Annotated in this window: 210 protein-coding genes, 4 tRNA genes, 13 pseudogenes and 2 riboswitches (2 of these 229 cut by a window edge); of the genes and pseudogenes, 123 read left to right on the top strand and 104 right to left on the bottom strand. The window is 56.0% G+C overall.

Going from position 1 to position 230,686, the window contains the following annotated elements; genetic code table 11:
- A protein-coding gene (locus tag N6V40_RS02550; RefSeq protein WP_131089678.1) for a uridine-preferring nucleoside hydrolase UriH crosses the window boundary here: on the bottom strand, positions 1-132 show its start. Its footprint begins 840 nt before the window's first position; only the first 132 of its 972 coding nucleotides appear in the window; it begins with the start codon at positions 130-132; its stop codon lies beyond the left edge, outside the window.
- Between the two features lie 177 nt (positions 133-309).
- Between N6V40_RS02550 and N6V40_RS02555 the strand changes: the two genes are divergently transcribed.
- The gene (locus N6V40_RS02555) at positions 310-1,359 is read left to right on the top strand and encodes a LacI family DNA-binding transcriptional regulator (protein WP_131089677.1); all 1,050 of its coding nucleotides are present in this window, start codon (positions 310-312) and stop codon (positions 1,357-1,359) included.
- Between the two features lie 11 nt (positions 1,360-1,370).
- Here the strand turns inward: N6V40_RS02555 and N6V40_RS02560 are convergent, their stop codons facing one another.
- Together N6V40_RS02560 and N6V40_RS02565 are read right to left on the bottom strand one after the other, a co-directional pair.
- Positions 1,371-1,907, bottom strand: coding sequence for a YdeI/OmpD-associated family protein (locus tag N6V40_RS02560; RefSeq protein WP_131089676.1), 537 nt, complete (start codon positions 1,905-1,907; stop codon positions 1,371-1,373).
- A 344-nt stretch (positions 1,908-2,251) separates the two neighbouring features.
- A tRNA-Leu gene (locus N6V40_RS02565) sits at positions 2,252-2,336 on the bottom strand.
- 280 nt (positions 2,337-2,616) lie between these two features.
- On the opposite strand from N6V40_RS02565, the gene N6V40_RS02570 reads away from it, so the two are divergent.
- The 8 genes and pseudogenes from N6V40_RS02570 to N6V40_RS02605 all read left to right on the top strand — a co-directional run bounded on the left by N6V40_RS02570 (position 2,617) and on the right by N6V40_RS02605 (position 11,980).
- On the top strand, positions 2,617-3,429 hold the full coding sequence (locus tag N6V40_RS02570) for an FHA domain-containing protein (RefSeq protein WP_131089675.1): 813 nt from the start codon (positions 2,617-2,619) through the stop codon (positions 3,427-3,429).
- Positions 3,426-3,905: an FHA domain-containing protein FhaB/FipA gene (locus N6V40_RS02575; RefSeq protein WP_131089674.1), complete on the top strand. Its 480-nt coding sequence runs from the start codon at positions 3,426-3,428 to the stop codon at positions 3,903-3,905. Before N6V40_RS02570 ends, N6V40_RS02575 begins: the two co-directional genes overlap by 4 nt.
- 3 nt (positions 3,906-3,908) lie before the next feature.
- Complete coding sequence (locus N6V40_RS02580) at positions 3,909-5,345, top strand: PP2C family protein-serine/threonine phosphatase (RefSeq protein WP_262198847.1); 1,437 nt, start codon at positions 3,909-3,911, stop codon at positions 5,343-5,345.
- Positions 5,302-6,699 carry an FtsW/RodA/SpoVE family cell cycle protein gene (locus tag N6V40_RS02585; RefSeq protein WP_131089672.1) on the top strand — a complete coding sequence of 466 codons (1,398 nt, stop codon included), beginning with the start codon at positions 5,302-5,304 and terminating at the stop codon, positions 6,697-6,699. The genes N6V40_RS02580 and N6V40_RS02585 overlap by 44 nt, the downstream gene beginning before the upstream one ends.
- Entirely contained in the window at positions 6,696-8,156 is a 1,461-nt protein-coding gene (locus tag N6V40_RS02590; protein ID WP_131089671.1) for a peptidoglycan D,D-transpeptidase FtsI family protein, read from the top strand. Before N6V40_RS02585 ends, N6V40_RS02590 begins: the two co-directional genes overlap by 4 nt.
- Positions 8,153-10,014, top strand: a pseudogene (pknB, locus tag N6V40_RS17570) (Stk1 family PASTA domain-containing Ser/Thr kinase). Before N6V40_RS02590 ends, pknB begins: the two are co-directional and overlap by 4 nt.
- Complete coding sequence (locus tag N6V40_RS02600) at positions 10,011-10,616, top strand: protein kinase domain-containing protein (protein WP_262198850.1); 606 nt, start codon at positions 10,011-10,013, stop codon at positions 10,614-10,616. Before pknB ends, N6V40_RS02600 begins: the two are co-directional and overlap by 4 nt.
- Before the next feature lie 47 nt (positions 10,617-10,663).
- The gene (locus tag N6V40_RS02605) at positions 10,664-11,980 is read left to right on the top strand and encodes a PASTA domain-containing protein (RefSeq protein WP_262198852.1); all 1,317 of its coding nucleotides are present in this window, start codon (positions 10,664-10,666) and stop codon (positions 11,978-11,980) included.
- Between the two features lie 3 nt (positions 11,981-11,983).
- On the opposite strand, the gene N6V40_RS02610 is transcribed toward N6V40_RS02605, so the two are convergent.
- The 4 genes and pseudogenes from N6V40_RS02610 to N6V40_RS02625 form a co-directional block, all read right to left on the bottom strand.
- Positions 11,984-12,628 (bottom strand): anthranilate synthase component II, encoded by a 645-nt coding sequence (locus N6V40_RS02610; RefSeq protein WP_262198854.1) that lies wholly within the window; start codon positions 12,626-12,628, stop codon positions 11,984-11,986.
- Positions 12,625-12,795: a hypothetical protein gene (locus tag N6V40_RS02615; protein WP_262198856.1), complete on the bottom strand. Its 171-nt coding sequence runs from the start codon at positions 12,793-12,795 to the stop codon at positions 12,625-12,627. Before N6V40_RS02615 ends, N6V40_RS02610 begins: the two co-directional genes overlap by 4 nt.
- Before the next feature lie 9 nt (positions 12,796-12,804).
- Positions 12,805-13,110: pseudogene (locus N6V40_RS02620) on the bottom strand (sortase domain-bontaining protein); the annotation flags it as partial.
- A complete protein-coding gene (locus N6V40_RS02625; RefSeq protein ID WP_262198858.1) occupies positions 13,095-13,619 on the bottom strand; it encodes a class E sortase in 525 nt (174 codons plus the stop codon). The gene N6V40_RS02625 and the pseudogene N6V40_RS02620, both read right to left, overlap by 16 nt.
- A gap of 220 nt (positions 13,620-13,839) precedes the next feature.
- Between N6V40_RS02625 and N6V40_RS02630 the strand changes: the two genes are divergently transcribed.
- Positions 13,840-14,097, top strand: coding sequence for a cell division protein CrgA (locus N6V40_RS02630; protein ID WP_131089666.1), 258 nt, complete (start codon positions 13,840-13,842; stop codon positions 14,095-14,097).
- Positions 14,098-14,151: 54 nt separating this feature from the next.
- Here N6V40_RS02630 and N6V40_RS02635 read toward each other — a convergent pair whose 3' ends face one another.
- Together N6V40_RS02635 and N6V40_RS02640 are read right to left on the bottom strand one after the other, a co-directional pair.
- Entirely contained in the window at positions 14,152-14,469 is a 318-nt protein-coding gene (locus tag N6V40_RS02635) for a DMT family transporter (RefSeq protein WP_262198860.1), read from the bottom strand.
- Between the two features lie 13 nt (positions 14,470-14,482).
- A riboswitch (guanidine-III (ykkC-III) riboswitch) is annotated at positions 14,483-14,549 on the bottom strand.
- A gap of 4 nt (positions 14,550-14,553) precedes the next feature.
- Positions 14,554-15,438: an ArgP/LysG family DNA-binding transcriptional regulator gene (locus N6V40_RS02640; RefSeq protein ID WP_262198861.1), complete on the bottom strand. Its 885-nt coding sequence runs from the start codon at positions 15,436-15,438 to the stop codon at positions 14,554-14,556.
- A 70-nt stretch (positions 15,439-15,508) separates the two neighbouring features.
- Between N6V40_RS02640 and N6V40_RS02645 the strand changes: the two genes are divergently transcribed.
- Positions 15,509-16,126, top strand: a complete 618-nt coding sequence (locus N6V40_RS02645; RefSeq protein WP_262198863.1) for a LysE/ArgO family amino acid transporter — start codon at positions 15,509-15,511, stop codon at positions 16,124-16,126.
- A gap of 492 nt (positions 16,127-16,618) precedes the next feature.
- Here the strand turns inward: N6V40_RS02645 and N6V40_RS02650 are convergent, their stop codons facing one another.
- Positions 16,619-17,317: a rhomboid family intramembrane serine protease gene (locus tag N6V40_RS02650; RefSeq protein ID WP_262198865.1), complete on the bottom strand. Its 699-nt coding sequence runs from the start codon at positions 17,315-17,317 to the stop codon at positions 16,619-16,621.
- Between the two features lie 242 nt (positions 17,318-17,559).
- Complete coding sequence (locus tag N6V40_RS02655; protein WP_131089661.1) at positions 17,560-18,105, bottom strand: peptidylprolyl isomerase; 546 nt, start codon at positions 18,103-18,105, stop codon at positions 17,560-17,562.
- A gap of 171 nt (positions 18,106-18,276) precedes the next feature.
- On the opposite strand from N6V40_RS02655, the gene N6V40_RS02660 reads away from it, so the two are divergent.
- On the top strand, positions 18,277-18,483 hold the full coding sequence (locus tag N6V40_RS02660) for a hypothetical protein (RefSeq protein WP_131089660.1): 207 nt from the start codon (positions 18,277-18,279) through the stop codon (positions 18,481-18,483).
- A gap of 3 nt (positions 18,484-18,486) precedes the next feature.
- Here the strand turns inward: N6V40_RS02660 and N6V40_RS02665 are convergent, their stop codons facing one another.
- Positions 18,487-19,359: a DMT family transporter gene (locus N6V40_RS02665; RefSeq protein ID WP_262198869.1), complete on the bottom strand. Its 873-nt coding sequence runs from the start codon at positions 19,357-19,359 to the stop codon at positions 18,487-18,489.
- A 107-nt stretch (positions 19,360-19,466) separates the two neighbouring features.
- Positions 19,467-20,462, bottom strand: coding sequence for a bile acid:sodium symporter family protein (locus N6V40_RS02670; protein WP_262198871.1), 996 nt, complete (start codon positions 20,460-20,462; stop codon positions 19,467-19,469).
- Positions 20,463-20,515: 53 nt separating this feature from the next.
- On the opposite strand from N6V40_RS02670, the gene N6V40_RS02675 reads away from it, so the two are divergent.
- Positions 20,516-21,715 (top strand): glycosyltransferase family 4 protein, encoded by a 1,200-nt coding sequence (locus N6V40_RS02675; protein ID WP_262198873.1) that lies wholly within the window; start codon positions 20,516-20,518, stop codon positions 21,713-21,715.
- 70 nt (positions 21,716-21,785) lie between these two features.
- On the opposite strand, the gene N6V40_RS02680 is transcribed toward N6V40_RS02675, so the two are convergent.
- The 11 genes from N6V40_RS02680 to dnaA form a co-directional block, all read right to left on the bottom strand.
- Positions 21,786-21,858, bottom strand: a tRNA-Ala gene (locus N6V40_RS02680).
- 92 nt (positions 21,859-21,950) lie between these two features.
- A tRNA-Ala gene (locus N6V40_RS02685) sits at positions 21,951-22,023 on the bottom strand.
- Between the two features lie 7 nt (positions 22,024-22,030).
- Positions 22,031-22,150, bottom strand: a complete 120-nt coding sequence (locus N6V40_RS17575) for a DLW-39 family protein (protein WP_396268250.1) — start codon at positions 22,148-22,150, stop codon at positions 22,031-22,033.
- A 31-nt stretch (positions 22,151-22,181) separates the two neighbouring features.
- Positions 22,182-22,255: transfer RNA gene (locus N6V40_RS02690), tRNA-Ile, on the bottom strand.
- Between the two features lie 119 nt (positions 22,256-22,374).
- Positions 22,375-22,962, bottom strand: a complete 588-nt coding sequence (locus tag N6V40_RS02695; RefSeq protein WP_131089656.1) for a DUF3566 domain-containing protein — start codon at positions 22,960-22,962, stop codon at positions 22,375-22,377.
- Complete coding sequence (gene gyrA / locus N6V40_RS02700; RefSeq protein WP_131089655.1) at positions 22,959-25,586, bottom strand: DNA gyrase subunit A; 2,628 nt, start codon at positions 25,584-25,586, stop codon at positions 22,959-22,961. Before gyrA ends, N6V40_RS02695 begins: the two co-directional genes overlap by 4 nt.
- A gap of 56 nt (positions 25,587-25,642) precedes the next feature.
- Positions 25,643-27,646 (bottom strand): DNA topoisomerase (ATP-hydrolyzing) subunit B, encoded by a 2,004-nt coding sequence (gene gyrB, locus N6V40_RS02705; RefSeq protein ID WP_207306515.1) that lies wholly within the window; start codon positions 27,644-27,646, stop codon positions 25,643-25,645.
- A 341-nt stretch (positions 27,647-27,987) separates the two neighbouring features.
- Positions 27,988-28,545 (bottom strand): DciA family protein, encoded by a 558-nt coding sequence (locus tag N6V40_RS02710; RefSeq protein WP_131089653.1) that lies wholly within the window; start codon positions 28,543-28,545, stop codon positions 27,988-27,990.
- Entirely contained in the window at positions 28,538-29,701 is a 1,164-nt protein-coding gene (gene recF / locus N6V40_RS02715) for a DNA replication/repair protein RecF (RefSeq protein ID WP_262198876.1), read from the bottom strand. Before recF ends, N6V40_RS02710 begins: the two co-directional genes overlap by 8 nt.
- Positions 29,702-29,758: 57 nt before the next feature.
- Entirely contained in the window at positions 29,759-30,886 is a 1,128-nt protein-coding gene (dnaN, locus tag N6V40_RS02720) for a DNA polymerase III subunit beta (protein WP_131089652.1), read from the bottom strand.
- A gap of 467 nt (positions 30,887-31,353) precedes the next feature.
- Positions 31,354-32,790 carry a chromosomal replication initiator protein DnaA gene (dnaA, locus tag N6V40_RS02725; RefSeq protein ID WP_131089651.1) on the bottom strand — a complete coding sequence of 479 codons (1,437 nt, stop codon included), beginning with the start codon at positions 32,788-32,790 and terminating at the stop codon, positions 31,354-31,356.
- Positions 32,791-33,306: 516 nt separating this feature from the next.
- Between dnaA and rpmH the strand changes: the two genes are divergently transcribed.
- The 8 genes from rpmH to N6V40_RS02765 all read left to right on the top strand — a co-directional run bounded on the left by rpmH (position 33,307) and on the right by N6V40_RS02765 (position 38,924).
- Positions 33,307-33,444: a 50S ribosomal protein L34 gene (gene rpmH / locus N6V40_RS02730; RefSeq protein ID WP_075972541.1), complete on the top strand. Its 138-nt coding sequence runs from the start codon at positions 33,307-33,309 to the stop codon at positions 33,442-33,444.
- 65 nt (positions 33,445-33,509) lie between these two features.
- Positions 33,510-33,863, top strand: a complete 354-nt coding sequence (rnpA, locus tag N6V40_RS02735; RefSeq protein ID WP_131089650.1) for a ribonuclease P protein component — start codon at positions 33,510-33,512, stop codon at positions 33,861-33,863.
- 73 nt (positions 33,864-33,936) lie between these two features.
- Entirely contained in the window at positions 33,937-34,239 is a 303-nt protein-coding gene (gene yidD / locus N6V40_RS02740) for a membrane protein insertion efficiency factor YidD (protein ID WP_396268610.1), read from the top strand.
- Entirely contained in the window at positions 34,239-35,213 is a 975-nt protein-coding gene (gene yidC / locus N6V40_RS02745) for a membrane protein insertase YidC (protein ID WP_131089648.1), read from the top strand. Before yidD ends, yidC begins: the two co-directional genes overlap by 1 nt.
- Before the next feature lie 2 nt (positions 35,214-35,215).
- Entirely contained in the window at positions 35,216-35,743 is a 528-nt protein-coding gene (locus N6V40_RS02750; protein ID WP_131089647.1) for a Jag family protein, read from the top strand.
- A 46-nt stretch (positions 35,744-35,789) separates the two neighbouring features.
- Entirely contained in the window at positions 35,790-36,431 is a 642-nt protein-coding gene (rsmG, locus tag N6V40_RS02755) for a 16S rRNA (guanine(527)-N(7))-methyltransferase RsmG (protein WP_131089646.1), read from the top strand.
- Positions 36,432-36,606: 175 nt separating this feature from the next.
- Positions 36,607-37,530: a ParA family protein gene (locus tag N6V40_RS02760; RefSeq protein ID WP_278184788.1), complete on the top strand. Its 924-nt coding sequence runs from the start codon at positions 36,607-36,609 to the stop codon at positions 37,528-37,530.
- A gap of 194 nt (positions 37,531-37,724) precedes the next feature.
- On the top strand, positions 37,725-38,924 hold the full coding sequence (locus tag N6V40_RS02765) for a ParB/RepB/Spo0J family partition protein (RefSeq protein WP_262198883.1): 1,200 nt from the start codon (positions 37,725-37,727) through the stop codon (positions 38,922-38,924).
- Positions 38,925-42,416: 3,492 nt separating this feature from the next.
- Here the strand turns inward: N6V40_RS02765 and trxA are convergent.
- The 5 genes from trxA to N6V40_RS02790 form a co-directional block, all read right to left on the bottom strand.
- Positions 42,417-42,740, bottom strand: a complete 324-nt coding sequence (gene trxA, locus N6V40_RS02770; protein ID WP_131089644.1) for a thioredoxin — start codon at positions 42,738-42,740, stop codon at positions 42,417-42,419.
- Between the two features lie 29 nt (positions 42,741-42,769).
- Positions 42,770-43,738 (bottom strand): thioredoxin-disulfide reductase, encoded by a 969-nt coding sequence (gene trxB / locus N6V40_RS02775; protein WP_262198885.1) that lies wholly within the window; start codon positions 43,736-43,738, stop codon positions 42,770-42,772.
- A 100-nt stretch (positions 43,739-43,838) separates the two neighbouring features.
- Entirely contained in the window at positions 43,839-45,581 is a 1,743-nt protein-coding gene (locus N6V40_RS02780) for a hypothetical protein (RefSeq protein ID WP_165477327.1), read from the bottom strand.
- 126 nt (positions 45,582-45,707) lie between these two features.
- On the bottom strand, positions 45,708-47,468 hold the full coding sequence (gene murJ, locus N6V40_RS02785; RefSeq protein ID WP_262198887.1) for a murein biosynthesis integral membrane protein MurJ: 1,761 nt from the start codon (positions 47,466-47,468) through the stop codon (positions 45,708-45,710).
- On the bottom strand, positions 47,452-47,991 hold the full coding sequence (locus N6V40_RS02790) for an NUDIX domain-containing protein (protein ID WP_131089642.1): 540 nt from the start codon (positions 47,989-47,991) through the stop codon (positions 47,452-47,454). The genes murJ and N6V40_RS02790 overlap by 17 nt, the downstream gene beginning before the upstream one ends.
- Positions 47,992-48,115: 124 nt before the next feature.
- Here N6V40_RS02790 and N6V40_RS02795 point away from each other — a divergent pair, with 124 nt between their 5' ends.
- Together N6V40_RS02795 and N6V40_RS02800 are read left to right on the top strand one after the other, a co-directional pair.
- The gene (locus N6V40_RS02795) at positions 48,116-49,567 is read left to right on the top strand and encodes a CCA tRNA nucleotidyltransferase (RefSeq protein WP_131089641.1); all 1,452 of its coding nucleotides are present in this window, start codon (positions 48,116-48,118) and stop codon (positions 49,565-49,567) included.
- Between the two features lie 582 nt (positions 49,568-50,149).
- A complete protein-coding gene (locus N6V40_RS02800) occupies positions 50,150-50,272 on the top strand; it encodes a hypothetical protein (protein ID WP_262198890.1) in 123 nt (40 codons plus the stop codon).
- A 139-nt stretch (positions 50,273-50,411) separates the two neighbouring features.
- Here the strand turns inward: N6V40_RS02800 and N6V40_RS02805 are convergent, their stop codons facing one another.
- The 7 genes from N6V40_RS02805 to N6V40_RS02835 form a co-directional block, all read right to left on the bottom strand.
- The gene (locus N6V40_RS02805; protein ID WP_131089640.1) at positions 50,412-51,497 is read right to left on the bottom strand and encodes an inositol-3-phosphate synthase; all 1,086 of its coding nucleotides are present in this window, start codon (positions 51,495-51,497) and stop codon (positions 50,412-50,414) included.
- A gap of 295 nt (positions 51,498-51,792) precedes the next feature.
- On the bottom strand, positions 51,793-52,923 hold the full coding sequence (locus N6V40_RS02810) for a DUF6716 putative glycosyltransferase (RefSeq protein WP_262198893.1): 1,131 nt from the start codon (positions 52,921-52,923) through the stop codon (positions 51,793-51,795).
- 109 nt (positions 52,924-53,032) lie between these two features.
- Positions 53,033-53,887, bottom strand: coding sequence for a hypothetical protein (locus N6V40_RS02815; RefSeq protein ID WP_262198895.1), 855 nt, complete (start codon positions 53,885-53,887; stop codon positions 53,033-53,035).
- A gap of 166 nt (positions 53,888-54,053) precedes the next feature.
- A complete protein-coding gene (locus N6V40_RS02820) occupies positions 54,054-55,400 on the bottom strand; it encodes a polysialyltransferase family glycosyltransferase (protein ID WP_262198897.1) in 1,347 nt (448 codons plus the stop codon).
- Entirely contained in the window at positions 55,397-56,269 is an 873-nt protein-coding gene (locus N6V40_RS02825) for a glycosyltransferase family 2 protein (RefSeq protein WP_262198899.1), read from the bottom strand. Before N6V40_RS02825 ends, N6V40_RS02820 begins: the two co-directional genes overlap by 4 nt.
- Before the next feature lie 236 nt (positions 56,270-56,505).
- Positions 56,506-57,399: an N-acetylneuraminate synthase family protein gene (locus N6V40_RS02830; protein ID WP_131089635.1), complete on the bottom strand. Its 894-nt coding sequence runs from the start codon at positions 57,397-57,399 to the stop codon at positions 56,506-56,508.
- 11 nt (positions 57,400-57,410) lie between these two features.
- Complete coding sequence (locus N6V40_RS02835) at positions 57,411-58,592, bottom strand: acylneuraminate cytidylyltransferase (protein WP_262198901.1); 1,182 nt, start codon at positions 58,590-58,592, stop codon at positions 57,411-57,413.
- A gap of 229 nt (positions 58,593-58,821) precedes the next feature.
- Here N6V40_RS02835 and N6V40_RS02840 point away from each other — a divergent pair, with 229 nt between their 5' ends.
- From N6V40_RS02840 to N6V40_RS02875, 8 genes and pseudogenes are all read left to right on the top strand, one after another.
- Positions 58,822-60,288, top strand: a complete 1,467-nt coding sequence (locus N6V40_RS02840; protein ID WP_262198903.1) for a glycosyltransferase family 87 protein — start codon at positions 58,822-58,824, stop codon at positions 60,286-60,288.
- A complete protein-coding gene (locus tag N6V40_RS02845) occupies positions 60,281-61,495 on the top strand; it encodes a phytoene desaturase family protein (RefSeq protein WP_262198905.1) in 1,215 nt (404 codons plus the stop codon). The genes N6V40_RS02840 and N6V40_RS02845 overlap by 8 nt, the downstream gene beginning before the upstream one ends.
- On the top strand, positions 61,453-61,713 hold the full coding sequence (locus N6V40_RS02850) for a hypothetical protein (protein WP_262198907.1): 261 nt from the start codon (positions 61,453-61,455) through the stop codon (positions 61,711-61,713). Before N6V40_RS02845 ends, N6V40_RS02850 begins: the two co-directional genes overlap by 43 nt.
- A gap of 133 nt (positions 61,714-61,846) precedes the next feature.
- Positions 61,847-62,772 (top strand): annotated as a pseudogene (locus N6V40_RS02855) (ABC transporter ATP-binding protein).
- A 5-nt stretch (positions 62,773-62,777) separates the two neighbouring features.
- Complete coding sequence (locus N6V40_RS02860) at positions 62,778-63,620, top strand: hypothetical protein (RefSeq protein WP_131089630.1); 843 nt, start codon at positions 62,778-62,780, stop codon at positions 63,618-63,620.
- 34 nt (positions 63,621-63,654) lie between these two features.
- Complete coding sequence (locus N6V40_RS02865; protein WP_262198909.1) at positions 63,655-64,653, top strand: sensor histidine kinase; 999 nt, start codon at positions 63,655-63,657, stop codon at positions 64,651-64,653.
- Positions 64,650-64,949 (top strand): ATP-binding protein, encoded by a 300-nt coding sequence (locus tag N6V40_RS02870; protein ID WP_262198911.1) that lies wholly within the window; start codon positions 64,650-64,652, stop codon positions 64,947-64,949. The genes N6V40_RS02865 and N6V40_RS02870 overlap by 4 nt, the downstream gene beginning before the upstream one ends.
- A complete protein-coding gene (locus N6V40_RS02875) occupies positions 64,946-65,650 on the top strand; it encodes a response regulator (protein ID WP_131089628.1) in 705 nt (234 codons plus the stop codon). Before N6V40_RS02870 ends, N6V40_RS02875 begins: the two co-directional genes overlap by 4 nt.
- 60 nt (positions 65,651-65,710) lie before the next feature.
- Here the strand turns inward: N6V40_RS02875 and N6V40_RS02880 are convergent, their stop codons facing one another.
- Positions 65,711-66,088 carry a LapA family protein gene (locus tag N6V40_RS02880; RefSeq protein WP_131089627.1) on the bottom strand — a complete coding sequence of 126 codons (378 nt, stop codon included), beginning with the start codon at positions 66,086-66,088 and terminating at the stop codon, positions 65,711-65,713.
- A 230-nt stretch (positions 66,089-66,318) separates the two neighbouring features.
- Between N6V40_RS02880 and N6V40_RS02885 the strand changes: the two genes are divergently transcribed.
- From N6V40_RS02885 to rplI, 14 genes and pseudogenes are all read left to right on the top strand, one after another.
- A complete protein-coding gene (locus N6V40_RS02885) occupies positions 66,319-67,599 on the top strand; it encodes a M18 family aminopeptidase (protein WP_131089626.1) in 1,281 nt (426 codons plus the stop codon).
- A gap of 91 nt (positions 67,600-67,690) precedes the next feature.
- Entirely contained in the window at positions 67,691-68,239 is a 549-nt protein-coding gene (locus tag N6V40_RS02890) for an LURP-one-related/scramblase family protein (RefSeq protein ID WP_262198913.1), read from the top strand.
- A 192-nt stretch (positions 68,240-68,431) separates the two neighbouring features.
- Entirely contained in the window at positions 68,432-68,923 is a 492-nt protein-coding gene (locus tag N6V40_RS02895; protein WP_262198914.1) for a type II toxin-antitoxin system RelB family anti-toxin, read from the top strand.
- Positions 68,924-69,000: 77 nt separating this feature from the next.
- Positions 69,001-71,091, top strand: a complete 2,091-nt coding sequence (locus tag N6V40_RS02900) for an acyltransferase family protein (RefSeq protein ID WP_262198916.1) — start codon at positions 69,001-69,003, stop codon at positions 71,089-71,091.
- A 348-nt stretch (positions 71,092-71,439) separates the two neighbouring features.
- Positions 71,440-72,855, top strand: a complete 1,416-nt coding sequence (locus N6V40_RS02905; protein ID WP_262198918.1) for an FAD-binding oxidoreductase — start codon at positions 71,440-71,442, stop codon at positions 72,853-72,855.
- 40 nt (positions 72,856-72,895) lie between these two features.
- A pseudogene (locus tag N6V40_RS02910) lies at positions 72,896-74,538 on the top strand (ABC transporter substrate-binding protein).
- On the top strand, positions 74,535-75,506 hold the full coding sequence (locus tag N6V40_RS02915) for an ABC transporter permease (protein WP_242632522.1): 972 nt from the start codon (positions 74,535-74,537) through the stop codon (positions 75,504-75,506). The pseudogene N6V40_RS02910 and the gene N6V40_RS02915 overlap by 4 nt, the downstream one beginning before the upstream one ends.
- The gene (locus tag N6V40_RS02920; RefSeq protein ID WP_262198921.1) at positions 75,503-76,354 is read left to right on the top strand and encodes an ABC transporter permease; all 852 of its coding nucleotides are present in this window, start codon (positions 75,503-75,505) and stop codon (positions 76,352-76,354) included. Before N6V40_RS02915 ends, N6V40_RS02920 begins: the two co-directional genes overlap by 4 nt.
- Before the next feature lie 4 nt (positions 76,355-76,358).
- Positions 76,359-78,041, top strand: a complete 1,683-nt coding sequence (locus tag N6V40_RS02925) for a dipeptide ABC transporter ATP-binding protein (protein WP_262198923.1) — start codon at positions 76,359-76,361, stop codon at positions 78,039-78,041.
- Positions 78,038-79,231 carry an aminotransferase-like domain-containing protein gene (locus N6V40_RS02930; protein ID WP_131089617.1) on the top strand — a complete coding sequence of 398 codons (1,194 nt, stop codon included), beginning with the start codon at positions 78,038-78,040 and terminating at the stop codon, positions 79,229-79,231. The genes N6V40_RS02925 and N6V40_RS02930 overlap by 4 nt, the downstream gene beginning before the upstream one ends.
- Before the next feature lie 187 nt (positions 79,232-79,418).
- Positions 79,419-79,715, top strand: coding sequence for a 30S ribosomal protein S6 (gene rpsF / locus N6V40_RS02935; RefSeq protein WP_060703203.1), 297 nt, complete (start codon positions 79,419-79,421; stop codon positions 79,713-79,715).
- A gap of 54 nt (positions 79,716-79,769) precedes the next feature.
- Positions 79,770-80,348 (top strand): single-stranded DNA-binding protein, encoded by a 579-nt coding sequence (locus N6V40_RS02940; protein WP_131089616.1) that lies wholly within the window; start codon positions 79,770-79,772, stop codon positions 80,346-80,348.
- Positions 80,349-80,409: 61 nt separating this feature from the next.
- On the top strand, positions 80,410-80,649 hold the full coding sequence (gene rpsR / locus N6V40_RS02945; RefSeq protein ID WP_013350683.1) for a 30S ribosomal protein S18: 240 nt from the start codon (positions 80,410-80,412) through the stop codon (positions 80,647-80,649).
- Positions 80,650-80,669: 20 nt separating this feature from the next.
- The gene (gene rplI, locus N6V40_RS02950; protein WP_131089615.1) at positions 80,670-81,128 is read left to right on the top strand and encodes a 50S ribosomal protein L9; all 459 of its coding nucleotides are present in this window, start codon (positions 80,670-80,672) and stop codon (positions 81,126-81,128) included.
- A gap of 169 nt (positions 81,129-81,297) precedes the next feature.
- Here rplI and N6V40_RS02955 read toward each other — a convergent pair whose 3' ends face one another.
- Complete coding sequence (locus tag N6V40_RS02955) at positions 81,298-81,684, bottom strand: hypothetical protein (protein WP_131089614.1); 387 nt, start codon at positions 81,682-81,684, stop codon at positions 81,298-81,300.
- A 9-nt stretch (positions 81,685-81,693) separates the two neighbouring features.
- Entirely contained in the window at positions 81,694-81,996 is a 303-nt protein-coding gene (locus N6V40_RS02960) for a PadR family transcriptional regulator (RefSeq protein ID WP_131089613.1), read from the bottom strand.
- Positions 81,997-82,323: 327 nt separating this feature from the next.
- On the opposite strand from N6V40_RS02960, the gene N6V40_RS02965 reads away from it, so the two are divergent.
- Positions 82,324-83,841, top strand: a complete 1,518-nt coding sequence (locus N6V40_RS02965) for a succinyl-CoA:acetate CoA-transferase ScpC (protein WP_207306490.1) — start codon at positions 82,324-82,326, stop codon at positions 83,839-83,841.
- A gap of 3 nt (positions 83,842-83,844) precedes the next feature.
- Here the strand turns inward: N6V40_RS02965 and N6V40_RS02970 are convergent, their stop codons facing one another.
- Positions 83,845-84,606, bottom strand: coding sequence for a hypothetical protein (locus N6V40_RS02970; protein ID WP_262198940.1), 762 nt, complete (start codon positions 84,604-84,606; stop codon positions 83,845-83,847).
- A 43-nt stretch (positions 84,607-84,649) separates the two neighbouring features.
- Here N6V40_RS02970 and N6V40_RS02975 point away from each other — a divergent pair, with 43 nt between their 5' ends.
- The gene (locus N6V40_RS02975; protein WP_165477326.1) at positions 84,650-84,814 is read left to right on the top strand and encodes a hypothetical protein; all 165 of its coding nucleotides are present in this window, start codon (positions 84,650-84,652) and stop codon (positions 84,812-84,814) included.
- Between the two features lie 78 nt (positions 84,815-84,892).
- On the opposite strand, the gene N6V40_RS02980 is transcribed toward N6V40_RS02975, so the two are convergent.
- Genes N6V40_RS02980 through N6V40_RS02990 form a run of 3 tightly spaced genes read right to left on the bottom strand, consistent with a single transcriptional unit; the run spans position 84,893 to position 87,564 of the window.
- Positions 84,893-85,477, bottom strand: a complete 585-nt coding sequence (locus N6V40_RS02980) for a dihydrofolate reductase family protein (protein WP_131089611.1) — start codon at positions 85,475-85,477, stop codon at positions 84,893-84,895.
- 45 nt (positions 85,478-85,522) lie between these two features.
- Complete coding sequence (locus N6V40_RS02985; protein ID WP_262198942.1) at positions 85,523-85,939, bottom strand: PaaI family thioesterase; 417 nt, start codon at positions 85,937-85,939, stop codon at positions 85,523-85,525.
- Positions 85,940-85,956: 17 nt separating this feature from the next.
- The gene (locus tag N6V40_RS02990) at positions 85,957-87,564 is read right to left on the bottom strand and encodes a long-chain-fatty-acid--CoA ligase (protein WP_262198944.1); all 1,608 of its coding nucleotides are present in this window, start codon (positions 87,562-87,564) and stop codon (positions 85,957-85,959) included.
- Between the two features lie 342 nt (positions 87,565-87,906).
- A riboswitch (SAM riboswitch) is annotated at positions 87,907-88,024 on the top strand.
- Between the two features lie 96 nt (positions 88,025-88,120).
- Between N6V40_RS02990 and N6V40_RS02995 the strand changes: the two genes are divergently transcribed.
- From N6V40_RS02995 to N6V40_RS03010, 4 genes are all read left to right on the top strand, one after another.
- Positions 88,121-88,621 (top strand): flavin reductase family protein, encoded by a 501-nt coding sequence (locus N6V40_RS02995; RefSeq protein ID WP_262198946.1) that lies wholly within the window; start codon positions 88,121-88,123, stop codon positions 88,619-88,621.
- Positions 88,622-89,271: 650 nt separating this feature from the next.
- Positions 89,272-90,627 carry a replicative DNA helicase gene (dnaB, locus tag N6V40_RS03000; protein WP_131089607.1) on the top strand — a complete coding sequence of 452 codons (1,356 nt, stop codon included), beginning with the start codon at positions 89,272-89,274 and terminating at the stop codon, positions 90,625-90,627.
- A gap of 38 nt (positions 90,628-90,665) precedes the next feature.
- The gene (locus N6V40_RS03005) at positions 90,666-91,409 is read left to right on the top strand and encodes a ZIP family metal transporter (RefSeq protein WP_131089606.1); all 744 of its coding nucleotides are present in this window, start codon (positions 90,666-90,668) and stop codon (positions 91,407-91,409) included.
- A gap of 23 nt (positions 91,410-91,432) precedes the next feature.
- Positions 91,433-92,818, top strand: coding sequence for an MFS transporter (locus N6V40_RS03010; protein WP_131089605.1), 1,386 nt, complete (start codon positions 91,433-91,435; stop codon positions 92,816-92,818).
- On the opposite strand, the gene N6V40_RS03015 is transcribed toward N6V40_RS03010, so the two are convergent.
- Together N6V40_RS03015 and N6V40_RS03020 are read right to left on the bottom strand one after the other, a co-directional pair.
- Positions 92,815-93,147: a GNAT family N-acetyltransferase gene (locus tag N6V40_RS03015; RefSeq protein ID WP_131089604.1), complete on the bottom strand. Its 333-nt coding sequence runs from the start codon at positions 93,145-93,147 to the stop codon at positions 92,815-92,817. The two genes, N6V40_RS03010 and N6V40_RS03015, sit on opposite strands and share 4 nt — an antisense overlap.
- Before the next feature lie 17 nt (positions 93,148-93,164).
- Positions 93,165-94,166: a pirin family protein gene (locus tag N6V40_RS03020; RefSeq protein WP_262198950.1), complete on the bottom strand. Its 1,002-nt coding sequence runs from the start codon at positions 94,164-94,166 to the stop codon at positions 93,165-93,167.
- A 106-nt stretch (positions 94,167-94,272) separates the two neighbouring features.
- Between N6V40_RS03020 and N6V40_RS03025 the strand changes: the two genes are divergently transcribed.
- From N6V40_RS03025 to N6V40_RS03045, 5 genes are all read left to right on the top strand, one after another.
- Positions 94,273-94,734, top strand: coding sequence for a MarR family winged helix-turn-helix transcriptional regulator (locus N6V40_RS03025; RefSeq protein WP_262198952.1), 462 nt, complete (start codon positions 94,273-94,275; stop codon positions 94,732-94,734).
- 86 nt (positions 94,735-94,820) lie between these two features.
- Positions 94,821-95,078 (top strand): hypothetical protein, encoded by a 258-nt coding sequence (locus N6V40_RS03030; RefSeq protein WP_131089601.1) that lies wholly within the window; start codon positions 94,821-94,823, stop codon positions 95,076-95,078.
- 105 nt (positions 95,079-95,183) lie between these two features.
- Complete coding sequence (locus N6V40_RS03035; protein WP_262198953.1) at positions 95,184-95,903, top strand: histidine kinase; 720 nt, start codon at positions 95,184-95,186, stop codon at positions 95,901-95,903.
- Positions 95,904-96,013: 110 nt separating this feature from the next.
- Complete coding sequence (locus N6V40_RS03040; RefSeq protein ID WP_262198954.1) at positions 96,014-96,409, top strand: sensor histidine kinase; 396 nt, start codon at positions 96,014-96,016, stop codon at positions 96,407-96,409.
- A 46-nt stretch (positions 96,410-96,455) separates the two neighbouring features.
- Positions 96,456-97,127: a response regulator gene (locus N6V40_RS03045; RefSeq protein WP_131089599.1), complete on the top strand. Its 672-nt coding sequence runs from the start codon at positions 96,456-96,458 to the stop codon at positions 97,125-97,127.
- A 22-nt stretch (positions 97,128-97,149) separates the two neighbouring features.
- On the opposite strand, the gene N6V40_RS03050 is transcribed toward N6V40_RS03045, so the two are convergent.
- The 12 genes from N6V40_RS03050 to N6V40_RS03105 all read right to left on the bottom strand — a co-directional run bounded on the left by N6V40_RS03050 (position 97,150) and on the right by N6V40_RS03105 (position 105,731).
- Positions 97,150-98,067, bottom strand: coding sequence for a hypothetical protein (locus N6V40_RS03050; RefSeq protein ID WP_131089598.1), 918 nt, complete (start codon positions 98,065-98,067; stop codon positions 97,150-97,152).
- Positions 98,064-99,317, bottom strand: a complete 1,254-nt coding sequence (locus N6V40_RS03055) for a M16 family metallopeptidase (protein ID WP_131089597.1) — start codon at positions 99,315-99,317, stop codon at positions 98,064-98,066. Before N6V40_RS03055 ends, N6V40_RS03050 begins: the two co-directional genes overlap by 4 nt.
- A complete protein-coding gene (locus tag N6V40_RS03060) occupies positions 99,314-100,189 on the bottom strand; it encodes a phosphotransferase family protein (protein ID WP_131089596.1) in 876 nt (291 codons plus the stop codon). Before N6V40_RS03060 ends, N6V40_RS03055 begins: the two co-directional genes overlap by 4 nt.
- Entirely contained in the window at positions 100,189-100,821 is a 633-nt protein-coding gene (locus tag N6V40_RS03065; protein WP_262198955.1) for a flavoprotein, read from the bottom strand. Before N6V40_RS03065 ends, N6V40_RS03060 begins: the two co-directional genes overlap by 1 nt.
- A 93-nt stretch (positions 100,822-100,914) precedes the next feature.
- The gene (locus tag N6V40_RS03070) at positions 100,915-101,088 is read right to left on the bottom strand and encodes a hypothetical protein (protein WP_165477324.1); all 174 of its coding nucleotides are present in this window, start codon (positions 101,086-101,088) and stop codon (positions 100,915-100,917) included.
- Between the two features lie 65 nt (positions 101,089-101,153).
- Positions 101,154-101,327, bottom strand: coding sequence for a hypothetical protein (locus tag N6V40_RS03075; protein ID WP_262198956.1), 174 nt, complete (start codon positions 101,325-101,327; stop codon positions 101,154-101,156).
- Positions 101,328-101,392: 65 nt separating this feature from the next.
- The gene (locus N6V40_RS03080; RefSeq protein ID WP_262198957.1) at positions 101,393-101,548 is read right to left on the bottom strand and encodes a hypothetical protein; all 156 of its coding nucleotides are present in this window, start codon (positions 101,546-101,548) and stop codon (positions 101,393-101,395) included.
- A 70-nt stretch (positions 101,549-101,618) separates the two neighbouring features.
- A complete protein-coding gene (locus N6V40_RS03085; protein ID WP_262198959.1) occupies positions 101,619-102,236 on the bottom strand; it encodes a T3SS effector HopA1 family protein in 618 nt (205 codons plus the stop codon).
- A gap of 334 nt (positions 102,237-102,570) precedes the next feature.
- A complete protein-coding gene (gene lxmK, locus N6V40_RS03090; RefSeq protein ID WP_131089593.1) occupies positions 102,571-103,668 on the bottom strand; it encodes a class V lanthionine synthetase subunit LxmK in 1,098 nt (365 codons plus the stop codon).
- 37 nt (positions 103,669-103,705) lie between these two features.
- Positions 103,706-103,834: a hypothetical protein gene (locus N6V40_RS03095; protein WP_262198962.1), complete on the bottom strand. Its 129-nt coding sequence runs from the start codon at positions 103,832-103,834 to the stop codon at positions 103,706-103,708.
- Between the two features lie 47 nt (positions 103,835-103,881).
- Positions 103,882-104,760 (bottom strand): ABC transporter permease, encoded by an 879-nt coding sequence (locus N6V40_RS03100; RefSeq protein WP_131089592.1) that lies wholly within the window; start codon positions 104,758-104,760, stop codon positions 103,882-103,884.
- The gene (locus tag N6V40_RS03105; RefSeq protein ID WP_131089591.1) at positions 104,757-105,731 is read right to left on the bottom strand and encodes an ABC transporter ATP-binding protein; all 975 of its coding nucleotides are present in this window, start codon (positions 105,729-105,731) and stop codon (positions 104,757-104,759) included. The genes N6V40_RS03100 and N6V40_RS03105 overlap by 4 nt, the downstream gene beginning before the upstream one ends.
- A 529-nt stretch (positions 105,732-106,260) precedes the next feature.
- Between N6V40_RS03105 and N6V40_RS03110 the strand changes: the two genes are divergently transcribed.
- On the top strand, positions 106,261-106,710 hold the full coding sequence (locus tag N6V40_RS03110; protein ID WP_131089590.1) for an SRPBCC family protein: 450 nt from the start codon (positions 106,261-106,263) through the stop codon (positions 106,708-106,710).
- Here N6V40_RS03110 and N6V40_RS03115 read toward each other — a convergent pair.
- From N6V40_RS03115 to N6V40_RS03125, 3 genes are all read right to left on the bottom strand, one after another.
- On the bottom strand, positions 106,707-106,961 hold the full coding sequence (locus N6V40_RS03115; protein ID WP_262198965.1) for a hypothetical protein: 255 nt from the start codon (positions 106,959-106,961) through the stop codon (positions 106,707-106,709). The genes N6V40_RS03110 and N6V40_RS03115 overlap by 4 nt on opposite strands.
- A gap of 41 nt (positions 106,962-107,002) precedes the next feature.
- A complete protein-coding gene (locus N6V40_RS03120; RefSeq protein ID WP_396268612.1) occupies positions 107,003-107,767 on the bottom strand; it encodes an SDR family oxidoreductase in 765 nt (254 codons plus the stop codon).
- A gap of 237 nt (positions 107,768-108,004) precedes the next feature.
- Entirely contained in the window at positions 108,005-110,245 is a 2,241-nt protein-coding gene (locus N6V40_RS03125; protein ID WP_262198967.1) for an ABC transporter permease, read from the bottom strand.
- Positions 110,246-110,413: 168 nt separating this feature from the next.
- Here N6V40_RS03125 and N6V40_RS03130 point away from each other — a divergent pair, with 168 nt between their 5' ends.
- Positions 110,414-111,067, top strand: coding sequence for a TetR/AcrR family transcriptional regulator (locus N6V40_RS03130; protein ID WP_165477322.1), 654 nt, complete (start codon positions 110,414-110,416; stop codon positions 111,065-111,067).
- A gap of 65 nt (positions 111,068-111,132) precedes the next feature.
- Here the strand turns inward: N6V40_RS03130 and N6V40_RS03135 are convergent, their stop codons facing one another.
- Positions 111,133-111,327 (bottom strand): hypothetical protein, encoded by a 195-nt coding sequence (locus N6V40_RS03135; RefSeq protein ID WP_131089585.1) that lies wholly within the window; start codon positions 111,325-111,327, stop codon positions 111,133-111,135.
- Positions 111,328-111,646: 319 nt separating this feature from the next.
- Here N6V40_RS03135 and uraD point away from each other — a divergent pair, with 319 nt between their 5' ends.
- From uraD to N6V40_RS03155, 4 genes are all read left to right on the top strand, one after another.
- On the top strand, positions 111,647-112,141 hold the full coding sequence (gene uraD / locus N6V40_RS03140; RefSeq protein WP_131089584.1) for a 2-oxo-4-hydroxy-4-carboxy-5-ureidoimidazoline decarboxylase: 495 nt from the start codon (positions 111,647-111,649) through the stop codon (positions 112,139-112,141).
- Positions 112,142-112,167: 26 nt separating this feature from the next.
- Positions 112,168-112,524, top strand: coding sequence for a hydroxyisourate hydrolase (uraH, locus tag N6V40_RS03145; protein ID WP_262198970.1), 357 nt, complete (start codon positions 112,168-112,170; stop codon positions 112,522-112,524).
- A 4-nt stretch (positions 112,525-112,528) separates the two neighbouring features.
- Positions 112,529-113,452 carry a factor-independent urate hydroxylase gene (pucL, locus tag N6V40_RS03150; RefSeq protein WP_262198972.1) on the top strand — a complete coding sequence of 308 codons (924 nt, stop codon included), beginning with the start codon at positions 112,529-112,531 and terminating at the stop codon, positions 113,450-113,452.
- 75 nt (positions 113,453-113,527) lie between these two features.
- Positions 113,528-115,066 carry a nucleobase:cation symporter-2 family protein gene (locus N6V40_RS03155; RefSeq protein ID WP_262198974.1) on the top strand — a complete coding sequence of 513 codons (1,539 nt, stop codon included), beginning with the start codon at positions 113,528-113,530 and terminating at the stop codon, positions 115,064-115,066.
- A gap of 85 nt (positions 115,067-115,151) precedes the next feature.
- Here N6V40_RS03155 and N6V40_RS03160 read toward each other — a convergent pair whose 3' ends face one another.
- The 4 genes from N6V40_RS03160 to N6V40_RS03175 are packed head-to-tail and all read right to left on the bottom strand — an operon-like array spanning position 115,152 to position 120,664.
- Positions 115,152-116,519, bottom strand: a complete 1,368-nt coding sequence (locus tag N6V40_RS03160; RefSeq protein ID WP_131089580.1) for an ABC transporter substrate-binding protein — start codon at positions 116,517-116,519, stop codon at positions 115,152-115,154.
- Positions 116,520-116,528: 9 nt separating this feature from the next.
- Positions 116,529-117,467: a carbohydrate ABC transporter permease gene (locus tag N6V40_RS03165; RefSeq protein ID WP_262198976.1), complete on the bottom strand. Its 939-nt coding sequence runs from the start codon at positions 117,465-117,467 to the stop codon at positions 116,529-116,531.
- A gap of 12 nt (positions 117,468-117,479) precedes the next feature.
- A complete protein-coding gene (locus tag N6V40_RS03170) occupies positions 117,480-118,400 on the bottom strand; it encodes a carbohydrate ABC transporter permease (protein WP_131089578.1) in 921 nt (306 codons plus the stop codon).
- Entirely contained in the window at positions 118,397-120,664 is a 2,268-nt protein-coding gene (locus N6V40_RS03175) for an alpha-galactosidase (RefSeq protein WP_262198978.1), read from the bottom strand. Before N6V40_RS03175 ends, N6V40_RS03170 begins: the two co-directional genes overlap by 4 nt.
- 171 nt (positions 120,665-120,835) lie before the next feature.
- Here N6V40_RS03175 and N6V40_RS03180 point away from each other — a divergent pair, with 171 nt between their 5' ends.
- From N6V40_RS03180 to galE, 4 genes and pseudogenes are all read left to right on the top strand, one after another.
- Entirely contained in the window at positions 120,836-121,618 is a 783-nt protein-coding gene (locus N6V40_RS03180) for a DeoR/GlpR family DNA-binding transcription regulator (protein WP_262198980.1), read from the top strand.
- Positions 121,618-122,747: pseudogene (gene galT / locus N6V40_RS03185) on the top strand (galactose-1-phosphate uridylyltransferase). Before N6V40_RS03180 ends, galT (N6V40_RS03185) begins: the two are co-directional and overlap by 1 nt.
- Positions 122,744-123,940, top strand: coding sequence for a galactokinase (galK, locus tag N6V40_RS03190; RefSeq protein WP_262198982.1), 1,197 nt, complete (start codon positions 122,744-122,746; stop codon positions 123,938-123,940). Before galT (N6V40_RS03185) ends, galK (N6V40_RS03190) begins: the two are co-directional and overlap by 4 nt.
- Positions 123,937-124,899, top strand: a complete 963-nt coding sequence (gene galE / locus N6V40_RS03195; RefSeq protein ID WP_262198983.1) for a UDP-glucose 4-epimerase GalE — start codon at positions 123,937-123,939, stop codon at positions 124,897-124,899. The genes galK (N6V40_RS03190) and galE overlap by 4 nt, the downstream gene beginning before the upstream one ends.
- An 82-nt stretch (positions 124,900-124,981) precedes the next feature.
- Here the strand turns inward: galE and N6V40_RS03200 are convergent, their stop codons facing one another.
- From N6V40_RS03200 to N6V40_RS03215, 4 genes and pseudogenes are all read right to left on the bottom strand, one after another.
- Positions 124,982-127,024, bottom strand: coding sequence for a beta-galactosidase (locus N6V40_RS03200; RefSeq protein WP_262198985.1), 2,043 nt, complete (start codon positions 127,022-127,024; stop codon positions 124,982-124,984).
- 97 nt (positions 127,025-127,121) lie between these two features.
- Positions 127,122-128,426 (bottom strand): ABC transporter substrate-binding protein, encoded by a 1,305-nt coding sequence (locus tag N6V40_RS03205; RefSeq protein WP_262198987.1) that lies wholly within the window; start codon positions 128,424-128,426, stop codon positions 127,122-127,124.
- 49 nt (positions 128,427-128,475) lie between these two features.
- Positions 128,476-129,381, bottom strand: a complete 906-nt coding sequence (locus tag N6V40_RS03210) for a carbohydrate ABC transporter permease (RefSeq protein ID WP_262198988.1) — start codon at positions 129,379-129,381, stop codon at positions 128,476-128,478.
- A 2-nt stretch (positions 129,382-129,383) separates the two neighbouring features.
- Positions 129,384-130,342 (bottom strand): annotated as a pseudogene (locus N6V40_RS03215) (carbohydrate ABC transporter permease).
- 168 nt (positions 130,343-130,510) lie between these two features.
- Here N6V40_RS03215 and N6V40_RS03220 point away from each other — a divergent pair.
- The 4 genes and pseudogenes from N6V40_RS03220 to N6V40_RS03235 all read left to right on the top strand — a co-directional run bounded on the left by N6V40_RS03220 (position 130,511) and on the right by N6V40_RS03235 (position 134,550).
- Entirely contained in the window at positions 130,511-131,503 is a 993-nt protein-coding gene (locus N6V40_RS03220) for a LacI family DNA-binding transcriptional regulator (protein ID WP_262198989.1), read from the top strand.
- A gap of 115 nt (positions 131,504-131,618) precedes the next feature.
- Positions 131,619-132,517, top strand: a pseudogene (locus N6V40_RS03225) (ROK family protein).
- 75 nt (positions 132,518-132,592) lie between these two features.
- A complete protein-coding gene (locus tag N6V40_RS03230) occupies positions 132,593-133,795 on the top strand; it encodes an MFS transporter (protein WP_242632560.1) in 1,203 nt (400 codons plus the stop codon).
- Positions 133,796-133,944: 149 nt separating this feature from the next.
- Positions 133,945-134,550, top strand: coding sequence for a malonic semialdehyde reductase (locus N6V40_RS03235; RefSeq protein ID WP_131089567.1), 606 nt, complete (start codon positions 133,945-133,947; stop codon positions 134,548-134,550).
- Between the two features lie 68 nt (positions 134,551-134,618).
- Here N6V40_RS03235 and N6V40_RS03240 read toward each other — a convergent pair whose 3' ends face one another.
- From N6V40_RS03240 to N6V40_RS03250, 3 genes are all read right to left on the bottom strand, one after another.
- Entirely contained in the window at positions 134,619-135,635 is a 1,017-nt protein-coding gene (locus tag N6V40_RS03240; RefSeq protein ID WP_131089566.1) for a sugar phosphate isomerase/epimerase family protein, read from the bottom strand.
- The gene (locus tag N6V40_RS03245; protein WP_262198990.1) at positions 135,632-136,804 is read right to left on the bottom strand and encodes a Gfo/Idh/MocA family protein; all 1,173 of its coding nucleotides are present in this window, start codon (positions 136,802-136,804) and stop codon (positions 135,632-135,634) included. Before N6V40_RS03245 ends, N6V40_RS03240 begins: the two co-directional genes overlap by 4 nt.
- A 104-nt stretch (positions 136,805-136,908) precedes the next feature.
- Positions 136,909-137,916, bottom strand: coding sequence for a LacI family DNA-binding transcriptional regulator (locus N6V40_RS03250; protein WP_131089564.1), 1,008 nt, complete (start codon positions 137,914-137,916; stop codon positions 136,909-136,911).
- A 435-nt stretch (positions 137,917-138,351) separates the two neighbouring features.
- Here N6V40_RS03250 and iolC point away from each other — a divergent pair, with 435 nt between their 5' ends.
- From iolC to N6V40_RS03290, 8 genes and pseudogenes are all read left to right on the top strand, one after another.
- On the top strand, positions 138,352-139,344 hold the full coding sequence (iolC, locus tag N6V40_RS03255; protein ID WP_262198991.1) for a 5-dehydro-2-deoxygluconokinase: 993 nt from the start codon (positions 138,352-138,354) through the stop codon (positions 139,342-139,344).
- Positions 139,345-139,346: 2 nt separating this feature from the next.
- On the top strand, positions 139,347-140,291 hold the full coding sequence (locus tag N6V40_RS03260) for a Cgl0159 family (beta/alpha)8-fold protein (protein ID WP_262198992.1): 945 nt from the start codon (positions 139,347-139,349) through the stop codon (positions 140,289-140,291).
- A 14-nt stretch (positions 140,292-140,305) separates the two neighbouring features.
- Positions 140,306-142,236 (top strand): annotated as a pseudogene (iolD, locus tag N6V40_RS03265) (3D-(3,5/4)-trihydroxycyclohexane-1,2-dione acylhydrolase (decyclizing)).
- A 41-nt stretch (positions 142,237-142,277) separates the two neighbouring features.
- Positions 142,278-143,792, top strand: coding sequence for a CoA-acylating methylmalonate-semialdehyde dehydrogenase (locus tag N6V40_RS03270; RefSeq protein ID WP_262198993.1), 1,515 nt, complete (start codon positions 142,278-142,280; stop codon positions 143,790-143,792).
- Between the two features lie 94 nt (positions 143,793-143,886).
- Positions 143,887-144,807, top strand: a complete 921-nt coding sequence (locus N6V40_RS03275) for a sugar phosphate isomerase/epimerase family protein (protein WP_131089561.1) — start codon at positions 143,887-143,889, stop codon at positions 144,805-144,807.
- A 39-nt stretch (positions 144,808-144,846) separates the two neighbouring features.
- Positions 144,847-145,860 (top strand): Gfo/Idh/MocA family protein, encoded by a 1,014-nt coding sequence (locus N6V40_RS03280; protein WP_262198994.1) that lies wholly within the window; start codon positions 144,847-144,849, stop codon positions 145,858-145,860.
- A 7-nt stretch (positions 145,861-145,867) separates the two neighbouring features.
- Complete coding sequence (locus N6V40_RS03285; protein ID WP_262198995.1) at positions 145,868-146,752, top strand: sugar phosphate isomerase/epimerase family protein; 885 nt, start codon at positions 145,868-145,870, stop codon at positions 146,750-146,752.
- Positions 146,753-147,122: 370 nt separating this feature from the next.
- The gene (locus N6V40_RS03290) at positions 147,123-148,655 is read left to right on the top strand and encodes a sugar porter family MFS transporter (RefSeq protein WP_396268614.1); all 1,533 of its coding nucleotides are present in this window, start codon (positions 147,123-147,125) and stop codon (positions 148,653-148,655) included.
- 68 nt (positions 148,656-148,723) lie between these two features.
- Here N6V40_RS03290 and N6V40_RS03295 read toward each other — a convergent pair whose 3' ends face one another.
- The gene (locus N6V40_RS03295; RefSeq protein WP_262198997.1) at positions 148,724-149,002 is read right to left on the bottom strand and encodes a substrate-binding domain-containing protein; all 279 of its coding nucleotides are present in this window, start codon (positions 149,000-149,002) and stop codon (positions 148,724-148,726) included.
- Entirely contained in the window at positions 148,960-149,724 is a 765-nt protein-coding gene (locus N6V40_RS03300; protein WP_262198998.1) for a LacI family DNA-binding transcriptional regulator, read from the bottom strand. The genes N6V40_RS03295 and N6V40_RS03300 overlap by 43 nt, the downstream gene beginning before the upstream one ends.
- Positions 149,725-149,820: 96 nt before the next feature.
- Between N6V40_RS03300 and N6V40_RS03305 the strand changes: the two genes are divergently transcribed.
- Together N6V40_RS03305 and N6V40_RS03310 are read left to right on the top strand one after the other, a co-directional pair.
- The gene (locus tag N6V40_RS03305; protein ID WP_131089556.1) at positions 149,821-150,912 is read left to right on the top strand and encodes a Gfo/Idh/MocA family oxidoreductase; all 1,092 of its coding nucleotides are present in this window, start codon (positions 149,821-149,823) and stop codon (positions 150,910-150,912) included.
- Entirely contained in the window at positions 150,909-151,700 is a 792-nt protein-coding gene (locus N6V40_RS03310) for a TIM barrel protein (protein ID WP_262199000.1), read from the top strand. The genes N6V40_RS03305 and N6V40_RS03310 overlap by 4 nt, the downstream gene beginning before the upstream one ends.
- Positions 151,701-151,767: 67 nt before the next feature.
- Here N6V40_RS03310 and iolB read toward each other — a convergent pair whose 3' ends face one another.
- Both iolB and N6V40_RS03320 read right to left on the bottom strand, forming a co-directional pair.
- Complete coding sequence (gene iolB, locus N6V40_RS03315; RefSeq protein WP_131089554.1) at positions 151,768-152,670, bottom strand: 5-deoxy-glucuronate isomerase; 903 nt, start codon at positions 152,668-152,670, stop codon at positions 151,768-151,770.
- Positions 152,671-152,701: 31 nt separating this feature from the next.
- Positions 152,702-153,441 (bottom strand): annotated as a pseudogene (locus N6V40_RS03320) (GntR family transcriptional regulator).
- 360 nt (positions 153,442-153,801) lie between these two features.
- On the opposite strand from N6V40_RS03320, the gene N6V40_RS03325 reads away from it, so the two are divergent.
- The 6 genes from N6V40_RS03325 to N6V40_RS03350 all read left to right on the top strand — a co-directional run bounded on the left by N6V40_RS03325 (position 153,802) and on the right by N6V40_RS03350 (position 159,286).
- Positions 153,802-154,911 (top strand): Gfo/Idh/MocA family protein, encoded by a 1,110-nt coding sequence (locus N6V40_RS03325; RefSeq protein WP_315973761.1) that lies wholly within the window; start codon positions 153,802-153,804, stop codon positions 154,909-154,911.
- A gap of 103 nt (positions 154,912-155,014) precedes the next feature.
- Positions 155,015-155,383, top strand: a complete 369-nt coding sequence (locus tag N6V40_RS03330) for a LacI family DNA-binding transcriptional regulator (RefSeq protein ID WP_262199002.1) — start codon at positions 155,015-155,017, stop codon at positions 155,381-155,383.
- A gap of 20 nt (positions 155,384-155,403) precedes the next feature.
- Entirely contained in the window at positions 155,404-156,018 is a 615-nt protein-coding gene (locus N6V40_RS03335; protein WP_262199003.1) for a LacI family DNA-binding transcriptional regulator, read from the top strand.
- A gap of 220 nt (positions 156,019-156,238) precedes the next feature.
- On the top strand, positions 156,239-157,234 hold the full coding sequence (locus N6V40_RS03340; protein WP_262199005.1) for a sugar ABC transporter substrate-binding protein: 996 nt from the start codon (positions 156,239-156,241) through the stop codon (positions 157,232-157,234).
- A gap of 75 nt (positions 157,235-157,309) precedes the next feature.
- A complete protein-coding gene (locus N6V40_RS03345; RefSeq protein WP_131089549.1) occupies positions 157,310-158,374 on the top strand; it encodes an ABC transporter permease in 1,065 nt (354 codons plus the stop codon).
- 15 nt (positions 158,375-158,389) lie between these two features.
- Positions 158,390-159,286 (top strand): ATP-binding cassette domain-containing protein, encoded by an 897-nt coding sequence (locus N6V40_RS03350; protein ID WP_396268290.1) that lies wholly within the window; start codon positions 158,390-158,392, stop codon positions 159,284-159,286.
- A 64-nt stretch (positions 159,287-159,350) separates the two neighbouring features.
- Here the strand turns inward: N6V40_RS03350 and N6V40_RS03355 are convergent, their stop codons facing one another.
- The gene (locus N6V40_RS03355) at positions 159,351-160,352 is read right to left on the bottom strand and encodes a Gfo/Idh/MocA family protein (RefSeq protein ID WP_131089547.1); all 1,002 of its coding nucleotides are present in this window, start codon (positions 160,350-160,352) and stop codon (positions 159,351-159,353) included.
- Positions 160,353-160,380: 28 nt separating this feature from the next.
- Positions 160,381-161,265 carry a sugar phosphate isomerase/epimerase family protein gene (locus N6V40_RS03360; RefSeq protein ID WP_262199008.1) on the bottom strand — a complete coding sequence of 295 codons (885 nt, stop codon included), beginning with the start codon at positions 161,263-161,265 and terminating at the stop codon, positions 160,381-160,383.
- 514 nt (positions 161,266-161,779) lie between these two features.
- Between N6V40_RS03360 and N6V40_RS03365 the strand changes: the two genes are divergently transcribed.
- From N6V40_RS03365 to galK (N6V40_RS03425), 13 genes and pseudogenes are all read left to right on the top strand, one after another.
- Positions 161,780-163,255: a sugar porter family MFS transporter gene (locus tag N6V40_RS03365; protein WP_262199009.1), complete on the top strand. Its 1,476-nt coding sequence runs from the start codon at positions 161,780-161,782 to the stop codon at positions 163,253-163,255.
- Positions 163,256-163,540: 285 nt separating this feature from the next.
- Positions 163,541-164,257, top strand: coding sequence for a LacI family DNA-binding transcriptional regulator (locus N6V40_RS03370; RefSeq protein ID WP_262199010.1), 717 nt, complete (start codon positions 163,541-163,543; stop codon positions 164,255-164,257).
- Positions 164,239-164,541 carry a substrate-binding domain-containing protein gene (locus N6V40_RS03375; RefSeq protein WP_262199011.1) on the top strand — a complete coding sequence of 101 codons (303 nt, stop codon included), beginning with the start codon at positions 164,239-164,241 and terminating at the stop codon, positions 164,539-164,541. The genes N6V40_RS03370 and N6V40_RS03375 overlap by 19 nt, the downstream gene beginning before the upstream one ends.
- A gap of 164 nt (positions 164,542-164,705) precedes the next feature.
- Positions 164,706-166,318: pseudogene (locus N6V40_RS03380) on the top strand (xylulokinase).
- A gap of 74 nt (positions 166,319-166,392) precedes the next feature.
- Positions 166,393-167,070 carry an L-ribulose-5-phosphate 4-epimerase gene (locus tag N6V40_RS03385; protein ID WP_396268616.1) on the top strand — a complete coding sequence of 226 codons (678 nt, stop codon included), beginning with the start codon at positions 166,393-166,395 and terminating at the stop codon, positions 167,068-167,070.
- Positions 167,071-167,077: 7 nt separating this feature from the next.
- Complete coding sequence (gene araA, locus N6V40_RS03390) at positions 167,078-168,589, top strand: L-arabinose isomerase (protein WP_262199013.1); 1,512 nt, start codon at positions 167,078-167,080, stop codon at positions 168,587-168,589.
- 184 nt (positions 168,590-168,773) lie between these two features.
- A complete protein-coding gene (gene chvE / locus N6V40_RS03395) occupies positions 168,774-169,946 on the top strand; it encodes a multiple monosaccharide ABC transporter substrate-binding protein (RefSeq protein ID WP_131089541.1) in 1,173 nt (390 codons plus the stop codon).
- 91 nt (positions 169,947-170,037) lie between these two features.
- Positions 170,038-171,576, top strand: a complete 1,539-nt coding sequence (gene mmsA / locus N6V40_RS03400) for a multiple monosaccharide ABC transporter ATP-binding protein (protein ID WP_262199014.1) — start codon at positions 170,038-170,040, stop codon at positions 171,574-171,576.
- A complete protein-coding gene (mmsB, locus tag N6V40_RS03405; protein WP_131089539.1) occupies positions 171,573-172,754 on the top strand; it encodes a multiple monosaccharide ABC transporter permease in 1,182 nt (393 codons plus the stop codon). The genes mmsA and mmsB overlap by 4 nt, the downstream gene beginning before the upstream one ends.
- Positions 172,755-172,874: 120 nt before the next feature.
- A complete protein-coding gene (locus N6V40_RS03410) occupies positions 172,875-173,396 on the top strand; it encodes an aldose epimerase family protein (RefSeq protein ID WP_262199015.1) in 522 nt (173 codons plus the stop codon).
- The gene (locus N6V40_RS03415) at positions 173,375-173,818 is read left to right on the top strand and encodes an aldose epimerase family protein (RefSeq protein ID WP_396268295.1); all 444 of its coding nucleotides are present in this window, start codon (positions 173,375-173,377) and stop codon (positions 173,816-173,818) included. Before N6V40_RS03410 ends, N6V40_RS03415 begins: the two co-directional genes overlap by 22 nt.
- Positions 173,819-173,872: 54 nt before the next feature.
- A pseudogene (galT, locus tag N6V40_RS03420) lies at positions 173,873-174,981 on the top strand (galactose-1-phosphate uridylyltransferase).
- Positions 174,978-176,174 (top strand): galactokinase, encoded by a 1,197-nt coding sequence (galK, locus tag N6V40_RS03425; protein ID WP_262199017.1) that lies wholly within the window; start codon positions 174,978-174,980, stop codon positions 176,172-176,174. The pseudogene galT (N6V40_RS03420) and the gene galK (N6V40_RS03425) overlap by 4 nt, the downstream one beginning before the upstream one ends.
- Positions 176,175-176,198: 24 nt before the next feature.
- Here galK (N6V40_RS03425) and N6V40_RS03430 read toward each other — a convergent pair whose 3' ends face one another.
- Positions 176,199-177,965 (bottom strand): GNAT family N-acetyltransferase, encoded by a 1,767-nt coding sequence (locus N6V40_RS03430; RefSeq protein WP_262199018.1) that lies wholly within the window; start codon positions 177,963-177,965, stop codon positions 176,199-176,201.
- Between the two features lie 50 nt (positions 177,966-178,015).
- Between N6V40_RS03430 and N6V40_RS03435 the strand changes: the two genes are divergently transcribed.
- Entirely contained in the window at positions 178,016-178,822 is an 807-nt protein-coding gene (locus N6V40_RS03435; protein ID WP_262199019.1) for an alpha/beta fold hydrolase, read from the top strand.
- Here the strand turns inward: N6V40_RS03435 and N6V40_RS03440 are convergent.
- The 3 genes from N6V40_RS03440 to N6V40_RS03450 form a co-directional block, all read right to left on the bottom strand.
- Positions 178,819-179,166 carry a hypothetical protein gene (locus tag N6V40_RS03440; protein ID WP_262199020.1) on the bottom strand — a complete coding sequence of 116 codons (348 nt, stop codon included), beginning with the start codon at positions 179,164-179,166 and terminating at the stop codon, positions 178,819-178,821. The two genes, N6V40_RS03435 and N6V40_RS03440, sit on opposite strands and share 4 nt — an antisense overlap.
- A 124-nt stretch (positions 179,167-179,290) precedes the next feature.
- The gene (locus N6V40_RS03445) at positions 179,291-180,322 is read right to left on the bottom strand and encodes a Gfo/Idh/MocA family protein (RefSeq protein WP_262199021.1); all 1,032 of its coding nucleotides are present in this window, start codon (positions 180,320-180,322) and stop codon (positions 179,291-179,293) included.
- 100 nt (positions 180,323-180,422) lie between these two features.
- The gene (locus tag N6V40_RS03450) at positions 180,423-180,941 is read right to left on the bottom strand and encodes a type II toxin-antitoxin system RelB family anti-toxin (RefSeq protein ID WP_262199022.1); all 519 of its coding nucleotides are present in this window, start codon (positions 180,939-180,941) and stop codon (positions 180,423-180,425) included.
- 122 nt (positions 180,942-181,063) lie between these two features.
- Here N6V40_RS03450 and N6V40_RS03455 point away from each other — a divergent pair, with 122 nt between their 5' ends.
- Entirely contained in the window at positions 181,064-181,921 is an 858-nt protein-coding gene (locus tag N6V40_RS03455) for a DMT family transporter (RefSeq protein ID WP_262199023.1), read from the top strand.
- A 34-nt stretch (positions 181,922-181,955) separates the two neighbouring features.
- On the opposite strand, the gene N6V40_RS03460 is transcribed toward N6V40_RS03455, so the two are convergent.
- Positions 181,956-182,750, bottom strand: coding sequence for a carbon-nitrogen hydrolase family protein (locus tag N6V40_RS03460; protein WP_131089529.1), 795 nt, complete (start codon positions 182,748-182,750; stop codon positions 181,956-181,958).
- A complete protein-coding gene (locus N6V40_RS03465; protein WP_262199024.1) occupies positions 182,750-183,790 on the bottom strand; it encodes an aldo/keto reductase in 1,041 nt (346 codons plus the stop codon). The genes N6V40_RS03460 and N6V40_RS03465 overlap by 1 nt, the downstream gene beginning before the upstream one ends.
- Positions 183,791-183,983: 193 nt before the next feature.
- Between N6V40_RS03465 and N6V40_RS03470 the strand changes: the two genes are divergently transcribed.
- On the top strand, positions 183,984-184,592 hold the full coding sequence (locus N6V40_RS03470) for a TetR family transcriptional regulator (RefSeq protein ID WP_131089527.1): 609 nt from the start codon (positions 183,984-183,986) through the stop codon (positions 184,590-184,592).
- Positions 184,593-184,702: 110 nt separating this feature from the next.
- On the opposite strand, the pseudogene N6V40_RS03475 reads toward N6V40_RS03470, so the two are convergent.
- Positions 184,703-186,141, bottom strand: a pseudogene (locus tag N6V40_RS03475) (cation:dicarboxylate symporter family transporter).
- Between the two features lie 493 nt (positions 186,142-186,634).
- Here N6V40_RS03475 and N6V40_RS03480 point away from each other — a divergent pair.
- Positions 186,635-188,491, top strand: coding sequence for an ABC transporter ATP-binding protein (locus N6V40_RS03480; RefSeq protein ID WP_262199025.1), 1,857 nt, complete (start codon positions 186,635-186,637; stop codon positions 188,489-188,491).
- 22 nt (positions 188,492-188,513) lie between these two features.
- Complete coding sequence (locus tag N6V40_RS03485; protein ID WP_262199026.1) at positions 188,514-189,764, top strand: MFS transporter; 1,251 nt, start codon at positions 188,514-188,516, stop codon at positions 189,762-189,764.
- Here the strand turns inward: N6V40_RS03485 and N6V40_RS03490 are convergent.
- Positions 189,761-190,534, bottom strand: a complete 774-nt coding sequence (locus tag N6V40_RS03490; RefSeq protein WP_131089524.1) for an IclR family transcriptional regulator — start codon at positions 190,532-190,534, stop codon at positions 189,761-189,763. The genes N6V40_RS03485 and N6V40_RS03490 overlap by 4 nt on opposite strands.
- A 343-nt stretch (positions 190,535-190,877) precedes the next feature.
- On the opposite strand from N6V40_RS03490, the gene aceB reads away from it, so the two are divergent.
- From aceB to N6V40_RS03505, 3 genes are read left to right on the top strand one after another with little or no spacing between them, the layout of a single operon-like run.
- Positions 190,878-192,509 (top strand): malate synthase A, encoded by a 1,632-nt coding sequence (gene aceB, locus N6V40_RS03495; RefSeq protein WP_262199027.1) that lies wholly within the window; start codon positions 190,878-190,880, stop codon positions 192,507-192,509.
- The gene (locus N6V40_RS03500; protein WP_262199028.1) at positions 192,506-193,759 is read left to right on the top strand and encodes a DUF6986 family protein; all 1,254 of its coding nucleotides are present in this window, start codon (positions 192,506-192,508) and stop codon (positions 193,757-193,759) included. Before aceB ends, N6V40_RS03500 begins: the two co-directional genes overlap by 4 nt.
- A 10-nt stretch (positions 193,760-193,769) precedes the next feature.
- Entirely contained in the window at positions 193,770-194,606 is an 837-nt protein-coding gene (locus tag N6V40_RS03505) for a bifunctional allantoicase/(S)-ureidoglycine aminohydrolase (RefSeq protein WP_131089521.1), read from the top strand.
- A gap of 67 nt (positions 194,607-194,673) precedes the next feature.
- On the opposite strand, the gene N6V40_RS03510 is transcribed toward N6V40_RS03505, so the two are convergent.
- The 3 genes from N6V40_RS03510 to N6V40_RS03520 form a co-directional block, all read right to left on the bottom strand.
- Complete coding sequence (locus N6V40_RS03510) at positions 194,674-195,615, bottom strand: Abi family protein (protein ID WP_262199029.1); 942 nt, start codon at positions 195,613-195,615, stop codon at positions 194,674-194,676.
- A 271-nt stretch (positions 195,616-195,886) separates the two neighbouring features.
- Positions 195,887-196,924, bottom strand: a complete 1,038-nt coding sequence (locus tag N6V40_RS03515; RefSeq protein WP_262199031.1) for a CobW family GTP-binding protein — start codon at positions 196,922-196,924, stop codon at positions 195,887-195,889.
- A 36-nt stretch (positions 196,925-196,960) separates the two neighbouring features.
- Positions 196,961-197,659 (bottom strand): maleylpyruvate isomerase family mycothiol-dependent enzyme, encoded by a 699-nt coding sequence (locus tag N6V40_RS03520; RefSeq protein ID WP_262199033.1) that lies wholly within the window; start codon positions 197,657-197,659, stop codon positions 196,961-196,963.
- A gap of 129 nt (positions 197,660-197,788) precedes the next feature.
- Here N6V40_RS03520 and N6V40_RS03525 point away from each other — a divergent pair, with 129 nt between their 5' ends.
- Entirely contained in the window at positions 197,789-199,552 is a 1,764-nt protein-coding gene (locus tag N6V40_RS03525) for a plasmid pRiA4b ORF-3 family protein (RefSeq protein ID WP_262199035.1), read from the top strand.
- Between the two features lie 10 nt (positions 199,553-199,562).
- Here the strand turns inward: N6V40_RS03525 and N6V40_RS03530 are convergent, their stop codons facing one another.
- The 4 genes from N6V40_RS03530 to N6V40_RS03545 all read right to left on the bottom strand — a co-directional run bounded on the left by N6V40_RS03530 (position 199,563) and on the right by N6V40_RS03545 (position 203,334).
- The gene (locus N6V40_RS03530; protein ID WP_262199036.1) at positions 199,563-200,888 is read right to left on the bottom strand and encodes an LCP family protein; all 1,326 of its coding nucleotides are present in this window, start codon (positions 200,886-200,888) and stop codon (positions 199,563-199,565) included.
- Positions 200,889-201,049: 161 nt separating this feature from the next.
- The gene (locus tag N6V40_RS03535; RefSeq protein ID WP_131089517.1) at positions 201,050-201,937 is read right to left on the bottom strand and encodes a LysR family transcriptional regulator; all 888 of its coding nucleotides are present in this window, start codon (positions 201,935-201,937) and stop codon (positions 201,050-201,052) included.
- A 116-nt stretch (positions 201,938-202,053) separates the two neighbouring features.
- On the bottom strand, positions 202,054-202,212 hold the full coding sequence (locus N6V40_RS03540; RefSeq protein ID WP_165477320.1) for a hypothetical protein: 159 nt from the start codon (positions 202,210-202,212) through the stop codon (positions 202,054-202,056).
- 99 nt (positions 202,213-202,311) lie between these two features.
- Positions 202,312-203,334 (bottom strand): LacI family DNA-binding transcriptional regulator, encoded by a 1,023-nt coding sequence (locus tag N6V40_RS03545; RefSeq protein WP_131089516.1) that lies wholly within the window; start codon positions 203,332-203,334, stop codon positions 202,312-202,314.
- 248 nt (positions 203,335-203,582) lie between these two features.
- Between N6V40_RS03545 and N6V40_RS03550 the strand changes: the two genes are divergently transcribed.
- Genes N6V40_RS03550 through N6V40_RS03570 form a run of 5 tightly spaced genes read left to right on the top strand, consistent with a single transcriptional unit; the run spans position 203,583 to position 210,035 of the window.
- Entirely contained in the window at positions 203,583-203,930 is a 348-nt protein-coding gene (locus N6V40_RS03550) for an L-rhamnose mutarotase (protein ID WP_131089515.1), read from the top strand.
- Between the two features lie 27 nt (positions 203,931-203,957).
- Positions 203,958-205,130, top strand: coding sequence for an L-rhamnose isomerase (gene rhaI, locus N6V40_RS03555; RefSeq protein WP_131089514.1), 1,173 nt, complete (start codon positions 203,958-203,960; stop codon positions 205,128-205,130).
- Positions 205,131-206,438, top strand: coding sequence for an MFS transporter (locus tag N6V40_RS03560; RefSeq protein WP_262199038.1), 1,308 nt, complete (start codon positions 205,131-205,133; stop codon positions 206,436-206,438).
- Positions 206,439-206,496: 58 nt separating this feature from the next.
- Positions 206,497-208,554, top strand: a complete 2,058-nt coding sequence (locus tag N6V40_RS03565; RefSeq protein WP_262199039.1) for a bifunctional aldolase/short-chain dehydrogenase — start codon at positions 206,497-206,499, stop codon at positions 208,552-208,554.
- The gene (locus tag N6V40_RS03570) at positions 208,551-210,035 is read left to right on the top strand and encodes a rhamnulokinase (protein WP_262199040.1); all 1,485 of its coding nucleotides are present in this window, start codon (positions 208,551-208,553) and stop codon (positions 210,033-210,035) included. The genes N6V40_RS03565 and N6V40_RS03570 overlap by 4 nt, the downstream gene beginning before the upstream one ends.
- A gap of 65 nt (positions 210,036-210,100) precedes the next feature.
- Here N6V40_RS03570 and N6V40_RS03575 read toward each other — a convergent pair whose 3' ends face one another.
- The 4 genes from N6V40_RS03575 to N6V40_RS03590 all read right to left on the bottom strand — a co-directional run bounded on the left by N6V40_RS03575 (position 210,101) and on the right by N6V40_RS03590 (position 214,358).
- Positions 210,101-210,751 carry a class I SAM-dependent methyltransferase gene (locus N6V40_RS03575; protein WP_262199041.1) on the bottom strand — a complete coding sequence of 217 codons (651 nt, stop codon included), beginning with the start codon at positions 210,749-210,751 and terminating at the stop codon, positions 210,101-210,103.
- Between the two features lie 103 nt (positions 210,752-210,854).
- The gene (locus N6V40_RS03580) at positions 210,855-212,582 is read right to left on the bottom strand and encodes a cytochrome b/b6 domain-containing protein (RefSeq protein WP_262199042.1); all 1,728 of its coding nucleotides are present in this window, start codon (positions 212,580-212,582) and stop codon (positions 210,855-210,857) included.
- Between the two features lie 2 nt (positions 212,583-212,584).
- The gene (locus N6V40_RS03585; RefSeq protein ID WP_262199044.1) at positions 212,585-213,568 is read right to left on the bottom strand and encodes an electron transfer flavoprotein subunit alpha/FixB family protein; all 984 of its coding nucleotides are present in this window, start codon (positions 213,566-213,568) and stop codon (positions 212,585-212,587) included.
- Between the two features lie 13 nt (positions 213,569-213,581).
- Positions 213,582-214,358 (bottom strand): electron transfer flavoprotein subunit beta/FixA family protein, encoded by a 777-nt coding sequence (locus tag N6V40_RS03590; protein WP_262199045.1) that lies wholly within the window; start codon positions 214,356-214,358, stop codon positions 213,582-213,584.
- Positions 214,359-214,524: 166 nt separating this feature from the next.
- On the opposite strand from N6V40_RS03590, the gene N6V40_RS03595 reads away from it, so the two are divergent.
- On the top strand, positions 214,525-215,634 hold the full coding sequence (locus N6V40_RS03595; protein ID WP_131089507.1) for a hypothetical protein: 1,110 nt from the start codon (positions 214,525-214,527) through the stop codon (positions 215,632-215,634).
- A 61-nt stretch (positions 215,635-215,695) separates the two neighbouring features.
- Here the strand turns inward: N6V40_RS03595 and N6V40_RS03600 are convergent, their stop codons facing one another.
- The 3 genes from N6V40_RS03600 to N6V40_RS03610 all read right to left on the bottom strand — a co-directional run bounded on the left by N6V40_RS03600 (position 215,696) and on the right by N6V40_RS03610 (position 219,427).
- On the bottom strand, positions 215,696-216,079 hold the full coding sequence (locus N6V40_RS03600) for a DUF1801 domain-containing protein (protein ID WP_262199046.1): 384 nt from the start codon (positions 216,077-216,079) through the stop codon (positions 215,696-215,698).
- The gene (locus N6V40_RS03605; RefSeq protein WP_131089505.1) at positions 216,042-217,466 is read right to left on the bottom strand and encodes an MFS transporter; all 1,425 of its coding nucleotides are present in this window, start codon (positions 217,464-217,466) and stop codon (positions 216,042-216,044) included. The genes N6V40_RS03600 and N6V40_RS03605 overlap by 38 nt, the downstream gene beginning before the upstream one ends.
- Before the next feature lie 374 nt (positions 217,467-217,840).
- Positions 217,841-219,427 carry an HNH endonuclease gene (locus N6V40_RS03610; RefSeq protein WP_131089504.1) on the bottom strand — a complete coding sequence of 529 codons (1,587 nt, stop codon included), beginning with the start codon at positions 219,425-219,427 and terminating at the stop codon, positions 217,841-217,843.
- Positions 219,428-219,599: 172 nt separating this feature from the next.
- On the opposite strand from N6V40_RS03610, the gene N6V40_RS03615 reads away from it, so the two are divergent.
- The 4 genes from N6V40_RS03615 (at position 219,600) to N6V40_RS03630 (ending at position 223,492) form a co-directional block, all read left to right on the top strand.
- On the top strand, positions 219,600-219,941 hold the full coding sequence (locus N6V40_RS03615) for a DUF1801 domain-containing protein (RefSeq protein WP_242632513.1): 342 nt from the start codon (positions 219,600-219,602) through the stop codon (positions 219,939-219,941).
- Between the two features lie 81 nt (positions 219,942-220,022).
- Positions 220,023-221,636 (top strand): AMP-binding protein, encoded by a 1,614-nt coding sequence (locus N6V40_RS03620; protein ID WP_131089503.1) that lies wholly within the window; start codon positions 220,023-220,025, stop codon positions 221,634-221,636.
- Positions 221,637-221,856: 220 nt separating this feature from the next.
- Entirely contained in the window at positions 221,857-223,227 is a 1,371-nt protein-coding gene (locus N6V40_RS03625) for a glycosyltransferase family 2 protein (protein ID WP_262199049.1), read from the top strand.
- A 43-nt stretch (positions 223,228-223,270) separates the two neighbouring features.
- Positions 223,271-223,492: a hypothetical protein gene (locus N6V40_RS03630; protein ID WP_242632511.1), complete on the top strand. Its 222-nt coding sequence runs from the start codon at positions 223,271-223,273 to the stop codon at positions 223,490-223,492.
- Here N6V40_RS03630 and N6V40_RS03635 read toward each other — a convergent pair.
- Positions 223,454-224,152 carry an EAL domain-containing protein gene (locus N6V40_RS03635; protein WP_262199050.1) on the bottom strand — a complete coding sequence of 233 codons (699 nt, stop codon included), beginning with the start codon at positions 224,150-224,152 and terminating at the stop codon, positions 223,454-223,456. The genes N6V40_RS03630 and N6V40_RS03635 overlap by 39 nt on opposite strands.
- Positions 224,153-224,345: 193 nt before the next feature.
- Here N6V40_RS03635 and N6V40_RS03640 point away from each other — a divergent pair, with 193 nt between their 5' ends.
- The 3 genes from N6V40_RS03640 to N6V40_RS03650 are packed head-to-tail and all read left to right on the top strand — an operon-like array spanning position 224,346 to position 225,740.
- Positions 224,346-225,296 (top strand): GGDEF domain-containing protein, encoded by a 951-nt coding sequence (locus N6V40_RS03640; RefSeq protein ID WP_262199051.1) that lies wholly within the window; start codon positions 224,346-224,348, stop codon positions 225,294-225,296.
- Between the two features lie 20 nt (positions 225,297-225,316).
- Positions 225,317-225,565: a hypothetical protein gene (locus N6V40_RS03645; protein WP_262199052.1), complete on the top strand. Its 249-nt coding sequence runs from the start codon at positions 225,317-225,319 to the stop codon at positions 225,563-225,565.
- A complete protein-coding gene (locus tag N6V40_RS03650; RefSeq protein ID WP_262199053.1) occupies positions 225,549-225,740 on the top strand; it encodes a GNAT family N-acetyltransferase in 192 nt (63 codons plus the stop codon). Before N6V40_RS03645 ends, N6V40_RS03650 begins: the two co-directional genes overlap by 17 nt.
- A 33-nt stretch (positions 225,741-225,773) precedes the next feature.
- Here N6V40_RS03650 and N6V40_RS03655 read toward each other — a convergent pair.
- Positions 225,774-227,263 (bottom strand): annotated as a pseudogene (locus N6V40_RS03655) (SulP family inorganic anion transporter).
- A gap of 630 nt (positions 227,264-227,893) precedes the next feature.
- On the opposite strand from N6V40_RS03655, the gene N6V40_RS03660 reads away from it, so the two are divergent.
- A complete protein-coding gene (locus N6V40_RS03660) occupies positions 227,894-229,075 on the top strand; it encodes a glycerate kinase (protein WP_262199054.1) in 1,182 nt (393 codons plus the stop codon).
- On the opposite strand, the gene N6V40_RS03665 is transcribed toward N6V40_RS03660, so the two are convergent.
- Together N6V40_RS03665 and N6V40_RS03670 are read right to left on the bottom strand one after the other, a co-directional pair.
- Positions 229,060-229,902 carry an SDR family oxidoreductase gene (locus N6V40_RS03665; protein ID WP_262199055.1) on the bottom strand — a complete coding sequence of 281 codons (843 nt, stop codon included), beginning with the start codon at positions 229,900-229,902 and terminating at the stop codon, positions 229,060-229,062. The genes N6V40_RS03660 and N6V40_RS03665 overlap by 16 nt on opposite strands.
- Positions 229,903-229,919: 17 nt before the next feature.
- Positions 229,920-230,066, bottom strand: a complete 147-nt coding sequence (locus N6V40_RS03670; RefSeq protein WP_262199056.1) for a hypothetical protein — start codon at positions 230,064-230,066, stop codon at positions 229,920-229,922.
- 195 nt (positions 230,067-230,261) lie between these two features.
- On the opposite strand from N6V40_RS03670, the gene N6V40_RS03675 reads away from it, so the two are divergent.
- Positions 230,262-230,686 carry the 5' portion of a sugar diacid recognition domain-containing protein gene (locus N6V40_RS03675; protein ID WP_131089494.1) on the top strand. 634 nt of this gene lie beyond the right edge of the window, so 425 of the gene's 1,059 nt are visible here — the first part of the coding sequence; it begins with the start codon at positions 230,262-230,264; its stop codon lies beyond the right edge, outside the window.

Here is a 230,686-nt window from a genome sequence, read left to right on the forward strand (position 1 = left end):
TCCAGCCACGGTGGTTACTGCCAATAGGTCAATGGCTGGGCTGCCGTGGGCAAGGATCATGGCTACCGCGTCATCATGGCCTGGATCGCAATCCAGAATGATCTTTCGGGGCGTAATGCTGTCCTGAGCCATGGTGCCATCCTCATATCTACCAGCAGGGGGCCGGTTACAGTGTGCGGTGCGGAGATGATTGTGAACGGAGACTTGTTGCAGACAAGTTCGCTCGAGCTAATTCTTTCCTGTTAGCTCGTTTACGTCAAGCGCTTAACTATGGGAGTGCTCGGGGAACTAAGCGACTACGATGGTGCCATGACCTATGGCGAAAAGACCGGCAATTCCCGCGAACCGCGACGCGTCACCGCGGCTATGGTTGCATCGCATGCCGGCGTTTCTACTGCAACGGTCTCGCTGGTTGCCAATGGAAAGTCTGCCGGGCGGGTCTCGGCTGTTAATGAACAGCGTGTGCGCGAAGCCATCCGCGAGTTGGGCTACTTTGTTGATAGCATCGGCAGCTCACTAGCCAAGGGTGTCAGTTCTCTGGTCATCATGGTGGCCCCAGATATTTCCAACCCCTTTTTCGCCAAGGTGATTGCCGGCGTTCGCTCGGTACTGGCCAACGACTACCAACTCATGCTCTCGGTCACCGATGCCGGCGTCTCCCCCAGCGCCAGTGAAACCCGAAAGATCATGGGCCTGCGCCCTGCCGGTTTGCTCGTTCACGCGCCTAGCCAAGAATTTCTTGATGAGATCTCCGGCAATCTACCTATGGTGGCCCTCGACGCCCCGGGCATTAGCGAGCAATTCCCCGCGGTGAACATGGACGTGGCCCAAGGCGCCCGCGATGTTGTTGCTCATTTTGCCGCGCTGGGACATCGCAAGGCCGCCTATTTGGACGCAAGCACCGGAACCGAAACCCTCTCCGTACGTCGCGAAGCATTTTTGGCAGCCGCAGCTGAATACGGCATTGAAGTCTTACCCGGCTCGGTAGCCAGCTCGAAGATCGATGTCACCGCAGCCTCCCAGGTCTTCAGTGAGAACTGGGAAGCATGGGAAAAAGCTGGTGTCACCGCACTGGGCTGCGCCACCGATAATCACGCCTTTGGCGTGCTTCATGCAACCCGTGCGTTAGACATCCGTATTCCTCAGCAGCTCGCGGTGGCAGGTTTTGATGACCTTCCGTATTCCGCAACATCTAATCCGGCCATTACCTCGGTGCAGCTCAACGCGCAGGAGGGTGGGCGACAAGCCGCGCTCAAATTGCTGGGTTTGATCAACGGCCAGAGCCCCGAGCCATTGCAAAGCATGCTCCCCAGTTCCCTGATTGTCCGCGGATCAACCCAACCTGAAGAGCAAAGCTAGCTCAAGGCTCACTATTCGATGAGCTTGCCGCTCTTTGCCAGTTCCGGATTGGTGCACGAGGACAGGTCAAAGCAGCAAGGCCGACGCTTTCCATCGCGCAGCTTGGAAATGCTCACTTCTACCCGGCGTTGACGAGTTGTTGGAGCCTTGGTGGATCCAACCCATCGGACCCACTCCCAGCGGGCCATCGGAGTCAAACTAGTCCAGGTCGATTCCAGATCGGTAGCCTCATCCAAGGCCTGCGCCAAGTCATCAGGAATTGCGGTCTCAGGCCATACCGAACTTGGCTGCATCTCCAGGTGAACGCGCTCCCCTAGCGCAGCATCAATGTCCGGCGCGTGTTCGTTCGCGAGATCAATCCAATGGCCACGTCGCCCATCGGGGTCGATAACGATCGTGCGGCCCGCAAACTCTCCGAGCAGATCAACCGCCACCTGGCCGCGGCTTGAGAGCAGGTCGCTCGATTCTTGGTCCAAGCGCAGGATCCGATGTTCATTAATGGAGTCAATCGTTCCGTGCACTTCAAATGGTTCTTTAGACGCCGCCATAATGTTCTGCCTTTCGAATTCTCAAAGGAAGTCTAATGCAGTAATGGATCCACGCTGCCGAACGAGGTGCGAATTCAACACGCGGTAACTAGGTATAGTCACGGCATTCTCGTGAATGCGCAGTGTGATTTAGGACAGCACGCAGACCGGACGCGTAGTAAAGGGCAAAGACGTTGCTGCCGATTTGTTCAACGCTGCCAGCGTTTAGTCACGAGTTACGGCTTCATCATCTGGTGTTGCACCGAGACCGTGTGCAGGCGCGGGCTGCCCGATGGCGGCCGCCGTAGAAAACAAAATAACCCCTGACATGAACTTTAATTCATTGTCAGAGGTTATTTTCATATGTGCGCGAGGGGGACTTGAACCCCCACGACCTTGCGATCACTGGCACCTGAAGCCAGCGCGTCTACCAATTCCGCCACTCGCGCATATGTAATTTTTGTTGCCACGTGCTTTTGCAACAAGAAATAGCTTACACACAGATTTTGTGTTCGCCTAATCGAAACCTTTGGCTGTGGTCAGAGACACACGGTCTAGCCTCTGACTACTACGTCATTAAGCGGTCCATACTTCTATCACTCACGTATTTTTCGGCATTTCCACAGCTGAAAACAGTAAGATCAATAATGAAGTTCTGTGTTCACTGCTTTTGAGCTTGAATGCGAGACACTTAGATAAGCAATGGACCATCAAGGAAGGGGCACGAATAATGGGCTTTCTCGACAATGTCGAACGCGGCTTAGAGAAGGTCGTCACAAGCTTCTTTCGTGGAACCAGCACCGCAGACCTGAAGCCAGTTGAACTGACCAGCGCCCTGCGTAACGAAATGGACCGCGGAATCCTTCCAATCAGTGAAGGACGCAGCCTTGCTCCGAACGACTTTGTCATTTCGTTGAGCAGCAAAGACTTCTCGACCGCAAAAACCTGGGGACGTGCCGTAGTCAACGAGATGGCTAAGGTCACCGCGGAACACGCAACCGTCCAGGACTACACCGTTCACGGTGACATCATGATCCACTTTGTCTCCAAAGATGATTTTAAGCCTGGTGAGATGGAAATCAGCGGATCCGTCAAGGAATCCAGCTCCAATGTAGCGGCTTCCGCTCCGGTAAAGATGCCAATTGGCAAGCCGTCTTCCTCAGCTTCTTCAAGCGCCAATGGGCAGTCGCGTCCAACCGTGCGCCCGATTGAAGAGATCCCCAAAGTTCCAACGCAGAAGCAGGCAATCCTCGAGGTTGCCGGCCAGCGTTATGCACTACACCATCACTCCATCGTGCTGGGACGTTCGGCTAGCACCGACATCCCAGTTGATGACACCGGAGTTTCACGCCAGCACATCCGCGTGGAAACCCGGGGCAAGACTAGCTTTGTCGTCACTGATTTGGGTTCCACCAACGGAACCTACGTCGACGGCAAGAAGATTTCAGCCGAAACTCGTATTTTTGATGGCTCGATCATTACTATCGGTCAGACAAAAATCGTCTTCCGACTAATTACCTCGAATAATGGAGGTCGCGCGTGAACGATCTGGTTCTAAGCCTGTTCCGACTAGGCTTTCTGGTACTCATCTGGCTGCTCGTTTTGAGCGTTGTCGGATCGATGCGCCGTGATTTGGCCGTCGGAAAACGAGATCGCACCGGCAAGCCAAGCGCCCGTCAGCTCAAGAAGCACCCCGAGCTGGCTGAACCGGAAGCTCCAGCACGTAAGCCGGCTACCACCTTGGCCATCGTTGAAGGTCCGCTGGCTGGCAACAGCATCCCACTAAACGGTCAGCCGATCATGTTCGGCCGTGCTCAGGATGCCACCGTTGTCTTGGATGACGATTACGCTTCTGGTCGCCACGCACGCCTTTTCCCCCAGGGATCTCGTTGGTTCATTGAAGACCTGGGCTCCACCAACGGAACTTTTGTCGGTGAAACCCAGCTTTCACGCGCCCAAGCAGTAGAACTAGGACAGCGGATCCGCATTGGAAAGACTGTCTTGGAATTGAAGGCCTAGCCTATGGCCCTCAAACTCAAATTTGCCGCAAAGTCTGATGTTGGGCGGATTCGTAAGAAAAACGATGACTCCGCCTATGTCGGTGAATACCTTGCGGTACTCGCCGATGGCATGGGCGGCCATGTCGGTGGCGACGTCGCCTCGGCATCTACCGTCCTAGATTTAGTGCACCTAGATCATTCAGACATTGCAGATCCCCAAAACGCGTTGCCTGATGAAATTCAGGCCGCCAATCTGGTCTTGAACGAACTTGTTGGTTCCAATCCGAAGCTTTCGGGCATGGGAACCACGGTCACTTCATTGCTGCTTTCTGGCACCACTTTGCAGATGGCCCACATTGGTGACTCGCGAGCCTACCGGCTGAAGCACGGCACTTTTGAGCAGATCAGTCGCGACCACACTTTTGTGCAGCGACTTGTTGACGAAGGTCGGATCAAGCCGGCCGAGGCTGAGGTCCACCCCCATAAGAACGTTCTTTTGCGCGTTCTTGGTGACTCGGATGCCTCACCAGAACTTGATGTTCAGCAAATCGAAGCTGAGCCCGGCGAACGCTGGATGCTCTGCTCCGACGGTCTGACCGACGCGGTGTCACTGCCGGTGATTGAACAGATCATTCGCAATACCGCAAATATGGATGAAGCCGTCAACGATCTGGTGGCCATCACCCTGAAAAACGGTGCCCCGGATAACGTCACCGTCGTAATGTTTGAGGTCATTGAAGACACCGCCACTGACCACAGCGAACCAGCTGTCTTTGAGCCTGCGCCAGACACCGCCCAGCTAGCTATTGCTGCTGAGGGCGATGTTGAGGCTAGCGCTTCACTGCTTCGCCACGAGATTTCCCAGCGCCCACACTTGCTTGTGGGAGCGGCTCAGTTGGCCACGCAGACCGGGCAGATTCCGGTGGTCACCCAGTACACCGGTGAACGTCGTGCCGCGGCACTGCTTACTCACCGTTCACCAGCCGCAGGCCAGGTGCTCGATCCACTGGAGAGCCCAACTGCTCACCGTCGTTGGATGATGCCGATCCTGCTGACACTGGCTGCTTGCCTCGCGGTGGCCCTGGTCGTCTGGGGTTACATGTGGACGCAGACCCAATACTTTGTTGGCACCGTGGATAACAAGGTCGCCATTTACAAGGGTGTTCCGCAAGAGCTCGGACCGATTTCACTTTCGGAAGTCGACACCGTCTCCCAGGTTCCTGTTGAATCTCTGCCTGAGTATTCGCGCCAGCGAGTTGAAGCCAATATTTCGGCCGATAACCGTGAGCACGCGCAGATGATCATTCAAGAACTGTTGGTCACTGCCAAACAAAACTGTCCGGTGCAAGCCCCGGAAGTTCCGAATCATCAAGCAACCAAGCCAAGTTGCCCGCCTACTGTCTGGAGATCATGCAGTGAACGAAGTGCAGACCGCCCCGGTACCACGGCGCAATCTTGAGCTAGTCCTGCTCATCCTGGCTCTCGGCGTCGGTGCCGCGGCCTTCTACTTGGTCGGTAGTACCACCGAAGGTGTCGACAACTCCGACTTCTACGTACAGATGAGCATCATGGCCGCACTAGCTCTGGTTGTTCACGTATTGCTACGCATCTTTGCTAAATATGCCGATCCGGTAATACTTCCAATTACCATTGCTTTGAATTCTCTTGGCCTAGCCATGATTCACCGTATTGACTTGGCTAAAGGCACTTCTCAGTCGGCCCGACAGCTGCTCTGGACCGCTATTGCAATCGTCATTGCGGCCGCCGTTCTGTGGGCCGTAAAGGACCACCGCCTCCTGCGCCGCTTTACCTATATTGCATTGCTGGTATCCATCCTGTTGCTCTTGTTGCCTTTGATCCCTGGATTGGGCGTCACCATCAACGGTGCGCGAATCTGGATCCGCATGGGCAGCTTCTCGCTGCAGCCTGGCGAATTGGCAAAAATCACCCTGTCGATCTTCTTCGCAGGATATTTGTCCTCAAACCGCGACTTGATTCTGATGGCCGGCCACAAATTTGGCCCACTGCAGCTTCCCCGTTTGCGCGATATGGCGCCAATGTTGATCGCTTGGTTGCTGTCCATCGGCGTGCTGGTGGTCCAGCGTGACCTAGGTTCGGCCATCTTGTTCTTCGGCCTGTTTATCGTCATGGTCTACGTTGCTACCGCACGTATTTCTTGGGTACTGATTGGCCTGCTGATGGTCGCTGTTGGCGGTATAGTCGCCGGGCTAACCATGAGCCACGTGACCCGCCGTCTTGATGTTTGGCTTAATGCTTTTGACCCAGCGATCTACCAAGCCACTGGTGGCAGCATGCAGATTGTTGAAGGCCTGTTCGGTATGGCCGATGGTGGACTCTTTGGCACCGGCCTTGGCGCTGGTTCCCCTTACCGGGTTCCACTAGCAAACTCGGACATGATCATCGCTTCCTTCGGTGAAGAAATCGGTCTGGTTGGCGTCACTGCCATTGTGCTGCTGTACATGCTGCTGGTATCCCGCGGTCTGCGCGCAGCCTTGGGCTCGCGTGACACCTTCGGCAAGCTACTGGCGGCCGGCCTGTCATTCACCTTGGGCCTGCAGGCCGTGGTCATCATCGGTGGTGTCACCCGATTGATTCCACTGACCGGTTTGGCCACACCATTTATGGCTGCAGGTGGTTCATCATTGCTGGCGAACTGGATCATCATCGCGCTGCTGCTCTTGATTTCCCACAATTCACGGCGCCCAACGTCAGGCGTCTCAGGACCCACCGATGAAATTGCAACGCCCACAAAACCTAAAACTTCAATCACTAAGGCGGTGAAGAGCAAGTGAATCAGGCTATTAAGCGAGTATGGATCGCACTGACCATGCTCTTTATCGTTTGCCTTGGCGGGCTGAGCTACATCCAGTTCTTCGATGCTGACAAACTCACCGACAATGCGCTGAATAAGCGCCAGCTGTTCCGTGAATTTGATCTTCCCCGTGGCGCCATTTTGGTTGATGGCAAGCCAATTGCCGAGTCGGTCCCAACCGACGACGGACAGTTTGAGTACCAGCGTGAGTACACCAATGCTGAGATGTATGCACACCTCACCGGCTACTACTCGCTGGCTAACGGCACCACCCAGCTGGAGTCCTCGCTCAACGATTGGCTCACCGGCAGCAGCTCGGATCTGCTTTACGATCGTTTGCTGGCAATGTTCACCGGCAAGAAGACCGAAGGTGCTTCCGTCGAGCTCACTCTGGACGGCGATCTGCAGAAGACAGCTTTCAACGCCATCCCTGACGGCGTGAGGGGAACTGTCATTGTCACCGATCCAAAAACCGGCGACATTCTGGCCATGGCTTCCAAGCCGACCTATGACACCAACGATCTTGCGGTGCACTCCACTAGCAAAGCTGCCGAGAACTTGAAGAAAGTCAGCAAGATTGATGGCCTGAGCCCTTACCTGAATCCTGCGATTAGCAACTTGGAATATCCAGGTTCCTCTTTCAAGATCTTGAGTACTGTTGCTGCGTTAGAGTCCGGAAAGTACGATCTGGACACCTCGATCAACAACCCAACTTCGGTGCGATACAAGAATTCAACGAGGTCGATGAACAACTTCGGTGAAGGTGTTTGTGCCCGTGAGCCTCGCGCAAAGTTGGCATTCATCTTTGCCCAGAGTTGCAACACTCCGTTCTACGAGATCAGTAAGACCGTAGGTAATAAAGCCTTTGGTGATGTTGCAGAGCGCTTTGGCTTCGGCCAACAACTGAACATTCCGCAGCGCGTGACGCCAAGCCAGTTCCCTGCTCAAGATGCTGACGAATCCGAATTGGCCCGTATGGCCATCGGTCAGGGCAGCAACAAGGTCACCGCCCTGCAGATGAACATGGCCGCCATGGCCATCGCCAACAATGGTGTGATCATGAAGCCAAACATGATCGATAAGGTCATTGCCCCGGATCTTCGAGTCGTCGAAGAACCAAAGCCTGAGAAGTTCTCCACGGCCACCTCCAAGGAAGTTGCCTCGCAGCTCAAGGAGCTCATGGCAGGGCCCGTCACGCGCGGTACCGCCATGAATGCGGCTGTTGAAGGTGTGGACTTCCGTGCCAAGACCGGTACCGCTCAGTTGCGAACCGAAAATGGCGTCGCCTACGTGAACTCGTGGATGACCGGTTTCGCTCCAGCAGATGATCCTCAGGTCGCCATCACGGTCACCTTGCAAGACGTAGATTACGACACTGGTCACAACACGACCGGTGCAATCATGAAGAAGATGTTAAAGGCGGTGTTCAACAAGTGAGGCCAATAACCGGCACCACCTTGGGCGGTCGTTACAAGCTCACCGATCGCATTGCAATCGGTGGCATGGGCGAAGTTTGGAAAGCTCGTGACCAGGTACTTGGACGCCTCGTGGCGATCAAGATCCTCAAAGAGGAATACACCGACAACGAAAGCTTCCTGACGCGTTTCCGTGTTGAAGCCCGACACACCGCACTGCTGAACCACCCTGGCATCGCCGGCGTCTTTGACTACGGCGAGGAGCAGGGCTCGGCATACCTAGTCATGGAACTCGTTCCTGGCCCGCCGCTGTCCACCATCATCGAGCGCGAACGCAAGCTCGAGGTAGATCGCACCCTCTCACTGATTGCGCAGACCGCTCGCGCGTTGGCTGCCGCTCACGAGCACGGTCTAGTACACCGCGACGTGAAGCCGGGCAACATCTTGGTCATGCCTTCTGGCGTTGTGAAGATTACCGACTTTGGTATCGCACGCCTGGCCGACCAGGTGCCGTTGACCGCCACCGGTCAGGTGATGGGCACCGCCCAGTACCTCGCTCCAGAGCAGGCCACCGGACAGAACGCTACCGGCAGCTCCGATATCTATGCCTTGGGTGTCATCGGTTACGAATTGCTGGCTGGGCGTCGTCCGTTCACCGGCGAATCGCAGATCGCCATCGCACTGGCACAGGTCAATGATGCTCCCCGGCATTGCCGGAAACCATCCCTGCTCCGGTTCGTCAGCTGATCATGTCGATGTTGGCCAAGAACCCATCGGATCGTCCAAAGAACGCCACCTCGCTGGCCAAGGCCGCCGACGCATTGCGCGCTGGCGACACCAACACCGCCACCATAGCGGTTCCTGGCATGCTGGCCACCGGCATTTCTGAGGACGCCACCCAGGCTTTGAACCTGGACGCTGACGCTACCCGCGCAATGAATCGCGCGGACCCTGCACCAACGATGACTAACTCCATGCCTACCGTGGCAGAACCTGTGCGTACCGCCAGTGGCTTCACTGCGGCCGCACCTCTGGGTGCCAGCGGTTTTGATGACGAAGATGCTGACGCTCAAGATCCTGCACCGCAGGAATCAAAGCGCAGTCCTTGGTTGATCCCACTGATCGTAGTTATTGTTCTGGCTGTAGTCATCGGTCTTTTGGCGTGGCTAATCCCTGCCATGAGCAGCAACAATGACCCTGCCGCGTCTTCCTCGACGGAAAGCTCTGAATCAATTTCTGAGTCTGCCAGCGAGAGTGAAAGCGAAAGCCCTGAAACTGTTCAGGTATCCTCGTCGCTGGTGGGCAAGGACATTGACGAGGTCACCGCGCAGCTCGAAGGCCAAGGCCTGAAGGTAAACGCAGTTGCCGAGGAATCTTCCGATACTGATCCGCGCAAGGTTATTAAGCTGAACCCCACCGGAAACGTAGAAGTTGGCGAGACTATCACTGTCACCTACGCCAAGGCCCCAGAGACCGTTGAAGTGCCATCTGTTGTTGGCATGAGCTACTCCGCTGCCCAGACGCAGATTCAGAACGCTGGATTGGCTGTATCCAAGGGTGAAGAACGCAGCGATTCTTCGGTGGCTGGCACCGTGCTGAGCCAGAGTGAGGCCGCAGGCAGCCAAGCTGAGCCAGGAACCACCGTGACCTTGGATGTATCCAGTGGTCCGAAGGAAACTGAATCGACTACTCCAACTCCATCGGAAACCCCGTCAGAGACTCCTTCAGAGACTCCGTCTGAATCGGCTACTCCAACCCCATCGGAGACGCCTTCAGAGACCCCGTCTGCTTCGGCTACTCCGACCCCGTCGGAGACCCGATCTGCAACCCCGTCCGCTTCGGCAACTCCGAGTGAATCGGCTCAAAGCGAAGCGCCATGAGCGAAGTTGACGCACTGCCGCCAGGTCTGCCGCGACTAATCAATGAACGATACGAGATCGAATCGCTCATTGGTCGTGGTGGCATGGCGGATGTCTACCTCGCCACGGACCACGTACTCTCTCGCAAGGTTGCCGTTAAGGTCTTGCGCCCTGATACCGCCAGCAATCCTATGGTGGTCAACCGTTTCCGTCGTGAAGCCAAGGCAGTCGCGGCGCTCGGTCATCCCAACATTGTCGCCGTATATGACACCGGCGAATTACCTGCCACAGACCAGCAGCGTGAACGCTTGCCGTTCATGGTCATGGAATATGTCACCGGCAAAACACTCAAGCAGGTTATTGCCCAAGGTGGCATCCAGCCAGAGTTTGCTGTCCGCATCACCCGTGGTGTTGCTGAAGCCCTAGGCCATTCGCACGCCAACAATGTGGTGCACCGCGATGTTAAGCCGGCCAACGTCATGGTCAGCGATGCCGGGCACGTCAAACTCATGGACTTCGGCATCGCACGTGCGACCGATAATTCGGCCACCATGACCCAGACTGCTGCAGTAGTGGGCACCGCCCAATACTTCTCCCTGAACAGGCTCGAGGCGAGCAGGTAGATTTCCGCTCCGATATCTATTCGACCGGTTGCCTATTTTATGAACTGATGACCGGACGCCCACCCTTCACCGGAGACTCCCCGGTTTCGGTGGCGTACCAGCACGTTGGTGAGATCGCTACGGCACCCAGCGACGTAAATCAGGATCTAGATCCCATCTATGATCCGATTGTCGCCAAAGTTCTTGCCAAAGATCGTGCCGATCGTTTCCAGTCTGCTGATGCGTTCGCAACGGCCTTGGAAAACGCCTTGCACGGAATCGAATTCCACGAAGACCAGGCTCAAGCAACTCCATACACTTTGCCTATTTATGGCATCCACGACAATACCGAAGCTGGTTTTGCTGCTGCGTCAGCTCCGATGACCAATGAACACCCGGTATTCACGAGCGAACATGAGCCGGTACAAACTACACGGCACAAGTCGAACCGCGCTTTGATTATCTTGCTTTCGCTCATCGCTTTGTTGGCGGTAGCCGTTGCCAGTTTCTTGGTTGTCCGTTCGATTCAGGCGGATCAAGAGAAAAACGCTCCGGTAGCGGTCCCTGACGTAAAAAATATGTCAGAAGATGATGCCAGCAGCTTGTTGCGTGACGCCACCTTCAACGTCAAAGTGGAACACGAATTCGACGAAGATGTAGATACCAATAAGGCCACTCGTACCGACCCCACGTCGGGTACCGAGATAGCCAAGGAATCTACGATTACTCTTTACCTTTCCAAGGGTTCAGAGCAGCGCGAAATCCCTGACAACCTGGCCAACCAGTCTGAGGCCACCGCTCGAGACGCTCTGAGCGAGGCGGGTCTGGAAGTTGGGAAGATTACCCGAAAGAACTCAGCGACCGTAGACACCGACCGGATCATTGAAACCAATCCAGAGCTAGGCTCCAAGGTTAAGGCCGGTTCAAAGGTCGATCTGATTCTGTCGACCGGAAAAGTCGACGTCCCTGACGTAACTGGAATGACAGAAGACGAGGCCACAGAAGCTCTTACAGCCGAAGATGTGGGCTTAAAACCCCGTTTTGATCACGTAGAAAACAACGACTACAAGGCAGGAACAGTCTTCGATCAAGATCCATCGTCTTCTTCGGAAGCTGCGCCAGGCGATGAGATCAAGCTAAAGCTGGCCGAGACGGAAGCTGAACCGACCCCATCGGAATCCGAGACTCCGAGCCCGGACGAAAGCGAAGAACCTTCCGAAACGGCCAGTGAGGATCCTTCTGAGGATCCGACTGAATCGCCTTCAGCAACGCCGTCCGAGTCTGAGAATGAATCCCCTAGCGACTCACCTAAGTCGACCAAAGGTCCGAAGCAGGGCAAGCCGTTACCCTCACCAGGAAAGCCCGGTGAGGGCAACAGGTTCTAGTGGTTATTCACCACTGAACAATGGGCTCAGGGTGGAGGCCTTCTCGGCCGCTCCCTGCAGTCCTAAGAATTCCAGCCAGTTACCAAGCATCTGGTAGCCCTGCTCAGTCAGAACAGACTCAGGGTGGTATTGCAGGCCCCATAAGGGCGCCTCGCGGTGCGCCAGAGCCATGATGACTCCCCCAGCGGTCTGTGCAATGATTTCCAGCTCTTCTGGGATGCTCTCGCGTACTGCAGCCAGCGAGTGGTAACGGGTAGCGGTGAATGGGTTGGCCACATTCTTGAAGACCGGGTGGTTCTCATGGTGGACGAGCGAGGTCTTGCCATGCATCAGTTCTTCGGCATGGGTTACCGTTCCACCGTAGGCTTCGGCCAGTGCCTGATGACCAAGGCAGACGCCCAACATCGGCTTATTCTGCTGCCCGCACCACTTGATCAAATCGATGCTCACCCCGGCACCAGCTGGATCACCGGGACCTGGAGAGATCAGTACACCGTCGTATTCAGAAGCTAATTCGATTGCTTCTTGCACACTGAGATCGTCATTGCGATGCACCGTGGTCTGCGCGCCAAGCTCCTGCAAATAGCCCACGAGGGTGTAGACAAAACTGTCGTAATTATCGATCACTAGGATCTTGGTGCTGCTCACGGGGTACTCTGGCCAATCGTTGAATCGGTAAAGGGGCTGATGTATTGATTCAGCCACGGAAAAACGTACACCATCAGTAATAGCACGATGGCGGCAATGACAATCAATGCTTCAAAAATGCGAAGCCATAGTGGACCGGGTAGGTTCCGAAAAATCCAGGCGTACATTTGTTCCTCCTAGCTCGTTGCTTCGATAACCATGTCGCGGATTTCCTTGGGTGGACCAGCGTCAAGGGGCTGCCAGTCGGTCAATTCCGAATACGCAATCATTCGCTGTTGCGTCGTATATTTCGGATGGCAGGTAGTCATCGTCAAGATCGACTTGGTTGGCTCCACTCCCCATTTGTGCGGGATAGGCAGAAGTACGTCGCCGTTGGATGGAGCAACCACTTCCGTGGCGTACCAGGTATAGGTGTAATAGCCTTCTGCTGTCTGCAGGTAGATCTTGTCGCCCTCTTGCAGCTTGTCTATGTCCCAGAAAACCTGACCGTGAGTTTGACGGTGTGCGGCAACGGCAAAGTTGCCTTTCTCCCCGGTTGTTGGGTCGACGGGTAATGGCCGATACCCAGATTATCGATGACGTAGTCTTCGACTCCGGAGGTCACCGGGTGATGAGATCCATGGCTACCAAAACGTGGGAAATACATGATTCCAAAAGTGCTACCTGGCGCTATTTCGGTCACCGGCGCCGGCCCGTAGTCCTTGGTCTCTTCCTTTTCCTTCTCGGAAGAGTGTTCAGACGAATTCTCTGAGGAATCCTCTGGTTCATCCGGAATGACCACGTCGCCAAATTCTTGGATGAGTCCCCTAGTTACTTCTTTCTGAGCCTGCGCGGAATCAATATTTGTCCACCACAGTTCCCACGCAACATAGAGCATGAGCAAAATTCCTATAGTAATGAAGAGTTCACCGAGGAATCCTACGATGACATTTCCCGCAGACCGAGGGCGGCGCTCTGCGCGGCGGCCTTGTGCTGTGGCAACTCGATTCACTGCTCTGCGACTCCTCTGGGAATTCCTTTATCAGGATATGTCAATCTACATGGGGCCTCACAGGCCAAAACCCGGTAGTTCTCATGGGTTACGGCTAGTATGGAAGCTACGTAGGAATGCAACAAGCAGTTCTCAGCATCCTTGTGCCCAAGCCTACCGGGAAGACCTAACGTCTCCCACATTTACTACATTAAGCAGATGAAGCCGAGGGAGCATTCGAGTGCCGGAGTCAAAACCACGACGCAAGAACAAAACACAGGCCGAAACCGAGCGCCAGCGCACCCACTCCATTGATGCGCCAATGCCAGGTTGGTACAAACCTGTCATGTTTGGTTTGATGCTCCTTGGCCTAGTGTGGATCATCGTCTACTACATTTCTCAGACCCTGTTCCCAATCCCCAACATTGGTGGATGGAACATTGTTGTTGGATTCGGCATTGCGATGGTCGGATTCTTTATGACAACAGGCTGGAAATAGCACTTACGCCGATCCCTATGGGGATCGGCGTAGTTCGTTGAATCGATCAGTTCTTTAGTGGCTTACGGCCTTGAGTCCGATAACGCATCCGACCAGACCAATGATGAACACCACCTTGAGCACCGAAAACGCTTCTTGTCCGGTGGCCATTGAGTAGATCACCGCGAGTGATGCTCCGACACCTACCCAGATTGCGTAGGCGGTGCCAACAGGAATCTCTTTCATGGCATAGGCAAGGCCAGCCATGGAAACTAGCAAGCCAGCAAAGAAGACGATGCTTGGAACAAGTTTCGACAAGCCTTCACTCATGCCCAAGGCAATGGCCCAAACGGCTTCGAAAACACCAGAAATAATAAGAACGGCCCAATACATGCCGGAATCCTTTTCTGGCCGTCTTGTCGCTTTCCGGGTACGGCTCCCTCGTCCGGGTACAGACATTAATTGCCTGCAACGAGCTCAGGCTATCAAATGCAGTCCGAATTGGCGGGCGGCTGTGACTAATATGCCATCGAGCTTGCTAAGCAGCTCTGAATCCACTGCCCATCGCTGCACGTAGAGCGGAACATCGGCGAACCAATCTTCGTGAAGTACCTTCAGCCCCTTGGCTTCAGCGAGTTGCAGTTCGGGGATCATCCCCCAGCCCATCCCTGCTTCAACCGCGCCGAGGTATCGCAGCGAGTCAGGAACGTGGTGCACTTGAGCTTCGGGCCGTCGGCCCTGGCCAGCAAGCCGTGCGACCATGCTGTATTGCAATGGATCTTCGCGATCGAAAACGACCATCGGTGTTTTCACTAGCGCTTCTGGATCCACGCGGGGCAGGTACCGTTCAACGATGCGTGGTGCTGCAGCTGCGCGATATCGCATGGCTCCAAGCTTTTTGCTGACGCATCCTTGAAGCGCTTGGGAAGTCGTAGTGACTACGGCGCTGACTCGTCCGCTTCGAAGTAGCTCCAATCCCCGGTTTTCATCGGTACGCAGAATCTCAACAGACAGATTCTCGATGTCTGCCAACTGTTCAAAGACCGGAGAGAACCATGTGGACAAGGAATCAGCGTTGACACCGATGGCTACATTCAAGGGTGCGTCGGCAGAAATTTCCCGGGTGAATTCCGCGCTGAGCAGCGCCATCTGCCGCGCATATCTGAGCACCCTATATCCCTGTTCGGTAGGAATGACCGGACGGCTCCTGATTACAAGGATCGCCCCGATTCGATTCTCCAAAGCCTTGATTCGCTGGCTGACGGCAGAGGCCGTAACGCCTAAGTCGATGGATGCATCATCAAAGCTTCCGGCATCCACCACAGCCAAGAGGGTCTCGAGGTGCTCAACGTCGATATTCACATTAGGAACTCTAATCTAGATGCAGAAAGTTAAGTTCGACTTAGCCTGTAGATTTTCATACGGTTTTCTCATGACTCCTGCACCATTTTTCTTCGGCATGACCACTGGACTATCGCTGATCGTGGCCATCGGCGCCCAGAACGCCTTCGTGCTCCGTCAAGGAATCAGAAAAGAGCACGTCTTCACCACCGCGCTAGTCTGCGCCCTGTCTGACGCCGTCCTCATTTGTGCTGGAGTCAGCGGAATGGGCGTCTTAGTTGAGCGACTCCCCTGGCTACTGGTCATCGCTCGCTTGGGTGGCTTCCTATTCCTTGCAACGTATGCGGCGTTCGCCTTCCGCCGGTCGTTCAAACCAGAGTCGCTGAAAATCAGCGATTCAACTCATTCGGTGACGACCCTGTCAATAATCGGAACTACGCTGGCGCTAACTTGGCTCAATCCCCACGTATATATCGACACGGTTCTACTACTCGGATCGGTTGCCGTAGCCCAAGGCGACGGTGCTCCATGGTTTGCGTTCGGAGCCATCGCTGCGAGCTTCATCTGGTTTTTTGTTCTTGCCTACGCAGCGCGAATACTCGCCCCACTGTTTGCAAAACCCAAGGCCTGGCAGATCCTCGACTTCACCATCGGCATTCTTATGCTTTTGTTCGCAACCTTCTTGATCTGGCCCCTTTTCGCCAACTAATCCACAAGTTATCAACGTTATCCACACGCAATGTGCACAACTTTTACCAACAGTTGTTCACAAACTTATCCACAGCTGGGGACAAGGTGTCGATTCTTGAGTGGATATGCGCGTTATAACTTGTCAAGTGTACTTTTCGTTAAACAAATGACATGCTTGTAAGTTATTAACACTGTGGATTTCGACTGTGGATAGCGCTCGATTTTCGCTTATTCACAGCCACTCGCGCTAATCGGTTAAACTTTCGAACCTCAAGTTATTAACAGTTCACTGGTTCGTATATGCGCTATCTACAGGGGTTGTTAAAAAGTTATCCACAGCTGGGGACAAGGTTGTGAGTATTGCTTAGCGTCCTCGAAATATCCTTGAATACAAGGGTATCCACGCCTGTTAATATCTCCGAAGCTCCGGAAGTTACACGGATGTAAGTTATTAACAGTGTGGATAATCTGTGTGGATAACGAATACTGGGATTTTCGAACTACGCTCCGGTCACTTTGCACCCTGGGCTGCAAGGTACACAGCGACAAGCAGAAGTATTGATAACGTGCTGAGCAGTACTAGCTGGATTCGCGAACGCTGTGGATTACTTCTAGGGATGAGCACGATACATGCTGAAGCAATAATGCCGGTTACGGCGCCACCCAAGTGTCCTTGCCAAGAGATTCCGGAAACGACGAAGCCAAGCACGATGTTGAGCACGAGAATGATGCCCATCTGGCGTAAGGCTTGCTTGTTGGAGCGGAAGACAACAAAGGTTGCTAGGAAGAGGCCTGCCAATGCGCCCGAGGCACCGAGTGTGGCGCTCATCGGAGCGCTGAGCAATAAGATACCCAAGGATCCGCCGATGGCGCTGAGCAGATAAAGCCAAGCGAAACGCAGCCTGCCTAGTCGGGGCTCTAGCAATGTGCCGAAGATGTAGATGCCGTACATGTTCATGGCCAGGTGCAGGATTGACCCGGTGGAGTGAGCGAAGGCGCTGGTGATCAAACGCCATGGTTCATAAGCGGCGATCACGGGCGCTAGGACCAATGAATTGGTCAGCCCCGGGATGATCCACTGGAATAGGTATACAAGGACGTTCAGTGCGATCACGGCGTAGGTAATCACCGGAGCACCGGAGCGTAAGCGCCCACCAAACTGTGTTTGCTGTTGCGGCAGGCGCCTGCTGGCCTCCGCGACACATTCCACACACTGCACGCCCACTGGGGCAGAGACCTGGCATTGAGGACAGATCGGGCGTTCGCACCGATTGCAAGAAACGTAAGCTACCGTGTCCGGGTGTCGATAGCATGTCGGAGCTGCTTGGCCCTGAGGGTTAATTTGCCCGTAGGACATCGGTACCTGCCTTGTATAGGGTTGGGTGCTTAAACTTCAGGCCCCGACAACACCACATGGTGGATCGTCGGGGCCTGCGGTTTTGGAGTCGGTTGTTACAGGGTCTCGATATCGACCGAGTTGATAACAACGTCTTCCAGTGGCTTGTCGCGGCCGTCGGTTGCAACAGCGTTCAGCGCGTCAACGATCTTGCGTGAATCTGCGTCATTAACTTCACCGAAGATGGTGTGCTTGCCCTGCAACCAAGTGGTTGGCACGGTGGTGATGAAGAACTGCGAACCGTTGGTTCCGCGGCCCATACGGATACCCGCATTAGCCATGGCAAGCTTGTAAGGCTCGTTGAAGTTCAGTTCTGGGTGGATCTCATCATCAAACTGGTAGCCTGGGCCGCCGAAGCCCTGACCCAGTGGGTCGCCACCCTGAATCATGAAGTCAGAAATGATGCGGTGGAAGATGGTTCCGCTGTACAGCGGGGTGTTGGTCTTCGTGTCACCGGACTCTGGGTGTACCCACTCCTGCTCACCGGTCGACAGGCCAACGAAGTTCTTTACGGTCTTAGGTGCGTGGTTGCCGAAGAGATCGACAACGATATCGCCCAAGGTAGTGTGAATCGTGGCTTTATGAGTTGCGTTTGCGGTCATGCCTACATTGTTCCATGATCAGGGCGTGACCCACTAAAAACTGACGTACGCGTTGAGTGAAAATTTAGAACAATCTCTGATGGCATCACAGCTAACACTGGCTTGCAAGACCGTATCTGCATAGTCTTGAACTGTCGGAGACCGAGATCGACTTTGAGTCTGGAGCAATGCATGAGCAAGAAGAGCAAAGTAGGAAAAGTACTAGCCGTTGGCTTGATTGCCGGAGTCGTCGCCATTTTGGTTGCCGTATGGAAAGCCTCGAAACCAATCGAAGATCCATGGGAAAACGAACCTACAACGGCCCTTCCACAACAGCCCATTGATTCACGAGAAGCCAGTGTGGAAGAAATCCGCGAAATCATCGAAGATGACAAATAAAAACTAACTACGCTTCACTTTTGGTTGGGCTTGTCCTCGTATGACGAGGGCAAGCCCAACGAGTATCACCACTAGGCCGGCATAGGTTGCCGGCGATACAACCTGCCCCAAGAAAATTGCTGCCAGTAATGCAGCACCTGGAATCTCGAGCAAGATCAGCATTGAAACCGTCAGGGCTCCCAATACATTGAGCAGATGGTTCATTGCGGTGTGGCCAAGAATCTGCGCGCAAACCGTCAGCAGAACAATGCCCCACCAACCATGAGCATCAAAACCCCACACAGGCATGCCGGTGGCAAAGCAGAGCACCAATAGAGCCAGTGCGGTAATTGCGTAACAGCTCGAGGTGTAGCTCACGGTGCTCATTGTTTGTCGAGCGACGGATCCTGCAAGGGTGTAAACAGCCGCCAAGACGCCACCTGCTAAGGCCAAAAAGTCACCGAGCAGAGCCTGCGAACCCAAGCTCATGTCGAACCCGGTGATCACAATCGCGCCACCTAGGGCAACCGCCATTCCGACAAAAACCTGTGTTCGATACTGAACCTTGCGCATTACTTGGAAGACCGCAATCCACACACCTTGGATGCAGACCAAGGCAGTACCGGCAGCCACGCTAGTGAGTCGCATCGAGTACATAAAGCAGACGAAGTGAAGAGCCAGTGCTGTTCCCGCAAGACCGGTGAACGTCCACTCACGAGCTGTCATACTCAGATACACCCGAGGGTTTTTTCGCAACGCCGGCACACTCAAAATTGCCGCTGCTGCACCATTGCGCCAGAAGGCCATGGACAGAACCGGGACACCCGGGAAAGCAGCAATAATGGGTCCGGAGGCAGAGACTCCGAGGATGCCGACCAAGGCGAGAAGGAACGTCACGAGCTAAAAACACCTTCGTTTCTTGTAGCTGTTTTCAGCTGGGACAAATCACGTTTTTTGCCCGTGGTTACCTATCAATATCCTACATTCCTCAATGGGAATATATCTTATTTGTCGGCCAAATTCCCCGTGTTTACGGTCTTTTTGCGTCGCCAGTAAGCAGCGATCATCGCTCCGGACAAGTTATGCCATACGGAGAATACAGCAGCGGGCAGAGCTGCTTCTGGGGTGAAATATTGCTTTGCTAGTCCACCTGCCAACCCTGAATTCTGCATTCCTACTTCGATGGCCATCGTTCGGCGGGCATCGGCAGGCACGCGCATCAGAACGCCGGCTCCGTAGCCCAGCAGGAGCCCTAATCCGTTGTGCAAGATGACGGCAACTAGTACCAGCAGGCCCGCGTTCATGATGGCTTGCGAGCTGCCGGCCACAATAATTGTCACCACAACAGTGATCGCGAGAACTGAGATCCATGGCAGGATTCCGGTGACCTTAGTGACCAATCGGTTAAGGACCATCCGGATCGCAATTCCGAGCACCACTGGAATCAGAACAATCTGAACAACACTGAGCGCCATCGATCCGGCATCAACAGGCATGTACTGGCCAGCCAGCCACAGAGCCAACAGGGGAGTTAGCGCAGGGGCAATCAAGGTCGATACAGAGGTCATGGCTACCGACAGGGCAACGTTGCCTCGAGCCAGGTAGGAAACGACGTTTGACGCTGTTCCACCCGGAGCGCAGCCAACCAAGATGAGGCCGGCCGCCAGTGCTGGATCTAGGTGAAGCACGGTGGCCACCAACCAGCCTGCGCTAGGCATCACGACAAACTGGGCAACCACACCGCCAAGGACTGGCAGCGGGTTTTTCACCACCAAGGCGAAGTCAGGCAAGGTCAACGTCAAACCCATGCAGAACATGATGATCATCAATAAAGGATTGATCCACCCAGCCAAGCCAACAAAAGCTTGGGGGAGCAGCATGCCACACAGTCCACCCAGCAGAATCAATACAGGAAAGAAGAGGACCGCTATGCGCGAATCTTTGTCGATCTTTTCGCTCTGAACTGCGCCGTCGACGTCGCCGGAATTTTCGTTTACCACTTACGGTATCTTGCCACCAATGGCCTAAAACCAACAATAAACAACAGAAGTTAATGAACTGCCCCAGTCGTATTTACTTTGATGTCACCGTGGATCGCCATCCTGAAAGTGTGAAGGTCGCAATCGTCGCTGAATCGTTCCTGCCCCACTTCAACGGGGTTACCAACTCTATTCTGAAGACCCTGGATCATCTGGCTCTGACCGGACATGATGCAGTGGTCATCACGCCAGCTGGCTCATTGACCGGCGAACTGACGGGCCATGGGGTGCCGAAGCACTACCGCGGTTTCCGTATCCACACCGTGCCCTCAATGCCGTTGGCTAGCTACCCTGAGGTCAGGGTGGCTACTACCAGTGTGGGTCGGCTTCGTAAGATCCTGGCGCGTGAGCGCGTAGACGTAGTCCATCTTGCTAGCCCATTCATCTTGGGATGGCAGGGGCTACGTGCAGCTCAAGAAATGAATCTACCTACGGTGGCCCTCTACCAAACCGAGGTTCCCAACTATGCAAGCCGCTATAAGATGCCGTGGTTAACCCAGCGTCTGTGGGAGCATGTCCAAGCCATCCACACGGCTGCTGATCTATCGCTAGTTCCCAGCACCTTTTCTTTCCAACAGCTCAAGAACTTGGGGATCGACAGGCTCAAGATTTCGGGCAGGGGAGTCGACACCGTGCAATTCACCCCACAACGACGCAGCGAGCACTTCAGGCAGGCTGTGGCTCCGAATGGGGAAGTCATTATCGGATATGTTGGGCGTCTGGCCGCAGAGAAGCAGGTTGCCGATCTAAAGGCTTTAGCTGACCTGAAGAACACCAGACTCGTCATCGTAGGTTCTGGCCCGTTAGAGGCCGAATTACGGGCCGTACTACCTACCGCACACTTCACCGGCTTCCTCTCGGGTGAACGATTGGCTGAGGTCATGGCGTCTATGGATGTATTTGTTCATCCCGGCTCCTCTGAAACCTTCTGCCAGACCATTCAAGAGGCTATGGCCTGTGGTGTCCCGGTGGTGGCTGTGGGCCGTGGAGGGCCACTAGACCTCGTGGATTCCTCGCACACGGGCTGGTTGTATCAGCCGGGGAATCTTACTGAGCTACGAAGCCGGGTCAGTGACCTTGTTTATGATGATGCCAAACGCTTGGCGTTTGCCAGTGCGGCGTTAGCCAGCGTTCAGGGTCGTTCCTGGTTCAACATTGGCGAACAGCTCATCGACCATTATCAATTTGTCCGAATGGCCCGAATCAGCCGCTGATGTTCTGCGGCCTGGTTGCCTTGGAAATGGCGAAGGACGGAAAGCGAATGCTTTCCGTCCTTCATTACTGTGGAGCCTAGGAGAATCGAACTCCTGACATTCTGCTTGCAAAGCAGACGCTCTACCAACTGAGCTAAGGCCCCTTATACAGTTTTTGGTGTTCCACACCGATCAATCCGAAGCGGATCAATCAAAAGAATTAGCGGAAAGCTGATGCTTTCCGCCAGTCTTTTTGTGGAGCCTAGGAGAATCGAACTCCTGACATTCTGCTTGCAAAGCAGACGCTCTACCAACTGAGCTAAGGCCCCAAAAGCTTTAGGAAACTTTATCGGCTACCTGATGCCAGGTTTCCTTTGTTTCCGAAGAAGCCTTTACTTTCTTGACCAAGACTACCGTAGCAGTCGCAATCGTTGCGAGAACCAGGAACTTTTTCATTACTTCCTCTTTCTCTCTAGCAAGGTTTCCGTGGGCGTACCAAGACTTGAACTTGGGACCTCTTCGTTATCAGCGAAGCGCTCTAACCGCCTGAGCTATACGCCCTTGCTTTTGTTTGTTCCCTTTGGAACGAAATAAAACTCTACCGGGGATTTCCAGAACTTACAAATCGAGCCCGGGTGTCATGCATCACAGCATGAATCCCGGGCTCGACTAGGGTGTTTCTAGTCGTCGGTGAGGGTTACTCCGATGCCGCCAACCAATGAAGCAGCGATGTTGTACAGCACCGCTCCAAGGGTGGAAACCACCGAAATAACTACAACATTCACCACGGCGATAATCGTTGCGTAGGAAGCAACCTGACCCAGCGACATGGTCTGTCGTAGGTCGAAGCTGCCCTGAGCAATCGCATCACGGATCAGCTGGTTGAACGCATCGAAGGTTCCCATCAGGTCAAGCAGGGCCCAAATACCTACGGAAGCAACTACGGTGATCACACCGAAAGCTACCGCGAGCAAGAACGCGAGCTTCAGAACCGAGAACGGTTCAACCTTGGAGACCAGCAAGCGCGCCTTACGCACCTTGGCCTGAGGCGCCGGGCGAACCAGACGCTCCTGGGTGGTAGCCGGGCGCTGCTGGCCACCGGTAGGCCGTTGACCTGTTGGGCGGCTCTGGCCGCCTGCTGGTCGGGCACCGCCGGCCGCTGGGCGGCTACCGGTGTTGCTAGTTGCCGGACGCTTTACCTGGGCAGGTCGCGGCGCTTCGCTCTTCGGGGCACTGCCGTTGGGGCGTGGCGTCGAGGGCGTGCTCATGCGTTACCTCCGTTAGTGGTGTCATCGTCCTGTACGTCAGTTTCGGTTTCTGGCGCAGGTGATGACTGATCGATCGTGTTTTCTGCGTCCAACGTTACGGCATCTTCCTCCAAGTTCTCTTCGAGCTGGGTCTCGGAGTTCTTGGCTACCGCAATAATGCTGTCCTTCTTGTCCGGCTTTGCGAAGATCACACCCATGGTGTCTCGACCCTTGGCAGGAACCTGCGATGCGGCTGAGCGCACCACCTTGCCACCGCTCATGACAACCAAAACTTCGTCGGTTTCATCAACGATCAACGCACCAACCAATTCGCCGCGTTCCTCGTTCAGCTTGGCAACCTTAATGCCCAAGCCACCACGGGATTGAACGCGGTATTCAGCAACATCGGTGCGCTTGGCGTAACCTTCGTTGGTCACCGTGAAGACGAAGGAATCTTCGCGGACCACATCGGCGGCCAACAACTCATCACCTTCACGGAACTTCATGCCGGTCACACCAGAAGTTGCACGACCCATTGGACGCAGTGCGGTATCGGTGGCGGTGAAGCGGACCGACTGGCCCTTGCGCGAGACCAGCATCACATCATCGGATTCGCTGACCAGCTGTGCGGAGACAAGCTCATCATCGTCGCGCAGGTTGATAGCGATCACGCCGGCGGTGCGATTGGTGTCGTAGTCTTCCAGACGGGTCTTCTTCACCAAACCATTGCGGGTAGCCAACATTAGGTAGGCAGCATCCTGGTAGGTGCGTAGATCCAAGACCTGGGCGATGTGCTCGTCGGGCTGGAATGCCATGACATTTGCCACGTGCTGACCCTTGGCGTCACGACCGGCCTCGGCCAGTTCGTAGCACTTGGTGCGGTAGACACGGCCGTGGTTGGTGAAGAACAGCAACCAGTTGTGGGTTGAGGTGACGAAGAAGTGCTCCACCACGTCGTCCCCACGCAGGTTAGCTCCCTTGATACCCTTGCCGCCGCGAGCCTGCGAGCGGTAGTTGTCAATGCGGGTGCGCTTAACGTACCCACCGCGGGTGATGGTAACGACCATTTCCTCTTCAGGGATCAGGTCTTCAACGCTCATGTCGCCGTCGTAGCCCATGAGGATCTTGGTGCGACGATCATCGCCGTGTTTGTTCACGATCTCGCCAAGTTCTTCGGCGACGATTTCTCGCTGACGTTCAGGCGAAGCGATGATGGCCTGGAATTCGGCGATCATGCGCTCGAGTTCAGCGTGACGATCCTGAATCTTCTGACGCTCCAGAGCGGCCAGACGACGCAGCTGCATATCAAGGATGGCGCGGGCCTGATCCTCATCGATGCTCAGCAGTTCCATCAGTCCGTCGCGCGCTGCCTCGGTGGTTGCCGAACGGCGAATCAGCGCGATGACCTCGTCCAAAGCATCCAGTGCCTTGAGCAGGCCACGCAAAATGTGAGCCTCTTCTTCGGCCTTCTTCAGACGGAACTGGGTGCGGCGTACGATGACTTCGATCTGGTGGGTGACCCAGTGACGGATGAACCCATCCAGTGGCAGGGTGCGTGGCACCCCGTCAACGATGGCCAGCATATTGGCCGAGAAGTTGGTCTGTAGCTCGGTGTGCTTGTACAGGTTGTTAAGCACAACCTTGGCCACGGCGTCGCGCTTGAGCACGATGACCAGGCGCTGGCCGGTACGGCCCGAGGTTTCATCGCGCATGTCGGCGATGCCGGCGATCTTGCCGTCACGCACTAGCTCGGCGATCTTCACCGCGAGGTTATCCGGGTTGGCCATATATGGCAGTTCGGTAACTACCAAGCAGGTGCGACCCTGGATTTCTTCCACGTTGACTACCGCGCGCATAGTGATGGAACCACGGCCGGTGCGGTAAGCATCGGCGATGCCCTTGGTGCCAAGGATCATCGCGCCGGATGGGAAGTCCGGGCCCTTGACGCGCAGCATCAGCTCGGCGAGCAGCTCTTCACGAGTAGCTTCCGGGTTCTTCAGGTACCACTGCACACCCTCGGCAACTTCGCGCAGGTTATGTGGCGGAATGTTGGTCGCCATACCCACGGCGATGCCCGAGGAACCGTTCACCAACAGGTTAGGGAAGCGGGCCGGAAGAACCGTAGGTTCCTGGTTCTTACCGTCGTAGTTGTCCTGGAAATCAACGGTGTTCTCGTTGATGTCGCGGACCATTTCCATGGCCAGTGGGGCCATTTTGGTTTCCGTGTAACGCTGGGCAGCAGCACCATCGTTACCCGGGGAGCCGAAGTTACCCTGACCCAGGGCCAGTGGGTAACGCATAACCCAGTCCTGGATCAGGCGAACCAGGGCATCATAAATCGCAGTATCACCGTGCGGGTGGTACTGACCCATCACTTCGCCGACAACGCGGGCGCACTTGTTGTAGGCGCGCTCCGGACGGTAACCACCGTCGTACATCGCGTACAGCACACGGCGGTGCACAGGCTTCAGGCCATCGCGCACATCCGGTAGGGCACGGCCAACAATAACGGCCATGGCGTAGTCCAGGTAGGACCGCTGCATTTCGGTCTGAAGGTCGATCTGGTCAACCCGGCCGCCTTCATGGATTGGCTCGATGACTTCGCCGTCCATGGGTTCATTCTCAGGGGTTTGCTCGTCGCTCAATGTATTCCCTTATAAGTCAAAAAGTCTTCAGTGGATTTCGTCTTGGCCTAGGCCGATCAGATATCCAGGAAGCGCACGTCCTTGGCGTTCTGCTGGATGAAGTTACGGCGGGACTCAACGTCCTCGCCCATCAGCACGGAGAAAACTTCGTCCGCGGCTGCGGCGTCATCCATGGTGACCTGGCGCAGCGTACGGAATTCCGGATCCATGGTGGTGTCCCACAATTCCGAGTAGTCCATCTCGCCCAGACCCTTGTAGCGCTGGATTCCGTTGTCCTTTGGCAGGCGCTTGTTGGAAGTCTGTCCAGCTAGCAGTGCGTCATCGCGTTCCTTATCGGAGAACACGTAGTCGTGCGGCGCATTGGACCACTTGATGCGGTACAGCGGGGGAGCAGCGAGGTAAACGTAGCCGTGCTCGATCAGCGGACGCATAAAGCGGAAGATCAAGGTCAGCAGCAAGGTGGTGATGTGCTGGCCGTCGACGTCAGCATCGGCCATCAGCACAATCTTGTGATAACGCAGCTTGGCCATGTCGAACTCTTCGCCGATACCGGTACCAAAAGCGGTGATCATTGCCTGAACTTCGGCATTGCCCAACGCACGGTCCAGACGAGCACGCTCCACGTTCAGGATCTTGCCACGCAACGGCAGGATGGCCTGGGTGTGTGGGTCACGTCCGCGCTTGGCCGAGCCGCCTGCGGAGTCACCCTCCACGATGAACACTTCGCACTCGGAAGGATTCTTCGAGGAGCAGTCCGAGAGCTTACCGGGCATACCGAAGGATTCCATCGGCGACTTACGTCGGGCATTATCGCGCGCTTTGCGGGCGGCCATACGCGCCTGGGAAGCGAGCTGTGCCTTGCGGATAATGTCGCGGGCAACGTTGGGGTTGCGCTCGAACCAGTCGCTGAGTTCCTCGTTGACTACACCCTGGACAAAGCCACGGGCCATCGAGTTGCCCAGCTTGGTTTTGGTCTGGCCTTCGAACTGTGGTTCGGAAAGCTTCACCGAAATCACCGCGGTCAAACCTTCACGGGCATCTTCACCGGTGAGGTTGTCATCCTTTTCGCGCAGGATCTTGTTATCCCGGGCGTAACGGTTCAGCAGACCGGTCAGCGCAGCGCGGAAGCCTTCTTCGTGGGTACCACCCTCATGGGTGTTGATGGTGTTCGCGTAGGTGTGCACGGACTCGGCGTAGGCGTTGGTCCACTGCATCGCAATTTCCAGGCTGATGCCTCGAGCAGCATCTTCAGATTCGAAGGCGATGACCTCGTCGTGAACCAGTTCTACCTTTTTGGCGGCGTTCAGGTGCTTGACGTAGTCCAGCAGGCCGTCCTTGTAGAGGTAGTCCACAGTTTTTGGCTTGACTACCTGGTTTTCGATCTCTTCAGCGACTTCAGCTTCTGGTTCAGCGTTGACCGGGGTGCGCTCATCGGTCAAGGTGATGCGCAGGCCCTTGTTCAGGAAGGCCATCTGCTGGAAGCGAGCACGCAGCGTCTCAAAATCGAATTCGGTGGTCTCGAAGATTTCCGGATCCGGGTAGAAAGTCTGGGTGGTGCCGGTCTTATCGGTCTCTTCACCCTTTTCCAGCGGGCTGGTGGTCACACCACCATTGCTGAAGCCGATACGCCATGCGTTGCCCTGGCGGCGAACGACGGTATCCACCTTGCGCGATAGCGCGTTAACCACGGAAATACCCACACCGTGCAGGCCACCGGAAACAGCGTAACCGCCGCCACCGAACTTGCCGCCGGCGTGCAGGATGGTCATAACTACCTCAACGGTAGGCTTGCCCTCGGTGGGGTGGACATCCACGGGGATGCCTCGACCATTGTCGACACAACGCACGCCACCATCGGCTTGCAAGGTGACGTTGATGGTGTCGCAGTATCCAGCCAAGGCTTCATCGACGGAGTTGTCCACGACTTCGTAAACCAAGTGGTGTAGGCCGCGAGGGCCGGTGGAACCGATGTACATGCCCGGGCGTTTACGTACCGCTTCGAGTCCTTCGAGGACGGTAATATCCTGGGCGCCATAGGTATGTTCGACTTTGGAAGTCATCGATTCCGCGGGAACCTGGCTTTCTGCCGGATCCTGCGGTGAAGCATTTTCAGTAGACACGGGTGCTACGAACTCCTCGAATTAAGCGCGCGATCACCGTTGCGCCGCAAAGTGCGTCTCGGGTGATCATGGTCTGGAGGGACGTCGCCGCGGGGTTGACCCACAGCAAAATCATTTCACTGCTTCTAATTCTACCGCGCTGAGCAAAATAATCGGTGCTTCTGTGGCCTAAATCGGCCACATAAAGCTAGCAATTGACCTTCTGAGGCAGTTGCGGAGCATAAGTGAGGGGGATCCACCCTCCGGGTGCGTTAGCGCGCCATATGCCGTGCCAGCTATTTTTATCCGTAGGTGTCTCTTGGACCGCGTCCAGCGACCGAACGCATGCCGTGACGCCACGACGGAGCATTGGGTCCTAAGACCTTGAGCACGGTAACAATTCCGGGGCCCAACTCTGCATCAAATTTTTTCAGAATATCGTGGCTCATTAGGCGCATCTGTGCCGCACGTGCGGTCGTATCACAACGCATCACCACCACCGTATCTTCAAAAGATTCGGGTTTACAGTGCTCTGCATTTTCCGCACCAATGATGTCAGCCCAGCGCCCCAGCACCGAGCCCACGGCAACTTGGGTGTTCCAGCCGCGAGCCTTGGATAGCCGCGAGACAACTTCACCGATAGCTCGAGGGTCGCGCACCACTCCAGGTTCGGAGGTTCCCTTTTGGTCCATGAAGCCGCGACGGGCGGACTGACGTTTGCGAACTTTTTCCATTCGCGCTGCATCTACGCGGCGTTCGCCGCGCTCTTCCGCGAGCCTACGCATTCGGTTCAGCAAGGCCTTCGCTGAGTCGATTTCTGGATCAAAGCGGTGTTCGTCCCGCTCTTCAGGCTCACGCATCGACAACCTGGCCAGGGGATACCTGGAAGAAATGTCCCTTCAGTGCTTCGGGAACATCTTCCACTACGGCCGCCGTGACCAAAACTTGCTCTGCGCCGGCAACAATATGAGCCAGCCGATCTCGACGAGTGGTGTCTAGTTCGGCAAAGACATCATCCAAAATCAAAATTGGTCCCGAACCCGCTCGAGGATCATCATCACCAAAAACTCTGTAGGCTGCCAGACGCAGAGCCAAGGCAAAGGACCAGGTTTCACCGTGGGAGGCGTAGCCCTTGGCGGGAGTTGGGCCTAGGATCAGCGCAAGGTCATCACGGTGGGGGCCGAATAGCGAGATGCCGCGGTCTAGTTCACGGCTGCGGTTCGATTCGATGGCACCAAGAAGAAGATCTTGGATCTCTTCTTGGTTTAGCTCCTCCAACGACGTCACCGGAAGGCTGTTCTCGTCGGTTTCGCCTTCCAACGAGGAACGGTAGATCGCCTGTGCCGCTTTGCCGCCATCAGCAAGATCCGCGTAGGCAGCCTGCATATATGGCCTGATGAGCATAAGAACATCAAGGCGACCTCGGATGAGTCGAGCCCCGCAGGTGGCCAGTTGCAGATCCCATGCTTGCAAGGTGTTCTCTTGCGAAGCGGTGAGTTTGGATTTTCCACGAATGGATTTCAGCAATGCATTGCGCTGCTTGACGATTCGTTCGTAGTCATTTTTGGTGCCGGCTTCTATCGGTCGCAAGGCAATGAGTAGTTCGTCAAGGAACTTGCGGCGATTTGATGGATCGCCCTTAACCAAAGCCAAATCTTCAGGGGCGAACAACACCGTTCGCACCATGCCCAAGATTTCTCGAGCACGTACCGGGTTAGCTCGATTGATCCTTGCTCGGTTCAGTTTCCCGCTAGTGATCTCCACCTCGAGCGTGGTCTTTTGGCTTCCGCGGTGCAAAGTACCGCGAATCAAAGCTCGTTCTGCACCAAAATTCAGCAACGGAGCATCGTTGCTGACGCGATGAGACGCCAAATTAGCTAGGTAACCAATGGACTCAACGATGTTGGTCTTGCCCACCCCATTGGGGCCGATTAAAACGTTGATGCCAGGAGCTAGGTGCACGTCAGCCTGCGCATACGAGCGGAAGCTCGTGAGGGAAAGCTGCGAAATATACACCGAAGTCCTGACAACGTCGTGGTGGCGGATGAAATGTTCATCCGCCACTTTGCGGGTTTAGTTCGAGTTTGGCAAACGTACTGGCATCACAAGGTAGCGGTACTGATCCTGATCAGCTTCGTCCAGCTTCTTCTGACCGGTCAGCATCGCCGGCTTTGGAGCACTGGTGAACGAGAAACGAACAAAGTCAGTGGTGAACGAGTTCAAACCTTCAGACAGGAAGGTTGGGTTGAACGCCACAACAATATCTTCGCCGCGCAAGGAAGCAACGATTGCTTCTTCAGCCTGTGCGTCTTCGCCGGTACCAGCATCCAAGGTCAGCTGTCCATCGGTGAAGGCCATGCGAACTGGGGTATTTCGTTCTGCAACGACCGATACACGACGTACCGCTTCCATCAGTTCGCTCGTGCGAACCGTTGCATGGATCGGGGTGTCGCTTGGGAACAGCGATCGAATCTTTGGGTACTCGCCATTAATCAACAACGAGGTGGTGCGACGGTTGGAGCTTTCGAAGCCAACCATGTCACCGTTTTCGCTGATTGCAAGCTTCAGTTCGCCTGCACCCGAAAGAGTCTTAGCAACTTCGCTCAAGGTCTTGGCCTTGATCAAGAACGAAGTGGAAATCTCCGAAGTGTTTGGAGTCCAATTCAGTTCGCGCAGTGCCAAACGGTAACGGTCAGTTGCCAGGAAGGTGATCAGGTCGTTTTCAATTTCAACCTTGATGCCGGTGAGCACTGGGAGAGTGTCATCCTTCGAAGCAGCAACGATGACCTGAGAAACAGCAGCAGAGAAAGCCTGACCATCGATGGTGCCGGCAATTGCTGGAAGTTCTGGAAGCGTTGGGTATTCATCAACTGGCATGGTGGCCAGGTGGAAGCGTGAGCGACCACAAGTCAAAGAGATCTTGGTGCCATCGGTTTCAAGAGTCACCGTTGAGTTTGGCAATGAACGAGTGATCTCAGCCAAGAGCTTGCCTGATACCAGGATCGAGCCTTGCTCTGAGATGTCCGCAGGGATCTCAATGTGTGAGGAAATCTCATAATCAAATCCCTCGAGGCGAACTAAGCCGTCATGGGTAGTGATCAAGATGCCAGCCAGTACTGGTGAGGGTGGGCGTTGTGCCAAGGACCGAGCGGTCCAGGATACGGCGTCTGCCAATACATCCTTTTCAACGCTGAACTTCACGAAAAATCCGCCTTTCGGAACCCTTTGAAACTTAAGTCAGGCCAAGAAGGTTTTTCCTCGCCAAGTTCTTAAGCATAGAGCAGGTAGTTGCACGTTCTCTCCATCTTAATCTTGCCACGTCTTGTTGATGCAAAGTCATCGCTCGGTCTCGGTTGTTGATGAGAGCTGCGAGAAAAAGATTTGAACAGGTTTGGCTCGAGGTTCAGGAGTGGACTCGTTATTTGGATGAATAAGTGTTTAAAGGAGAAGTGTTAATAACCCCTGTGGATACTGTGGACAACCCCCATCCACCGTGAAATGACGGCGATTGTGCATGTGAACAATCTGTGGTTGAAACTGACACTCAGTTCCAGCACCCTGTTGAAACTCAGTTCCACGATTTTTAACGTCCACATGGGTACCTATGTTTATCCGCAGGTAGTCACCAGATCATCCACAGTTTTATCCACACCTGTGATTTCTTGGGATTAATGCTCCCGCTGGCTCTGCTTAATGCGGTTAGTTAGCTCTGTGACTTGGTTAAAGATGGCTCGACGTTCCGCCATGAGCTCACGAATCTTACGATCCGCGTGAATCACGGTGGTGTGGTCGCGTCCACCAAGTTCGGCACCAATTTTTGGCAGCGACATGTCAGTAAGCTCACGCAAAAGGTACATAGCGATCTGACGGGCGGTGACCAAAGTACGGGTTCGGGACTTGCTGTTGAGCTCATCAATAGACAGCCCGAAGTATTCGGCGGTCTGCTTGATAATCGTTGACGGCGTGATTTCTTGGGCACCGTCTTCGCTGATCAGGTCCTTGAGTACGGTTTCTGCCAAGGCCAGATCAACGGACTGGTTATTGAGCGAAGCGAAAGCGGTGACTCGAATCAACGCACCCTCAAGTTCACGGATGTTGGTGGAGATGCGTGAAGCGATGTACTCCATGACGTCTCCTGGAGCCGAAAGGTTCTCAGCATCGGCCTTCTTACGCAGAATCGCGATACGAGTTTCCAACTCAGGTGGCTGGATATCGGTAAGTAGGCCCCACTCGAAGCGTGAACGCATACGATCTTCGAACCCTTGCAGCTGCTTGGGAGGTAGATCAGAAGTGATCACAACTTGCTTGTTGTGGTTGTGCAGCGCATTAAACGTATGGAAGAACTCTTCCTGCGTTGCGTCCTTATTGGCCAAGAACTGAATATCGTCAATGAGCAGGATGTCTACGTTGCGGTAGGTCTGCTTGAAGCTGGCGCCTTCGTCATCACGGATGGAGTTGATGAAGTCATTGGTGAACTCTTCTGAATTCACGTAGCGAACGCGAATACCTTTGTACAGGTGACGAGCGTAGTGGCCAATGGCGTGCAGAAGGTGAGTTTTTCCTAGCCCGGAATCGCCATAGATGAATAGCGGGTTATAAGCCTTGGCTGGTGCTTCGGCTACTGCCACTGCTGCAGCGTGGGCGAAGCGGTTCGAGGAACCAATGACAAAGGTGTCAAAAATGTACTTGGGGTTCAGCCGGCCGAATTCTTGCGAGTTCGATGGGGGCGTTGGCTGTGGTGCTGGCTGCGGCCGCGGACCTGGGGTCTCAGTAACGGCTGGTGCCGCGGGAGCTGGAGCAGTTGTTTCTGGAATTTCTTCTTCCAACTCGTCCGAAAGAGACAGATCAACGCTGACGGCACAGCGGATATCGTCTTGGAATACTTCGCGTAGGGCCTCATCTAGAGGTTCACGAAGTTGAGTCTGCAGGATGTCTCGCGTCAGGTCATTGGGAACTGCCACTAGCAACGTAGTTCCGATCAATCCTTGCGGCTTAGCCAACGATACGAAGGCACGGTAGCGGGCTTTGACGCGATCGTCGTCCTCAATCTTGCGAATGACCTGGCGCCAGGAGCTACCAATGCTATTGGTTTCGTCGCTGCTCACTAAGGGCGCCCCACTCTCGATAAAAATGCAATCTTGGTCACACGAATCTTGTTTCCAAGGCTCGAAAACGCCGTTTTTTGGACGACGTCTCCATTGATTCTATCCACCATCCACACAGTTATGCACAGCTAGGTGGAAAAAGTTGGCCACTAAACTGTGGAAAAGAGGTTTTCCCTTGAGAATAAGCGTTTTAAGCTTGGAGATGACCTGCGGTTTCGTGGCTAAATGTGAACTTTCTTTCGTTATACACAGTAGTAATCCACAAGTTTGGGGTAGATTATTCACAGGCTAACCGCCTGCCGGGCGAAGTTGGTGGAACTGTCGCGCCAATTTGACCTATGGCGAACATTTTTCTATTGTTATTCAGTCCTGTGTGCTTCATTTGCGACTTGCTCATTTTTTAGAAGAGCCCGCGAAATACGCACACTTTTTATAAGTTACGAGCGTCATCCTGTTGTTCACTGCTAAATAGTCAACGGGAAGAACGCATCATCTAGATCGTCTTGGAGTGTCACCGTGAGCAAGCGGACTTTTCAGCCAAACAACCGTCGTCGTTCGAAGAAGCACGGTTTCCGTCTTCGTATGCGTACCCGTGCAGGTCGTGCCATCCTTTCGGCACGTCGTGGCAAGGGCCGCACCGAACTCTCAGCATAAATTTGCGACTCAGCTGTTGGCTTCATGATTTCAACGAGCTCAACTAAAGAGCTGGTTGAACCATCATGTTGCCAAAGAATCAGCGACTGCGCTTAGCGCAGGACCTAACAGTCACAGTACGTTCCGGCGTCCGAAGCGGACGCCGGAACGTCGTGCTATATGCACGCCGCCGCGAAACTGAAGAGTTTGCGGGGGACCGGTTTGGATTCATAGTTTCCAAGGCTGTTGGTATTGCCGTTAAAAGGAACCTCGCTAAACGACGAATGCGAGAAATCGCCCACGAGCTTCGGCGCGTAGAGGGCGATGTTGACTTTGTCGTACGTGCGCTTCCTGGCGCCTCGGAACTTTCTTGGGATGAACTTCGTTCCCAGATCAACGCATCATTTTCCGCTGCGTTAAGGAAGCTCGAGGATCGCTGATGCGTAAGGATTCTGCCCCCGCACTGGGTTGCTGTGGATCATCATTGATATTCCACGCAACACCGTCATCGGGTTGCTAAAGATTTACCGAAAAATCATCTCGCCACTATATGGCGATGTATGCCGATACTTTCCTAGCTGTTCTGCCTATGGGCTCGAAGCGGTGACTCAGCACGGCGTTGTTAAAGGTGCCGGACTGACCACTTGGCGAATCCTTCGGTGCAATCCGTGGTCTCACGGGGGCGTCGATCATGTTCCTGAGGGACCAAGGATTTGGCCAGAAGGCAAACTGCCGAGGATCATAGTTCTGAATCATCCTGTGATTCCCGACGATGAAGACGCCGCGGATAGCGGCCGCAAGGAGCTCGACCACTGATGAACAACTTTCTAGACACCATATTGACTCCGTTTACTTATGCGGTGTCGTGGGTTTTGTGGGCATTCCACGAACTGTTCACTCGGATTGGCATGAACGAAGGTTCAGGCGTTACCTGGACCCTCTCGATCATCTTCCTTGTGCTGCTGATCCGTACGTTGCTGATTCCAGTATTCGTCAAGCAGATCAAATCGCAGCGCGCTATGCAGGCCTTGCAGCCTGACCTTCGTAAGCTACAGGCGAAGTACAAGGGCAAGACCGACCAGATGTCGCGTCAGGCTATGGTTCAGGAGCAGCAAGAGCTGTTCAAGAAGCACAAGACTAACCCGCTGTCTTCCTGCTTGCCTCTGTTGATTCAGATGCCGTTCTTCTTCGCACTGTTCCGCGTACTGAACAATGCCTCGCACGCCAGCGAGAACCACCAGTCCGTTGGCGCCCTCTCTGTTGAGAACATCCGTAGTTTTGATAGCGCCGAGATCTTTGGTGCTCCGCTATCGGAAACTTTCTTGGGAACCTTCAACTCGGGCCATACCAACTGGGCCGTCGTAGTTGTTGCCGTCATCATGATCCTCGCGATGATCGCATCGCAGTTCTTCACCCAGCGCCAGCTGATGACCAAGAACATGAGCAAGGAGGCCCTCGAAGGCCCGTTCATGCAGCAGCAGAAGATGATGATGTACATCCTGCCGTTGGTCTTCGGTATCGGTGGTATCAACTTCCCAATTGGTGTTCTGATTTACTGGACCGCTACCAACCTTTGGACCCTGGGTCAGCAGTACTGGGTTATCCGTAACAACCCAACTCCAGGCTCCCAGGCAGAGCGTGAACTTAACGCTCGCCGCGCAACTAAGGGTTTGCCTCCAGTAGGTGTTAAGAAGGAAGACGCAGCTGCAGCCGCCGAAGAGGCAGCACTCCAGCAGGCTAAGGGCCAGCGTGACCAGCCAAAGCGAAATAACCGCCGGAAGAAGAAGTAGCGATGACTGCAACTGAGAATATTGACGCTCCAACCGTGGAGCCTCAAATCGTGGCACCACAAGACGCCCTCGACGAGGGTGAGGTTGCTGCAGACTACCTTGAAGAACTTCTGGATATTGCTGATCTTGATGGCGACATCGACATCGAAATCCGTGGCGGACGTACCTACATTTCGATCCTCACCGATGAGGACGATGACTCGCTCAATAGCCTCATTGGCGATAAGGGCGAGGTCTTAGACTCTCTGCAGGAACTGACCCGACTGGCAGTTCTTACCGCTACCGGTGAGCGTTCCCGTTTGATCCTGGACATTGCAGGGTATCGTACGGACCGTGCTGGGCAGCTGAAGAAGTTGGCTGAAGAAGCCATTGAGTCTGCTCGTTCAACGGGTGAAAAGGTCCACCTGGATCCAATGAGCGCCTACGAACGTAAGCTCGTGCACGACGTGATTGCCGATGCAGGATTGCACTCGGAATCCGAGGGTGAATCAACTCGACGCCATATCGTTATCTCGGTACTGGACAACTAAGCAACATCGCGCGCAAGCGTGCTGATCGACCTAAAGGACCAAGACCATGACTGAGGATCTCAGCCTTACTGCAGAAGAGACCCTGGCCGCTGAAAAGATCTTCGGCGACCGCCTGGATTTAGCTAAGCGCTATGTCCAGCACCTGGCTACCTCAGGCATTGAGCGTGGACTGCTTGGCCCTCGTGAGGTACCGCGCCTGTGGTCCCGTCACGTACTCAACTGTGCCGTGATTGAATCGGTCATCGAGCGCGACGTCGAAGTTGCTGACGTAGGCTCCGGAGCGGGCCTTCCAGGCCTCTGCTTGGCCATTGCCCGCCCAGACCTCAAGCTGACTCTCATTGAGCCACTAGAGCGTCGTTGCATCTGGCTTTCGGAAGTCATCGAAGACCTTGGCTTGGATAACGTGACGGTTATGCGTGGACGTGCTGAGCAGATGGTTGATGCCGTTAACGCTAGCTATGTCACTGCACGTGCCGTCTCCGCACTGACCAACCTCGCTGGCCTGACGATCCCCCTGCTCCACGGCAAGGGCCAACTTATTGCTATCAAGGGTCGCTCAGCCGCCGAAGAAATCGACAAGGCTTCCAAGGCCATCCGCAAGCTCGGAGGCAAGGAAACAGAAGTCCTCACCATCGGTGGAGAATTCCTCGCAGAGCCAACTACGGTGGTTCGCATTAAGGTTGGCTAGCCCAACGCGATAGTCTGTTTAATAGTTCTTGGGACGCTAACGGCAAATTTCGCGCGAGCTGTAGGCCTGAAGTTGTTTAGCAATTCCAATAACTTGTTTTGAATGTTTCACGTGAAACATTGTCGGTGTTGCCTTGAATATGGGTTGCATCAATTCACGAGGAGGAGTTTTACCTGTGTCCAAGACTAAGAGCTCATCGAGCAGCGCTTTTGACTTCAGTGACTCGTCCTCGCCACTGGCTACACAGATAGCTAGCGAACTTCGTCGTCGCGAAGCTTTGGAGGCCACCACGGTGCCAGCGCCTGATAAGACCCGCTATTTCACGATCTCAAACCAAAAGGGTGGGGTCGGTAAAACGACGACCACTGTTAACCTTGCTGCTGCTCTAGCGCAGGGCGGAATGAACGTTTTGGTGATCGACATTGATCCGCAGGGCAACGCCTCAACCGCTCTCGGAATTGAGCACCATGCCGAGGTCGACAGCATCTACGATGTGCTTATCAATGATCTTCCGTTGGCTGACGTTGTTGCAACCTGCCCAGAGCTTCCTAGCTTGCAGGTAGCTCCTGCGACGATCCACCTCGCTGGTGCTGAAATCGAGCTTGTATCGCTCGTGGCGCGCGAGCAGCGCCTACAGCGAGCCTTAGATGACTACGCACGTACGCGTCAGCGAGAGGGTCTCCCACGACTCGACTACGTGTTCATTGACTGCCCACCTAGCCTGGGCCTTCTGACCGTCAACGCTTTTGTTGCTGCACGCGAAGTTTTGATTCCTATCCAGTGCGAGTACTACGCATTGGAAGGACTGAGCCAGTTGCTGAAGAACATTGAGATGATTCAGAAGCACTTGAACTCCAAGCTGACCGTCTCCACGATTCTTTTGACCATGTATGACGGTCGTACCAAGTTGGCCGCGCAGGTTGCTAATGAAGTTCGCGAGCATTTCCCTGAGCAGGTTCTTGAAGCAGTAATTCCTCGGTCCGTTCGTATCTCCGAGGCACCTAGTTACCAGCAGACCGTCATTACGTACGATCCCAACTCAACTGGCGCACTTTCGTACAAGGAAGCAGCCCAAGAGATGGCCGAGCGCGGCGCTTAGTCTGCCTCAAGCCGTTCCACGTAAATAGATCGATATTTACGTATTTTTTTGTTTGTTTTTCGTGTTCACTTTAAGCGGTTTGAAGCGAAGTCAACACTGGAGCTAGGCTTTTGCGCGCGCATCCCCGTATGAAAGTTTAAAAACAGTAAACTAGTCTCGGGCTGAATGTTCGGACGAAAGGGCGTGCAATTAACATGGCAGAGAAGAAGCGTGGATTGGGTAGGGGACTAGGTGCTCTTATCTCGAGCTCGCCTGTCACGGAGATTGCCGAGGAGAAAGTCGATGTTTCACGTGAAACATCTTCGACTGAGACTAAAGCTGATTCCGCAAAAAGTAAGGCAGCACGTCCTGTAGACATGTTCTTTGAACCGGGTCGCAAGTCCTCGGCACCAAAGTCTGCTGCGCCAGCTGCAAGCAAGACTACGAAGCGACCACGCGCGACGATGCCAGGGTTGAATAGCTCGTTGTCCGCCAAGCCAGTGGTTGAACCCACCGAAGCTGAAAAGCCAGCTAAAAAGACTGCACCAAAGATCGAAGCACCTTCGGTGACAACCGATGAGACGTCCGATCTTGTTGAGGTGCCGGGCGCTAAATTTGCGGAACTTGATGTAACGCAGATTCATCCTAACCGTAAGCAGCCAAGAACCAATTTCGACCAGGAACACATGGATGAACTCATCCATTCCATCCGCGAAATTGGGCTTCTTCAGCCCATCGTTGTTCGTCCCTCACGCGAAGCTGATGACGCACCGTATGAGCTTGTCATGGGTGAACGCCGTTGGCGCGCGACGCAGGCGGCCGGCCTGGAAACCATCCCAGCAATCATCCGCGACACACAAGATAATGATCTTCTTCGCGACGCATTGCTTGAAAACCTGCATCGTTCGCAGCTGAATCCGCTTGAAGAAGCGGCTGCATATCAGCAACTATTAGAAGAATTCGACTGTACTCAAGAAGTACTTTCGGATCGTATTGGACGTTCGCGTTCGCAGATCTCCAATACAATTCGTCTCATGAAGCTGCCTCCACTGGTTCAGCGCCGGGTGGCAGCGGGAGTACTCTCCGCTGGACACGCGAGGGCATTACTTGGGCTTTCGAACAACGAAGCCATTGAGCAACTAGCCCAGCGAATCATCAACGAAGGCCTTTCCGTACGAGCTACGGAAGAAGCGGTAGCGCTCAGTGACGACAAGCCTAAGAAGGCTGCAAAGAAAACCAAAGAGACTCAGCGTAACGAACGCCTAGACTTCCTCGCTACGTCGCTTGCGGACCGCCTGGACACGAATGTGAAGATCCAACTTGGCTCGCGCAAGGGTAAGGTCAGTATTGAATTCGCCTCCGTCGATGACCTCAACCGCATCATGCAGGTCATTGACCCTGAGATGAAGCAATAATTTAGCAGAAAAGGCGCATGTTTCACGTGAAACATGCGCCTTTTGCATTTAACGACGCGTTTCACGTGAAACATCATGGAGAGGAAGACGAACGGATGTTCTCGTCCTCAGTAATCCACAGACTCCAAGGGCATCGATAACTGGTGGAATCGACCGAGCCGAAGGAAATCCTATTCAGTCCTACCAGTGGTACCTGACGGGGCTGACGAATGCACACACCTGGGGTACAGGCCTCGCCAGTCTTGCGATCGAGGGGACAGACGATTGATAGGGTGATTAGCCGTGAAGTTTCACGTGAAACATTACGATTTCAACGTTTGACGACGCAGGACTACAGATTTATGCGACCGCAATCGGCGAAAGTTCGGTTGTAGGGGATCCGGGCTTAGAGCGAGTCTAGGAACGACAGAAGGATCCAGTCCGTCAGCCGCAAATTTGCCTCCAAGATGTAGCTCCAATATTGGGATGAAGAGGTCTCTGGAGGAATCACGGTGGAGATGTCAGATTCAAATGGGTCGGCGTTGAACTGCGAGTGTGTAGCTACAACGTCGGATGCAGCGTCGCAAACCACTAATGATCTTGCTGGCCGACTCAGTGTAGCTACCTGGCTTCTGCATACGTGGAGATATGCTTTCGCTCGGACTGCAACAACAGCATTGGGGAAGTGTCCCTGGGGTTGGAAAGATTGTCTGTCGCGAGGAATTGAACCACGGGCCTCAACTGAAGTACCGTAGCTATCTTCTAGAAACGGCGTTCCTGATTCGCTGTCACGAGTCTCCAAGGAACTACATAACTGTTCCACCTCTTCGAGATTGCAATACACGATGATCAGGGTTCATTAGATTAGAGATCGTTTTGGCTTCTCCACGGAGGTTCCGAGAGACTAGCGCGTCATCAGATGTAAGAGCGCTGATGCTACAAACATGAAACGCGATCACTGAGACGGATAGGGGATAGGAGCATCTGACATGATTCGCGGATGGACAGTTGCGGCGAGTAGGAATTGAAGCAATCAGTTGCGACTAGGCACGGGTTTCTGATCAGGATCGCCTGCGCTGAGTTACTGGTCTGTAGATTCAGCAGAGACGCACCATAAGTGTGCTCTCGAACTTCGCGACGAATACTGACGGTTTCTTCAAGCACCTGATGAGCTTCAGCTGGAGGGACTATGTGTCTACAGAACTGAATCAGTTCACCGAGGGGGAGTGGTTCTTGATCTACGTAGTGAGTTCATGCCTGTGTCTGGCGTCAGACTTGAATGATTTCTCCGTGGGCGTGCCCCCGACTGCGGACACGTAGTTCGGTCTAGGTTCTGACGTTTCACGTGAAACATCCGTGTTCGGATGGCTTTCATAGGACTTTCTGAGACCTGCGGGGCGACGGGGCAGTTCAGGCCTTCCCATAAATAATTATTGGAGGCTCAGAAATTTCCTGTTCGATGATTATGTATTGGTGCTGATCAGTATCAGTGTCTCGTACTGTAAAGCTGAGCATCATGGGCGCTGCGGGTCTGTTGTTGAAACACGATCCATCCGTTGCCGCCTGTTCCTTGGCGTAGCAATGAACAGCAGGACTGTGAACAGAAGGGAGCGCCTCGAGTCGGTTCCATCCAGGCTGAGCAGTGCAAGTATTGGATGGGCACGACGAACTACATTGATGTTTCACGTGAAACAGTGGTGAAAAGTGCGTAATTGCGCAGGCACTTCCAGCGACGGATTGCCGTAAGTTTCACGTGAAACATCCAAGCGGACTGGTGGCATAGTTCTTTAGAAATCCTGGAATGCAGTTTAGGTCGCCACGAGATTGGTATCCATCCAAGACAACATAGTGCTCACATTGTTCTGGGGAAGCCAAGTGAAGCTCAGTTAGCCATTCAACTGAGGACGGCAGGCTATATGGTGTCGAAGAATGAGAACAGGAAACGTGTCCAGAAGAGACGGCTTAGTACATAGAGACATGCGAGTATGTGACGGATGCGCGCTATGCCGAGCCCACGCTGAGTGACGGTCTCGCAGATCGAAATCGACGCCTGCCGCGCGATCAACGTTGTGGCCTCAGCGGTGGTCCCGACCTCATGTATTGACCCTTCAGAAGCGACAGGAGCTGATGCCGGAGTAGCCCCGGATCGGGCGACCATGATCGGGTGCGCCCAGAGAGACTTGCGCGGTTCATGGGCCGATAACTTCTGCTGTACAGCGTGACCTAGATAGAAGTTCGAGCTCGTAAGGAATGGATACCACTGGCCTGGTTTTATGCGAACAAAAGCGCCGAAGACACGTGTTTCAAGTGCCTAAATGCCCAACAGAACTCTTCTAGGGCAACCGAGCACCCCTTAGGTGCTCTACGGCCCCCTCAGGGGCCTCCAGAGCCTCCTCTCTCGTGAGAGGTTCCCCCACGTTTCCACGTGAGGCCCCTACGGCCTCTAGAGGCCGATTCTAGGCTGTCCAGTGATCCAGAGAGGTTCCGGGATGACTATAAGAACGAGTTTTGGGCCTATCGAGCGCATACTCTAGGCAATTGGTACCGCGATGAGTGCATGTCATGTCGGCAGAACGCATCAGGAGGCTGAACTCGCGGCGCTTGACGATGTATATCGAGCGTCGAAGGAAAGCTCACGAATTCTGGGGAGAGCGAGCGGCTAGCTGACGTATGGCTCTCTAAGATCTAGTGAAGATCAGCTGAGTTTCAGGTGGGGTGCAGAGACTGTGTCCGGTCTTGAGGGAGAGCTCCTATGAGCGTGATGATCTCCTCGCCACCAGGTTGGTTGGACTGAAACTTGGACTAGATAGCTCCTATGGGAAATTTGAAAAGATTCGTTCAGTTGACTCTGTCCGTATGCTCCGTGTGGGTCGCGGACAGACACCGGGGCAGCAAGCAGAAGCTATAGACACTGAGGGCACGGACATTGCGAAGAGGATGTGTCTTTGACAGCTTGGGCGTTCAGGGAGGAGCTATCGTTGTCAGCATCGGTGGCCAGGAACCCAAGATTCCATCTCGGTTCACAACATTTCCATGCGGGACTCGGAGAGCAAAAAACCGACGTTTTAATCGATAACTACACATAGGTCTAACGCGTTGGTCTGAAAGAGTCGTGAATACAAAAACTGACGGGATCTACAAAGCAGACTTACACCGTGGAAGGAGGAGCTAGTTTTCCTCCCGAGGGAACCAACTGCAGTTCAAGGGGTTGCTCTGGCTGATTCGAGAGAAATGCAAATACCATTTTCGATCGTAGAGGATGCATCTTTGGCAATCACCGGCAGACGCTTTGAACGAACCGCTCTCCTGAGCCCGGTGAGGACAGAATTCTAGTTTCAAGTAAGAATATCTAGAAAAACAAAGTAAATAACTTTCATACCGCATATCGTGCTCCAAATAGCTCTCAGGAGAGGCACCTAGTTCACCCTAACCCCAGCTAGGGTCTGAAAACATGCTGAGACAAGAAAAGGGGGACCGGCCGATGGCCGATCCCCTTCTGGTAAAGCTAGTGACTTACAGGTACTCTGCAAAGTCCTTTTCGATGACAGCCTTTGGCTTAGCACCGATCGAGGTAGCTACGTGCTCGCCACCCTTGAAAACGTAAACAGCAGGGATGCTGGTGATGCCGTACTTAGCGGCGATGCCCTGGTTCTCGTCAACGTTGATCTTTACAACGTCTACCTTTTCAGCGTGCTCTTCAGCAATCTGATCCAGTACTGGACCAAGCTGGCGGCAAGGACCGCACCACTCTGCCCAGAAATCGACGATGACTGGCTTTTCGGAATCCAGAACTTCGCTCTGGAAGGTTGCTTCAGTTACTGCTTTTGCGTTGCTCATGAGAGACAACCCCTTTCTGAGAAATCTACTTAGACGGTAGCTACGGTTTCGGTGGTGATGTTGGCCAGGTAGTGCTCCACGTCCTGTGCAGCGGCGCAGCCGGAACCGGCTGCGGTGATTGCCTGGCGGTAAGTGGAATCGATGACGTCGCCTGCAGCAAATACGCCTGGCAGCGAAGTCTTCGAAGTACGTCCTTCGACGGCGATGGTGCCCTCGGAAGTCAGCTCGAGCTGATCCTTGACGAGATCAACGCGTGGGTCATTGCCAATGGCAACAAAGATACCGGTGACGTCCAGGGTGCTCTCGGCGCCGTTGACGAGGTTCTTCAGTGCAATGCTCTGAACCTTATCCTCGCCGTTGATGCCGACAACCTCTGAGTCCCAAACGAAGTCAATCTTCTCGTGGGCCAGGGCGCGATCTGCCATGATCTTTGATGCGCGCAGCTCACTGCGACGGTGTACAACGGTGACCTTGGCAGCAAACTTGGTCAGGAACAGTGCCTCTTCCATGGCTGAGTCGCCACCGCCGATGACGGCGATGTTCTGGTCGCGGAAGAAGAAACCGTCGCAGGTAGCGCACCAGGAGACGCCGTGGCCGGAGAGGCGCTTCTCGTCTTCTAGGCCCAGCTCGCGGTATGCGGAGCCGGTGGAGACGATGACGGCATGTGCACGGTAGGTGGTGCCATCAGCCAGCGACAAGGTCTTGATGTCGCCTTTCAGGTCCATTTCGGTAACGTCGTCGAACAAGATTTCAGCGCCAAAGCGCTCTGCCTGCTTCTGCAGGTTGTCCATCAAGTCTGGGCCCATGATGCCCTCTGGGAAACCTGGGAAGTTCTCCACCTCGGTGGTGTTCATCAGTTCGCCACCAGCTGTAACCGAACCTGCGATAACCAGAGGTTTAAGGTTCGCACGGGCGGTGTAAATCGCAGCTGTATAACCCGACGGGCCGGAGCCGACGATGATTACGTCGCGGATTTCGTCGTTCTGTGCTGAAGTCACGGGGATAGAACCCTTTCGTCCTAAAATTGCGAGGTGGATAGCGAGGCTTTACCTCACTATCCACCTCAACGTATGGCTTTGCTAAAAAATTCCGCTACTGTTACTTGGCGGAGAATTCACCGATTTGCAGACCGTATGGTCGCGATGAGTTGCTGCCCGATGCCTTACGAGGCAGGTCGGTGACATCGAGGAAGACGTAGGAGCCTTCCATGGAATCCTTATCCCCGTCCTTCACGGCCACGGAGACCGATGGGCCGGAGAATGAGCCCTTGGCTACAGACTTAGCATTGCCCAGATCATCGGAATCACCAACGAGGATCTCGTAGTCACCGCCGGTGCCATTCAAACCTTCCAAGTTCACCTCGGAGATGGCCGCCTTGTCCTTGAGCTCGAGGATGAAGACCATATTGGAGGCGAAGCCACCGAAGTTGCTGGTGGTGTAGGTGAAGGTGTCATAGGTGCTCGAGGCGTTGCCGTCGACCATGTTGGCCAGCTTGCCATCGGTTTCAGCATTCAACTGCTGGTTACCAGGAACCAGTCGTGAAATATCCGAAATTACAGGCTTTGGCAAGGCCGGCTCGGAGGATTCCTTCGGCTTGGCCGACTCGGAAGGAGCAGCGGACTGCTGAGGCTCGTTGGAGGTATCGGCAGTAGTTTCCTTATCGCCACCAAGGAAGTTGAAGGCGAAGACCACGGCAAGGATCAAGATGATCAGCAGAACCGCGCCAACCACAATGCGAGTGCCCTTGGACGTCGACTCATCATCTTCTTGCCCGGTGGCCGCAGCCTGGTTTGGGACGACAACGTTTTTGGCGGCGGCTGGGAAAGTTGATGCCTTGGCTGCAACAGCGGCTGCACCAGTAGCAACAGCGCCCGCGGCACCTGCTGCGGCACCGGCTACACCGGCACCCTTCTTCTTGGCGGGCTTCTGCTCGTCCTCAACAGGCTTGTTATCCGCAGCTGGCTTCTGAACTGGCTGCTGAGCTGGCTTTGCTGCAGCGGCACCTGCTGCGGTTCCGGCGGCGGCGCCAGCAGCGGCCTTAGGCTTGGTGGAATCTGATTTGGCGGACTCGGACTTGGCCGAATCAGACTGAGTCGAATCCGACTTTGCGTCAGCTGGCTTTGCAGCCGCTGGGGTATCACCCTTTGACTGGGCGGCGGCAGCTAAGGCTGCGGTGGCGGTGACGTTTGGCTCGTCGTCCTGATCATCAAGACGGGTAACCGCTGGCTGACCCTCGGTGGTCGGTGGCTCGGTGGAAGCCACAGGGTGGGCAGTGGTAGCCGGAACCTGCTCGTTAGGAGCGGTCTGGTCCGACTGCTGGCCATTGGCCTGGTCTTGGTTTTTCTTGCCGAAGCGGTTCTTCAGACCGGCAAAACCGCTGGAGAAGGCGGTGCCGAACTTGTTTTGTTCAGCAGGCTCGACCTCGTACTGGTTGTCGTCCTCGTAAGACTCTGGGGCGGACTGACGGGTCACGCCGAAGATCTCAGTGCCCAAGGTGTCGGTGAAGAACGGTTCAACGTAGGGTGCGTCGTCGGACTCGAGAACTAGGTCCAACAGGTCCGAAGAGCGTGCCACATTGGCCACGAGGTAGCTCTGGTTGGTGTCGGTGATGCCAAGGTCCAGTACCTGGACGTTGGAGGCGCGTTCACCCATCGCAATTTCGCGGGCACTAGCGGCCAGCTGAGAGGAGTTCTCGGCCGAAGCCACCATGATGCTGACGGAGCGATTAAGTACTTGGTCAATGCCTGCAAGTACCAAGTCACCTTCAGCTGATGAAAGGACGGTCTCAGTGACCTGGTAACGGCCGCTGAGGACAGAGCCGACATCGATTGGCTGCGCCACGTGCATCTCCAAGGGTTGATTGTTCTTCGGTAGCAGTACTCAGACCACCACCTGTCATGTTACCTGTCAGCGGGGCCGATTTGGTGCCAATCTTGCGCAGAATCACTGGCAAGTTTCCAAGGTTTTTTAGCGCTTGAATCCTGGGATTCTTCGAAGGATCGGACCGAGGAAGCCATCTAGCTCCGGCACCTTGGTTTTGTGGAGTAATCCGATGTAGACAACGCCCATGGTTCCGGCCACCGCAATGATCGAAATTATGGCGTTAATCAGCGAGGAGTAGGCAAATCCGAAGCTGAATCCACCCAGTAGCCACAGCACCAAGCAGCCCACTGCGCCGGAGAGCGTAGCCATCCAACCGATGCGAACATAGGTATCGATCACCGACTGCACACCGTAGTTTCCGTAGCGGCGCTTAACCAGGAAGTGGGTGCCGATGCAGGAGAGCACGTTGGTCAGGCCGTAGATGAAGGCAATGGCCGCAGCGATGTGCATTGGGTCAATCACGGCTGCTGCGGTGAAGGCCAAGATTAGGCCAACCGCCGCGGTGGCGGACTGGATCAGCATCGGGGTGCGGGTATCTTCTTCGGCGTAGAACACGCGCAGCATGAAGAACTGGAGGGACTTAAATGGCAGGCCCAAGGCGGTGAGAACCAACAACTGGCCCAGTGCTCCGGCGGCTTGCGCGGCGTTCTCCGAGGAGCCAGCAAACAGTCGACCCAGCGGACCGGCAAGCACGATAAACACGATGGTGCAGAAGACGATTGGGATGGCGGTAGAGCGCATGCCGCGGTTCAGTAGCTGGCCAACATCGGCGTAGCGCTTTTCGGTGAAGGCTCTTGCGAAGTCGTTAAATAGCACGGTGGCCACGGTCAGCGCGAACAGCGAGTGTGGCAAAACGGTGATCAGCTGCGAGGTATTCAGCGCGTACTCACCGGCCACCGAGGCGGCCTGTTCGGGAGCCATGGAGGTACGAGCTGCGGTGGCACCAGAGACGATCTTGGAGTACAGCAACGAGGAGAGGTTGCCGATGACCATGGCGCCCAAGGTCCAGATGGCCAGCTTGCCCACGTGGCGCAGGCCCATGCCGCGCCAGCCAAAGTCAAAGCTCAGCTTAATGCCGACCTTCTTCAGTGGCCAGAAGAGCACCAAGGACTGCAACACAATGCCTAGGGTGGCGCCACCGGCAAGCCACATGGTTTTGACCGCGCTCCAGTCCTGCATCGGATCGCCCGAAGAGTAAGCGCCGAAGGTCAGGATGAAGGCGCCAATGACTAGTAGCTGAATGATGTTGTTGACCGCCGGGGCCCACATAAAGGCGGCAAATCGCCCGTTGGCGTTGAGTACCTGGCCTAGTACCGCGTAGAGCCCGTAGAAGAAGATCTGCGGAAGAGACCAATAGGCAAACGCAGTGCCCAGCATGATCATCGGGTCGGTCCAGTTGTTGGTCAGCGCGATGATCAACGGTTTAGCGCAGATGGTCAGGACCAGGGTGAGCAGCCCCATCACCACCACAACCAAGGTCAAAAGCTTTGAGGTGTACGCAGCACCTCGGTCTTTAGCTTTGGACGCCTTGATCAGCTGCGGGATCAGCACCACGTTGAAGACGCCACCGGCGAGCAACATGTAGATGATCGTCGGGATGACGTTGGCTTTTTCGAAAATATCGGCCACCGAGGTGACCGAACCAATAGCCATCGCCAGCAACGCGGTGCGAGCAAAGCCCAACAGACGCGAAACCATGGTTCCCGAGGCCATCAGGGCGTAGATCTTAGAGCGTGAGCGTCCCTGCTGGGTATGCAGCTGCTGGGGAGGTTCGGCGACTAAGTCCATGGCCCCGGTCATTGGCTGCTGATCGGAGCCCGCAGAAGAATTAGGAACCTGAGACATGCTTTGTAAGAACCTCGCGTGCCAGATCAGCGATCCGGCGTTCATTAGGGAAGGACAGGCGTTTGCCTAGGGCATCAAGAGGTACCCAGGCAACATCGACGGCTTCGTGATCGGGGTCGTTCTCGATCGTTAGTTGTCCGCCAGTAGCTTCCAGCAGGAAATGGTGCACAGTTTTGTGCACCCGGTAATTGGTCACGGTGAACCAGTAATCGACCGAACCCAACGGGGCAAGGATCTTTCCGGCGATGCCGGTCTCTTCCTCGATTTCGCGGATAGCCGCTTCCTCATTGTTTTCTATTCCCTCGGGGTGACCCTTGGGCAGGCACCATTCCAGCCGGCCGCCACGGTTATACCGGGCGATAATTGCGACGGGGAGTTTGGGTGCGTTGAAGTCGATCACAATGCCGCCGGAAGAGACTTCTTCCACCGTTGGCAAGCTTGTATGACCGCCAGTTGCCTGCGCACGAGCCATTGACGCAGTCAATGGGGTGCGCTTTGGGGCAGACGGGATCGGTCGGTTCATGGATCCACTCTATCGAGAAAGTGGCCTCGTTCGCTTTATCGACGTGGACAAGTAAGTTATATCGCAAGCAATTTCAGCGCATTTTCAAGCATTTTGCCCAGATTTCTGGCACGCTTAAGTAACTATGCATGCACTTCCCTCACCTGACGTATTACGTCAAATCCTGCCCTCGGTTATTTTCGACTTGGCCGACCGTTTTGTGGCGGCGGGCCATGAGTTGTCCCTGGTGGGTGGACCGGTCCGAGATCTCTACTTGGGTCGAGTATCCCCGGACCTAGACTTCACCACCAGCGCGCGCCCGGAAGAAACCATTAAGGTGATCTCCGGTTGGGCCGACAATATCTGGGATGTGGGTCGAGAGTTCGGCACTATCGCCTTCAAAAAGGGCGAGCATACTTTGGAAGTCACCACCTATAGGGCAGATGCGTACGACAGCCAATCGCGTAAGCCAATTGTTGCCTTTGGCGATAACCTGCACGATGACCTGTTCCGCCGTGACTTCACCATGAACTCGATGGCACTTCGATTGCCAGATCTTGAACTGGTGGACCCCTTTGATGGGGTGTCCTCGTTGAGAGATCAGTCGATCAGGACTCCAGGTGCTCCGGATATTTCCTTCTCGGATGATCCATTGCGCATGATGCGTGCAGCGCGTTTTGCTTCGCAGCTGCAGATTGAAGTCAGCGCCGAGGTTCGTCAGGCCATGAGCGAGATGACCGAACGTATTGAGATCATTTCCGCGGAGCGTGTGCGTGACGAATTGGTGAAGCTGATCAAGGGAGCAGATCCTCGGGCGGGCATCAACCTGCTGGTTGAGACCGGGTTGGCTGACAGAGTACTGCCTGAAGTTTCAGCACTGCGCCTAGAAATTGATGAGCACCATCGGCACAAGGATGTCTACCAGCACTCATTGACTGTGCTCGAGCAGGCCGTCTCGATGGAAACGGATCAAGATGGCCCAGTGCCTGGACCCAACTTTGTTCTGCGCTTTGCAGCGTTGATGCATGACATTGGCAAGCCGGCCACACGCAAGTTTGAACCTAACGGCGCGGTGTCTTTCCGCCATCACGACATGGTTGGCTCCAAGATGGTCAAAGCGCGCATGCGGGCCCTGCGTTTTGATAAGGAAACCACCAAAGCTGTGGCTCGGCTCGTTGAGCTGCACATGCGGTTTTATGGTTACGGCGAAGCAGGCTGGTCTGACTCTGCGGTGCGCCGCTACGTTACCGATGCCGGTGACTTGCTTGAGTACCTGCACCGCCTGACCCGTTCGGATGTCACCACGCGCAATCGCAAGAAGTCGGATCGACTGGCCTTTGCCTACGATGATCTCGAGGCACGCATTGCGCAGATTGCTGAGCAGGAAGAGCTGCAGTCGATCCGTCCAGACTTGGACGGGCAACAGATTATGGGCATCTTGGGCATTAAGCCTGGGCCGGTAGTTGGTCGTGCCTACAAGTTCTTGCTCGAGCTTCGTTTGGATGAAGGCCCGCTGGGTGAAGATGCTGCCATTGAGCAGCTACGAGCTTGGTGGAGCGAGCAGCCTGAAGCGCAGGAAGCAATTACCGAAGAGTAACTGCTGACAAGCACAGAGACAGAATGAGCACCCGGCACCCTCAAGGGGCCGGGTGCTTTTTCATGCTCGAAAAAGTTCTTAAACTTTTTGACCTAATTAGTGGCGGAGCCTGTGCAATCAATGTATGCTGAATACTGTGATTGGGAAGTCTCAATGAGACTTGCGGATCGATGAAACTTATTAGCAGGCCCCGTGGCGATTCGCGGCTGGCCAACAAATAGATCTTAGGAGGTGGAGAAACGATGAATATCAATCTGGATATTTCAACTCATCGCACATGGCGAATTGACTGTGGCTTTATGTCTACCGGCAATCACGGCCTTTTCTCTCCAACCTCCGGAACAGTGGATTCCTAGAACACGGTGATCCCCACCCAAGTTCCTGAGGTTGAAAGTCAGTAATCGACTCCCACCTTAGGAACTTTTTCATGTCTAGCCTCCTGTTTTCCTCATCCGCTCAACAGGCTGTTCGCACCTCGGAACTTATCTTCGCAGGACCCGAAAGCCTCAAGGCTCGCGCAATCTCCACGACGCGACAAGATCTTCCCAACCCTTCGAAAGTTAACGAAGGGAGGGAAAACAAATGAAAAATCGACAAGCCAGTCGCAAGTTGAAAAACCTCGACAGCACAGAATTTAACCGTCGCATGCGTGAGCGTGAACTGAAAAACCATGTGCCCGTAGAGATGTACCTACGTATTCGTTGATCCGCGACAACGCCATTACCGTTGTCCGTCCGTCGAATCAGAGGTACCCCATAATGAACTCGCATATTAATGCTCAGAGGCCCGCCGGCCTGCAAGCCGGCGGGCTTCTCCGCATCTAAGGGTGTTTTGGTAGTGAGAACTAGCGTTCCACGTCGCCGCGGATGAAGGCCTCGACTTTGTTGCGTGCTGTTTCATCGTCGTACTGCTCGGGTGGCGACTTCATGAAGTAGCTCGATGCAGACAAAATTGGGCCACCGATGCCGCGATCCAGGGCGATCTTGGCTGCGCGTACCGCATCGATGATGACACCTGCAGAGTTTGGTGAGTCCCAAACTTCTAGCTTGTACTCCAAATTCACTGGAGCATCTCCGAAATTGCGTCCCTCGAGGCGAACAAAAGCCCACTTCCGGTCATCCAACCAAGCAACGTAGTCGCTCGGGCCGATGTGAACATCGTCAGCGGCCAGTTGAGCCGAAGTATTTGAGGTGACTGCCTGAGTTTTGGAGATCTTCTTTGATTCCAAACGGTCGCGCTCGAGCATGTTCTTGAAATCCATGTTGCCGCCAACGTTCAGTTGGTAGGTGCGGTCGAGCACTACGCCTCGGTCTTCAAACAACTTGGCCATCACACGGTGGGTGATAGTCGCACCGATCTGGCTCTTGATATCGTCGCCAACAATTGGGACGCCCGCTTCGGTGAATTTCGCAGCCCACTCGGGAGTGCCAGCGATGAACACTGGCAAGGCATTAACAAAAGCAACGCCGGCATCAATCGCGCACTGAGCGTAGTACTTGGCGGCCTGCTCAGATCCAACGGGAAGGTAGCAGACTAGGACGTCCACCTTGTTTTCCTTTAGCTGCGCAACGATATCTACCGGCTGCGCATCAGACTCTTCGATGGTCTCGCGGTAGTACTTGCCTAGCCCATCAAGGGTGTGACCGCGCTGCACCGTAACCCCGGTCGTAGGAACATCAGCGATTTTGATGGTGTTGTTTTCGCTGGCCAGAATTGCTTCTGCGAGATCGAGGCCGACCTTCTTGGCATCAACGTCAAAGGCAGTAACGAACTGAACGTCACCAACGTGGTACTGGCCGAACTGCACATGCATAAGACCTGGAACGCTGACCGCTGGGTCCGCATTTCGGTAGTACTCAACACCTTGGATAAGTGAAGTGGCGCAGTTGCCTACTCCAACGATGGCAACACGGATCGAGTTTGCTGACACATGGGCTCCTTTGAAAATGTGTAAGACCTTCGGACTTTAGGGCGCATCAAAAGCACATGCTGGAGATTGCCCTTGAAGCTATTAAGCCTTATGAAGACCAGAACATTCCCAACCAGCCAAGACATTACAAATCTAATGCTGAGTAGGGCGGACCCTGGCGACTACGGTCAACGGTTGATGGTCGAAGCTGAGCTAACAAGGACGGCCATTTTGTACAGAAGTAAAAAGACTTTTACTCGTGTCTCCTAGCTGGAAGTCAGGCCAAAATGTATGTCAGTATCAATTTAGCAGACACTCATGACATAGTTCTAGTGTTGCTACCACGTGAGCGTTGGTAGCTACGACGAACCTTCAGTAACACCTTGACCACCGGAGATGGCAAAGACGTGCGCAGGCGATGACGCAGAGGCTGTCGGCGAATAAAGGCCAACATCTCAGGGTCAGTGCGTAGCTTGCCCTCGTTCGCCCGCTGTGCCAACACCTCGAGGGACTGAATGAAGCTGCGATCCATGCGGTGGAAGTAGTTTTCCCTCAACCAAGCTTTGCTGGGTTCACCGAAATTCAAGGAAACAACGTCATTCAAATTCCCGATGATTCCCGAGGCAGTAAATACGGTATTGATCATCTGAGTACTGACGCCAAAATCAGAGAGCACCATCGTGGGTAAACCTCGATCAATGGACTCTAAAGCGGCAGTAGATGACACGGTGACCAATGCACTGCCCGGAACCAGGGCTTCGCTCATTGATCCCGCATCAAAGCGAATCCGTGATTCTGAACTGATCAGCTTTTGAGCTTTGAGGTTATCGAACAGACTGTCATAGGGATAGGCCTCCATATGCGTCTGCGGTTCACCCGCCTTGGCACGAAGCTTGATTAAAACCTCGAGGCCCGGATTCATCTGGCTAGCCTTTTCCAACGCTAACAAGATGGATTCACGCTGCTGTTCAGTCTCTGGAACCTTGGCCTGAGGTGCAAACACCAGACGACTGAACTGGTGCTCCTGGACCGGAGGGAAACCAATGGAGTGCAAGAACGGCAGCTTGCTGACCATGATGGTTGGCTGATGCCCCTCGCTTAGCTCGGTCATATAGGAAAAATCGCGAGCTTCGGCATGAGAATGACAAATAAACGCATCGCCGGCGCGACGGTAATTCCAGCCCTTACGAGTCGCAGGGTAGGCGACACCAGGCAGAGCAGAAATTAGTGCGGTGCAACGTCCGTCAATTGGTTCGGTACGTAGTATCCGTGAGTAAATTTCAGCGACAACAGGGCCAGTTGCCGAGGCAAAAACAAGGTTTTGCGCCACCGTATCGGCGTTGAGCTGAGAAAGCTGAATGACCTCGAGCGCAGCTGGATCTAAATCGGTTCCTTCGAAGGCTGCCGCGATTTGCTGCGCAGTTGGCATGACCGGGGTGCGTGCCAAATAGATTTTCCGGTCCCATTCAGGGCCTAGACGGTGCAAAAACTTGTTGCCATTTTCAGATATGAATCTGAGTCGGCAATAGCAAGAATAGAGGGTTTCATTAGTGTCTTCACACCTTCAACGAACTGGATAGGTGCTCACGAAGTTCAAGTTCTGTATCGTCGGTCCACCAATGTTCAGGAACCGCCTGCGGGTAAAGGAATCGCGCATCAGATCCCAGCAGCAATCGCAGTGAAGGGATGACCGTGGAAGGAAGCGCCCGGATTTCCTGGCCGGGACGCAGCACACGAAGGCGCATTTCAATGGGCACCGTATGTTCCTTGAGTACTACTTGATCAATCTTGGCAATCTTTTCCAGCAACTGTGGGGTCTCACGTCGGTGCGGGAAATAGGCCACCGGACCTTCCGAAGCGATCTGTTCAACCCACTGCAGGTAGGGCTGTTCGTGAATCAACTGATCGGCAACCATGGCTGAACCGATCAAAAGGGTTGGTTCGGTGAAACTTTCGGCCACCGGCTGAGTAGCGAGCCACTCAAACTTGTGTTGAGCGAACTTGATTCCCAACGCGGTCATCTTCTGACGAGTCGGAGGATCAACAAAAAGCGCCGAGACGATCAACAGTCGCTCTTCACGTGCCAGCTGGCGCAACCGATGCCAGGTAGCAAGACCCATGGCAACCCGTGCTGCCGAATTCTTGGCTCGAGCGCGGACCAAGGGCACCGGAGTATCGCTAATGAGCTGCTTGATCAGTGCCAAGGTTGCTAGCCCGTCATCGATGATGATGATTTCTTTGGCTTTAACTCCGGCCAGCAAACTGCGCTGCACCTTTCCCGAATAGGCATCTCCGGTCACATAACGGTCCGAAGAGCTTTTAGGATGAGGTGGTTTGCGTGCGGCCGGTTCAAAGTGAACACCATCCGGTGCACGAGCCAGCAACGCTTCGGTGGTTGCCTCCAGAGGCATGCCCAAACGTGGGACGACCCTAATGTTCGTACCAAGGAGCCCTGCCGCGTGAGTTTCTACGGCAGAGAGTAACTGCAAGGGGATTCAACCCACACGTGTGCCGTGCCAAAGCGAGGCCGTGGAACTTCGTGAGTATCATGCTGGGTCAGTTTCATCATGGTGAGGGTCATTTTGCCAGTCGGCCCAGGGATCTGGACAATTTATCAAGTCTCTTTGACCCTTTACGCAAGACTCGACGCGAGGCTGAACGAACCTTAGACGGCAAGGTACGTCGCGCAGGGGCCAGATGAACGAAGCGTGGTGGTAGATCCAACTTGGTGATGCGACGGCGCTTGAAGTGCTCAGAGAAATCAAGGTAGTTGGAAGCCAAGAACTCTTCAGCGGCCTCACGCAATTCAGACAGCTGATTAGGCTGCATGCAGTACGCCACGGCTGTCAGCAATGCCGAAAGTTGGTCATCAGTTTCGCTGTGTGTAGGAGCTGGCAGGCCCTGAACAAACAGGGCATGAATGATCGAGAGTGGAATACGGTTCGAATTCTCATAGGGAGCCAGTGCCTGGAGCATCATGCCGGTGCCCACGGCATGGACCTCGGTATCAAGAATGTATCTGGCCGTGGCCAGGCCGGTAGAGAAGCAAGAGATAACAACCTTCGGTCGCACCGCAGTGATCACCGTTTCTGCCAGATGATCTGTGTTCAACACTCGGAAATCTAATCCCAATTCGGCGCCGACAGTAGCCAACCGCGCAGCCGAGGTGGCACTGGCTGAAGGGTGCGCCTTAAACAAGACGGTACTCAGCCCACGGTCTATGGCAACTTGGAGCATCTGGACGTGAAGATCAAACTCTTCTTCGGAATCCATCAATCCAAGGGATCCGAGGTACTGTCCGAGGATCAGCGCCGAGGATGCAGGCAAATCAAAATGAGCATCGGTAGCGAGTTCAGTGAAAACTTGAGCCAACTGCTCGGTATGAAGTTCTTTGCGTGCTGGCTCGAGCTCGGCGAGCAGGTGCGGTTCCAATCCAGGAACTAGATCCACATGGATTGTTCCCATCAAACGTTGGCGCAACGGTATAGCTAGCCTGGAACGGGTTGGACCATAGGACATGAGCCCGTCCGAGTGAACCCATAATTGTGCATCAAAGAAGATGCGAGCCAGGGCGCGGGCAGGGTTGACCTGAATCGATTCCAAAACCAAGGTCAGTGGTCCGTCACCGAGGTCCCACGCTTGGCGCATCAGGCGCTCAAAAATGTGTAATTCGTCTTCACGCGGGTTGAACTGAAAAGGGCGGCGCGGGGCCAGCAGTGCAGCGAAGTCCACCACCCGATCAAAACGCGAGGCAAGTTTTTCGAAGCCTGGAACCTGATCTAACGCTGTGGTTAGCTCTGGAACCTGTGAGCCATTAACCAAAACTAAAACGTACTCATCTGCTTCTGGAAGCAGTCCTGCATCGGCCATCGCGGCCAAAGAAGCGAGCTGGAAGTAGCTGCTGGCTTCAATCAGTGCGATCACTTGCTGACCCCGATCTTCCCTGGCTGGAGGTAGGAAAGGATATGCCGGCGCCGGGCAACATCCATTTCGAGTACTACTTGGTGGGCAACGGTGACGTCGATGTCGCTGAAGATTTCTCGCAGCTGCTGCTTGATGGTCAGTCGCACCTGCGGTGGATAGTTCTTGGAACGCTTCTCGTGGTGGCACACGATGGCGAAGAACTGCCGCAAAGCCTTGGGAAGATGGCGGGCGGAATCTGGGTGTTCTCGTACGGCAGCGAGCACTTGTTTGTAGGCCTCGAGGAAACCTAACTGGCGCTCGTCAAAAACCTGGCTGAGGGAACTTGGTAGTCCGCGTCGGTAGAAGACGCTGGGGGAGGAGATGACTGCATAGCGTGAGGTATCGAGGTGCAGCTTCCAGATCCACGGACGGTCCTCGGCAGATTGCAACTGCTCATCAAAGTAGAAGCAGCCGATGCTGCGCATGAGCTCGGTGCGGTACATCCCGGCCCATGAGTAGGGGTAGTCCACCATGGACGGTGAATCGATTGGCTCAATGTCATCAGCAGGATTTAGCACGATGCCACGCAAGGCTTGAGGAGCACGGAACATCACGCGGGTGGTGCCACTGACGCGGACGTGGTCGCAGCGTACAAAATCAACGTGCAAGTTGCTCAAGGTGTCCGCAAGGGTAGCCAGATGCTGCGGGCCATACCAATCATCTGGATCCAAGAAAGTGTAAAACTCGCCAGTGACCTGTTCCAACGCGATATTTCTGGCAGCTGAAACTCCGACGTTTTCTTCCAACGTGATCAGCTTAAGCCCGGGGACTGAGTCCAGGTACGACTGGACTAAGGCGTCGGTGGCGTCGGTGGAAGCATCGTCAACCACGAGCACTTCCATCTCCCAACGGCCCAGCTGTTGGCGTGAAAGGAAGCCAGCGCGTCGCAGATGTACGCCTCCTGGTTGTAGGCCGGGATGACCACGGATATGCGGCCAGGGATCGGGCTCGTCATGGCGGGACTGGCTTCCTTTGGTTGGTGCTAAGTGATGAAGTGAAAACTAATGACACTCGGCGGCCGGACCGGGAAGGTTCGGCCGCCGAGAAGTCACGGGGAGAACTGAGATTATGCGTCGACGCGGCGCAGGCGGCTCAGTGGAGCCAACTCGCCTGGGAAGACCTTCTTCACGCCGTCACCCATGGCCTGCTCGAGGATGCGGATGTCGCGGATCAGCGACTCGAAGCCCTTTGGCTCAAGTGAGGAAGCCTGATCCGAACCCCACATGGTGCGGTCCAGTGTGATGTGACGCTCTACGGTCACAGCGCCCAGTGCCACGGCTGCCAGCGAGATCTGCAGGCCGCGCTCGTGGCCCGAGTAGCCCACTGGAACCTGGTAGCGATCGCGCAGGGTTTCGATCATGCGCAGGTTAGCCTCTTCTGGAGGCAGTGGGTAGGTGCTGGTGGCGTGCATCATGACCAGGTTGGAAGTACCCAAGGTCTCAACGGCCTTGTCGATCTGCTCGATGGTGGACATGCCAGTGGAGAGAATGATTGGCTTGCCGGTTTCTGCCAGTGCCTTGAGCAGCTCGATGTCGGTGACCGATGCCGAAGCTACCTTGTGGGTGACTGCACCCTGCTCTTCCATGAATTCAACCGAAGGAACGTCCCATGGGGAAGCAAAAGCATGCAGACCCTTGGAAGCTGCGTAGGAGATGAGCTCCTTGTACTGAGCTGCATCAAACTCAACGCGGTAGCGGTAGTCCAGGTAGGTCATATCGCCCCATGGGGTGGAGCGGATCTTGTCACGCATATCGGTGGGGGTGGAGATTTCCGGGGTGCGCTTTTGGAACTTCACTGCGTTGGCGCCGGCCTCAGCCGAAACATCAATCAGCTGCTTGGCGATTTCGATGTCACCATTGTGGTTGATGCCGATTTCGCCGATGACGTAGACCTGCTGGCCTGCGCCGAGCTGGGATTCGCCGATGGCTACTGGCTTGATATCGGTGGTCACGGAGGTCATTGACTTGCCTTTCATTGGGTGAAACTTGGGAAATTTGTGGTGGAGCGTGCCGCGATCACTAGCTCTGCTAGTTCTCGCACCGCCCCATAGCCGCCCTTGCGGGTCAGGCGGTGGCGTGCAGCTTGGTGCACTTGGTTGTTGGCGTCGGCCACGGAAATGGGCCAGCCAACAAGTTTCATGGCGCCGAGGTCATTGATGTCGTTGCCGACATAGGCCACTCGTGCCGGGTTGATCGATTCATCGACCAACCACTGGGCCAGGTATTCGGCTTTGTTCTCGATACCGTGGGCCACTTCAACTTTTAGTTTGGCTGCACGGGCGGCAACCACCGGGTTGGCCTCCTTGGAGAGGATCAGGAACTTCACTCCTGCGGCCCGAAGCCGAGCCACTCCCATTCCATCGGAGCGTGAAACACGAACGGATTCGGTGCCATGCTCATCCACATAGGCGGTATCCGGGGTGTGCACACCATCAAAATCGGTGATGACAGCGTCAACCTCGATCGGTGCCGGCTCATCGGTGACGGTGAGTTCGGCGAGCTTGAGATCTGCCTCGGTATCAATGTCGATACCGTGTTCGGCGGGAACCTCATGGACTCGAACCCGGCCGAAGAACCGGTGTCCGGCAGCTAAGAAGCCTGCGGTTTCCATCGCGTAGAACGCTCCGGTTTCAAGGAAGCGTGGTTCGCGGTCCTGGCGGCGTGGGCGGTGCAGCTTTTCGTGCCCGATGGCCACCGCCTCGCCCTGCTCATCAAGTCCCCAGTGGAATCCGTGGTCGGACACTGCTGCGAAGCTGACCTCAGCGCGCCCGGAGGTCACCGTGGTGATGGCAGCGTCGAGATCGGCTGGGTCGATAATCGGGCTGGTGCACTGAATGAACAGAGTCACCGCTGGCAACGTGTTGGTGTTTGCCAAGACATGTTCCAGGACTGACTCACTGCTGGCCGTATCCCCGGCGATATCTGCCGGTCGGTCAACAACTCGCGCCCCGTAACGAAGTGCTTCGGCTTTGATCTGTTCATGATCCGTGCTGACCACGACGTCGCTGACAGTCGCCGCAGCCTTTGCTGATTCAATGGCTCGACCGAGCAGCGACTTGCCGCCGATCTCACGCAGGTTTTTGAGCCGGATGCCCTTGGACCCTCCCCGTGCGGGGATGATCGCCATGGCACTTGGCTGATTGGTTTCGTTCACAAATACGACGCTATGGGCCTTAGTTAACTAGCCGGGAGTATTTAGGTAAACGAGGGGTGAAGTCACGGTGTAATCACCTGCAAATTTGCTGAATGTGAGGTCAGCAAGCGGTTTACGTGAATCTTATGACTGACTTTTTGCCGCTTCGAACATCGTCGGCACTAGGTATTGGGATGAAACTTTGGTGTTCAAAGCTGTGAGCAAGGACAAAGCATTTAGGCTGGAGAGTATGCACGAGCCTAACCAGTCACCACCCAAGCGTGGACCTCTGCGTATCACCGTGCCATCACGGGCCGACGGTTTCCTTCGCCAATTCACCGCACTCATCGGTGGTCCCTTAGGACGGCGCAGTGATCCCGGACGAGTAGATCCAGGGTTCTTCAGCGTGGAAAGAGTCATCATTTTGATGACCACCGTGGGAGCATTGCTGATGCTGCTGGCCAAGAACCCCTGCCGAGTCAGCGGTTGGGGTGGCAATAATCCCTACGTTTATGCCTGCTACAGCGACTGGGTGCCACTATTTGGTGCTCGCGGCTTTGCCGATAATCCTTGGGCACCCTTTAGTTCCGGTGCCGAATTTGAATACCCGGTTCTAATGAGCGCGGTGGCTTCCGCCGTGGCTTCGATTGTTCCCCACTCGGTGGCTAACCGCTCATTGATGTACTTCGACATCAATCTCTTGCTGGTCGCGATTTTGTGGATGCTCACCGTGATTTGCACCGTGCGCATGACCGGACGCCGACCATGGGATGCGGCGATGATCGCCATTGCCCCGGGCATCATCCTGGCCGGAAGCATCAACTGGGACATGTGGGCTGTAGCCCTGCTAGCCGGAGGCATGCTTGCCTTTGCGCGTAAGCACACGGTACTTGCCGGAGTCCTGATCGGGCTTGGCGCGGCGATGAAGATCTATCCATTCTTTATCCTCGGAGCACTACTGGTTCTAGCCGTCCGCACCGGGAAATTCAAAACTTTCTGGGTTACCGCCGGTACTGCGGCTGCCACGTGGGTTCTGGTAAACCTTCCATATGCGTTGGCCTTCCCAGACTCGTTTATGCACTTCTTCAACTTCTCCTCAGAACGTGGTGCGGGTTTCTCTAGCTTCTGGCACGCCTGGAATGTAGTGGCAGGCAAGAATCCTGGTCTTCCAATCTTTGAAGCGGACCAGATCTCGCGCTACGGGCTGATCCTCTTCTTCCTGTGCTGCGTAGGGGTGGCACTGCTGGGGCTGTTGGCTAAACAGACCCCACGGCTAGGTTCCATGGCATTTTTGATCATTGCTTCCTTTGTCATGGTCAACAAGGTCTACTCACCGCAGTTCATCGTGTGGCTGATCCCGCTGTTCGTTCTGGCCTTGCCACGCTGGAGAGAATTTGTGATCTGGATGCTGGTGGAAATAGCGCACTTCTACGGGCTTTGGAACTATCTGGACTCGTTCTCCGCGGAAGATCCCATCAAGACCTTCCCGGAAACCGGGTACGTCTTCCTTGTGGCCGCGCATATGCTCATGCTCGCGTACTTGATGTATTTAGTGGCCCGCTCAATTCTGGACCCACGACGAGATCCAATCCGTGCCGTTGGCCAATTGGATCCGTTGGCCGGAGAGTTCGCTGGTGCACCAGACCGATTTACCCTGCGCGGATTGTTGCCGGGGAAAAGAAAACTAAAAAATTTGCAGGGAGCCAACAGTGATTGACGTTGCCGTAATCGGTGCTGGTCCTAACGGGCTGGCGGCCGCCGCTGTGGCGGCTCGGGCTGGACTGAACGTTCAGGTGTACGAAGCTAATGAAACTATTGGCGGTGCTGCCAGAACCCAGAGTCTGGATGGCTCTGAAGCAAAGTTTGATTTGGGTAGCGCCGTGCATCCGATGGCGCTTCAATCTCAGGCCATGCGTGAATTGGGTGTCCACGACAAGGTGGACTTCATTGTCCCGGAGCTCTCCTTCGCCCATGTGCTTGATCAGGGCACAGCCTATGCCTACAAGGACTTGGACCGTACGGTGCAAGAACTGGGCGGCGAGGACGGGAAGTACTATCAAAAGCTAATTGCCCCGTTAGTTGAGCAGATCGACTCGCTCAGCGATACCTTGCTGAACCCGCTGCTCAAAGTCCCTTCTCACCCATCGTTACTGGCGACCTTTGCGCTTAGCTCGCTGGGCGGGATGGCGTTGAAGAACGTACGCTCCAGCAAATACGAGCGGGCTGCCGCCTTGTATGCCGGATGCGCGGCTCACGTTGCCGGTGGATCACGAGGGCCAGCCAATGCCGGAGCTGGGTTGTTCCTAGCTGCTACCGCACACGCCAAAGGCTGGCCAATCCCACGAGGTGGCTCCCAAGCTATCAGCGATGCGTTAGCAGCCGAAGCCACGGCTCATGGCGCGCAAATTCACACCGGTGTACGAGTGAACCATATTGATGATCTGGCAGCACAGAACATTCTTTTTGATACCTCGGCCGAAGAAGCCGCAAAGCTCAGCGCAGGTCATCTTTCGGATCAGCTCTCTAGCGCTATGAGCGCCACCCGGCGCTCGCCGGGTAGTTGCTTGGTGCACTTTGTGCTCTCTGAGCCCGTGCCGTGGAGCGACCCGGCACTGGCAACGGCAGGCACCGTGCATCTCGGTGGAAGTGCAGCGCAGGTCGGCAGAGCAGAGCGAGCCGCGGCACGCGTTGGCTCGCAAAAACCGTTTACCATCGTGGCCCAGCCTTCACTCTTTGATGACTCACGTGCGCCTGCTGGCCAGCACGTTATCTGGGCTTATTGCCACGTTCCGCTGAACTCACCCACCGATATGAGTCAAGCGATTGAAACGATGATCCAGCGGGCGGCCCCGGGTTCTCTGACATCATCCTCGAAAAACACGTGGTCAACGCGCAAGAGCTTGAAAAGCAGAATCCAGCACTGATCGGTGGAGATCTCTCTGGCGGCACCATGGATCTTCTGGGCAGTATCAAACGCCCACGAATTTCGCTGGACCCGTGGTACTTACAATCCAAGGGACTGTATCTGATTTCCTCCGCAGCCCCTCCGGGACCATCGGTTCACGGCATGGGCGGATTCCTCGGGGCCAAAGCCATGCTCAAGCGCGAGTTTGGTATTCGGGACTGGAAGTCAGCGAAGTAAAACCTAGAGAAGAGCATGCACCATCTGGTGCATGCCCTGTTGGCTATCACGCTGCGGTCTCACCCTTTGGAGGGAGACAAAGATCAGCACTCTGAGCGGTTCAATGCAACTGTATTTTTCGTAGGCTGGTTAAATGATCCAGGCACAGCAGTTGACGAAGACCTACGGTTCCAAAACCGTAGTAGATCAGGTGTCATTCACCGTCCAACCCGGACAAGTCACCGGTTTCCTCGGCCCCAACGGAGCCGGCAAGTCCACCACCATGCGAATGATCGTGGGACTGGCCGCGCCTACCCAAGGCCAGGTGCTGGTTAATAACCGGGACTTCAAAAATCAAAACATCCAATCACCGAGGTTGGCACGCTGCTAGAGGCAAAGTCAGTACATAAATCGCTGACTCCTTCCTCGCACTTGCGTTCCATCGCCGCAACGGCCGGACTACCCAGCTCCCGTGTCAGCGAAGTCTTGGAATTGACCGGACTAACTGGGGTTCGCCGCAAGAAGATCGGCGGCTTCTCTTTGGGCATGGGGCAACGTCTTGGCATTGCTACCGCACTGCTTGGTGACCCGCAGGTCTTGATCCTGGATGAACCAGTGAACGGACTGGATCCTGAAGGTGTTGCTTGGGTACGAAACCTAGCCCGACAGCAGGCCGCCGCCGGCAAAACCGTCTTCATCTCCTCTCACCTGATGAGCGAAATGGCGCAAACAGCTGATCATTTGATCGTTATTGGTCGAGGACGCATCATGGCTGATGCGCCGATTAGTGAGTTCATTGATAATGGCCTTGCTCAGACCATCGTGAAATCGAGCGATATCGAAGTGCTGATGAACGCCCTGAGCAGCCAAGGTGTGCAACTTCGCCGGATTGACGCACAGACTCTGGAAGTCACCGGACCAGATTCTGAAGTTATCGGACGCCGCGCTTTAGAAACTGGTGTGGCCCTTAGCGAGCTACGCCCGCTGCAGCGCACTTTGGAAGATGCCTACATGGAATTGACCCGAGACGCCGTGGAATACCACTCGAACATTGTTGCCGAGAACAACGGCGGGAAGTAATAGCCATGACAACTCAGATTCAAACCCCGCTACGCGGCAAAGTAACTCTGGCTGGAGTCCTGCGCAGCGAAGCTATCCGCATGTTCTCGCTGAAATCCACCGGGATCTTGATTGCCCTTTCCATCGTGCTCTATGTAGGCATTGCCGTCATCGCCACTTGGGCTATCGGATCTTTGCTTCAAGACATGAGCGATCCAAGCCAGATGGAAGGCATGGGAACTATGTCCCAGCCAGGCTTTGCCAGCGAAACGCTGGGCTCCGGACTGGTCTTCAACCAGTTGATTCTCGGAGTGCTCGGCGTACTACTCTTCAGCGGAGAATTCACCACAGGGTCCGCCGTCAGCACCTTTTTGGCCAGCCCGCAACGACTTCGGGTGATGACAGCAAAGATTATCTTCACCGTTGTGCTCACCGGTCTCACGCAGCTAGTCTCCACCCTGTTGGCGTTCATCATCGCCAAGCCGGTCGCTGAAAACTACAATCTGACCTTGGAATTTAGCAGCTCTTCATTCCAATCGGTGCTCTGGTACGGCACCCTGGCAGTGATCATGGCAGCCTTGATCGGTTTGGCGCTTGGCGTTTTGCTCCGCAGCTCCGCCGGCGGCATTACGGTTCTGGCCGCAGTGTTCTTCGTCTTGCCGATCATCACCGCCATCTTTGGCTCATATGTGGACTGGCTACCAAACGTATCGGCATTCCTGCCAGACCAGCTGGGTCTGTCTCTGGCTACACCGCTGAGCGCGCCAAGCGATCTAGAACTGTGGCAACAACTGTTGGGCGTTGCCGGATGGATCATTGTTCCGTTGGCTCTAGGCGCGGTCTTGCTTGCCAAGCGAGATATCAAGTAATCAGCGGTTACTGAGAGAAAACTACACTGGAATCATGACCCAACAGACGCTGCAGGAAACTGTCGCTTCCTTTGATGCACTGACCGCCAAGCGAATGGGACGGTTGCGCCTCTACTTGCGCACCCATCCCCGCTTGGTGGTTGTTGGCGTCGTCGTCATCTATTTGTTGATCACGCTGCCTAGCGTCCTGATTATGGCAGCAATGCCGGACACCAACGCGACTGGTCTGTTGGTGGTCACTCTGGCCGTAGGCGCCGCACTGCTCTATCGGCGAAAAGCGCCGATGACCGTGATTATCTTGGTCTTCGTCTTTGAATGTGTTGCCCTGGTTATTGCCGGTCCGCAAGGCGGACTGGGCGGCGTGGGCATGATGATTGCCCTGTACACGGTCGCCACGAGCTATTCGGCCAAACGCACCATTCCGTTGGCTATTCTTGCCGCCAGTTTTCAAACGGTCCTGATGGTATTGATGGGCTTCCCGGAAATGACCGACATGGATTTGGATCAAAGCGACGGAATTGATGAGACCACATTCAGCCGGATTCTCATTGGCGTTGCCGGAAGTTTCATCATCGGCTTCTATATCTCCGCAGCCGTACTTGGCTTGATTGTGCGCAATGCGCGAATCCATGAAGCAGAACTAAATCACTGGGCACGGCAGGTTTCCACCTTGGCCCAGGTTCAAGAACGAAACCGCATTGCCCGAGAAATGCACGATGTAGTGGCCCACTCACTCTCGGTGATGATTGCCCTATCCGAAGGTGCCCGCGTCGTGGCTAAACGGGATCAAACCCGCGCCGACGAAGTGCTCAATGAGCTCTCGGGCACCGGACGAGCCGCACTGGCAGATATGCGTCGCATGCTTGGGGTACTACGTCAAAACGAAACCGGTGAGCTGGAGCCACAACCTACCGGCGGAAATGTCGAGCAGCTCTTGGAGGGCTTTAGAACAGCGGGGCTTCCCATTACGTTTACCCAAACCGGGGAGCACTGCCAGAAGACACCACTTTCCAGCTCACGGTCTTCCGGATGATCCAAGAGTCTCTAACCAACTCATTGCGCTATGCCCGTAACGTCAGTGATGTGCGAGTACGTTTGGAACGACGGCGTGATGAACTGAGACTGGAAGTCATGGACAACGGGGACGCCACCAGAGTTCCTAGTGTTGGTAGTGGTCGAGGGTTGCGCGGCATGCGTGAGCGCGCAGCGCTCTTTGACGGCACCGTAGAAGCTGGGCCGGTAGCCAGTGGCGGTTGGATTGTTAAAGCGGTACTGAAGCTACCCGAATGCAGCGTGAACAATGAGAAGCAGAAGACGGCGAAGGAATAGACGTGGACGAAAAAATTAAAGTCTTGCTGGTCGATGACCAGCCGCTGTTACGAATGGGATTCCGACTGATTCTCGAAGGCGAGGATGACATTGTCATTGTCGGCGAAGCCGCAGATGGGTTAGATGCCTTGACGCAGACGGCCGTGCTGAAACCTGACGTGGTGCTCATGGACGTACGCATGCCAAAGATGGACGGTCTCGAAGCGACCGAACGCATTGCCAAGGCGCATCCGGAAACCAAGATCATTATTCTTACAACCTTTGACCTGGACGAATACGCATTCTCCGGACTTCAGGCGGGCGCCAGTGCATTCCTGCTCAAAGATGTAGCCCCTGAAGAACTAGTGCAAGCTGTGCGTTTGGTAGCCTCGGGCGACGCGGTGGTTGCCCCGCGGGTGACCGCTCGACTGCTGGAAACCTATGTGCGTAATGGCGGTAAGTCAGCTGCTGGTCAGAAGCAAGAAATACCTCGAGATCCCTTGCTTGATGACCTGACTCCGCGCGAACAAGAAGTGCTCCGAGCGCTCGCCGAAGGACTATCAAATGCGGAAATCGCTCACCGCTTCTTCCTTTCAGAAGCTACGGTAAAAACTCACGTCCGCCGAATTTTGACCAAACTGCATTTGCGAGACCGTGTGCAGGCTGTGGTTTATGCCTACGAAACGGGTCTAGTGATCCCGTCTCAGGGTCTGGACTACTGATTCTGAACGCAAAAAATGGCCGCCAAACGTAGAACCTACGTTTGGCGGCCATCCGCGTTTTTAGCGTTTGCTAGTTTTGCGTTGCTTGCGTGCGGTGGCGCGTAATTGAATAACGCGGGCAACCCCGGCGATAGCCACGACTAGGGCTCCGCCGATCGACGCGATGAACAACGCCAGCCCTAGGTTAACTTGGCCCTCATAGGCGAAGTAGCGCAGGGTGACCTGATCTTGATTTTGCGCGATAAAAATAATCAGCAAGATCAGCACAATGATGCCTAAGACCGTGGCGGTCCAAATACGACCCAGCTTGGTTGCCGGAAGCTTTTCCTTAGCCGGTGGCACTTCCCGCTGGGAGTTGCTTGGCCTCGCCGTGCCCGGTTCGGCCACGGGCTCCACAGGGAAACGCTCCGGGTCCGGAGTTTGATCAGATGTAGCCATGATGATCTCGCTTTCGTAGTCTTCAAGTCTGCATTCAGCTTTGCCCACGCAAGGCGCCAAGTCAAGCATCAGATCAAGGTGTCCGGCTGGTTCGTCACCGGGCTGGCCGGAACTGAGCCATTAGTAATTACGCAGTGGGCTACTAAGCTGGAGAGCAACCCGAGAATTCAGGCGGGAACCGCATCCTGGATTTCAGTAAGACGATGACAGAAAGAAGTGAGTAACCAGCTATGGCACAAGCCGCAGCAATGGCCCACATTGCAGACCTAGCCGAATACGTCGCAACTTCACCCTCCAGCTACCACGCGGCAGCAACGGCTGCGAAGCGGCTAGACGCTGTCGGGTTCACCGGCCTGAACGAAGCTGATGCGTGGAATCTAGGACCAGGTTCTTACTATGTGGTTCGTGATGGTGCGATCATCGCGTGGGTGCAACCTGAATCGGCCACGGCTACCAGCGGATTCCATATCCTCGGTGCACACACCGACTCACCAGGCTTTAAACTCAAGCCCAAGCCGACCACCGGATCTAACGGCTGGTGGCAGGCAGGCGTAGAGGTCTACGGAGGACCGCTACTGAACTCTTGGCTGGACCGTGAACTCATCCTTGCCGGCCGTCTGGTGCTTAAGGACGGCACGGAACACTTGGCTCAGACTGAACCGATCCTGCGCATCCCACAGCTGGCGATCCACCTTGATCGCCAGGTCAACGAGGGCTTGACCCTAGATAAGCAGACCCACACCAACCCCATCTTCGGAGCCGGGGATCTGGCTGATGCAGATATTCTTGCCGTCCTGGCCGAATCGGCTGGCGTGGATCCAGCTCAGGTAGCTGGCTATGACATCCTTACCGCACCAGCGCAACGTGGTGAGGTATTTGGCCAAGGCAAGAACTTCTTCGCCAGTGGCCGATTGGATAACCTCACTTCGGTGCATGCCGGAATCATCGCGCTGACCGATCATTCGAGGAAGCCGTCGGGTAAGCACATTGCCATGATGGCCGCCTTTGACCACGAAGAGTTGGGCTCCAGCTCACGCTCCGGTGCGTGCGGTCCTTTCCTTGAAGAACTGATCAACCGAATCCAGGCTTCGCTGGGTGCAGGGGTGGAAGACCAAGCGCGTGCGCTAGCCAATTCGGTGTGCCTCTCTGCTGATGCAGGCCACGCAGTGCACCCGAACTATTCGGAGCGCCACGACCCAGTCAACCGCCCGCAGGTTAATGCCGGGCCGTTGTTGAAGATCAACGCTAACCAGCGATACGCCACCGATGCGGTAGGCGCTGCGGCCTTCGCCAACTGGTGCGAGGCAGCCGGAGTTCCTTACCAAGAGTTTGTATCCAACAACCGCGTTCCTTGTGGCTCGACCATCGGTCCGCTGACTGCCACACGTCTGGGTATCCGCACCCTCGACGTAGGTGTCGCCCTGCTGTCCATGCATTCGGCCCGTGAAATGTGTGGCGTGGATGATCCTTGGTACCTGTCCAAGGTGACTCGTCAGTTCTTCGGAGCATAATCCCGATCTAGCTCAAGGCCAGCAGCGATGCTGGCCTTGAGCTTTCCCGGCAGGCTATCGGCGGAAGAATCACAATGGCATAATCATCAGCATGACGATATTTGCCCAAGATATGCTCATTTTTCAACAGACCCGAAACTTCTCGGAAAATGATTTTGCGATCCTTGACGCCGCTGGCATGCAGGTTGCTCATGTCGAAACCGGCGGAAGTACGCTGGGACGGATGTTTGCTGGTGCGCGTGAGCTGACGGTCTTTGACGGACCACAGCGACCGGTTATTAAGGTCAAGGACACCATGACCATGGGCCGCGACCGCTTTGAAATCTTTGATGGAAATGACGCTCCGCTGGCGAGCTTGGTCAAGCGGATCACGTTTTTCAAAACGCGCGTCACCATTTCAATGCTTGGCGAAGAACTGGATCTATTGGGCAGCATCTGGGATTTTGATTTCCAGATCACCAACTCCCAGGGCGTACTTGGCACCGTTACTCGTCAATGGTCAGGTATGGGCAACGCACTGATGGGTAAATCGACGTATGCCTTGCACTTGGCCAGCGAGTTAAGCACACAACATCGCCAAGCAATTATCGGTTCTGTCCTGGCCTTGGACCTTATTCGCGAAAAGCAACAGCGCAATTGATGTCCACGGTGAAGTCGTTCCTCCGAAATAACCTGCGACAGGCAAGAACAATAGTATTCCCTGTTTGGAATATTCCATCAGGACAGGTCAGTAGCCTGTTTAGCAATCTGTCGTGCGCTGTCGGGAAACAGTCGTGCGACTGTCGTGACAATGTCGTGGTGCTTTCGTGCACTTCATCGATAGCTTTATGCCATGAATGAATCACGGGTTGCAGAACTTCGCCGCACTAAGGGCTGGACTCAAGAACGACTGGCCAAAGAGAGCGGAATTACTGTCAGAACTATTCAACGACTTGAAGCCGGCAATGATGCCAGCTTGGAGTCAATCTCGCTTGTAGCCAGGGCATTGGACGTACAAGTTGGTGAACTATTCCAAAGCGTTCAAACGCCCAATTTCTCCCAAGCTGTTGAAGGGCTTGAATCCAGAACTCGTATCGAACAGGAACGGCGAGACTCAATCACACAGGGGATCATGATGATCTTCCGTGGCGTAGGTCTTTTGGTTACCTTTGGAACCGTCATCCTAGGCACAGCGGGAGGAGTCGGCTGGTACGTCTGGCTGATCATTCCTATCTACTGGGGCGCTGGCAAGGTCCTTCTTGACGCGTTGATGCGGTTGAGTCTTGATCCCAAATTGGATGCCAAATATCCACTGTCCGTGCCCAGCAGGGACGAAGATAGCTAAGCTTCCCATCAGTAGTTTTCTCCGCGGATACCGTTTGATTACCTGCTGTTCATCCCGAACTGGTCAGATCGAACAATATGAGTTCGAATTCCGTGCAGGTCAAAAATTTCAGACCAGAAATCCAAGCACTCCGTGCGCCGGCAGTCCTGCTAGTGGTTGCCTACCATCTGGAGCCCAACGTGGTCCCGGGCGGCTATATCGGCGTAGACATCTTCTTTGTCATTTCTGGTTTTCTGATTACCTCCCACCTGTTGCGCGAAGCCGAACGTAGCGGACGAGTGAAACTGTCGGCGTTTTTTGCCGGTAGAGCTCGACGCATCCTGCCCGCCGCCATGCTGGTGATTCTCGTCGTTGTGGCGGCCGGGGTCATGATCCTGCCGAAGACCCAGTGGGGCACACTGGGTACCCAGGCATTGGCCTCAGCCTTCTCCGTGCAGAACTGGGTGCTGGCCGCTGATTCTGTTGACTATCTGGCCGCCGAACAAGCGGCAGGACCGCTGCAACACTTCTGGTCCCTTGGAGTTGAAGAACAGTTCTATCTGTTCTGGCCATTGTTGATCTTGGCGGTGTGCTGGCTGGTTAAGCCCAACCTTCCCGGATCACATTCGGATCAATTTGCCACTCGCCGCAGATGGCTGTGGATGGTCTTTGGGACGGTGGCACTCTTATCCCTGGGGTACTCGGTGTACGCCGGATACTCGGGGGACGCCGCCGGGTACTTCCTGACCACCACCCGAATCTGGGAGTTGGCCATTGGCGGGTTGCTGGCGTTGGGTGCGCAAGCACATGCCAAAGATGCCCTTCGTCTGCCACGATGGGTCACCGCTTGGTCCACACGGAATCTGGCGGTACTACTATCGCTGATGGCCATCGGTATCGCCGCCTTTAGTTATGACGGCGCAACGGTCTTCCCCGGCATTGCAGCAGCCGTGCCAGTGCTGGGCTGTGCGGTAATCATTGCCGCCGGCAGTACCCGTGGCCCAGGTTCTTTGCACCAGCTCGTGAATTGGGCGCCGGTGCAGTGGGTTGGTCTCGCCTCGTATTCGCTTTATCTCTGGCACTGGCCACTGATCGTTTTTTACACCGAACTCTCCGGTGGCAAACCAAAACCCTTGCAATCCCTTGCGCTGTTGGCTGGGTCCCTGATCTTGGCATGGGGGAGCCTAAAAATCGTGGAAACTCCGATGCGCCGACTTCGCTTCTTGGCAGTTTCTCCGAGACGGTCATTGGTCGCCGGGGTGGCCATGGTTGCTGTGGCCGCTTCGGTGGCACTACTTCCTGGCCTGGCTCAAGAACGCATGGTTCAACAGGAGTCGCGCGTGGCAGCAGCACTGGCCGAGAAACCTCCCGAGGGTTTTGGCGCAGCATCCCTGTCGCACGGTGCTCCTGCCTTTATCACCGATGAGCACCAAGTAGTCCCGGTTCCCGCGGAAGCCGCCAATGACCTGCCTGACATCGGTAGTTGTGTGCAGAATCCACAGTCGACGCAGATCAAAGAATGCGAGTTCGGGAGCAAGGACGGGACCTTCACCGTGGCGTTGGTGGGAGACTCGCACGCGGCTCACTGGTTCGAAGCGCTGAACGACTACGCACTGAGTAAGGGGTGGAAAGTAGTCACTTACCTGAAGAACTCTTGTCCCTTTAACGCTGCTCAACGCAAAGCCGATCAAGACGGAAGCATTAACTGCCAAGAGACCTTTGAGCAGAGTATGGATGCGCTGACCAAGCGGAACGACATCGACGCGGTAGTGACCTCAAGCTGGGGTGGATCCACCTTTGTTTCTGATCCAGCAAAGGGTTTAGCTGCCGCCTGGGCTGAACTCGAGGACGCCGGAAAGCCGGTTTACGCAATCGTTGATACTCCGCGGCCTCCGAAAGATTCCTACGCCAGGGACTGCGTGGAGCAAAACATTAACAACCCGCAAGCCTGCTCGTTCCCGCAAAAGGGCGCCTACGAAAAGGGCGATGCCACCAAGGCCGCTGCCAAACTGGAACCGCGAGTGAAAGTCTTGGACTTCAGCGACCAGTTCTGCGTGAACGGCACCTGCCCAGCGGTGGTTGGCAACGTCCTGATCTACCGGGATAAGCACCACATCAGCGACACCTACATGAGCACACTGGTGCCGGTATTTGGGCAACGACTGCAACGAGCCATCGACTCCAAATAGGTAGTCCAGCCACAGCTGCGACATGCTTCAAGCCCCAAGAAACGTGCACCACCACTAGATCTGAATGCTGAGCTCAATCATTGGCCAGAGGCTAAAAATCGGCCAACCACGACGGCTAACACGCAACAGGAAACTTGTGAAGACTGGAGAAATAGCTCGTTGATTAGTACGTAAAGCAACGAAGTATATGTCGTTTTGTTGACCTGAGACTCCGTCTCATTCACGACATAGAGTCGATTCGTGACCTTGTAATGAGCTCTAGCATCGTCGCCGGTCATAAAGGCATCATTGGAAATTTCGATCATCAATACTCGGTGGAAAGCAAACAGTTTCCATCGGAGTCCAACATTGAGCCACGTAATTTTCGAGATTGACCAACAGGCGGGCCAAAAGTTCCGCGACGAGCTTTTGACCCATGACTCAGAAATTGAGGTTGTGGCAGGATCAGCAGCGACTGTTCCTTATCTCCACGACCGAACCGCGGATCCCACGCGTTCAGATCATCCTGAACAAGGACCCACAGTCGTTTTCCCAACCTCGGCATCGCAGGTGCAAACAATTGTCGTAGCGGCTGCGAAGCACGGGTTAAGCGTCGTTCCGCGCGGTGCAGGAACGGGGCTGTCTGGCGGTGCCAGTGCCACTGAATCACAAGTTGTATTGAGCACTGAAAAGCTTAATCAGATCATCGAGATCTCAGCTGCTGACGGTGTCGCTGTTGTTGAACCGGGAGTCCTGAATGGGGATCTGAACCGAGTCTTGGAACCGTTGGGATTGTTCTACGCCCCGGATCCTGCCAGTGCCGCCATCTCCTCCATCGGCGGAAATATCGCTACCAACGCCGGCGGGATGCGTTGCGCCAAATATGGGGTGACCCGCCAGTCCGTGCTGTCTTTGCAGGTAGTGCTCGCAGATGGTTCGTTGATCTCCATCGGGCACCGCTCGCTGAAAGGTGTCACCGGGCTTGACCTAGTCTCTTTGTTTGTCGGCTCAGAAGGAACCCTGGGAATTGTTGTTCAGGCGACCGTTCGGATCCTCCCGATCCCTGTCGCTCGTAGAACCCTTAGTCTCTTTTTTGATCAGACCCTTGATGCTGCCCGAGCCGTGGAACTGATCAAAACCTCCACGGTTCAGCCAGCAGTCCTTGAACTTATTGACGGTCCAAGTCTGGCGGCAATCGATGAGCATTCAGGCAGCTCGTTGCGTCAGAACGGGGCCGGACTGTTGCTCGTTGAGCTGGACGGCTACGGAATTGATGAGCAGGTTCGCGACTTACGAAAGATTGTCCTTCACTTGGGTGGCCGACTCAACGAGGTCAGCGATGAAGAAGGACAAGAGCTCTGGGAGCTGCGCCGTTCTGGTCGAGGATTCCCCACGCATAAGTGGCATATCGGAGAAGATATCGCCGTTCCGTCATCCAAGCTGGCTGACATTTTCGAGTTCTTCCCTGAAATTGAACGCCAATTTGGGGTGAGCGTCTCCGCGGTAGCCCATGCCGGTGACGGAAATCTACATCCGCTTCTTACCCAAAACCGCGACGAGGCCGACATCTCCAACCAGGCCCCGCCATCACTTGCACAGGCTGCCAATGCCTTGGTCAAAAAGACGCTGGAGCTAGGCGGAACGATCACCGGCGAACACGGTGTAGGCAACGTCAAGCTGCACTGGTCCGAATGGGAACTCGCCGAACGCGTCCGCAGTCTTCAGTTTGACCTCAAACATGTCTTGGACCCTTCGTCCCTGTTCAACCCCGGCAAAGCACTCTAACTTTCATCTCACTCACACACTTGATCCAAGGATTTTTACTATGAACTCACCTATCGTTAAGCGGCGCAGTTTCCTCACCGGAACCGGCGCACTGGCAGCATTGGCAATACTCACCGCCTGCGGCAACAAACCTGACGTTGAATCGACTGGGTCAACATCCCCAGTTCGTGGCGGAGCGCTAACCTTCCTGATCCAAGGCTTTGACGCTGGATGGATCTCTAGCAAAACTTCAATCTCCAGCTACGAAGGCAACCTGTGGGGGCACCTGACGGACAAGCTTGTCTATGTCAATGAAAAGGGTGACGTGAACCCGTGGATTGCTGAAAGTTGGGATGAAAATTCGGATGCTACCGAATTTGTTCTACATCTAAAGAAAGGCGTGACATTCTCCGACGGCACCGCGGTGGATGCGAAGGCAGTAGTCGAAAACATCAATGCGTGGGCCGTGGGAGATGCTGATCGGGGTATCGCCAAGGTCGGATTGTTCCCATCGGCCAGTTTTGAATCGGCCAAAGCTACGGATGCAGCCACTGTTAAGGTCCGCTTCTCTTCGTCGACCCTAGGATTTATTGCAACCCTGGGCTACCACGGTTGCATCTTACTTGCGCCGGCCACGCTGAAGAGCAGCACCGAAGAACAAGCAGATCTTGCCAAGAATATTGGTTCTGGACCATTTATGCTCAAGAGCTGGCAACAGGGAGAAAGCTACGTCCTGCAGCGTCGCGAGGACTACGCCTGGGGACCCAAAGCCCTCGGATATTCGGGCCCAGCCTATCTAGATACCCTGACCTACAAGGTGGTTCGGGACGCTTCGGTTCGTACCTCCACGGTTTTGTCGGGCCAAGCCGATGTTTCCTTCAATGTTGAACCTCAGGAAATTGATTCGCTCATCTCTCAGGGCTTCTCAGTTTCCACTCCGCGTTACTTGGGATTCGTCGATGGCTTCCAAGTAAATACTCAAACCTTCCCGACCAACCAAGCCAGCGTACGTCAGGCGCTTCAGCACGGTATCGACCGCCAAGAGATTCTCTCCACGATTTATACCCAGGACTGGCAAGCGGCTTCGACGTTTATTCAGGGCACTGTTCCCGAGGCAGGCGACTTTGCTGACCACTTCAACTTCGACCTGAAAAAGCAACCGACGGTCTAGAAAAAGATGGTTGGACGTTGGAATCTGATGGATTCAGGCATAAAGATGGAAAGCTTCTTGAGATCACTATCGCTGCAAATCCTTATGTCCCATCAGATAAGGCGATGGATGAGCTGATTGCTCAGCAACTACAACGGGTGGGCATCAAGCTAAATCTGAAGGTCATTGATGTTGCCAACTATTCAGCGTGGCAGAACAACGAGCCACCTTTGCTTCACACCTCTCGTAGTTTTGTTGACGTCGGTACTGTCGCGGGGATCCTGACTAACCGGAATGGCGGCGAGGACTGGTTCAAGCTTGGAGACAGCGACGAAAAGCTCAACAAGCTCTCCGACCAGATTGCCCAGGCCAAAAACCGTAAAGACCGGGCAAAGGTAGCTAACGAACTACAGAAGTATGTTTTGGATCAGGCGTACTTCATTCCGCTGGTCCAGCTTGTTCAGCGGCTCTACTTGAGCAGCCCAAAGGTCCAAGGTATTCAGTACAACGGTCTGGCCTACGCGAACTTCTACACTGCATGGGTTACACAGTGAGCGTGCGGTTATCTGGTTATCGAAATCTGGTGCTTAGCCGCTTGGGGCAGGGAGTTCTTGTCATCTTCCTGGCCTATGTGCTGAGTTTTATTGTTGTGTCCGTGCTGCCTGGGGACGCAATCACCAACGCGTTGCACGACCCGCAGTCTGGGCTCAGTGAGGAAGACATTGCTCGTATCGTGGCGTTTTACGGGCTGGATAAGCCCGTGCTGATCCAGCTGTTGCTGGCCTTGGGCCGCTTTGTCACCGGCGACTTGGGGATTTCTTTGCAATCCGGTTTGCCGGTAACGGATCTTGTCTTTGACGCGTTGCCTTCAACGACGTTCTTAGCCTTGACCGCGTTGATATTAGCGCTCGTTCTTGCCGTGGCGATTGCTGTAGGGGTGCATTTACTACCTTCGGGCGCCGCAGGAATTTTACGATCCGTTCCCTCATTTTTCCTCTCGGTTCCGAACTTCGTCATAGGGCTGGTGCTGATCAGTGTTTTTGGATTTACCTTGCACACATTCACCATCACCGAACCGAATGCTCCAGTTGCGACCTTCTTTGCTGCGCTCACCCTGGCAATTCCGGTCAGCGCACCGTTAGCCGAAGTGTTGATTTCGAGTCTTGATGTTGAAGCACGTCAGGACTACGCATTGGTCGCTCGATCCCGAGGATTGAGTCGAGTAAATGTCTTCGCCCAGCATCTGCTTAAGCCTTCAGCCTTACCCTCAGTGACCATGGTGGCGCTGCTCATTGGTGAGCTGTTGGGAGGAGCGGTGATCACCGAAACGATCTTCGGACGTAACGGTGTGGGCACTTTGGTGCAGCGATCAGTGGGAGCCGGTGACCAGCCAGTCTTGCTTGCGGTTGTGGTGCTTTCTGCCGTGGTTTTTGTGCTGGTGAACCTGATTGCTGATTTGAGTGTTCCGCTGCTGGATCCAAGAACCTCCGTTACCAAGAAGAAGAAAGCGGTAGTTTCATGACTGGGATTGTTCAGCTTCAAACAGCTTTGGAAACTAAGAGCACACCCTCCGGCAATCGAAGCTCACTACCGGTCAGCGTTCTGCTGTCCTTTGCGGTGATTGTTTTTGTGGTGCTCTTCTCCGCATTCCCGTCCCTCTTTACCTCGCATAGTCCGGAGCTGGGGGATACCTCAGCGAAACTAGTGTCGCCCGGATTGCACCATTGGTTCGGAACCGACTACCTGGGCCGAGATGTCTTCACCCGAGTCGTTTATGGGTCGCTTCCATCGGTTAGTAGCGCACTGGCTGCGGTGATCATTGGGTTGGTTGTTGGGAGCGGGATTGGACTTCTAGCGGGCTTCCTTGGTGGATGGGTTGACTCCGCCTTGGGACGAATTGTTGACGTGCTTTTGGCAATCCCCGGATTCCTTCTGGCCGTTGTCATTGTCAGTTCGCTCGGCTTTCAGACCATCAATGCAGCCATTGCCACCGGTGTTTCGGCCATCGCAGTCTTTGGCCGACTGATGCGCGCAGAAGTCATCAAGATTCGCGGTGCCGCCTTTGTGGAGTCCTCATTCCTCTCTGGTGGAAACCGGTTACAGGCGCTGATTTTTCATGTGCTCCCCAATGCAGGGCGTTCAGTTTTAGTTCTGGCGATCTTGCAATTTGGAACCTCCATCATGGTGATCGCCTCACTAGCGTTCCTTGGTTATGGTGACCCACCGCCGTCCTCAGACTGGGGACTACTCGTAGCTTCAGGCAAGGAATATCCCACCGCTCCATGGCTGATTTACGCCCCAGCTGCAGTCATCGTGGCCACGGTGTTATCGGTCAATCGAATCAGTCGTTGGCTCAAGAAAGTGAGATAAGGACATGGTCAATCAAAGTCATACCGAGTCAGAGGACCTCTTGCTACAGGTCGATGGCCTGAACGTTTGGTACGGCTCGAACCAGGTTGTTCGGGATGTACATTTTCAGCTACGGCGAGGTCAGGCGCTGACATTGATCGGTGAGTCTGGTTCTGGGAAATCAACGATTACCAAGGCCATTTTGGGGTTGCTTCCGGAAGGTCTCGGCCACGCGGAAGGTCAGGCTATTTTTGAGGGGCAGAACTTACTAAAGCTGTCTCAACGTGGCCTACGCCAGTTCCGTGGCACCGAATTGGGTTACATTCCACAGGATCCTGGCACGGCACTTAACGCGGTGCGAACTATCGGATCGCAGGCTCATGAAGCAGCGAGCCTGACTGGCGTGACGGATAACAAAGAGCAGCGGCAACTTATTCTTCAAGCTTTTGAACAGGTAGGTCTGCCGGAACCACAACGTGTTTATGACTCATACCCGCATCAGCTCTCGGGTGGCATGCTGCAGCGGGTGCTGATCGCACTGACGGTGCTGCCTAGGCCTGCACTGATTGTTGCTGATGAACCAACTTCGGCGCTGGATGTGACGGTACAGAAAACCATCTTGGATCTTCTTGATGAGTTGCGTACTTCTTTGAATATTGGGCTTCTGCTGATTACCCATGATCTAGCGCTTGCAGCACAGCGCACGGATCATCTGGTTGTACTTCGACAGGGTCAGGTTCAGGAATCTGGCACCTCCTCACAGATCTTTGAAAATCCTCAAACCGAATACGCGAGGAAATTGCTCGCAGATGTTCCGTCACTCAATACCGAGCGTTATCGAGATGCTCGTGGGCCCTTAAACGACTCAAGTGCGCACAAGAAAGATGCGATCTACGTTGAAGACGTAGTACGACACTTTGGCCACTCCGCTGAATTGGTGAAGGCCGTTGACGGGGTCAGTTTTGAGGTCAAACGGGGCAGTACCCATGCGTTGGTAGGTGAGTCGGGGTCCGGTAAGACCACCACGGTACGGATGATCGTGGGGTTGGAAACTCCTACTGCCGGCAGGATTTTCTTATCCGGGCAGGATCTAACTAAGCGCAGTACCAAAGATTGGCGCGAAGCCAGGCGCCAACTGCAATTGGTCTACCAGAACCCGTTTGCCTCACTTGACCCGGCCTGGTCGGTAGCCAAGATCATCGCAGAACCATTGGCCCGGCTGAAATATGGATCGCGGGCGCAGCAGAAGGTAAGAGTACGCGAGGTTCTGGCAGAAGTCGGGCTGGATGAATCTTTCCTTTCCCGCCGTCCAGCCCAACTCTCCGGAGGGCAACGCCAGCGTGTGGCCATTGCTCGAGCGCTGAGCCTGCGTCCTGAGATTCTCGTGCTGGATGAACCAACCTCAGCTCTGGATGTTAGCGTTCAGGCGGACATTCTTGACCTGCTAGCAGTTTTGCAGCGCGAACACTCGTTGACCTACTTGTTTGTCTCCCACGACCTAGCTTTGGTTCGTCAGGTGGCAGACACGGTATCGGTCATGCGTCGTGGAGTTGTTGTGGAAAGCGGAACGACGCAGAAGATCTTTGAGAATCCAGAACATAGCTATACCCAAACCCTTATTTCCTCCGTTCCTAGTTCACGTGGTGATGTCACCCAAGGTGTCCAGGAACAGAGCCCAAGCCACATTTACGCAGGAGCCATCGCATGACAACCGCTACCGCACTACCTGCCTCGGAACTCGTTGGACGGTTCTCCAAACCGCAAGGTTTTGGTGATGCGACCCTGCGCAGTCCTCGCGCTGATTCCATCGAACTCTTAGGTGGCATTCCTGACCCTCACGTTCTTCCTGTGGCCCAGTTGGCTGCCGCCACGGAACGTGTGCTGTTCAGATCCGGAGTCCCAGCACTGCAGTATTCAAGAACGGAGGGAATAGCCGAACTTCGCCAGTGGATAGCTGCTCGCGAAGGGGTTGCGGTTGATCGCATTATCATCACCAATGGAGGGTTCCACGGCTTGTCGCTGGCTATCCAGGCACTGATCAATCCGGGAGATCTTGTTGCCGTAGACAACCCGATATTTCCACTTTTCCTGCGCGGATTGGAACTGGCTACTACCAACATCCTGCCGATTCCGGTAGGGGCCGCAGGACTAGATCTGGACGCATTGGAAAGCCAACTGCGCGCTGGCGCACGGCCAAAGGCGCTCTATACAGTGCCAGACTTCCACAACCCAACGCAGGGCTCACTTTCGCAGGCGGACCGGCAACGACTTGTTGACTTGGCCGCCCACTATGGCTTTGTGCTCTTGGCCGATAACCCATACCGCGAGCTTTACTTTGGGTCAGCAGGTGCATCACACCGAGAATTTAATGACTCTGAAAACGTCATTCACATCAACACCTTCACCAAGACGCTTGGCCCGGGATTGCGTTTAGGTTGGCTTGTGGTGCCGAACTGGCTGAAGTCAGATATTTCCGCGTTGCGAAGCCGGCAAGATTCTCACTCCTCAACGTTGGTGCAAAGTATCGTTGCGGAGGCGTTGACCAGCGATGAGACTCTATTTGATGCAACCCTCGACAAGGCGCGAGCCACCTATGGCAACAGAGCTCAGATTCTCGCAACGGCCATCGAGGTCGAGACCCAGGGAGGACTGGAAGTACAAATTCCGGACGGAGGACTGTTCCTATGGCCCCGAATCGCCAGTGATCGGATCGATCCCGCTAAGCTCTCAGAATCCGCGAAAAGCCATGGTGTGGACTACCAGCAAGGTGCCTTCTTCCCCAGCGGACCGGGCACCGACGCTGCACGGCATCTCAGGCTCTCCTTTGGCCACGTCTCCGAAGAAAATCTCAAAGAGGGCGCTCGCCGGATTGGTTTGGCGTTTAAGGAGCAAAGCTAAAACCCGGAGAAAGTCAGCCTTGTCATGATGTGCACCACCATGACTACAGCTCAGAGCAACTCTGGGCTAAACTAGATAAGTCTGTGCAACCGCATGCCCGAATGTTGGGTGTCTGGTGCTCAGATAACGCAAGAACCTCCTGTTGCGGAAATACCGCGACCGTTTAGCCCAAAGGAGGTGGGTTCACATGCGTGCTTATGAACTTATGGTCCTCATTGATCCAGAGGTCGATGACCGCACCGTAGAGCCAACCATCGAGAAGTACCTCGAGGTTGTCCGCTCCAACGGTGGCACTATCGAAAAGGTTGATGTCTGGGGACGTCGCAAGATGTCTTACGAGATCAAGAAGAAAGCAGAAGCCACCTACGTAGTGGTGAACTACACCGCAGAACCAGCAGCTTCGGCTGAGCTTGAGCGTCAGCTTAAGATCAACGAACTGATCCTGCGCCACAAGGTCACCCGCCCGGAAGAGGCTCGCGTTTAATTACGCCAAACCTTCAGTCGTAAGAAATAACGTTCAATCTTTTAAGGAGAGTCAATGGCAGGCGAGACTGTTATTACCGTTATCGGAAACCTGACCGCCGATCCGGAGCTGCGTTTCACGCCGTCCGGCTCAGCCGTAGCGAACTTTACGATCGCTTCGACTCCTCGCACCTTTGACCGCCAGTCCAATGAATGGAAGGACGGGGAAGCCCTGTTCTTGCGTGCATCGGTTTGGCGCGAGGCTGCAGAGAACGTTGCTGAAACGCTGACCAAGGGCATGCGAGTCATGGCTCAGGGTCGTTTGCGTTCACGTTCTTACGACACCAAGGAAGGCGAACGTCGCACCGTAATGGAGCTTGAAGTCGATGAAATCGGCCCATCACTCCGTTTTGCGTCCGCCAAGGTTACCCGTACCCAGCGCTCCGGCGGTGGCAACGGTGGCTTCGGCAATGCCAATGGTGGCGGTGGAGGATTCTCCAACGCACCACAGCAAGGTGCCCCAGCGCAGCAGCCGCGTCAGCAGCAGCCGCAACAGGGTGGTGGCTGGAACGCTCCAGCCGCTGACCCATGGAGCACCGGCGGAAACAACGGTGGCGGCTGGGGTAACCCAGGCGCAGACGAACCACCTTTCTAAAAATTATTTATTCACCATCCCGCAGATCACTCTGCGGGCTCCAAACCTAAGGAGCTCCACGATGGCTAAGGCTGAAATCCGTAAGCCCAAACCAAAGTCCAATCCATTGAAGGCCGCTGACATCACCGTCATCGACTACAAGGACACTGCATTGCTGCGCAAGTTCATCTCTGACCGTGGAAAGATCCGCGCTCGTCGAGTGACCGGCGTTTCCGTTCAGGAACAGCGCAAGATCGCACAGGCAATCAAGAACGCACGTGAAGTAGCCTTGCTACCTTACTCCGGCGCAGGCCGCGGCTAAGGAAGAGGGGATATAACATCATGGCAAAGATCATTTTGACTCACGAAGTATCCGGTCTCGGTGCTGCTGGCGATATTGTTGAGGTAAAGAACGGCTACGCCCGTAACTACCTTCTGCCACGCGGTTTCGCAATCGTCTGGACCCAGGGCGGTGAAAAGCAGGTGGAGTCGATCAAGGCTGCGCGTGCTGCTCGCGCCGTTGCAAACCTTGAGGATGCTCAGGCAATTGCAGCTAAGCTGAAGTCCCAGCCGGTTAAGATCACCATCAAGGCTGGTTCTAACGGACGCCTATTCGGCACCGTCAAGACCACCGATATCGCTGACGCCGTTGAGGCAGCCGGTCTGGGTAAGATCGACAAGCGCAACATCGAGGTCAACGACCACATCAAGTCGACTGGCAACTACACCGCAACCGTTCGCGTTCACGCTGACGTTGTTGCAAACCTGCGTCTGCAGGTTGTTGCTGCCGCAAAGAAGTAAGTCTTTTAGACTCACCTTCTGATCAACAGGTGGCGTGCATTCCTTAGGGAATGTACGCCACCTGTTGGCGTTTAATACAGTGTTCTGGCGTGTTTGCTCTGCGAAGTAGTTCAGTCTAGGCAAATGTCGCCCATGCGCGAGCTCCGAGCTTTCCACGCAGTTGCTGAACTTACCGGCTGGCCCGTGAACGGAGCAATGATCGGGAGAAGTCGACAATAATTCCGGCCGCGATCAATCCGAAGACTGGTAGCCAAGTGATTGCCCAACCCGAAAAGGCATTCGCCTGGCGGTCCCGGAAAATGATTGTCAGTACAGCCCAAAGGGCGGCCAGTAGTACGCCGACCACGAGGAATGCCGAGTGGCTCTTTGGGGATGCGGTGGAGGGGAAAGACGTCGCGTAGTGTTCGGGGGTTCCGAAGCTGGCGACGGCATCTTCGTAGCTAGTGGCTTCGGATTCCACTTCCCTAGCGATGTCGCGGATAGTTGCGGGCTCCACGTTGCGTAGTGAAAGGCTGTAGCGCAGCTCATCGATGTAGGTCTTGAGGGTGCTTTCCATGAAGGTCTCCTAGGTGAACTGTCGCAACCAGCTATTGAGGGAAGTCAGAGTCTGGTGGCCCTGGTCGGTGATTTTGAAGATCTTGCGTGCTGGTCCACGGTCAGCAATTTGCCAGTCGGAGATGATGTCCCCGGACTCTTCCATCGATCGAAGTAGTGGGTAAAGAGTCCCACTCTTGACGCCTGATACCCCGAGTTCTTCGAGTTTGTTCAGCATGGAATAACCGTGAACGGGTTCCTCGGCCAGTTGGCTCAGAAGAACAGCCGGAAGCATGGAACGCTTAATCTGTTGAAGTAGTTTGTTTTGTTCCATGAGCTAAGTATGAATTCTACATAGGTTCATTTCTATACTCCTTCAGGATGATCTTCGCTGATCAGCACTGATTGCAGTGCCATTCCTTGGTTCAACTGCGTGGAACGAAGAGCTCTGCGGCCAGACCGACTACCAGTTGAGCTAGCCGACCACAGTGCGCAAGACGTTGACCGGCCACCGCAAATAGCGCGCAACTCATCGAGAAAAGCGCCATCTACCGCTCTGAACGCCCGGACGTGGTCTCAGTGACAGGCGAGAACAGCTAAGGTAATCCGGTGAGATGCGGGTTATAGACCTACGTCACAAAGATGTTTCGAAGGGGTAATTTTGCACGAACGTATTCAACACCGGGCCTTTGCTGATCTCTTGATGAGCGCCGAGCAAGCGGCAACATTCATCAAGCCAGGCATGACCGTCGCCATGAGTGGCTTCACCGGTGCGGGATACCCGAAGGCCGTGCCCGGTGCACTAGCAGCGCAGATGGAACGCCAGCACGCTGACGGCAAGGACTTCAAAATCAACGTGCTCACCGGTGCTTCAACCGCACCAGAGTTGGACGGTGTGCTTGCCAAGGCTGAGGGCATGAATCTGCGCCTTCCTTACATGTCTGACCCAGAGCTGCGCCGCCGCATCAACGAGGGCAACATGGAATACATGGACATCCACCTGTCCCATGTCGCCCAGCACGCCTGGTTCGGCTTCTACGGCAAGATCGACGTGGCCATCGTGGAAGTTGTCGGCGTGACCGCCGAGGGCGACCTGATCCCTTCCAGCTCGGTAGGCAACAACAAGACCTGGCTGGAGATGGCCGACAAGATCATCATCGAGGTCAACTCCCAGCAGTCCGCCGCCATGGACGGCATGCACGATATCTACTACGGCACCGCCCTGCCGCCGCACCGCAAGCCAATCGACCTGACCACGGTGCGCGACCGCATCGGCCAGAAGTACCTGGACGTCGACGTGAACAAGATCGTCGCGGTCGTGGAAACCGACGCACCGGACCGGTTGAGCCCCTTCGCACCAGTAGACGAGACCAGCGAGAAGATCGCCGATCACCTGCTGGGCTTCCTGGACTCCGAGATCCGCGCCGGCCGCCTGTCCGAGAAGCTGCTGCCGCTGCAGTCGGGCGTCGGCAACATCGCCAACGCGGTGCTCGCTGGCCTGGCCCGCGGCGGCTACAAGGGCCTGACCGCCTACACCGAGGTGATCCAAGACGGCATGCTCCAGCTGATTAAGGATGGCACCATCGAGTTCGCCTCCGCTACCAGCTTCTCGCTCTCGGCCGACGGCATCGAGGAGTTCAACAAGAATGTTGAGCACTACCGCGAACGCATCTTGCTGCGCGCTCAGGAGATTTCAAACCACCCGGAAATCATCCGCCGACTGGGCTGCATTGCGCTGAATGGCATGATCGAAGCCGATATTTACGGCAACGTGAACTCCACCAACGTGCTCGGTTCGCACGTGATGAACGGTATCGGCGGCTCGGGCGACTTTGCCCGCAACGGTTACCTGTCGGTGTTCATGTCCCCATCTACCGCCAAGGGTGGCAAGATCTCGGGCATCGTTCCTTTTGCCTCGCACGTAGACCACACAGAGCACGACACCATGATCCTGATAACCGAACAAGGCTTGGCTGACCTTCGTGGGCTGTCTCCGAAACAGCGCGCTCAGGTAGTCATCGATAACTGCGCCCACCCGGACTACCGCCCAATGCTGCAGGACTACTTCGATCGTGCCCGCAAGGACAGCTACGGCAAGCACACCCCGCACCTGTTGGGTGAGGCCTTGAGCTGGCACCAACGGTTCCAAGAAACCGGTGACATGCGCCCGGCCAGCTAGGTCTTACTTTCCCTGACGGACAAAGACCTCATGGGTTTGATTGTTGTACAGCCGATCCTTCTGTAGCTGCGACGTAGTTACCGAAGGATTGGCCGGATCCTGGATCTTGACTCCTGATGAATAGATCATGCCTAGCGGCGCATCAAAGTAGCTCAGCACCGTGAAGCCATTATTTGTTGAGAAGGATAGGGTCTGCGCGTCTTCGCCTTTTCTGGTGACATTTGGATAGTCGATAGTCAGACAGTCTTTTGTTGTGGACTTCCCCTTGCCGTCCAGCAGACACCAAGTCCCGTTGACCGTTGCAGTCTTCAACGTGCCATTTTGTGGGACTGTCAGATCCTGAATTGAGCTGGCCGCTAACTTCTTACCGTTCCATTTCAGTGTTGCTTTGATTTTTCCTGAGGCAGCCGCCGCGGCTTCCATCGGTAGCAGAGCTTGATCGATCACCACCAGCTGACCGTTGGCGTATTTTAGTGAGCTCGGTAGGGTGCGAGCGCCACCATTAACGTCACCCATTTGGAAGGGCTGGCCCAGCGGGGCGATGCCCTTGGCCGTGTTTTGGAACAGCTGGATATGGGTAGGCCAAGCAACACCACCCTTGTCGCAGTAAAAGGTCGCCGCCAGTTCTTTAACCCCATCACCGGTCAGGTCACCTGCCACCACTAACTTTTCAGAAACGAGCGATGGTGGGGTGGCGTTGGGATATTCGGAGTGCTCTTCCTTGAGGACACCGCCGACCAATTTCCCGGCCGGAAACTCGCACATTGACGGGATGCTGGCATCCAGAACCATATTTGGTGTGAGGTCCTTGAGCGCTGTGGGAGACGGGGATGAACGGGGTGAAGAGGCAGAGGCTGAGGCGGACGAAGAAGTCGTCAGGGATGATGTGGAACTCTGGGCCGTTGATTCAGAAGCCGAGCAGCCCGTCAGCGACAAGGCTGCAATGACCGCGATAACTGTTGGGAATCTTTGATGCACTCTCAATGTCAGTCTCACCTTCAAATATTCAAACATGCAAAATGAATGGTTATTACCTAGAGCTCTGAAAAGCTCAGAGAGTTACGTGTTGAGTTGGCCGATAGGTCAATTCTTGGATACTGCCATCTAAAAGTCGCGAATCAATGAGTTCTAGATCGTAGTCTTCGCCGACATCCAGCACAGGGGAGTCTCCGTGAGCTCCGGTGAGTACCGGGAAAATGGTTATTTGAATAAAGTCCACCAGACCGGCGGCGAGCAGGGACCGGTTCATCGCCAAGCTACCGTGAGATCGCAGGGGCAACGCTGAGGTGGCCTTTAATTGCCTGACCACCTCCACGGCATCGGCCCGCTCCAAGGTGGCCTGTGGCCACTTCAGTGGGTCGCTAAGCGTTGTGGAGATGACCGTGGCGGGTTGCTCATGCATGGCAACGCCCCAAGGATCTTCAACTTCAGGATTCTGTTCAATCTCCTGCCAAAACTGGGAGAACAAACGAAAAGTATTCGCCCCAAAAACCATGTGGCACTCCTGGCCGTAGAGCTCAAGGCGTCGAGCAAGTAGCTCCGGTCCTTGTTTGCCCCAGTATCCTCCCCAGTCGCCACCGGCACTGCCGAAACCATCAAGACTACTGAACACATCAAAGGTATAGGTGGCACTCATAATGAGCCTCCCGAGGCTGATCCGCTAGATGCCATCAGATTACGCTCAAGATTTGGGCAAATCTACGTTCTGGGTGCGCAATTGTCCGCGCGAAAGTACTTTGCCCGTAGCCGTATCGGTAATAACAACGTCCCAGAGCTGCTGAGTTTTGCTTTGGAAAAGGGCCTTGGCCTCGACCTGCACATGTGCTCCGGTGGAGGGGCGGAGGAAGTCGGTGGCGTTATGAACACCAACGGCAAACTGCTGGCGCTCGGCCACCGCGTAACTGGCTCCCACACTGCCAGCGCTTTCAACCATGGTGGCGTAAATGCCTCCGTGGACCACTCCCCAAGGTGTGTGGTGGTCTTCGTTCAGCTCCGCGTGCCCACGGACAAGTGTGGCTGAGACTTCATCAAAGATAAGACCGACACTATCGGTGAACCGGCTGGTCTTATCGGGGATTGGTTGGTTGGTGGAACTCATAGCTGACTCCAAAACATTTAGTTCTTATTAAGCTGTTCAAGCGCTTGGGCTCGTAGTACGTTCTTTTGCACTTTACCCGTTGAAGTACGCGGCAAATCCTGCGGGAAAACGATGGTGCGCGGAACTTTGTAGCCAGCAAGTTTCTGCTTGGCGAAATCGATCAGATCTTGCGCGCTCAAGGTGGAGTCGCTGGCTCGGATCACGTAGGCCACGGGACGTTCGCCCCACTTCTCATCGGCGATGCCAACAACGGCCAGATCCAGTACCTCGGGGTGGGAAGCCAAAGCTTGTTCCACTTCGATGGTTGAGATGTTTTCGCCACCGGAAATGATGATGTCTTTGGCCCTGTCGCGCACCTGAATGTAGCCGTCGGGATGCATGACGCCTAAGTCGCCGGTGTGGAACCATCCGCCGGCAAAGGCCTGTGCGGTTGCTTCTTCGTCTCGGTAATAGCCGATCATGACATTGTTACCGCGCAAGACGATTTCGCCCATAGTCTGGGCATCGGCAGGAACGTCGAACATGTTCTCATCAACAATGCGTGCCGACTCCGCGGTGATCATTCCGACGCCTTGGCGGGCTAGCTTGGCCACGCGTTCGGCCGGCTCTAGCTGATCCCATTCTTCTTGGTATTCGCAGACTGTGTAGGGGCCATACACTTCGGTCAGCCCATAGACGTGAACGACTTCGATGCCCAGTTTCTGCAACTTGGAAATGATGGCCGGGGACGGTGGAGCTCCAGCGGTGGTGATGCGCAGCGGAGCCTGAAGTTGGTGCGCCCGAGTCGAGTCGGCGATGATCGAGCAAACAGTCGGGGCACCGCACAGGTGAGTAGTTCCGAGGTTCTCGATGGCATCCCACACTGCATCTTCACGCACTCCACGCAGGCATAGATGGGTGCCACCAACTGCGGTCACTGCCCAGGGTGTACACCAGCCGTTACAGTGAAACATCGGTAGCGTCCAGAGGTATCGGGTCGCTGAGCTAAGGCCCTGATGGTGCGCTTCACCCAGAGAGTTTAGGTAGCTGCCGCGGTGCGAGTAGAGCACACCCTTGGGCTTTCCCGTGGTCCCCGAGGTGTAGTTCAAGGCGATGGCAGAGCGCTCGTCCGCGATCGCATAGGGCAGTTTCTCGTCGCTGGCGGTAGACAGCAATTGCTCCAAGGTTCCATCAACTTCCACGTTCGGGCGTGGGGAGGTGAACTGGTCGTCGGTGATCTCAATCAGTGCCTGCAGGCCGGGGTTTTCGCGTCGCAGGGTTTTGGTGTTCTCCAGTAATTCGGTATCGGCCAGGAGGAGCTTCGCTCCCGAATGGTCGATGATGTACTGCAGCTCGTGGGCGGAGAGTCGCGTGTTCAGAGCGATGAGCACACCCCCAGCTAGCGGCACGGCGTAGTGAGCCATCAACATCTCAGGAGTATTTGGTGCCAAGACCGCTACTCGGTCACCGGGTTCGATGCGCTCGGCTAGTACTTGAGCAAAACGGTGCACCCGAGTTTCGAATTCTTTGTAGGTATAACTACGAGTCCCATGAATGATGGCGGTCTTGCTGGGGTAGGCCTCGGCCGAGCGTTCAAGGAAACGCAACGGGGTTAGTTCTGAATGGTTGGCCTGAATTTCTACCATGGAGGCATCCTTCACTCATCATCTCTGGCAACGGCGGCAGGCAATGAATGGTGTGACGCATAACACTGCATCTTTTATCGTGGCATGAACCTGAACGCCAGAGAAAGAAACCCGGTTTCATTACGGTGAGCGGCCCCAGAAAAGCGTTGAAGCGGCCTTGGTGACCGAGCTGGGCAGGATGTCATCGATAAGCGGATTGCGTCATGGATCACACATCTTCTGAATAATTGACTGCCAGACACCTCGATATAGGCCTATGCGTCGAATGAATCATTGAATATTGCGATTTACGAAGTGATTTGTTTGACGATACTTCGTCATGACCCATATCGTTTTAAACAGAATCAAGAGCATCAGCTATAAGCCCTGGCTTGCTGATCGGCAACCCTCTCTACGGTAGTGGGGTGCTCCAGGTGAGGATTCGGTTTCGCGCTAAATGGTGTTGAAACAAGTACCGCGCACTGCGTGAATGATCAGTGAGAAGTGGATTCGGGGACGCCGAACCGTTTGCTCGGGTCTCTTCAGCGCCGTGGGCAAGACCAGAAGGAATCGAGCCATGTCATTGAATCGTGAACTTGACCCGCTGACGCTCCGCAAGGTTTTCGCTCAGCACCCCTCAGGCATCGCAGCTCTTTGCGCCGAGATTGACGGTGTAAAAACCGGAATTATCGCTTCGTCGTTCACCGTTGGTGTTTCGTTGGAACCTGCGCTGGTGATGTTTGCAGTACAGAAAACTTCTAACACCTGGCCCAAATTACGCGAAGCTGGCCACATTGGCGTCTCAGTGCTTAGCGACCGCAATGGGGGAGTATGCGCGCAGCTCGCCTCAAAGACCGGCGACCGCTTCCGTGGTGTAGACACTGCCGTCACTGACCAGGGTGCGCTGTTTATCGAAGAATCCACATTGTGGTTGGAGACTTCCATCTACAACGAAGTTGAAGCTGGTGATCACTGGGTCGTCTTCTTGGAAGTGCACGGGCACCACGCCTCCGAACATTCGCCACAGATCTTCCATGATTCACGATTTCATTCAATCCCAGTTCCTGAACTCGTCTAATACTTCAGCTAGCTAGTTGCTCAAACGCTCCGGACGGAACACGCGGTGTTCCACCCGGAGCGTTTTTGCGTGACGGCAGCATTTTGATGATGTGGTGAGTTATCCACGGGGACAAAAGATGCCTTGGGGCAAAGAAATGTGGACGACGTCGTTTTTGAGGGTCAAGTGAACCGCTTAACCTACGGTGACTAAGGGTTTTAGGAGAATCTCACTATCCACAGGGTTATCCACACGCTTGTGGGTGATGTGTGTAGAACTCTGTGCATATCGCTAATAACCCCGAATTCCGGGTGTTTTTGGCTGTTGATAACTCTGCGAAGGGTGCCGCAAGCTTCAACAAAATATTTTTCTGTCCACAGCTGTGTAAACACAAACACCCAAGTCAAAACATATTACCGAATGGTAATAGTTATTAATCCACAGGGTTCTCCCCAGTTAGTGAACAGGGCAGTCCACAAGTCAGGCCATGTTATGCACAGGCGCTGTGGATAACGAGGTTTACGTGAGCAAATAACGGTCTTAGTGTTGACTTTGGGACAGAAATATCCACAGACGCTTTTTCAGTTGTCGGTATCGACTGACATGATGGAGCGTTGCCATCTGGCAAGGAAGTTTTTCCCAGCGGTTCAATAGGGATGGAAGTGGCTGTAATGAGTGCTGAGCCGGTTTACGAGGCACGGGAATCCGACGCGGGGCGCAAGCCGCCACAGGACATCGAGGCGGAAATGTCCGTGCTCGGTGGCATGATGCTCTCCAAGGACGCCATTGCAGACGTAGTTGAAGCACTGCGTGGCACCGATTTCTATCGTCCCGCTCACGAATCCATTTACGAAGCAATCATCGATCTTTATGGTCGAGGAGAACCAGCCGATGCGGTGACCGTTGCTGACTTACTGACCAAACGTGGAGAGATCTCACGTATTGGTGGAGCCGCATATCTGCACAACCTCATCCAGCAAGTCCCAACCGCTGCGAACGCTGGATACTACGCAGAAATCGTACGAGAACGCGCAGTACTTCGTCGTTTGGTGGACGCCGGTACCCGCATTGTTCAGATGGGTTACTCGCCAGACGGTGAAGTTGATGCCATCGTCAACGAAGCTCAGGCTGAGGTCTACAAGGTTGCCGAAAACCGCAGCAGTGAAGACTACGTACGCCTTTCGGACATCATCGAAGGCACCGTTGACGAAATCGAAAACGCAGCCAACGCAGGCGACGGCATCACCGGCGTACCTACCGGTTTCTACGAATTTGATGAGCTGACCCAGGGCCTCAAGGGTGGTCAGATGATCATCATCGCGGCCCGTCCCGCCGTCGGTAAGTCGACCTTCGCACTGGACTTCGCACGCTCTGCAGCCATCAAGAACAATATGGCTACCGTCTTCTTCTCCTTGGAAATGGGCCGCAACGAGATCGCGATGCGCCTGCTTTCGGCAGAAGCCTCCATCCAGCTTCAGGACCTGCGAAAGGGTTCGGTGGAAGACTCGCAGTGGACCAAGATTGCAACCACCATGGGTCGCTTGAACGAAGCTCCACTATTCATCGATGATTCGCCGAATATGTCCATGATGGAAATCCGTGCCAAGTGCCGTCGACTCAAGCAGCGCAACGAGCTGCGTATGATTGTTCTTGACTACCTGCAGCTGATGAGCTCGGGTAAGCGCGTTGAATCCCGTCAGCAGGAAGTCTCGGAGTTCTCGCGTAACCTGAAGTTGCTGGCCAAAGAACTCGACGTTCCACTGATTGCACTGTCTCAGCTGAACCGTGGTTCCGAACAGCGAACCGACAAGAAGCCAATGATTTCCGATCTTCGTGAATCGGGCTCGATTGAGCAGGACGCCGACATGGTTATCTTGCTGCATCGTGATGATGTTTACGACAAGGAAAACCGTCCGGGTGAAGCTGACGTGATCATCGCTAAGCACCGTGCGGGTCCAACTAAGACCATCACCGTAGCCTTCCAGGGTCACTACTCACGCTTTAATAACATGTCCTCAGAGGGCTAGTTCCAGCCAGATTCGATTTGCTGGCTATAGTGAGTTCCATGATTGCTTCTTTGCAGGCTCTGCTGTGGGGTACGGTGGCCGGCTCGGCACTTTTGCTGGGTTCCGGTGCGGCCTGGTGGTTCAAGATCCCAAAAGTTTGGGTCTGCGCGATCATGGCTTTCGGCGCCGGAGTATTGGTTAGTGCGCTGAGTTTTGAGTTGGTGTTAGAAGCCTTCGAAACCGGTGGCCTGCTAGCTACCATCGCTGGCGTGCTGGTAGGTGCCGGACTATATTTCTTAGCCAATCGATTACTGGATTGGCGTACGAAAAAGCGTCAAGTGAAGTCAGGTAAAGGCAGCCAAGGGGAATCGTCAGGCACCGCCCTGGCCGTTGGTGCACTGATTGACGGTATCCCGGAGTCGGTGGCCCTGGGCCTAACTGTGGTTACCAGTGCGAGCATCAACCCAGCCATGCTTATCGCCATCTTCATCTCGAATGTTCCCGAAGGTCTGGCCAGCACAGCTCAAATGAAAGACGCCGGGCGCCAAGGCAAAACGATTGCCGCGCTATGGGGATCCATCGCAATTTCCTGTGGGCTGGCTGCCTTCTTTGGCGCACTTGTTATGCAATCCATGCCTGGGCAGGCTCTGGCTTTCGCTACAGCAGTGGCCGCTGGTGGCATCCTGACCATGATTGCCGACACGATGATCCCCGAAGCCTATTCCGTTGAGCATGACTACACCGGGTTGTTGGTTACCGCCGGTTTCCTCTCGGCCTTTGCCTTGCACGTGCTAGGCGGCTAACCACAAGCTGGCAAGATTGGACTATGCCTTCAAACCGTAGTTCCCGCCTGTCTGGACCCACTACAGAATCGATCTACGCACCGCAGTATCTTGCCACCACCATCGGCATGTTTATTCTGGTGTTCCTTGTTGCCTTTGAGTCCATGGCGGTTACCACCGTCATGCCGTTGGTCAGCGAACTACTGCACGGGCAACGCTATTTTGCGTTAGCCTTTGCCGCTCCGATTGCCAGTGGCATGCTGGGCATGGTCGCAGCTGGCGAGATTACCGACCGCTGGGGGCCAAAGTTTCCTCTGCTGATCAGTGTCACGATCTTCTGTGTGGGCTTGGTAGTCTGTGGTTCGGCCGCGAACATGCAGGTGCTTATTACAGGTCGCATCCTGCAGGGCATCGGTGGTGGCGCCATTACCGTAGCCATTTACGTGCTGATTGCACGCGCCTATCCCGGACACTTGCACTCTAAAATCTTTGCGTTGTTTGCTACCGCCTGGGTACTGCCGGCGATGATCGGTCCATGGTTGGCAGGTCTGATGGCGGTGCACCTGGGCTGGCGCTGGGTCTTTACTGGTGTCGCCGTTTTGGTGGTCGTAGCGTTCTGCGGGATCATTCCGGTGCTCAGAGCCCTGGGGTCTGAACGCAACGAAGACCTCGGCCCGATCTCGATGAAGCGCCTCGGGTTGGCAGGTCTCACCGGTCTAGCGGTGATCTCCATGAACCTGTTAGGAAATTCGCGCAGTAGCTGGTCACTGATCGGACTAGCGTTAGCCCTGGTGGTGGCACTTGTGGCCATTCGCCCGTTGTTGCCCGTCGGTACCTTCACCTTGCGGCGCGGTCTGCCAGCCACCATCATGACCCGGATCTTTGTCACCGGTGCCTTCTTTGGTGTGGAGGTTTATCTCCCCTACCTGTTGCGACAGGACTACCAGCTTGCCCCGGATAAAGCGGGGCTGATTTTGACGGCTTCGGCCTTGTTCTGGTCGGTAGGTTCGTGGTTGCAAGGCAAGCTAGGGGAGAAGGTCCAAGCCTCAACCTGCATTACCCTCGGGGCAGTGGCGGGCGCTGTGGCCATAGCCACCGCCCTGGCCACCGCAATCTTCCACCCGCCGGTGATCGTGTTGGTGTGCGGTTGGGCCGTGGGAGGTTTTGGTATGGGGATGATTTTCCCGCGGCAAAACGTCAATATGTTGGCACTGTCAGCCAAGGACGAGCAAGGGTTTAACTCCTCGGCGATGTCAGTGGCAGACTCCCTTGGCAATGCCGGTGCCACGGCGATTGGCGGCGTGATCTTTGCGATGGCAGCTATCGGCACGGGATTCATCTCGGTCTTCAGCTTTAGTTTGCTCCTGATCCTGATCTTGATCATTATTTCTGGGCGCACCAAGGGGACTGCCACCACGGTTGACTACTAATCGCGCGGCAAGATTCCCAGGTGGGCTTTTGTAGGCTCAACCAGATGCGCGTCGTAGTCGCTGTGCTTGGCCACATAAGCCTTGACGTAGGGGCAGACCGCTACGATCTTAGCGCCACTGGCAATTGTGTTCTCCAAAGCGTATTTCACCATCACGCTAGCTAGTCCCTGTCCACCGTATTCTTCATCCACGGTGGTGTGGAAGAAGATTCGCTCAACGCCGTCGGATCCTTCAAAGTCGCGGTAGTGCGCCTCGCCGATCAGCTTGCCGTCATCATCCAGGGCGAAGCGGCGACGCTCGGGCAGGAATACTGGCTTGATCTCACTCATGGGTGGTGTCCTTTGATTTAGGCAGGGTTTACCCGCGGGCGCAGGCGAACGGTAGGTAGGGCTGGGGCCGGTAGTGCTGCTGGAGTATTCGGCGGGAAGGGGCCAAAGCGGTCCTCTGAGGTGTCTGCTGGTTCTGCGCCAATTTCTGCTTGCCACTGAGCACGGAATGCGAGGACTTCCTCGTGGGTGCGTCCCACGAAGTTCCACCACATCAAGATGTCTTCATTCAACGGCTCCCCGCCGATGAGCAAGGCTAATACCGGTTCATCGCCTGAAACCAGGCGCAAGGTTTTACAACCGGCCCGGACAAAGCCGAGGTCACGCGCGGCCAATGGGTGCCCGTTGACCTGCAAGGAACCCGAGTCTAAAAGAATTCCGTGCTCAAAATGCTCCGGGACCAGAACCTCGATTTCGGTGTTCGGCTCCAAACGTAGTTCGGCGCCGCCCAGCTCGGTGTGAGTTGTTACCGGGGAGGCCGAGTGCTGTCCGAAAATTTCGTAGCTGCCCAGGAAGACTGACAGGCTCCAGCCTTGACCGAGCAATGGCTCAGGCCGGTAGTTCTCAAAAGTAGGGTCCATGTTCCTGGCCTGTTCCGGCAAGGCAACCCATAACTGAGTACCGTGCAGGGTGGCGGTGTCCTCGGTGAGAATTTCGGAGTGGCTGATGCCGCGCCCGGCGGTCATCAGGTTGAGTTCTCCGGGACGTACCGTTGCCTTAAAACCAGCTGAATCTAGATGGTTGATTTCACCGGTGAACAACCACGAGACTGTTTGAAGTCCGGTGTGCGGATGGCGAGGTACGTTCATTCCACCGGTAACTTGGACATCATCTGGACCGTAGTGGTCCAGAAAGCACCAGGCTCCGATGAGGCTACGCTGTTTTTGCGGCAGGGTGCGGAAGACGGTCATTGCCCGAGGCCCACCCAGAGGGACTTCGCGAGGTGTCAAGATTTCAACTTCAGCAGGGGATAGGGCGTTGCTGCAGTCGATTTCTTCTGGGCTTTGATCGAGGTTGCTCATGAGCCAAGGTTATTCACTGCGAGGGGCTTTGGCCACAAGCAACCCGCGCTCCGGGCGGTACGATCGAATCACCGGTATTGCCCCCATTCAAGGAGTTTGCAACAACGTGGACAGCGCTATTCTTCCGGAAGATGATCTTCTCAAGCTGGAAAAGCAGGTGTGCTTCGGTTTGGCGGTCGCTTCTCGCTCGGTGATCTCTGCCTATAAGCCAGTGTTGGATCCGTTGGGCCTGACCCACCCTCAGTACCTGGTGATGCTGGCACTGTGGGATTCTGGAGCGCTCAGCGCCCGCGAACTGAGCGATCAATTGCACCTAGATCCGGGTACTCTTTCCCCTCTGGTCAAACGCTTGGAAGCTGCAGGGTTGGTAGACAAGACTAAAAATCCGCAGGATGAACGGTCGGTCATCATCGAGCCCACCAAAAAAGGCGCTGATTTGCGCAAAGGGGCGTTGAAAGTACCGCTAGAAATGATGTCTCGACTCCAATTATCCGAGAAGGATGTTCTTGAGTTGAGGGGCATCCTGGACCGCCTGATCGATGCTGGTGGTAGCGCGCCAAAAGCGTAGCCACGAATTTAGTTGGTGCACCAACTAATGCAGTATGCTTGGAAAAGAAGAACTAAATCCCACGGATACTGCAGAGGACTATGAGCATGGATGAATCTCCGTTGCCTATCATCGCCGATACCACTGGCTTGAGTATCGGTTACCGCGTTCTCTGGCGTCTGAAGTACTTGGGTTTGAGCATCTTTGGCCCGGCGGAACGCCGCATAGAAGCCAGCCCTCGCGAGCGCATCAAGTGGGATCGAGCCATGAGAGTTAAGGCTGCGCATGACGCTGCCGGAACCCAGCCCGATGAGCAGACGTTGTACACGGTCAGCCGTCTGGAATCACGCCGTCGGCCCCAGTAGATGGCAAGCTAGTCGATCATTACTCTGGCAGTCACGCATTCTGAGTCGGTCACGGAATTCACGACGATGCCAATAACCCGCATTGGCGATGGAACAATGTCAGATATGAGAAAGTGGACTGCCTGGACCGCCGATATTAAGCCGCTACCCGGAGGTGTCGTTGGTCGCCTGGTGCCGATTCTGCTGGCCCTCGTCATGTACGTGGGGGACGTTTGGGTAGGCTCCGGGGACTCTTTTGGAAAATATGGGACGCTGAAATTAGCGTTACCCTATTTGCCGCTCGCGGCATTATTTCTTGGCGCTCTACCTGGCGCTATTCTCTGGCTCGCGTGTATATGTGTAATCGCTGCGGTGGGTATGCCAGGCGTCCTCTTGGCGGGACTGGTGTTCCCCTCAGTAATTGTCGTTGCAGGATGTTGCTACCTTTTGCCGTGGCGTCAAGCAGTGCTTTTTCCCTTGTTGTGTGAGGCCGTCCTATTCTTCCTGTATTTGTTGGTTCCCAATGCTCCGTTGTTCGCGGTGGTCATGGTCGGAGTCTTTGTTGCCTTCGCTGGTGCCGCGGGGCTCAGCTTGAATGCGTTCCGCCGTCGTCACGAAAACAGCGCTAAACGCATTGAGGCTTTGGAGGTCGAGCAGGCAAAAATTCGAGCCAACGAACGAACCTTGCTTGCTCACGAGTTGCACGACATCGTTGCCCATGACGTCACTATTATCGCGATGCAGGCGCGTCGCGCAGAGTTCGTGGACGACCAGAAAAAACTTCAGAGATTCTGGCGGGAATCGGCAATTCTGCACAACAGACACTGCAGGATCTTCGGTCGCTAGTACTGCTGCTCAAGGAAGAAGATAAAGTATCTGACGCAGCTGGCGAGAGCGCGACAGTTGGTCCGAGTATTATCGATCCGGCAGAACTTTCTGGAGAAACTAAGACAGCCGTGGGTCTGGTACATGATCTGGACGCGGTGGCAGATGCGCTTCAGAGTTCAGGATATGAAGTGAATCTCACGGTGCAGGGCGAAGTTGCCCGTATTCCAGCTAGTTTGCGACAGGCCCTCCGCCGAACCATTCGTGAGCTGGGCACCAACATTCTCAAACACGCGGTCCCCGCGAGCAGTGTGGAAGTGGGCCTATATGTTCGCGAAGGTAACGTTCAACTCGTAGCTACGAATAACATATCGGGCGAAAAGCCGATCATGTCTTCAAAAACTGGACTCGAGGCCATGCGTGCGCGTTGCGGGGTCTTCGGTGGGTTTGTGGAAGCGGGAGAGACTGAGGGAGTGTGGACAACCAGCGTCACAATTCCATTAGAAGGACTTTCTAAGGCAAACTAAGGGTGTAGCGCCGTGTTGTCATGGCGCCAGGTAAGAAGGAGAAGCCTTGAGCACCGTATTGCTCGTTGACGACGAAACTCTGACTCGCGAAATTTTGCGTGACTATCTTTCCTCGGATCCCACCATCCAGATCATTGGAGAAGCTGCTGACGGGAAAGCTGCGGTGCTTCAGGCCGCCGGGCTACGTCCGGACGTGATTCTCATGGACATGCAGATGCCGGTAATGGACGGGGTTGCCGCCACTGCGCAGATCCATCAAAACAATCCAGAAATCGCGATTCTTGGGCTTAGCACCTTTTCTACGGACCGTTACGTAGTGGACCTACTCCGTGCCGGAGCTAGTGGATATCTTGTCAAGGACGCTCAGCCCAAAGAGATCACCGAAGCAATTCACAAAGTAATGGCTGGCGAATCGGTGCTTTCCGCTGAGGTAACTCGCCACGTCGTTTCCGGGTTGGCAGACTCGATTCCAGCGCAGGTTGAACCTGATGCAAAATTATCTGAGGCCTTAACTGACAAAGAGCTTGAAGTCATCGTGTTGCTTGGTAAAGGGATGAGCAACAAGGAAATGGCTGAAGAGCTGTACGTTACCGAATCGACCGTGAAGGCGCGTTTCGTTAAGGTAATGGAAAAGCTCGGCGTTCGCGACCGCGTGCAAATTCTTGTTAAGTCTATGGAATATGGGCTGTTAGATATTAGAAGAGCGCCACGCGTCTAGTTAGTGCGTGCAATACATACCCTTAGCTTCGGCCGAGAACTTCCAATACGGGGCGTAGCAATTGATCCATTGCGTGATTCAAGTCTTCGCGCGTTACTCGATCAAGTTCTGACTGTGGGCTAGTGATCAAAGACTGTCCCCAGTCCATAATCTGGTACAGATTCGCGGTTTGTGCTAGTTCTATCGGTGAGCGCCACGCGCGACTAAGGTTGGCCAGGCCGAAGTGCTTCAGGCGTTGCACCTCGGCGTCATCCATGGCGTTGAGCTGCACTGGCAGGGTCTGGACGATCCTTTCGAAAATCTGCAATCCGCCGCTCCCTCGGCAAATTCCTTGCCAAGTGATGGCAGCACGGCGTTGTATGAGACCTCGGGAAATTTGGACTGTAGCCCCGTTCCCTATGCTCGCCACCGAGCTCGGTAGCAATGCCGAAGCTCCTCCCGATAGTAGGCACAGTGCCAAGAAGCAGGCAGCCTCTCCGACCTGCTGGCTTGGGTCTTGGCCGGTAATCAGTGTCTGCTGGTAGCCCTGAACCATGTTTTGCTGCATTCGGCTCGGTAACGCCGCAGTTTCTGAGTCATTTCTTGGGAACAAATCGCTAGCAGTGGCAAGGAAATTTTCGGCATCAATGAAGGTTCCGACCACAGCAATCGTCGGCCCGGAGACCAGCTTGGAATCGAGACACGAGGATTCGTGAGCCATAGATCGCAACCAACGTTCGAGCTGTGACTGTTCAGCGGCAACAGTCAGAATTACTGACCCGTTGTCGCCAGAGAACTGGTGCCAGACCGGGATCAGCCGGTCAGTTTGGCCGAAACTCTGAGTCAACAACCTTCGAGTTTCCTGTTCATGTTGCGGATCAGTGCGCCAAGCTAGCGAGAGCACCGGAAAACTGGAGCGGTCATCGGAGATTGTTAATATTCTCTTGGTCAGGGTTCTCATGCAATTTCCTGGAGGGTTGGGGTCACATCGATGGTATGCCACGGCTGAGTAGCTAAACGCTGCGTTGAACCTAGTAGCAGTTTGCGTAATCTTGCTGTCTGTTCCAAAAGAAGCCTCAATCGATCAACAAGTTCATGGGCAAAGCTAGGTGATCCTCGAAGAAGCATGTCGCGAGCGGTAGTCCGTGTCAGCCGTTCATCATCATGCACGGATTTTTCAGCGGTAAACAGTGCCTTTTTTGCCGCAGATAGCAAAGTTGCGTCATCAACAGTGGCTAATGCTCGCAGCCTAAGCATTGGAGCTAGTTCGAGGCCCGTGTCATCTACGAGGATGAATAAGTCGTTTTCGGTTAAGTCGGCCGGACCGAAGATACCAAGGCTGGAATCCAATCCGGTTTGCATTGAAAGCAGTGAAGCGACAATCAAATCACCAAGGAACGATTCGTTGATCGTCTGCGCGTCCGCAGCGCTGGTAGCGGCGAGCAGTCGTCTAGCAGGAAGGCCGGGTACATGAACTTTTTGGTTCCTCGCCGAGCTTGGACGGGCCTCTATGAGGTGCGATGCCATAGTTTCTTGTGTGGTTTTCTCAACTGAGATTGAACCCATTTTTTCAGCGAGGATCTCCAATATGTCGGACGGTTCTTGCGGCCCGAAAGCCACCAAAACAGCGTGTTCAGGGCGGTAGTGTTTTGCGTGTAGGTTTTGCAGACGCTCGACAGAAACTCTAGAAAGTAGGGTTTTGTCGCCTGTGCCATCGTGGCCATGCGCGTGATCTTCCCAATACTGGCAAGTCAGGTGTGGGAACGGCAATACTTCACCAGGTACGGGAGCCAAACGCTGGGTCCGTTCGGTGCATACAGCTTGGATTTGTTCATTAATCTGCTCAGGTTGAAATGCTGGATGAAAAACCTGTTCAATCACCCGGGCAACCATGCCAGACAGATCAGAAGGTAATACCGTTTCGTAGAACTCGGTGTAGTCCATGTGAGTGTGTCCGCCCAAGACACCGCCAATGCTGTTAAGTTCAGCTTCACGGTCGCTTGAGGTTATTGCCGCACTATCTTGGTAAATCAGATGCTCAAGTAAGTGAAGCATTCCTTCTTCACCCGGTAGTTCGTGCCGCATCCCTGAGGCAATGGCAAGAACGAATGTACTGTTTCGCGCTGCTGGGTTTTGAATGGCGATTGCGCGGGCACCCTGATCAAGTGTCATGCTGCGCATTTGGGGTGCTTTCAAGGGGGTCGAGTTCATGAGATTTCCTGATCAGTTCCTACCGGGTTAGATATGTAATTCGTTGCTAATCGCAAAAGCAATGTGGCCTGTTCAATCGATGCTCCGGCATAGTGGTGCCAATCAAAGGCATGGTGAACCAGTCGGAAGGCACGCGCCAAGTTCAGATCATTCAAGTTGGGCACACCGGGAAAGCAGTCGAGAAGACCTTCCTCTAACTGGTTCAACACAGGGCCTAACAAAGGGTGAAATGCCCTGAGCTCGGCAATTTCGCCCAGAATCCAGCCGAAATCATAGACTGGGTTCGCGACGCCTGTATCTTCGCCGGTGAGCAGACTTCCCGATCGTGCATCGGCAGTCAGGACCCAGTGAGCCATTCCAGGGCAACCGTGTACGAGTACACGATGATGGCCCTCGCTCATTCGAATAGCCCAATCATTCATGCGGTTCAGTCCGGCGGTACCAAGAACGGTACGAGCTGGTTTCCAAGCGCCGTCGAGCCATGCGGCAGCGCGTTGCAAGGTGCGAGGCTTGGTGAAAGCTACTTTGGAATCAGGACGAACATTGTGTATCTCGTTGAGTGCAGCGCCCCAGAGTTTCCCAATAACTCGCAACTTGACCGGTTTTGGGTCCAAAAGATGAATCGCAAGGGATGCGCCGGCATGGGTTCGGTAACTGCGATCCGAGCTGTCGCCTTGTCCCCATATGACCAATTCTGAATCGTGAGTCATGTTCGTTAGCCCTGACGGCACAAGGGTGGAAAAACTGAGCGGGGCATGTGCGCCCAGGCGATGTTGCCATGAATAGACGCCGTCATGACTGGTTACTTCGGTAGCCAGTAACCCTGTTTGCACCCTGAATCCTGCGGCCGGAGTGAAATTGGCTGTCGTCATTAGCGGTCCGTTGTCGAACCGATAGTTCCAGCAACTCGCAACGATTCGAGACGACGCATAACTGCTGGAAAAGGTGGAGGTACCCACGCCAGCGCGCTATCACTAGATTCGCTGGGGCCAGGTACCGGATCGATGACCACGAAGTTCTCTGGGGTGCGCAAGGCATCCAAGATATTTGTTACCAGCGGATTGGACAGCGCGCGGGGTGGCAACGAGGGAGCGATGCATACCGGTGCACTTGTACTGAGCGCAGCGAGTAATGATGGGGAATCGGTAATTCCGCTGGCGAGGCGCGATGCATAGTCCAAAGTTGCGGGATAGATCAGCATGAGATCTGCCCATTCAGCTAGCTCCACATGTGCCGCGATCACCTCGTCTTCCCAATGATCGGAATGTACACGAGCGCGTAAACGCGTTTCCAAACTGTGTCGAGTGATGAAGCGGCTCGCGGAGTCTCGCATGATGATTCTGAACTGCGTGTGGGGTGCTGCGGCCAGAATCCAATCGAGCCAGAATGGCATGACTTGGGTCGCAGCAGAACCTGTCAGAACCAGCGCAACTTTACGATAGCCGAAGCCGTCCAACGAAAGATCCAATGCCTGAGCCGGCGTGGTGCTGTGCGCTGTTGTCATGGTGTTCCTCTGGGGTAGCTGTGGAATGATGCGGCGGAGCGAACGGCCGTTGCCGGCCAAGCACCCCGCCGCAGTCACTGATTGAGGTGAGGCTTAGCAACCCACGGTCAGGGTTGCGCCGATCAAGACGCCTGCGCAGAATGGGGTGGTTGCTGGTGCTTCTGCGGCTGCGTCGGCACCGAGTTCGCTTGGTGCGGCGTAGGCAGTGTGCGCCTGGGCTAGATCGGTCAGTGCGCTGTTGTTCTCAACGATGTTGGTGTTGCTCATGATGGTGCTCCTTGATTGATTGGGTAGTGCTTAGTTTGACGGTTAGTTAATGCGTTCTCAGTGGGTTAGCAGCCGGCGCCGAGGGTAGCGCCGACGATGATGCCGATGCACAGCGGGCTGGTTGCTGGTGCTTCTGCGGCTGCGTCGGCACCGAGTTCGCTTGGTGCGGCATAGGCAGTGTGCGCCTGGGCTAGATCGGTCAGTGCGCTGTTGTTCTCAACGATGTTGGTGTTGCTCATGATGGTGCTCCTTGATTGATTGGGTAGTGCTTAGTTTGACGGTTAGTTAATGCGTTCTCAGTGGGTTAGCAGCCGGCGCCGAGGGTAGCGCCGACGATGATGCCGATGCACAGCGGGCTGGTTGCGGGGGCTTCTGCGGCTGCGTCGGCGCCTAGTTCGCTTGGTGCGGCGTAGATGGTGTGCGCTTGGGCTAGGTCGGTGAGTGCGTTGGTGTTACTCATGATGTTGCTCCTTAGTGATGCGCCAAAGAAACGGCATTTGTTGTGATGGGCGTGTGGTCAGCGGGGAAATTTACAGGTTAGTAGACGGCCGGTTAGGGTCAATCCGGGCCTCAGCCGCTTCTTGAATCCACGCCTGAGATAGACCGATCTTTTCGCGGTCAGCACGGAAAAGTGCGTCGGCTAGAACCCGAGAGCGATGTTGCCCGAAGCTCAGGGATCGGTGGGACGGACGTTGATCGATACTCTCTTCGGCCAGGGTGATTCCCTTACCAAGCGGTTGAGTGAATATCGAAGAGCTATTTGGAGTGCTCGACAGGTCTTTCATGGCCCGACCAAGCAGGTCCGCAATTTTTGCAGCGTGCACTGCCGGTACATAGGCAACGATCGCGTCACTGCGAGGGTAAGCCAATGAGGATGACAGCGCCTTGAGGTGGTATTCAATTCCCGAAGCTGCAAGCGTTAGAAGTAACTCGGGAAAGAGCTCTAAGGCTTGAGCATGGGTTTCACAACCAAAATAGAGCCGAGCTGTATCGATGGAAGGCCCAGGGGAAAGCTCACCGAGAACCAGCAAATATCCTGGTGTGGTTCGGGCACGCCAGCTGGGCAGACGTACGGCCAACGTTTCCTTCACAGGGTCCCTACGTACGTCGGACTGTGGTACTAGAACCTTGACACCGCCGAGCTTCACGATGACGTGGGATTCTCCATTTACTGAAGCCGAGCTTTCGAATCCACAGTCCGCTACCTGCCAAATACTTCGGTGTGGAACCAGGGCGGTGAACTGCGCGGCTAAATCTTGTTCTCCGGTTGTAGGCTGGGTATCTATAAGGGGATTGCGGATGTGCAGATGCTTATAAATCTGGGCACTCAGTTCGTTTTTGAGCTCCCCGGACTTGATGCGTCAAAATGATGCCCATCGATCCTTGCCGTCATTTTCACCAGGTCCAACTGAACGGATTCTGAGATGGCCGCCAAGATGTCAGTGAAATTAGTTTTAGTTGCCGTAAGTAGGGCGTCCATTCTCAGTCCTTTCCGAAACCTAGTGCGTGGCTATATCGTGCGGGGTCTAAAAGGGCTCTACGGCCGATGCCTGCCGCTGCCCGTTCAATTCCGGGGAGCCTGGAAACCATGGCTGCCCTAGCCATTGAACGATCCACCAAGTGCCAGCCCAGCCGCGCGGTGACGCGCAATGCCAGTTGCGAGTCATCGGTGCTGGAATTAAGCCGATAGTGGTGCCACAGCTCCTGTAGCTGCGGAACGACTGCAGCTAGCCGGTGAGATATCAGGGTTGTCGCGCTGTTTTCGTCAAAGTATTCGGGTGGAGAATCGGCTCCGCCACGAGAGGTGACCGTGTCGAGCACCGCGCGATAGATCCATTCCCCGGCCAGTGTTCCTATGTCTCGTGCCGGGTCTCCCAGGCAGAAGTCTTCCCAATCCAACAGATTCAGTTGTGAATCGTTCACATGAAACTGGTCCCACCGCAGATCACCGTGAATCGGTGATTTGCGGTTTGTCTCCTCAGCATCATGTAGGGCTTCGAGCGCTTGAAGGAGTTCGCCGTCCTGTTGCAAAGTTGGGTACAGGCTGAGTTCTGCCAACGTGAAATCCAAGTACCTGGTATGTGTGACACCGAAGCGCAACGTCTGCACCGGGAGCGTACTGCCCGCTGGATCCAGTCCGTCAGTGGGGCCTGAATGTAATCGTGCCAATAACCTGCCGGAATCTGCCGCGAAACTCACGGGCAAAGCATCCTGGACGATCAGATGAGCCAGGCTAGTTCCGGGACAGTAGTCGAACAGCAACAGGCCAGTTGATTCATCCCCCGCTAACAATTTAGGGGTGCTAGGCGCATGCTGTGGATTGTTTCTAGCAAAGAACGAAAAATTCATTGATCGGGCAAATGCCTGCGGTGATGTCGCAGATGCATTGAACTTCTTGACGAATATCTGACTTCCGTCTGTTAATTCCATGATCCAGCTGCCATTACGACCGGCAAATTGTGTTGCTGAGACTGTGCGGATCGGTGCCCGACCAAGACCATCTAGTAGAGGTTGGGCCTGCTGCGCTGCCGTGGTGCCAGCTTGGGTCGCCGGAAGTGAAGGATTGAGAATGACGGTCATGGCGATGCGCTTTCAGGCTATGAGGTTTGGACAGCGGCTAGGCGAGGAAAGTGGTGATGGCGTAAGCCACGGCGATGCCCAAGAGGAGCAGGCCGAGATTTCGAAGGTGCTTCTTGAGCTTCGAGGATTTGGACGGGCTATTTTGCGCGGTGTTGTTTTCAGTCATTGTTCTTGTCCTTTCAAAGACGTAGTGACCAGGTTTAGGAACTAGCGTTAGTCGGCCGAGCTCAGGGAAGTACGCAGCGAGACTCGAGACCCGGTACGCAGGGCATTGTTGCGATAAAGAAGGGTTGCAACCCAGAACAGGACAGGGATTGCCATCACACTGAGGCCGGCGGCTGCAATCATTTGCCACATTTCAATGCCGTCAAGGCCGAATCGAATAGGCATCAAATAAGAGGAAAATAGCGGGACAAAGGACAGAGCATGAAGCCAGGCGTTATCTAGATGAGTAGGTAAGACGTACAGCGAAATAACCAAAAGTGCCATTTGCAACACCGACAGTGGCATGACTGCCGAAGCCAGGTCCTCCTGCCTGGCCACGGTGGCTGCCAACGCGGTGTTGAGCAGCGCGAAAACCGCATAGCCGAGCAAGAACCACACCATAAACCACACCAATGATGGACCCACTTGCATATCAAGAAGAGAGAACCCATCCACCACTGTGAACCCGAGTACTCCGGCCCCGCCGATCACTAGTAGTTGAGCCAGTGTGACCAGTCCGATGCCGAGTAGTTTTCCGGCAAGTAGCGGACCGATGCCGATCTTAGTGAGCAGGATTTCAACAACTCGCGAGGACTTCTCTTCCACCACTCCGGCGGTCAAGCTTTGTGAGGAGTAGACCAGAGAAGTTAGCAACGCACAGATCATGGCAGTGGCGAAGAGCATTCGAGGGTTCAAGCTGAACGTCTCAAGGCCTTGCGCGGAATTGACCAGAAACCAGCCTCCAACACCTGCTGCCGCACCGACGCCCAAGGCGAGTAGCCCGGTAGTCAATAGAATGGTGCGGTTTGCCGTTCTGGTGAGGATTTCCCTACGGATAACTAGTCCTGTTTCGCGTAATGCTTGTCGTGATTTCGAAACGGTGCTCATTTACTTGCCTCCGATGCTCTTGTAACTGGTTCGACTTCGGTCGGTGTGGCCAAACCAGCTGAAATGTATTGCTTCGTGAGTAATTCATCCAAAGAACGTTGAACGGATTCGATGCTGCGCAGTCCACCGTGTCTCTGCGCAATGGCTAGCAGCTGCGCAGGAATGTCGCGGTCATCGCCTTCCAGGGAGACCACAACACTGTTTCGATCAGTGGAAGACCTCGTTACGTCGATGGCCTGGAGCATTGCTGTTTCAGCTGCGAAGGCATCTGCATTACGAGAGAAGTTCAGTTGCCAACGGCTTTGGCCTTCGGTTTTTAGTTCTGCGATGCTTCCGCTGGCCTTGACTCGGCCTTGATCGAGAATGCAGACCCGGTCACAGAGTCGTTCAACCAGATCCAGTTGGTGAGAAGAGAAAAGTACTCCGACTCCGCGGGCAGCTTGTTCACGGATCAATTCACCCATGGTTGCCACAGCGCTGGGATCTAAGCCAGAAAATGGTTCGTCGAGTACCAGAAGTGCTGGGTTGCCCACCAGTGAAACTGCTAACTGAACACGCTGCTGGTTGCCCAGCGAGAGATCCTGAATGAGTGTGCGTTCCCTACCCTGAAGTCCCAACGAAGCGATGAGATCATCTGCCACCGTGCGTGCAGCGGGAAGCTTGTGACCTTCCAATAATGCAAAGTGGATGATCTGCTCGCGTACCGGCATCTGTGGGTAAAGTCCGCGTTCTTCAGGCATGTAACCGATGTTGCGTCGATCCTGGGTGGAGATGGGTTTGCCGTCCCACGTAATTTGTCCTTGATCGGCGCTCAGTAGCCCCAAGATCAGCCTCATGCTGGTTGTCTTGCCGGCACCATTGCCTCCGATGAAACCGACGATCTCGCCGCGCTGGACCGAAAGATCCATGCTGTGCAAGACGGTACGGTCCCCGAAGCTACGACTAACGCCGGTTAGCTGCAATCCGTTCATGATGGGCCCTTCCTGGTTTGGAATCGTTGCTGTTGATAACGACTGTATTAGCCGTTGAATCAACTGACCCTGTACTTCCGTACAGTCTTGCGGTGTACAAAAGTTCAACGATTCTTGGTCCGAGAAGGTTAGGTCGGTAGAGAGGAGTGAGGCCTTATTGCGTCTGGGGAGAAAGGAAGAATTCAGCCCGATTTACCGGGAGGGAATAAATCCAGCTGAAAGTAGATAGTTTGCGAGAACTGTTCTTTTGTACAGGTGCGAGACAGCGATCGCGATGAAAAGTAGTTAGTGGCATATGAATGCCGCGACAGATCATCATCGCATTCACGAGTACGGAGAACACCAAATGTCTAACCTACTTTTCACCTTCACCTTCGCCTTGAACTCGATTGCGACCAACGTGGCAGAACCGGCATTCTCGTCTGCCATCGTTTGTGGTACTTTTCCACTGTTTTGCTAAAAGAGTTGAAGGTGGCGTGCGGTCAAGGTTGGGGCTACAGCATCTTTAAGTAGCGATACCATTGAGTACATGGAATCGTTGACTGAACTGGTTATCGCCCGACAGTTTTCTGCACCGAAAACTGCCGTCTGGGCAGCTTTTGTAGAACCCGAAATCATCGCTCAATGGTGGGGTCCTCACGGCTGGGCAGTTAATGAAGATTCTGTCGTTTTTGAAGCCAAAGTTGGCGGTCGCCATGAACTGGAAATGGTGCAGGTCGACAACCCAGACTCAAAGGTTCCGCTCAAGGCAGTACTGACGACCTTTGATGAATATGAATGTCTGGTCAGCGCAGATGGTCCACATGAAATGACCTTGGACCTGATCATCGAAACACGCATTGAATTCAAAGAGTTCGCCGGCCAGACCATGCTTTCCCTGACCCAGGGACCGATACCCTATGAAGTCGTGGAAACAAGCACCAAGGCTTGGAATTCGGCCCTCGGCAAGCTTGAAGCGCTACTGGCAGAGTACTTCTAAACCGCCCGTTCAGCTCCCGGCTGTTCAACAAAATAGCTGCGGACCGCGGTGATTTTTGCGGCCTTACCAGCAGAAGCGAACTTGATGACGTGGCTGAAGTGAGCCACTGATTGCTGGTTGCTGCAGCTTTGGCCATCTGCGCTTGCTTCTAAACCCTGCATGGACGGCCTGCCCGCGATATCCCACTGGATGTCCTTCGAACACCACTGCTCAAGTACCGGCAAATCCTTGCGATAAACCGTGCTGAGCACGTCGGTGATGATCTGGAATCTCTACGCGCATGGGGATTCGCCTAGCCTCGTCCGATGTACGGCATGCCACCGGCGGTAATCGTGAACTGATTGATAGAAGTTCCCAAAGGAACTCCGGCAATGTAGGCAATGGCCTCGGCGGCTTCTTCCAAAGGGAAGGACGGCTCTACAATTCGCTGTCCACTGGGTTGCAGGGCACCATCGTTGGCACCAAAATCATCAAGTAAGTCACTGGCGGTATTGCCAATATCGATTTGTGTGGCGCGGATCCGGTAAGGGCGTCCATCTAGTTCTAGCGACTTGGTCAACCCGGCGATCCCGTGTTTGGTCACCGTATAGGCCACCGAATTGACGCGTGGAACCTGAGCGGAAATGGACCCATTATTGATGATGCGGCCACCGGCGTGCGCTTTAAAATGTGCAAAGGCGCTACGGGCCGCATTGATGGCACCAGTGAGATTGATCTGGCATACCTGATCCCACTGTTCTGGGGTCAACTCGTCAATAGATACCGCTGGCCCAAACACCCCCGCGTTATTAAACAGCACGTCTACTGATCCAAAACGTTGATGGGTCGCGGCAAAGAGCTTGTCCACCGCACTCGGATCGGTGACGTCGGTGGGATGGATCAAGGCCGCGGGGTGGGACTGTGCCGTTTCTTCCAAGGTGGCCTTGGTGCGCCCGGCAAGGGCAACATTCCAGCCCTGGGATAAGAGCAATCGTGCGGTGGCACGGCCAATGCCTGAACCCGCCCCAGTGATCACGATCGTGCGACCCTGCCCGCTTGAGTGAGGTGACTGCGCCATCATTTCTCCTTGCCTGGTTCCATCAACGGTGGTGAGCGTGCGTGCTCCCATCCTAGGAAGACCTAGCCATAATGCCCAGTTGAGGAACCGGCGAGTGTGCTCAAACTCTAGCGACATTGCGGTGAAGACGCAGGAAGATACTGGACCTCAAGCATTCGGTGCCGGCGCAGCTAATTCCAAAGGACACCGCGGGACCAATTTTCATCGGCCCCGCGGTGTCTTGAATCGTTGGTACGGCTACACCGTAACCGTCTCTTTCTGATCATCGATCAGGTGCTGGGCTTCGGCATCAATTTGATCTGCGCTCTGCGCAGCCTGCGTTGCCTTCGCTTCCAACGCCCGACCCTGCAGGGCGGCTAGTTCCTCTTCAGGGATGGGGTGGCTGGTTGTTTGCACGACCTTAAGCTGGTCGATCACCAAGGTCAGGGCCAAGCACACCAGGGCCCAGATGGCTAGGGTGATCAAATGTGCACCGAGGCCTTCTGAATCGAAGTACAGAATTGATCGAATGGATTCAACGGCCGCTGGCATCGGAAGGATGTCATGCAGGATGTTGAACATGCGCGGTTCCATATAGATTGACAGTGCGCCGTTGGACGCTGGCACACCGAGGAACATCACGATCAGCATTGTTGGCAGCAGGCAGAGCATTCCGATCAGACGGTTGAATACCGTAGTTAGCATTGCCACGGCAAAGATGGCGAGCATGCCGACACTAAACAGCTTCCAGAAGTGTCCATCAACCGAGTTGGTGAACGGTCCGGCAATCAAATACAACACGACAGACATGAAGGCCGAGTACACGGCCAGCAGCGGGATGAGTTTTGGTAACGGACGGGTATGCGGTGCAGCTGTGGAACCAACCATGATGACCATGAAGCCTGCCATCACCCAACCCATGCCCAGATACATGGCCACCGTGCCCATATTGTCGCCCGCTGGCAGTGCCGCGAGCTCCTGATGATCTACGGTCATATTTTGGGACTGACCGATCTGGGTGAAGACCTGAACTACTACCTGCGAGGCGGCATTGCCTGAGGCCTGCGCCGTATAGATAGTTGCCTGCGGATCATCCTGACTTGGCAGAATAAATGCGCCGGTGAGGTCCTGAGACTCGACCATGGATCTGGCCTCAGCTGCATCATCCACGATGGTGAAGTCGAACTTTCCCTCCATGGATTCATTCAAGGAATCGGCCATCTGCTGTGCCTGTTGTGTTGTGGAACCAACCAGGGCCACTGGCATGTGGCGTGGAGTTGGTTCCTGCATGGCGCCGAGCATTGCCGAAAGCATGATGGCGATCATGGTGAAAGGTACTGCGCCCAGAGCGATGTAGCGCCATGCCCGGTTTTGCGGGCGAGGTCCCCCGTGGAGGGAGGCGACATTAATCTGGGTAGGGGTAGCGCTCTTACCCTTGCGAGTCCTCAGGAAGTCGATCAGCGTGGTCAGCAAGATAGCTGCCACCGCGCCAGCGATGAGAATCAAAAGATGTTTCGCGGCCCCGTGGCCATCAAAGTAGAGTACCGATCGCATGGCCTCACCCAGGGCAGGCATCGGTAGGAACTGGTGCAAGAACGGGAAGATCTTAGGCAGCATATAAACCGACATGCCCATATTGGAGGCCGGCTGACCGAGCACCATGAACAGGAACATGCCTGGGATGACGGCCATAGGACCAAAGATGCGGGTCAAAAGAACCTGCGAGGAACCGACGGCAAAGACGCCCAAGGCCAGCGTGCCCCAGACCGGGATAATGCTCGCTGCTGGAATGACGCCCAAAATTGGTCCGCCAATCAAGATGCCCAAACCTGAGAGCAGAAGTGACCAGCCGGCCAACAGTGGCAGTGCACGGCGGCGCTTGAGCAGTTCAGGAGAGTTGGAGAAAGCCAAAGACCATGGCATGTAACCGGCAGTGATCATTGCTGTGGACAGAAGCATCGCGCCCATGCCCATGGAGTCATTGGCAGGAAGTGGCACAAGGTCTTGGCTGTTGACCGTGAAACCCTGTTGCGCCAAAGCCGGGGTGAGCACTGCGGTGATTGCCGAGGAGCTGGAAACACCTGCGCCACTGGCGGTGTACAGGGTTGCAGATTGATCATCAAGCACCACCGCTGCCGTGACCTCGCGGTCAGTGACCTGTGTTCGAGCTTCTAATGCGGAGTCGAGAATCTTGATGTCCACCGCATCGCCGTCACTCTCTTCAAGTGACTCAGCAAATTTTTCTGCGGCTGTTGAGCTTGATGCGGTGATTGCAACAGGCATGTTCTTGGCTTCTTGATGGTGCATGGCACCTAGGTAGCCCCAAATCATCATGCCCACGATCATCAATGGCATGATGAAAACGGCAACTGTCCGCCCGATCTTTTCAGCCTTGGCCCGCTTGGCGGCGATCTCTTGTTCAGAGGTTTCGTGTGGTTCCAGTTTTGCTTCGCGCCGAGAAGGCGGCGTGCTGTGTGGATCGGTGGGTGCAGTGCTCAATTGCTCTGGCTCCTGAGGTTTAGACAGTCCGAGTTGCTTTGGTGGAACAACTGGCTTTAGATGAAGTACATCAACGACTTTACGCCACGTGGCGTAAAAATGACATTGGAAGCGCCATAGATCACCATTAAGATCACTGGACGTACCAGCTTTGAAGGGAAATGTTCCGTGAGTCGACATAGCGACAAGGCGCGAGAAGTACTGCTAGATGCGGCAGAAGAGCTTTTTGCGTTGCACGGAATCGATGCGGTTTCTAACCGCAAGATCACCGAACATGCTGGCACGGCGAACCACTCGGCCATCAAATATCACTTTGGGAGTCGAGACGATCTCTTAGCTGCGATGGTTGGCCGTGCGATGGATGACGTTCGGGCCATCCGCGCTGAACTGCCGTTGAGTTCGGATGCATCAATGATGAATCTGCGTGAAATAGTCACGCTGTACACGCTGCCACTGGTCTTTTCTTTTGATGCACTGCCTAAACCTTCATGGCGAGCAAAATTCCTATTTCAGGCGTTGTTTCGTCCAGACCTGCGCGAGATGCTGGCCGGTTTGGTTGATGAGGACCTGCGGGGAAGTGAAGTCAAGAGGCGGCTGCCCGAAGAGTTAGAGGGTCTTCCTGAGGTTGTTATCAGCGCCCGCGCCAAGATCCTAGGTCCAATGCTGTTGGGACTCTGCGCCGAATATGAGGGCTCGGTTAATGAGGGTGAAGCGATAGGCACCTGGGAATCGGTGGGCTACTTCTTGGTCGATTCCGTGGTGGGCATGATGGCTGCACCGAGCACCTCGCCGGCAGACTTCATGGACTTCACGCGACGTTAATTTCCCGACGAAGGCTCGGTGGGACAGGGGTTCCGTGCGCTGCGCTTTGGCGCTCGCCGTGACCCTTAGTGCTCGGCGTTAGAACCAAAGATCTTGGTCCATGCAGAGGGTGCAGTGTGCGAGATCTTTGGGTGTCGCGCCATGTCTGGGTCCAGACCTTCGATCGGCTGAAACAATCCGGTTCGCAACGCATCCGTGCTGCCAGATGAATCATTTTCCTGCGTCTGAAATTTAATTTTTGTCGGGTCGACGGTGGTCATGAGACTCTCCCTCGTTCTCAAATTTTCGTATTGTGAAAATTATCTTTTATCTAGTGAAACCAGTATGTGAGCCACTCTGGGTCCTTGGCAAGGGCTACGAGGTAGTAGTTTTGGCCGCCCTGTGAAAAGTATTTAACAAATACGATCATGTAAATTTCTGGCGCATTCCCTTGACGCGCACTGCGTGAGTTGGCTTACAGTTGAGCCACAAGGTTCCACGAAACCAGCATCGAGTCGAAGCCGAAAGTAGTTTTTCGGTGGTAAGGGTGTTCAGCCAAGGTCCGTGGAATGTCGACCGATGAAATGAGCTGATCACCCAATGCACCTCGACGCGTTCAACGAACTATCCGCAGACCAAGCCGAAACTCTCTTACGGCCCTGCGTTGATGTGGACCGTTGGATCCATGAGCTGATTGCTGCCCGTCCTTTTGCAAACCGGGACGAACTTTCTTCCTATGCCCTAGACGGCATCGCTCCTTTTGACCCCCAAGAACTTGATGCTGCCTTGGCGCAGCACCCGCGCATCGGCGAACGGGCGCAGGGTCAAAGCAAGGAAGCCGAGATGTCTCGTGGCGAGCAGGCCTCACTGAGCCTAGATGGTGATGCCACCTCGCGTCTGAAAGCGGCCAACCAAAATTATGAACAGCGTTTTGACCGCGTTTTCCTCATCCGTGCAGCAGGTCGAAGCACCGAAGAGATTCTGGCCGAGTGCGAACGCCGGCTGAGCAACGATGAAAAAACAGAAGCTGCCGAAGTCGCCCGGCAATTGCGCGAAATAGCTGTCCTTCGGCTCAAAGACCTCATTACTAACTAATTCCCTCCAACGATTAGGAGATGACCATGGCAGATGACAGTGCAGAACGCAGCCACATCACCACCCACATACTCAACACCGGGACCGGGAGGCCTGCCTCCGGTGTTAAGGCCACGCTGGAAGCCAAAACGGCATCCGGCTGGCAAGAAATCGGAACGGGATTGACCGATGCGGATGGCCGTATCAAGAATCTCGGACCGACAAAGGTTGAAGCCGGTCGCTACCGGGTTTCTTTTGAAACCGGCGACTACTTCGGGAAGCAGGGAACGGAAAGCTTCTTCCCCGCGGTAAGCATCGATTTTTTCGTAAACAACGTCGATGAGCACTACCACGTACCCCTTCTTATCAGCCCGTTTGCCTATTCCACATACCGAGGGAGTTAGAGAAATGACTACCGAAACCACCGCCCCGACCCAGACCAAGATCGTGCTCGGATCCAACCAGTACGGCAAGGCCGAAGTTCGCTTGGTCAAAATCACCCGCGACACCGAACGCCACCAGATCCAGGATTTGAACGTCACCAGCCAGCTACACGGCGACTTCAGCGCCGCACACCAAGACGGAGACAATTCACGAGTTGTCGCCACCGACACGCAGAAAAACACTGTCTACGGCCTAGCCCGCAATGGCGTGGGCGCCGTAGAGGACTTCCTGGTGAAGTTGGGCGAACACTTCACCGGTGAATTTGAATGGATCACCGGCGGTCGCTGGGCAGCACAGCAGTTCTCTTGGGACCGCATCAACGATCACGACCACGCCTTCTCGCAGAACAAGTCCGAGGTCCGCACCGCAGTGCTGGAAATTGATGCTCAAGGCAAAAAGTCCATCGTCTCTGGTCTTGAAGATCTCACGGTACTCAAGTCCACCGGCAGTGAATTCCACGGTTTTCCACGGGACAAGTACACAACTCTGAAGGAAACCACCGACCGCATCCTGGCTACCGATGTGACCGCTCGCTGGCGTTACACCGATCAGGCTATCGCTGAAGGAATCGACTTTGATTCTCTGTATGCCTCGGTGCGTAACCTGTTGCTGACCCAATTTGCGCAGACTCACTCCTACGCATTGCAGCAAACGATGTTCCAGATGGGACAGGCCGTTCTTGAAGCGCACCCAGAAATTGCCGAAATCAAGATGTCCTTGCCCAACAAGCACCACTTCCTCGTGGACTTGGACGTCTTCGGACATGACAACCCCAACGAGGTCTTCTTCGCGGCGGATCGTCCCTACGGTCTGATCGAAGCGACCATTACCCGTGAAGACACCGAGGCTAATCACCCAATCTGGGCCAATATCCCGGCTTTTATCTAAACGAACAGCGTTGAGGGTGTGCCGGTGCGGACACACTGGCACACCCTTGGCAGCAACTGACGTAGGAGGTCAGCCTTGAGCGCTACACCTGATGAATCTATCAAAGCCATAAGACCCGAGGACACAAAACTTTCGGTTGGGAAAAGTCTGGCCTACGGCTTACAGCATGTCTTGACCATGTACGGAGGAATTATTGCTCCGCCACTGATCATCGGCAACGCAGCTGGAGTCTCACCAGAAGATATCGGCCTGCTCGTCGCTTGTTGTCTGTTTGTTGGTGGCATCGCCACCTTGCTGCAAACCATCGGCATTCCATTCTTCGGAGCTCAGTTACCTTTGGTGCAAGGCACCTCGTTCGCCTCGGTGGCTACCTTGGTGGCCATAGTGAACGGTGGCGGGGGACTGCCAGCGGCCTTCGGCGCAGTTCTTGTCGCAGCACTAATTGGGTTATTTGTTGCCCCGTTTTTCGCGAGGATTATCCGGTTCTTCCCGCCGGTTGTCACCGGCGTAGTCATCACGATGATCGGAATCTCGCTCACCCCGGTTGCCGCTAACTGGGCCATGGGCGGAGACGCAAAGGCCGAAAACTACGGATCGCTTAGCAATATTGGCTTGGCCGCCCTCACGCTCCTGGTAGTACTGCTGCTCTCCAAGGTGGGCAACGCTGCGATCTCACGCATGTCGATTCTGCTGGCCATCGTGATCGGAACCGTGGTTGCCGCCTTGCTTGGCATGACCGATTTTTCCAAGGTAGGCCAAGGCGCCTTCTTCGCTTTCCCTCGTCCCTTCGCTTTCGGAATGCCGGTATTTGAAATTGGCGGCATCATCTCCATGACCATCGTGGTGCTGGTGATCCTCACGGAGACTACGGCTGACGTTCTTGCTGTAGGTGAAATTGCTGGGACAAAGGTTGATTCAAAGCGTATCGCTAATGGACTGCGTGCCGATATGGCCTCCTCCGCGATTGCCCCGATATTTAATACCTTCACCCAGTCGGCGTTTGCGCAAAACGTTGGCCTAGTGGCTATCACGGGAATTACCAGCCGCTTTGTTGTGGCTACAGGCGGCGGCATCTTGATGGTGCTTGGCCTGCTTCCTGTCCTAGGACGCGTTGTTGCAGCCATTCCAACCCCAGTCTTGGGTGGTGCGGGAATCGTACTCTTTGGCACCGTGGCGGCATCCGGAATTCGTACGCTCTCTAAGGTCAAGTACGACGGCATGAACTTGGTCATCGTGGCCACGTCGATTGCCTTTGGTTGCATCCCGATCGTCAAGAGTGATTTCTACTCAGGTTTCCCCACCTGGTTTGAGACGATCTTCCACTCCGGCATTTCCTCCGCAGCCATCATGGCCGTGCTGCTCAATCTGCTGTTCAACGAATTCACTTTTGGCAATACCAAGAACGCTTCGGTCTTCTCGGCGGCCCCTCCTCGCATGGTCAAACAAGACGAAGTTTGCGGACTGATTGACGGAGACCATTTTGAAGACGGAAAGCTGATTGATAAGGAAGGGTACGAAATTCCTGTGGTCACTCCGGATGATTATCAAAAGATTCAAACCGGAGAAATCCAGATGCCACTTCCCAAGCTGAACCAGACTGGTTCAGGGCACTAAAAACGGGAAATCAGTGCACCGCTAAAAATAGATGTAGCCGACAGCCTAAGGCTGTCGGCTACATCTATGTGCAAGGTAAACGTGGCTAATTGGTGAACACGTTATTTATGGCGTCATTGGTTTTGTCCAAGGTGGACGCCGGCCTGCGGTTGGCCCAGAGATCTTCCAATGCTGGAATGATCAACGAGGTGACGTCGGCTCCGTGGTCAGTGACCGGAAGGTAGAACGTATTGCCTTCCTTCACTGGACCGGTGAAAGCTTCCGGATTCAGACCCTTTTCCGCGTAGATCTTTGAAGTGATATCCGTGGCGTCACGACGTGCTGGGAAGACCACGCCCGCCTTGGCGACCACGCTTTGGCACTTCTCGCTGGCCAGGTAGGCAACCCAACGTGCGGACGCTTCAGGGTTGTCACTGCTCTTGACTACCGAGTCGGCCAGTCCGTTAATGGCGGACTTGCTGGTTCCATCCGGACCCTTTGGCAAACGCGTTGCACCAATCTTGCTTTCGCTGGCTGCGTAGGACGCGTTCATCCAGGCTCCATCTGTCACCATGGCGACTGAACCGGAAGTGACCTGACCGATGACACCATCGGCGGAGTTGAACTGACCGTAATGTGGCATGAAGCCCTTGTCGGTGAGTCCAAAGTACCAGTCCAAAGTTTCATGAACTTTCGGATCATCGTAGTTGTAGTGGGTTCCCCACAGTGGCTGGTTGGTTGCCTGCCAACCGTTGGAAGCAGCGAAGCCTGCCCACTGGCTTTGACCCGCGTTATCGCCGCCGGAGTTGGACAGTCCTAGGCCATAAATCTTGACCTTGTTCTTGTCGAACCCAGGTTCATCGCCACGGGTTCCGTTGGCATCAACCGTCAGGTGAGCGACTACCTTTTCGAAACTACCGCCATCGGTTGGGGCCCACTGCGAGTTGGAAACCTCTTCGGGTTTGACCCCTGCGTCCTCGAAGATTTTCTGGTTGTAGTACACCGCGATGGTGTCCCAGTCCTTAGGCATTCCGTACTGTTTGCCATCTTCACCGGTCCACAAATCTTTGAGCCCGTCTTGGAACGCATCTTGATCTACACCCTGGATGTCTTTGAAATCATCCAGTGGTGCCAGAACATCTAGCGAAACGAACTGTGGGTATTGCGAAACGTGGTTGGTGAAAACATCTGGCCCGGTGCCGGCGATGAAGCTTGCGGTGAGCTTGCTCCAGTAGTCGTCCCAACCGTACTGGGTGATGTTCACCTTCAGCTCTGGATTGTCTTTTTCAAAGCCGCTGGCGCATTTCTGATATGCCGGAAGCTGGCTGGTGTCCCACATCCAGTAATCGATGGTGTTGGAGGACTGAGCGTTCTCACCGTTGCCTGCACAACCAGTTAAAGCCAGTGCAGTGGTAGCGAGTACGGCGGTGATTCTCCGGGCGCGCTGTGAGGAGCGAAGTTCAGTGGATTTCATTGGGTTCTCCTATTTGATGCCGCTGAAGCCGATGGAGTTTACGATGCGCTTGGCGAAGACACCGAAGAGCAGAATCATGGGCAACGCTGCAATGAGTGTTGCTGCCATGAGCCCAGCCCAGTCAGTTCCCGATTGAGGGGACTGGGAACGGAAGACACCCAAAGCCACGGTGAGCACTCGCGAGGAGTCAGTGTAGGAAACCATCAACGGCCAGAAGTAGTCGTTCCACGAGGTGATGTAGGTCAGGATTCCCAAGGTGGCCAACGGTGAGCTGGACATTGGAAGCACAATGCGGAAGAAGATTCCTACTTTGGATACCCCATCAATCAATGCCGATTCTTCGATTTCCTTAGGCACGTTCAAGAAGAACTGGCGGAAGAAAAATACCGCAAAGGGCGTCATGAACATCGTAGGCAAGGCAATGCCCACCAGGTTATCGATCAAACCGAGCTGCTTGATCAAGACGAAGTTTGGCAACAGGGTGAAAATCGAAGGGACCATCAGTCCACCGATGAAGATTGCAAATACCTTGTCTCGTCCCGGCCAGGTCAAACGCGAAAACGCGAAGGCTGCCATGGCTGAGAAAGTTAGCTGGCAAACGGTGATCAGGGTAGAAACAAACACCGAGTTGAGCAGGTAACGCCAGAAGTCTAGCTGCGTACCCGAACCGCCTTCAGCGATGGCCTGTTCGGTGCTCTGCAGCCCCAAAACACGTTCAAATGCGCCAAAAGTGAATTCTGGTGGTAGCCACGAAGCCGGGTTGGCTTGCAGGCCCTGGTTGGTGGACAGCGCCGTGCGGAGCATCCAGTAGAACGGGAACAAGGTAACGATAATGACCAGAATCATTACCACCCAGGCCACGATGCGTCCTGGGGATACACGTCGGCCAACCTTGATAGGTTCCGGTGCCGTGGTCTTTGTTGCGCGATGAGCTGCTGTAGTTGTCATGGTGGACCGCCGTTAGTTCATGTCGCTAGACCCGGCACGGGTCAAACGGAATTGGATGAAGGTGATGATGCCCAGTACCACTAGCAGCGCTACTGACATTGCTGAGGCGTAACCGAACTGGAAGCGCCCAAAAGCTACGTCGTAGATGTAGAGCTGCAGAACGTTGGTGGCGTTGGCTGGTCCACCGCCGGTGGTCACCGCGACCGTGTCAAAGACCTGGAAGGAACCGATGACCGTCATGATCAACACGAGGGCAAGAATCGGACGCAGTAGCGGCATGGTGATGGAGAAGAAGGAACGGAATTCGCCCGCGCCATCTAGTTTGGCTGCTTCAAAAACATCGTTGGGCAGCATCTGCAAGCCAGCAAAAATCAGTAGTGCCGTGTAACCGACGTGACGCCACACGTTGATCAACGCGATGGTAGGAATAGCCCACGTTTCACTCGAAAGGAAACCAATCTTCTCCACACCAATCCACTCAAGGATTTGGTTGGCCACACCAAACTGAACATCCAAGATCCACAGGAACACGATGGCCGTAACCACGTTGGAGACCAGGTAAGGCATCAGCACGATTCCACGCAATAGTGTGGACTGGGTCAGCCGGTGCATGAGCAAGGCAATGACCAGCGCTACCGCAGTCTGCAGTCCAATGTTGATCACCACGTACTCAATGGTGACCTTCATGGACTGCCAAAATACCGGATCACCAAACATGCGCTCGTAGTTAGCGAACCCGACAAACTCAGCCGGAGTGAGCAGGTTGTACGAGGTGAAGCTCAACCAGATACCGCGCAGGGTTGGCCAGACGAGGAAAACCAAAAAACCAATGGCCGCCGGAGTTAAGAAGATGATTGCCAGACGAAGGTCTTGGCGTGAGCGACGGCTTCGTTTAGCCTGGCTCAGCGAGCGGTAGGGGGCTGCGGAACTCATTTGGTTTCCTTAGTGCTGGTTGCGCGCAGGTGCAAGATGCGCAGAGATTCGGGGTTGAGCCAAGGGCTGAAGACTCCTGCTTTTTGCAGTCCAGCGCCACTGAGGATGACTGTTTCCGCAACGGGCCACCATGCGGGCAGACGCATATTGAGTTCACGGTGAGTCGACTGTGGATGGCGAGACTGGTACTCGGCGCTCGCCGGGAATCCAGGGGTGACATCGCGGATCTGGTAATCCAGCGAGTTATCTAGTCCAGCAAATCTGAACTTTCCGATAGGGTCGGTGTCCGCTAGTGCCAGGCTGACCACGGCGAAAAGTCCCTCGGTGCCGTCTTGGCTTACCACTCCGTGGATGTCCAACGATGAATCGAACTGGTCCACGCGCACCATACGACCGGTGTGTAGTAGCTCGCGGTGTTCCTTGTGGGATTCGATCCAGGCACGAAGTTCCTTCATGTCCTCTGGATCGGCTTCGGTCAGGTCCCACTCGATGCCCATATGTCCCCAGAACGCAGTACCTGCACGGTAGTGCAAGGAGTGATTCCGGTGGGTGGTGTGCGAAGCGCCGGAGGCAACGTGTGAACCCATAAGTTCAGCTGGGATCAGCTGCTGGGTCCAACGGTGTATCTGCTGACGCTCAAATGGGTCAATATCATCCGAAGCCCAAACACGGTCGGTGTGTTCCAGTACGCCCAGATCAACACGGGCTCCACCGGAGGAGCAAGATTCGATTTCCAATTCTGGGAATCGTTCCTTGAGCTCAGCCATCAGGCGGTAGGCTGCCTGAGTCTGCGCATGCACCGATGCTTTACCGGTCAGCTGATTGCCGGCTTCAAGCAGATCACGGTTGTGATCCCACTTGATGTAGGCGATGTTGTGGGCTTCGAGTACCGCAAGCATCTGCTCGCGGACGTGTTCGTAGGCTCCATCAATGGCCAGGTTCAGCACCTGCTGATGGCGGCTTTCAATGGGCAGTCGCTGACTTGGAGCCATGATCCACTCCGGATGCGCGTGGGCAACTTCGGAATCAACGTTGACCATTTCAGGTTCAAACCACAGACCAAATTCCATGCCCAGGGAAGTAACGTGATCAATCAGGGGATTCAGGCCCTGTGGCCAAACCTCTGGTGATACGGTCCAGTCGCCCAGACCTGAAGTGTCATCGCGGCGCGAGCCGAACCAGCCATCATCAAGCACATAGCGTTCAACACCAAGGTCGGCGGCGCGATCAGCCAGCAATTTGAGTTTGGCCAGATCGTGGTTGAAGTACACCGCTTCCCAGACGTTCAGGGTTACCGGACGTGGGCGTTGTGGGTGAGTGGGGCGGGCGCGCAACCAGCTGTGAAGACGGTGAGCCTGATCATCCAGACCGTTGCCGTAGACGCCGTAGATCCACGGGGTGTCGACGGTTTCGCCCTGTCCCAGCTCAATTTCTCCGGGCATCAGCAGTTCGCTGGCGCCCAAGGCGCGGTTGCCATCGTAGAGTTTCTCGGCCCAGACGCGCTGGTTGCCCGAGTATCCGAGGTGAAGGCCCCAGAGTTCGCCGGTGGCAAAGTTGAAGCCGGGTTCGCCAACGTTTAGCACGTAGCTGGCGTCTGCGCCGGTGCGGCCCTTACGGTTTTCGCGCAGGTGAGTACCTACGGTCAGTTCGCGGCGCTGTGGGACGCGTTCTTTGCCCCAGTGTCCTGCAAAGTCGAGGATCTGGCTGGCGTTGCTTGGCAGTGGCAGTAGTAGGCCAAACTCGTGAACCTGGTAAGCGGTGGCTGCGGTATTACGCAGTGTTCCGCGAGCTCGGAACACACCCTGTGCGGTGAGTTCGAAGTCTAGACCAAGCTCCAGATCGCTTTCGGTGTCGGCAGCGAGGATCTGAAGTGTGGCGGCCGTTGCCGAAGTTAGTTCACCGTTGATGGTGATCTCTTGCGCGTCGGCGTTGCGCAGAACTGCGGAGGTCACCGTGAACTTAGGCGACCAGTCTTTGCCTGCACGGGTTCCGCTTAGTCCTGGGCGTCCTGACCAGCCTGCGTGTTGGGATCCCAAGATGTCGGTGCGTACCGGCAGGTCCTGATTGTTGGAAGTGACGTGGTTGGTGTTGGCGGTGGCCAAGGTGATCGCCTGCTGGGAAGTGAGCTTCCCTAGGGTGGCGCCCCAGTGGACGATGGAAGGTAGCTGTTGCCCGCCAAGGTCGATGAGCACTGACACGTCGCCGCTGTTCAAGTGAACAAGGCACTGTGCGTCAATGTTTAGCTGTTCTTCATGATGAATCATGTGCGTTCCTCTTTGAATGCCGATACGGGCAACGTTGTCAGGTCATGTGCTTTAGATCATAGTAGAATGAACATAAGCAAACAACAAGACTGTTGAAATAAACATGTTTGTGTTTAGATTATGAAGAAGAATCAACACCGTCGCCGTGCGGCGAGGAAGAATGGAGCCCCCGTGAGTGAGAGCCTGCCTGGCCGTCGTCGCCAACAAATTCTTGAGCGCGTGCGCGCCGCGGGCGCAGCAAAAGTTGCGGACCTCGCTGCTGAATTTGGCGTATCCGACATGACAGTTCGCCGTGACTTGAACCAGTTGGTTAAGGACGGAGAGCTTCATAAGGTTCACGGCGGCGCCGAATTACAACAGGACTCATCAGCGGATGAACCAGGGTTCCAAAGCAAATCGCAGCTGCAACTACCGGAGAAAGCTGCCATCGCTTCGGCAGCAGCCAAACTGGTTGAACCAGGAATGTCAGTCTCACTGACTTCCGGAACCACGACCTTCGCCCTAGCTCGCGCGCTGCGCCAAATTCCGCGCATCACCGTGGTGACTAATTCGCCAAGGATTGCAGACCTTCTTCAAGACGCTCCAGTAGAAGGTCAGACCGTACTGCTCACCGGCGGCATGAGAACCGTTTCGGATGCATTGGTCGGCCCCCTTGCCACCGCAGCAATTTCTTCCTTGCATGTGGACCGCTGCTTTATGGGCGTCCATGGTTTCAGCGTTGAAGATGGTCTGAGCACTCCAAACATGATGGAAGTTGAAGTCAACCGACTCTTCCTTGAACGCAGTAACAGCAATGTGTTGTTGGCTGATCACAGCAAATGGGGGACTAAAGGTCTGTACCGTATTGCTGAACTTGCTGCCATCGACACCCTCATCACCGATGACGCTTTATCCCCTGCGGATGTGGACGCCATTACCGAGCACATTCATGATCTGAGACTGGAGAAAGCCTGATGGTAGTCAAAAACATCGAGTCCGAGACGCTCGCTGAACATTGGATAAGTCATCGCTTAGCTGACGGACGCGAGTCAGTGTTTTTGCAGATCCCGGCAGCACACTCCCGCAACAGATCAACGACGAACGTGAACTAGATCCGCGCGGCGAGCCCGGAGAGCTACGTTTTGACCGTTTGACCGGAGACTGGGTGGCCGTGGCGGCGCACCGCCAGTCACGCACCTACCTTCCTCCCAAGGACCAGTGCCCACTGTGCCCGAGCGTCGGGGCGCGACACAGTGAGATTCCCGCCGAGGAATTTGACGTAGTGGTCTTCGAAAACCGCTTCCCATCGCTCGGCCCTGCTCTTGGCCGGGTGCCAGCACCTGCAGCTGACGGGACGCTACCTGAACAGCCACTGAGCGCTGTGGGGCGTTGCGAAGTGGTTGTATTCACCTCTGACCATGCCGGTTCTTTTGGCTCGCTGACCGATGATCGGGCACGCACCGTGGTGGACGCCTGGGCTCATCGAACTCGTGAGCTTTCAGCGATGGAGGGCATTGAACAAGTTTTCATCTTTGAAAATCGCGGCCAGGATATTGGCGTGACCCTGCACCATCCTCATGGCCAGATTTACGCTTATCCTTACGTGACCCCGACGGCAAAAAAGATCGCTGAACAAGCGCGCGAATACTACACACAGACGCAAAAGACGTTGCTGGGACAGATCCTTGAATCTGAAATCGAGGATGGATCGCGAATTGTTGCTCGTGGGGAACACTTCACTGTGTTTGTTCCGTATGCAGCGCGCTGGCCGTTGGAAGCTCACCTGGTTCCGCACCGCCATGTTCCAGACTTTGCGGCGTTGAATAAGGAAGAAAAAGACGAATTAGCGATCATGTACCGCGATCTCTTGCGTCGTTTTGATGGTCTCTATGACACGCCTACCCCGTACATTGCCGCCTGGCATCAGGCACCGATTAACGAAGCGGACAGGGCTGCCACCCGATTGCACCTACAGCTGACCAGCCCACGACGTGCTGCGGACAAGCTGAAGTTCTTGGCCGGCTCTGAGGCCGCCATGGGTGCATTTATCAATGACATTACGCCGGAACAGACGGCAGCAAGATTGCGAGAGGTGTCGCTTTGAGCAACAGCGAAATCCACGAACCAGCAGGACGAATCGAAAACCTGCGTCAGAAGTTCTTGAAACTTTACGGACGTCACCCGGAAGGTATCTGGCGTGCGCCGGGGCGGGTAAATCTGATCGGTGAGCACACCGACTACAACCTGGGCTACGTGCTTCCTTTTGCCATTGATAAAAATGCGTTGGTGGCGATTCGTCGCAAGGCACAGTTTGAGCATTCGGCGAACGAACTGAACCTAGCGTCAACCTACGGTGCAGATGAAGATCCCAAGGTCACCAGCGTGCCACTTGATGGGCTGACACCTCAGTCCGTTTCTGGCTGGGCCGCCTATCCAACCGCTGTGGTGTGGGCACTAAACCAGTTGGACGACGTTGAGATCTCTGGCTTTGAACTGCTGGTGGATTCCGATGTGCCAGTGGGTTCAGGGCTATCGTCCTCACACGCTTTGGAAGTCAGCACCATCGTGGCACTGAAAGATCTGTATGATCTGGGGCTTTCACACACTCAGATGGCTCAACTAACGCAGCGGGCCGAAAACGAATTTGTTGGCGCTCCGACCGGCATCATGGACCAAAGTGCTTCGTTGATGTCTCGTGCTGAGAATGCCTTGTTCCTCGATTGCCGATCCATGGAATCTCGCGCGGTACCGTTGCCACTGGCACAGAACGACGCGGTGGTATTGGTCATCGATACCCGTGTGGAGCATTCACATGTAGATGGTGGTTATGCCGCACGTCGACGTAGTTGTGAACAAGCAGCTGAGATCTTGCGGGTCCCTTCACTGCGTGATGTGGGAACTGTTGATGAGCTACAGGTCATTGAAGATGAGCTGGTTCGTCGACGAGCAAAGCATATTGTCACCGAAAATCAGCGAGTGTTGGACACCGTGCAGGCGCTGGAAGCCGGGGATCTGCAGGCCGTTGGCAAGCTTTTGTACCAATCACACGTTTCGATGCGTGATGACTACGAGATTTCCTGCGAAGAGCTAGATACTGCCGTTGAAGCATCACTAGCAGCCGGGGCAATTGGTGCGCGGATGACCGGTGGCGGTTTTGGTGGAAGTTCCATTGCACTGATCCATCGGGAGCAGATCGAAGCGGTTAGCCAAGCGGTCCTGGAAGCATTTGCCCAGGCCGGCTTTAAAGCCCCGAATATTTTCACTGTTGTTGCAGATCAAGGAGCGGGCCGCGCATGAGTTGGTTAGTTACCGGCGGAGCTGGATACATCGGATCGCATGTAGTGCGTTCATTGGAGCAGGCTTCAATGAACCCGGTCATTGTTGATTCCATGTCCAGCGGTGTCCGCGGATTTGTTGCCAACGAGCTACCTTTTTATTCGGTCAATGTGCTGGATACCGAAAAGCTCACCGAAATCATGAAGCGCCATGACATCACCGGCGTGATCCACTTGGCCGGTTACAAGTACGCGGGCGAATCGGTAAAAAATCCGTTGCTGACTTTTGAACAAAACGTCACCGGCACCGCCAACCTACTTCGGGCTATGGAAAACGCGCGGGTGCAGAATATCGTTTTCTCTTCATCTGCGGCTGTGTATGGCACCCCATCGGTTGAGCTGGTCACCGAGGACACCGGAACCTTCCCGGAATCTCCTTATGGTCAAAGCAAGCTCATTGGTGAATGGCTGATTCGTGATCAGGCCGTGGCGACGGGGCTGAAGCACACCTCGCTGCGTTACTTCAACGTGGTGGGTTCGGGCAGCGAAGGGCTGTACGACGCCAGCCCGCACAACTTGTTCCCGCTGGTATTCAAAGCTCTCAATGAATCCAAGACACCGAAGATCTTCGGTACCGACTACGAGACCGCGGACGGCACCTGCGTGCGCGACTACGTGCACGTGGCCGATTTGGCGTTGGCGCACGTTGAGGCTGCGAAGAAGTTGGAAGCCGGCACCAAACTGGAGCCGGTCTACAACCTGGGCTCTGGCGACGGTGTTTCCGTGCGAGAAATAATGAACGCGGTGGCCAAGGTGACCGGTATTCAATTCACCGCAATAGAAGAAGCACGCCGCCCGGGCGATCCGGCGCGAATTGTTGCTGACGGACAGTTGGCCGCTCGTGACTTGGACTGGCAGATGCGCCATAGCCTCGAAGAGATGGTTCAGAGCGCCCACCGGGCCTCACAATCCCGAGCGTAAATCATCACCTAGCTGGTGATTAAGTGGTCATGCGAGGTGCCCCCGAAAGGGGGCACCTCGCATGACCTTTGTGGTTCCGCAGTTAGTTATTGCGGGACAGTTCAAATACCGCAACTTCCCGGCCGCCCAGGGTTCCCTTGGCACCCGGAGCATCCGCCGAACCAATGATCTGGCCTTCAACACCGTCCAGGCTCAGTTCGGTGTTGGTTCGGTTGATCAGGAAGGCAAAGTCCGACTTCTCGCCGCGGCGCAGGGCAAATTCAACCTGACCACGCAGGTGTTCTGGAAGTTCGGAGACGATACCTGCAGCGTCCAACAACTTGCCTAGCACCGCCGTGCGGGCAGCAGAATCTAGTCGGGTTGCAACGTAGCTGGCACTGCCAGATGCCAAGACGCGTCTGGTCACCGCTGGCCGGCCGCCGAGTTCCTCATCCTGCTCAAAACTGGCCAGCACGCTGACGTTTTCTGCGGTGATATCAACAATCTCGGTCCACAACTCGCCTTGGCCAGGAACCGAACCCAGTGACACAGTTTCGCCTGGGTGCAGGGGACGGAACTCCTCAACACGGATGCCAAGTACATCGCGCAAGGCGCCGGGGTAGCCGCCGAGCCAGGCATGGTCGTTTTCATCAACGATGCCAGAGAAGTAGGTGGTGACAAGGTGTCCGCCAGCCTGAACATAGCCTTCCAAGCGTTGGGCCAGAGGCTTTGGCACCGAGTACAGCACCGGTGCGATGACCATGTCGTAACCGGAGAAGTCGTGGCTTACCGGCATCACATCGGCACGAACGCCCATGTCGATTAGCGCGCACCACCAGGCGAAGGCTTCCTCACGGTAGCGCAGCCGATCGGTGGGGTGTGAGTCTAATTCGCTGCCCCACCACGACTGCCAATCAAAGAGGATCGCCACCTGAGATGGCGCCCGGTTGCTACCCAACACGGGGCCGAGCTGGCCAAGTCGCTCACCGAGGCCCACCACATCACGGAAGAGTCGAGAGTCAGCGCCGGCATGCGGAACCATGGCCGAGTGGAACTTCTCCGCACCGGCAGCTGACTGGCGCCACTGGAAGTAGCAGACCGCGTCGGCACCATGAGCCACGTGAGTTAAGGAATCGCGGGTCAGTTCTCCCGGGGCCTTAGGTCGGTTGATCGGTTGCCAATTCACCGCACTGGTTGAATGCTCCATCAGGAACCACGGTTCGCCGTGCGCCACCCCGGAGGTCAGTGCGGCAGAGAAGCCGAGTTCATCGCGCGAACGCTCAACGGGTTGACGGTAGTGGTCGTTGGAAACGAAGTCCACTTCTTGCGCCCAGTCGGCGTAGTCCGCAAATCCGGTCTCACCCATGATCATGAAGTTGGTGGTCACCGGAATCTTCGGGGTGATGCGTCGGAGCACTTCTCGTTCCGACGAGAGGTAGTGCTTCAATGCGTCGGAGCTGAAGCGGGAGAAGTCCAGCTGCTGGGTGGGATTGGGGAACGCGGCGGCTTGCCGTGGTGGCAGGATCTGCTCAAAGCTGCCGTATTGCTGGGCCCAGAAGGCGGTGCCCCAGGCGTGGTTCAGCGCTTCAATGCTCCCGTAACGTTTACGGAGCCAGTCGCGGAAGGCTACGGCAGCATCATCGGAATAGTCGTAGGCATTGTGGCAACCTAGCTCGTTATTTACGTGCCAGGCGACAATCGCCGGATGGTCTTTATAGCGCTCGGCTAACTTTTCTACCAGCGCGAGGGAGTACTTGCGGAAGATCGGGCTGGTGGGGCGCCAGTGCTGACGTCCACCTTGCCAGAGGGTGTTTCCTTCACTGGTCACCGGCAGGATTTCTGGGTGCAACATGCTCAACCATGCTGGCGGGGAGGCGGTGGCGGTGGCCAGATCCACGCCGATGCCATTGGCGTGCAGCAGGTCTATGACTTCGTCGAGCCATTCGAAGTCCCAGCTGTTTTCGGTTGGCTGTAGCTTCGCCCAAGAGAAAATGGCGACACTGACTACATCCACCCCTGCCTGAGTCATAAGTGCGACGTCTTCATCCCAGACCTCGCGGGGCCACTGTTCGGGGTTGTAGTCGGCACCGAATGAAAGGCGTGGTTGCTTTGAAGCGGGGGTGCGCAACCAGCGGTGGTGTTGCATGGAGTGTTCTCCTGGATCAATGTGTGTGATGGGGGTGGAGCGCCGTGGCCGGGACAGAAACTGTTCTGCCCCGGCGGTGGCGCGGGGTAGTGCGTGGTTACTTGGCGGTGAAGCCCTGGTCGGTGGCGTAGGTCTGCAGCGACTTCTGCCACTGGCCCAGTCCGTCACTCAAGGTGGTGTTTGAGATGTAGGCCTTGCCCGCGGTGTCATTAAAGATGCTGTTGGCGTACGCCTGGAATGGCAGGTAGGACCAGCCCGGAACCACGTTGGCCGAAGAATCGGAGAGGACCTTGTTGATCTGCTGTCCGCCGAAGTAGTCGAACTTACGGTTCAAGAATTCCTCGTCGTTCAAATCCTTGGTGGTTGCCGGGAAGGCGCCCTGGCTGATGCGCAGATCCGCACCTTCACCGACGGTGGCGAATTCTAGGAAGTCGTAGGCCAAAGCGGCATTCTTGCTGTCCTTCAGGACACTCAGACCACTGCCGCCGTTTTCTGCGGTGGCCTTATTTCCGTCTTCCCACTGTGGCATGGGAGCAACTTTCCAGTCTCCGGAACCTTCAGCTACGCCGGATTCCATATTGGCTGGCATCCATGCGCCGGTCACCAATGAAGCAATGGTTCCGTCACCCAGACCCTTGTACCACTCGTCGCTCCAGGAGGTGATGGGAGCGACCATCTTGTCATCGAGCAATGGCTGCCAGAGCTTGGTGACCTTTTGGGCGCCTTCATCGTTCAGGTTGATGCCTACCTCGGTGCCTTGCGTGGTGAAGGGCTTGCCGCCCGCCTGCCAGATCAATGAGGTGATGAAGCCAGCATCGCCGGTGTCGTTGACCATGTAGGACTTGGGGTCTGCCTCGTGCAGCTTACGAGCTGCTGCCGCGTACTGCTCCCAGGTTTTTGGTACGTCGATGTTGTGCTTTTTGAACAGGGCCGCGTTGTAGAACAGGGCCATCGGACCGGAATCCATCGGCAGTCCGTAGACCTTGGAGTCGGTGCTCATCCCTTCCCATGGTCCGGTGGCGAACTGGTCAGCCAGCTTGTCCGCACCAAATTCGTTGAGTTCCGCCAGAGATTCGCTGAGCTCAAACTGGCCCATGGCGAAGTACTCGAGCTGGGCGATATCTGGGCCACCGGAGCCTGCGCTGATGGCGTTTTGCACGGCGGTGTACTGGTCATTGCCGGTGCCGACGTTTACGAGATCAATTTTTACCTCGGGGTGTTCTTCCTCGTACGCTTCGACAACTTTTTTGAGGGTGGGTTCCCACGCCCAAATGGTCAGTTCCCCGCCCTCGGCGGCGGCCTTACTGGGGTCCTGGCCGACACCGCAGGCGGTGAGTCCGAGTGCGGCGGACAGTGCCAGGGCGGTGCCGGCGAGCAGGCGGCGGGTTGTCTTCGTTGACATGGTGGTGTTCCCCGTTCGATGGGTTGAAAAACTCGGTATTTTTTGTTGGTTATTCCTTGACGCCGCCGGCCGAGAGGCCGGACTGCCAGTAGCGCTGGAGGAAGAGGAAGGCGATGATCAGTGGGACGATCGTCAGCAGTGAGCCCATGAGGACTAGATCAAAAATTGCTTGGCCGCCAGCGGTAGCAGCCTGCGAGTTCCACTGGTTCAGTCCCAGAGTTAAGGGGAACCAATCGGAATCACGCAGCATAATCAGCGGCAGGAAGTAGTTGTTCCAGGTGGCCACCATGGTGAAGAGCAAAACGGTGACGGTACCCGGGGCCAGTAGTGGCAGGCAGACCTGCCAGAAGGTACGGAATTCGCTCGCACCGTCGATGCGTGCAGCTTCCATCAGATCTGCGGGAATGGATTCCTTGGCAAAGGACCACATGAGGTACAGGCCGAAAGGTGAGATCAGCGAGGGAATGATGATTGCCCACGGGGTATCGGTCAGGCTTAAACGGCTGAACATCCAGAAGGTCGGAACGGCCAATGCGGTACCCGGCACGGCAACCGCGCCAATAACGATGGCAAATACGGCTTTCTTCCCGGGGAAGTTGAACTTGGCCAGTGCGTAACCGCCGAGCACTGCCAGCAGGGTGGCACCGCCGGCTCCAACCACAACGTAGAGCAGGGTGTTGCCCAGCCAGCGAAGGAAAATGCCATCGTCGTAGGTCAGTGCGCGAGTGAGGTTTTCAAAGAAGTTGAAGTCGTGACCAAACCAGAGACCAAAGGTGGAGAAGAGATCGGCTTGAGATTTGGTGCTATTGATCAGCAGCCAGATCAGCGGAATGAGCGAATACACCAACACAATGCCGGTCACGATGGTCAGCAGTAGGTTGCGCTTGGGCTGACTGGGGGTTTCCAGTTTCCCGCGGCCGCGCGTCGTTGCGGGGCGCAGAGTTGTTAAAGCCATGCTTAGGCGTCCTTCCGCATGCCACGCAGCTGCACAACGTAGGCGATCACCATGGTGATTAGACCCATGATGATGGCCACGGTGGCTGAGTAGTTCTGCTGTTGTCCGGAGAAGGACAGTGAGTAGGCGTAGAGGTTCGGGGTGTAGGTGGAGGTGATGGCGTTCGGGGCCAAGGCTTGCAAGATGCTCGGCTCGTTGAACAGCTGGAAGCTGCCAATGATCGAGAAGATCGTGGCCACTACCAGTGCGCCGCGGATGGCTGGAATCTTGATGGCGGTGATCACTCGCCACTGGCCAGCTCCGTCGATGGCTGCCGCCTCATACAGCGAGGAGGGGATGACACGCAACGCTGCGTAGAAGATGAGCATGTTGTAGCCGACAAATTCCCAGGTCACGATGTTGCCGATGGAAGCCAAGACGATCTGCGGACCGAGTAAGTCTGGGATGTCCCACCCGAAGAACTCGTTGAGTTGCCCGACCAGACCAAAGCGCCTGCCGTACATGAAGCCCCACATTAAGCTGGCGACCACCGCGGGAACGGCGTAGGGCAGGAAGATGGAAATTCTAAAAAATCCGACCCATAAAGTCGTCCGGAGTCCACGGCTAAGGCCACGAGCAACGAGATGCCCAGCATGATGGGAACTTGGATGGCCAGGAACAGGGAAACTCGCAGCAGCCCGCCCCAGAAGACTGGATCACTAAAGGCACGAACATAGTTGTCGAATCCTACAAAGGAGGTGCCGCCAACCAATTGGGTGTGGAACAGGCTCAGGTAGATCGAGTAGATGATCGGTGCGATGAATACCAAAATGAAGACGGCCATGAACGGGGCGAGAAATCCCCAGCCGGTCCACCTCGTACGTGTTGCGAAAGTGCGTTGACGACGCCGCCTCGGGGTAACTGGTGCACCCGGTGAGGACGGTGGCGTGTGAGCCGTTGGCGTCGTGATGGTATTGCTCATGTAGATCCTTAGTTCGGCCCATTCGCCGTAAGTAGGCGAGGCGATGTTTACGTAAACATCCTAAAGTGTGATTTGCGTTACGCCAACCCTTAAAAATGTTTTCGACGGTAATCTTTGAGTTATGACTAGTGGAAAAGCCCCCGTGGGGGACGAAAGCGCCATGTTTCCATGGGGGACGTGGCGCGTCGTGCCGGAGTCTCGGCTCAGACGGTGTCACGGGTTTCCAATGGCTATCAAGGTGTCATTCCGCAAACCCGGGAACTGGTGCTCAAGGCTATGGATGAGTTGGGTTACCGGCCCAACAGTGCCGCTCGGGCACTGAAGCTGGGCTCCTTTCACACCATCGGGGTCATTACCTTTTCACTCGAAGCAGTGGGTAATCATCGAACCATTCAGGCGATTTCTGTCGCAGCGGCCAAAGCTGGTTATGCGGTCACCCTGATTCCGGTAGACCTTCCAACCCAAAGCGGCGTGGAGCATGCTTTTGGGCGCCTGGAAGAGCTGGCGGTTGACGCGGTAGCGGTCATTGTCGAGGTTCACCTGCTCGATCGCGCCAAGGTGGTACTGCCTCCCGGCGTGCCCACGGTGGTGGTGGATTCCGACGCGGGTGATGCCTACACCGTGGTCGATACCGACCAGGCTGACGGTGCACGGCAAGCAACACGTCACCTGCTTGAACTTGGGCACGCCACCATCCGCCACCTCGCAGGACCGGAATCCTCCTACGCAGCGCAGCGACGTGTGGACGGATGGCGCGAAACCCTGATCGAGGCCGGGCTTGAAGTTAAGGACATAGTGCGCGGAGACTGGAGCGCTGCCTCCGGGTATGAAGCTGGCCGCACCCTCGTGGCTGACACGCAGTGCACCGCGGTGTTCTGCGCCAATGACCAGATGGCCTTGGGGTTGTATCGTGCGGCTGCCGAAGCAGGTCGCCGGATCCCCGAGGATCTCAGCGTTGTCGGGTTTGATGACTCGGCAGATACCCCCGCTTACTCACCTCCGCTAACCACCATCCATCAAGACTTTGCCGAGGTGGGTCGGCGCAGTGTGGCAGCGATTTTGGAACAGCTACGCACCGGTGAGCAAAAGCCGGGTACCTCCATCGTTCCGACCCGATTTATTCATCGCGCCAGCACCGCGCCGGTGCGTGTGAGCAGTTGAGCACAGCACATTTGATCCCCGGATATCGCTATAGGGTCTAAGCTGGAAAATTGTGAGTCCAGCAAATCTTTCCATCGGCGTTGATATCGGTGGCACCAAAATTCTTGCAGCCCTCGTGGATGAAGCAGGAACTGTCTCCGGTCAGATCTATCGTGAGACCCCTAATCATGACGTAGCCGGCATTGAGCGTGCCCTGGCCGAGGTCATTCGGGAGCTCTCTGACGATGACGAAGGGTTGCCAGTAGGTATCGGGGCTGCCGGATGGATGGACCGTAAGGGACAAAACGTACTCTTTAGCCCGCACTTGTCGTGGCGCAATGAGCCAGTGCGGGACCGCTTGATGCAATTAGTGGGTCACGAAATCACCCTCGTTAATGATGCTGATGCCGCTGGCTGGGCCGAGCACCGATTTGGTGCTGGCCGCGGAGAAAGCGACATGGTGTGCCTGACTCTGGGAACCGGCATCGGCGGTGCGGTGATCCTTGAGGCCAAATCCACCGAGGTAAGTCGGGCATTGCCGGCGAATTTGGCCATCAGGTGATAGTTCCCGGCGGTCATCGTTGCGCTTGCGGTAACCGAGGATGCTGGGAACAGTACGCCTCAGGCAACGCGCTAGGCCGCGAAGGAGCCGAGCTGGTGCGCAGTAAGTCGCCGGTGGCCTTCCGCCTGCGCGAAGCGGTGGGCGATAACCCGGAGGCCGTCACCGGCGTCGCGGTGACTCGCCTGGCTGCGGAAGGTGATCCTGCCTGCAGCGACCTGATTACAGATATGGGGGAATGGCTGGGCTTGGGTATTTCCAACCTGGCTTCCGTATTGGATCCTGGAACCATTGTTATCGGTGGTGGCTTAGGTACTGCCTCTAAGCAGCTGGTTGCCACGGCCGAAGAAACCTACCGCCGTTCGCTTTCCGGTAGGGGATACCGCCCCTTTGCAAAGATCAAACAAGCCGAATTGGGCCCTGCAGCGGGCCTGATCGGAGCCGCTGACCTAGCTCGGTTTAATCAGCAACAATAGTGAAAACATTGACAGGACATTAGGTCTTATCTAGGCTCATGTTGTTAGGCAACATGAGAGCGAGGTATTGGCGTGATGCGGCCTGCTTTGCCAAACCGAGCTCGGGGTTGGTCCTTACCTTTGGTCTTGGTGACCTATGCGGTCGCCATGTGTGGCACCACTATGCCCACCGCGCTGTATCCAACCCTGCAAGATGAATACGGTCTGAGCACCGCTGCCTCAACTCAACTCTTTGCTATTTATGCCGTTGTCGTGCTCGCCGTACTGTGTGTCTTTGGTTCATTATCCGATGCCATAGGCCGCAAACCGGTCATGATTTTTGGGCTGTTGGCCTCGGCTGCGAGCGGGATTCTTTATGCCACGGCCACCGATGCACCCATGCTTTTTATTGCCCGCATCTTCTCCGGTATCTGTGCCGGATTGGTGACCGGTACGGCCACCGCGTATCTGACTGACTTGGTTTCTAGCTCGGCACGAGGCGCAAGTATTTCCAGCGTTGCCAATATGGTGGGGCTTGGCAGCGGCCCGGCGCTGGCTGCCTTTTTGACCTACTTTTTCCCCGCAGTTCCAATGATCGCCTTCAGCGTTCATGCGGTGCTTTCTGGGTTGTGCATCGTCGCTTTGAGCGTGATTCCCGACAGCGTGGTGCACCGATCAAACCGACTGAAGCTCACCCTTCCGCTGGTGCCCCGCTTCGCGTTACGTGATTACTGTGTCGGCGGATTGATGACCCTAGGCTTCGCGGTGATGGGTGGTTGCACCGCAATGACATCCATCCTGGTGGTCCGCGCCTTCGGCATTACGGACCTGCGGTTATTGGGTTTGATTGGTTCGTTGATTTTTGTCGCCACCACGGCGGGTCAGAAAATTGGCGGGAAGCTGGTGGCCCAGAAAGTTCATCTCGGTTTTGCTGGGCTGGCTGTTGGCACGGTGTTCATCGCGCTGGCGCCGAGAGTGGATGGGCATCTAGGCGTTGGCATCTATCTGCTGGGTCTCTTGGTTGCTGGCTTTAGTCACGGGGCATTGTTCCCGGTCGGGTTATCCATTGTTTTGCGGCGTATTGAATTGCGCCACCGAGCCAGCGCCAGTTCGGCCTTCTGGGTGCTCGGTTATGCGCTGACTGCTCTGGGTGCTTTAGGGCTTGGCTGGGTTGGTCAGCTCAGCGGCGAATCAATGGCGGTGACGTACTTTGGTGTGTTTATCGCGCTGTGCTCGATTGCCTGCGCGCTAGTGCACCGCCGTTTAGTTCGTTCAGGACAGACGCCGCTTTCACCCTAACCGTAGGGCGCAGGCCCTAGCGGTGTGTTGCAAAACACAATAGTTCGCGGAATGAGTGATCAGCTCAGCTGGTTGTGCACGGTAGACAAGATCCTCTGTCCGGTACCGGCCCAATGCCCGGCGCGCGGGCCGAACCGAAAGGTCATCTCATGACTGTTGCATCCCAGGAAAACCAGGTCGACTCAGCGACCATCAACACCATCTTTGGCGAAGCCCGCACCGCAAACGCATTCACCGGTGAAGTCACCGAAGCTCAGGCGCAGGAGATCTACGAACTGGCAAAGTTCGGCCCAACCGCCTTCAACTCCCAGCCACTTCGCGTGACCTACGTACGTTCGGCTGAAGCACGCGCCACCTTGGTTGACGCTATGGCTCACGGTAACCAGGCCAAGACCGCCGCCGCTCCACTGGTAGCAATCCTCAGCTACGACACCGCATGGCACGAACAGTGGGACAACTTCCTGCCAGGCTACAACGCCCCTAAGGCCATGTACGACGCAGACGCTGACTTCACCGCCGCTACCGGCAACAACAACGCTCACCTGCAGGCAGGCTACTTCTTGCTGGCCGCACGTAGCCTTGGCTTCGCAGTGGGCCCAATGACCGGTGCTAACTTCTCGGCTATCGACGCTTCCTTCTTCCCGGAAGGTGACCAGAAGAGCTTCCTTGTAGTCAACATTGGTCAGCCAGCCGAAGGCGAAATCGGTGCACCAAAGGCTCGCTTTGGCTACGAAAACGTAGTTCGCACCGTCTAAGTACAGACGCAAAGAAGCCCGGAATTCACCACGTGAATTCCGGGCTTCTTTGTGCCAGCGAAAGGTTATTAAGAAGCTTTGGTCAGCGAGGCTTCTAGGGCTGCGTCGGCCTCGATCAGCACCTTGGCCGCTACTTCCAGCCCCTCAACGGCACCGAGTTCGGTGTCCTCGTGTTCGATGTTCACCATCATTTCTGGATCCACCTCGTGCAAAGCACGCAGGAATTCGGTCCAGAACGCGGTGTCATGTCCCTTGCCCAAGGCCACAAAGTCCCAGGCTGAGTTCTTTGGCCACTCGTTAGCCCACTCGTCGCCACCGAGGTTGGTGCGGGGCTCATCTTCGCCCAACTTGCGGAAGCTGTTATCCAGCACGCCCTGAACCGCGGCATTGGCGTTGATGCGCACATCCTTGGCCGCTGCGTGGAAGACCCACTGGCCGAGGTCACGGACAACGGCCACCGGATCCATCTGCTGCCAGAACAGGTGTGAGGCATCTAGTTCAATGCCGATGTTGCTGGTTCCAGCGCGCTTAAGTAGCTCGCGGAAGCTTGCAGGGTTAAAGACCAGGTTCTGCGGGTGCAGCTCCAAGGCGACCTTCACTCCGTGGGCAACAGCCAGCTCGTCGATTTCTTTCCAAAATTGAGCAGCGATCCCGAATTGGTAGTCCAACTGGTCCAAGGCTGCCGAATTCCAGGCGTTAACTACCCAGTTTGGGTTGGTGCCGTTGTGCTCTCCAGCGGGCAGTCCGGACATGGTGACCACACGAGTCTGACCTAGGCGAGCCGCCAACTTGATGGAGCGGCGGATGTCCTCGGCGTGCTTTTCGCCGATTTCACGGTTGGGGTGCAGCGGGTTGCCGTTGCAATTCAGTCCGTAAATTTCCACGCCGGTGCCTTCAAATTGAGCGAGGAAAGCATCACGAGCGTCATCGGATTCTAAGATCTCATCGATATTTGGCACGTGTACTGGTGGCAAGAAACCGCCAGTGTTCAGCTCAACTCCGGTGAGCCCTTGGTCGGCTATGACCTTGAGTGCTTCGGTCAGCGGGTGGCTGTGGAGGATTGCGTTGTAGACACCGAGTTTCACAGCGAAACCTTCTTTCCGTCGTGGGTAGCGGACTGCACGACCGCCTGCAGGATCTGCATATTGTGCACACCCTCGTCGAATGATGCGTTGGTTGGAAGGGCGTTCTCTAGGCCGGCGACCTCGTCGAGGAAGGCGCGGGCCTGGTAGCCGAAGGCGTCATTCTGGCCAAAGCCAACACCTGGTGCGTCCATTGGTAGACCGCCACTGATGTAGGCATGCTCCGAGCCGAGGTTCACGGTGCGGTAACCGTTGGTTGCCGAGGGACCCTCGGTGAGCATGATTTCGATTTCCGAGGGACGCAGCTGGCTGAAGCGTGCGGCGCCCTTTTCGCAAAAGACCTCGAAATTCAGTGTGTTGGGGTGACCGGCTGCCACGCGGGAAACTTCCAAGCTGCCCGAGGCTCCAGCGAACTGAACGCTGAACGCTGCGTAGTCGTCGTTTTCCACTGGCTCAGAAGTCTCGCTGAGTTCCGCCAGATCGTGGCCGGTGACGGCGCCGGCTGGAAGGAAGCGGTCGGTGATGCTGGTGCTCAGCTGGCCGCCGCTGACCGAGAGGATGTCTCCAGCCAAGAATTCGGCCACGTAGGCCAAGTGGCTTCCCACATCGGCCAGTGCGCCCGAGCCTGGCTCGCCCTTAAAGCGCCAGCTCATTGGGGCCTGTGGGTTGTGACCGTAGTCGGTCCAGTAACGGCCGGAGAAATGTAGAACCTTGCCCAGGGTGCCATCGGCGATGAGGTTCTGGATTGTGGCGATGCCTGGGGTGCGGCGGAAGGTGAAACCAACGCGAGCCACGGAGTTGGCGTTGCGGGCCGCGAGGGCCATTGCTTCGGCCTCTTCGAGGGTGTCAGCCAGCGGCTTTTCGCACAAAACGTGCTTGCCGGCAGCCAGCAGACCCTCAACTGCTTCGCGGTGGAAACGATTGGCAATAACTACTGAGACCACGTCGATATCTGGATCTGCGGCCACCTCTTGCCAGGAGCTGAGGGCCTTTTCGTAGCCGTAACGCTTGGCGACCTTGGCCGCGAGATCGGTGTTCACATCAGCTACGGCAACGTAGCGAAGTGGTGGCAAGTCGGAGCTGTAGAAGGTTGGTGCAGTGCGGTATCCAGCGATGTGGGACAGCCCGGCCATGCCGGCGCCAATGACGGCAATGCCGATGGCTTTTGTCACGGAATTCTCCTGTGTGAAAGTTGTTCATGGAATATTTTGGAGCGCTCCAAAAAGTGTAAAGGCGAATCCGGACGGCGGTCAAGTGGTTGGCTGAGAAGAATTATTTAGCGGGTTCGAGGTGCGGCGCAGGTGCCACGCTCAATCAGCGTGGGCTCCATCGAAACGCTTTGCGCCTCGCGCTTGGGATCAGCCAGTCGAGAGATCACTTGCTGCGCTACACGAAGCCCAAGATCGCGGTTGCGGCTATCCATCGTGGTCAGTCGCAACAGATGCGTGTCGGATAGTGGCGAGTTATCGTAACCAATCACCGATAAGTCCTCGGGCACCGAGAGTCCCTGATCGCGGGCCGCGGCCAGGGCGCCCATGGCCATCGAATCGTTGCCGGCCAAGATGGCGGTTGTGGCCGGAGCCTGATCTAAGAGTTCAATAGTGCCCTGATAACCACTGGCTTCGGTGGTTTGCGGGCTCGTGGTGATCACCTGCGCGCTGAGCCCGGCGGCTTGCATGGCCTCCAGGTATCCGGCGCGCCTGAGCCTTGAGGCACCGCCACCGCCACCTACGTGACCAATGTGCTGGTGCCCAAGCGAAATGAGATGCTCGATGGCGCGGCGTGCGCCGAGTTGGTCATCGCTCGCGGTGACATCGGCTCCGGGCACCTGGGTTTCGCGGTTACCGGCCACCACCACCGGAACGTGCGAAGGAAAGCGCATGGCGGGTGTGGGCTCGGTGGCGAGCACCAAAGCCTCAACCCGTGTACTGAGGAAGCCTTCGAGTGGATCGGATTCTACGTGCGCGTTCAGCGTGCGGTCCGAGACTGCGATGCGCAATCCGGCGCTACTTAGCCCTTCCTGCAGGCCGCGCAGCAATTCAACAAACCACAGGTTGGTGTAGTCATCGATAACCACACCAACGGTCTGACTGGTACCACCGGCCAGGGCAGTGGCGGCTTGGCTGGGGCGGTAATTTAATTCCTTGATGGCGGCAAGCACCGCCTCGCGGCGCGGGGCCGAAACGCTGGGCGAGTTGCGAAGCACCAAAGACACGAGGGATTTGGAGACACCCGCGGCCTGGGCGACGTCATAGATGGTCGCTCGTTGGCGTTCTGCTGCCACAGTGCCTCCTGAAGTTTGACTGGTCTTCTCGTTAAGAGCCTAGCGTTAGGGTCGGGTCAGTGTTTTCGCCTGAGGGCTACTTCTTGCAAATCTTGGCACATAGGCAGCTGATTGTGACTGGCTGCCTTGCTGGGTCAGGTTGCTGGTTTTGCGCTCTCGGCACACCCTGGGCGGGGCCGAGAATCGAGGCTTCTGAACACAAGACGTTGCTGACCTAGGTTGTTTTACGCGTAATTTTTTCGTCCAAACAGGCTAACTTCCTTGAAAATCCGGGGAAACTCAAAGTGGGACAAAGTTAACTTGTAAATATGTCAGTACAAACCTTTGACAGGCCAAAGGGTTTTGATGCAAAGTAATAACTGTGCTTCCCCTCACATCGAGAAAAAACGGAGCACCGGCATATAGAACTTCAAGCTCGAAAGGACGTCGATCCGCGTGAACTACGACGTACTGACCCTCGGACGCATCAGTGTTGATGTTTACCCGAACGACATCGGTGTCGGCCTTGCCGACGTGACCTCCTTCGGCAAGTACCTCGGTGGTTCCGCCACCAACGTCGCGGTAGCTGCTGCACAGCACGGACGTGCTGCCGGCGTGGTCACCAAGATTGGTGATGACGACTTTGGCACCTTCCTAGAACGTGAACTGGACCGCTATGGCGTGGACCGCACCCAGGTAACTCGCGATGAAACCCTGCAGACTCCGGTGACCTTCTGCGCAATCCTGCCACCAGATGATTTCCCACTGTACTTTTACGGTCGCTTCCCGATGGCTCCGGACTGGAACATCAATACCAGCGACATTGACCTTGAATCGGTCAAAAATTCCAAGATCTTCTGGAGCACCGTCACCGGCCTGAGCCGTGAACCATCACGCAGCGCACAGCTGGCAGCCTATGAAGCTCGGCCGGTTGAATCCCTGGGTGAAGGCCAGTTCACCATCTTGGATCTGGACTACCGCCCAATGTTCTGGGATTCGGTAGAACAGGCTCGTGAACAGGTCACCCAGGCTTTGGCCTCAGCAACCGTAGCCATCGGCAACGACACCGAATGCACGGTGGCCGTTGGCGCAGGAACCCCGGATGAGCAGGCCGACCGCTTGCTGGACGCAGGTGTGCAGATTGCCGTCGTCAAGCTCGGCCCAGAAGGTGTGATGGCTAAAACCCGCACCGAACGTGTGGTCTCCGCACCGGTTCCGGTACAGACCGCCAACGGTCTGGGCGCGGGAGATTCCTTCGGTGGAGCCTTCTGCCACGGGTTGCTTTCCGGATGGCCACTAGAACAGGTACTGGACTTCGCCAACGCGGCCGGAGCCATTGTGGCTTCCAAGGTCGCCTGCTCCGATGCGATGCCTAACCCAGAAGAAGTTAACGCACTGCTGGCCGAGCGTGGCCGCACCGTCCCCACCTCCCAGAAAGACCTGGTCTAGTCATGCAACAGGCACCCGAGTTGAGTGTGGACCTTGAAGATCCACGCCGCTACGAATCCATCACCCGCCAGCGACTAGAAGATCCGGCATCAGTTCTTCGGGCAGCACAGCTACGCCAGAAGCACGCCGGCCCGGTACTGGGGCGACAGAATTTTATTATCGCTGCCGACCACCCGGCCCGCGGTGCCCTCTCGGTGGGCAAGCGAGCCACCGCCATGGCAGACCGCCGCCAGCTCTTGGACCGACTGCAGATCGCCTTGCAGAACCCGGCTTGTGACGGTGTGCTCGCTTCGCCAGATATCCTCGATGACCTGCTGCTTCTTGGGGCACTAGAGGGCAAATTGGTTTTTGGATCAATGAACCGCGGTGGACTGACCGGCTTGGTGAACGAGATTGATGATCGCTTCACCGGACATAGCGCTGCGGCACTGGCCGCACTGGGCGCTGATGGTGGCAAGATGCTCACTCGGATCAGTTACGAAGATCCGGACACCGTAAAAACGCTGCAAGCTACGGCCGACGCAATCTCCGACTTGGCCGAGCACCAGCTGGTGGCCATGGTGGAACCTTTCATCTCCAAACGGGTGGAGGGCAAGGTAGTCAACGACCTTCGCCCAGACGCCGTGATCAAGTCCATGGGCATTGCTTCCGGACTCGGGGCATCCAGTGCCTACACCTGGCTGAAGATTCCAGTGGTCCAGGAAATGGAACGCGTTATGGCCGCTACCACCTTGCCTACCGTATTACTTGGCGGGGACCCAGCCGGTCAACCGGACGAAATCTTCGCCTCGTGGCAAGAGGCCCTAGCCCTACCTTCGGTGCAGGGACTGACCGTGGGACGAACCCTGCTCTATCCCGAAGACGGGGATGTAGCAGGCGCCGTGGCCACCGCCGCATCACTACTGAACAACAGCACAACTGCAGCAAACGCAGAAGGACAAGCTTGATGACTACACGCACAATGACCGTCGCACAGGCAGTGGTGGAATTCCTCGGCCGCCAGTACACGGTGGATACCATTGGCGGAACTAAGTACCGCGAACGGCTGATTCCTGGCATGTTTGGCATTTTTGGTCACGGCAATGTTGCAGGCGTAGGCCAGGCACTGAAGCAGTGTCAGGCCAAGGATCCAAGCCTCATGCCTTACTACCAGGGCCGTAACGAGCAGGCGCAGTCGCACCAGGCTGTTGCCTACGCACGGCACACCCGCCGCCGTGCCACCTACGCGGTCTCCACGTCCATCGGCCCAGGATCCTCCAACCTGCTCACCGGTGCCGCCCTAGCTACGGCTAACCGTTTGCCGGTGCTGTTGCTTCCTTCCGATACCTTTGCCACCCGCGCAGCGGATCCGGTACTGCAGCAGTTGGAAATGCCTCACGGATATGACATCACCGTTAATGACGCTTTCCGTCCGCTGTCCAAGTACTTTGACCGTGTCACCCGTCCCGAGCAGCTAGCAAGCGCCCTGCATCACGGACTGCGGGTGCTCACTGATCCGGCAGAAACCGGTGCGGTGACCATCTCGTTGCCTCAAGATGTGCAGGCCGAAGCTTTTGACTTCCCAGAAGAGTTTTTGCTGAACGTGAGTGGAAGATTCGTCGCCCAGAGCCTGAGGCGCAGGACATTGCCGAAGCTGCCAAGATGATCCGTGCGGCCAAGCGCCCACTGATTGTTGCCGGCGGCGGAGTGCTCTATGCCTTTGCTACCGAGGAACTGGCCGCATTCTGCGAAGCGACCGGCATCCCGGTAGGCAATACCCAGGCCGGAGTCGGTGTGCTGCCATGGGATTCGAAGTACTCACTGGGTGCTATCGGTTCCACCGGAACCACCGCCGCTAACGCCTTGGCTGAACAGGCGGATCTGATCATTGGTATCGGCACCCGCTACGAAGACTTCACCACCGCCAGCCGCACCGCTTTCCAAAACCCTGATGTGAAGTTTGTGAACATCAACGTGGCCGCACTTGATGCCTACAAGCACGGCACCGTTCTGCCAGTAGTGGCAGATGCTCGCAAGGCACTGATCGCACTGCGCGAAGCGCTGAGCGGATACCGCGTTGAGGGTGCCTTGGAAGTACAGACCGCCAGCGAAAAGCAGCGCTGGAATGCCACCGTTGATGAAGCCTTCGCCGAACGACTGAGCCCCTTGGTCAGCCAGAACGCGATCATTGGTGCAGTCAACGAAGCCATGGATTCACGCGACGTTGTAGTGTGCGCTGCGGGTTCCCTGCCCGGAGACCTGCACAAAATGTGGCGAGTGAGCGATCCATTCGGCTACCACGTGGAGTACGGATTCTCCTGCATGGGCTACGAAATTGCTGGTGGACTAGGAATTAAGCGTGCAGTGCAGGCCGAAACCGAGCGCGGGGAACAAGGAAACCGCGACGTGGTGGTCATGGTGGGCGATGGCTCCTACCTGATGATGCACACCGAGCTGGTCACCGCGGTGGCCGAGGGCCTGAAGGTCATCACCGTACTCATCCAAAACCACGGTTATGCCTCCATCGGTGCACTTTCGGAGTCCCTAGGATCCCAGCGCTTCGGTACCAAATACCGCACCTTGGATTCTGCAAGCCACAGCTTTGATGAAGGCGAAACCCTGCCTATCGATCTGGCGACCAACGCCGAATCCCTGGGTGTAAAGGTCATCAGGATTACCCCTGGACCGGATGCCATCGAGGATCTGTCGGCGGCCATCGCCCAGGCCAAGGCAGCACCCGAAGGCTCGGGCCCGATCCTGATTCACATCGAATCCGACCTGTACGCCGATGCACCATCGAGTGAATCTTGGTGGGATGTGCCGGTCAGTGAAGTTGCTGAACTTGAAAGCACCACCGAGGCCTACAAGAACTACACCAACAACAAGTCTCGCCAAAAGCCCCTACTGGGCTAGCGCAGACACACCATAAACCTCAAGACCAAAGGATCTAAGCAATGACTACTATCGCCACTGACGTCGCAGAAATCTTGCACTACATCAACGGTGCCCCATCGGCAGGAACCGGCACCCAGACCCAGCCGGTTTACAACCCAGCCACCGGTGAAATCACCGGCCAGCTACACCTGGCCAGCAGCGAAGACCTGGAGCAGGTTGTTGCGGCAGCTCGCACCGCGGCAGATAGCTGGGGCGAAGTTTCGATCGCCAAGCGCACCAAGATCATGTTCCGCTTCCAGCAGCTGCTCGGCGAGCACACCGATGAGCTGGCACGCATCATCACCAGCGAACACGGCAAGGTTCTTTCCGACGCCGCCGGTGAGATCGGCCGCGGATTGGAAGTAGTGGAGTTTGCCTGCGGTATCTCCCAGTCCCTGAAGGGCGACTACTCGGATCAGGTAGCCGGCGGAATTGACGTCTTCTCCTTCCGCCAGCCACTGGGTGTTGTTGCCGGTATTACCCCATTCAACTTCCCGGTCATGGTGCCATTGTGGATGGCTCCGGTAGCCATCGCCGCCGGTAACGCATTCATCCTGAAGCCATCCGAGCGTGACCCATCGGCTTCCATGCTGATTGCCGATCTGTTCAAGCAGGCAGGCCTGCCCGACGGTGTCTTCCAGGTACTGCACGGTGGCAAGGAAACCGTAGATGGTTTGCTAGCCCACCCAGAGGTCGATGGAATCTCCTTTGTTGGGTCCACTCCGATCGCCAAGTATGTACACGAGACCGCTACCAAGTACGGCAAGCGAGTACAGGCTTTGGGTGGCGCGAAGAACCACGCCGTAGTCATGCCAGATGCCGACATGGATTTGGCAGCAGATCACATCAACGCCGCTGCATTCGGCTCCGCCGGTCAGCGTTGCATGGCCATCTCCGTGGCTGTCGCCGTGGGTGAGGGAGCAGATGCTTTGGTCGATAAGCTGGCTGAGCGTGGCCGCGGAGTTAACGTCTCCCACGGTCTTGATGAGAAGGCGGATATGGGCCCGGTCATCACTCCAGCGTCCAAGTCACGCCTGCAGAAGATCGTCGGCGAGGCAGAACAGGCCGGTGCAGCACTGGTCATCGACGGACGCGACCTGGTGGTCAAGGACCACGAAAACGGCTTCTTTGTTGGCCCAACCATCATCGACAAGGTCAACCGCGAAATGAGCGCCTACACCGAAGAAATCTTCGGCCCGGTACTGGTGGTCCTGCGTGTAGATAGCTTGGAAGAAGCCATTGAAGTAGTCAACGCCAACCCTTACGGTAACGGCACCGCGATCTTCACTTCCTCCGGAGCTCACGCCCGCACCTACACCCGCCGCATCCAGGTGGGCATGGTGGGCGTGAACATTCCATTGCCAGTCCCTGTGGCTTGGCACTCCTTCGGTGGCTGGAAGGATTCGCTGTTCGGTGAGCACCACATCTTCGGCCCAGATGGTGTGCGTTTCTACACCCGAGGCAAGGCCGTGACGCAGCGTTGGCCAGAACCAACACAGCAGTCCACCGCCTCGTACAGCTTCCCTTCCAACTAGGTTTGCGCACACAAAAATAATTGTCCTTCGTGCCGATGCCGGCCAGTAATCGGTCGGCATCGGCACTGAGTATTGAAAGATTCTGGTTTATCCCATGGCACAAAACATCACCATCGGAACTGCGCCGGACTCCTGGGGAGTCTGGTTTGCCGATGATCCAAAGCAGACCCCTTGGCAGCGCTTCCTTGATGAGGTGGCCGAGTCTGGTTACAAAACTATTGAACTGGGCCCGTACGGGTACCTGCCCACCGACCCCTCTCAGCTCGCTGACGAGTTGGCCGCTCGCGACCTCAACGTCTGCGCCGGTACCGTTTTCACCGCTTTCCACCGCGGGATCGACGGCAGCGCGAAGGCTTGGGAAGAAGCGTGGGAGCCAGCCCGTAAAGTAGCAGAGCTGACTGCCGCTGTGGGCGGTGAACATATGGTGGTGATTCCGGCGATGTGGCGTGATGACGTCACCGGGCAGGCACTAGAGTCTGGAACTCTGGACGTCGCCGCGTGGGATGCTCTGGCTAAGGGGCATGACCGGTTGGGCAAGATTCTGTTTGAAGAGTACGGCCTGAAGCAGCAGTTCCACTCTCACGCCGACTCACACGTTTGTGGTCAGCCGGATATCGAGAAGTTCCTTGAACTGACCGACCCGCAGTTCACCAACCTGTGCTTGGATACCGGTCACGCCGAATACGGTGGAGCTTCCAGCGTGGATCTGATCCGTCGTTTCCCGGAGCGCATCGGTTACCTGCACTTAAAGCAGATCAACCCAGACATTCTGGCCACGGTCCGTGAGCAGGACATGACCTGGGCTGCTGCCAACTTGGCCGGGGTTATGTGCGAGCCACCTTCCGGACTACCTGATCTCAACGAGGTCTTGAAGGAAGTTGAGAAGCTGGGCCGTCCGATCTTCGGCATTGTTGAACAGGACATGTACCCGGTGGCTGACTTCTCGGTGCCTTTGCCTATTGCCACGCGCACCCGCGATTACCTGCTGAGCTGCGGCTCCCGTAGTCACGTCTAAGCAATCTTCACCTAAAAAGAACTTTTGAAAGGACATATCGTGCCAGAAATCCTGCGCGTTGCCGTCGTTGGAGCCGGACGCATGGGCGCTGACCACATTCAGCGGATCCACCACCGTATTTCAGGGGCTGAAGTGGCCGCTGTTGTTGATATCGACACTGATCGTGTTAATGCTGCCATCGAAGGCATCCCGGGAGCCAAGGGCTACACCGACTTGGCTGCTGCGCTCGCTGATGGCGACGTGAATGCGGTACTGCTGGCCACCCCGGGCTTCCTGCACCACGATGCATTGTTGACTGTGCTTGAGGCCGATATTCCGGTCTTGTGCGAGAAACCGTTAACCCCTGATGCTGCTTCCTCCTGGGAGATTGTTGAAGCCGAAGCGAAGCTTGGTCGAAAGCGTATTCAGGTGGGCTTCATGCGTCGCTTTGACGCGGAATACCAGCAACTGCGTAAGGTTGTTGAGCAGGAGAGCCTAGGCGAATTACTGGTATTGCACCACCAGCACCGTAACCCTTCCACCCCCGCAGGTTTCACCAACGAGATGCTGATCCATGACTCGGTGGTTCACGAGTTTGATGCTATTCGTTACTTCACCGGTGAAGAGATCACCTCGGTGCAGGTGCGTTTGGGCAAGGCCACCCGCAATGCCCCGAATGGTCAGCATGATCCTCAGCATGTGTTGATCGAAACCTCGTCAGGGGTATTGGCTGACGTGGAGATCTACGTCAACGCAAAGTTCGGCTACGAGGTAGCAACACAAGCGTCCTTTGAAGACGGTATTGTCTCCATCGGCAATGACGCTGGCCCTTATGTCCGAACCGCAGGTCAGTGGGGCGGAAAGATTACCCCTGGCTTTGAAGAACGTTTTGGTGCCGCCTACGACACTGAGATTCAGTCGTGGGTTGATGCTGCGTTGGTTGGTGAGCTTGGCGGTCCTAGTGCATGGGATGGCTACGCTACTGCGGCCTGCTGCGAAGCAGGCGTTGAAGCCCAAGGCTCGGGCCAGAAGGTAGAAGTTAAGCTGAACTCCAAGCCGGATCTCTACAACTAGGGGCATCATGAAATATGCATTGGACCCAACTCCATTTCATTCCTCGCACTCGGTGCTGGAATTCCCGAAGCTGGCCGCGGACCTAGGTTATGACTACATTCAGTTGACCCCGCACGCGGATATCATTCCATTCTTCACTCATCCAAAAGCGGATGATGACTTGGTGGCGAAGTTAGCGGCGGAATGCAAAAACACGGGTGTTGGGATTGCGTCAGTATTGCCGGTGCTGCGCTGGTCCTCGCCGGATGAAAACTTGCGCCAAACTGCGGTGCGGTATTGGAAGCGTGCCATCCAGATTGCCGTTGATCTGGGTGTGAACCAGATGAACACTGAGTTCACTGGGCGACCTGAACGAGCCGAAGAATCCGAGGCTGCGTTCTATCGTTCCATGGAGGAGATCGTACCGATCCTTGAGCGCGAAGGCATCAACGTAGCCATTGACCCGCATCCGGATGACTTTGTGGAAGAAGGCTTGGCTGCGTGGCGTGTGATCCGTGGGGTCAATTCGCCGAACCTGTCCTTTGTTTATGTGGCTTCGCATTCCTTCCATATGAAGGATGAGCCGTTGGAGATTATGAAGACAGTGGGGGACCGGCTTCGTGTGGTTCACGTGGCTGACACGATGAACCACCATGCTTCGCACGGTCTGCGCTACATCACCAATCCTCCGGGCAATGCTGTACGTGTGCACCAGCACCTGAAAATTGGTGATGGTGATGTGAATTGGGATGAGTTCTTCTCTGGCCTGGTGGACAACGGGTTTACGGACCGCGAGGACAGTGTCATGGTCTCTAGCGTTTTTGCTGAGAACGAGAACGCCATTGAAGTCTCCAAGTACCAGTTGGAGCAGATGCGCGCCCGAGTCGCTGCCGCCCAGTCGGCACGTTCATAAAGTGATATCTTTCGTATAGAGAAGTGCTCTCATGACATGAACCGAACCTAATAACAGGTTCGGTTCATGTCATTTAACTGACGTCTGAAACGGAGTCGAAGAGTGAATGACTCTCTCACAACTCAATGTTGACCTGTGTTTGTTCAGTGCATGAGCGACGCAGGAAAGGATTGAAAAGTTACGAGCGAGTATTTGTTAGGACAAATAGGCGTAAAAGCTTGCTCGTCCAACACTGATGACGTATTGTCCTTACATATGGGCTGTGAAGCCCATCACTTTCAGTTTATATGGCAGGGACCAAGATGATGCGAAGCAGCACCTTGTCAGAGCGAGCGAAGGGGATTGGATCATCGATGATCCGACGGCCGAGATTGGGTCGGCTAATCCTTCGCTTGAGCAAACCAAAGGAGTTTTCATGTCCAGTGCGCAAGCTGCATCCACCGCGCCGAGTCTACCGCCCCTGACTAAGGGGCCACATTCAAAACGACTCGGCTTGATTTCCATTGTTGCCTGCTTCGGCGGACTGCTTTTCGGTTACGACACCGGCGTAGCCAACGGTGCCGAGGGCCCAATGGCAGCAGAGCTAGGGCTTGGCCTTTTCCAAGTCGGTATTGTCATTAGCTCGTTGGTCTTCGCGGCCGCTGTTGGTGCGCTGGCCTGCGGCCGCATCGCCGATGCCGTGGGACGCCGCCGCGTCATCATGGCGCTTGCAGGGATGTTCCTCTGCGGAACGCTTTTGGTTGTTTTATCGCCGGCGTCCGCCGACTATGGCACGTTCTCACCACTGGGCTTTGCGGTGTTGGTTTCTGGCCGCATCTTGCTCGGTCTGGCAGTTGGCGGTGCCTCAACGGTGGTCCCGGTTTACCTAGCAGAACTTGCCCCGTACGAAATCCGTGGCTCGATCACCGGCCGCAATGAGCTGGCTATCGTCATCGGACAGCTATCGGCCTTTGTGGTTAACGCGATCCTCGCTGTGACCCTGGGGCATGTGGATGGCATCTGGCGCATCATGTTTGCGGTGTGCGCGGTGCCAGCGGTTGCACTATTCTTCGGAATGTTGCGCATGCCGGAATCACCTCGTTGGTTGGTTGAAAAGCGTCGTTATGCTGAAGCCTTGCGCATTCTCAAAACGGTCCGTTCACCTGAACGTGCATTGGCCGAGGTCCACGAGGTGGAAGTTATCGCCGAGCGGGAAAAGAAGGAAAATAAGCAGGTTGGCTGGAAAGCCATCATGGAAAACAAATGGCTGCGACGCATTCTGCTGATCGGCATCGGCGTCGGTATGGCCCAGCAGCTCACTGGTATCAACTCGATCATGTACTACGGCACCCGCGTGCTTGAAGAGTCGGGCATGTCTGCAGAGCAGGCTGTGTTGGCGAACATCGCATTTGGTGCGGTAGCCGTTATTGGTGGCGTGATTGCGCTACGCAATATGGATCTGATCGACCGCCGAAAGACTTTTGTAATCGGTTTGTCGCTCACCACCATCTGTCACCTGCTGGTCGCGTTTGCCGGAATGCTACTTCCTGTTGGAAACCCCGCAAGGCCAATCGTGATCATGATCCTTGTAGTGGCATTTGTGCTCTCGATGCAGACTTTCTTAAACGTTGCAGTATGGGTCTGGCTAGCTGAAGTCTTCCCACTACACATGCGTGGTCTGGGTATTGGAATCTCGGTGTTCTTTGTCTGGATTACCAACGGCTTCCTGGCCCTCTACTTCCCTACCTTGATTTCAGGAGTCGGGATCACCGGCTCATTCTTCCTCTTTGCTGGCATTGGCGTCGTAGCGTTGATCTTCGTAGCCACTCAGGTTCCCGAAACCCGGGGACGCTCGCTGGAAGACCTGGAGGAGGATGTCTCCACAGGCGCTATTTATCTGGTCAAAGCGCAGGCAGACGGATAATCCCAAACTGATTTTTGCGAGATAACCAAAACCAAGCTCGTCACTAGTAAGTGGCGAGCTTGGTTTTGTCATGGCCGCCGTTCGCCTGTACTGCCGCGTACCACGAGTTGCGGAGCGTGGATGCTGGATTTGCCTGAAGCATTCAAAGCTGCGTGGATTGCTGCTTCCGCCAACGCTGTGACATCCTGCCGGACACTGGTCAGATCTGCGTGCGCCAGTCGGGAGAATTCACTGTCGTCGTAACCGGTCAAGCTGATCTGTGCAGGAACCTGTAGAGCTGCCAGATCGATCGCCTGCCGGGCCCCTAAGGCTGCACGGTCATTAAAGCCAAAACCGCTGACGCGCACTGTGTTCTTGGTGTTTGCTCTAGGTAGTCATGCAGGGCCTGGAAAGCGGTAGTTTCATCTGCTCCGGCCACTAAGACTTGGGCTTGAACCTTGGCGCTTGCCGCGGCGGCAACAAAAGCATCACGACGCTGCCGGGCTGCGACAGCGGAACCGCCATCGAGATGCAGCAAGCGAGTATGACCCAGTGCTACCAGGTGCTCAACTAGCTGCTTAATGCCTGCAGCTTCGTCGGTGATGATCGAGGGCAGGCCCTTGACCTTACGCAGCAGACTGATCACCGGAAGCTGCTTGGAGACCTGGGTGAGTTGAGCGGCGGGGAGTTCTGGGAAGACGCCAATTACCGCCTCAACGCCCGCGTCGATCAGGGTGTTCAGTACCCGGCGCTCGTCACGGTGTTTACCGGTGGCGCCCAAGATGATTTCGAAGCCATGAGCGTCTGCTTGGGCGTACAGTGCGTCTGCCAGCTCTGCGTGCAGAGGCTCGCCGAGTGCAAGCGCCAAACCCAACGTCCTGCTACGGGTACTGCGTAGCGATCTCGCGCGTGAGTCGGGGCGATAGCCGAGGTTTGCTGCTACCTGTTTGACCTTGGCCCTTGATTCTTCGCTGGCCCCTTCGGCGCCCCGCATCACGATCGAGGCCAAGGCGACCGATACTCCGGAAGCGCGGGCGACATCCGTAAGTGTTGGGCGTTTGGGCGGCCGCGATGCGGAGTTTGAGGGCATTGGTCAAACTTTCTTCTAGAACGTTATAGACACCTGCTATCTAGTGTGCCATGATTTTTCTGAACACCATATCTAGAACGTTCTAGGAGAATCTTCATGGCTTACCAATCATTGCCAGAAACCGTTGCCCAGCCATTGCGTATTGCCGTCATCGGTACCGGCTGGATCGGCGCATTCCACGCCCGCACCGTGGCACAATACCTGCCCGACGCACAGCTGCATGTTGTCGCTGATCCTGCACCAGGGCGCGCTGCACAACTGGCCGCGGAACTCGGCTGCACCAACTACACCGAAGACATCGCCGATGTTTTTGCTGACGAAACCGTGGACGCCGTGGTCATCGGCGCGCCTTCAAGCTTCCACGCGTCCCTGATCGCGCAGGCCGCAGCAGCTGGCAAACACATTTTCTGCGAGAAGCCAGCTGCCCACGCCTTGGCTGACCTTGATAGCGCACTGCAGGCTGTCGATGACGCTGGTGTCTTGCTGCAGATCGGCTTCAACCGACGCTTCTCGCAGGACTTTGCCGCCGCCGCAGAACAGGTTAATTCCGGTGCTATCGGCACCCCGCAGCTCTTGCGTTCGCTGACCCGTGACCCAGAAGTGGCCGGTGGATTGCCCAATGCCGCAAAGATCCGCTCCCACGTGATCTTCACCGAGACGCTGATCCACGATTTTGACACCTTGAACTGGCTGAACCCGGGTGCCGAAGTTGTAGAAGTTCACGTCATGGCCGACGCCTTGGTTGCACCAGAGCACCGTGACACCGGATTGTTGGACACCGCGGTGGTCACCATGCGCTACTCCAACGGCGCGATCGCTGTGGCTGAAGCGAACTTCTCAGCCAGCTACGGCTACGACGTCCGCGGAGAAGTATTCGGTTCCAAGGGCATGGTTCAGGCAGGCAATCCGGTACAGGTAGCAGCTTCAAGCTTCGACGCTCAAGGTGCCCACGCTCCGACCGAGCGACTGAACATTGAACTCTTCGCTCAGGCCTACCGTGATCAGCTTTCGATCTTCACCCGCAAGATTCGTGGCTTGCGCGAAGGCAGTGCCGATGCGGCTCTGGCTGTGCCAACGGGCACCGATGCTCGTGCGGCCCTGCGTGTAGCACTGGCCGCCTTAGAGTCTTCCGAAACCGGGCTTCCGGTCAAGCTTGAGTCAGCAACTCGACTCGCGGTGAACGCATGAGTGCGCAGCTAGCAGTCTGCGCGGAAATGGTCTTCCTGGACCTACCGCTGCTGGAGCGAGTCAAAAAACTTGATGAAGCCGGCTTTGAAATTGAACTCTGGGATATCCGAGATAAAGACCTTTCAGCCTTAGCGGCCACCGGCGCTCGCTTCGGCTCCATGACAGGCTACAGCGAAGGTAGCTTGTGCGATGCAAGCGGTGCGCACGAAGTAGTACGCACCGCCAAAGAATTGATCCCGGTAGCCAAAGAACTAGGCATTAATCGTCTGGTGGTGCACTCGGCCCAGCTCGTTGACGGCCAAGCAGCAACCCCGCGGTTCCGCGCTACTGGTGACATGTGGTTGACCGCAGTGAAAACCCTAGAAGAATTGGGACGTCTGGGTGCGGAGCATAACGTGACGTTTATGCTGGAGAATCTGAATACGATTCTTGACCACCCCGGCATCCCACTAGGGCGAGCTAAAGACACGTTGGCACTGGTCAAGGCCGTTGATCACCCCAACGTCAAGATGATGCTTGATCTTTATCATGCGCAAATTGGCGAGGGGAACCTCATCGAACTGGTGCGTGCGGCCAGCCCTTATATTGGCGAGATTCAGGTCGCGGACGTTCCAGGACGCTGCGAGCCTGGCACCGGGGAGATCAATTATCAAGCCGTAGCCAAGGCACTAGCCGAGCTACGGTATTCCGGCCCAATCGGCATGGAAGCCTATGCCAGTGCGGATTCCGAAGGCGCTCTTGCGGCTTTCGCTCAAGCCTTTGAACCACTGGTGCAGCACACCAGCTAATAGACAGAACGAAGCGGCGGCTACCGGGACAACCGGTAACCGCCGCTTCGCTGTCTGACTTTGTGGACTACGCTGAGGGGCCAAACGGTAAGCGTGGATCCATGCTCTGGGAGTCCCAGGTCTGGCGGATCCAGCCGTGGTGTGGGTCATCGCTGATGAGCCAGTCTCGGACTCGTCCGGGCCCAGCCATAACGTTCAGATAGTAGAGGTCGTAACCAGGGGCCGCCATCGCTGGACCGTGCCAGCCATAGGGAACCAAGACAACATCGCCGGTGCGAACCTCTGCATTAACGTCGATGGGACGCTCGTCCGAGGCGTAGACGCGGGCATATCCCACGGGGTCGGTTTCCTGTGGGGCTGGCATATCTCGGGCTAGCTGAGTTTCGAAGTAGTAGATCTCCTCGAGGCTAGTCTCGCCTTCTTTTTCCTCATCGTGCTTATGTGGAGGGTAGGAAGACCAGTTGCCGGCCGGGGTGATAACTTCACAAACAATAAATCGGTCAGCTTCCAGGGCAGCTGGAGTTCCGAAGTTGTGAACCTGACGGGAGCAATTGCCAGCTCCGCGCAGTTCCACCGGAGTCTGCTCAGCCTTGATCAAACGCGTTGGGTACGACTCTTTGGCCGGGGCCAGGGTGATGGCGACGCGGCCACCCTGTGGAGCGCTGATGCTCAACGCCGTATTGATGCCTGTGTAGAGCACGTCTGCGGGGCCCGCGAATACCGAGGCGCGACCGGTGAGAACATGATCCTCGCCGTCAATGCTGACGGTGAATGACTCACCGGAGAGTGGAACCACGATGCGTTCTTCGCCCGCTGCCTCCAACCGGATCGTTTGTCCGACAGCCAGCTCGGTCACCTTGAGCCCAGTATGGGCCCAGCCGTCAACGCGCGTGGCGGAGTCGTGGGCACCAAGTGAGATGCTCCATTCTCCATCGGTGGCGGAACCTGCAGGGTAGATCCAGTCGGTCATTCTTAGTCCTTTCGACGGCGGTGTCAGGTGCTTAGCGTTGCACCAAGGTCATTTCAAAGCTGTATGCGTCAGCGCGGTAGACGTGAGACCCCGTCTCAACGTTGCGACCAGTGTCATCAACAGCCGTGCGCTGCATGGTGACTAGGGCTGATCCGGCCTCCGCATCCAAGGCTTTCGCTTGGATATCATCGGCAGTAGTTGCACCAATGCGCTGTTGTGCGAGTCGGAAATTAACACCCGCATCACGCAAGAGTTCGTATAGCCCATGGGCGCGCAGTGACTTTTCGTCAAGCTCAACAATGTCGTCGCGTACCCAGTTTTCCATCAAGGCCAGCGGGCTGCCGCCGGCCGAACGCAGACGGGTGAAGTGATAGACCGAAACATCCTTGGGCAAGGAGAGCAATTCCTGGATCTGCTCTGGAGCCGGAATATGTTCAAAGCTGAGCAGAGTAGTGGAAGGCTTCTTCCCGGCGCGCTCAAGGTCATCATTCAAGCTCGAAAGTTCAAGGTGCCTACGGATCTGACTGGAGACAACCTGTGTTCCCACACCGCGCTTGCGGACCAAGAGTCCGGACTGGACGAGGTCATCCATGGCCTTGCGAATGGTGGGGCGAGATAATCGCAGTCGCTGGGCCAGCTCAATTTCGTTTTCTAGTCGAGTGCCCGAGGCGAGAGAACCATCGCGGATGGCACCTTCGATGCCCTGCGCTACCTGGTGGTAGAGGGGATTGGTGAAGATCGATCGATCTTGATGCTCAGTGGTGTGCTCACAATTGCTCCTTGTCGGCGACCTTGTGGTTATATGTCGCCTTGACAGGACAAACTATATAGGAAAGTTGAGCCTTTGGGCATCCCTTGAGTGAAAATCCGCGTGATCTAAAGCTTGGGGCCTCTTTCCGCGCCATGCCTGCTTCCTGATCAACTGTAGATCCTGAGATTAAAAGTGGTCTATGACTAGGAAATTTGGACAGCATCGTTTGCTTGTCCAATTGTCCTGACAAGAAATCTTCCAAAAATCGTTGCCTGCGAATCGAAAGGGAGCATATGGTTTTTGGAACGGTCCAAAAAAGGATGCCCGTCGAGGCACCACGAACATTTCGGCGCACGTCGCCAGGATAAGAGGAGAAGTTCATGAACAAACAGCGCACCATTGGAGTTGGGCTGATCTCGGTGGGATGGATGGGGAAGCTGCATGCTCGCGCGTACAGTTCAGTTCCCTATGTATATCCGGAATTGGGTATCAAACCACGGCTGATTGTTGCTGCGGATACCCAACAATCGCGGGTGGACTACGCGGTGGACACCCTTGGCTTTGAACGTGGAACTTTGGATTACCACGAGGTACTGGCCGATCCCGAGGTAGACGTTGTATCCATCTGTGCACCCAACTTCCTGCACGCGCAGATGGCCATTGCCGCGGCTGAGGCGGGCAAGCATTTCTGGATCGAAAAACCAGCGGGCAGGAGCCTGGCTGAGACGCAGTCCATTCAAGAAGCGGTAGCCCGCAACGGCGTTGAAACCTCCGTTGGGTTCAATTACCGTCATGCCCCTGCTATCGAACGGGCCCGAGAATTGGTGCGTGATGGTCGGCTGGGTGAAATCACCAACGTTCGCGCCAGCTTCCTTGCTGGCTATGCGGCTGATCCGCGGGCGGCATTATCTTGGCGCTTCAACCGAGAGCTTGCCGGTAGCGGCGTACTTGCTGACCTATTTAGCCATGCGGCTGACCTGTGCAGCCATGTTGTAGGTTCCATCCAGAGCATTTCAGCCTCAACCAATGTCATGATTCCCTCCAGGCCAAAACTGTCGATGGGTCAAGGCACGCACTTTGATCTGATTGAAGGCGGTGAGATGGGTGAGGTGGAAAACGAAGATTATGCTGCAGCACTTGTTCGGTTCAACCCAGCAGGCCTCGCGCAGCGCACCATTGGAACCATTGAAGCTTCCCGTGTGGCTGTTGGCCCACAGTGCGGTTATCGTTTGGAAATCTATGGCACTGAAGGCTCGGTTAAGTGGGACTTTGAGCGCATGAATGAACTTGAAGTGGTCCTTGGGCGAAGCAATGAAGAGCAGGGATTCACCACGGTGATTGGTTCGCCAAAGCATGGAGAGTATTCACGGTTCCAGCCTGGTCCGGGCAATGCCATGGGCTTTGATGACCTGAAAATTATCGAAGCCAAGAAGTTCCTTGTCGCAGTGTGTGGAGGGAGAAAACGAACTCCACCATTGCTGATGCCGTAGCCGCGGCTGCCCTCGTTGACGCTGCTGAAATTTCCGCGTCCACCGGCCAGTGGCAACAAATGAGCTAATCAGCGCAGGACTAGAAGGAGCACGACTAACTGCCATGTCGCAGACGCCAAGTTCTCGCCCAACCATCCGTGATGTCGCCAAGCATGCGGGGGTTTCTAAGTCCCTCGTATCCTTGGTACTCTCGGATCCGAGCAAGGTCAGTTCACTACGGCGCTCAAGAGTTGAAGATTCAATTCGTGAGCTCGGCTATCAACCCAATTTGGCTGCCCGCTCTCTAGTCTCCGAAAACCGTCATGCCATTGGCGTGGTCTTGGGCGAACTGCATAATCCGTGGGTACTGGAAGTTGCTGAGGTGGTGCGTGAGCAGTTGCAGGCCGCAGGGTTTGACGTGTTGTTCAGTGCCGCCGCCATTCATGATGGGCAAGGCATTGGACCGGCGGAACTCAAGCGCTACGCGATTTGAGAGTCAGTGGAATCCTCGTTGTGGGTTCCGCTGACGACGCGGTGAGCTTCGAATCTGTACTGGGTGAAACACCTGCGGTATTTGTTGGTAGTGGGCGCGAATCGCAAGCGAATACCGCGGTGGTCTCCGTTGATGATGCGCAGGGATTTGACTTGGTGATAGATCACTTGGTGGGTCGTGGTCATGTGCAAATTACCCATATTTCCGGTGGTGCTGGTCCAGTGGCTGCACTGCGCGAGTCTGCCTATCATCGGGCCATGCAACGGCATTCGCTGAGTCAGCATGTGCAAGTAGTTGAAGCTGGCCCGAGTCTCCAATCCGGATACGAATCCGTGCGGCAGATATTGGCTTCTGGTGCGCGGCCTGATGCGCTGGCTTGCTTCAATGATTTGTGTGCCTTTGGTGTGATTCAGGCCCTGGATGAGGCCGGCGTAGATACTGCGGTGACCGGCTATGACAATATTTCTTTGTCATCATTGAAAAGAATTTCACTGACTAGCGTCGACTCGGATTTTCAAGATATGGGTCGCAGCAGTGCCCGGCTCTTGCTTCAGTTAATGCGCAATCCACACGGAAAATTCTCACGTCAGTTGATGATTTCTCCGCGACTTATCGTGCGATCTTCCTCCCAGTAGCAGCACCTAAATCGCGTTCTTTCCGGTGTCAAGTCAGGGTGTCTGATGGTGCCCAATCTCGTAATCACATCCTTATGTCTTTACAAAGTCTTGACGGATTCGATTCCGTCGCGCAGACTTTAGACATCTTGTGACTCGGATCACGAAATTCTTGAACAAACGGCTCGCCCACGGGGATGTATGGGGTGCGCCGGTGGATTCCTGAAGGGGAAAAATGAATATGGGAAAGCCTATGTGGCGCAAACTCGCAGTGTCGCTAGTTATCGTTCCGGTTCTTGGACTTGCAGCCTGCTCTTCCTCGGGTGGACGAGCTCCAGAGCCTGAAAGCAATTCAGCCGCTGGGACCGTCGCAACAACCGATCGCATCAAAATCGCAGTGATCACCCACGCACCTCCAGGAGATACCTTCTGGGACATCATCCGCAAGGGCGCCGAAGAGGCTGCCGCCAAAGACAATGTTGAATTGCAGTACCTGGGTGATCCTGACGGTGGACGTCAATCCCAGCTGATTGAGCAGGCAATCGATCAGGGCGTGGACGGCATCGCCGTCACCCTAGCCAAACCAGATGCCATGGCCGGTGCGCTGAAGAGGGCCTCCGATGCAGGAATCTCCATCGTCAGCCTCAACGCTGGTGAAGACCGATTTAAGGAGTTGGGAGCATTTGCCCACTTCGGTTCGGATGAGAAGCTTGCCGGCGAAGCTGCCGGAGAAAAGCTCAAAGCGGAGGGCATCAAAAAGCCAATTTGTGTCATTCAGGACCAAGGGCACGTTGGTCTTGAAGCACGTTGTGCCGGTGTGAAAAAAGTCGTTCCAGGCACCGAAGTGCTCTACGTACAGGGCACCGATATGACTCAGGTTGAGTCCACAACCACAGCCAAGCTGCAGGCTGACAAGCAAGCTGATGCAATCATCGGATTGGGCGCCCCAATCACGATGACTCTGCTCAAGGCCAAGGCGACGGCAAATTCTGAGGTTGCGGTAGCTTCCTTCGACATGAATTCGCAGTTGGTAGGAGAAATCACCAAGGGCAACGTGCTGTTCACGGTAGACCAGCAGCCATGGTTGCAGGGCTACATGGCAGTTGACTCCCTCTGGCAAAACAAGCGTGGCGGTTTCACCATCGGAGGTGGCAAAGCAACTTTGACCGGTCCGGCCATCATCGATAAGGCCGTGGCAGAAAACATCACCAGTTTCGCCGAAGAAGGCGTCCGCTAGCCACGTCCCGCCGTTACGCGTCGCGCTGCAACTTTTAGCAGCGCGACGCGTAGCTAGGACACGGAGGAAAAACTCATGTCATCAATAACAGCTTCACCTTCGCATAAGAAAAAATCTGCCACGACAGATGAGCGAGTCGGCAAGAAGAGCACCCTGTCGATTCTTCTGGGCCGACCAGAAATCGGTGCCCTCGTGGGAGCCGTCGCACTGTTTATCTTCTTCGCTATCGTTGCGCCGGTGTTCCTATCGCCGGCATCCCTAGCTACGGTCCTTTACGGTGCATCAACCATCGGCATTATGGCCGTTGGTGTGTCACTGCTGATGATCGGTGGCGAATTTGACCTGTCTACCGGTGTCGCCGTGATTTCATCGGCACTGAGTGCCTCGTTGGTCTCCTGGTATTTCGGGCTCAACGTCTGGGTTGGCATCGTGGTTGCGCTGCTGGTTTCAATGCTCATCGGATTCATCAACGGAATTATCTTGATCAAGACAAAGTTGCCTTCGTTCATTGTGACGCTGGCGAGTTTCTTGATGCTCACAGGACTGAACCTCGGGCTTACCCGCGCCATCGGAGGATCCGTTTCCTCACCTTCCATTGCGAATATGGAAGGCTTCCAAAGCGCTAAAGCGGTGTTTGCTTCATCCGTGAATATCGGGGGCATCGAGGTCAAGGTCACCGTATTCATCTGGTTGGCCATGGTTCTTATCGCTTCCTGGATCTTGCTGCGCACCAAAGTTGGAAACTGGATCTTCGCCATTGGTGGCGACGAAAAAGCGGCCCGTGCTGTCGGTGTTCCGGTAGTTCGCACCAAGATTGGCCTGTTCATGGCCGTCGGATTCTGCGGTTGGGTGCTGGGCATGCACAATCTGTTTGCCTTTGACTCGGTGCAGTCCGGTGAAGGCATTGGTAACGAATTCCTTTACATCATTGCCGCAGTAATCGGCGGCTGCCTGCTGACCGGTGGTTACGGTTCTGCCATCGGTGGCGCCATTGGTGCCTTCATCTTTGGCATGGCCAACAAGGGCATCGTCTACGCCGAATGGAACCCAGACTGGTTCAAGTTCTTCCTGGGTCTAATGCTGCTACTGGCCACGGTTGTAAACATCGTGGTGAAAAAACGCGCGGAATCCAGCAAGTAGGAAGCCAAGGACAAAATGATGAAGACTCGAAAGAACAAAAAGACCGAAGAGCTCCTCGAAAAGCTCGAACCCAAAACAAGTGACAACTTGCTGACCTTCAAAGGCGTTGGTAAGCACTATGGCAGCATCATCGCCCTGCGTGATGTGGACATGGTGGTGGATCCAGGCAAGGTCACCTGCGTGCTCGGCGACAACGGAGCCGGCAAGTCCACGTTGATCAAGATCATCGCCGGGCTTCACCAACACGACGAAGGTGAATTTATGCTGCACGGTTCGGCCATCAAGCTCAAGAGTCCACGCGTTGCGTTGGATGCCGGTATCGCCGCCGTGTACCAAGATTTGGCCGTGGTTCCACTCATGCCGATCTGGCGTAACTTCTTCCTCGGATCGGAACTGACCACCGGTGTCGGCCCTTTCAAGAAGCTTGATGTGCAGAAGATGAAGGACATCACCAAGCAAGAACTCTCCGACATGGGGATCGATCTGCGAGATGTGGAGCAGCCTATCGGCCAGCTCTCCGGTGGTGAACGACAGTGTGTAGCCATCGCCCGTGCAGTGTACTTCGGTGCCAAGGTCTTGATCCTTGATGAGCCAACCGCAGCCCTTGGAGTTAAGCAGTCCGGCGTGGTGCTGCGTTACATCCTGCAGGCCCGCGACCGTGGATTGGGCGTCATCTTCATTACGCACAACCCGCACCACGCTTATCCGGTGGGCGACTCGTTCTTGCTGCTCAAGCGTGGTCGTTCTATTGGTTACTACTCCAAGTCGGAAATCACCGTCGGAGAGCTGACCGCTCAGATGGCCGGTGGTGCCGAACTAGCCGAGCTGGCTCATGAGCTTGAACAGCTTGGTGGGCACGATGAAGAGCTATCTGAGGCAGAGGCGGGCGCCACACCTCAGACAACAGCTTAAGAGAATCAACAGGTAAGGCCTGGGCTTCACTCTCGTGAAGCCCAGGCCTTACCTGTTGTCGAGATTAGAGCGAGTAGTCAATCACTTCGCTACGCCCACTGGCCACAGAACGTACTGCAGCCTGAGCGATGGCTTGAGATTTGAGCCCCTCACGCAACGTGATCGGAACTTCTAGGTCTTCTTCTAGTGCCTGAACGAAGGCACCCAAGCTCGCTGCATAGGTTGGCTGAACCCTATCGAACCAGTTGTTGTGCAAGCCATGGCTTTGCCTTTTCTCGCCGTGAAACAGCGTGACATTGCCGGAAGGATGCCGTTCAGATTCGACCATTCCCTCTGAACCTAGTGCTTCGATTCGTTCGTCGTAACCGTAGTTGGTATGTCGCACACAATCGATTTGCGCCAGTGCCCCGTCACCGAAGAGCAATGAACTAATGGAAGTATCAACATCACCGAATTCGGCAATTTCAGGGGCCGTTAGCGCGGAGCCAAAAGCGTGCATCTGGACGGGGTCCTGTCCGGTGATCCACCGAGCCAAATCGTAAAAATGCACCGCTTGATCACGGAACTGACCACCGGAGGTTCTCAGGTAGTCCACCGGTGGCAATGCCGGTCCACGGGAGGTCAGCTGAAGAAGCGAGATATCGCCAATCTTTCCCGTGCGCACACAGTCTTTGAGTTCTGCGTGGGCTCGGTCAAAGCGTCGATTGAAATTCACCATGGCTTTAATGCCGGAACGTTCAACGTAAGCAACCGTGGATTTGGCAGTCTCCAAATCCAGATCGATGGGCTTTTCTACTAGCGCCGCCAAACCGGCATCGGCGGCAAGCTTAAGATTCTGCGCATGAGAATCCGTTGACGACGCAATGAATACTGCATCAAGCTCGCTATCGCTAAAAATCTGATCAAGACTCTGGGCGACCCCGGCCCCATGCTGATTGGCCAACATTGCAGCACGTTGGGTATCAAGGTCGTAGACCCATCTGAAGTCAACATTTGGGTTTGAAGCCAGATTTTGCGCGTGGACCGAACCGATAAAGCCAGCGCCGATAAGGGCAAATCGTTGCATTGCAGGTTCCTTACTGAGGTATTCGTGCTTAGGAAATCATGATGTCGAGCAGGTTGCGCATGGTGCTGGCGACCTTGTGGAAGTCGTGTTCATTGGCGCGATCCGAGAACATTTCCGAGACCCACCAGCCGTCGTAGCCGGTGGACTTCACCGCATCCACCCACTGTTGCAATGGGATGGCACCGCCACCGATCACCACATTGCGGTGCACATCTTGGGTGGGGACATCGCGTTCGCGATCTAGATCTAACCCGTCTGAGATATGGACCGCTTTGATGAGTTCCTTAGGAAGGGCCGCGACCTCTTCCAAGGTGTCACCAACGGTCCAGAAGTGCCACGTATCTAGGGCGATACCGACGTTATCCTGGCCGGACCGTTCAATAATTTCTAGGGCTTGGCGGCATCGGTTGATGTTGGACCATGCCAAAGGTTCTAGGTAGATCTCTAGTCCGTGCTCGGCGGCGATTAGTGCTGCCGCCGAGACGTTATCGGCTGCGATGTCAAGTGCTTGCGATTCTGATAATCCAAGGGTTCCGCGGTAACGCCCATCGGAGGCCGCGAGGCTTCCGGACTTGAAATCCTTAACCACGTTCCAGTCCACGGGTCCGGTACACATTTGAAGGATTGGTGCTCCGACCACGGTCGCGATTTCGGCCATGCGCCTGACTTCCAGAAGCATTTCTTCCCGTGCCGTGCCCTGACGTTCGAGGTCGAGGACTGCACCAATTCCGGTAACTTCAAGGCCGGTAAGCATGTCTGGAAGCGTGTGTACCGAGTAACCAGCGTCGAGATAGCGGTAGAGCTTTGGACTCTGTAATTCGATGCCACCGAATCCTGCCGACTTAGCTGTTGCGATATCGGTGGCCACGTTTCCATAAAAACTTGTGGTGACGTTCATGGACAGTTTTGCCATGGGTCCTCCTTGACTTTGGCAGCGATTACTTGAGGATCATATGTACAGTTGTCAGTACAAAGATTATTATGAATCTTATGCCCAGATGCCACCGGAAAGATAGACACTGATGAGCAATCTTTTGCTGGAACTGAGTGAATACACGCGGTGACAGATAATTCATGCGATCGGGTATCTGAAGGACGAGTTTGCACCCGAGGAGCGCAGCAGTTAGATCTTTGTTCCGGTTTCGCCACAGTGAAATCTAGTCATCTCGATCTCCGCGCGATCAAGGCAGGGGCAGTGAGTTTGGACGGGCCTGCGTTCGATGAAACTATTAGGGTTGGGCGAGACTGGGAAAACCATCCGTCGGTGAAGATCAGGGTCATGCTGAATGTTGCACAACAGGGTATTCAGACGAAAAGGTCAATCCTTCCCGCCCTTGTTGCACCGAGAGAAAACGACTGGATCGCAGAGGATCCAGTGAACGCCACAGGCCGACCACGCTTTTCTCCGGGCCGTCCGAAGGAGTTTTATGTCCAGTTCGCAGAATCTTGCTGCCGAATCGAGTCTGCCGCGGCTGACTAAGGGCCCGCATTCCAAGCGTTTGGGACTCATCTCGATTGTTGCTTGCTTTGGTGGACTGCTCTTTGGCTATGACACCGGCGTTGCCAACGGTGCTGAAGGTCCCATGGCCGCGGAGCTTGGCCTAAACCTCTTGCAAGTTGGCGTTGTGATTAGCTCTTTGGTCTTCGCCGCCGCACTCGGAGCGCTCATCTCGGGTCAGATCGCCGATTCGTGGGGCCGGCGCAAAACTATCGTCGCACTGGCCATCTTGTTCTTCATTGGAACCCTTTTTGTGGTCTTCTCTCCTGCGGGCCCAGAATCAGGAACCTTCTCTCTAGCGGGGTTCAGCGTTCTGGTCGCCGGACGCATCATGCTTGGCCTGGCCGTGGGTGGCGCATCCACCGTGGTGCCTGTTTACCTGGCAGAACTGGCTCCCTACGAGATTCGTGGTTCCATTACCGGTCGTAACGAGCTAGCTATCGTTGCTGGTCAGCTTGCTGCCTTCGTGATGAACGCTATTTTGGGCACCTGGCTTGGCGGAAGTATGGACGGTGTCTGGCGCATCATGTTCTCTATCTGTGCGTTGCCAGCCCTGGTTCTGTTCTTCGGAATGTTGCGCATGCCAGAATCTCCTCGATGGCTAGTCGAGAAGGGGCACTACGACAAGGCACTCGGTGTGCTTAATACTGTCCGTTCACCTGATCGAGCGCTCGCCGAGGTGCAAGAAATTCAGATCGTAGCCGAAAGGGAACATCTGAAAAATAAGCCCGTAGGTATCAAGGCGGTGTTGACCAACAAATGGCTGATGCGCATTGTTTGTGTTGGTATCGGCGTTGCAACGATGCAGCAGCTCACCGGCATTAACTCGATCATGTACTACGGAACACGAGTGCTGGAAGAAGCGGGCATGACCGCGCAACAGGCGGTCTTGGCCAATATCGCTTTTGGCGTCGTTGCTGTGATTGGTGGCGTGATTGCCCTGCGCAATATGGACCGTCTTGATCGCCGCAAGACCTTCATTATTGGTCTGTCCTTGACCACCACGTGCCACTTGTTAGTAGCCTTCGCCAGCATGGTGCTGCCCGTGGGAAACGCGCTACGCCCAATTGTCATTTTGATTCTGGTCGTAGCTTTTGTGGCCTCAATGCAAACTTTTCTGAGCGTTGCCGTGTGGGTTTGGCTAGCTGAAATCTTCCCGCTGCACATGCGTGGTTTAGGCATCGGTATCTCGGTGTTCTTTGGGTGGGGCACCAATGGTGTGTTGACGCTCTTTTTCCCATCGTTGGTATCCGGTGTTGGGATCACTGGCTCCTTCTTTATCTTTGCAGGTGTTGGCGCACTGGCGCTGTGGTTCGTGGCTACCCAGGTTCCAGAGACACGTGGACGCACCCTCGAAGCACTCGAAGAAGATGTCTCCAACGGAGCGATTTACCAGGCTCGGTAAGTTCTCAACACGGCCGAATGTGCAGATCCGGACTTATTAATGCGTCCCGAGAATCAAGACTTCTATCTAGACGCAGGCTCAGGTAAGTCAAGAAAAATACCCGAGATCTAGAGGATACTGGCACGTAAATAGACGTATGCCCGATATGGCATATACTCATGTACCGGATTTTAGAGGTCGGGTTTGCCCTGCGCGACAGTAGTCAAAGCGCTGGTCTTTGCAATAATGACCGTTGTGAACATTGCTCAGCCCGGTGAAGGGCACCCAAGTAACAGGCCCCCGTCAATGGCGGATGTGGCGGCCCTGGCAGGGGTGTCGCACCAGACTGTCTCGCGCGTGCTCAACGACCACCCAAATGTCAGAGCCGGAACGCGTGATCAGGTGATGGAAGCAATCCGTCAGCTTGGATATCGTCGCAATCGTGCTGCCCGCGCACTTGCCACATCGCACTCCAGCACCATTGGCATTTTGACCATTGGTAGTGAGTTTTTCGGACCGCAATCCACCGTCCTGGCCATCGAAGCTGCTGCCCGCGCGCAAGGCTACTTCGTGACCGTGACCGCACTGGATCGCTATGACGCCCACAGCTCGACTGAAGCTTTGAATCACTTGGTTGACCAAGGTGTGGATGGCGTGGTGATGGTTGCGCCGTTCGAAAAGGTGATTGACGCCCTGGATGATGCGGCGCTCAAAATTCCGGTGGTGGTTATCGCGGCTCGCACCACTGTGCCCGAATCGGATCCGGCCCATTACGTCTATGTTGACCAGCGTGAAGGCGCGCGCATAGCTACCGGCCATCTCTTGGCTTTAGGTCACCGCAAAATCGCACATGTTTCTGGGCCAACCGGCTGGTTTGACGCCACTGAACGCCAAATCGGCTGGCAAGAAAAATGCTGGAAGCTCAAGCTCCGGTCATCGAAGTGCCTGCCGAATCATGGTTGGCACCTAGTGGTTATGAGGCGGGCAAGAGGCTGGTTGATTCGGTGCGCGCTGGGGAAGTGACCGCAGTATTTGCCGCCAATGATTATCTGGCCACTGGCATCTTGCGCGCCTTCTGGGAAGCCGGAGTGGAGGTGCCAACGGACGTCTCGGTGATTGGTTTTGACGATCTGCAGATTTCTAATTTCCTCATCCCATCACTGACCACTGTTCGCCAGCCATTTAGGGACGTTGGCCACGCAGCACTCACGGAATTGCTCGAAGGTGTCACCGCCGATAAAACCCCAAAGGTGATCGCTCCAACGCTGGTCATTCGCGCAAGCACGGCACCTCCAAAGTCTCAGTAATCGTCTTCTAGTTGCCAGTATTTTGAAATCCGGTGTTGCGCATCACAAATTGTTAGCGCTAACATTGCATCGAGGTTCTGTTCTGCTCGACGCTGTTTTTTCACGCATCGAGCAGCGGACGATGGCAATGGCGCTGCTCAACGAGCTGTGCGAACGGAGAATTCATGGCAACACAGCTCAACGGGTCAACGGCCCGAGAGATCATCACCAACGGTCAGGCCGTGCTGGGCATCGAGTTCGGTTCAACGAATATCAAAGCCAGCCTGATTGGTCCTGATCACCAGCAGCTAGCCAGCGGCAGCCACGCGTGGGAAAACCAGTACCAAAACAAAAACTGGACCTACTCCCGCGAAGCGATCATTGCCGGACTTCAAGATTGCATGGCCCGGGTGCTTACCGATGTCCAAGCGCGTCACGGGGTACGTCCAACGCAGCTTGGATCCATCGGAATATCTGCCATGATGCATGGCTACCTAGCCTTTGATTCCGAAGGTGAATTGCTTGTCGACTTCCGCACCTGGCGCAACACCTCGACCGCCGAGGCTGCCGCCAAGCTCAGCGAAGAACTGAACTTCAACATCCCGCAGCGCTGGTCCGTAGCCCACTACTTCCAAGCACTGCTTGACCACGAAGATCATGTCCCACAGGTAGCTCGCCTGAACACTCTGGCCGGGTTCGTTCACGAGCAATTGACCGGAAAATTTGTGCTTGGCGTGGGCGATGCAGCAGGAATGTTCCCCATCGACTCAGCTACCGGTAGCTACGACGCCAGCATGCTGGCCAGCTTCGACGCCCTAGCGCAACAGCAAGGTGCTACCGGTTCACTTCTTGGTCTATTGCCTCAGGTCTTGCCTGCTGGCGGCGATGCTGGATCACTCACCGAGGCCGGGGCATTACTGCTTGATCCCACCGGACAGCTCAAGCCAGGAACCGCATTGTGCCCTCCGGAAGGGGATGCCGGAACAGGCATGGTCGCCACCAATTCCGTGGCAGTGCGCACCGGCAACATCTCGGCCGGCACCTCCATTTTTGCCATGGTGGTTCTTGATGCTCCATTGACCGAGGTGCACCACGAAATCGATGTAGTCGCCACCCCGGACGGAAGCTCAGTGGCCATGGTCCACTGCAACAACGGGGCCAGCGAATTTGCTGCCTGGGCCCAAGTTTTCGGACAGTTCGCCCAAGCCTTAGGACACAAGGCCGATGAGAACACGGTCTTCGAAACCCTCTTGGGTTCAGCCCTCGACGGAGCCGCAGATGGTGGCGGACTTTTGGCCTACAACAACCTATCCGGCGAACCGGTGGCGAACTTGGCAGAAGGTCGCCCAGCGATTCTGCGAACACCGGATTCAACGCTGAATCTGGCCAACCTCATGCGCGTTCAGGTCTACTCCATGTTTGCCACCCTCAGCCTTGGCATGCGTGTCTTGGCCGCCGAAGGAGTTGAGGTCAAACAGATGTTTGCCCACGGCGGCATCTTCCGCACCCAAGGTGTGGCCCAACGACTATTGGCAGCCGCGATCAACACCCCGGTACTGGTCGGCGAGAGTGCCGGCCACGGGGAGCGTGGGGCATTGCGGTGCTCGCGGCTTACCGCCGCCGAGTGCTGGACGGCGTGGATTCAACTCTGCCGGAATTCTTAGATTCCGAGGTCTTTGCTGATGCGCGTTTGTCCCTGGCCGAACCGCAAGAAGCGGATCAAGCTGGCTTCGCTAGCTATCTGAATACCTATGAAGCCGGCCTAGAAATTCAACGAACCGCCATCACCGTCATCTAACTTTTGCCTCAGTTTTTGAACGAAATGAGTAATCAATGAATCAACAACTTTCCCTGGAACGCTACCCGCAATCCATGCGCGATGAAGTGCAACGGGTACGTCAGGTTGTTGCAGATCTGCACGCCGAACTCCCGCGTTATGAGCTGGTGGTGTGGACCGCGGGCAACGTCTCCCAACGAGTACGCCATCCAGAAGTGAGCGACGGCAGCCAGGACCTATTTGTCATCAAGCCTTCCGGCGTTGCCTACGACGACCTGACCGCTGAATCTATGGTGGTCTGCACCCTGGACGGTCAGCTTCTTGAGGGTAAACACGCGCCGTCCTCGGACACCGCAGCGCACGCCTACACCTACGAACACATGCCTGAAGTCGGCGCTGTGGTGCATACCCACTCCACCTATGCCACCGCGTGGGCGGCCCGTGGAGAAGAGATTCCCTGCGTGCTAACCATGATGGCTGACGAGTTTGGTGGGCCCATTCCCGTCGGACCGTTTGCGATCATCGGGGATGACTCCATCGGCCGAGGCATTGTCTCCACGCTGCGCGAATCACGGAGCCCCGCGGTACTGATGGCCAGCCATGGACCCTTCACCATCGGCAAAGATGCCCGAGCGGCAGTCAAGGCAGCCGTGATGTGTGAAGAAGTGGCTCGCACCGTGCATATCGCGCAACAACTTGGGGATCCGCAGCCCATCGATCCCGCACAAATTGACTCGCTCTATGAGCGCTACCAGAACGTTTACGGACAGTAAGGACATCATGACTAAGGCATATAACAACAAAGAAATCTGGTTCTTCACTGGAAGTCAGGACCTCTACGGCGAGGAGACCCTACGCCAGGTGGCCGAGCAGTCCACCGAGGTGGCCCGCGGGTTGGATGCTTCCAGCGAGGTTCCAGCAAAGATCATCTGGAAGCCGGTTCTTAAAGATTCCGAATCGATCCGTCGTGCCATGTTGGAGGCCAATTCGGATGACAAGGTGCTTGGTGTCATCACCTGGATGCACACCTTCAGCCCGGCCAAGATGTGGATCAATGGGCTTAAGGCTTTGCAGAAGCCACTGCTACACCTGCACACCCAGGCCAATGTTGAACTGCCTTGGGATTCCATTGATTTTGACTTCATGAACCTGAACCAGGCAGCGCACGGCGACCGTGAATACGCCTACTTGGCTACCCGGTTGGGTGCAGCACGAACCACTGTGGTGGGTCACGTATCCAACCCTGCAGTTGCCCGCCGCGTGGGCACCTGGGTTCGCGGTGCAGCAGGCTTTAATGCCATGCAGAACCTGAATCTGGTCCGCTTTGGCGATAACATGCGCAACGTTGCGGTCACCGAGGGGGATAAGACTGAGGCTGAAATTCGCTTTGGTGTTTCGGTGAACACCTGGGCTGTCAACGACCTGGTTCAGGCCGTTGAGGCTGTGGCTGATTCCGAGATTGATGCACTGGTGGCCGAGTACGAACGCGAGTATGACGTCGTTGAAGAACTTCGTGCCGGCGGGGATCGTCACGAGTCGCTGCGCTACGCAGCGCGTCAGGAAATCGCATTGGAAAAATTCCTCGGCGAAGCCAATGCCATGGCGTTCACTACCAACTTTGAGGATCTCGGTGGACTGAAGCAGCTACCCGGTCTGGCAGTACAGCGACTAATGGGCAAAGGCTACGGCTTTGGCGCCGAGGGCGACTGGAAGACCGCGGTTCTGGTCCGTGCCGCCAAGGTGATGGGCGAAGGCCTGCCCGGTGGTGCCTCGCTCATGGAGGACTACACCTACGATCTAACCGAGGGTAAAGAATTGATCCTCGGTGCTCACATGCTCGAGGTTTGCCCCTCGCTGACTACCAGCAAGCCACGTGTGGAAATCCACCCGCTGGGCATTGGCGGCCGCGAAGATCCGGTCCGCATGGTGTTCAACGCAGATGCCACCCAAGGGGCCGTGGTGGTGTCGATGGCAGATATGCGAGAGCGTTTCCGCCTCACCGCCAACGTGGTGGATGTAGTGACCCCACCGGCTGATCTACCGCACCTGCCGGTAGCCCGTGCGGTATGGAGCCCACGACCAAACTTCAACGTGTCGGCAGAGTCGTGGTTGGCTGCCGGTGGAGCGCACCATACGGTGATGTCCACCGCTGCCGGCATCGAAGCTTTTGAAATTTTTGCGGAAATCGCAGGAACTGAACTGCTGGTCATTGACGAAGAAACGACACGACGAAACTTCGCTGCGCAGATTCGAGTGAACCAGAGCTACTACCGTCTGGCCCAGGGTTTCTAGTTCTTAGCTGATTTTTCAGGGTTTTTTGTGCCTTTCAGGCCCATTCTGTGGGCCTGAAAAACGCAATGAGTAAGGATTCTTAATTTATCTTCAATTAGGGCTGGCCTAACCCGCTATGTTAGCGCTAACATGGTGTGAGCCCCGTCTCACTCGCAGAGTGTGGCACATTTTCAAGGAGGAAAAGATGGCATGGAATAACTGGACCCGCAAAGCTGCGGCGACCATTGGTTCCCTCGCACTGATCGGTTCGCTGGCAGCTTGCGGCGGTAGCGGTGCAGGTGGAGGCGCAGGAGCAGGTGGCGGCGAAGAAACCAAAGCACCTGAGGACATGAAGGTCGGCGTAGCAATGCCAACCGAAACTTCCGAGCGCTGGATCGCTGATGGCAAGGCCGTCAAGTCACAGCTGGAAGCAGCGGGCTACGAAGTAGACCTGCAGTTCGCAAACGATGACATCCCTACCCAGCAGCAGCAGATCGACCAGATGATCACCAAGGGTGATGACATTCTGGTGGTGGCCTCGATTGATGGCACCGCACTTTCCACCCAGCTGCAGGCAGCAGCGGATGCGAATATCCCGATCATCTCCTACGACCGTTTGATCAACGGCACCGAAAACGTTGACTTCTACGTCACCTTCGATAACTACAAGGTGGGTGTACAGCAGGCAACCTCGCTGCTCACCGGCCTAGGCCTGTTGGACAAGGACGGCAAGAAGACCGACAAGAAGGGCCCGATGAACATCGAGCTCTTCGCCGGTTCCATTGATGACAACAACGCACACTTCTTCTGGAAGGGTGCAATGGATACGCTCAAGCCATACCTGGATGACAAGACCCTAGTGGTTAAGTCCGGTCAGACCGACATCCAGCAGGCAGCCACCTTGCGTTGGAGCCAGGAAGAGGCTCAGTCGCGCATGGAGGACTTGATCACCGCTCACTACGCCGGTGGCAAGACCAAGATCGACGGTGTGCTCTCACCATTTGATGGCATCTCGCGCGGTATCATCACCGCACTGTCCAACGCTGGTTACGGCAAGTCCATCAAGGGCGGCCTGCCAATCATCAGTGGCCAGGACGCAGAAATCGCTTCGGTAAAGCTCATTGAAGACGGCGTTCAGTACGCCACCATCTTCAAGGACACCCGCAAGCTGGCTACCCAGGCAGTAGAGGCCGTCAAGGCTTACGGTTCGGGCAACGAACCACAGGCCAACGACACCAAGAGCTACGACAACGGCAAGAAGGTCGTTCCATCCTTCCTGCTGGATTCGGACATCGTGGTTAAGGACAACATCAAGTCCTTGCTCGTTGACTCCAAGTACTACACGGCAGAAGAAGTTAAGGCCGGCCGCAGCAAGTAGTCTCCCACGCCTCGCGCTGGCCGCAACACCCTAGGTGTTGCGGCCAGCAACGGGCAGGGTGCTCACAGCACACACCAAGGACGTCTGCACTATGGACACCACCATCCTGCAAATGCAGGAGATCACCAAGACTTTCCCCGGGGTCAAGGCGCTAGACGGCGTCAACCTCTCGGTCCGCACCGGCGAGATTCACGCCATCTGCGGCGAAAACGGCGCCGGCAAATCCACCCTCATGAAGGTACTGTCCGGGGTTTACCCGCACGGTAGCTACGAGGGCCAGATCATTTTTGAAGGCGAAGAGCTCAAAGCCGCGAGCATCAAGGATTCCGAAGCCAAGGGCATCGTGATTATCCACCAGGAACTGGCGCTCGTGCCTTACCTGTCGGTGGCAGAGAATATTTTCCTCGGCAATGAAACCTCCCGCGGTGGCTTCATCGACTGGAACGAAACCAATCACCGAGCCGCCGATCTACTCAAGCGGGTGGGCCTGGATGAACTGCCCATCACCCAGGTAGGTCAGCTGGGCGTTGGCAAGCAGCAGCTGGTAGAAATCGCCAAGGCGCTAAGCAAAAACGTGAAGCTGCTGATCTTGGATGAGCCAACGGCTGCACTGAACGACGATGATTCCGAGCACCTGTTGAACCTTTTGCGCGGACTTCGCGATCAGGGCATCACCTCGATCATCATTTCGCACAAGTTGGGCGAAATCGAAGACATTGCCAATACCACCACGATCATCCGTGATGGCCAGTCCATTGAAGCCTTGGACATGGCCGACCCGGCATCTAACCAGAACCGCATTATCCGCGGCATGGTGGGACGCGAACTGTCCTCACGCTACCCAGAGCGCGAACCGAATATCGGCGAAGTGGTCTTTGAAGTCCGCGACTGGTCGGTACAGCACCCAGTGCAGCAAGAGCGCACCGTGGTGGACAACGCCTCACTGAACGTGCGTGCCGGCGAAATCGTGGGCATCGCAGGACTGATGGGTGCCGGACGAACCGAGCTGGCGATGAGCGTTTTTGGCCACAGCTACGGCCGCAATATCAGTGGCAGTGTGCTGATGGGCGGCAAGCCGGTGGACACCTCTACGGTAGGCAAGGCCATCAAGGCGGGCATCGCCTACGTCTCTGAGGACCGCAAGAAGTTCGGGCTGAACCTGATCGAAGATATCCGCGTTAACACCACCGCCGCTGGTCTGGGAAAGATCTCCTCCAACGGTTTTGTGAACGGCAACAAGGAAATTCAGATCGCTGAGCATTACCGCCAGTCCATGCGGATCAAAACCCCCAACGTGATGGCCAAGGTCGGAAACCTTTCGGGCGGTAACCAGCAGAAAGTGGTGCTGGGCAAGTGGTTGCACACCGCACCAGAGCTACTGATCCTCGACGAACCCACCCGCGGTATCGACGTTGGCGCCAAATACGAGATTTACACCATCATCAACGAGCTGGCTGCCGCCGGTAAGGCAGTTCTGGTGATCTCCTCCGAATTGCCCGAACTGCTGGGCATCTGCGACCGTATCTACACTCTGGCCTACGGACGAATGACCGGGCAGCTACCGGCAGCCGAAGCCACCCAGGAACGCCTCATGGAACTCATGACCATCGAGAAGGAAAGCACCCGATGACACTCACAACCGAGTTGAAGGATATCTTCACCAAGAACCTGCGCACCTCGGGCATTTACATTGCCTTCGTGCTCATCGTGGTGCTCTTCAGCATTCTGACCAACGGGCTGCTACTGAGCCCCACCAACATCACCAACATTGTCCTGCAGTACTCCTACGTGCTGATCCTGGCCTTGGGCATGATCATCGTGATTGTCGCCGGGCACATCGATCTGTCGGTGGGCTCACTGGTGGCACTGACCGGCGCGGTCTCCGCGGTACTGATCATCAAGCACGATATGCCTTGGTGGGTTGGCATGCTTGCCGGCATCGCCGTGGGCGCCATCTGTGGTCTGTGGCAAGGATTCTGGGTGGCCTATGTGGGCATCCCGGCCTTCATTGTGACCTTGGCAGGCATGTTGCTCTTCCGTGGTTTGACCTACGAAGTGCTTAATAACGTTTCGCTCTCGCCATTCCCTGGTGAGTACGGACAGATCGCCGGTGGCTTCCTGAACGGACTGCTCGGCGGCTACGGTTTTGATACCTTCACCTTGGTGATCGGCGTAATTGCCGTGGCCGGTCTGGTCTACTCGCAGTGGCGCAACCGTCAGGGCCGGATGAAGTACGGCCAGAGTGTTGAGTCCATGGCCATGTTCTTGGGCAAAAACGCGATCACCGCCATCATCATCCTCTGGTTCTTCTGGCAGATCGCTACCAGCCGTGGCATGCCGATTGTGCTGATCATCTTGGCCATTCTGATCCTGGGCTACAACGTACTGACCACACGCACCGTCTTTGGTCGTCACGTCTACGCCATCGGTGGCAACCTTTCGGCAGCTAAGCTTTCGGGTGTGAACGTGAAGAAGATCAACCTATGGATCTTCATCAACATGGGTCTGCTCGCCGGTGTGGCTGGCGTGGTCTTCTCCTCGCGTTCCAACGGTGCACAGCCTGGTGCTGGCAACATGTTTGAGCTGGACGCCATCGCCGCCTGCTTCATCGGTGGAGCATCAACCACCGGTGGTGTAGGCCGAGTTACCGGCGCCATCGTCGGTGGCCTGGTCATGGCGGTACTGTCCAACGGTATGCAGCTGATGGGTGTTGGTGCTTCCAGCCAGCAGATCGTCAAGGGTATCGTGCTGCTGCTGGCAGTAGCCTTCGATATCTACAACAAGCGTCGCGCTGGCGCAGGTAGCTAAGCCACGCAGACCAAGTAAGTGCTCGTTGGGCCCTTCCGCATCGGTGTGGAGGGGCCCAGCGTGTGTCACGACGTTGTCCCGGACTAGTAGAGAAACCTGACCAGCAGAGAAAGAGGAATCATGCACCGCACGAACGAACCTCAAGTGACCGACTTTAATGGTCAGGTGGTGAACCTGGTGGCTCACGGCTTTAGTGCCCAACTGGCCGCCGTTGGCGCCACCTTGGTTAGCCTCGAATATCAAGGCCAGCCGCTGGTCCGGGCCTTTGACCCACAGTTACCTCGCCCTGCATTTTCCGGCGCCATCCTCGCCCCGTGGCCCAACCGGGTGACCGACGGAAGCTACCGCTGGGACGGGACCGAATACCAGCTACCGATCACCGAACCCGAGCGCGGGCATGCCCTGCACGGGCTGGTGGCCGACACCAACTTCAGCCTCACCGACCACAGTGAGCAGAGCGCACAGCTGCGCACAATCATCACCCCGAGCGAAGGCTACCCCTTCCACATAGAGCTGGTCATCAGCTACCAACTGGAAGCCGAAGGCCTGCGCACCACGGCTACCGCCACCAACCTCGGCGACGCCGCAGCCCCTTCGGTTGGGGTTCGCACGCTTACCTGGTGGCCCCCGGCGAACGGGTGAACCAGTGGACGCTGAGCCTGCCGGCCCAACAGGTGCAGCTGACCCAAGGCCGGCGCCTGCTGCCCACAGAGGTCGTCAACGTGGCCGACACCGAACTAGATTTCCGTGCACCTAAGACACTGGGCACCACCTTCATCGACCATGCCTATACGTCGCTGGAATTTGATGGCCAGAAGCAGACCCGGGCAATTCTCACCGACGCCCATGGTGTGGGTTCGCAAATTATCTGGGATGAAACCTGCCCCTGGGTTCAGGTGCACACCGCGGATCGTGATGATCCCCAGCTGGATCGCACCGGGCTTGCCATTGAACCCATGACTTGCCCACCGGGTGCCTTTAATTCCGGTGAAAACGTCGTCCGGCTTCAACCAGCGGCCACACACCAAGCTAGTTGGCTGATCGGTCCAGTACAGGCCGGCTAAGCGCCGCCCGATAACCAACAGCACCACATTCAAGAATTATCTGGAGAAATTTCCATGCCGCAGGGTAACGCAGCACATGTAGCAACCCACCGAGTTCATCACCTAGCTGACGGACGTCAAGCGATCTTCTTTGCCGACGCCTCGGGCATCGTGCCCGAATGGGTGCATGACGCCCGCGCCTTAGATCCGCGTGGTGAACCCGGGGAACTGCGCTATGACCGGTTGACCGGCGACTGGGTCGCGGTGGCGGCTCACCGCCAGGCACGCACCTACCTGCCACCCAAAGACCAGTGCCCATTGTGCCCGAGCGTTGATGGACGCCAGAGCGAAATCCCGGCCGAAGATTTTGACGTAGTGGTCTTTGAAAACCGCTTCCCCTCCTTGGGCCCTGCGCTTGGCCAAATTCCAGAAGTGCCGACCGAACAAGTGCCGCAACCGGCCTACGGACGCTGTGAAGTTGTGGTTTTCACTCCTGATCACGCAGGATCTTTCGCATCGTTAAATGACGAGCGTGCACGCACGGTGGTTCAAGCTTGGGCGCAACGCACCAAAGAGCTTTCGGCGATGGAAGGCATTGCCCAGGTGTTCCCCTTGAGAACCGCGGGCAAGATATCGGCGTGACCCTGCACCACCCGCACGGTCAGATCTATGCCTACCCGTACCTAACTCCCACGGCCCGCAAGATGGCAGATCAAGCCGTCAAGCACCTAGAAACCACCGGCCGAACGCTAATGGGTGACATCCTGGAATTTGAGCAGGCCGAAGGCACGCGCATGGTGGTGCAAGGTAAACATTTCTCTGTGTTTGTTCCTTATGCTGCACGCTGGCCGCTGGAAGCGCACTTAGTTCCACACCGTCACGTACCGGATTTTGCGGCACTAAACGAGGAAGAAAAAGACGAATTAGCGATCATGTATCGCGATCTCTTACGTCGTTTTGATGCCCTGTATGACACCCCAACTCCGTATATCGCCGCTTGGCATCAGGCTCCGCTAGCTCCCAAGGAACGCGCAGCCTCCCGGTTGCACCTGCAGCTGACCAGCCCACGCAGGGACGTGGACAAATTGAAGTTCCTGGCCGGTTCAGAAGCGGCCATGGGCGCATTTATCAATGACATTCCAGCCGAAACGACGGCCGCAAGATTGCGTGAGGTCACCCTGTGAGCATTAGCGGAAGCAAAGATCACGCTGCACGCGTAGCCGCCCTGCGTGAGAAGTTCACCAAGACTTTTGGGCATCACCCCGAAGGTATCTGGCGTGCACCAGGACGGGTGAACCTGATCGGTGAGCACACCGACTACAACATGGGTTATGTTCTGCCCTTCGCCATCGACAAAAACGCTCTGGTGGCGATCCGCCGAAAGTCCCAACTGGAACCGGAAAGTCAGAGCTTGGACTTCGCATCCACGTACGGGGGCGGTGAAACACTTGCCGTCACCTCAATTACCGTCGACGAGCTGGTGCCTCGGGCTGTGCCTGGCTGGGCTGCCTATCCGGCGGCCGTGGTGTGGGCGCTGAACCAGGTCCAGGGCGTTGAACTGTCCGGGTTTGAACTGTTGGTGGACTCGGATGTGCCTGTGGGTTCTGGCCTGTCCTCTTCTCATGCGATGGAAGTCGGAACTATCGTTGCCCTCAACGATCTCTATGCCTTGGGGCTTTCACATACCCAGATGGCCCTGCTGACCCAGCGGGCAGAAAATGAGTTTGTTGGTGCACCGACAGGCATCATGGATCAAAGTGCCTCGTTGATGTCACAGGCGCAGCACGCGTTGTTCTTGGATTGCCGTTCCATGGATGCCCAAAATGTACCGTTGCCATTGGCGCAGGAAGACGCGGTCATCTTGGTCATGGATACACGGGTGGAACATTCGCATGTTGACGGTGGTTATGCGGCACGTCGGCGCAGCTGCGAACAGGCCTGTGAAGTTTTGGGCGTTGACGCGCTTCGCGATGTGGCTAGGGTGGATGACCTTGTTGCCATTGACGATCCAGTCATCAGGCGCCGGGCAAAGCATATTGTCACCGAAAACCAGCGGGTGCTCGATACGGTGAAGGTCTTAAACGAGGCAGATCTGGCTGCTGTAGGGCAGCTGCTGTATCAGTCCCACGTATCAATGCGAGATGACTATGAAATCTCCAGCGAGGAGCTTGATGCTGCGGTAGAAGCGGCCATGGGTGCTGGCGCCATTGGTGCGCGGATGACCGGTGGAGGTTTTGGTGGCAGCGCTATTGCCTTGATCAAGCGGGACCAGGTTCAGTCGGTCAGCCAAGCGGTGTTGACCGCCTTTGAGCAGGCTGGTTATGTGCAACCGAATATCTTCACCGTGGTTGCTGACGAGGGCGCGGGACGAGCCTAAGCTGGCCGCGCCCTCGGGCGCAGCTTAGAGTTCCAGTTTCAGACCCACATGGCTCTTTTCGTAGCCCAAGCGTGCATAAAACTGGTGCGCCTTGAGCCTTGAGGAATCGGTGGTCAGCTGAGCAAGTCGGGCGCCTCGGGCCCGGCCGTGCGCGTGCGCCCATTCGAGCATTGCCCGGCCCACACCTTGGGACCTTTCACTGGCGGCCACACGCACACCTTCGATCTGTAAACGTGTGGTGCCCTTGCGCGAAAGCCCAGGAATGATCGATAGCTGCATCGTGCCGATCACAGCGTCCTGCTCATCACGCACCACCGCAAGATAGTTGGTGGAGTCGCGGCTGATCTTGTCAAAAGCCCGCTCGTAAGTTATTAGCTCATTGCCTTCGCGCGAAGCACCCAACTCATCATCCGAAAGCAATGCAACAATGGCTGGTACATCGGAGCGTTCGGCACGTTGCACACGGTAACGGCGCTCGCCGAGGCGAAGCAAGCCACCCACTGAAGCGCGCGCCTGCGCACGAAGCTTAAGGATCAGCGCATCCAGCCAGCCACCTACGTGCTCACGGCCTTCAGGGGTATCTGGGTAACGGCACCGTAAGTGCAGTCCGGCATCATCCAAAATGAACCACAGCATGACCCCGTCGGTGCGGATGGTCGCACCAATGTACTGGGCTTCAAGGCCGATGGAGTCCACTCGTACCGGCAGTCGGCGCAGATCCAACCAGGAGATGGCGAACATGCCCGGTTCTTCGGGCATCCCGCCCCAGGGCTCGAGGATGTCTTCCAATGGCCACGAGCCGAGCCGGACCGCCTCTTTAACCGCGGCAGCGCACGCCAGCGGTGCTGGATCTGCGGATTCAATGACCGAGTTGGTGATAAACCAGCCAACAGAATCATCCCATTGGTGATCGTAGCGACTGTGCACGGGGAAGACCGCGCGCAGCGGAGCATCGGCGAAGTCCAACGTCACCGAGGTCATCGCAGAGATCACCGCGGTCAAAGTGGAAACGGAATCTTCCTTGGCTTGGGCTGCAAAGGCAGCACTGTCATCCACATTGAGCACATCACGGACCTCTACCCGCTCCGCATGCGGTACTGGTTCACCCAACGGCAGCGGGAAGCGAGGCATGACCGATCCGCTAGCTTCCAGCACCTGCGCCCAGCGTTGGTGAACCTCTTGTGGGGCTCGTGGCCTTTCGACCATGGCACGGGTGTGCTCGGTGAAGCTGGCTGCGGGTAGTAGCTGAGGATCAACTTCGTCATCGGACAGGCCTAGCGCCCGTAGCAAGTCACGCACGATGACCAGCATTGACCACATGTCTACGTGTGAGTGATCCGAAGCAATGACGATTGTTGACTCTAAGGCGGTCTCTAGTAGGCACAGGCGATGTGATGGTGCGTTAAAAGGGGAACAGGCTTGATCAAACACATCGCGCAGCGCGTCGTTCATCGACTGACCGCTTGCTACCGGGTGCTGCACCCAGGCTCCGGGTGTCACATTGATTTCCTGCAACAGCAGCTCACCGTTCGCATCACGGCTGAATGCAGAGCGCAGTGTTCCGTGGCGGTTAATGACCTCTAACCAAGCTGTAGCTAGCTCATCAAGTTCAACTTTGGTGGGCAGCCTGAAACTGATGGCCATCCACGATCCCGGACGTTCTCCGGCCGACACGTGCCGGCGCTGGTCAAAAGAAATTGGGAGTGCGGCTCCGGTGCGCTGGATCGAAACGTCGTATCCATGCAACTTTCCAAAGGGCAGCCGTAACTGTGCAACGTTCGTCAGTCTCATGGCGTTATCCTATTACCCAAGACTGACTATGACGGAAGCGAACTCGGAATATGGCGAAATTTAGTGTTACCGGGGCTGACCTTGACGTAGAACTGAGCGATGAGGGTGGTCATCCGGTAGTTCAGCTGCATGGATTGACCTCCAGTCGGGCACGCGACCGGGTACTAAATATGGATCTGGGTCGTGGCCTGAGTGGGACGAGACTGCTTCGTTACGATGCCCGCGGGCACGGTCAGTCCAGTGGCCGCAAGGTGGTTGAGGACTACGAGTGGAAGAACCTCGCCGATGACTTGCTGGCCTTGTTGCACGAGTATTTTCCGAATGAAAAAGTGTACGGTGTTGGGCCATCAATGGGTTGCGCCACCTTGCTGTACGCCGCAATTAAGGAACCTGAACGCTTTTGCGGGCTGACTCTATTGCTTCCGCCTACTGCCTGGGAATCGCGCAAAGCAAAGTCCCTTGCCTATATACACAACGCTGAGCTGCTAGAAGCTGAAGGTTGGGATGCTTTTATCCAGGCCGACATTGATATGCCAGTCCCACCGGCCACTATCGGTAATCCGGTGACTGTGCCGGATAATTCACTGGAATTGTTGCCCACGATTTTTAGAGGTGCTGCTGCCAGCGATCTGCCTCAGCTCGCAGATCTGGCGCGCGTCACCGTTCCCACACATATTCTTGCGTGGACTGAGGATCCGTCCCATCCGGTGGCTACCGCGCAGGCATTGTTGTATGCATTGCCCCAAGCTACGTTGCAAGTGGCGAGCACCCGCGACGAAGTCAACGCCTGGCCACAGATCCTCATGGACAACGTGGCTAAGCATGGTGCCCCGCACTCGGCGGAGCCAGTTCACTAATCCTTCGGAGCTTTCTTATACAGGTGATTAATCAGCGGAGCTAGAAGCAAGTACCCCAACACCGCAGTCAAAGCTGCAATGAATGCGGCCTCATAGGTGGTCATGACCAAGCGGTAGCAGGCGAGCATGACGATAAAGGTCATGAGCGCCTGCAGGATGTGCACGGGGAGTTTGTGCGCTGTGTTGAAGACTCTCAAGACGATTCGATCGCTGATTTCGCCGAGGGCCAGCACGAGCAAAACAAAAATAATGGTCAATAGTGGGGACCACGGAAGGATTCCGGGTCTAGGGGTGCCGTAGTGCGCGATCCAGAGCGGAGTGAAAAAGCCTAGGAGTATTGGCAAGCCTGATGCTAAGGTCACGAGGGCCAGGTAGAGCCCCAGTAAGGACCTCTGGTGAGTACTCAGTCTTTTCATTGGTGCCCAACTTAGCAGTTACGGATCCGCGTTGACTGCATCTTCCGGTGTATTAGTTCCTCTTGCGAAGTTCTCCAGCGATTTGGTCCATGGTCTGTGCAATGGCCAAGGACTCATCGAGTGGCATCACGGGAGATTCAAGTAGGCCTTCGCCGATGCACCGGGCAACGTGGGCAGTTTCCCAACCCAGACCTGTCGCAGCAGAATGCTCACTAAATTTTTGGCTGTCCGCAATGCTGCCATCGTGATGGCGCAGCACGAGTCGCGATCCAGCAAAAATGGGGCGCTCTACCTCTAAGGTTGCTTCTGTACCTGCAATCCAGGCAGCCTGCGGTGAATCCGTTTCAATGCTGCTGAACACGCTCGTCGTGGAGCCATTCTGATTGGCCAGTACCGCCGTAAAAGTCGCATCTACCCCGGTCTCGGTCATTCGACCGGAGGCATGCAGTAATTCTTTGGCCGGGGAAACCATGGCACTGAAAGCGATGGGGTAGATGCCGACGTCTAGCAGGGCGCCGCCACCCAGCGCAGGATCATAGATCCGTGACGTAGGGTCTACAGCAAACTTTGCGCCGAAGTCCGCGTTTACCGCCAGAACGTCGCCAAGAAGACGGGACTGAAGTACCTGCGCGATCACGTTGCCAATGGGCAAAAGACGCGACCACATAGCTTCCATTACAAACACCCCGGCCGATCGGGCGGCGGTGATTACCTGCCGGGTTTGCTCAGCGTTCAGGGTCATCGGTTTTTCCACGAGAACATGTTTCCCGGCGGCAATTGCTTTCAGCGCGAGTTCCGCGTGGCCACTATGGGGGACCGCAATGTAGAGCACATCCACGGTTGGGTCGCTGAGCACCTGATCATAGGAATCATAGGCGCGAGTATCTTCGTCCCCGTGGGTCCGGGCGAATTTAGTGGAGCGTTCTTGACTGCGTGAACCGACAGCGGCGATACGGCTCTTGGTCAAGGTATTCAGCGAGATGGCGAATTGCTCAGCAATCCACCCAGGGCCCAAAATTCCCCAATTCAACGCTGGCGCCGTTGAGGGATTCAGTAGAGTTGACTTGGGCAGTACTAGGGACACGAAAGCTCCATCGGCAAGTGGTTGGGTGGCTGATAATCACCCTAGTGGCCTGTAGCTGTTAGCGGAAGAGCGGAGTGGTGTTGCTAGCTGTCTAGAAAAATTAACTCACAACTATCCGGGCAAAACGCGTCACTTGCTGGCTCTCGTTGATGTACGAGAAATCTTGGGACGTGGCAAACGCGTAATGCTCACCAGCGCTGCGCAGGACGGTTTCTTCTGTGGTTTTGATCAGCAGTTCTCCTTCGAGAACTAAAATCATTTCCGACCAACCTGCGGGGTCCGGCTCACCGACATAACGCTCTGTAGGTTCCAGGCACCAGCTCAGAAGCTGTGCTTCCTTATTGGCTGGAACGGAGGCCATCAGTGTCGCCACGCTTCCAGGATGCTGTCCTCTCCACACAACTTCGTTGATTGAGGAGCGCGGAGCCGAGGGCTCCGCGACCAAGTCAACAAATGTCACGCCCAAAGATTCTGCCAGGCGGTCGAGTCCGGTGAGGCTAATGTTCGCTTCGCCCGCTTCAAGCTTGATCACGGTACGTCTGCTTACTCCCGACGCATCTGCGAGTGCTGCCTGACTGAGTCCGGCATCCAGTCGAAGGCGGCGGACATTTCTACTCACGTGTGCGAGTACCTCTGAACTCTCATCAGTTTGCATGTGCACTATTATTCACCATATAGTTGTGCATTATGTTGCACACTAGGTCGCGGCGGCGTTTACTCTCCCGTCAAGAAGCGGTACTCATGCTTGCTACGTGCGTATGGGGCGCTACTTTTCTGATCATCCATGTAGCGGTCCAGTACACCGGTCCGTGGTTCTTCGTTGGAATGCGATTTATTACTGCGGGTCTTATTAGTGCCCTGCTATTTGCCCGCGTCCTTAAGGGGCTAACGCTAAAGGAAATCTGGGCAGGCGTAGCTATCGGAGTGATGATCTTCTTCGGCTACGGTCTGCAAACTGCTGGTCTACAGACGCTTAATAGCAGCACGTCGGCCTTTATTTCTGCGCTCTACGTTCCGTTGGTGCCGTTGTTACAGTGGGTCGTTTTCCGCAAGAGGCCAGGGTTGCTCACCTGGATTGGTGTGGCGCTCGCTTTCTTCGGATTGATTCTTCTGGCAGATCCCGGAAGTGTCGGCTTCACCTTCGGCTCGGGGGAAATCGTAACCATTATCAGTACCTTGCCAATAGCAGGCGAGATCATCCTCATCGGCTGGTTCGCCGGGAAGGTGCATCTGGGCAGGGTTACCGTGGTGCAACTGCTTGTGGCAGGTCTGCTTGGATTCCTCACCGTGCCTATCGTTGGCGAGCAGATCCCTGAATTCTCGTGGGTGTGGGTCATAGCTTCCGTTGCCTTGGGCTTGGCTAGCTGCATGATTCAACTTGCAATGAATTGGGCTCAGAAGTCCGTTTCTCCAACAAGAGCCACCATCATCTACGCTGGTGAACCCGTATGGGCTGCGATTATTGGACGCATTGCCGGAGACAGGCTGCCTCCCATTGCCATTCTTGGCGCGCTATTCATTGTCATTGGCTCACTGATCAGCGAACTGCGGCCCCCAAAATCGAGCGACGCTTCAGCTCAAGAGAAAGCCACGAGTTAACAAGATAAGGTAATGCTGCTAAGTCGACGAGCAGCTACAGCGCTACGGTGTTGGCCAACACCGGCAATTGTTCACGCGCCTGTCTAACCAACGACAGCTCTAGATCCACCACGAGCAATTCGGGCTGGGCCCCGGCCTGCGCGATGACACGGCCAAGCGGATCGACAACCACTGAATGCCCCACGCCAAGCGGTGCGGTACCCGAGAGTCTCTCGCCGACGCTTACCGGATCAGCCTGGTCAACGGCCACAACAAAGGTGGTCGAGTCCAAAGCGCGGGCCTTGGCTAGAGTGGTCCACTGCTCAACCTTGCCTTCACCTTGTCCCCATGAAGCACAGACGATGTTCACTATGGCCCCTGCATTGGCATGATGGATGAACAACTGGGGGAACCGAAGGTCGTAGCAGGTAGCAATACCGATGCTCTGACCCTCATGGGTGAACTGCACGGGGGTAGTTCCTGGGGTGACCGAGTCAGACTCGGCATAGCCAAAAGCGTCGTAGAGGTGGATCTTGTCGTAGTGCGTATCTACCTCGTCGCCGGCAACCAAGAGGGTATTGCGAACCCTGCCGGATTCTCCGGGTGTGAACATTCCGGCGATGATGGTGATCCCGATTTCGCGTGCTTGCTGGCGAACCAAAGCAGGCCATGGGCCATCGATGGCTTCAGCAGTCGCGGCCAGATCATTACCAAAAGCCACTTGCATGGCTTCGGGGAAAATCACCAATGAAGCCCCGGCAGCTTTGGCCTTTTTTGCCTGGTCTCGAATGATCACCAGATTGCGTTGTGGATTTGCGGTGCTCAGTACTTGAGCGAGGGCAATCTTCATTAGTCGTTGCCTCCATTGATCAGCTGTGCCTCTTCGCGACCCTTGGATACCGACATGATGTCCGACTGGCGCTCGCCGTCGACCCGAGCTGCCAAGGTATCCAGTGCTGCCATCGATTCCGCTGAAAGTTTCACATTCATCGATTCCAGATTGTCGTCAAAGTGGTGTGCGTAGCGAGTGCCTGGGATAGGGGAGAGGGCAACGTTTTGGCTGCGCGCCTGTTCGTACACCCAGGCCAGGCTGACTTGTGCGGTGGTGATTGCCTCACGCTGGGCAACCTGTTCAATGACGGTGCGCAATGGAAGGTTGTGTTCCATCCGCGCATCTTCAAATCGTGGGAAATTCCGGCGCACGTCATTGGCCTCCAACCCAGCTAATGAGTCCACCTCGCCGGTGAAGTAACCTCGGCCCAAGGAGGCGTAGCTGACCAACCCAACACCGAGTTCGCTGGCCGCGGGCAGGAGCCAACGCTCAATATCGCGACTGAAAATCGAGTACTCCATCTGGATTGCGGTAATCGGATGAACCGCATGAGCGCGACGTAATTCGTTAGCTGTTACTTCAGAGAGGCCAATGTGGCTGATTTTTCCTGCCTCAACTAATTCCTTGTATGCGCCCATCGTTTCTTCGATGGGGATCAGTGGGTCCACCCGGTGGTAGTAGTACAGGTCGATATGATCCACGCCCAAACGCTGCAGGCTCTCATCAAAGCACTTCGTGATGAATGCTGGATCACCACTAACCCGTGGGTCACCCGGGTTCTTCGGGCGTAGGATTCCAGCTTTGCTTGCCAGGGTGACCTCATCACGACGGGTCTTGAGAACCTGAGACAGCAAGGTCTCATTGTGTCCTGCACCGTAGATGTTCGCGGTGTCCAAGAAGGTCACGCCAGAGTCGATGACGTGGTTGAGCGTGCGCAGTGATTCGGTGTCATCTGCCGAGCCGTAAGCGCTGCTCAGGGACATGCAACCAAAGCCCTGCCCAGTGACTTCTAGTCCCTGGCCCAGTTCGATGGTGCCAATGCTGTTGGTTTGTCCCATGCCAGTCCTTCGTCGAGAATTGATGTCTGTTCTTGAGCCTATCGAAGCTTCGTGCCCGAGGCATCAACATTAGGGATTTGTTGAGTATCATGAACTCTCGATCACGCGACACACCTGCCATAATCGCTATCTGATCAGTAAAAAGAGACAGAGTCTCAAGCGCGAGTGGTTAGCTCAGAGTAAAATTATTGTTATGGGTAGCGTGGTGCGTGATCGGGTGCGCGAGAAGATGAAAACCGAGCTTGCGCAGCAGGTGTATACCGTCTTTGCCGAACGCGGATTAGAAAACGTCACAGCGCAGCAGGCCGCCCAGGCTGTCGGAATTTCCCGGGCAACGTTCTTTAGATATTTCTCTTCTAAAGAGGACGCTGTGGTGACCGCATTGCTGTCCATGAATATGCATTTTTCGCAGATGCTTGAATCCATGTCCTCGAATCCAAGCGAGAGTTTGCTGGAACTGTTGCGTCGAAGCTTCGAGCCAACGGTGGTTGCAGCGGAGCAGGACCCGACGGTTATGCGTTCTCACATTGAGCTCGTTTGGAGTACCCCAGCACTTCGCGCTAGTTGGCAAGAATCTCGCAGGGAACAGCAGGTTGCTCTGGCCCAAGCGCTTTCAGTTTTCTGCGCTAACCCGCGGCTAGCCGAAACCTCTGCCTTACTCGCGCTGACCCTTTATGATCACGCGTTGGTTAGGTGGATCGAGTCGCCTAAGCAGTCGTTGCGCGAAATTCTGGATGAAGCTTTTGACTTCGCGTCCATGATTGACAACAAGTGGACTTCTGAGGCCCGAAACTCGCGCTAAACGCCTCAGGCACGTTAAAGGCCGAGCGGCCAGAACACACTGGATAACTCCACTTTGTTCTGGCCGAACACCGGGTTGATCTGAATTATTGTTGCGCTTTGGTTATTGTCTTAGTGCTGTGGGATTGAATGGTGGGATCCAAGGAGTGCTCCCACCGCATGTGTGCTTTCCGCTCCGCACTGTGAGCATTTGGGAGTATTGGTGACAGGCTCGTTCTCACCCACTGGCAGTTCAGCTTCATTTTTTTCAGTGACTTCTCCAGCAAAAGCCCGTTTCATGGCTTCGCGATCAAACTGTCCGTCCCATTTGGCAACCACGGAGGTTGCCACGCAGTTGCCCAGTAGGTTGACTACTACGCGCATGGAATCCATGATGCGATCTGCACCTAACAGCAATGCCACTCCGGCAACCGGGAAGATTCCCAGCGCGGCTGCGGTCGCGGATAATGCCAAGAACGATGAACCTGGAACGCCTGCCATGCCCTTGGAGGTAAGGAGCAGGACCCCCCAACGCCGCTAGCTGTTGGCCGAAGCTCAACGCATGTCCAAATGCTTGGGCGAGGAAGAGCAAGGCGATCGACAAGTAGATGGCTGCCCCGTCGAGGTTGAACGAGTAACCGGTGGGAACTACTAGGTCGGTGGTAGCCCTTGAGCAACCTGCATTGGTCAGCTTGGTCATGATTCGTGGCATGACCGATTCGGTTGAGGCAGTACCCAAGGCCAGTAAGAACTCTTCTCGGGTGTATTTGATGAACTGCCCCGAATGGAACGCGAGCAAACGCCCAGGCGACGATGAATAGAACGCCAATGAACAGTAAGGCCGCGGCATAACAGGCCAAGATCAGCTTTGCGTAGGTGCCGAGTGTTTCAATTCCGTACTGGCCAATGATGAAGCCCATTGCGCCAAACGCGCCTAATGGAGCGACGCGCATAACCCAGCCCATGATCTTAAAAATCAGTTCGAGAACATTATCGAAAATGCCTAGTAGTGGAGCACAGCGTTCCTTGCCCACTACGACAATGGCTGCTCCAAAGAAGACTGAGAAGAACAGAACCTGAAGCAGGTTGTTATCCGAGAAAGCGCCAAAGACGCTGACCGGGATGATTCCTAAAATGAATTCTGAGGCGCTTTTTGCTTCGCCGGTCTTCGCTTCGACAGCACCCGCGTCCAACGTGGATGGGTCGATGTTCATCCCGGCACCGGACTGGATCAGGTTTCCGACCAGTAGCCCAAAGACTAGAGCGAATAGTGTTGCGCAGGTGAAGTAGAGCAATGCTTTGACGCCTAGACGCCCGACTGCTTCGACGTCTCCTACTGTCGAAATTCCTGTCACGATGACGAGGAATATCAGTGGAGCGATGATCATCTTGATCAATGAGATGAACCCGTCGCCCAACGGGCGTAGCTGAGATCCGATGCTTGGCAGGGAATGCCCGATCAATACTCCGGCGACAATGGCGACTCCAAGCTGGAAGAACAAGGAGGTGTAGAAGGGTCTTTTGCGCGGTAATTCGGCGCCCTTAAAAGCGTCTGCGGACTTGATTTTCATGGCTGCTCCCGAGGAATTTTCGCTCCGAGATATGTGCCTGTGGCTTGGGTGTTGTCAACTGTAAGCCAGCCCACTTACTTCCGCAATAAAAAACAGAACTTTCGCAATGCGGAATAAATTGATTCTGGATCGTGGAAAATATCGCGGTCTCACAAGTGCTTTTATGTCTTTAGTAGTGGAAGCGCGACCTTGTCTCTTTCGCATCCAGTCCTGCTGTCTGAAAGGGAGAAAAATAGCAGTGATAAGAGAAAATACGAGAACCAGCATGTGTAAGTGGGGTGATTAATCCAAAGGTGCGTCATTCAAAGTTTCAATTTCCGGCGGTCAGTGGCCGGTTTGTCATCTCTTCCGTTGGTGCCGTCATTTTTTAATCGCCTCACTGAGCCGGTTGGCTAGATAAGCTGAGCCTAGCTAGAAGTTGCAGGTGCCTTGCTGGGAAACTAAGTAAGGCGGAAATCGCTGACACCTTGAGCAGAATTGCGAGCAAATATTCATGAGCATGGAAACTGCCGCTTGGCATTCGCTGTGGAAACTTTCCGGCGACAAAGGCAAGGCCTACGCCTCCACAACGCCAAAGCGAGTGCTGAAATTTGCTGCCTCGTACAAGACCCGTCTGCTGATTTTTGTGTTCTTCTCCGTCATCGCCGCAGTTCTGGCAGTGGTGACGCCAGTATTGGCTGGCCGAGTAGTCGATGCGATTGTCGCGCAGTCGCCAGTGCGAAACATTGCCAATCTGGCCATCATCATGGCGGTAATCGCGGTTCTAGACGCGATTACCTCAGTCATTGTTCGTTGGTTCTCCTCACGCCTAGGCGAAGGCATCATCTACGACTTGCGGACCGCGGTCTTTGATCACGTACAAAAAATGCCAGTGGCGTTTTTTGCTCGCACCCGTACCGGCGCATTGGTTAGCCGTTTGAACAACGACGTGATTGGTGCACAATCCGCTTTTGCCGGAACGCTCTCAGGCTTGGTCTCAAACACCGTTGCACTGATCCTGACCGCAGCCGTCATGTTTACCACCTCGTGGCAGGTCACGCTCATTGCGCTGATTCTCTTGCCAGTGTTCCTGCTGCCTGCTCGTCGCTTTGGTAAGTCAGTGGCATTGCTGCGCCGCGAATCCGCAGAGCTCAACGCGAGCATGGGCAACCAGATGACCGAACGCTTCTCCGCTCCGGGCGCCACACTGATCAAGCTTTTTGGCAGTCCCAAAGATGAGTCGAAGGTGTTCGCGCAGCATGCCGGGCGCGTCCGCGACATTGGCGTAAAGATGACCATGCGTCAGTTCTACTTTGTCACCGCGCTGACCCTGGTTGCCGCACTTGCATTGGCCCTGGTGTACGGCTTGGGCGGTATGTATGCGGTTCGCGGTGACTTGGCCGCAGGTGATGTGGTGACCCTCGGTATGTTGCTGACCAGGCTGTACACCCCGCTTACAGCCTTGGCTAACGCACGGGTGGAAATTACCAGTGCACTGGTGAGCTTTGACCGCGTCTTTGAGGTGTTAGACCTTGAACCACTGATTACCGATGCTCCAGATGCTCATCGTCTAGAAATAGGCGCCCCGGTTCCAGTGAAGTTTGATCACGTGAGATTCTCTTACCCGAGCGCGGACAAAGTCTCGTTGGCCTCGCTTGAAGAGGTTGCAGTGCTTGATACGCGCGGCGGCGAAGAAGTTTTGCACGACATCAACTTTGAGATCCCTGCCGGTCAGACCTTTGCGCTGGTCGGCTCATCCGGTGCCGGTAAATCCACCGTCGCCTCGCTGTTAGCCCGCCTCTACGACGTGGATTCGGGCAGCGTTCAACTTGCTGGGCAGGATATTCGCCAACTTAAGCTGGACTCACTACGCAAGTCAGTATCGATGGTGACTCAGGACGGGCACCTGTTCCACGAAACCATTCGTGCCAACCTGACGCTGGCGCGCCCGGAAACCACCGACGCAGAAATCTGGGAAGCCTTGGAGCGCGCCCGACTTCTGGCGGTGATCCAGTCCCTGCCTGATGGATTAGAAACTGTGGTGGGTGAGCGCGGTTACCGACTTTCTGGTGGAGAACGACAGCGCATGACCATTGCCCGATTGCTTCTGGCTGCCCCGCAGGTAGTAATTCTGGACGAGGCAACTGCCGCACTGGATTCCTCCAATGAAGCTGCGGTGCAAGCTGCTTTGGCTGAAGCCTTGGAAAACCGTACCGCCCTGATCATTGCCCACCGTCTGTCAACGATTCGCTCAGCTGATCAGATTCTCGTGGTGGAAGGTGGCCAAATTATCGAACGTGGAACCCACGCTGAATTGCTGGCCTTGGGTGGGCGTTACACGCAGCTTTACGAAACTCAGTTCGCGCAGTAGCTAGGTATGCGAGACAAAGACTATGAATGAGCTGACGCGTAGCAAGGTCCAGCAAAGAACGCTGTGGGTCCTTGCTGTCTCTCAAGTCTTTGGAACCATTGGTGTGGGTGTGGCCCCGTCCATCGGTATTTTGCTGGCCGAGGAAGTTACTTCCAGTCAGGCCTGGGCAGGTCTTGCCCGCACCGCAAGCACCTTGGGCGCCGCCTTGCTCGGTCTTCCGCTAGGCAATCTAGCCGCGCGCTACGGACGTCGAATCGCCTTGAGCTCGGGTTGGTGGCTGGCAGCTGTCGGTGCCCTACTTTTGGTGCCCGCAGCTCAATTTCACTTGGTGATCCCGCTTTTTGTCGGACTGCTGTTGATCGGCGCTGGCTCTGCCATTAGCCTGCAGGCACGATTTGCTGCCACCGACTTAGCCACCGATGAGCGAAAGGGTCGCAGTCTCTCACTGATCGTTTGGGTGGGAACTATCGGGACCGTACTTGGCCCAAACCTTGGCATTCCGGCCCAACAAATCGGTGCCGCGACGGGCTTACATGTGTACGCTGGAGCATTCCTTATCGCCGGGATCGCGATGGTATTAGCCGGGGTGCTGGTGTTCAGCTTGATGCGCCCCGACCCATTACTTCTGGCCCAGCAACTCGAACGTGACGTCGAGGCGGCGGTACCTGTACGGCAGCGCGGTGGCATTCAACGATTTGTTGCGGAGCTGCGCACCAATAAGCGAGCCCGTTATGCGGTGGTGGCGATCCTCAGCGCGCAGGTGGTGATGGTGGCCATCATGACGATGACACCTATTCACCTGACTCATCACGGCGGATCGGTGTCTCTGGTCGGGGTGACCATCTCGCTGCATATTTTGGGCATGTATGTGCTGGCACCCGTGGTGGGGTACGTGGCTGACCGGTGGGGATATCGCTTCTCTATCGCAGTCGGCTTGGTGATCTTTGCTGGCTCGTTCTTAGCTGGCGGAGCTCATCCACAGAACATGGGGTGGATTATGACCAGCCTGATCTTGCTTGGCGTGGGCTGGTCTTTCATCAACGTTTCCGGCTCAGCGTTATTTGCCAGGGTCATCACTAAACAAGATCGCGCATCGGTCCAGGGCGGCGTTGATGCGCTGTCGAACCTCTCTGGTGCCACAGCTGCTTTTGCCGCTGGGCCCTTGATGGCGGTCAGTTCCTTCTCGGTCCTGACCATCATCGCTGGCATCGTGCTGATCCCTCTGGCGTGGATGACCGTTCTGCCGCCAAAGGCTGAAGAGCTGAAAGGCTAGTCGGCGGCAGCAACCAGCTGCACACCAAGTTCCTTGGCAGCGGCCTGCAGTACGGGTATTGCGGTCTGCATAAAGGCTTCGTCGACGCGAGTAACCGGTCCGGAGACCGAAATGGCCATGGGAGTTGGGGCTCCAGGCACCGGAACGGCAATACAACGCACACCGAGCTCTTGCTCTTCTTCGTCAATCGCGTAGCCGCGTTCGCGCGTAGCCTCCACATCGGTGAACAGCTTGCCCAAAGTGGTGATGGTATTGGCGGTCTTCGGTGGCATACCCGCCTGAGAAACGAGGCGCTGCACCCGTTCGTCATCGAGTACCGAGAGCACTGCCTTTCCCACACCGGAGTTGTGCAGCATTGCGCGGCGTCCAACTTCGGTGATCATGCGCATCGAGTGAGCCGATTGCACCTGGGCGATGTAGGTGACCATGTCGCCGTCCAGGACTGCAATATTTGCCGATTCGCCGAGCTTGGCGACCAATTCCTTAAGCATCGGGGATGCTAGCGCCCCAAGCTGTCGGTTGGCGACTTCGCCAAGACGGATCAGGCGTGGGCCTAATGAGTAGCGTCGGTTAGGTAGCTGGCGAACGTATCCAACACCGACCAAAGTGCGCAATAACCGGTGAATGGTAGGCAACGGTAGGGGAGTGTCAGCGGCGAGTTCACTTAGTGCCGCTTCTCCACCAGCGCGGGCGATGACCTCAAGAAGTTCAAATGCGCGTTCAACGGACTGCACTCCGCCGGTGGTGGACTTGCTGGAAGCCTGCGTCATTTTTACTCCTTTGGTTAAGGCACTGATTTTGGAAGATTGTGGTCCGTAAGTTCTACGATGCGAAATCCTCGTCCCAACAATAGCCTAGAAACTCGCTTTTCTTCCACGATCCGATATTTCGCCGTCAAAAATCCGTGCCGAAGACCACAAAACCCTCTTGCCTTTTCATTTTGAGGATAATAGTATCCACTATACGGAAATCTTTTGAAGAGCTGTGATCGTTGATGGAGCGCCGAACACCCACCGGCGCAACAGGTTGCAGTGGAAAATCAAGGTGCACGTCAAAGCACCCGCGCATGGAACAGAGCAGTACTACAGAGCACAAGAGGTTAAGGAACAACTCATGAGTATTTCAATCACCAGCATCCCCGACGTATCAGATGCCGGGCAGATCCTCTCCGATGATGCCCTAGCGTTCATCCAGAAATTGCATGAGAAGTTCGCCGGAACCCGCAACGAACTACTGGCCGCCCGTTCGGTACGCCGCCAGGAATTCTCCGACGCACGAGCCATCGACTTCGATCCACAGACCGAGTCGGTGCGCACCGGCGACTGGAAGGTCGCTGAAGCCCCTGAAGCATTGCGTGACCGCCGCGTAGAAATCACCGGCCCAGCGTCCCCAGCCAAGATGGCCATCAACGCTTTGAACTCCGGCGCCAAGGTCTGGCTTGCCGACCTTGAAGACGCCTCGACCCCGAGTTGGTTCAACGTGGTTGACGCCATCTCCAACCTTTCGGCGGCCGCCCGCGGCACCCTAGCCTTCACCGATGCCAAGTCCGGTAAGTCCTATGCACTGCGCACCGACGCACCACGCGCCGTTGTAGTAGTTCGCCCACGCGGCTGGCACCTGCCAGAAAACAATGTGCTGATCAACGGCGAACCAGCCGTCGGTGCGCTGGTGGACTTCGGGCTGCATTTCTTCCACAACGCCAAGGTCCTGGCTGAATCCGGGCAGGGACCGTTCTACTACCTGCCAAAGATGGAGCACTACCTCGAGGCGCGCCTGTGGAATGAGATCTTCACCTTCGCTCAGGCGGAACTGGGTATCGCCCACGGCACCGTGCGCGCCACGATGCTCATCGAAACCATTCCAGCCGCTTTCCAGATGGAGGAATTCCTCTACGAACTGCGTGAGCACGCTTCGGGTCTGAACGCTGGTCGTTGGGATTACCTATTTTCCATCATCAAGACCTTCCGCGAGGCCGGCGAAGCGTTCATCATGCCGGACCGTTCGGCCGTTTCGATGACCGCACCCATGATGCGCGCCTACACCGAACTATTGGTCAAGACCTGCCATAAGCGTGGTGCCTTCGCCATGGGTGGCATGGCAGCATTCATCCCGAACCGTCGCGAACCAGAAGTCACCGCCGCAGCTTTCGAGAAGGTCCGCGATGACAAGTCCCGCGAAGTGAACGACGGCTTTGACGGCTCCTGGGTTGCCCACCCTGACCTGGTGGATATCTGCAAGGAAATCTTCGACGCCAAGCTAGGGGATAAGCCAAACCAGATCGACCGCCAGCGCCCAGAGGTAGAAGTTACCGCCGCTCAGCTGCTGGACATCGCTAGTGCCCCAGGTGGCGTCACTGAAGCCGGCGTGCGCGCCAACCTCTACGTGGCCGTGAACTACGTGGCCGTCTGGCTTTCGGGTAACGGTGCGGTGGCCATCCATAACCTGATGGAAGATGCCGCTACCGCTGAAATCTCGCGTTCACAGATCTGGCAGCAGATCCGCAACGAAGTGGTAGCCACTGACACCGGCAACACCATCACCGCGCAATTGGTATCAACCATTCTGAGCGAAGAAGTAGAACGCCTGCGCGGTGAAGTTAATAATGAAGAGCACTTCAAGACCTACTACGAGCCGGCCGCCGGGTTGATCGCAACGTTGACCAGCGGCAAGGATGAGGACTTCGCAGACTTCCTCACCACCGGTGCCTATGAACTGTTGGAAAAGGAGTACGTGAGCAAGTCATGATCAACCCCTTCGATGAGTCCACGCTGGCCAGCGTAGAAACGCAATTGGCCGCCACCGATCAGCTACTGGAACATGCCTACCCGGGTGATTCCGGGGCCCGCCAACCGGTCCACACTGTATATGTCCCCGGAGATATATACACTGCTGAACTGCCGGTTGCTTGGGGAGCTAACGCTCTGAAAGCTGCTGGCAGTGAAGCCGGATTGGCTGAGCTGGCTGCCAAGCTGAACCTGGCTGAACCACAGCGGCTGGCTCAATTGGTGGCACAAAAGCTGGCCAGCGAACCCATCGAAGATTTGCGCATTGACTTTGAAGACGGCTACGGCAATCGCAGTGATGCTCAGGAGGACGCGGACGTACTGGCCGCAGCCGACCGACTCGCTGCGGCCGTGGCCGCCGGCAAGGCTCCATCCTTCATTGGCATCCGCTTTAAATGTTTCGAAGCGTCCACCCGAGCACGCGGCATTCGCACCCTGGGTCTATTCATTACGCAGCTGCTTTCCCACGCGGAGCTACCTGCCGGACTACGTCTGACTCTTCCCAAGGTCACTACCGTAGACCAGGTCAACGCCATGGTGTTGCTGGCACAAAAGCTAGAGCAGACCCACGGCCTTGAAACGGGCCGGATCCGCTTTGAAGTCCAGGTGGAAACCCCACAGGTGATCATCGCCGCTGACGGAACCCACCCGGTGGCTCAGCTGATCCACGCCGGTCAAGGTCGAGTCTCCTCACTGCACTACGGAACTTACGACTACTCGGCTTCCATGGGTGTGGCCGCCGGTTACCAGTCCATGGAACACCCGGTGGCTGACTTCGCCAAGGACGTGATGCAGGTGGCCGTAGCTGGCACCGGGGTAGAGCTTTCCGACGGCTCAACCAACATCATCCCGGCCGGGGACCCAGAAAATATGGCCGAAGCCTGGGCGCTACACGCGCGATTGGTTTCCCGTCACCTGGCCCGCGGTATTTATCAGGGTTGGGACCTGCACGAAAACCAATTACCTACCCGGTATCTAGCCACCTTTGCGTTCTTCCGCGAAGGGTTGCAAGCGGCCGGCACCCGGCTGCGCAACTATGTTCACCAGATCAGCTCCACCATCATGGATGAACCTGCCACCGCTCGCGCCTTGGCCCGCTACATCCACCGCGGGGTTACCTGCGGCGCGGTGAGCGCCGAGGAAGTTTCTGAGCTGGCCCAGATTTCCCTGCCCGAACTCGAAGCGATCGCGCTGAATCGCACTCACGCCTAAGGATCACATCATGACTGTTCCAGCTGTTCAGAACTCATCGTCCTATTTCGCGAACTTCGGCGGTCACCCGCCACAAAGCGATCTGCTCACCGACCGCGCCATTGTTACCGAGGCCTACACTGTTATCCCCAAGGGCGTGCTGCGCGACATCGTCACTAGCGTTTTCCCCGAGTGGACCAATACTCGCGCTTGGGTATTAAACCGTCCGGTGGCTGGCGGAGCGACGACGTTCGCTCAGTCCATTGTGGAGGTCTCTCCCGGCGGTGGTGCCAGCAAGCCAGAACCTCAGGCCGAGGTCCAGGGGTTCATCTTTGTGCTCACCGGTGCGCTGACCTTGGTTATTGAGGGCACGGAACACGTGTTGGTAGACGGCGGTTACGCCTACCTGCCAGCTGGTAGCACCTGGTCCGCACGGAACGATGGCGCAGAACTCACCAGCTTCCACTGGCTGCGCAAGCGTTATGAACCATTGGCCGGCGTGGATGCCCCAGCTGCGGTAGTTGGCAACGAACGCGACGTTGAACCCGGCGAAATGCCGGGTACCGACGGCAAATGGCGCACCACTCGCATGCTGGATCCTAACGATGTGGCCTTCGACTTTGGCGTGAACATCGTGACCTTTGAACCCGGTGCTTCCATCCCGTTCGCCGAAACTCACGTGATGGAGCACGGCCTGTACGTACTGGAAGGTAAGGGCGTTTATCGCCTCAACGGTGACTGGGTTGAGGTTGAAGCCGGAGACTACATGTCTCTACGCGCCTTCTGCCCACAGGCTTGTTATGCCGGTGGACCGGATAACTTCCGTTACCTGCTCTACAAGGACCAGAACCGTCAGATCGCGTTGTAAGCAGTAATCGAGCGCAGCTGCCGGGCTAATGCTTGGCAGCTGCGCGAACCGAGCCTTGGGCGACGACCTAAATGTTAGGGAAGTGATCCCGCCAGTTGGCAGGGAACCCAAGCTGATTCCAAGAAACTCCGTCGAGGGGCTGAAAGCTGTCCTCTAGGAGATTTACTAGCTGGCTAGACCAAGTCGTTCCTGGAGACGTGACTGATAGCAGTTGTGTGAGAACCCGCGATGTTCCAAAAATTTTATCTTGCTGACCGCGCAGTTCTTCTAACCCAGGAACCATATTTAGTCGTTTTACGGAGACAGGTTCAAAGGTCCTATTCCAAAGCCGCGAATGATGAGCGGCAGTATTTCTGACAATAGTTAGATGCCTGAGCCAGTTCATGAAGGCCGGACCAAACTTTGCCTCAGGGTGACGTTCAGGAGGCACCCATCCGAACCAGCTCGCTACTTTTTCTCGATCAGTATCCATCAGGTTCGCGTATAGTCGCGAAACATCCCCAAAATCCAAGAATTCCATTGCTACCCAAATCGGGTAGCGGCCGTCGTAGGAATCGCGATGGTGAAGCGCTACAGGATCCTTTGCTGCTAGAGCCCGGCTTATCCTGCGGTCAACGATGTCGATCATTTCGTGATGGAGCTGTGGACTGCGGAAGTGCTGTGGATTGGCGAGGGCGTTCACATCACGTTCGCCCAGTACATCTGCTATGCGGGATCGACAGGCAACTTCGACACGTTCTAGACCACTGAGAAGATGGGCTTTGAGTTTTCGATCAAACTCGTAGAGTTCGGCTACGTTTTTCATTGACGCTCCAGTTACAAAGGTGGAGCTTCTGGTGCCGTCATCCTGAACTACGCGAAATGGGTGCCAATAACCACTCAAGCGGTAGTAGCCGACAAAACGAAGCCAATGCTCTGACTGGTCCCATTCAACATCCAGCCCTCGGCCTCTTAGCTGATCAATCTGTTCTGAAATGGACGACCAGTTTTTAAGTTCCTTGAAAGTCACGGCACGACCTTGCCAGCGAGATAAAGATCGACCCCGATGCCAACTAAAAGTTGGGACCGGGGTCAACAGAATTATTACCAGCTTAGCAGATCCATTGGGACACAGGTAGACGTGCGACGACTGCTCTAATCGGTTTTTATTGGTGAAGTTTTGGCCCAACAATTACGGGGCTGTCAATTAACAATTACAAACGACCGCCTCGGATCCCTGTAAATACTGGGATATTGAAGCGGCGCAGAATCTCATTACTTACAAACCGCGGTCCAGCTACTTACAAATCCTGATCTTGCGCAGCCCCTGTGCTCAGGATCAATCGACGCTCCAACCGGGTTAGATTCTGCGAGGTCGGCTCAACGCTTGCCGGGGCCAAAGCGGCGCGCAGCGCATCTCCAACCAACTGCTCATCAAGATGCATACCAACTGCCACCAGTGCGTCATCGGCGGAATCGCTGTGCGCGGTTGCCGGTGCAAAATGTAGCTGGCTGCCAACCATATTAACTAGGTAGCGCTGCATACCGGTGCCGGTGCGCACCTTAATGTGGCCCTTGAGTCGATAGGCATTCGCCGGGGGATTCTCCAGCAAGTCCAGTACCGCGCCCGGATCTGCGGCTTCACCACAAGGCACAGTGACCGCGTGGGCATGCGGGGCATGAACGTGATCATGTTCAGCTCGCGAGGCGGCAGCCAATGGAAGTTCGTCCACTGGATCCTCGTTCAGCGCGATATCAAAGACTAGTTCGGGATCAATTGCCGCATGATTGGCCGGCACGATGGTTACCTGCGGGTTGGCTTCCCGGACCCTATTGCTGATCCGTTTGAAGGTCTCCTCACGGGAGTCTTCCGGGATCATGTCCAGCTTGTTGACCACCACGAGGCTGGCCGCGGTGAAGCGGGCAGGAGCCATAGCGGCGGTGTCCACCGTGTGTTCATGCTGCACCGCATCAATGACATCAATAATGCCGCCCGGGCGTACCCCGGGAGCATTGCCGTAACGCAACAAGCGATCCACGTTGATCGGGTCGGCAGCACCGCTGGCCTCAACGATGATTGCGTCCAACCTAAGCTTGGGCGCAGCCAACTTTTCCAGCAGTTCATCGAGGCCACCGCTATCGGGCAAGCAACAGACGCAGCCTCCGGCGATTGATTCGGCGGCATCAATCTGCCCGGTGATCAGCCCGGTATCCACGTTGATCTTGCCGATATCGTTGATGATCACGCCAACGCGAGTACCGGGCCGGGTGAGCAAGCCATTGAGCAGACTGGTCTTGCCCGCGCCGAGGTATCCGGTGAGCACAATAACGGGGATCACTGCTGGTTCTTTCTTCTTAGATTGATGACCGAATTTCTACCAAGTAGGCAGTTGGGGGATCGGTCCGTCAGCCTTAATGTCGCGGGCATTTCCACGGGCCAACCAGTCAACTAAGGCTGCACGGTCAGCACGTACGGTCAACGAGCCATCACCGATCACCCACTGGTCACCTTCTTCGCTGAGCAGTGTCATACCCGGAGCATTCTTGAACCGCATGGTGCGCACGGCGGCTTCCACCGAGTCTTCAAGGGAGTCCGGTTCGGCTTGCGCAATGGTCCACGCGGTATCAAGATCATGATGGTGGATGACAATTTCACAAATCCGCAGGGCAACCAGCGCGGTGGCAGGGATGACCTTGCCGTGCAAGTCCACTTCCTGGATAGCTAGCTCGCCGCTAAGGCGTTCGGACTGCTGGGCAAAATAGGTAGCGGATTCATCAAAAGCCGCCAATAGTTCTTCGCGTGGCAACGCGGCCAGCTGGTCAATCTCTGCATTGCGGGCTTCTTGAGAAGCGTAAAGCTGTTGTGGTTCGCCGCTGGTGACCCAATCGATGAGCTTAACCAGGGTGCGACCATTGGAGGCGAGGTGCGCGATGACCTGTGCTCGACTCCATCCTTCACAAAGGGATGCGGCGGCTAGTTCTTCAGCGGATAAGCTCTGCACGGTGGAGGACATCGTCGCGGTTTCGCGACCCAGGCGGGACAGATCTGAATGCAAGGTGGCAATATCAATCATGATTTCACCCTACCAACGGCCCGGCGCAGTCGGGCACGCGTGAAGTCCAGGCAGCTCAAATGTTGGCTATCTGCTAGGGGTGACACGTAGCCTTGAAAATAAGCAAAGCAACGATGGGATAACAGCTCAGTGGCCAAGAAAAAGAAGAAGCAGAAGCCCAAGCAAGGGCACCCGGCGCGACTGCAAGGAGATGTCGTCTCCATTGAGCGCGCAAAGGTTAAGCGCGGATTAGATGCGCTGGCCGTTCAGTTCACCCGGTGGCTTGAAGCGCGACATGGGGATAACGAACTGGCGCCTATGGTTCTGGCCGTCGTGACCGAAACTTTGAGCTCCTACGCTGAGGCGATTGAACTTCGCAGCGTCACCGACTTTGAACCGCCACAGCTATTCACCGTGTTGACTGCGACCATCGAATTTGAAGAGGCCGAAGACCCGGATGATGACTCCGGAGAATTGCGCGATCTAGTCTTCACCGCGTGGACCGTCTACTTGGACTTCTTGCTCGACAGTGACCTGTGGGCTGGAGATCCAGCCAGCCTCGAGTGGTTGCTGGCAGCCATCGATGCCGATGACCCCTTCGACGATGAAGATGCAAAAAAGCCGTTGGATGTTCCGGAAACTGCAGAGGCTGCAGTGGCTGAAATTGCCCAAATGTCGGTCTCCAAAATGGGTCGGGAGCTTCTTACTTGGGCCACCACCAGCGGTCACGAATATTGGGCTGCGGGTCCGGGCCCTGAATACGTTTCTCAAGCCGCTCATGCGGTACGCGGGCTGTTCCCGAAGGACCTAGACTCAACAAGTCGTCACTACGTTGTTGCGGTGGTGCTTTCTGCCCTCGAAATCGCCGAGGCACTGGACACCAAAACGGCTGCGCTGCCGGAACTGGGCTCAACCTCGCGCGACCTCATAGCTCCGGACGAGGCGACCGCCTTCGAAAGCAATTACACCTACCTCAAGGCCATCCTTGATTTGCTTCTGGAACAGCCGAAACAAGAAGACGAGGAATCTCTTGAATCCTGGGGTCTATCGAACCTCTGGCTGCTCGAAGCCATTGACGCAGAAGCACATTCGGTTGCTGCTGCCCGTGACGAGATGTTCTCGGAAGCTGCTTGGGCCGGTGCACATCAGCGCATGGAACTGCTTCGTGCTCTTGGCTTGGTGAGCGAAGGAAGCACCTACGACATTCCGGGAATTGTTCGCCTCGCACTGACCGATCTGGATAACGAAGAGCCGGAAGAAGAACCTGCAAGCCAAGCGGTGGCTGATCCCTTTGGATTCTCGCTTGATGATGAGCAAGAGCCTAAGCGAGAAAAGCGGACTGAACCGTACACCGGGAAAGTGCTGCAGCTTAAGCTCTCTCTGCGCGATGTAAAACCACCGATCTGGCGTCGCGTGCTGGTTCCAGCTGACTTGAACCTCGGGGACCTACACGACATCATCCAGATCAGCTTCGACTGGTCCGACTCTCACCTGCACCAGTTCTACGGGCAGAACCATAAGATCAGCTATGGACCGCAGAACTCCTATATGGAAAGTGACCACGACGAGTCGACGGTACTACTCTCCAAGCTCTTCAAAAAGCCTAAAGACCGCCTAAGCTACACCTATGACTTTGGTGATGATTGGCGGATCGGCATTGAAGTGGAGGACGTGCTTAAGTCCGATGATGGTCAGTTGCCTCGGTGTATCGGCGGGCGCCGAATGGGTCCGTTGGAAGACAGCGGTGGACCAGGGAACTGGTCCGAAATGGTTCAAGGGCCAAAAAATGATGCGCCTTTGACCATGATGCAAGACGTGATTCCCGAAGATGCGGCACTGCAGCCGGGTGAAGATTTTGACCCTGCCGTATTTAGCATCGAGGAAATCAACGAGAATCTGGATCTGGAGTTCTAAGCAGAAACCATTAACCGCAAAGGCTCTGGCTAGCCTTGCGATTAGTGGTTTTCACCGGTGACTTTTCCGGTTGAGTCAAGCTTTGATAGTTCTGGCCGAGGTTTAACTGAACCCCATTAACGTCAGCAGTAGTTGGCTTGATGCTTAGGTTTAGTGCCTTGGCCAGGGCTTTTGCTGTCTGTTGGGCCTCTTCGGTATCGGCAGTCAACAGTGTGGATTTGTCGGCCACTGCACTCGCGTTGGTCACCGAAGTCACGTTAAACCCCTGCTTTGCAGCCTTGGCGGAGTACTCGGCGGCAAGACCAGGAACCTGGGCGGCGTTGAAGATCTGCACCGGTGCATCGTGTGTGGTGTCTTGAGTTTCGGTGACTACCGGGGAATCCTCATTCAAACTCGCAAAGAGGCTCTGTGCGCCGGCGGAGGGAATCACCCGATTTTTGTTCTGTGGTGCTGGCTGCCAAGGCATGGTCATGAAGGTGATTTGATCCGTTGGCACCGATTGGGCCCGCACTGCCAATGAGGTCAGGTCAGCCAGGGAACTCAGTCCAGGGTCGACCGTCAACGAGGATGTTGCCGCATCCAAGAACGAGTACAACCGGTCCGGGTGGGCCAGTGTTTCCTTGCTGGTGGCCTGCTGAACGATTGCCGACATCACCATCTGTTGATGGCCAAGACGTGCGATATCGCTACCGTCGCCCACTGCGTGACGGGTGCGTGCCAAGGCCAGTGCATCGCTGCCATTGACCGTTTGTTCTCCGGCTGGCAGATCCAAGTTCGCTTTGGAATCTTTCATCGCTACCGGCAGGCAGACGTTGATTCCACCGAGGGCATCAACGATGGACATAAATCCCTCAAAGTTGATCTCAATAAAGTGATCCAAATGCACTGAGGTTAGAGATTCAACAGCGCTCACCGAGCAGGCGGGCCCATAGTTCAACGCAGAGTTCATCATCGCAAGTCCGCCAGCAAATTCTCCGGCACCCGTGTCTGCGCAGGCAGGCATGTCAACCAGGGTATCGCGTGGGATCTGCACTGCGTCGATGCGCTTATTGCCGGCGGCAATATGCACCAGAACCATCGAATCACTGCGTGCTCCTGAGGCCTGACCAAAACCTGAACTTTCCATCTGACGGGTATCGGATCCCAGTAGGAGAATGTTCAGATCCATACGCGAGTCTGTAGGTGCGGACTCGGAACCACGCATGGCTGCGGTGGAAATGTTGCCTTGGAGTTTGAACCAGAGTCCACCGGCTGCGACCACTAATGAAAGCACCAAGGCTGCGATGACCAGTAGCGTGATGCGCCGGTGGCGAAGTTGTATGCGAAACTTGGTCATCGGTTTCTCCTGGGCATCTTCAGCTGGATTAGATCAAATTCCAGCGGACCATAGAACTACCGGTGCGTTCCAATACCTTGTCCGAGCTCACCTATGCATTCAGGCTATAAAAGGCTGAGAATCCCTTACTTCATCGGGTGAACAGCTCGCGGAATGGAGGCTTACAGGAAACGAAGGAATTCGGTGAGCGCGGGGTTCTGGAAGGAGCCTCGACGATAGATCGCCCCGATGATGCGCCCGGCACCCTGTGGCAGAGCAAGTTGACGCCCACCGTAAACTTCGGCTGACTTAGCCATGATGCTTGGAACCATGGTGATGGCGCCGGTGGCAATGCTTAGCTGCACTAAAGCATCGCGCTGAGTGGTGGTGATGACCCTGGGCGGGGTGCATCCAAACCCGCGGTAGACCTCGTCGGTGATCTTTCGAATGGAGGTGCCCTGCGGCAGGCTGACAAGGGTGAGACTGTTCAGCAGCTGCGCATCAACCGCTACATTCTCCGGAAGGTCAGCTGAAACTATTGCGGTGAATTCTTGGTGGTGGAGCAACTGCGAGTGCATATCCGCAGGAACGCTGTGGCTGACTCCCAGAGCGAGGTCCGCGCTACCCAGTCGGACCACCTCGATGAGTTGCTCATGGTCTTCGGCGCTGAGGATCTCGATGTGGATTCCCGGATGCTGTTGATGAAATGGGCCGAGGAACTCAGGCAGGACACTGCCAATCAAGGAAGGCAGTCCGGCCACCTTGAGCGAACCGGTAGTCAACTCCCGAGTGGAAGCACCAAGTGCGTTGATGGAAGAGAGCTCATCGAGGATGCGCCGGCCGGCCGGGAGGATGCTTCGTCCAGTATCTGTCAGGTGCATGGTGCGCCCGGCTGCACGGAAAATTGGTACGCCCAAACTGTGTTCAAGCGCCTGGATTCGGCGCGAAAGTGAGGGTTGTGAAATTCCAAGAATGTCAGCCGCTGCGGTGAAGGATCCGTAGTCGACAACTGCGATAACAGCTGATATCTGAGCGAGCGAGATACTGCTGATATCCAGATTCTTGGTCATGGATTCAACGCTAACATGGGCGCTAAAGCGTGACTGGGCAGTGATTAGCCAGTGAACAAACGGCGGGATGCACTCGTTGAGTGCATCCCGCCGTTGAAAAAGTTTCTTAGTTTTGCTTAGCTCTCGGTACCGTCGATCGCCGCACCGGACGGCGTTGCGCCACCCTCGTCGGTCCAGTCTTGACCGACCTCGTCGTTCAGCGCAGGGTCGGAAACGGTATCTGGCAGTTCGGCTTCATTCTTGTTCAAGAAGGCGTCCGGATTATTTGCAGTCATAATTCCATCCCTTTCGTAGGCTGTAGTGCCAACCTAACAAGATTTGGGTGGTGAATGCATCCCGAGACCTAGTGTTTTCAGGGATTCATAAGCAAGTGATCAGCTTGCGTTATCTGCTCCCACAGTCGACTCACGAATCACCAGTTTGGGTGTGAAAACGAACTGTTCGCGAACTGCGTCCTCGCCCGCTTCGGCTTCACGCAATAGGACATCAACTGCGGTGCGACCAATTTCTTCGGCCGGCTGCCTCACTGTGGTGATCGGGACTACCGCTGATTCAGCAAAGGCAATGTTGTCATAGCCCACCAGCGCGATATCTTCCGGGACCGAGAGTGAACCGGACATCACCAGGGCCTGCAAAATCCCTAAGGCCAACAAGTCATTGGCGGCGAAGATACCGTCCGGACGCTGTTCTGGTTCCATGGCGAGAATGCGTTCGCCTACGGCTCGGCCTTCAAGGACAGTTAGCTGCGCAGTTGGCAGGTACTGCAGTACGGCGTCGGCGGTGCCGGCAATGATTGACTGCGCGCCTTCGAGGCGATGTTGGACCTGTTCGATGCTTTGTGGTCCGCCGACAAAAGCGATGCGCTTACGGCCCAGATCCACCAGGTGCTGTGCCGCGATGCGGCCACCTTCAACGTCATTAACTGAAACCGAGGAGAAGCTGCGGTCCCCACTTCCACGGTCTACCAAAACTACTGGGGTGCCGGAGTCGCGAATTTTCCATAGGCGACTCAGATCGCTATGCATGGGGGAGATGAGTACGCCGGCCACTCGTTGCTCTTCGAAGAGATCTAGTAGCTGGCCTTCGGTGGTTAGCGAGCTGTCGCTGGATCCCATCAATACGGTGTAGCCATTGTCTAGAGCTCGGCGTTGTGCGCCCTGGGTGACGTCCATGAAAAACGGGTTGCGCGCGTCAAGGACGACAAGTCCGAAATTTCGGCTGTGTCCGGCCCGCAGCTGTCGTGCCGCGTCGTTGCGGACGAAGCCAAGCTTCTCAATTGCTGCGGCAACCTTGTCGACGGTGCGTTCGGAAACGACCTGAGGGCGGTTGAGCACATTGGATACTGTGCCCACGGAAACTCCTGCTTCGGCGGCGACTTCCTTAACGCTGACGGCCACAGAGGATTCCTGTTCTTTTTGATGATGGTCTTCTTGCGAGTATATCCCGAGTAGCCCGTTTACAGGCTTACACAACCTTATTTTGAAAGGTTTCAAAAATATTTCATTGAGTGATCGATTCCGGCTTGATCTAACTCAGTGAAGTAGCTTACACTCAATAAATCGGGTGATTGAAACGATTCATTTTCATAAAAATGAGACTCACCCGAATCCACTTACAACGACGTTGGTAACCGAAGGGAAAACGAGTGCGAGTCTGCTTCCAGCTTCAAGTCGTCCCGAAGCTCATGGACCAGTACATCGAACGCCATCAACAGGTGTGGCCAGAGATGCTGACAGCCATCAAGGACGCGGGACGTCGCAACTACTCGCTCTTCCTTCGAGAAGACGGGCTGTTGATTGGTTATTACGAAACAGACGATGACCAGGCAGCCCAAGCAGCCTTAGACGCCGATCCGCGCACCGCGAAGTGGGAAGCGCAAATGTCAGAATTTTTTGTCAGTCTCGACGGCCGCGCAGACCAAGGGGCCCAACGGCTCACCGAAGTATTCAATTTGGAAGATCAACTGGCGCAATTTCCAGCAACCACGCACTAGTACAAAGCTTTAGAAATGGAGAGGTCAATGGGCACAACGTTGAGTCCCGAAAACCTGCAAACCCTGAACCGTCTAGCCATCGAAGTCCCTTCATGGGCCTATGGAAATTCCGGCACTCGCTTTAAGGTGTACTCCACCGCTGGCACTCCACGCGATCCTTTTGAGAAGATCGCCGACGCTGCCGAAGTTCATCGGCTGACCGGCCTAGCTCCATCGGTGGCATTGCACATTCCATGGGACAAAGTTGAGGACTTCGGTGAATTGCGTACCCATGCCGAAAACCTCGGCGTCCGCCTAGGAACCATCAACTCCAATACCTTCCAAGATGATGACTACAAGTTCGGTGCACTGACCCACGAGGATCCAAAGATCCGACGCAAGGCCATTGACCATCACCTTGAATGCATCGATGTCATGGACTCCACCGGTAGCCAAGACCTAAAGATCTGGCTTGCCGAAGGCTCCAACTATCCAGGACAAGCTGACATGCGCGGGCGCCAGGATCGGTTGTCCGACTCGCTGGCTGAAATTTACGCACGGCTACACGGCGAGCAACGACTGGTCTTGGAATACAAATTCTTCGAACCAGCTTTTTACCACACCGATGTCCCTGACTGGGGTACCTCCTATGCTCAGGTGGCTGCCCTAGGCGAGCGCGCCATGGTGTGTCTAGACACCGGACACCATGCCCCGGGCACCAACATCGAGTTCATCGTGATGCAGCTACTGCGTCTGGGCAAACTCGGCTCCTTCGACTTCAACTCGCGCTTCTACGCCGATGATGACTTGATCGTTGGCGCCGCAGATCCTTATCAGCTCTTCCGCATCATGGCTGAGGTGATTCGCGGCGGCGGGTTGGAAGAAACAAGCACCATTTCCTTCATGCTGGACCAGTGCCACAATGTGGAGAACAAAATCCAAGGCCAAATTCGCAGCGTACTCAACGTTCAGGAAATGACGGCTCGTGCCCTACTGATCGACCGCGTTGCGTTGACCGAAGCCCAGATCTCCGGAGATGTGCTGGTCGCCAACGAGATCTTCATGAACGCTTTTTACACCGACGTCCGCGCGCAGCTTGAAGCCTGGCGGGCCGAGCGTGGACTACCAACCGACCCGATGCAGGCCTTCCGCGAATCGGACTACCAAACACGTATAGAAGCCGAACGCACCGGCGGAGTACAAGCAGGATGGGGAGCCTAAATGGGTACCGTAGCAACGAAGCGCGGCATCTCCGGATGGAAAGCCACCATCGCGGTGGCGATGAGCAACTACATCGAAGCCGGCGCCATCATCGCGCTCGCCACCAGCCTGAGCTTGTGGCAGAACGCCTTCGGATTTGAAGACTCACTCGTTGGCGTGATCGCGGCAGTCTCGGCCAATGCCTTCGGCGCGGCCCTTGGCGCGATGATTGGTGGACCGCTCTGTGACCGCTTGGGTCGTAAGTTCATCTACACCTACGACCTGATGGTCTTTATGCTCGGCGCATTGCTGATCACTTTCACCTTCAACACCGCCCTGCTCGTCATCGGCGTAGTCCTCATGGGCATCGCGGTGGGCGCCGGTGTTCCGGCCTCCTGGACCTATATCGCCGAGGAAGCTCCGCAAGAATCTCGCGCCGCCCACGTGGGTACCGCGCAGTTGGCTTGGTCCTTTGGTCCGGCCGTTGGCTTCGCATTGGCGATCATGGTTGAACCGCTGGGAGTGGCCGGTTCGCGCCTGATCTTCTTCCATCTGTTTATTGTGGCCGCCGTGACCTGGTGGGTGCGCCGCGGACTGCCCGAATCTACACGGTGGAAAGAGCAACGGGCGCAGGAGCTGGCCAACGGTACCAAGGTATCCTTCTTCTCCGGCATCCGAGGCCTGCTGGCCGAACGCAAAAACTGGTCCGCCCTGTTCTTCCTGATCGGTGTGTATGGACTATGGAATACCGTGGCCGGTCAGGCCGGAATTTTCCAGCCGCGAGTCTACGCAGCTGCCGGCGTGGAATCAGCCACGCAGCAGAACCTGCTGCAGGTATTGGTTTGGGTGCTCACCGCTGCCGCCACGTACTTCGGCTTCATGAAATACGGGGATCTAGTATCTCGGCGGTGGTTGTACTTCACCGGCGCCTTGCTAGGCATTGCCGCCTGGGCAGTGCTGATCTTTGTACCGCCTGGCACCTTCTCACTGCTGTTTTACGCAGTGGCATGGGGCATCTCCGCTGGTATCGGAGCGCAGGCGTTCTACGGTTTGTGGACCGCTGAGCTCTTCGCCACCAAATACCGTGCCAGCGCCCAAGGTGTCCTTTTTATGCTGGCTCGCGTTTTGGTCGGTCTGCTGTCGCTGGTCTTCCCGGTGCTGCTGACCAACATAGGACTGGAGAAACTCGGCCTGCTGATCCTTGGACTGCTCGCTGCAGCCTTGCTAATTGGAACCATCTGGGCTCCCGAAACCCGCGGCAAGTCCCTCGAAGAAATTGAAGTATCTCGTTACGGCAAGCTAGTGGCACCCGACAAGATCGACGCCTAAGCACCAGACCGCCTGAGCACCACAACGCAGATCCCTGAGACGAACTACTGAGAGAATCATGACTCAAAGCATCACATCAACGAGCACCAGCGTAGCTGGGCAGCTCATCGAACGCTCCAACCGCCTAGGGCAAGACAAGAAAAACACCAACTACGCCGGTGGCAACACCTCAGCCAAGGGCAGCGCCATCGACCCGGTCACCGGCGAGAATCTTGAACTGCTCTGGGTCAAAGGCTCCGGCGGCGACTTGGGAACGCTCACCGAACAGGGACTATCCACCCTGCGCTTGGACCGTATGCGTTCACTGGTACAGGTCTACCCCGGGGTGGAACGTGAAGATGAAATGGTGGCCGCCTTCGATTACTGCCTGCACGGCAAGGGTGGCGCAGCGCCATCCATCGACACGGCCATGCATGGTCTGGTCAACGCCAATCACGTTGACCATCTGCACCCTGACTCTGGCATCGCCATCGCCACCGCCAAAGACGGCCGCGAACTGACCGCCAAGATCTTTGGCGACAAAGTGGCCTGGGTGGATTGGCGTCGTCCGGGCTTCCAGCTCGGACTAGACATTGCCCGAATCAAGGATGAAAACCCACAAGCGGTGGGCTGCATCCTTGGCGGTCACGGAATCACTGCTTGGGGAGACACCAGTGAGGAATCGGAGGCGAACTCACTGTGGATCATCGATACTGCCGCCGCGTACATTCAGCAGCACGGAGCACCCGAACCTTTTGGTGCGGTAGTTGCAGGTTTTGAAGCCTTGCCAGAATCTGAACGTCGTACCCGGGCCGCCGCATTGGCGCCAACCATTCGCGGTTTGGCCAGCACCGACAAGCCAATGGTCGGCCACTTCAGCGATGACGAGCGGGTATTGGCGTTCCTCTCACGCCAAAAGCTGGCACAGCTAGCTGCACTCGGCACCAGCTGCCCAGATCATTTCCTGCGCACCAAGATCAAGCCGATGGTTCTAGACCTGCCGGCATCGGCAAGCATTGAGGAGCAGCTGGAGCGGCTCAAAGAATTGCACGGGCAATACCGCGAGGACTACCAGCGCTACTACGAGAGCCACAAGGATGGAAACTCCCCGGCCATGCGCGGAGCGGACCCCTTGATTGTCCTGGTTCCCGGCGTGGGCATGTTCTCCTACGGAGCCAACAAGCAGACTGCACGAGTGGCCGGTGAGTTCTACCTGAACGCCATCAACGTGATGCGTGGCGCCGAAGCACTCTCTACCTACACCCCAATTTCTGACGCGGAGAAGTTCCGCATCGAATACTGGGCGTTGGAAGAAGCCAAACTGCAGCGTATGCCCAAGCCCAAGTCCCACGCTGGCCGTATTGCCTTGGTGACAGGTGCAGCTTCGGGCATTGGTAAAGCTGTGGCCAAGCGGCTGGCTGCTGAAGGTGCATGCGTGGTGATTGCCGATCTGGATCTGGCCAAGGCGCAGGACGCAGCCGCCGAACTGGGCAGCAGCGATGTTGCCGTGGGTGTAGCCGCCAACGTTGCGGATGCCGACGCCGTACAGGCCGCCATCAACGACGCAGTGCTGGCCTTTGGTGGGCTGGACTTGGTGGTCAACAACGCTGGGCTCTCGCTATCGAAGCCCCTGCTTGAAACCACGGAAGCAGACTGGGATCTTCAGCATGATGTGATGGCTAAAGGTTCGTTCTTGGTGTCCAAGGCTGCGGCTAAGGTGCTGATTGAGCAAAAGCTTGGCGGTGACATCATCTACATTTCCTCCAAGAATTCCGTATTTGCTGGCCCCAACAATATTGCTTATTCAGCCACCAAAGCTGACCAAGCTCACCAGGTTCGTTTGCTTGCTGTTGAGCTGGGCGAGCATGGAGTCAGGGTTAACGGCATCAACCCTGATGGTGTGGTGCGAGGTTCAGGAATCTTCTCCTCGGGTTGGGGCGCTCAGCGTGCTGCGACCTATGGTGTGGCCGAAGAAGACTTGGGCCAGTACTATGCAAACCGCACAATTTTGAAGCGAGAAGTTGTCCCTGAAAACATTGCTGACGCAGTATATGTACTGACCGGACCAGAATTAACCCGAACTACTGGGTTGCACATTCCAGTGGATTCTGGGGTTGCAGCAGCCTTCCTGCGATGAGTGAAAAGATTAAGCTCAAGCCGGTTGCGGCCATTGATTTAGGTGCAACTAGCGGCCGGGTCATGATTGGTGAACTGGTGGACGGGAAAGTTCAGCTGACCCTTTGCCACCGTTTTGCCAACGGGCCGGCGCCGTTAGACCAGCTTGAAGACGGCGCATCAGCCCAGGCTTTGGCCTGGGACATTGACGGGGTGTGGGCGCAGATTCGTATTGGCCTGAAAAAGGCCTTTGCGCTGCGTCCGGACATCGCCAGTATTGGCGTGGACTCTTGGGCCGTGGACTATGCACTGCTCAAAGAAGGTCAGCGTCTAGGCCAGGTGCGCCACTATCGGGACCCACGCAATGAGCAGGCAGTTCCTGATCTTGAATCTAAGTTCAGTCGCGCGGAACTATTTGAGCGCAACGGACTGCAGTACCTTCCGTTTAATACTGTGTATCAACTGCAGGCGGAACACAGCGATTCCCGGTTGGCTCAGGCGGATCAACTGCTGTTGGTACCCGACTACGTCAACTGGCTACTGACCGGCCATGCACGCTGCGAATGGACCAATGCCTCCACCACCGGGCTGTTTAACCAGCGAACGGAAAGCTGGGATGAGGATTTGGTGCAGCACCTCGGGGTTGGCGACTTGCTGGCTCCAATTATTCATCCGGGTCAGGAAGTGGGTTCATTGCTGCCCGAGTTGGCCCGCGAATTTGGGGTCTCAAACCCGGTATCGGTGGTGGCGGTTGCGTCGCATGACACCGCAAGTGCGGTGGCAGCGACCCCGCTGACCAGCGAAAAATCAGCCTACATCTCGTGTGGCACATGGGGTCTGGTCGGTGTAGAACTGGGCGAACCGGTGCTGAGCCAAGAGGCTCAAGAGGCGGGGTTCACCAATGAACTCGGTTTGGACGGGTCGGTACGGTTCCTCAAAAACGTTACCGGCACATTCTTGCTTAGTGAGTCGGTGAGCTATTGGAATCAGCAAGACAAGTTGGCCGCAGGGCCTGAAGTTCAGTTGAGTGGCCTCCTTACAGAGGCCGAAATCCTGCCCGCTGCTGGGGTGCTGATTGATCCGCAACATAAGATGTTTCTCGCTCCCGGGCAGATGCCGGTACGCATCAACGAGGCGATTGTGGCTGCCGGTGGTAGGGCGCCGGAATCTCGTGCGGAGTTGATCCGCGTGGTCATCGAGTCCCTCGCTGCCAGTTTTGCCCGCCAAGCGCGAGAAGCCGCACGCTTAGGTGGATTCGAGTTAGCAGACATCCACATTGTTGGCGGCGGATCTCAAGGCGAATTGTTGTGCCAGCGCACCGCTGATCACGCTCAGGTACCGGTGATCGCCGGGCCGGTTGAATGCACTGCCCTAGGCAATGTGATGGTGCAGCTGAACGTGATAACGCAAGGTACCAACAAGGCCGAAGACCTGCGTACGGTCGTTCGCCGTTCCGTAGATTTGCGTCACTATCAACCAGATAGTGCGCTCAAGCTGGTTTAGATCCGTGTGGGAATCTAAACCATCAGTGATCCTCCAGCCCCGCGGGCTGGAGGATCACTTCATGCTTATTTGTTTCGCTGAACAAACACCACGGAATCTTCCATAACCGCCGGTTCCCCGTTGGGTGCGGTGATGGTGCGTTCGCGAAGCTCAGCGGTGTGAATGCTCCACTGCACCGGGTCCAAGTCCAACGCCTCAAGTTCCTGCTCGGGGCTGGGGAAGATGGGCAGCTCATGCTCCGGAATCTGCGCGAAGGATGGCAAGGACGCATGCGATAAGGCCAGCAGGTGACCGCCGGGTGCAACAAAGCTTGCAGCCTTGCGCAAGAATTCAGCGCGAGGGAACTGGAATGGCGCCTGGAAGAAGCTCAAGGTCACTAGATCAAAGCTCTGCTTTGTATCCCACGCATCCAGATCCGAGGCCACAAACTGTGCTGCGCTGGGATCAATTCCATGCTTTTTCGCTTCCTCAACAGCGCGAGAGATCGCGGTCGGGGAGATGTCCAGCCCGGTGGCCTGCCAGCCATTGGACGCCAGCCACAAAACATCGCCGCCTTCTCCGCAGCCAATATCCAAGGAGGTTCCTGGGGTTAATGGAGCCACCAGATCTTCAATGACCTTATTAACCTTGCCGGACCATACTCGTTCCGATTGCCCGTAGTGCTTTTCCCAGAAGGTAACGCCTTCAAGTTCTTCGGTATTGTGCTGGTGGCTCATTAGTGCCGTCCTGTTCTGATTCGTCAGTCTCTACTAACCGACCGTACCGGCAGGGGAGTGAAGCACGCGAGGTAATTTGCGTCAGCGGCAAGAATTGGCAAAGTTAGCGAGAACTGACCTTTCCGAAGAACCGTGCGATGGAGGCAAGGACCATCGGCCTGCAGGCAATCCATGCACCCATGATGACCAGCAAAGACAGTGCAAAGTAGAGCAATCCCGCCCAGTTGTCCGCGTACGCAGTGGGATCGGTCGAACCTTGCGCAGCGTACATATGGTTCAGATTGCGCAAAGCACCGGTGGAGAACACCAAGATCACATGGACAAGTATGAACAAGACAAAATAGAGCATGGTGGGGAAGTGCAGTGCACGTGCCCACTCGATAGGGTACCGCTTGCTCAGTGCTGGGTTTTTAGGCCAGAACGCACTCAACCGGAATCCGGTGATTGCAGCCAACGGTGCAGCGATGAATACGGTGACGAAGTAGGCCAGCTGCTGCAACGAGTTGTAGTTGACCCAACCATTTTCAGTTGGCCAATCCAAGCTCAGATACTGCAGGGCCGCAGAGAGTGCGTTCGGGAAAACTTCCCAAGACGTAGGGATGATTCTCATCCAATGTCCTGTTGCGAACAGCACGATGACAAAGACCAAACCGTTGATGATCCACAGCAAATCTAGGCTTTGATGCAACCACAAGTTGATGCTGACCTTAGGGCTGCGCTTGGATGACCAATAGGCTGGCGGCTTTTTCTGGTGTCGGACCAACATTCCTGAACGGATGATCAGCACCATCAGGAAGAAGTTGAAGAAGTGGTTCCATGCAAGCCATGCGGGAACGCCAACGGGAGCCGACTCAGGCAGGTGGTATTCGCCCGGGTAGCGATCGATGAACGCGGCAACTGCATCGATGCTGGCAATGCCGCGAGCCACCAGGACCACCGCGGTGGCCATGCCCAAGGCACAGAACGCACCGAGAATCGAAGCCAAAACCCATTGTTTGGTGGTCAATGGACCATGGCGTTTTGGCTCTGTTTTCGTTGGCGCTGGCGTTGCAGTTGTCGTTGGCTTTGAAGGCGCGGCAGCCGGTGCTTGCGCAGCTGGCTTTGCCGGCGCCTTGACTGGTTGTTCTGTTGGGCTTGGTGCTGGTGCGGTAGTTGCCGCAACAACTTCCGGCTGCGCTTGGGGTTCCAGAACCGGGGCCGCGGAGGTATCCACAACCTGTGCCGGTGGCGTAGCAATAGTCTTCGTCTCTTCAACCGGAGGCTGGATTGGAGCGGGCGACGCAGGAGACGACGGAGCAGAAGCGATGAAACTACTTGGTGGCCAAGCTTCACCGTCGGCTACCCGAGGCAGCCCTCGTCTGATTGTTGCGCTTTCCCCACCTGTTGCAATTGGGCTGGCAAGGGCAGTGGTACTCGCGGGTGCAACTTCTGCAGCAGCGGCGTCAGGCTCGACTTCAGCTTCAGCAGGTGCAGCAGAATCGGCTACCGGTGCCGCAACAACTGGCTCCGACCGAGCAGGCGCCGCGGCAGAGGTAGTAACCAGTGTTTGTGCCGGTGGCCAGGGTTGTCCATCAACGCTCCGGGGTAATCCTTGGCGTAGCGACCGGGCAGGTGTTGCCGACGCAGGAGCCACAGCAGAAATAACCGCAGGAGCAACGTCAGCAACAACCTCGGAAGGAACTTCCGGGGCCTGTGGCGCGACGTCGCTTTCAACCGCTACCGGCGGCGCAACGGGTTCGACTTGAGGCACTACCTCGGTAACCGGCGGCCACGGATCTCCACCGGCTACACGGGGCAAACCCTGGCGAAAGGTACTAGATGTTGGGCTCATGATTACTGCGCCTTGCGTGCTTCCAGCGCGGAGATCAACTGCGGAACAACTTTGAACACATCGCCAACAATGCCAAAGTCAGCAATTTCAAAGATTGGTGCATCGCTGTCTTTGTTGATCGCCACAATGGTTTTTGCCGTCTGCATGCCAGCCTTATGTTGGATGGCTCCGGAGATGCCGAGGGCAACGTAGAGCTGCGGTGCCACGGCCACACCGGTCTGACCCACCTGGGCTGCGTGCTCAATGTAGCCAGCATCAACGGCTGCGCGCGAGGCGCCCACGCCGGCGCCCAGCGCATCGGCCAGCTGGTAAACCAATTCAAACTGCTCGGCACTACCCAGACCTCGACCGCCGGAGACAACACGGGTGGCGGTACGCAGCTCGGGACGAGCGGAGTTGCTCGTAGCTTGTTGGATCTCGTGCACTTCGATTTCTGGGCTATGACTAGCGGTCAGCTCAAGGGCGGTAATGCTCGCTTCTTGGCTTGGCGCCCGAAGCTCGCTACTGCCCACCCGGAGGGTGATCACCGGGGCACCAAAGGTAGGCGCACTGAAAGTTGAATAGGCGCCACCATAAATTGAGTGGCTGGCCATGATGCCTTGCTCATCGCGTTGTACACCCAGCGCGTCCACGCTTACCGCTAGCTTGTTGCGTACCGCAAAACGGGCTGCGACCTCACGCGAGGTGAGCGTGTGGCCCAACAATACCGCTTGGGGGTGGACTAGGTCATAACCATTCTGCAAGGCGTCGGTCAGTGGAGCGCTGAGGATGGTGGAGTCGGTGCTGGCGGTCAGTACCGCTGCGGCACCACCTTGAGCTGCCTGAGTGGCGAATGACTGAAGGTTTTCCTCAGTTCCGGCCACTAGGGCAACCGTTGTACCAATACTGCTGGCAGCACCAAGTAGTTCGGCGTAGTTGCTGGCCAGCTCACCGTTGGGCGTGGTTTCGAGGAACACCAGAATGGAATCCGGGGCAAAAGTTGTCATGATTTTTCTCCGCTCACACCAGGTTGTTCTTGGCCAGGTACTCAACCAGCGCAGCCGCTGCCGCTCCGTCGTCATTCATGATCGTGCCAGCCTCACGCGGTGGTCGTTGCTCAACGGCAAGCATGATGGACCGAGCCGTATCCGTAGGTAGTGCTTCAACTCCAAGGTCCGTAAGCGTTAGCACCTCGATCGGCTTTTTCTTGGCGGCCATAATGCCTTTAAAGTTGGGGAATCTTGCATCGGGCAGCGCCTCGGTGATCGAAGCGATGGCCGGAAGCTTGGCGCTAATCTGCGCGGTGGCTCCCTGAAGCTCGCGGGTTCCGGTGATCTGGCCCTCGGCGATTGATATCGCGGACAGTGAGGTAGCCGCAGGCAGGTTGAGCAGTTCAGCGAGCATCACCGGCAGCATCCCGGCCGAACCATCGGTGGACATGTTCCCGGTGAGGATCAGATCGTAGTCTTCCCGGCGTAGCGCGGCAGCCAAGACCTGCGCGGTCAGAACCAGGTCCGCGCCAAGAAGTTGTTCGTCGCTGATCTGCACGGCGGCGGCCGCACCCATGGCCAGAGATTTGCGCACCGTGGCTTGAATGGACTCTGGACCCATGCTCAGCACGGTGATCTGAGTTGCCGGATCTGCATCCAACACCTTGAGCGCCACTTCCAAGGTGCGCTCGCCGATTTCATCAAGCACCGCCTCGGAGGCGGAACGTTGCGCCAGCCCGGTGTACATGTTCAGTTCCCGGTCCGCTCCGGTGTCCGGAACTTCCTTGATTAGAACGGCGATCTTCATTCGGATTCTCCCTCGTACCGCAAATGCTAGGACTTCCAAGTTTCTCTGTTGATCATCATGTCCGATTACCGCAGGCAGGTCAATGGTGGCGCGTGGGTTACCGCAAATCGTGGGTGCACCGTAGTCTTGAGACCGAGACCAGTATCGCTAACTCGAAGGATCACTCATGGGCAGCAAAAAGCGTCAAGGTAAGAAGAACTCCGGCGCAGGAAACCCTGCAAAATCCGCACCACGAGGACGTAGCGTTTACCGCATTCAGGTAGAGCAGTATCTGGAATCCTTGCGTGCGCCATACACCGCTTGGGTCACCACCGCGGTCCCGGCCTTCTCCCCAGAAGATGCCGCCACCGCCGCGTCCATCCAGCTCAACGTTGTTGGAGCAGTAGGCGGCGAATACGCGCAGCGCGCCAACAGTTCCAACCTGCACAACATCGACGTTGACCTCTTTGGCGAGACCCTGGCCGAGTACCTTGTATCCCTGGACGACGCAGTGGCGCCGGAGCCGATCTTCAGCGCCTGGCTGGATTACCTCAGCTTTGTTGAAGAGAACAAGCTCTGGGAGGGCGAATCCGAGGACTTCCAGGCTCTGCGCGAAATGCTCGAGGACACCCTTGATGGCTTTGCCGAAAGCGACGCGGAAATCTGCGAACTGCTGCGTGCCACCGAACTGTTTAAGCAGGTTAAAGCCTTCGCGCTGGCCCTGGGTGACGGGGTGGACATGAGTGATAGCAGCGAAGAGTCCACCGCGGCACGCACCCGCGTACTGCGCGCAGTTGGCGTGGACCCGGAATCCTTTGACAATGATGAGCCAGCACCGCTGGCCTTCACCTACGTTTGGGGCGCAGCTCGTCTGTCCGTCGTCACCTACGACGGCCCGGTCATGACCTTGGATGAAGAGTCCTACGACCTGGTGGTGGACGGTGCTGAAGCCGGCAGCGCTCAGCTGCTCTTCGAGATGGCCGTCGGCGCAGTCCAGGCCCACCTGAACCCCGCCTTCGACGTCACCCTGCGCGATGAGGCCCACTACCTGGTGCTGCGCAACCTGCTGGTTACCGCCTCTACCGGACGCGATGGCGACCTTGAAGGCCTGCGCCGCAATGTGGGACCGAAGATTTACGACGCGGTTCTGCCCGAAGCCCAGGCTGCCATGGAATCACTGGCTAACTATGGACTACTGACCAAGGATGGTGATAACTACAGCATCGACGAACGCCTGGTGCCAGTAATCTCCGCCGGTATTACCGAGGTGGAAACCTTCTTCGAAGAAGCCGAATAACACCGGTCGCCGTCCCCGCTTTAGCCCGCAGTTTGATCCGGGCGTGAAGCGGCGATGGCGATCAGTTTTTAAGCACCTCAAGGTCGATATCCTCTAGTTTGCGCACGTACACACACCCCATACCTTCGGTGTATTTACCCAGTTGTTCCAGGAGCGCGGCCCCTTCGGGCATATCTTTTAGCCCATAAATGGACAGCTGTGCCTTGCGTGGAGAGAACCCGGTTTTAGGCCAGAGGCCAGTATTTTTTGGGTTGGACGGCGAAACGTAGGTATAGGTTCCGTAACCAACAATGCTCGGCCCCCACATCACCGGAGTCTCGCCGGTGACCTCACTGAAAATTCGCTCCAGCTCTTCACCATCTACCCGACGCTTTGCTGGGGTGGCTGCCGCGATGAAATCGTGGACATCAACGTCGGTGGGAAGGGTCTTCTGGGTTGTTGCCAAGTTCTTGCTCCTGAAGTGTTGTGGGCTCCTCTGCTTGGAAAATTGTGGAGAGCTTGCGGTACTGCTTGGTGCCCATAGCTAAGAATGCCACCAAGATCATGATCAGCCCTCCGACAAGGAAGATCAAGGCAATGCCACGGGCCTGACCGTCGCCGAGCAACCACCCCAGTTGCGTAGTTCCCTCGTCGCTACGCATGTACGGGATGATCCAATACTGCGCCAGCGGTGCAATGAGGAATGCGGTAATCGGCGCGGCCGCGGCCTCCATCATCTGGGCAAAGCCGAAGACTCGACCCTGCCTGCGGAAAGTCACCACTTTTTGTATCACTGTTTGTTCCGAGGCTTCAACGGCTGGAATGAGCATCATGTACAGCCAGATTCCCACGATGTAGAGCCACGTCCATTCGCGAATCGTGAATGTTGCGCCCAGTAGACCCATCGCTGCTACCAGCCAGAGCATGGTGCGAATCGGGTTTTTGCCCAATCCGAATTTGGCAATCAACAAACCGCCAACAATGAACCCGGTGGAAGCTAATCCAAAGGTCAATCCCCACGACTGGACGGACATGATGGTCAACCCGTAGGGATCCATCAACGCCATGTATGTGCCACCGATGAAGTTGTTAAACATCGAGAAGATGATCAGCGCGAACAGTCCTGGGATGGCCATTACCGTGGTGAATCCGAGACGCAGATCGCTGGTTTTGGTGCGGCCTTCTTCCTTTTCAGGTTCCTCTTCCGGAATCGAAATCCCCACCAAGTGCAGCATGGTCAGCACCACCATCGCGATGGAAATGACCAACGTCCACCCCATCCCCAACCAGCCGATGGCAAGACCACTAAAAACGCTGGTGATGATAAACGCGATGCCCTGCACCGTGCCAACCAGACCATTGGCGTTGGCATGACGTTCTTGGGGTATTAGCAGCGTGACCGTTGTGGACAGAGCGATTCCACGCATCTGTTCAACGATGGCCCCAAAGAGGATCACCAGGCAAAAGAGCCAGAACTGCCATCCGCCGACATTCAGGATGTCCTTTGTAGGTAACCAAAGATAGATCAGTCCGGCCAAGCTGAACGTGACTGCGGTGATCATTGCCGAGAATACAAACACGGACTTCTTGCGGTGGTTGTCCACGATGGTGCCAAAAACCATGGAGAACACGGCAATCAGCAACATGAACGCACCGCCAATAATGCCGGTAGCCATCACGTTTTGAGTTTCGAGATAAACCCAGAAGGTCAGTGCAAACCACAGGAAGCTTGTGCTGAAGTTGGCGATCGCGGTGTTGATCAGAATATGCATAAAACTACGCTGACCATCGGCCGGCACCACGCGCGTCGCGTTGTCGGGCGGTGTCGAATTGTCAGTTTGCTCGTCACTCATGAGGTGACCTGCTCTAGTTGGTGCCAGTGGTTGTAGCAACAGGATACTCTGGCCGGTCAGGACAGCGATAGCTGTTTAATGTGGATCCTCTAGCTCTCGTTCACTGACGGAAAATTTCCGTCATGCCGGGCAACGAGAAAAGTCCGCAGTAAAGGGTGGGATGAAGTGGGGACGATACTGACGGAAAATTTACGTCATCCGTGCTCGGCGCACTCAATGGACTCAACGAGTGAAGGCGTTGGGCACAGCACAATTTGCAGCAAGCACCGTTTTCTTTCCTGATGCTGCTGCATTCTCGGGTCGTATGGGAGATCTGGGTCAATCGTGATGACGGAAAACTTCCGTCACTGCACACCCTCGATGGGGCTTGACGCCTAGGCCGCGTCCGGATGCTGTCCGGGCGGATCATTGTTGGGGTCGTCAATCGTGATTCTTACGTCGCCACCGCTAACCGTGGTGGGGTGGCCCAGCACGCGTAGCGTTGCCGGGGTCAAATGGACCTTGCGTTCGGGGCAGCGATCATTGGCGTGCTCAAAGTGCTGAACATTGTCTACGCTGCCGGGAACGACGAGGGAATTTAGGCCGTGCGGTGTGCGCCAGCACTTAGAACCGTCGGGGCGGTTGATGACCTTCCAGCCCAAAGCGTGCTTGAACATCTGGTGCTGCTTGCACAGTAATTCGGTGTTGGCACGGTTGGTGTGTCCGCCGGTTTCCCAGGCGTCGACGTGATCAACTTCGGAGTTATCTGCGGTGCGTCGGCATCCGGGGTAGCAGCAGTGCTGGTCGCGAGCGCGGAGGAATTCCTTGAGCACCCGAGTGGGCTTGTAGCGTTTGCGGCCAACATCCATCACGGCTCCGCTGAATGGATCGGTGAGCATCGGAATGATGGATGGAGCATCCTTGGCAATTTGTAATGCCGCACCCATCGGGATCGGCCCGTACCCTTCCAAGTCCGCCAGGGCACGGTCTGGATTGGCAATCATCTGCAGGGCAGGGATCGTGACGACTACCCGAGGCTTGAGCGGTGTGCCATTGGTGGTGGGCCATCCATTGATCAGCGCATCACAGAAGATGTCTGCTTCTAGCTGTGCTTGAGTGCGGGTGTCTTCGGGATCGTTATGCAAGGTGGCCTCGTACTTGAGCGTGTTCACTATGGACTTCACATTGACGCTTGGTGCCACGAGCTTCAACGCGGACATCCCATCCTGCAAATCCCAGCTACTTACCTTTCTAGCATCCGCGGCTTTCTTGTGGCGAGCGTCCGCGGACTCCGGGCGGACCTGATCATGGAAGCGACGGATGCGCTGCGTGATGGTCTCATCACTAGCGGTAGCCGCAATGGGCAACAGATTCTCCTGCATCAGGTTGATCTGTTCCTGCGTCAGGTCCTGCGAATACTTCACCATGGCCCGCGCTGCGGCCGCAGTGATCTGTCCAGCGGCCAAGGCCTGAAGGGTTTCTGGGCAAACGTGGCGCAGCCCTTTGGCCGTGAACATGCGTCCGCGAGCCTTTTCGGTTGTTTCTCGAAGCGCGATCGCAGCTTCAGCGACAAAGTTGGAGGTGATGACCTGGTCACTAGTTGGATCAACGCGGTAGTAGTTCGCGCAGAGCCGTTCGCGTCGTTCCTGCTCGGTTTCAAAGTGGGGTTTGGTGACGGTGTCCTCGGCGAAAGCTTGAGCAACCTGTTCCACACTGTCGGCCATGATCGCGGCGCTGACCGCGGAGAGCATGCTGTCCAGCTTCTGAACTTTCTCTAGTCGAGCCAGACCATCACCAGGGCCGTTGAGCGGACCGGCGTTGAAGAGCTCATCAACTAGTTCCTTCATTGGTCCGTAGAACATCTGGTGCTCTAGGTGGTCGGTGAAGAAGGAGTCTGACTGTGACTCGCTGCGTGTGGCAGGCGGGTCCAGCGGTAGGCGATGTTCATCATCGTCATCGGGTTCAAAATATGGATGTGTCATGCTTAAATTTTCCTGCTGCCCACCGACGGTTTGGACTGAATTTGCGCGGTTTTATGGCCTTGGGGCCGATGGTTATGGGATTGTTAGGTAGTGGCCAGAAAGTCACGGTTTGGCCACACGATGACGGCGCAAAATCTGCGCTTTTCGGTAAGACTTTAGAGGAGATACGACGATGATTTTTGGCAAAAAGGGCGATGAGGCAGTTCGCAACAAACTCGGTTCGGCGCCAGCACCTTATGGCCAGATTGCGCTGCGCTTGCACGAGCTGATTAGCCAGAGCGCTCCTTCGCTTGAACCAATCGTTCGCTGGGGCCTGCCGTTCTACGTTAAAGACGGAAAGGATGTCTGCTACATCAAGCCAGGCAAGGAATATGTGGTCTTTGGTTTTGGTGAAGTAGTGAACCCGGCGTTTGAAGAAGGTGCGCACATGCACCCTGTGGCTTGGACGATCACCTCACTTGACGATGCCACCGAAGAGAAGATTCGCGCGTTGCTCCAGAAGGCTGCCGGCTGATAGTTGGCAGGTTGATGGCCCCGGACTATTGTCTAAAATGTGACGCAGTGCACAATTTAGAACAGGTTGAAAGGTGTCCAGATGAAGTCCTATGCCAAGGGCGAGAGCGAACCGAAGCTACTAGATGAGACGATTGGCGCTAATTTTGAGCGCACGGTGGCCCGTCTGGGAACTGCCGAGGCGTTGGTGGAATCTAGTAGCGGGCGACGCTTCAGTTGGCAGCAGCTGGATGATCAAATCAACTCTCTAGCCAAGGGCATGATCGCCGCGGGACTCAATCCGGGGGATCGCGTAGGAATCTGGTCACCAAACTGCGCCGAATGGGTTTTTACCCAATACGCCACGGCAAAGATTGGCGTCATTTTGGTGAACGTGAACCCGGCCTACGGCACCCATGAATTCGCCTACGCGGTCAACCACAGTGGGCTGCGGATGCTGATGGCCGCGACCGAGTTTAAGACCAGCAACTACCGAGCAATGGTGGAGCAAACGCGCACCGATACTCCGGGACTAGAACGCGTGGTGTACCTGGATACCGATGACTGGCAGCAGCTACTTGATGAGGGTTCATCCGTCCAGGACGCGCAACTAGCGGCTCGACTGGCCGCCACCAAACCCGAAGACCCTATCAATATCCAGTACACCTCGGGCACCACGGGATACCCCAAAGGTGCCACGCTCAGCCACCGTAATATCCTGAATAATGGCCATCAGGTCACCGGCATGATCGATCTGGATGAGCACGACCGGCTGTGCATTCCGGTGCCGTTTTATCACTGCTTCGGCATGGTGATGGGCAATCTGGGCTGTACCTCGCGCGGTGTCACGATGATCATTCCGGCCCCGGGCTTTGACGCGGAAACCACCCTGCGTGTGGTGGCAGAGGAAAAGTGCACCGGCCTGTACGGGGTGCCCACAATGTTCATCGCCATGCAAAACCACCCCAAGTTTGCCAACTACGATCTCTCTGCGCTGCGCACCGGAATTATGGCCGGCTCCATCTGTCCGGTAGAAGTGATGCGCCGCTGCGTTGAGGATATGGGGATGGGCGCGGTATCTATCGCCTACGGCATGACCGAAACCAGTCCGGTTTCTTGTCAGACCCGCAGCGACGATGACTTTGAGCGTCGCACGGCCACCATCGGCCGGGTGCACCCCCACGTGGAAATCAAGGTGGTCGATCCGCTGAGCAGCGAAACGCTTGAGCGCGGGGAAACCGGCGAATACTGCACCCGAGGTTATTCGGTGATGCTCGGCTACTGGCGGGATGAGGAAAAGACCAAAGCGGCCATCGACGATGAGGGTTGGATGCATACCGGCGATCTGGCGGTGATGCGCGAGGATGGCTACTGCACCATCGTGGGCCGAATTAAGGACATGATCATCCGTGGCGGCGAGAATATCTACCCGGCAGAAATTGAGGAGTTCCTCTACCAGCACCCGGATATCGAGGACGTTCAGGTTATCGGTGTACCCGATGAAAAGTATGGCGAGGCAGTGTGCGCCTGTCTGCGCATGAAAGCCGGACGAGCACCACTGGATATTGATGCGCTGCGGGAATACTGCGCGGGGCAATTGGCGCACTTTAAGGTTCCGGCCTATGTGCAGATCGTTGAAGATTTCCCCACCACGGTCACCGGCAAGATTCGCAAAAATCAGTTGCGTGAGGTGGCCGCGAAATCGCTGCAGCTCTAGGGCGTGCCCCGTTCATCGGGTGCTGGGGGAACGCGGTGCTTTTGCCGGAGGTGAGTTGCGTCTCCGCCAGGTGCCGAGCCACGCAAAAAGATGCTAGCTTTGCTAAGTAACTTTCTTGGGCAAAATCGTCGGAGACGCCTGCGACAGGCCCGTGCGTGCGGTGCCGCACGGTGATCCCGTAACGTGAACGGAGCGCGTACGTGCAAAAGCATTTCAGCCGATGGGTGGGCATCGCTGTCGTCCTGATTGTCGTGGCCGCGGCCGCGCTGCTGTTGTGGTCCATCAGCCTCAGCGGCAAGCCGGTGTCGATGTGGAACCCAGTGGAGCTGCGGATCGGCGCGCTCTGGACCACGTTCTACAGCACAGAGCTGCCCGATCTGTCCATCCTGGTATTCGCGGTGTCGGCCGCGGCGATGCTGGTGCTGCTGGTGGTGCTTGGCGAGCGCTTCGTGACCTGGCGCTATCGCCGTACGCCAATCCAGAAATCGAGCCGACCGCTGGCGCCGAAAGCCGTGATGGCTCGCACCCGCGGTGTCCACGCAGGCGAAGTCACCGTGACGGTGCTGATTCCTGCGCACAACGAGGAAGCTTCCTGCCCTTTACGCTCAAGGCCCTCGAGGAGCAGAGCTTCAAGCCATCGCGGATCATCGTGGTGGCCGACAATTGCACCGATGCCACCGTTGCGGTGGCCCGCGAGCACGGTGTCGAGGTCTTCGAATCGGTGGAGAACAAGCACAAGAAGGGCGGGGCGCTGAACCAGGCGCTGCAGGCCATTTTGCCGGCGATGGGCGATAACGACTGCGTCATGGTGATGGATGCGGATTCGCAGATCGGCGCCGGATTCCTGGAAACCGCGAAGGACCGGTTCACCTGGGACCGCGCGCTGATGGCGGTGGGCGGTCTCTTCCACGGCGAAGAGGGACATGGGCTGCTCGGCCAGTTCCAGCGCAACGAATACACCCGCTACCAGCGCGAGATCGAGCGCCGCAATGGCAGGGTCTTCGTGCTCACCGGCACTGCCTCGGTCTTCCGCACCGCGGCCCTGCGCACAGTGGCCGCGGCCCGCGGCACCACGCTGCCGGGCAACCCGGGCGAAGTCTACGACACCGCCGCGCTGACCGAGGACAATGAGCTGACCATTGCGCTGAAGACCCTCGGCGCGCTGACCACCTCGCCGACCAGCTGCACGGTGGTCACCGAGCTGATGCCCAGCTGGAAGATGCTCTGGGCCCAGCGCCTGCGCTGGCAGCGCGGTGCGCTGGAAAACCTGGGCGCCTACGGGGTGAGCGCGCAGACCTCGCGCTACTGGGCGCAGCAGATCGGCATCGGCTACGGGGTGATTGCCCTGTTCAGCTACTTCGCGCTGATGCTCATCATGATGGTTTCGATGGACACCTGGGTGTGGTTCCCGTTCTGGATGCTGCTCGGGGCGCTCTTCGCGGTGGAACGCATCGTCACCGTCTGGCATGGCGGATGGCGCGCGCGGATCGTCGCGGCCCTGGTAATCCCGGAGCTCGTCTACGACGCGTTCCTGGATCTGGCCTTCCTCAAGGGCGTGGCGGATATCGCCTTCGCCCGCAGCGCGGATTGAAGCATGTCGAGCACGCAGGTGCCGCACGGAAGGAATTGGGCTGATGGTGGAACTTCTGGTGCACGTGCCGCGCGGGATCATCCTGCCCGAGAGCGTGCTGCTCAGCGACTGGTTCGCGGTGCTGGCCTCATTCGTCGCGATCAACACCGTGCTATACCTGGTGCTCGGGCTGGTGAAGCTGCTGCCGGTGATCCGCCTGAAGAGCACGCGGGGCCGCGAACGGCGTTCAGAAACCCGGAGTATCGATCCCGAGGCGTTGCCGTAGCCCGGCCATCGCTTCAGGAAGCTGCTGTGCGTCGAGGCCGGGGCTGAAGTAGAAGCCCTGGGCGTAGTCGAAGCCCAGATCCTGGGCCAGGGCCAGATGCTGCGCGGTTTCCACGCCTTCGACCAGGGTTTGCGCGTTGATCGCCCTGGCGGCGGCCAACAGCAGGTCCACATGCTCATGCGCTTCGGGCGATGACCGGTAGTGGACGAACAGCGACCGGTCCAGTTTCACGATGTGGGGCTTGAGCTGGGTGATGCGTTCTCGGGTTGCATAGCCGATTCCAGCATCGTCAACCAGCAAGAGGCAGCCGAGCTCATCGGCGCTGATCCGGGCCCTGCCGCACAGTTCCGGTGCGGAGAGCTCATGCAATTCCAAACCCCAGGCCAGCCGGGGGTCCAGCTCCGGGCGCTGCTTGGCGAAGGCATCGATGGCCGGCCCCGAAGCATTCATGGTCAGCAGCAGGCCATCGGGGATGGCATGGCTGGCGGCAAGGATCTGGTCCAGGGCGCGCAGTTCCAGATCAACTAGACTGCCTGCAAGGCGGGCTTCATTAAAATGCGCCTGGGGAGTGCGGCCATCGCGGAACCGGGCCAGCGCTTCGAAGCCCGCGAGGGCATGGTGCCGCAAGTCTATAAGTGGCTGGAATACAAATTTCATCATCCGCCGATCAGGCCGAAATTGAAGGACTTTGCCGTCGCTGTATTGCGCGGCTCGCTAGTGGAAATCTTACAATGGACTGGATATGGATACGCGGTTTCTGGGGAAAAAGGACCGACGAGCACAGGTTGGCTATAGCTGGTGGTACCGGCTACTGCCGCCCAGAGCTCGCGCAATCAAGCGCCCGGAAGTAGCGGTGACCGGGTTCATCGCCTGCTTCTTCATACTCTTCTACCTGATCAATTTGACCTACGACTTCGAGTCGGTGGTCAGGGAGTTCCTGGGCTATGTCCGCTTTGCCGGCGCGATCCTGGTGCTCCTGCTGATCTACATCAAGCTGGACCGATTCCCGCTGTGGATCGGTTACCTCGGGGCACTGACCGAGCTTGTCGCCTTCGCCTACTTCGTCGGACTCTCTTCGGATTTCGAGCAGATCGCCTTCCGGCTCCAGGAATTCCCGCTGATCACCTTGTACCTGGCCTGGATCTTCGACCCCAGGCTGGTGCGATGGACCATCTACCCGGCGCTGGCGTGCGCCCTGTACCTGGCCTACCTCTACGGGCCGCAGTCAGGCATGGCGCTGCATAGCGGATGGCTCAATGTGCTCAGCCTGGTGCTGCTGACCATCGGCGCCTCCGTGATTGGCAGCTACGTGAAAGCCCGCTTCCGCTACCAGTCAGAGATCGACGAACTCACCGGCGCGGTCAATCGCCGCGGACTGCAGTTACGCGGAGAACTCATGCTTGCGTCGTCACAGCGCTACCGCCGGCCAATGGCGGCAGCCCTGCTGGATATGGACAAGTTCAAGGCAATCAATGACGAAGGCGGCCATGAGGCGGGTGACCTGGCCCTGAAAGATCTGGTGGCGCATCTGGAAACGAGCACGCGCAGCAACGATGTGGTGGCCCGGTTGGGAGGCGACGAATTCGTGATCTTGTTTCCCGGCACCACGCGCACCCAAGCCCAGCTCCTGATGGATCGCGTGCAGTGCGCGTCGTCGCAAGCGTGGAGCTTCGGTGTTGCGCAGGCGCGCAAGGACGACAACCTGAGCACGATGATCCTGCGTGCGGACCGCGACATGTATGCCTCGAAGCGCGATCGGGCCTCGCGCGAAGGCCGAAATCCGGGGGACATCGGCACGAAATAAAACCGTGGCAGGCTTGAGCCATGGATATCAGGATGATCGAGGCCGATCCGCTCTCCGAGCCGGTGCAGCGCATGGTGCGACAACATTTGGCCGATATGGCTCCCACCGCGCCGCACGAGAGCCGACATGCCATGGCCAGCAATGCGCTGGCCGATGAAGCCGTCTCGATGTTTCAGGTCTGCGTCGGTGAAACGGCCATTGCTATGGGTGCGTTTGAAGGACCGGGGAGAGAACGTGGCGGAGCTCAAAAGCATGCGCGTTTCTCCTGAATTCCGCGGACGCGGCATCGGACGACGGTTGCTTGATGAGCTGATCATTACCCCCGGGCAACGAGGTTTCTCGCTCTTATGTCTGGAAACCGGGACGCATGAGTACTTCACAGCCGCCCGGGCCATGTACGGGGCCGCTGGCTTCACCCAGTGCCCGCCGTTTGGCGACTACTAGCTCGATGAGAACAGCGTGTACTACCGGCTGGAACTAGCCTAGTTTCCCGCCGAGGCGGTCCTGCATCTTTTGGCTGGCCTCATTAAGCCCACGAATTTCCACGGTTTTGCCATAGTTCTGGTACTTGGTGCGGATCGAGTCCATCGCCGCGATGGTCGAAGCATCCCAGAGGTGCGACGAGCTGAGGTCAATGACGATCTGCGCAGGATCTTCGGCGTAATGGAACTGGGTGTACAGGTCGTTGGAGGAAGCGAAGAACAGTTCACCGTTGACCTCGTACAACACCTGATCGTCGGTTACGGTCCTGGTCACCGCGACCATGTGGGCCACCCGGTTGGCAAAGAGCACCATCGCGGACAAGATGCCCACACCAACGCCGATAGCCAGATTGTGGGTGGCCACGGTGAGCACCACGGTGATGGTCATGACAAAGGTTTCGCTCTTGGGCATCAGCTTCAGCGTGCTGGGTTTGATGCTGTGCCAGTCAAAGGTGGTCGCCGAAACCACGATCATCACCGCAACCAGCGCGGCCATCGGAATTTGTGCCACCACGTCTCCGAGCAATACCGCCAGTAGCAACATAAAGATGCCGGCAAAAGCCGTGGAGATGCGGGTGCGTCCGCCGGAGGTCTTCACCCCGACCATGGTTTGACCGATCATCGCGCAACCGCAGATCCCGCCGAAGAATCCGGTGATGATGTTCGCCGTGCCCTGCGCCCAAGACTCGCGGGTTTTGCTTGACGGGGTGTCGGTGATGTCATCTACCAGCTTGGCGGTGAGTAAGGATTCGAGCAGGCCCACAAAGGCCACGGCAATCGCGTAGGGGGCGATGATCTTCAAGGTTTCGGCGTTCAGCGGCACCCCAGGAAGATGTAAGAGTGGCAGCGAATCGGGTAGCTCTCCTTATCTCCCACGGTAGGCACAACAATTTTCGCGAAGATGGTGATCGCGGTGAGCACCACAATAGCTATCAGTGGAGCTGGCACCGCCTTGGTGATTTTAGGGAAGAAACAGACGATGGCCACGCCCAAGACCACCAGCGGGTAGACCTGCCACGGCACATTGCGCAGTTCGGGCATTTGCGCCCAGAAAATCGAGATGGCCAGGCCGTTGACGAAGCCGATCATCACCTGCCGGGGGATAAAACGTAGCAGTTTGGCCACGCCCAACAAGGCGAGTATCACCTGGATGACTCCGGCCAAGACCACCGTGGCAAAGAGATATTCCACCCCATAGGTGCGCACCAGCGGGGCTACCACCAGTGCCACCGCTCCGGCGGCGGCAGAAATCATCGCCGGACGTCCGCCGGTGAAGGCGATGACTATGGACATGGTGAAGGAAGCAAAGATGCCCACGCGCGGATCGACCCCGGCGATCACGGTGAATGCGATGACCTCGGGGATCAGGGCTAAGGACACCACCAGACCGGCGAGCAGTTCGGTTTTGAGTAACCGAGGGGATTTTAGGGTGCGCCATACCGACTGGCGTTGCAGCGGGGTCAGTTGTGCGATCGCGGTGCTCACCGGGACTCCATTCACTTAGGCGTCCCACGGCATAAATCGTGTGGGGACCTATCTAAGTTACCGCACCGGGCGAGGCTACTACTTATATTTGAAGCCCCAGCCACCGGAATACTCCGGAGGGCTGGGGCTTCTCGATCATCACTCGCACCTTCAATGAGGTACTTACTACTCTAGGGGTGCTCTCTGTGCGTCGAATAAGCATGGACTGCACATTGTCTTCGGGTGTTGTCGGCTGCCGCTTAGTTGCCGTCAGAGGGCAAGAAGTGGCCCTGTCGCAAGACCGACAGGGCCAGTTCTTCGTCATCACTCGCACCTTCAATGAGGTACTTGTAACTCTAGGGGTGCACTCTGTGGATGCAATAAGCATGCACTGCGCAGTGCCCATGTATCGGGGGAAAGAGCTTAAAGAAAGTTCCCGTTGGGCAATATCCAACGGGAACTTTTACGATCATCACTCGCACCTTCAATGAGGTAATTTCTACAATAACGACGCTTTCTGTGCCGATCCTTTGGCTCAGCTTCGCATTGGCGATGATTGGGCACCGTGCACATAACCGATGCGTTTGATGGGCTAGAAATACGGTCACCAGCCCATAGTCTCCCGCATGCAAGCTACCTAAGCTGGGAAGCATGAACCCTCAGCAGAATTCAGCACCCGTGGCCGACGACGTCCTGCGGGTAGCAATTGTTCCCGATTCCTTTAAAGGCAGTGCACGGGCCGGCGATGTGGCCGCTGCATTGGCGCAGGGATTTTCCAAGGGAGCGCAGAGCCTGAAGCGCAAGGTTGATATCACCGCTGTTCCTTTTGCTGATGGTGGCGAAGGAACCCTAGAAGCACTAATCGATACCTGGGGCACCGAAGCACTCACACTAGAGACCACCGACGCACTTGGTCGGCCGGTCACCTCGCGACTTGGGCTTTCCAAAGATCAGAAGATCGCTGTGGTGGAAGCTGCCGAAGCCGCCGGCTTGCCACAGGTGAGCGACGTGGAACGAAAGCCGCTTGAAACAAGCACCTATGGGCTAGGTGTGCTGGTGTCTCACGCACTTGAACTTGGAGTACTACAAATCATCTTGTGCCTCGGCGGTTCGGCCACTACCGACGGTGGAACTGGGCTGCTCAGTGCGCTGGGTGCCAAATTCCTGGATGAACAGGGGCAGCAATTACCCGCTGGTGGCGGTGCGCTGGGCAAGCTGGCGAAGATTGATACCTCCGGGCTTGATCCACGAGCCACCCAAGTGCGCTGGCAGATTGCTTGCGACGTGACCAATCCATTGCTTGGTGCACAGGGCGCGGCTGCGATTTTTGGCCCGCAAAAGGGAGCTGACAAAAACGACGTGCAGGTGCTGGATCAAGGCCTCGAGCGTTTGGCCGATGTCCTTGAAGCGGACACCGGGCGAAATTTGCGTCAGGATCCAGGCATGGGTGCGGCCGGCGGGCTGGCGGTCTGCTTGGCTTCCTACTTCACGGTGGAGCTAACTCCTGGCTGGGAGCTCGTCGCACAGGTACTGAATGCCCATGAAATTTTAGGCTCGGCCGACCTGCTGCTCACCGGTGAAGGCAGGCTGGATAGCCAGTCCCTGAACGGCAAGGTAGTTTCCGGCGTGCTTCAAGCAGCCGGCGAACATGCCGATGTGATCGTGGTGGCCGGGTCCGTTCAGCTCAGCGATGATGAACTGGAAAGCTCCGGCATCCTGGCCGCATACTCCATCGCGCCGGGGCCAGCGAGTCTGGCAGAACTTTCGGCCGATACACTCGGGTTGGTTCAGCGTACGGCGTTTAGTCTCGCACGGACCTACTTGCGCAGATAGTCCTCGAAAGACATGGGTGCTGTGCCGGTGATGATTTCGATATGGTCGCTGACCTTGGCCATGGTGGTGCTGGAGATCGCCGTATAGGTGCTAACCCAGGCGTCCAGCTGCCAAGATGGTGCTCCATACTCGGCACGCGAAGCGTAAGCCTCTTTGATGGATTCGTCGTAGAAGGTGATGTTTTGGCCACGCACTTCGCTCAGAATCCGGGCGACATCGCTCATGCTCAAGGACTGCGGGCCGGTCATCTCATAGGTGGCGCTGGCATGTTCGGAGGCCGAAGCGAGAATTTTTGCCGCGGTGCGTGCAACATCTGCTCGGGCTACCGGGGCGAAGTGTCCGGTCCCGGCCGGCCCACGGATCACCCCATCTTCGCCTACCAACGCGGGCAAAAAATCTAGGTAGAAGCTATCGCGCAAGAAGGTGAAGCGCAGTCCCGAAGCCCGCAGATACTCTTCGGTGGCGTAGTGTTCGCGGGCCAAGGTGAATTCCGCGTCGGGTGCCGCAGCGGTAAACGAGGTATAAACGATGTGCTTCACCCCGGCGGCTACGGCCGCATCAATAAAAGTGCTGTGCAGATCCATCCGGTGATCACTCTCCGGAGCGGAGACCATGAAGAGCACTTCGATGCCGGCTAGTGCATCTTTGCTTAAATCACGGTTGGCATAGTCGAAAGTGCTGGCTGTTGCTTCCGGAAGTTGCGGTGCGCGGGAAAGGTCGCGGACCAAGAGTCGTTGTGCAACGCCTAGGTCGGCAAGATTTTGCGCAACGAGTGAGCCGAGCGCACCGGTCGAACCGGTGACGGCAATGTGCTGGGTGGAAGCCATGACAGGGCTATATCTGATTAGCTCTGGTGCGCCTGGGGTGTCGCCCGAGTGGCAACATAAAGGCAGCTCAGGAAGCCAACCAAGCTCAGCGTCACGGCGATCGGGCCACTAATGCCGTGCAGGTATTGAGTCCAAGTCATATTCAGTGTCACCAGTAGTGCCACCAGAAATCCTCCGGTTAAGTAACTGATCGCCGAACTCATGGTGAACCTTTCGTCGCGATACTTGACTATGGCGAGACTAGCACTGTGAACGAGCAAGGTGAAGTAATTCATAGCAGTAAGCGTGCCGATGTTTTTGGGTTGACTCCTGATTGGTCCCACGGGCCTTGAGTGAGCGCGGACGGTTAGGATGATTCCATGAGCGAAAAGGAGCAACCTCGACTGGCCAGTGCATTAGCGCAAAAGGTTGTCGACACCATTGCCCCAACTATCAATCGCCATGTGAACATCATGAATGCGCACGGGATTATCATCGCTTCCAGTGATGCGTCCCGGGTTGGGACGCTGCACGAGGGCAGCGTTCAGGTGATCCGTCGCAATGAAATCATTCGGGTCACTCAGGCTGATGAATCCGCTGGAACCCAACCGGGAGTGAACCTTCCGCTGCGATTGAACGATCAGTTGTGCGGAGTAGTTGGCGTGACCGGCGCACCACATGAGGTTGAACCGCTGGCTGATCTGATTGCCTTAACCGTGCAGTTGCTCTTCGCTCAGGAACGCGAGCATTCGCACAGTGCTCGGAAGGCTGCCGAAGCCAGGGACATTATTTCGGCTCTACTCGC

It is taken from the genome of Glutamicibacter sp. M10 (assembly GCF_025452055.1).
GTDB lineage: Bacteria > Actinomycetota > Actinomycetes > Actinomycetales > Micrococcaceae > Glutamicibacter.

What these genes read in the sequence shown, in the direction of transcription:
- N6V40_RS02555 (WP_131089677.1), top strand. Translation starts at nt 310, where the DNA reads ATGACCTATGGCGAAAAGACCGGCAATTCCCGCGAACCGCGACGCGTC.
- N6V40_RS02560 (WP_131089676.1), bottom strand. Translation starts at nt 1,907, where the DNA reads ATGGCGGCGTCTAAAGAACCATTTGAAGTGCACGGAACGATTGACTCC.
- N6V40_RS02570 (WP_131089675.1), top strand. Translation starts at nt 2,617, where the DNA reads ATGGGCTTTCTCGACAATGTCGAACGCGGCTTAGAGAAGGTCGTCACA.
- N6V40_RS02580 (WP_262198847.1), top strand. Translation starts at nt 3,909, where the DNA reads ATGGCCCTCAAACTCAAATTTGCCGCAAAGTCTGATGTTGGGCGGATT.
- N6V40_RS02600 (WP_262198850.1), top strand. Translation starts at nt 10,011, where the DNA reads ATGAGCGAAGTTGACGCACTGCCGCCAGGTCTGCCGCGACTAATCAAT.
- N6V40_RS02605 (WP_262198852.1), top strand. Translation starts at nt 10,664, where the DNA reads ATGACCGGACGCCCACCCTTCACCGGAGACTCCCCGGTTTCGGTGGCG.
- N6V40_RS02615 (WP_262198856.1), bottom strand. Translation starts at nt 12,795, where the DNA reads ATGTACGCCTGGATTTTTCGGAACCTACCCGGTCCACTATGGCTTCGC.
- N6V40_RS02635 (WP_262198860.1), bottom strand. Translation starts at nt 14,469, where the DNA reads ATGTATTGGGCCGTTCTTATTATTTCTGGTGTTTTCGAAGCCGTTTGG.
- N6V40_RS02645 (WP_262198863.1), top strand. Translation starts at nt 15,509, where the DNA reads ATGACTCCTGCACCATTTTTCTTCGGCATGACCACTGGACTATCGCTG.
- N6V40_RS02655 (WP_131089661.1), bottom strand. Translation starts at nt 18,105, where the DNA reads ATGACCGCAAACGCAACTCATAAAGCCACGATTCACACTACCTTGGGC.
- N6V40_RS02660 (WP_131089660.1), top strand. Translation starts at nt 18,277, where the DNA reads ATGAGCAAGAAGAGCAAAGTAGGAAAAGTACTAGCCGTTGGCTTGATT.
- N6V40_RS02675 (WP_262198873.1), top strand. Translation starts at nt 20,516, where the DNA reads ATGAACTGCCCCAGTCGTATTTACTTTGATGTCACCGTGGATCGCCAT.
- N6V40_RS17575 (WP_396268250.1), bottom strand. Translation starts at nt 22,150, where the DNA reads ATGAAAAAGTTCCTGGTTCTCGCAACGATTGCGACTGCTACGGTAGTC.
- N6V40_RS02695 (WP_131089656.1), bottom strand. Translation starts at nt 22,962, where the DNA reads ATGAGCACGCCCTCGACGCCACGCCCCAACGGCAGTGCCCCGAAGAGC.
- gyrB (WP_207306515.1), bottom strand. Translation starts at nt 27,646, where the DNA reads ATGACTTCCAAAGTCGAACATACCTATGGCGCCCAGGATATTACCGTC.
- N6V40_RS02710 (WP_131089653.1), bottom strand. Translation starts at nt 28,545, where the DNA reads ATGCGTGAGCCTGAAGAGCGGGACGAACACCGCTTTGATCCAGAAATC.
- rnpA (WP_131089650.1), top strand. Translation starts at nt 33,510, where the DNA reads ATGTTGCCAAAGAATCAGCGACTGCGCTTAGCGCAGGACCTAACAGTC.
- yidC (WP_131089648.1), top strand. Translation starts at nt 34,239, where the DNA reads ATGAACAACTTTCTAGACACCATATTGACTCCGTTTACTTATGCGGTG.
- N6V40_RS02750 (WP_131089647.1), top strand. Translation starts at nt 35,216, where the DNA reads ATGACTGCAACTGAGAATATTGACGCTCCAACCGTGGAGCCTCAAATC.
- rsmG (WP_131089646.1), top strand. Translation starts at nt 35,790, where the DNA reads ATGACTGAGGATCTCAGCCTTACTGCAGAAGAGACCCTGGCCGCTGAA.
- N6V40_RS02765 (WP_262198883.1), top strand. Translation starts at nt 37,725, where the DNA reads ATGGCAGAGAAGAAGCGTGGATTGGGTAGGGGACTAGGTGCTCTTATC.
- trxA (WP_131089644.1), bottom strand. Translation starts at nt 42,740, where the DNA reads ATGAGCAACGCAAAAGCAGTAACTGAAGCAACCTTCCAGAGCGAAGTT.
- murJ (WP_262198887.1), bottom strand. Translation starts at nt 47,468, where the DNA reads ATGTCTCAGGTTCCTAATTCTTCTGCGGGCTCCGATCAGCAGCCAATG.
- N6V40_RS02790 (WP_131089642.1), bottom strand. Translation starts at nt 47,991, where the DNA reads ATGAACCGACCGATCCCGTCTGCCCCAAAGCGCACCCCATTGACTGCG.
- N6V40_RS02795 (WP_131089641.1), top strand. Translation starts at nt 48,116, where the DNA reads ATGCATGCACTTCCCTCACCTGACGTATTACGTCAAATCCTGCCCTCG.
- N6V40_RS02800 (WP_262198890.1), top strand. Translation starts at nt 50,150, where the DNA reads ATGAAAAATCGACAAGCCAGTCGCAAGTTGAAAAACCTCGACAGCACA.
- N6V40_RS02815 (WP_262198895.1), bottom strand. Translation starts at nt 53,887, where the DNA reads ATGCCTCTGGAGGCAACCACCGAAGCGTTGCTGGCTCGTGCACCGGAT.
- N6V40_RS02830 (WP_131089635.1), bottom strand. Translation starts at nt 57,399, where the DNA reads ATGACCTCCGTGACCACCGATATCAAGCCAGTAGCCATCGGCGAATCC.
- N6V40_RS02840 (WP_262198903.1), top strand. Translation starts at nt 58,822, where the DNA reads ATGCACGAGCCTAACCAGTCACCACCCAAGCGTGGACCTCTGCGTATC.
- N6V40_RS02860 (WP_131089630.1), top strand. Translation starts at nt 62,778, where the DNA reads ATGACAACTCAGATTCAAACCCCGCTACGCGGCAAAGTAACTCTGGCT.
- N6V40_RS02865 (WP_262198909.1), top strand. Translation starts at nt 63,655, where the DNA reads ATGACCCAACAGACGCTGCAGGAAACTGTCGCTTCCTTTGATGCACTG.
- N6V40_RS02870 (WP_262198911.1), top strand. Translation starts at nt 64,650, where the DNA reads ATGATCCAAGAGTCTCTAACCAACTCATTGCGCTATGCCCGTAACGTC.
- N6V40_RS02880 (WP_131089627.1), bottom strand. Translation starts at nt 66,088, where the DNA reads ATGGCTACATCTGATCAAACTCCGGACCCGGAGCGTTTCCCTGTGGAG.
- N6V40_RS02885 (WP_131089626.1), top strand. Translation starts at nt 66,319, where the DNA reads ATGGCACAAGCCGCAGCAATGGCCCACATTGCAGACCTAGCCGAATAC.
- N6V40_RS02890 (WP_262198913.1), top strand. Translation starts at nt 67,691, where the DNA reads ATGACGATATTTGCCCAAGATATGCTCATTTTTCAACAGACCCGAAAC.
- N6V40_RS02895 (WP_262198914.1), top strand. Translation starts at nt 68,432, where the DNA reads ATGAATGAATCACGGGTTGCAGAACTTCGCCGCACTAAGGGCTGGACT.
- N6V40_RS02900 (WP_262198916.1), top strand. Translation starts at nt 69,001, where the DNA reads ATGAGTTCGAATTCCGTGCAGGTCAAAAATTTCAGACCAGAAATCCAA.
- N6V40_RS02920 (WP_262198921.1), top strand. Translation starts at nt 75,503, where the DNA reads ATGACTGGGATTGTTCAGCTTCAAACAGCTTTGGAAACTAAGAGCACA.
- N6V40_RS02925 (WP_262198923.1), top strand. Translation starts at nt 76,359, where the DNA reads ATGGTCAATCAAAGTCATACCGAGTCAGAGGACCTCTTGCTACAGGTC.
- N6V40_RS02930 (WP_131089617.1), top strand. Translation starts at nt 78,038, where the DNA reads ATGACAACCGCTACCGCACTACCTGCCTCGGAACTCGTTGGACGGTTC.
- rpsF (WP_060703203.1), top strand. Translation starts at nt 79,419, where the DNA reads ATGCGTGCTTATGAACTTATGGTCCTCATTGATCCAGAGGTCGATGAC.
- N6V40_RS02940 (WP_131089616.1), top strand. Translation starts at nt 79,770, where the DNA reads ATGGCAGGCGAGACTGTTATTACCGTTATCGGAAACCTGACCGCCGAT.
- rpsR (WP_013350683.1), top strand. Translation starts at nt 80,410, where the DNA reads ATGGCTAAGGCTGAAATCCGTAAGCCCAAACCAAAGTCCAATCCATTG.
- rplI (WP_131089615.1), top strand. Translation starts at nt 80,670, where the DNA reads ATGGCAAAGATCATTTTGACTCACGAAGTATCCGGTCTCGGTGCTGCT.
- N6V40_RS02955 (WP_131089614.1), bottom strand. Translation starts at nt 81,684, where the DNA reads ATGGAAAGCACCCTCAAGACCTACATCGATGAGCTGCGCTACAGCCTT.
- N6V40_RS02960 (WP_131089613.1), bottom strand. Translation starts at nt 81,996, where the DNA reads ATGGAACAAAACAAACTACTTCAACAGATTAAGCGTTCCATGCTTCCG.
- N6V40_RS02970 (WP_262198940.1), bottom strand. Translation starts at nt 84,606, where the DNA reads ATGTGCGAGTTTCCGGCCGGGAAATTGGTCGGCGGTGTCCTCAAGGAA.
- N6V40_RS02980 (WP_131089611.1), bottom strand. Translation starts at nt 85,477, where the DNA reads ATGAGTGCCACCTATACCTTTGATGTGTTCAGTAGTCTTGATGGTTTC.
- N6V40_RS02985 (WP_262198942.1), bottom strand. Translation starts at nt 85,939, where the DNA reads ATGAGTTCCACCAACCAACCAATCCCCGATAAGACCAGCCGGTTCACC.
- N6V40_RS02990 (WP_262198944.1), bottom strand. Translation starts at nt 87,564, where the DNA reads ATGGTAGAAATTCAGGCCAACCATTCAGAACTAACCCCGTTGCGTTTC.
- N6V40_RS02995 (WP_262198946.1), top strand. Translation starts at nt 88,121, where the DNA reads ATGTCATTGAATCGTGAACTTGACCCGCTGACGCTCCGCAAGGTTTTC.
- dnaB (WP_131089607.1), top strand. Translation starts at nt 89,272, where the DNA reads ATGAGTGCTGAGCCGGTTTACGAGGCACGGGAATCCGACGCGGGGCGC.
- N6V40_RS03005 (WP_131089606.1), top strand. Translation starts at nt 90,666, where the DNA reads ATGATTGCTTCTTTGCAGGCTCTGCTGTGGGGTACGGTGGCCGGCTCG.
- N6V40_RS03010 (WP_131089605.1), top strand. Translation starts at nt 91,433, where the DNA reads ATGCCTTCAAACCGTAGTTCCCGCCTGTCTGGACCCACTACAGAATCG.
- N6V40_RS03015 (WP_131089604.1), bottom strand. Translation starts at nt 93,147, where the DNA reads ATGAGTGAGATCAAGCCAGTATTCCTGCCCGAGCGTCGCCGCTTCGCC.
- N6V40_RS03020 (WP_262198950.1), bottom strand. Translation starts at nt 94,166, where the DNA reads ATGAGCAACCTCGATCAAAGCCCAGAAGAAATCGACTGCAGCAACGCC.
- N6V40_RS03030 (WP_131089601.1), top strand. Translation starts at nt 94,821, where the DNA reads ATGGATGAATCTCCGTTGCCTATCATCGCCGATACCACTGGCTTGAGT.
- N6V40_RS03035 (WP_262198953.1), top strand. Translation starts at nt 95,184, where the DNA reads ATGAGAAAGTGGACTGCCTGGACCGCCGATATTAAGCCGCTACCCGGA.
- N6V40_RS03050 (WP_131089598.1), bottom strand. Translation starts at nt 98,067, where the DNA reads ATGAGAACCCTGACCAAGAGAATATTAACAATCTCCGATGACCGCTCC.
- N6V40_RS03055 (WP_131089597.1), bottom strand. Translation starts at nt 99,317, where the DNA reads ATGAACTCGACCCCCTTGAAAGCACCCCAAATGCGCAGCATGACACTT.
- N6V40_RS03060 (WP_131089596.1), bottom strand. Translation starts at nt 100,189, where the DNA reads ATGACGACAGCCAATTTCACTCCGGCCGCAGGATTCAGGGTGCAAACA.
- N6V40_RS03065 (WP_262198955.1), bottom strand. Translation starts at nt 100,821, where the DNA reads ATGACAACAGCGCACAGCACCACGCCGGCTCAGGCATTGGATCTTTCG.
- N6V40_RS03070 (WP_165477324.1), bottom strand. Translation starts at nt 101,088, where the DNA reads ATGAGCAACACCAACATCGTTGAGAACAACAGCGCACTGACCGATCTA.
- N6V40_RS03075 (WP_262198956.1), bottom strand. Translation starts at nt 101,327, where the DNA reads ATGAGCAACACCAACATCGTTGAGAACAACAGCGCACTGACCGATCTA.
- N6V40_RS03080 (WP_262198957.1), bottom strand. Translation starts at nt 101,548, where the DNA reads ATGAGTAACACCAACGCACTCACCGACCTAGCCCAAGCGCACACCATC.
- lxmK (WP_131089593.1), bottom strand. Translation starts at nt 103,668, where the DNA reads ATGACCGTCATTCTCAATCCTTCACTTCCGGCGACCCAAGCTGGCACC.
- N6V40_RS03095 (WP_262198962.1), bottom strand. Translation starts at nt 103,834, where the DNA reads ATGACTGAAAACAACACCGCGCAAAATAGCCCGTCCAAATCCTCGAAG.
- N6V40_RS03100 (WP_131089592.1), bottom strand. Translation starts at nt 104,760, where the DNA reads ATGAGCACCGTTTCGAAATCACGACAAGCATTACGCGAAACAGGACTA.
- N6V40_RS03105 (WP_131089591.1), bottom strand. Translation starts at nt 105,731, where the DNA reads ATGAACGGATTGCAGCTAACCGGCGTTAGTCGTAGCTTCGGGGACCGT.
- N6V40_RS03110 (WP_131089590.1), top strand. Translation starts at nt 106,261, where the DNA reads ATGGAATCGTTGACTGAACTGGTTATCGCCCGACAGTTTTCTGCACCG.
- N6V40_RS03120 (WP_396268612.1), bottom strand. Translation starts at nt 107,767, where the DNA reads ATGGCGCAGTCACCTCACTCAAGCGGGCAGGGTCGCACGATCGTGATC.
- N6V40_RS03135 (WP_131089585.1), bottom strand. Translation starts at nt 111,327, where the DNA reads ATGACCACCGTCGACCCGACAAAAATTAAATTTCAGACGCAGGAAAAT.
- uraD (WP_131089584.1), top strand. Translation starts at nt 111,647, where the DNA reads ATGCACCTCGACGCGTTCAACGAACTATCCGCAGACCAAGCCGAAACT.
- uraH (WP_262198970.1), top strand. Translation starts at nt 112,168, where the DNA reads ATGGCAGATGACAGTGCAGAACGCAGCCACATCACCACCCACATACTC.
- pucL (WP_262198972.1), top strand. Translation starts at nt 112,529, where the DNA reads ATGACTACCGAAACCACCGCCCCGACCCAGACCAAGATCGTGCTCGGA.
- N6V40_RS03160 (WP_131089580.1), bottom strand. Translation starts at nt 116,519, where the DNA reads ATGAAATCCACTGAACTTCGCTCCTCACAGCGCGCCCGGAGAATCACC.
- N6V40_RS03165 (WP_262198976.1), bottom strand. Translation starts at nt 117,467, where the DNA reads ATGACAACTACAGCAGCTCATCGCGCAACAAAGACCACGGCACCGGAA.
- N6V40_RS03170 (WP_131089578.1), bottom strand. Translation starts at nt 118,400, where the DNA reads ATGAGTTCCGCAGCCCCCTACCGCTCGCTGAGCCAGGCTAAACGAAGC.
- N6V40_RS03175 (WP_262198978.1), bottom strand. Translation starts at nt 120,664, where the DNA reads ATGATTCATCATGAAGAACAGCTAAACATTGACGCACAGTGCCTTGTT.
- galE (WP_262198983.1), top strand. Translation starts at nt 123,937, where the DNA reads ATGAGTTGGTTAGTTACCGGCGGAGCTGGATACATCGGATCGCATGTA.
- N6V40_RS03200 (WP_262198985.1), bottom strand. Translation starts at nt 127,024, where the DNA reads ATGCAACACCACCGCTGGTTGCGCACCCCCGCTTCAAAGCAACCACGC.
- N6V40_RS03205 (WP_262198987.1), bottom strand. Translation starts at nt 128,426, where the DNA reads ATGTCAACGAAGACAACCCGCCGCCTGCTCGCCGGCACCGCCCTGGCA.
- N6V40_RS03210 (WP_262198988.1), bottom strand. Translation starts at nt 129,381, where the DNA reads ATGGCTTTAACAACTCTGCGCCCCGCAACGACGCGCGGCCGCGGGAAA.
- N6V40_RS03220 (WP_262198989.1), top strand. Translation starts at nt 130,511, where the DNA reads ATGGGGGACGTGGCGCGTCGTGCCGGAGTCTCGGCTCAGACGGTGTCA.
- N6V40_RS03230 (WP_242632560.1), top strand. Translation starts at nt 132,593, where the DNA reads ATGCGGCCTGCTTTGCCAAACCGAGCTCGGGGTTGGTCCTTACCTTTG.
- N6V40_RS03235 (WP_131089567.1), top strand. Translation starts at nt 133,945, where the DNA reads ATGACTGTTGCATCCCAGGAAAACCAGGTCGACTCAGCGACCATCAAC.
- N6V40_RS03260 (WP_262198992.1), top strand. Translation starts at nt 139,347, where the DNA reads ATGCAACAGGCACCCGAGTTGAGTGTGGACCTTGAAGATCCACGCCGC.
- N6V40_RS03270 (WP_262198993.1), top strand. Translation starts at nt 142,278, where the DNA reads ATGACTACTATCGCCACTGACGTCGCAGAAATCTTGCACTACATCAAC.
- N6V40_RS03275 (WP_131089561.1), top strand. Translation starts at nt 143,887, where the DNA reads ATGGCACAAAACATCACCATCGGAACTGCGCCGGACTCCTGGGGAGTC.
- N6V40_RS03285 (WP_262198995.1), top strand. Translation starts at nt 145,868, where the DNA reads ATGAAATATGCATTGGACCCAACTCCATTTCATTCCTCGCACTCGGTG.
- N6V40_RS03300 (WP_262198998.1), bottom strand. Translation starts at nt 149,724, where the DNA reads ATGCCCTCAAACTCCGCATCGCGGCCGCCCAAACGCCCAACACTTACG.
- N6V40_RS03305 (WP_131089556.1), top strand. Translation starts at nt 149,821, where the DNA reads ATGGCTTACCAATCATTGCCAGAAACCGTTGCCCAGCCATTGCGTATT.
- N6V40_RS03310 (WP_262199000.1), top strand. Translation starts at nt 150,909, where the DNA reads ATGAGTGCGCAGCTAGCAGTCTGCGCGGAAATGGTCTTCCTGGACCTA.
- iolB (WP_131089554.1), bottom strand. Translation starts at nt 152,670, where the DNA reads ATGACCGACTGGATCTACCCTGCAGGTTCCGCCACCGATGGAGAATGG.
- N6V40_RS03325 (WP_315973761.1), top strand. Translation starts at nt 153,802, where the DNA reads ATGAACAAACAGCGCACCATTGGAGTTGGGCTGATCTCGGTGGGATGG.
- N6V40_RS03330 (WP_262199002.1), top strand. Translation starts at nt 155,015, where the DNA reads ATGTCGCAGACGCCAAGTTCTCGCCCAACCATCCGTGATGTCGCCAAG.
- N6V40_RS03340 (WP_262199005.1), top strand. Translation starts at nt 156,239, where the DNA reads ATGGGAAAGCCTATGTGGCGCAAACTCGCAGTGTCGCTAGTTATCGTT.
- N6V40_RS03345 (WP_131089549.1), top strand. Translation starts at nt 157,310, where the DNA reads ATGTCATCAATAACAGCTTCACCTTCGCATAAGAAAAAATCTGCCACG.
- N6V40_RS03350 (WP_396268290.1), top strand. Translation starts at nt 158,390, where the DNA reads ATGATGAAGACTCGAAAGAACAAAAAGACCGAAGAGCTCCTCGAAAAG.
- N6V40_RS03355 (WP_131089547.1), bottom strand. Translation starts at nt 160,352, where the DNA reads ATGCAACGATTTGCCCTTATCGGCGCTGGCTTTATCGGTTCGGTCCAC.
- N6V40_RS03360 (WP_262199008.1), bottom strand. Translation starts at nt 161,265, where the DNA reads ATGGCAAAACTGTCCATGAACGTCACCACAAGTTTTTATGGAAACGTG.
- N6V40_RS03365 (WP_262199009.1), top strand. Translation starts at nt 161,780, where the DNA reads ATGTCCAGTTCGCAGAATCTTGCTGCCGAATCGAGTCTGCCGCGGCTG.
- N6V40_RS03370 (WP_262199010.1), top strand. Translation starts at nt 163,541, where the DNA reads ATGGCGGATGTGGCGGCCCTGGCAGGGGTGTCGCACCAGACTGTCTCG.
- N6V40_RS03385 (WP_396268616.1), top strand. Translation starts at nt 166,393, where the DNA reads ATGCGCGATGAAGTGCAACGGGTACGTCAGGTTGTTGCAGATCTGCAC.
- araA (WP_262199013.1), top strand. Translation starts at nt 167,078, where the DNA reads ATGACTAAGGCATATAACAACAAAGAAATCTGGTTCTTCACTGGAAGT.
- chvE (WP_131089541.1), top strand. Translation starts at nt 168,774, where the DNA reads ATGGCATGGAATAACTGGACCCGCAAAGCTGCGGCGACCATTGGTTCC.
- mmsA (WP_262199014.1), top strand. Translation starts at nt 170,038, where the DNA reads ATGGACACCACCATCCTGCAAATGCAGGAGATCACCAAGACTTTCCCC.
- mmsB (WP_131089539.1), top strand. Translation starts at nt 171,573, where the DNA reads ATGACACTCACAACCGAGTTGAAGGATATCTTCACCAAGAACCTGCGC.
- N6V40_RS03410 (WP_262199015.1), top strand. Translation starts at nt 172,875, where the DNA reads ATGCACCGCACGAACGAACCTCAAGTGACCGACTTTAATGGTCAGGTG.
- N6V40_RS03430 (WP_262199018.1), bottom strand. Translation starts at nt 177,965, where the DNA reads ATGAGACTGACGAACGTTGCACAGTTACGGCTGCCCTTTGGAAAGTTG.
- N6V40_RS03435 (WP_262199019.1), top strand. Translation starts at nt 178,016, where the DNA reads ATGGCGAAATTTAGTGTTACCGGGGCTGACCTTGACGTAGAACTGAGC.
- N6V40_RS03455 (WP_262199023.1), top strand. Translation starts at nt 181,064, where the DNA reads ATGCTTGCTACGTGCGTATGGGGCGCTACTTTTCTGATCATCCATGTA.
- N6V40_RS03460 (WP_131089529.1), bottom strand. Translation starts at nt 182,750, where the DNA reads ATGAAGATTGCCCTCGCTCAAGTACTGAGCACCGCAAATCCACAACGC.
- N6V40_RS03465 (WP_262199024.1), bottom strand. Translation starts at nt 183,790, where the DNA reads ATGGGACAAACCAACAGCATTGGCACCATCGAACTGGGCCAGGGACTA.
- N6V40_RS03470 (WP_131089527.1), top strand. Translation starts at nt 183,984, where the DNA reads ATGGGTAGCGTGGTGCGTGATCGGGTGCGCGAGAAGATGAAAACCGAG.
- N6V40_RS03480 (WP_262199025.1), top strand. Translation starts at nt 186,635, where the DNA reads ATGAGCATGGAAACTGCCGCTTGGCATTCGCTGTGGAAACTTTCCGGC.
- N6V40_RS03485 (WP_262199026.1), top strand. Translation starts at nt 188,514, where the DNA reads ATGAATGAGCTGACGCGTAGCAAGGTCCAGCAAAGAACGCTGTGGGTC.
- N6V40_RS03490 (WP_131089524.1), bottom strand. Translation starts at nt 190,534, where the DNA reads ATGACGCAGGCTTCCAGCAAGTCCACCACCGGCGGAGTGCAGTCCGTT.
- aceB (WP_262199027.1), top strand. Translation starts at nt 190,878, where the DNA reads ATGAGTATTTCAATCACCAGCATCCCCGACGTATCAGATGCCGGGCAG.
- N6V40_RS03500 (WP_262199028.1), top strand. Translation starts at nt 192,506, where the DNA reads ATGATCAACCCCTTCGATGAGTCCACGCTGGCCAGCGTAGAAACGCAA.
- N6V40_RS03505 (WP_131089521.1), top strand. Translation starts at nt 193,770, where the DNA reads ATGACTGTTCCAGCTGTTCAGAACTCATCGTCCTATTTCGCGAACTTC.
- N6V40_RS03520 (WP_262199033.1), bottom strand. Translation starts at nt 197,659, where the DNA reads ATGATTGATATTGCCACCTTGCATTCAGATCTGTCCCGCCTGGGTCGC.
- N6V40_RS03530 (WP_262199036.1), bottom strand. Translation starts at nt 200,888, where the DNA reads ATGACCAAGTTTCGCATACAACTTCGCCACCGGCGCATCACGCTACTG.
- N6V40_RS03535 (WP_131089517.1), bottom strand. Translation starts at nt 201,937, where the DNA reads ATGACCAAGAATCTGGATATCAGCAGTATCTCGCTCGCTCAGATATCA.
- N6V40_RS03540 (WP_165477320.1), bottom strand. Translation starts at nt 202,212, where the DNA reads ATGACTGCAAATAATCCGGACGCCTTCTTGAACAAGAATGAAGCCGAA.
- rhaI (WP_131089514.1), top strand. Translation starts at nt 203,958, where the DNA reads ATGGGCACAACGTTGAGTCCCGAAAACCTGCAAACCCTGAACCGTCTA.
- N6V40_RS03560 (WP_262199038.1), top strand. Translation starts at nt 205,131, where the DNA reads ATGGGTACCGTAGCAACGAAGCGCGGCATCTCCGGATGGAAAGCCACC.
- N6V40_RS03565 (WP_262199039.1), top strand. Translation starts at nt 206,497, where the DNA reads ATGACTCAAAGCATCACATCAACGAGCACCAGCGTAGCTGGGCAGCTC.
- N6V40_RS03570 (WP_262199040.1), top strand. Translation starts at nt 208,551, where the DNA reads ATGAGTGAAAAGATTAAGCTCAAGCCGGTTGCGGCCATTGATTTAGGT.
- N6V40_RS03575 (WP_262199041.1), bottom strand. Translation starts at nt 210,751, where the DNA reads ATGAGCCACCAGCACAATACCGAAGAACTTGAAGGCGTTACCTTCTGG.
- N6V40_RS03580 (WP_262199042.1), bottom strand. Translation starts at nt 212,582, where the DNA reads ATGAGCCCAACATCTAGTACCTTTCGCCAGGGTTTGCCCCGTGTAGCC.
- N6V40_RS03585 (WP_262199044.1), bottom strand. Translation starts at nt 213,568, where the DNA reads ATGACAACTTTTGCCCCGGATTCCATTCTGGTGTTCCTCGAAACCACG.
- N6V40_RS03590 (WP_262199045.1), bottom strand. Translation starts at nt 214,358, where the DNA reads ATGAAGATCGCCGTTCTAATCAAGGAAGTTCCGGACACCGGAGCGGAC.
- N6V40_RS03595 (WP_131089507.1), top strand. Translation starts at nt 214,525, where the DNA reads ATGGGCAGCAAAAAGCGTCAAGGTAAGAAGAACTCCGGCGCAGGAAAC.
- N6V40_RS03605 (WP_131089505.1), bottom strand. Translation starts at nt 217,466, where the DNA reads ATGAGTGACGAGCAAACTGACAATTCGACACCGCCCGACAACGCGACG.
- N6V40_RS03610 (WP_131089504.1), bottom strand. Translation starts at nt 219,427, where the DNA reads ATGACACATCCATATTTTGAACCCGATGACGATGATGAACATCGCCTA.
- N6V40_RS03615 (WP_242632513.1), top strand. Translation starts at nt 219,600, where the DNA reads ATGATTTTTGGCAAAAAGGGCGATGAGGCAGTTCGCAACAAACTCGGT.
- N6V40_RS03620 (WP_131089503.1), top strand. Translation starts at nt 220,023, where the DNA reads ATGAAGTCCTATGCCAAGGGCGAGAGCGAACCGAAGCTACTAGATGAG.
- N6V40_RS03625 (WP_262199049.1), top strand. Translation starts at nt 221,857, where the DNA reads ATGGGTGGGCATCGCTGTCGTCCTGATTGTCGTGGCCGCGGCCGCGCT.
- N6V40_RS03630 (WP_242632511.1), top strand. Translation starts at nt 223,271, where the DNA reads ATGGTGGAACTTCTGGTGCACGTGCCGCGCGGGATCATCCTGCCCGAG.
- N6V40_RS03635 (WP_262199050.1), bottom strand. Translation starts at nt 224,152, where the DNA reads ATGATGAAATTTGTATTCCAGCCACTTATAGACTTGCGGCACCATGCC.
- N6V40_RS03645 (WP_262199052.1), top strand. Translation starts at nt 225,317, where the DNA reads ATGGATATCAGGATGATCGAGGCCGATCCGCTCTCCGAGCCGGTGCAG.
- N6V40_RS03650 (WP_262199053.1), top strand. Translation starts at nt 225,549, where the DNA reads ATGCGCGTTTCTCCTGAATTCCGCGGACGCGGCATCGGACGACGGTTG.
- N6V40_RS03660 (WP_262199054.1), top strand. Translation starts at nt 227,894, where the DNA reads ATGAACCCTCAGCAGAATTCAGCACCCGTGGCCGACGACGTCCTGCGG.
- N6V40_RS03665 (WP_262199055.1), bottom strand. Translation starts at nt 229,902, where the DNA reads ATGGCTTCCACCCAGCACATTGCCGTCACCGGTTCGACCGGTGCGCTC.